Genomic DNA, 200,767 nt, shown 5'->3' with positions numbered 1-200,767 from the left:
TGATCCGGTAGTTCAGCTGGTTAGAATGCCGCCCTGTCACGGCGGAGGTCGCGGGTTCGAGTCCCGTCCGGATCGCAAGATCTATTTAAAAACTCTTCAATTTATTTTGAAGAGTTTTTTTTGTTTATAACTATTGATAGAAAAAGTTGTAGCCACTTACAAATGAACTTGCAACCATTTTTACTTAACAATTCAATTTAATATTAAGAACCCGATCTGAAAAGGCTGAACAGAAGAACTATCTGTTTCAGTAGAAGTCTGGCTGTACTAAATGCAATTTTGAATATTTATTTTTGGGGATAATTGGGTTTCATGCAAATGAGGGAATACATAAATCCGAATTACAGATTATGGTTGACTACTTTTCTATTAAAATTTGCAAAAAAACAAAATCTACTGATTGCAAATATTATAACTGATTTTAAGAACTCTAAAAAACCAACATACTTTGATTAGCAACCCATATCTTTCTACGTACAAATTTTTCAAGCTGTACCTGTAAAAACGATCTTGCTTTTTTTGCAAAAAAAAGGAAAAAATTCAGAACTCGTTTTTTAAAATTGATATGATTTTCTATTATTTTATCTAATTGGACTCCAAATATAATTTAAACATAAGCATCCACAATTAGCTTATCAAATATCCAGAATTAAAAAAGAATTAATCTTTAAAGAACTCCCATAAATTCCAGATAAGGAGTCATCAGCTTTTTATCGAAAACAGGAGGTATTAAATTGGTATCCGCTAAAAACTGCTGTGTATTGCTTCTGTCATAATAATAAGTATTTTCGTAGGCTTCTACTAATGATTTTCCTTCGTGTACATCTTCTGTGAACAGGCTTAGTAAAGGATAAATAGGTAAATTACTGTCATATTTCCATTGGTTGAGCCATTGATGATATTCCATTCCTTTTAAATTGATATCATAATATTCATTTATTTTGGCACAGAAATCGGTGAGCGAAACATCATTTTCAGGTAAAGGAGAAAGATGGAAATTGAGTCCAATCGCTTCTTTCTTTTTACTAATATGCATGATCGCTTTACACATGTAATCTACCGTCGTCAGTTCATCTTTTAATCCCATGACAAGCGGAAATGAATTAAGCTCAACACAGCTTCTAATAAGCGATCCCCACCACTGATTCATCACGGTTGCCCCGGAAGTACTGTGACAAACTGCAAAACCCAACCTGAAATTCGTAATAGGAAGCCCTTTTTGTCGCGCTTTTTCAGCAATACTTTCCATCACCCATTTGCTTTTTATATATCCCAGATCTCTGGAAACTGCTGCCATATTTTGGTCGATAGAATCGTCTTCATACATCCAAGTTTTTTTTGTGAATGGTCTTCCCCAGCTAAATACGCCCATGGAAGACAGCAGCATCAGAAATTTTATTTTTCCTGTTACCGCAAGATCAATGATATTATGTAAACCATCAATATTCGATTTTTTAATTAAAGAATACGGCTGTACATAGCTCACCGAACTTCCCGAATGATAAATGACTTCAATATGATTTGTAATGAAACTGTAGTTTTCATTTTCCATACCGAAACAAGGCAAGGATAAATCTCCAATCATCGCAATAACACGACTGTCATAATCGATCAACCATGATAATTTAAATTTTTTAAAAGTAGCTTTAATACGCTCCAGTCCTTCTTCCGAGGATGAAGCACGGACTAAACAGTAAATATTTGCTGAAGTCTGCTGTAAAAGCTCTTCTAATAAATGAGATCCTACAAAACCTGTTGTTCCTGTTAAAAAAAAACTTTTAGGATTCGTCAAAATACCTGGATCAGGCGATTCATCTATACTGAAATCAATATGTAATTCCGAATCTTTTATCAATTCGCTAATCATCATTTCAGCTTTACTTTTTTGCGAAATTTCTGTTTTTACCATTCGATTTTCAACCTCTTTAACAAAAGCTGAAATAGTGGTGTAGATATAAAGTTCCGGTAAACTGATCAAATTTCTGACAGGTTCAGGAAGTAGCATATGCAGCTGAGCAAGCAACAAAGAATGGCCTCCTAATTCAAAAAAGTCATCTTCTTCATTAACTTCTTCCAGCGAAAGAAGATCTTTCCAGATATGCGCCACGATTTGGGTTAAATTATCTTCTTTCCATTTCGGCAGATTAATGTTTTTTGTTTGATTTTCGGGGACTTTTAAGAGTTTTTTATCAATTTTTCCGGCATGGTTCAACGGCATTTGATCTACAATAAAAATCTTGTCAGGAAGCATATAGGCAGGCATCACCTGTTGTAGTTTAGCTTTTATATTCTGTAAAACTTTTGTCTGATCTTCATCGGTTGCAAGCTGAATAAAAGCAATTAAAGCAGGTAAACCATTTTCTTTTCTCTGAACTTTAACCGCACTTTGAGTAATCTGTGGCAATTTTGAGATATTATATTCAATCTCAGCAAGTTCGATTCTGTAACCTCTGATTTTAACCTGATCGTCTTTTCTTCCATTAAACTCAAGATTACCATCTTCTCTTCGCAAAGCCATATCTCCCGTTTTATAAAGCGTTGTGCCTTTATTTAATTGATCCAAAAGCCATTCCGGAGCCTGGATAAAAGATTTTATAGTGTCTTCTTCACGATGTAAATATCCTAACGCCAGTTGAGAACCCCCAATATAAATTTCTCCAACAGTACCTTCTGCAACAGGCTTCAAATTTTCGTCTAATAGAAATACATCAACAAATGGTATTGCAGACCCGATAATTTTTGGATTAATTTCTTCTTTAAATTCAAAATTACTTACCGCAACAGTGGCTTCAGTTGGCCCGTAACTATTAATTAAACGTATCTTTTTGTACCATGATTTTATAGTGTTTTCAGTACAGGCTTCTCCTCCGATCGCTATTGTTTGCAGGTTTCCGATAGGTTTATTTAAAGGCAACGATGCCAACACCATCGGCGGCATCAAAGGAACGGTGTCGATATGATGGGAAACAATAAAATCTAAAAGCGGTTCGCCCACAATTTTATTATTTGGATATAAATGTATGGTAGCTCCTTTAATTAAGGGCGTCCAGATATCTATTATAGCAGCATCAAAGCTCGGAGAGGCAAATTGCAGGGTTATATTATCAGCCGATAAACCTAAAACTTCTGCCTGATATTGTACAAAATTATAAAAAGAATGATGTGAAATAATCACTCCTTTTGGCATTCCTGTACTACCGGAGGTGTAGATTACGTATGCAGGATTATCTGGTAAAATATCAATTAAAAGATTGTCGGTTGACTTATTTTGAAAACTTTCATCAGAAACTAAAGAATCTAATGCAATAGTTTGTGTCTGATCATTATTTACTTTATCTAAATATTGATCTACGCTGAGCATCAGTTTGATTTTTGAATCATTAATCATCATCTGGATTCGGGCTTGTGGTAATTCCCCATCAATAGGTAAATAAGTTGCTCCCGACTTTAAAATGGCTAAAAAAGCAATGATACGGCTTGTTGATTGAGGAATACAAACTCCGATCAATCCTCCTTGTTGAACATTCTGAGTTTGTAAATAATGTGCTAATTGATTGGCTTTTGCATTAAGTTTTTGATACGTGGTTTTTTCAGAACCATCGACGATGGCGTTTTTTTCAGGATACTCTTTCGAGATTTTCTCAATTTGTGTTACAATATCGACTGCATTATTCTGAAATTTGTTTTCCAAAAAATCATTCGAATAAAAGTTTACTGTGTCTAATTCTTTTTTCATGGTTTAAAATTTTATGTTAAAAATTGGTATTAGTGTTATCCATAAAATTAATTAAAAAAGACATCCAAAATTATAATAACAAAATAAAACTCGAAATTGTGAATAAAAGTTATTCTGTGATTTTTTTAAGGCTTTATAAGTAAGAAAAATTTTGTGGAAACTAACTTTTGTACTAATTTTAAATAATCAGAAAACTCACTAATTAAAACCGCTTTATTTTGAATACATGCAGATATAAAAAATGTTAAAAATACTATATTCATATATTGATAAGAATAAGCATGCCTTTTTTTTAAATAAAAAACTTGTTGAAATGCCTTTAGATTTTCAACAAAAAATTCTGAAATATAAAAAATGGGAGAATGTACAAGCGTCAATAATCGGACGTCTACTATTAGATAATCTGATAAAAACATTTGATTTGAATTTAAGTGTTGAAAAATTGGTGTACAATTCAAATCAAAAACCCTATTTTAAAAATACTAATATCTTCTTTACTATTTCGCACACTGATGATATTGTTGTTTGTGCTATTACAGATATAAATGAGATAGGTATTGATATAGAAAAGTTACAAGATATCAATATAAATAATTTTAACTTTTTTTTTACTAGGTATGAATGGGAATCTATACATAATTCTCAAAATGCTATGTATAGCTTTATCTCTCTTTGGACACAAAAAGAATCTGTAATTAAGGCTACAGGATACGGTCTTAGTTTAGATCTTGGATCATTTGAAATAGGAAATGATAATACAACTGTGATAAATAATACTATTTACTCGGTAAAAGATATATATATCAATCAAAAATATAAATGCCATATGGCTATTAAAGGTGATTTTCTGCAAACTGTTGAGATAGAATTATTTAATTTCCCGTAATTCATTATGAAAAAGGAAATAACCAAATGTTTTGATCCCTATGGAGTTTGTTGAATTTAGATAACATTCTGGTTTATAGATATAAACGGTTCGGCATTATGTAAGTCCGGATCGCAAGATCTATTTAAAAACTCTTCAATTTATTTTGAAGAGTTTTTTTTTGTTTCTAACCTTTTTGATAAACAGATTCTATAAGTCTAAAATTATGGTATTTTTGAGGCAACTCTAGAAATAACAATTCAGACGATAAAATATGGAACATTCAACATCAATAGGACAGTCAATTTGGACTCAATTCGGTGCAAGCCTGGATATGCTTGAAAATGCAATTGTAATGTGTCCGGAAGAACATTGGGATACAGAAAGAGAATTTTGGTATACTTCCTACCACTGCATTTTTTGGACAGATTATTACTTAACAACAGACCCAGACAAATTTGTTCCGCCAACACGTTTTACACTTTCAGAATTCGATCCATCTGGTAAACTGCCAGACAGAACCTATACAAAAACTGAAGTGCTTACCTACTTAGAGTATTGCCGACAAAAAGCATACTTACTGACATCAGAATTGACAACAGAAAAATTAAATGAACGATGGATTAACGAATACAAAAACTATTCATTACTTGAAATTTTGATTTATAATATTAGGCATATTCAACATCATTCCGCTCAGTTAAACATGTTTTTAAGACAGACAATTGATAATGCGCCGGGTTGGGTAGGCCAAGCTAAGAAACTTAGTTAAAATTGAGAAAAAAAAGTAAAAACGTATGAACGAAATAAGGATTTTATATTTGTTCTGAGAAAAAATATTTACTGTTCTAGCCATTTCTTGAATTCTGCAACTCTATTTTTACTGATGAGTATTACTTCATCACTTTCGGGTTTTACGACAAGTTTTAATTGATTTTTGCCATACACAAGGATGTTGTTAATCGCTTTTACATTAATAATAAATTGGCGATTGGCTCTGTAAAATGTTTGAGGATCTAAAGTTTTAATCAATTCATCAAGACTCGAGTTGATCGAATATTGATTTCTTGAGCATGTTTTAATGTAAACAATATTGTTCTCAAGAAAGAAATAAGCAATATCTGAGGTTTCTAAAGAGATTAATTCATCTTTATGATAAGTAATAATTCTTTTCTTCGAATTTTCGGTTGATTCTTCGCTTGTAAAATTGTTACTATTTTCTCTATGTTTTTCATGAAGCTGTGTATTGATTGCCGTTAAAGAATTAACTTCATCATTAAGATTTTTAATCTCATCATTTTTCTGATTTTCATATTTTTTATAAATCATTCGGATCAGAAAGAAGCTTATTCCGAGAATTGATAAAGTAGCAAGTAAGAATACAATTAAAAAAGTTAAATATAGATCAGAAATCTGCTTTTCGATTACCTCAATATTAGCGTGTGAAGCTACCATCCAATTACTGCCTTCTACAGGATAAAAACTTACAATTTCAGAGGTACGGTTTGAGTTTCTATTAAAATTATGTATTCCCGTATTGGCTTTTCCAGAATTTAGAATTTCCAGAAAATCAAACTGCTTATCGCTATCTACAATAAATTCTGAGCTGTTTTTCTCTACTTTACGACCAATTAAAGCTGGATTGGGATGACAAAGTTCAATACCCTTTTGATTATACATACAAATAAATCCGCTTTGAGTATCTGTATTAACAATGCTGCTTTGAAGATTCTGAATAACCGTTTCTTTTGAAAGACCTTGTTTAAGCTGTAGCTCTAACAATTTACCAATTTCACGCGCTTCTCTTTTCCCAGCTTCAAACGTACTGTCGAAAACATCCTTTTTAGAAGACGAATATAAATATCGGAAAGAAAAAAAACTGATAAGTAAAATAACAATACTTATTGCGAGAAAAGTGATGGTATAAAGATTAATCTTTTTCATTGATGATGCGAGAATTTCTAATTCGTTTCAAAATTACTCATTTATTCGCAAGAAAATATTCGCTTTTAAGGTCTTATTTTTCCCTTTCATTAATAAGTTTATAAGATAAAGTATTGATTTAGTATAACTTTGATTTCAGAATTTAAATAAACTATAAAATGATTCTCTCATGAAAAATAGAAATAAACTGATCTTGGTTTTGCTTATCGGATTTGTCGGTTTACAGTTTTTTCGACCTGAAGAAATTGATCACGGAACAAAAGCGCAAAACCTGACCAACGTTCCGAAGGAAGTCAATGCGATTTTGAGAAGCTCGTGTTTTGATTGTCACTCCTCAGAAACGAATTTAAGATGGTACGATAAAATCACTCCTGCCAATTTTCTGGTTACGTCTCACATTAAAGAAGCTCGCGGAGTATTAAACTTTTCAAAATGGGATTCCTGGCCAAAAGCGCAGCAGAATTCAACGATTTATTATGCGATCAACAAAGTTTTGTCCGGTGAAATGCCACTTCCGAGTTATGCAGCAATTCATTCATCTGCAAAATTGAGTCAGGAACAGATCCAAACGTTAAAAAATTATGCTTTATCACTTGCTCCCCGTAAAGTTTCGGATGATTCTCAAATAAAAGAAGCCGAAAAACAATACAATTCTTGGATAAATGGAGAATTGAAGAAACCTCACGTAAAAGATGCTCCGAATGGAATACATTATTTTCCGGATTATCGAAACTGGAAAGCCATCAGTACAACAGATCGCTTTGATAACGGAACAATGCGAATTATTTTTGGAAATGAGATTGCCGTGAAAGCAATTCAAGAGCATAAAGTAAATCCGTGGCCGGACGGGGCTGTCTTTGCAAAAACGGTTTGGAAACAACAGGTGGAAACTAATGGAAATATTTCTTCAGGTGAATTTTTAGCAGTAGAATTTATGATTAAAGATGCCGAAAAATATTCAAAAACAAAAGGCTGGGGCTGGGCAAGATGGAAAGGTAGTGATTTGAAACCTTATGGAGGTGATATTCCAAATTTTGAGCAGGAATGCATCGAATGCCATAAGCCTGTCGCAGATCGTGACTATGTTTTTACTCCACCATTATATTTGATTTCTCAACTTAAAAAAATTAATGCAAAATGAAAAACTATAGTTTATATTTAATTTTCGGATTTCTATTAATAGTTTCTTGTCAACAGAATTCTAAAAATGTTCTTAATGAAGAAGCATCCATTCAGCAAAGTGATGAATTGAAAGAAAATCCGCTTCTGATGAATCCTATCACATCTTCCATTCAGCCGAAGGAAAAGACAATGTCAACGTTGTATGGAAATGATATTGCATTCAATTATGCTAAAGCTAATTTTAATTCCAATTATCCCCAAAATGCAGTTCTTTACGAAGTAACCTGGAAACAGAAATCGGATGAATTATGGTTTGGTGCTAATATCCCAAAAGAGGTTGTTTCTGTAGAGAAAATTACTTTTCTGGACAAAGGAGTTACTGTATATGAAATATTCCAAGGAAAGGCTTTAAAAAAGGTAAAAATAAATGATAAGACTGATGATCAAAGAAAAAACTTAATCCTTTCTCAAAGAATGGCGGTCTCGCCGTAAAGGTTACCACCGTATTTTTACGGTATTTTCATTAAGGATAATTATTATTCCATTTTTAGGTCTGATATTTGTATTGAGTAGAAAAACTAAAAAAGACCAATTTTATTATAATGAACATATCTGTGAAAAAATCATTCCTATACAGCTGTATAATCGCATTATTTTTAATTTCATGTAAGAAAGAAATTGAAAAAATTAATGACACTTTAAAAGATACTTCAAGTTCTACATCAGAAACTCCTGCTGTAAAACAGGATTCCATTAAAAAAGATTCTGTAGTTATGAAAGAATCTGTACCTCCAACCATGCAGGAAACAGGCTTTTATAATGCTTTTATTCTTCCAAAGGATAAAAAAATGAGAGATTCTATATATTCTGAATTCAGCAAAAAGTATAGTGAGAGAGAGCGTTATGCTATTTTAGCTTTAAACAGATTAGATTCAAAAAATAAATGGAATGCCGACACGTTGGTTGTTCCTGCAAAAATAGATACAACTTTGATGTCTTATTCGCCTTTTCCAATGCAGATGGATGTGTTGAGTGGTGTGAAAAAGTTTGTTATTTTTTCTTACCCGATTCAGGCTTACGGTGTTTATTCAAACGGAAGTTTGGTGAAATGGGGACCGACAAGTATGGGAAAAAAAGCAGCACAGACAACAAGAGGTCTTACTTTTGCCAACTGGAAAAAGAAACTATCTACTTCCACAGTAAGCAGCGAATGGAAATTACCTTATAACTTCAATATTTTCAATACCGGCGGAATCGGATGGCACCAATATGACCTTCCAGGTTATCCTGCATCGCATTCTTGTTTGAGATTGCTAATGAAAGATGCGCAATGGCTGTATGGTTATGCAGATACTTGGGTTCTGAATCCGGGAGGAGCGACTACAAAAGCAAAAGGAACTGCCGTAATGGTTTTCGGAGATTACAAATGGGGCGGAAGAAAGCCGTGGAGAAAATTATTGAATGATCCCAATTCCAATAATATTTCTGTAGAAGAAATGAGCAAACTTATTGAACCTAATATTGAGAAAATCTTAAAAGAACAGGCTAACAGAGAGAAAGTAGTGGATTCTATGAAAATGGCAAAGGCACAAATTGAGCAAATGCCGGAGAATCCTAAGACTCTCGCTCCTTAATTATCCTGAATTTTTTCAAACTGTAATGTAGATTCTTCGGCAAATCGTCTGAGTTTCTGCATTTCATATTTGCCTTTGCTTTGCCCGAACCTTGCTGCTGCATACGTTAAAAGTATCAGGAAAATCATCACAAATGAAGCGGGTAATGCCCAAGGATATTCAAAAGTTTTGATTTGTTTTTCTACGTAATACATCGTGAAGAAAACCATCCAGAAGATCGAAAAAGAGAAATATAAGAACATAAAAAATGTCCAGACTGCTGAACTGGGGCCAAAAACCCCACGGATGACGGTCTGTTCGTCTTCTATCTCTATTCTTAATGACAGTCGGGGTTTCCAGTAATTGTCGTATTCAGTTTCAACGCAAATGGTTGCAACTTCTTTGTTGATGTTTCCTGAAAATTCATCTTTATGTTCGGCGAGATATTTCTTTAGATTTTCGGCATATTCTTCCTTAGTCAAATGTGTAAACATCTTGAATCTCGGTCGGGTTCTTATTTTATCTAATGTTGTTTCTTCAGTTTGCATATTTTTTTATTCTTGATAAGGGATAGGATCTTCCAGCTCGAAACTCAACGTTAACTGTGCTGTTTTTCTCTTTATGACAATATTAATGGTTCTGCCTTCATAAGATTTCATTAGCTCCATGATCTTTTCTAAGGTCATTTCTGAGGTTTTATTTCCATTAATGGTCAATACCTGATCATCTTTTTTAAAGCCAGCTTTCTCGGCAGGAGAGTCTTTTCTCACTCCGGAAATTGAAAATATAGGTTTTAAAGCAAATTTATATTGAAATTTATCACCTCCTGCAACGAATTCACTTACAGAACTTGTTGTTTTAGTCGTTTCAATTTTTACAAGGTCTTGCTGCCATTGAAGTCCATCCTGTTTAAAATCGAGTCCGCTCATATTAAAATGGAAAGGATCATAAAAACTCTTGTTTTTTCTTAGATATAATTTCTGATTGGGATAATCAAAACCAACCGTAAAACGACGCATGATCTCACCTCCAACAGAACCTTTTCTGTCTTCGACTAAATGTACATGCTGAATAGAATATTCGTCTGGCATTGCTGTGAGCGGCTTTTCAAACTTAAAATCTCCAAGATAAAAGTTATGAATTCTGCTTCTTTTCCCAAAAATATCTCCATTAAATCCTCTTCCCAAAAAATCCTCAATATTAGGTCTGTTATACACAAAATCTTTGATAAGTGCTGGAAAAAGCCAGATAGGATCACTATTTCCGAGGTCAATTAATAATTTTGAACTTTTCTTTTCGTTAGTCATTTCTATATCTGCGTAGATATAAGGTTTGCTTTTTTCAATCGTGATGGGAAGTTCTTCTGATTTTCTAACTTTTTTTTGAAACAGATTTTTGTCACTATAAATCGTTATTTTCTTTGAAGCATAATCTATTGAAATCGGATTGTCCTTAAATAAGTGATAGCCAATAACTCCATTCACGGGAATTCCCACATGAGAAGAAATATTGAATTCCTGATTAACGATAATGAAAAGGGTCATCGATTTATTAATGCAGTTCTTCCCAATTACACCGAGGTTTTTTTCAGATTTTAAACCGTCAATACTCAGATCTCCGCCCAATCCTGAAAATTTTATTTTCTCAATATTGGTGAGTTTCATTTCTTTATTTTCTAAACTGAAAAGTAAAGTTTCAGCAACACCTGTATCGAGTAAAAAAGTAAGTTCAACACCATTTATCGTAACCGGAATAAAGATTAAATTATTAATAAATTTAAAAGGAACAACGGTTTTTTTAGCATCTTTTATTTCAAAACTATTCTGGGCATTTACAAAAATGCTTAGGAATAAAATCATAATAAAATACAGTCTTTTCATTTACTGAATTTAGTAAAATTATCCGGACTGGAAGTAAAAAACATTCCCAATTTTGAGAATGTTTGAATATTTTATAATGAATATTTGTAAACGGTTTATTTTTCGTAAAATTGAATTACTTAGAGAAAAACTCCATCAGATCCATATAATTTTTTTGATTCACGCCGTGTCCGCTCATATATTCTCTGAAAGTAAAGTAACAACTCAGATCATACAACAGATCAGCCGCTTTTCTTCCCCATTCTAAAGGAATTACAGCGTCATCACTTCCGTGCGAAACAAAAAATCTTAGATGTTCTAATTTCTTTTTGTCTTTTACAATATTATCCAGAAGTTTTTCCTCAGGGAAACTGCTTAAACATGCTACGTAATTGAACATTTCAGGATATTTTAAAGCTAAAGAATAGCAAAGAATACCACCTTGGCTAAATCCACAAAGGTGAGTCTTACTTTCTGTTAATCCATATTTATTTACAATTTTAAGAATGTTTTCTAATACAGCATTCAAAGATTCTTTTGCTTGGTCTGTATCGATGAAATTCTCAGGATTATTAAAATCTATATCAAACCAAGAGTATCCTTCAAACTGAGTTTCTCTCGGCGCTCTGAAACTTACGAGGATCCAGTCTGCAGGAAGTGTTTCTCTGAAACTGAAAAGGTCTTGTTCGTTGCTTCCATAACCGTGAAGCATAAAAAGAATAGGAGTATTTGATGAAATGTTCTCAGGTTCTCTTACGATGTAATCTAAATTCATACAACAAAGATAAATAATAAATTATATTACGAAATCCTATATTTTCAAAATTTCGTTTAAAAATTACATCTTAAAATAAGCGTTTTATTATTTGATAATGAGTGTTTTGAATTGTATTTGAATATTAATATACATAATGAAAGAACTGTATGTTGTATTTTTATTGATTTGATATTATTTAGAAATCTTTGTTAGAAAATTTTCATAAAAGTTATTTTTATATTGATAAAAAACCTATATTTGAAACATTAAAAAATCTATTTGGAGAAATGAAGCAATTTTACAACCTTAAAAGTTTACTTAGACTTTCTTTTTTATTCATCGTATTATTTTCAACAATTTCTGTAGTTAATTCATGTAAAAAAGATGACGATGACGAGGAGTTTACTGATCATATCGTTCAGTTTGAAGCAAAAATAGTTCATGGTGGTACAACTGCACCTCCGCCTATCAGTTATTTCAAAACTGTGGTTACTCAGGTAGGAACAAATCAGCAGAATACTTTTAATCCTACGGGTTTAGTTTGGTCTAGCGGAGAGTTTTTTGTAAACTCTAGCCAATCTCAATTGAATTTAGGAGCTAATGCAGAACTTTTAAACACTGATTCTAAGCTTATCATAAGCATTTGGATTGATGGAGAAATTGCAGAAAGCGATACTGTAGTAGGGCAGGGAACAAAAAGTGCTACTATTGCACACAGTTTCTTGGAACTATAAGAAAAAAGTAATTAAATAATTATATTAAAACCATCCTGAAAGGGTGGTTTTTTTTGTTTTGTGCATATTAAATAGTATACTAAAAAGAAGCATTATCTATCAAATAATTATTGTTAAATATATTTTGAGAGAATAATTAATTAAACAATTAATTTATACAGGCTGAAAAATTTTAATTAAAATAAATAATTTAGAATAAAAAATAAATATCATGGCAATTAAATAATTAATAAAATGACAATATAAGTGTTGGGTTTAATATAATTTATCGTTTTTTATTATAATATTAATATTTTATTGTGTGTTTTGATAAAATATGTATATTTGATATGTGTTTTATAACTTTTGATTTTACTAACGAAATACGAATTATTATGAAAAAAAATTTCTTACTCATTGCATTTTGTACTTTTAGTACTGCAATATATGCTCAGGTGGGGATTAATACTGTTACTCCTGGAACTACATTGGATGTAAATGGTGCAATTACTAACCGTGAAACTGCGGTTGCTGTTGCTGGTAATGCTGTTACTATACCTGCGAATGTAAGCCAGGTACAACTTACCGGATCTGCAACGGGGGGGATAGCTATTACGGCTCCTGCAGCTCCTAATGCAGGACAGCGTCTTATCATTTATAATAACACAACAGGAGGTTTTGCTGCAACTTTGAACGGGAATTCTATTACAAACGGCCAAGCCATGGAATTTGCATATAGTAATGGTAATTGGAGAAGTACGAACGGGGGAGCGAGTGCAGGCAATCCAGCTTGGAATTTACTAGGAAATTCAGGAACCTTACCGGCTACAAATTTTCTAGGTACTACAGATAATCAGGATATGGTTTTTCGGACTAATAATACAGAAAAAATGCGTGTTCAGGCAGGAGGAAATGTTGGTATTGGCACAAGTACTCCTAACAGTATATTAGATTTAGGACCAGGTGTCGTAGATAAGAAACTGGCTGTTTATAATAGCACAGGAGGTACAGATTTTTATGGTTTGGGTCTTAGTGGTGGTCAGCTTAGATTTCATGTAGGTGCTGCTGCTGCCGATGCTGCGGATATGGTATTAAATTCTGCCGGAAGCTTAGGTTTGGCTATTGGAAATGTGAGTCCTACTAATAAACTTACTGTAAATGGTAATTCTTCAATAGGTACAAGTTATACCGGTATTGCGGCTCCTGCTAATGGTATGATTGTGGAAGGTAATGTAGGTATCGGGACAAGTACACCTGTAGCAACTTCTCATATTGTTAATAAAGGAGCAGCAGGTTCTTTTGTTGGTCTTACAGGATTTGCAAGTAATATTGGTCTGCGTCTGGAAAATAATGTAAACGGAAATTCTGTTATCCAGCATTTCTCTGCCAAAAATGCGAGTGGAGCTTCAAAAGATATTGTAATGGGTATTAATCCGATAGGTACATCAGGAAATGGTGTATTTGTTATTGCAAGAGATAATGCATCTGATTTTCTTATAGATTTAGGGAATGGACATACAAGCGTAGGTACTTTTCCGTCTGCAAGTACAAGGCTTGATATAGCTGATAACGCAGGAACCACCGAATTTCCTATTGCCCGAATTTCTAATTTAGCCCCCGTTGCTACAGGCAATAAGGCTATTTTAGGATTTAACTCATACAATGGAGGCGGTGCTACATGGGGTGTTGGGCCGGAGCAATTGAGTGCAAGTACTATTGACAGCCGATTTAATGTATATTATAGTAATGGAGGAAATTATATCCGAAGAATGACTATTGTACCCAATGGTAATGTAGGAATTAACAATACAGCTCCTGCTTATATGCTTGATGTAGTTGGTGACATTAATGCCTCAGGTAGTGTACGTGCGGCAGGTGTTGCACTTACCTCAGATGCACGTTTGAAACGTAATATTAATACTACATCTTATGGACTTAATACGGTAATGGCACTTCGTCCGGTAGAATATGAAAAGAAGAATAGTGTAGAAAGCAACGATTATAATCGTCACGAGATTGGGTTCGTTGCCCAGGAGGTTGCCAAAGTAATTCCTTCCATTGTAACTAAAGGAGCTGATGCAGATAAAACACTTGCTGTTTCTTATACAGAGATAATTCCGATACTTACAAAAGCTATTCAGGATCAACAAAAGCAGATAGAATCTCTGGAAGCAAGATTGAAAACGTTAGAAGGAAAAAATAATAAATCTTCTGCAATAGAAGAAAAAAAATAAACAGGTTCATTAAACGAATAATTAACTATTAGATTAACCACCTTTTAGGTGGTTTTTAATTTTCAATCTATGTAGTTTTGTAAACTAAGATAAATTTTGGAGAAGTTTAAGATGGTTTTAAAATAATTTATCTGTAATTATTTATAATCAAAATATTAGCTTCAAGAATACAAAAAAAGGGGAGTCATAAAATAATGATTCCCCTTTTATGTATTGTAAAGAATATTAAATTGTTTTTACAATGAAATAACTTTTTTTACCCTTTTGAAGTAATAAAAATTTACCATCAATGAGATCACTTTCATTAGCTGTGTAAACTTCATTTACTTTTTCTTTGTTGATAGAGATTGAATTTCCTTTCAACTCTCTTGTTGCTTCACTTTTAGACTTCAAAAAGCCTGATTTTTCAGAAAGTAGATCAACGATATTAACTCCCAAAACATCAGCTTTTGCCACTTCTTTTTGTGGAACTCCGTCAAAAACTTCCAAAAAAGTTTCTTCATCAAGACTTACTAGATCTTCTGCGGTAGAACGTCCGAAAAGTATTTCAGAAGCTTTCAACGCTTTTTCATATTCTTCTCTTCCATGAACCCAAACCGTTACTTCTTCAGCCAATCTCTTCTGAAGTTTTCTTTCGTGTGGAGCAGTTTTGTGATCTTCAATTAAGGCATCAATTTCTTCTTTACTTAAGAAAGTATAGAATTTAATGAATCTTTCCGCATCACTATCTGTTGCATTCAACCAGAATTGGTAGAATTTATATGGAGAAGTTTTTTTCTTGTCTAACCAGTAATTTTCACCGCTTTCAGACTTTCCAAATTTAGAACCGTCAGCTTTGGTGATCAAAGGAACTGTTAATGCAAACGCTTCACCTTGAGCTTTTCTACGGATCAATTCTGTTCCTGTAGTGATATTTCCCCACTGGTCAGAACCTCCCATTTGAAGCTTCACATTATTGTTTTGGTATAAATGAAGGAAATCATATCCCTGAATCAATTGGTAAGTAAATTCCGTGAAACTCATTCCGTCAACACCAGCGTCCCCGGAAAGTCTTTTCTTTACAGAATCTTTCGCCATCATGTAATTTACCGTGATGTTTTTCCCAACATTTTTAGTGAAATCTAGGAATGAAATATTTTTCATCCAATCATAGTTATTCACTAATTCAGCTTTGTTAGGCTCATTTCCATCAAAATTCAAAAATCTTGAAAGTTGATTTTTTAAGCAATCAACGTAATGTAAAAGGGTTGCTTCATCCAAAAGATTTCTTTCTGCAGATTTCCCTGAAGGATCTCCAATCATCCCTGTAGCACCACCTACCAAAGCAATCGGCTTATGACCGTGCTGTTGAAAGTGCGCTAAAATTTTTATCTGAATAAGACTTCCAATATGCAAAGAATCAGCAGTTGGATCAAAACCAATATATGCAGTAGTTACCTCTTTATTCAGTTGTTCATCGGTTCCGGGCATCATATCGGCAAAAAGACCACGCCATTTTAGTTCTTCTATAAAGGAATTCATTGATTTTTTTCTTTAAAATTTAATGTGCAAAGATAATAAATTCGAAGTTAAGTAGATAACCATTGATCGCTTATCATTTATATTTATTAGAAGCTATTTCCAGCTTTTCGCTATATCTTTTTGGTTACGGGCTTCGCTTCGCTCCGCCCGCAACCAAAAAGGATGCCGCTGCAATCTGGGCTAGGGTTGTGGTCGTTCTTTTCAAACAATCTCGTTCATTACAAATTTTGCCATTCTACACGAAATGAAATTTGCCTTTTTACCTAAAATAAATTATATTTGTTAGTAATGAACGACGAACAATTATTCCTGCTCATCAACAAAGCAAAGGAAAAAGACCAGAAAGCTCAAACCAAACTCATTAATGTTTTTTGGGTGGATGTTTTCTCTTTTGTGATGAAGAAAGTTGGGGATGAAAATGATGCAGACGAAATTACGGTGAATGTTTTCTCAAAAGTATTATCGAAACTAGATCTGTTTGATCCACATTTTCAGTTTAAAACCTGGATTTTAACGATCGCTCAAAATACAATTATCGATTTCTGGCGAAAAAAATCAAGAGAAAACCAAGACCCGACCGAAAATCTGGATGAGGTAAAAAATCAATACGCAAAATCTCCCGAAGAATTAATGATCTCCAATGAAGAGCAAAAAAAGATCATCAAAACCATTGAATCTTTGGATGCTAATTATCAGGATATTATCAAATTAAGATTCTTTGAAGAAAAAAGTATCAAAGAAATCGCAGAAGAATTGGGGATTTCCGTTGCCAACACGAAAGTAAGAGTAATGCGCGCCAAAAAAGTTCTTGCTGAATTATTGAAAAATAATGAGTTTGATGATAATTAATTATTATAAACTTTTAAACGCTCAGTTTGCCATTCAGAGCGGAACGAAGTGGAGCGTAAAATCTATATAGTAATTAAAAATAAACAGTCTCTTTCGTTTTAGGAAGTATAATTTTTCTCTGTTCCTCCAAATTTCTATTTTGAAGATTAATTTTCAATCCTTTTTTAATAAAAGTTTCATTTTTAGATTTTCCGTATTCTTGAGTATTTTCAACTTCTTTTTCGAATTTTAATTGTCCGGTTGAAAGGTTAAAATCCACATCCGTCCAATATTCCTCTGGCTTTCCGCTGCTAGAAGAATAACCGATCAATTCAAAATGACCGTTCTGAAACCTGTATTTATCGGTATAACCCCATTTCCAACTGCTTCCTCCTGCTTGAGTGATCTCCAAAATTCCCTTTTTTATTTCAGTATTTTGATAAGGATCTCCCATCATTCCGCCGGCATTACTACTCAGAACAGCATTTCTGGATTTCTCCAAAACGGTCCATTTTCCGTTAACTTTTTTCAGAATCTGAAGTTCACGGATATTTCCGTAGTCAGTGGTATCTTTTGTATTATAAATAATAACTTTTTCAGGAATATTGTCGCCGTCCAGATCTCCATCAACAGTTTCAATAATCTCTGAACCTTTCGGCTGAAATTCTTTTTGAGCAAAACAAAACGTACTGAAAATAATAGATAGAAAGCAAAATGTAGTCTTCATAGGAAATATTAAGGTTTAAATTTACAAAATTATCTGTTCTATCAATGTCGGTGTTTGATTGTTTCGATAAAAAAATCCTTAACTTTGAACCTTCAATTTGAGAAATAAATGGAAAATTTAGTTCAAGATACTACCGTTCAAAAACCAAAATGGATTCGTGTAAAACTTCCTACCGGAAAAAATTACAGAGAATTGAGAACTTTGGTTGATAAATATAAATTAAACACGATTTGCCAGAGTGGAAGCTGCCCAAATATGGGTGAATGCTGGGGAGAAGGAACAGCAACTTTCATGATCTTAGGAAACATCTGCACGAGAAGTTGTGGATTTTGCGGGGTAAAAACCGGAAAACCAATGGATGTAAACTGGGATGAACCTGAAAAAGTTGCACGTTCAATCAAATTAATGAAGATCAAACATGCTGTTCTTACGTCTGTTGACCGTGATGATTTGAAAGATATGGGATCAATCCTTTGGGGTGAAACTGTAAATGCTGTAAGACGAATTTCTCCGGGAACTACGATGGAAACTTTGATTCCTGATTTTCAAGGGCTAACAAAACACATCGACAGATTAGTTGATGTAGCTCCGGAAGTGATCTCTCACAACATGGAAACCGTAAAACGTCTGACAAGAGAAGTGAGAATTCAGGCGAAATATGAAAGAAGTCTTGAGGTTTTAAGATATCTGAAAGAAGCCGGACAAAGAAGAACCAAAACTGGTATGATGCTTGGTTTAGGAGAAACGAAAGATGAGGTTTTCCAAACGATTGAAGACATCAGAAATGCAAATGTAGATATTATCACTTTAGGTCAATATTTACAGCCGACTAAAAAACATTTACCTGTTAAACAATTCATTACTCCGGAAGAATTTGATGAATACGGAGATTTTGCAAGAAGTTTAGGTTTCAGACATGTTGAAAGTTCGCCTCTTGTAAGAAGTTCTTACCACGCAGAAAAACATATTCACTAAAAAATATAAATCGCTTCGTTTTCGGAGCGATTTTTTTATTGTCATTGCAAGGAGCGCAGCGACGAAGTAATCTCAAACAGAATTGTTACCACCCAGTTTGTCATTCCGGAGGAATCTATACTTTTACTTTACTTTGTTGAGATTCCTAGGGAATGACAAACTTTATGTATAAAGACTTTATAGGTAATGAATTTAAAATTAAATCATGCCTTCAACCTTATTCAAATGCTTCTTTTTAAACTCCGAGGGCGTTTCTCCCACATGCTGTTTAAATAATTTATTAAAATAAGAAAGACTTTCAAAACCCACCTGAAAACAAATTTCCGTAATACAGGAATTTTGGAGCAACAATAATTTAGCTTGATTAATTCTGTAATTATTCACAAAATCAGTGAAAGTCATATTGGTTTGTTTTTTAAAATATCGACAAAAAGCAGGAGTACTCAAACTTACAATTTGTGCAATTTCATTGACGTTGGTTTTCTTATCGTAATTTTCATTGATGTAATCGTAAATAGTTCCCATTCTGATTTTATCATTCAAAAACCATTTTATTCGGGTGTCTTCACTGTTGAGTTCTTTTACTTCATCTGAATTTGCGAGAATGTTTAAAATTTCAATTAAACCAATTAAAGATTCGAAAGAATTTTCATCTTTCATGCGATGAAGTTTTTCGACAACAATTTTTTTCGCTTCACCGCAAAAAGATAATCCGAGATAAGAACGGTCTAAAAGATGTTTGATATTTTCAAATTCAGGAACAGGAAAGATAAGGTCTTGCAGGAAATTTTCGCGCATTTGCAAAACCAGCTGTTTGCATTCAGTTTGTATTTTATAATCAAAATTAAGATGAGGAACATTGGAACCTATTAACAGCAATTCACTTTCCTTAAAATCAGAAATATTTTTCCCGACATGACGGATTCCGTTTGATGCTTCTACATAAACAAGCTCTATTTCAGGGTGATAATGCCAGAAAAAACAATTTTTCAGGGAGGGTGAAAACAGTTTAAAAGATTTTCCGTCTTCAAATGAAATGATCTCTTTCTGGATTTTCATTAGGTTCTGTTTTGATTGATTATGATTTTAAAATTAACTAAAAAGGTTAATACAGAGCAAATTTATATCATTTCAGTTAAAGTATAAAAGATTATTTCTTGCGAATTTTGCATCTTTAAAATATATAAATAATATCGGGATGATTGATAAAAGGATAATTCCACTCGCAATAGGTGGATTGGGGATCGGAACTACAGAGTTTACGGTGATGGGGTTGCTGCCTGATATTGCAAAAACGTTACAAATCACAATTCCGGAAACAGGACATTTGATTTCTGCTTATGCGTTGGGAGTCGTTGTTGGAGCACCAATATTAATAGGCTATTCAGTAAAATTTCCACCTAAAAAAGTATTGATGGCATTGATGGTCATCTTTACAATATTCAATGCTTTATCGGCTATTGCGCCTGATTATACATCAATGTTGATTATCAGATTCTTGTCTGGCCTTCCTCACGGAGCATTTTTCGGAGTGGGAACTGTCGTTGCATCAAGACTTGCCGGAAAAGGGAAGGAAGCATTTTACATATCATTAATGTTTACAGGACTTACGGTGGCCAATCTCGCGATGGTTCCGTTGGTAACTTATATTGGACATACTTTTCACTGGAGATGGTACTTTGCGATTGTTGCCGTCATTGGTTTGATAGCTTTAGTTTCATTAAAACTTTGGCTTCCTGCAATGGATAAAAATGAAGATACCCATTTCTTAGAAGAGTTGAAATTCCTCAAAGGAAAACAGGCTTGGTTGGTATTAATGATTACAGCAATTGGTTTTGGAGGGCTTTTCACTTGGTTTAGTTACATCACACCTTTAATGACTGTTGTTGCAGGAATTCAAAGCAGTCAGATGGCTTACGTAATGATTCTTGCCGGAGCCGGAATGGTTGTCGGGAACTTAGCAGGCGGATTTTTATCAGATAAATTGGGTCCTGAAAAAACCTGTTCATTATTACTTTTCTTAATGATGATCTCGTTAGCGGGTGTATTTTTCCTTTCTGAATATCAAAGTTTGGCTTTAGGTTTAACCTTTATTTGCGGAGCTTTATCAATGTCTGTCGCTGCACCAATTAACATCATGATGATGAAAGCAGCACCAAAAAGTGAAATGATGGCAGCCGCTTTTATGCAGGCAGCTTTCAATATTGCAAATGCGATGGGTGCTTTCTTTGGTGGAATTCCTTTGGAGCATGGACTATCATTCAATTATCCTTCATTGGTTGGCGTTGGAATGACGTTGATCGGATTAATCATAAGCATCCGATACATGTATCTGTATCGATCATCAAAATCTGAAAAACTCAATGTGGAATGCGTTCCATGTGATAAATAACAAAAAAGAGAAGCAATTTGCTTCTCTTTTTTGTTTTAGATTTAATCTTTGAAATATTTTCTGAGTTTCCAAGCCATTTTTTCATGCTCTTGCATCAGTTCGGTTAAAAAGTCGGAGGTTCCTGCATCTTTATATTTTTCGTCTGTATCGTCCACAAACTTTCTCAGCGCTCTTACAATTGATTCGTGATCGCTTACCAATTCTTTCAGCATTTCCTGATTGGTAGGGACTTTTCCCGGAGTTTCTTTTAATTGAGATTCGCTTGCAAATTCGGAAGTCGTTCCAATTGCGGTTCCTCCCAACGTGCTGATTCTTTCTGCAACATCATCGATACTTTGAGCAACAGCAGTATATTGAGCTTCAAAAAGTAAATGAAGTTCCATGAAATTATCACCTGATAAATTCCAGTGGAATTTTCTTAGTTTAATGTAAAGAATGTTCCCGTCTGCGAGAACGTTATTTAAAATACCATGAATAGCTTTCAGGTTTTTGTCTGTAATACCTAAATTGGGTTTCATATTATTTAATTTTTTAATGAGTGTTGAATATTAAATGAAGGATTTGAATTAAACTTCGACTTCATTTCCGTTTTTACACCAATACAAAGCGTTATATAGATTTTCTTTCGGGAAAGATTTGAATTCGCCAGGCATTAGAACACTGAAGATATCGGTGAAGTTCTGTACACCTTCTTTATCCGTTACAATGGCGGCTCGGTTCCATTTAGTTAGATTTTTTAAGCCTAAAAGCATATCCTGCAACCATGCTCCCGCAGTGAAATTACCAAGATCGGTATCGAGATAGAGGAGATAATTAAGCTCGTCGAATTCTTCAATTTTTTTATTCACATGAGGAATGACAAGATTTTCAAAATCTTCTTTTGTGATTTCGCCCGTGGCGCTGAACGCCGCAACATTTTCCGGAGCTTCTGGAATAATCGTTATCATAGTATATATTTTAGTGTGGTTTGAGATTATGTTAAATAACAATAATTAAACCACAAATATTTAGGAATAGTTAAAAAAGTCATAATTATTGCTATAATTGATTTAAAATATTAATATGGATTTAAAATCTAATGAACCATTTTGGCTTTTAAAAAACGGATTAATGACCTCATATCCATCACTGAAATCTGATGAAGAATGTGATATCTTAATTATCGGCGGCGGAATTACAGGAAGTTTAATTGCCCATCAAATGGTAGAAGATGGCTACAAAACAATTCTTATTGATAAACGTGAAATTTGCAACGGAAGTACCTCAGCAACAACATCTATGTTGCAGTATGAAATAGATGTTCCTCTTTATGAATTGATTGAAAAGATAGGAGAGAAGGGTGCAATTGCAAGTTATAAAGCCTGTTCAGATTCAATAGACAATATTGAAAAACTGACCAAAAAGATTAAATCTAAAGCTGGTTTTAAGCGAAAAAAATCTTTATACTTCGCATCAAAAAAGAAAGATGTTTCTTGGTTGAAAAAGGAATTTGAAGCCCGAAAAGAGGCAGGTTTTGATATAAAATGGCTTGAATCCAAAGAAATCTTAGATAAATTCGGTTTTGAAAACACTTTTGGAGGCATTGTTTCAAAGCAGGGTGCGAGTATCGATGCTTTTAAATTTGCTCATGAATTATTTGATTTAAATGTGAAAAAAGGATTAAAAATTTTCGATAAAACGGAAATGAAATCGGTTAAATATTTGAAAGGATATAATTTGGTTTCCACAACAAACGGTCCTCAGATAAAAGCGAAAAAAATCATTTATTGTATTGGTTACGAAAGTAAAGATTTAATTAAAGAAGACTTTGTTGATTTAAAAAGTACGTTCGCAGTCGTTTCTGAAATTGATCATGATAAATTCAAAAATATAACCGACACACTGGTCTGGAATACCGATGAACCCTATATTTACATGCGTACAACCGATGACGGCAGAATGCTGATCGGTGGCGGTGATGAAGATTTTCAAAATCCTGAAAAACGCGATGCTTTACTCGACAAAAAAGAAAAAGAAATTTTAAAAGTTTTAAAGAAAATAAAACCCGATTATCATTTTTACACTGACTTTGTCTGGGCCGGAACTTTCGGCGAAACGAAAGACGGACTTCCATATATTGGTGAACATCCAAAATTTAAAAACTCCTATTTTGTTCTAGGTTTTGGCGGAAACGGAATCACTTTTTCTGTCACCGGAATGGAAATGGCTTCTCAGTTTATGAAAAATAAAAAACATCTTTTGTCCAGATATTTTAAGTTTGGAAGATAAAATTTGGTGACTGAGGTTCTCGAAGCCACCATCAAATTAATAATAAGGTTTCGGGCTTCGGCGAAGCCGAAGCCCGAAACTCAAAAAAAGCTGCCCAATTCAGGCAGCTTTTCTAACAATTAAGAACTATATCCGTTTCTTTTAGCCAATTCAAGAATAGATTTCTCAATAGCTTTTCCAAGGTCGTCGGAATCTGCGCTTCCGCGTTTTTTCATTTCAGCATCAATAAAATCCTGACGTTTTTTAGATAATTCCTCAATTTCTTTCTGAATTTTATCGCGGGCAGCAGATTTTACGGCAACTGCTTTTTTCACTTCTTCTTTGCTTTTTCCCTTTAATTCGGCAGGAAGCTCATCTTCGTTTACGGTTGTAATAAAATTAGCGTCTTTTTCGGCACGGTCAACCAAATCCCAATGCTCATTATTGTAAGCATTTTTTTTAGATTTGGCTACCGTTCTCTCAACAGCATTGGCAGCGGACTGTACCTCAGCGTTTTTATCCTGAGCGATCTGTTTGGTTTTATATTCTGAACCTCTGCTTCCATAATAAATATAAGTGTCATTCAGTTTTGCGTTACATTCTGAAATTCTTACATCATAAGGAGTTTCAATGTACATCACTTTTCTGTCGCTGTCGATATTGAAATATTTTCCGTCACCCAAAGAAGCTCCGTTTTGCCAGAACGATTGAATTCCCTCATCTCTGTTTCCACAAAAGATCGTATTTGTATAAATTTTCTTTGTTTTTGCGGTAGAAATTACTTCTTTATAATTGATTTTTCCCTGATCAAAAGGTTCATTGCCTGCAATATAAATCAGTTTCATGCTTTTATCATTTTTGTCCCAATTCAGATTCATGGATGCATCACGAATAACGGCTCCACAATATTCGCTTCCGCCATTGGTTCTCAAAGCAAATAATTTTTCTGAAACTAAGTCCAAATCCTGCGTTAAAGGAGTGACCTGTCTGATGTAATTTTCATCTTTCAATCCATCATTTCCGTATTCGTAAAGGGCAATTTCTATCTGTGGAGGCTGTCCGCTGTATTTTAAAGTCGTCAAAGTATTCACGATATTCCAAAGTCTGGATTTTGCCTGATCGATCAATCCGTCCATACTGTTTGAAGTATCCAACAACAAGGCAACCTGAATTTTATTGTCTTTGCTGATAATTGATGGTTTCGGATCTTCATTTTGAACGAAATTTCTTTGCGCTGTAACTGTAGGATTTCTTTTGATACAGCCAACTTGTGAAGGGTTTTGAGCGCTTAAAAAAGCCACTGTTCCTATCGCTAATGTTAAGATTTTTAAAGTTGTCATAATTAATATTTTATGGGGTTATCTGCTGTAATATTGAATTTGCATTTCTTTCGGATATTTCACTTCATAAGAGAAATTAATTTTATCTGAACCTCCGCTGCCGACTTTTCTGTTCCAAAGAATACTTCCGGTTTTTTCATCAAGATTTCCGTCGCCGATCTCTAAAGTTTTCACTAAAATTTTAGAATTTTCGCTGATAGGAAGCTGATCCAGGATTTCGAGTTCAATGTTTTCTTTGGTGTTGTTTCTGATGCTTATTTGGTATGATTCTGTTTCCCATTTATTGATGTTGAAATTCTTTTGAGCGGTTTTATCTTCCAGTTTTATCCTTTTCACATTAATTCTTTCGTCGACGCCAAGAGAAATCGGGAATTCATCTTTCACATAATTGCTTGTAATATTGGTTTTTCCGATATAATTGTCTTCGAAATAGATATTTGCTTCACCAGAAATAAGGTTGAGATTCTGCCAGTTTTTAATAAAAGCCATCAGGAAAACCTGATTATTCAACTTTGGAACTACGTGATATTTATAAGTTGCATCAATTTCTTTTTTGTCGAGAATTACGTATTGTTCTTTTTCCTGACTTACAATGGTCTGGTTGTATTTCAATTCATACATCACATTCATTTGATTATCAGAAACAGTTGCCACAGGAATCTGACTTGGTTTTGCAACATCATCTCTCATTTGATAAGAATTGACTTCCGCCGATACCTTTTTCATTTTATAATCAGCAACTTCAGTTTCCGGATTGTATGCCTTGTATTCAGCAACGTAAAGCGGAGATAGAATAGGTCTGTTTTGATTATACGAAGGTCTGTAGGTCGAAACGAAAAGCTTTACATTATTCCAATCTTGTCCAGTTTTCTGGTAGATTTTTCCTTTATAAACCATTTCCAGAGGTTTTTTTGTAGACTCAGCTCTCAAATCATAAGACGGAATCCAACCTGCATTGGAAACGATATAACTTATACCTAAATCCAAATTCGTTTCTTTATCCGCTAAAATTTCAAGTAAAAGTTCTTTTTTATTGGTGTTTTTATGAGTTTGTTCTTCTGTAAACTGTTTGTTGATCTTTGCAATACTTTCATCCAAAATAGTTTTTTGTTCGTTCAGAAGAAATACCTGATTATCAATTTCAAGCATTCTTTTTCTGTAAAATTCAGTGAGCTTGATAAGCTGTTCCTGAGGTGTAACTTTATTGCTGTCTGAAATCTTTAAATTATCCTTAATAATATTCTGTTCACCCGATAAATTTGAAATCTGAATATTTAAAAGACTAACCTGTCTTTGCAATTTTTTTCTTTCAGTTTCTAATTTTTTCTCACCCTCAGATAATTCATCATTCTTCAGAAAATTACTTTGTGGAGTGATTGATAGAAGAGTCGTATTTTTTTCAAGGTTTATTTTATAGGTATTTTCATCAATATCGTTGGGAAGGTTGATAATTTTTACCATATTTCTTCCTTTCTGTAAACTTACATTGGTGCTTCCAAAAACTTTTGCACCCTGCAAAAATATCGTTGCCTTTTTTACATCAATCTCCTTTTTTATTTCCTGAGCTTTAAAAAGTGAAATTGAAAAAATGAGTAGTATTAAATAACGTTTCATAGTGTATTACTTTAAATTCCTACCGTAAAATTATCTGAATTAAATGCTGAAAATTCGTAAACTTGGTGAAATGGCATTTTCGCTTGGTGAACTTTGCAATTGACTAAAAAAAGAAAGACAGCCCTTTCGAACTGTCTCTTAAATCTGTTAATTAAAGAATCTCATATCTGGTTTTGATGCTGTATTTCAGCTTGATGTTTTCAATGTTATCGAAAGAATAATCTACTCCCGCGTCAGCAGCTTCCATTTGTAGATTGGCCATTCTGCTTTTGTAGGCTACAGGAAGAACTGAATCGCTCATATAGTCTTCAACTTCTACGATCTCAAGCGGAGTTCCTGTCTTTTTACCGATGCTTTCCAACAGATAATCTGCTTTTTCTCTGGCAGCTTTCAACGCATTTATTTTAACCGTCTTTCTGAAATCTGCAATTTTTGTATTCTTGATTTCTGCGATATTCAGATTGCTTACCCATTTTTGGTTCAAATCTTCAAAAAGCTTACTCACATTGGTTTTTGCATTTACTTTAAACTGAAAACTTTTCGTAAACTTCGTTGTTTTAGAGTAAAGATTTTGATACATCGATTTGAATTTGATATCTTCATTTTTCACTCCATCATTTTTCAACGTTTCAAATAAAAGCTTTTCGTTGTCTGCGAGCTGATTTTTATTGTCAGCTTTGATGCCGATGTTAAAGATGATTTCATCCGGTTCTACTTCCATTTCAGCAACTCCCGTTACTTCAATTACATTTTTCTTGATTTCCTGTGCATTGATCAGATTTCCAAATGTTAGTAATCCGATCATTAAAAAATGTCCTAATTTCATAATTTCTTGTTTTAAATTTTAAACTTCTAGAGTAAAATTAGGCACATTTAGAGCGTGAAATCGGAAGACTTGGTGAAATTAGGTTTTCACTTGGTGAAGTTTTGAGTAAGACTATTTTTTATTTTTTTTCAGGTCATATTTTACGGTAAGGCTTAGGATATACTGAATTCCAACTTCGGGGTTACTTTCATTAATCACCTTATCAAAACCAGAATAATCTGTTCCTTCATAATAATACGTTTTTGCTTTTCTTTCTTCTTTTCTAATGTATGAAACATCGTATCTGTTGCTCATATAGCTTACATCCGAGCTTTCAAAAGCAGAATAATTTTGATATTGACTTTTGGGAAATATATAAGAGAATCCTGAATTCGCTGTTGGGCTTCCAATAATATCTTTTTTAAATAAATTGAAATAATTGTCTTTCTTTTTATCTAAAACAGAATAAGCTTCTTTTAAAAGATTTTCCTGAATCTTATCGATATCCGCGTTTATATAATCTACTTTGATAACATCATAAATCTTAAAATCAGAAGCCTCGTAAATGATTTTTTCAATCAGGGGATATTTATCTACCGTAATAATGATGTTTTTCTTGGTTTCAAACCCTTTATTTTTTTGAGTAACCGTGTTTTGATTGGAATCAATATCATAATCGTAAATTTTAGTCTGTGAAATGAAATCGACAAAAACATTACTTTCTTTAATACCTAAAGAGGATATTTTTTTAATAAAACCATTGATTCTTTGATTAATTCCTTCAATTGATTTTTTAGGCGTTAAAGCCTCCTCATTTACTCCAAGAATGATTTTGTATTTATCCGCAGTCTGATTCATCAATACTTTTACATTGATTACCAAAGTGGAATCTGTCGTGTAATAATTGTTATTGGTTTCGGTAAAAGTTTTTATAGGACGATCGTACTGATTAGGGTTTCTGTAGATTTGATTTCCTCCGACCTGAGCTTTTGTATTCAGAAAAGTAAAAGCTGTAAGAATTGCAATAAATAATAGATTTTTGTTTAAAATAAAAATGTTTTTCATAATGATTAAGTTTAAATTATGCCACAAACTTAATCACGGAATCATTTGAAAAAATAGTGTAAATGGTGAACAGAGCGTTTCACTTGGTGAGGGTTCTTGTTCAATGAAAAGCGGCTTTTATCTGTTTGTCAGAATAATAGATTTGCCATTTGGAGTAATCAATTTCTTTTCTTTAGAAAATAGTTGTGTACTTATAACGATCTCATTTTTACTCTGAGAAATTTTATAAATATTTGAACTAAACAATGCATCGTTACTGAAATGCTCGAATAATTTAGTAGAATCTGACTGATGAACCGAATAAAAATCAACCTTATATTTGTTGATTCCCAGATGGTAAAACTTGTAGATAATTTGCTCGTTGAGATCGCTTGAAATCACTTTTGTTTCAATAAATTTATTTTGTTCAAGAAATGAACAGCTTTGGAGAAACAGAATAATTAAAAAGGAGAAAATAAAGATTTTTTTCATGGTAATTGGGTGTATTACAAATGTAAGGAAAGCAGATTCTGTTAATGTTAACTCAGTTTCAATTTTATTTTACTAAATGACTTTATATCAGATTTTTAATGATGAAAACTTGGTGAGTGACCAATTTCACTTGGTGAATAGTTTTTGAGCAAACTATATATATGTATATCTTTGTTTTATGAAAATGCTTCAACTTTTTGTACTTCTTTTTTTGATCTGCTCTGGGAATAAATTCTATTCTCAAACCACAAATGTTGCGCAGGAAGTTGTGACTGAAAGTAAAAAGCTAAAGAAAGCAGTTGATAATAAAGACATCTCTGCACAAGCCGATTCTTACTACAATATCGGGGAATCATTTTTCAATAACGGGAATTTTGCGAAAGGTGAAGAATATTTTATTAAATCTAAAAATATCTACGAACAGCTCAACGATAAACCCAACATCGAAAAAGTAACTCGAAAATTGGCTCAGTCACAGGAAAAGCAAAATAAAATCACTCCTGCGATCAGTAATTATAGCCGTGCTGCGGAAGTTAATTATTCATCAAAAAGTAAAGCGGTTAATTCTAATGATGCGGCAAGACTTTCTGCTCCCTCGCAGGATATGAAAGCCGAAGCAATTCAGAATAATATTGATCTTAGTCAAAAAGCGAATGAAAAAGAAGATCTTGCGGCGAGTTACAGTCAAATGGCAGATGTAAATATTCAGCAAAAAGATATTCCAAGAGCGGAGGAAAACTTAAATAACGCCTATCAGGTTTCTAAAAAAGGAGCACCTCAGCAAGCATTGGAAATTAATCAGAAACTGACCAAATTTTACGTTGAAAATAAAAATTTCGACAAAGCAATTGAAGCGAAAAAGAAAGTCTTGAAAGAAGATTTCGTTCAAGATAATTCTCAGGAAAAAGTCAATCAAATTCAAGAATTGGCGGATATTTATATCAAAAAAGATGATGCGGAAGAAGCTATCAAATTATTAAAGAGAGCGTACGAAATTGCACTGGAAAAAGGCCATACTTTGGAAGCTCAGAAGAGCGTCAAAAGGCTCGACAGTCTTTATAATACTTCAAATAATACGGATGCTTCCGTTCAATTGTACAGAGATTTTCTTGGAAAATTACCGAATTTAGTTTCTAAAGACCGAAGTTTGGTAGATAATAAAGTTCTGGAAGATACCGAACAGAGAATTTCTCAATTAGAAAAAGAAAGAGAATTAAAGGACGAGTTAATTCGCAAGAAAAATGTCTTTAATTACAGCCTGATCGGAGTTTTAATTTTGCTGACGGTATTGATTGTTTTTATTTTCAGAACATTAAAAAAAGTTCAGATCAAAAATAAAAAAATCGCGTTGCAATCGCTTCGTAGAGAGATGAATCCACACTTTATTTTTAACAGTTTAAATAGTGTAAATCATTTCATTGCAATGAATAATGAACTGGAAGCGAACCAATACTTAACCAAATTTTCAAAACTGATGCGCGGCGTGATGGAAAATTCTACGGAAGATTTTATTCCGTTTCAGCAGGAATTGGATTTACTTCAAAATTATCTCGCATTGGAAAAAACTCGTTTTTCAGACAAGTTTGATTATGAAATTGAGTTTGATGAAAATCTGAATATGCACAGTCTTCAAGTTCCCGGAATGTTGGTGCAACCATTTTTAGAAAATGCGATCTGGCACGGATTACGTTACAGAATCACCAAAGGTTTTTTAAAATTAAGTTTTGAAAAAGACGATCAAAACCTAAAAATCATCATTGAAGATAATGGAATCGGAATTGAAGAAAGCAAAAAGCAAAAGACGGAACACCAAAAAAACAGAGAAGGCCGCGGAATGAAAAATACGCTTGAAAGAATCACTTTGTTAAATGATTTATACAATCGCGATATTCAATGTAAAATCACGGATAAAAAAACTGAGCCGGGAGTTTTGGTTGAAGTAAGCTATAAATTGTGAAAAAGTGAACAGTCAATTGTAAGCGTTCAACATTTAGCTAATTCCTAAACCCTAATCCCTCCTAATTTTTATTTCCTAAACCCTAAAAAAATGAAAATAAAAGCCATAATCGTAGACGACGAGCTTATCGCAAGAGAAGTTTTGAGGAACTACATTACAAAATATTGTCCGCAAGTTGAAATTTTAGGTGAAGCAGAAAATATAAAAGAAGCAGTTCCTTTGATCGCTGAAAAGCAACCTCAACTCGTTTTCCTTGATGTAGAAATGCCTTTCGGAAACGCTTTCGATGTGTTGGAAGCAACAAAAGAATTTTCCTATGAAACGATCTTTATTACAGCGTTTTCACAGTATTCTTTACAGGCATTGAATAAATCGGCGAGTTATTATATTTTAAAGCCAATAGATATTCAGGAGCTTATTGTAGCGGTGAATAAAGTCGCAGAAAATATCGAAAATAAAGATGAGCTTAACCGTAATAAGATTCTTCTTGAAAATTTAAAGTTAAAACCCGAAAAACAACAATTAATCCTTCCCACATTACAAGGCTTTGATGTTGTAAAAACGGAAGATATTGTAAGACTTCAGGCAGATGGAAATTTCACACAGGTTTATCTTACGGACGGTTCTAAAAAGATGGTCTGCAGATTTCTAAAGCATTTTGATGACTTGCTGGAAAACCCTTTTGTAAGAGTTCACCGTTCTCATATTATCAATACCAATTTTGTAAAATCTTACCATAAAAGTGGCACAGCAACGCTTTCTGATAGTACGGAAATTGAGGTTTCCGGAAGTTTTAAAGATAACTTTTTGAAGGTTTTTTCTTAACTAATAATTATTTAAAAAAATTGTGATCTTCGCTAAGTGAAACGCCTTTGTGATCTTAAAAGCATTTAGTCGTTTTAAAAAAAAACTTTGTGCACTTTGCGTTAAAATTAATACCATTTCACAAATTAGCAATAAAATTTTTCAGGCATTATTTTTGAAGCTTTTACAATAACCACGAAATTTATATTATTATGAAAAATATTCAGAAAATTGCCATTCCCGTCTCGTTGGGAATTTTGGGTTTAATTATTCTTAATTCATGTTCAGCAGGAATTCCTAAAGGCGCAACAGCGGTTACTCATTTTAATGCAGATAAATATTTAGGAAAGTGGTACGAGATTGCTCGTTTCGACTATAGATTCGAGAAGAATATGGATAATGTTACCGCGACTTATTCTCAAAATCCGAATGGCACAATCCGAGTAGATAATAAAGGATACGATTACATCAAAAAAGAATGGAAAGAGTCAATTGGTGAAGCCAAATTTGTAAAAGATAAAACCGAAGCCCGATTGAAAGTTTCATTTTTTAAACCCATTTGGGCGGGATATAATGTGATTGATATCGATGAAAATTATCAATATGCACTGATTGCCGGAAGTAGCTTAAAATATATCTGGATTCTATCCCGAACCAAAGAAATCCCCGAAAGCATCAAACAACGTTTTCTAGAAAAAGCTAAGAAAATTGGTTACAATACAGGTGAATTAATCTGGGTAAAACATGATTAACAGCCATTGCGAGGAGTGTAGCGACGAAGCAGTCTCCTTAAAACAAAGTTAAACTTAACTTTTCTTAAACTCTTAATATAACTTAATGGTTCAAACTTTTGTATCATTAAGATTATCCCATAAAGTTTGTCATTCCGCAGGAATCTAAACCAAGTTTTATCTTGTGTAGTAGAGATTCTTCCAGAATGACAAACTTTGTGTATAAGTACACACAATAAATTTTATCGAAGATAAAAATCCTTGCGCCTTAGCGTTTAACCAACAACTCAGCACTAAGATTTATACTCCTTCCATTCCTCAAAACGATGATCAATGGCAAGTTTCATCAAGTCATAATTTTCATACGTATCTTCAATGTGATAGAATGTTTCATATTCGTAATCACTTTCCTCGGCTTTGCTGTCAAAAATATTAATATAATCTGTGGCAAAAGAACTGAATTTATCGGCAAAATCTGTTTCATCCACATAATAATCTTTTGCAAAGCTATTTCCAAGATCATTTAGCTCGTGTTCGGTGAATTTTCCGTCACATACTTCGAGAAGAAATTCTGCTCCGGTAATCTCTCTTCTTTTTAAACTTTCAATTTCATCTTTGAAATCTTCTTTCATTTCTTCAGAATGCAAGTTGTTGTGAATGCACCAGTTCAGAAACATTCCTGTATGCGTTGCGCCGTTTTTAGAAGGAAGCCCTTCAGGAAAATCTCCTCCATAATGCCATGAAGCATCATCATATTTAGACATAATTTTTAATTATAGTTTTAAACAGTTCAAACCAAAGATATAAAAAATCGTTTTCTTTTGTTCACTACACAGAATTTTCCGTCATTTGTAGCAGAATTTTTTCAAGAATTAAAATATGGAAAAAGCTGTTCTTATTACTATTGGAGACGAGATCCTTTCGGGAAATACTGTTGATACCAATTCTAATTTTATTGCTACTGAACTTAAAAATATAGGCGTACAAGTCTCACAAATTTTCACTATTTCAGATGAAATTGAAACCATTAAAAACACTTTAAAAGAGGCTTTTAAAATTGGAGATTTGATCATTACGACGGGCGGTCTAGGTCCAACCAGAGATGATAAAACGAAAAAAGCGCTTGCCGAATTTTTCAATGATGAAATTGCATTGGATGAGGTTACTTTTGAGCATTTAAGAACGTATATGGAAAAACGAGGTCGACTGGAAATTCTGGAAAGAAATCGCGAACAGGCCTTTGTTCCTACAAAATCTACGGTTTTTCAAAACAATTTTGGGACAGCACCTTGTATGATGATGGAGCAGGATGGGAAATTATGTTTCAGTCTTCCGGGCGTTCCTTATGAAGTAAAACCTTTAATTAAAGATCAGATTGTTCCTTATTTAAAGGAGAAATATAGTCTTAATTACATCACTACAAGAATTATTTCTGTTGTGGGAATTCCTGAAAGTATTTTGGCAGATACGATTGAAAATTGGGAACTTGCTCTTCCTGAAAATTTAGCATTATCCTATCTTCCAATCGGAACAAGAGTTAAGTTGAGACTGACTGCCACAGGAGAAAATGAAGTTTATTTAAAACAACAATTAGAAGAAGAGATTCAAAAACTACTACCTTTAATTAAGGATAATGTAATCGCCACAACTGAGGATAAAATTGAAAAAATTCTTGGTGAACTTTTAATTGAAAGAAAATTAACGATTTCAACTGCTGAAAGTTGTACAGGAGGAGAATTGGCAAAAATGATTACTTCAAATTCAGGAAGTTCAAAATATTTTCTGGGCGGAATTATTCCGTATGCCACAGAAAAGAAAATTGAGATTTTAAAGGTTAAAAAAGAAACGGTTGACGAATTTACTGTTGTAAGTGAACAAGTCGCTCAGGAAATGGCAAAAGGTTGTCAGGTTTTATTTGATACGAATATTTCCCTGTCTACAACCGGAGTTGCAGGCCCCGGAAAAGGAGAGGACGGAAAAGATATTGGAACCGTTTTCTATTCTATCAGGGTGAATGATAAAGAGCATAGTTCAAAATTATACATGCCACATCTGGAAAGGCTGGATTTTATGAATTTTGTATCACAGAAAATTCTACAGGATTTGGTGGGAATACTTATAAATGAGTAAGAACCAATTAATTTTTAATTTTTTTTTAATTAAATTTTATATACTTTTTCACGCTTTTTGACATTGAATCCGAAAATGTAAGAAAGTGGAAAAATCAAACCAAATTTTTCAAACCAATAACAAGAAACGCTGGAGAAATGTGCAGTGGGGATCTCGTATTTTTATCTTCATTGCAATACTGCTGTTTTTGGCGTTAGGGGTGATGATGAAATTGGATAAAAGTCCGAAAATTCCTTTCAAAGAAGATTATAAATCTATTATTACAGCGGCTAAACCGTATCTTCAGGAAAATAAAATATCGAAAGAATATAAAGGGTTCAGAAGTTTTATTTCAGAAAAAACAATTCATACCAGTCTTTCAAAAATTGAAAAAGCAAGAGCCGAAAGACTTAAAAATCAAAACAGAAGCTGGTCACAATTTCCGGGAGGAATTCGTTCTGCGTTCTATGTAGCGTGGGATCCGCAGTCTTTGATGTCTTTGAAGCGAAATATTAAACATATCAATTTAGTTTTTCCGGAATGGTTTTTCCTAGATCCTAAAACGGGAGATTTAAAAACAAATGTTGACCCTGAAGGTTACAAAATTATTAAAAGAACAGGTGTTGCAGCCATGCCGATCTTAAGTAATAACTCTGATCGTGAATTCCGCTCCGAAGGATTGGGGAAAGTTCTTAAAAGTCAACAACTGAGAACAAAACTTATTCAAAAACTGGCGCAACAATGCGTTAAATTTCATTTCAAAGGAATCAATATTGACTTTGAAGATATGAATCTGGATTCTGATGAGTTTCTTATTGATTTTATGCAGGAACTTTCATTGACGTTCAAGCAGAATAACCTTTTGGTCGCAATGGATGTGATGACGGATAATGATGATTATAATATTGAAAAGCTAAATCCTTACGTAGATTATTTTGTATTGATGGCTTATGATGAATATTCTTCTGACAGCGATGCCGGACCAATATCTTCTCAAAAATGGATCGAAGCACAAACCGGTAAAATTTTAAAGAAAACAACACCAAATAAAGTTATTTTAGGGCTTGGAGCTTATGGATATGACTGGAGCACCAACAAAGATGACAACACTTCCGTTACCTACATGCAGGCAATCACAAAGGCTCATGCCAGCAAGTCTTATATCAATTTTAATGATGATACTTTTAACTTAAATTATTCGTATACTGACTCTAATAAAAAGGTACATACTGTATTTTTTAACGATGCGACTTCCATTTTCAATACGATGCGTTTTTCTTCTGAATATCCGCTGGCCGGAACCGCAATCTGGAGACTTGGAAGTGAAGACAGCAGGCTTTGGAATTTTTATGATAAGGATCTTTCTTCGGCAGGAATGCAGAAATTTAGTTTTAAAACGTTAGAAAATGTGAAGGGACAAACCATGGTCGATTATATCGGTGACGGTGAAGTTTTGGATGTTTTAAACACTCCTCATGACGGAAAAATTTCATTGGAAGTAGATCCCAAAGAAAAAATCATTACTGATGAAAATTATGTGACTTATCCAAGTTCTTACGAGGTTAAAAAATATGGAAGCGCTCCGCAAAAAGAGCTTGTTCTGACCTTTGATGACGGCCCCGATGAGACTTATACGCCACAGGTTTTAGATGTTTTATCAAAATACCATGTTCCCGCAGCTTTCTTTTTAATAGGATTAAATGCTGAAAGAAATCTTCCTCTGGTAAAAAGAATTTACAGAGAAGGTCACGAGATTGGAAATCACACTTTTACGCACGAGAACGTTGCAAAAGTAAGTCCTCAAAGAGCATTATTGGAATTAAAACTGACAAGATTATTGATAGAATGTATCACAGGGCACAGCACGATTTTATTCAGAGCACCTTATAATGCCGATTCAGAGCCGACGACTTCTGAGGAGATTATTCCTGTGGCGTTGGCAAGACAGCAGAATTATTTAGATATCGGAGAAAGTATAGATCCGGAAGATTGGCAACCGGGGATAAAAGCAGATCAGATCGTACAACGTGTATTGGCAGGAATTAAACAGGAGAGAGGAAATATCATTCTGCTTCATGATGCGGGCGGAGATACGAGAGAAGAAACGATAAAGGCGCTTAAAATTTTGATTCCGATGCTTCAAAAACAAGGATATCATTTTACCAATCTTTCAAGTATTTTACATAAAAGTAAAAGCGAGTTGATGCCTGAAGTTCCTAAAACGAGATCATATTACGTAATGCAGCTTAATTTGGTGTTGGCAACGGTGATTTATGGAATCAGTCATTTTCTGGTAGCACTTTTCACTATTTTCATCGGATTAGGATTGATCAGATTATTGCTGATGGCATATTGGGCTATCAAAGAACGAAAAAAAGAGAAAAAGCTAGGTGATTTTCCTGTGTTGGAATCTTATCCAAAGGTTTCCATTATCGTTCCTGCTTACAATGAAGAGGTGAACATTGTTTCTTCATTAAAAAATTTATTAAAACAAACCTATCCTAATTTTGATATCATCATGGTGGATGATGGAAGTAAAGATTTAACATATGAAAAAGCAAGTTCAGAGTTTTCTAATCATCCAAAATTAAAAATATTCAGCAAATCCAACGGCGGAAAAGCAACTGCTTTAAATTTCGGAATTTCTCAAACCGACGCTGAATATGTAGTCTGCATAGATGCTGATACGAAGCTTGAACAAGACGCTGTAAAACATCTTATCGGAAGATTTTTAAATGCAGATCCAGAAGAAAAGATCGCTGCCGTAGCCGGAAATGTGAAAGTGGGAAATCAGGTAAATTGGTTAACAAAATGGCAGGCCATAGAATACACAACAAGTCAGAATTTCGATAGACTGGCGTATGCTAATATTAATGCAATTACCGTAATTCCGGGAGCAATTGGAGCGTTTAGAAAAGCCGTAATTCATGAAGTTGGAGGATATTCATCAGATACATTGGCGGAAGATTGCGATATAACGGTGAAGATTTTAAGAGAAGGTTACACTGTTGCTAATGAAAACAGAGCAGTTGCTGTAACAGAAGCTCCGGAAACAGTAAAACAGTTTTTAAAACAACGTTTTCGCTGGACTTACGGGATTATGCAGATGTTCTGGAAACAGAAACAGACCTTTTTAAATCCAAAATATAAAGGTTTAGGACTTTGGGCAATGCCGAATATTTTATTGTTTCAGTATATTATTCCGTTTTTCTCGCCGCTTGCCGATGTTATTATGTTTTTTGGAATCTTATCAGGAAACGGAGAAAAAATATTCAGTTATTATTTATTATTTCTCTTGGTAGATGGGTCATTGGCGATCATTGCTTTTATGATGCAGAGAGAGAAATTGGTAAATTTACTGTATGTAATTCCACAAAGATTTGGTTACAGATGGCTGATGTATATTGTGTTATTCAGAAGCTTAAGAAGAGCTTTGAAGGGTGAAATGCAATCTTGGGGCTTTCTAAAGAGAACAGGTAACGTTAAAGAAATTACAACTTCATGATATTTTTTTAAATTTGTTCAAATAAAAGTAACAAATAATTAAAAGAACATACATATTGTATAAATTGTTATCATAATGAAAAAATTAACACTTTCTTTGTTTCTATTAGCAGGAGTTTGCTCACTAAATACAGTGTCGGCTCAGTCTAAATCAAATAAAGCAGCAATGGCACTTACTGAAAAAGGAGGATCAGACAAAGGTTTAGACCTTAGTTTGATGGATAAATCTGTACGTCCGCAAGACGATTTCTATAACTACGTAAGCGGAACTTGGATGAAAACTGCCAAGATCCCTTCTGACAAACCGACTTGGGGTAGTTTCAACAAATTGGCTGATGATACGGATAATCATTCAATGACGATCTTGAACTCTCTTTTAAAGGACAAATTTGCTGACGGAAGCGAAGGTAAAAAAATCCAGGATTTGTACGCAACGTACATGAACATGGAGAAGAGAAATGCAGACGGAATTAAGCCTATCCAGGAAAACATCAACAAAATTGATGCAATTAAAAATCTTGCAGACCTTCAAAACTACTTTATTTCTGTAACGAAAGACGGAGAAAACACATTGTACGGATGGGGAGTTGATGCAGATTTGAAAGATTCTAAAATGAACGCTGTTTACTTAGGTGACGCTTCTTTAGGATTAGGAAGAGATTATTACCAGAAAGTAAACGAAAAAAACACAGAAGCAATTGCTGAATATCAGAAATATGTAGCTTCTATGTTGAAAGAATTAGGATATAAAAATGCTGATGCTGCTGCGAAAGGAATCGTTGATTACGAAAAGAGCATCGCAAAAACATATTTAACGAACGAGCAGAGCCGTGATAACACGCTTCAGTACAACCCAAGAACAATGGCTGAGCTTTCAACATTGGTAAAGGGTGTTGATATTCCTGCTTACCTTAAAAAAGTTGGAGTAACTACAGATAAAGTAATCATCGGAGAAATCGGATATTACAAAAACTTTGATCAATTGGTGAATGCTAAAAATCTTCCTGTAATTAAGGATTATTTGAAGTTCCACATGATCCACGGAAGTGCTTCTTATCTTAGCGAAAACCTTGGAAACATGAAATTTGCTTTCTATGGTAAATATTTAAGAGGTCAACAAGAGCAGAGAGCGCTTAACAAAAGAGGATATGAGTTAATCAATGGTTCTCTGGGTGAGGCTTTCGGTAAATTATATGTTGAAAAATATTTCCCTGCTGAAGCTAAAGCTCAAATGGTTGAATTGATCGATTACTTAAAGAAAAGTTTTGCTGTTCACATCAACAATCTAGCTTGGATGTCTGCTACAACGAAGGTTAAAGCAACAGAAAAACTGAACAAATTCACTGTAAAAGTTGCTTATCCTGACAAATGGAAAGATTATTCTAAATTAGAAATCGTTCCTGAATCTAAAGGTGGAAATTTATATTCAAACCTTCAGAACCTTTCGGAATGGCAGTACAACAAAGATTTAGCTAAAATCGGAAAACCGGTAGACAAAACAGAATGGGGAATGACTCCACAGACTGTAAATGCTTACTACAACCCGGTAAACAACGAGATCGTATTCCCTGCAGCTATTCTTCAGCCTCCATTCTTCAACCCACAAGCTGATGCTGCTGTTAATTTCGGTGGAATTGGTGCAGTTATCGGTCACGAAATGAGCCACGGATTTGATGATTCAGGTGCACAATTTGATGCAGATGGTAACTTGGTTGACTGGTGGACTCCGGAAGACAAAGCTAACTTCGAAAAAGCGACTAAAGCTCTTGCTTCTCAATATGACAAGTATGAGCCGGTAAAAGGAACTTTCGTTAACGGAACTTTCACAAACGGTGAAAATATCGCTGACTTAGGTGGAGTAAACATCGCTTACGATGCATTACAAATGTACTTGAAAGATAAAGGAAACCCTGGATCAATCAGTGGATTTACACAAGATCAGAGATTCTTCCTAAGCTGGGCAACAGTTTGGAGAACGTTATCAAGTGAGAAATACATGGTGAACCAAGTGAAAACAGACCCTCACTCTCCTGGATATTTCAGAAGTTTTGGACCACTTATCAACGTTGATGCTTTCTACAAAGCATTTGATGTAAAAGCTGGAGACAAATTATACAAAGCTCCTGCAGACAGAATCAAAATCTGGTAATAATCAGATCATAATATTACAAACCGTTCAGAAATGAGCGGTTTTTTTGTTTTTAAGGAGCTTTATCCCGCTTTCTGCTATATCTTTTTGGTTACGGCTCCGCTTCGCTCCGCCGCAACCAAAAAGGATGCCGCGCCAATCGGGGCTAGGGTTTCGGTCTGTTATTTAAACGGTAGTATTAGCCATGTCATCCTGAGCGGAGTCGAAGGATCTCATCAATAGGAACGGGCTTTAGCCCGTTTTCAATTTAAAGTTACAGAACAGGCTTTAGCCAAAACTCACCATCATTTATCAATTATGATTTATTATTTATAACATAAATTCGTATATTTGGTAAGTTTGTGTAAAATCAAAAATTATCTTTAATGAAAAAGCTAAATATTGGGATACTTGCTCTTTCGGGTATTGTATTTTTAAACTCGTGTGGTGCGACAAAAACTGCCGAAACAAGTACAAAAACAGAGCCTAAAGTGGTTGCTGTAGAACCGGTGAAAGAACAAGCAAAAGAAGAAGGGATCAACTTATCTTATATGGATAAAAGTGTGCGTCCACAGGATGATTTTTTTAGCTACGTTAACGGAAATTGGGTAAAAACCACTCAGATTCCTTCTGATAAAGCGAGCTGGGGATCTTTCAATGCGTTGAGAGAAAATGTGGATGATGCTTCTTTGGATATTTTAAACAAAATTTTATCTGAAAAGTATGAAACAGGTTCAGAGGGTCAAAAGATCCAGAATTTGTATGCATCTTTCATGGATACAAGTAAAAGAAATGCTGACGGTCTGGCTCCAATCAAAGGAGATTTAGCAAAAATTGATGCTATCAAAAACGTCAATGATCTTCAGAAATATTTGTTGGACGCTACAAAATTAGGCGACAATTCTTTCTACGGATGGAGAGTGGGCGCAGATATGAAGAATTCTGTTATGAATGCAGTATATCTTGGCGGTCCTGATCTTGGTTTGGGAAGAGATTACTATCAAAAAGTAAACGAAGCCAACACAAAAACGTTAGCTGAATATCAAGTGTATGTTGGAAAATTATTCGGAGTTTTAGGATATAAAAATTCTGATGCAGCTGCAAAAAATGTGGTTGATTTCGAAAAACAATTGGCCAATTATTTATTGACGCTTGAGCAAAACAGAGATGCCAATTTAAGATACAACCCTAAAAATGTATCTGAATTATCAGGTTTGGTTAAAAATGTAAATCTTGCAAAATATTTAACTGATGCAGGAGTAAAAACTGATAAAGTAATCGTTGGTGAATTGAAATATTACCAAAATATGGATCAGTTCATCACGCAGAAAAATCTTCCGTTATTGAAAGATTATCTGAAATATCATTTAGTAAATGGGAATGCTTCCAATTTAGATGAAAACTTAGAGCAGATCAGATTTGATTTCTATTCAAAATATCTTCAAGGCCAAAAAGAGCAGCGTCCGATGAATAAAAGAGGATTGACTCTTGTAAATGGGGTTCTTGGTGAAGCTTTTGGTAAATTATATGTTGAAAAATACTTCACTCCGGAAGCCAAAGCTCAGATGGAGACGTATATTCAATATATTTTAAAATCATTCAAAACGCATATCAATGATATGGATTGGATGTCTCCTGAAACAAAAGTAAAAGCTCAGGAAAAATTATCAAAATTCACAGTAAAAATCGCTTATCCGGACAAATGGAAAGATTATTCGCTGTTAAAAGTAGAATCTCCAAAAGCGGGTGGAACTTTATATTCTAATCTTCAAAATGTGTCTGAATGGCAATATCAGAAAAGCTTAGACAAAGTAGGAAAACCTGTTGATAAAACAGAATGGGGAATGACTCCACAGACGGTAAATGCTTACTACAACGGCTCAAACAACGAAATCGTTTTCCCGGCGGCGATCCTTCAACCACCTTTCTACAATCCTAATGCAGACGCGGCTGTAAACTTTGGAGGAATTGGAGCGGTGATCGGTCACGAGATCTCTCACGGTTTTGATGACAGTGGTTCTCGTTTCGACGGAGATGGAAACCTTAATAATTGGTGGACAGATGCCGACCGTAAAAACTTTGATGCTAAAGTAGGTCAGTTAGCTTCACAATACAACGCTTACGAGCCTGTAAAAGGAAGTTTTGTAAACGGAAAATTCACAAGCGGTGAAAATATCGGTGATTTGGGTGGAGTAGCAGTAGCTTACGATGCACTTCAAATGTACCTTAAAGACAAAGGAAATCCGGGATTAATCAGCGGATTTACACAAGATCAGAGATTCTTCATGAGCTGGGCAACAGTTTGGAGAACGAAATCTACAGATCAGTATATGACGAATCAGGTTAAAACAGATCCGCACTCGCCTGGAGTTTTCAGAGCATTCGGGCCTTTGGTTAATCAGGATTCTTTCATCAAAGCTTTCGATATTAAGCCTGGAGACAAAATGTATAAAGCTCCTCAGGATAGAATAAAAATTTGGTAATAGAGCCAAAAATTGTTAGAAAAGAAAAACGCATCAGAAATGGTGCGTTTTTTTATTTATTTTTCATAGTTTAGTGACATCGTAAAATCGTAACTTTAAGTTATTAATAATACGTATAATTAAATATTTCAAGAAAAATCTTAACAAAATTTTGTATGTTACAGTTTTTTTTTAAATTTAAACATTGGATTGGTAAGTTATTTGATGATGATAAAACCAATTCACACCAAAATCTAAAATCTCAAAATAATAATAATATGGCAATGTTTAATTATGGTGTTGGCGGAAACGAGGTAAAAGTAGACGCTAATGAAGCTATTCAGGAAATACAGGAGAATAAGTCGCTCATTGTGAGCCAGCTTACGACCGACGAAACCTATGTCCCTGAAATTGTAACAGGATTAAAGACTGTGGACGACGTCTTCAAACATTTCCAGCCTTCTGTATCTGTACAGCACGAAACAGAGGACGGCGGTGTGGTAGAAGAGGAATTCCGTTTTCAAAATCTTGCGGACTTCACTCCCAAAAATCTTACTCAGAAATCAAATTACTTACAAGAACTTAGCATGGAGCAAGAGCAATACAACAAAATTGTTCGCCAGCTGAAAACGAATAAGATTCTGCGTAATATGCTGGAAAACGATCAGACAAGAGCTGCGTTTGTGGAAGTATTGAAAGAAGTGGCACAAGAACTTGAAAAATAATCTAAAGACTTTACATTAATCATGGATAGTAAATTACAAGCGGCAGAAAACCAGCAACAAGGTCAACAGCAACAACAGGGAGGTCAGCCGAAAGGTAATCCGATCGCCGAACTCAATAAAATTGGAGGTTTCGGATTTGTTGAATCTGTTGTAGATGGTATCGCCAACATGAACCCTACAAGAAAAGCCAGGAAAGAAATTTTCCTTACCGATAATAATAAGACAGATGAAAGAAAAGAGTTGCTTCAAAAAATTAATCTTTGGGTTAATCTTTTAGAAGGTAACGAATCTGCGGATAAAATGGCTGATACCTGCAAAACGAAAGCGCAGCAGGCAGACCAAAGTTTAAAATCAAACTTAAAAAATACGCTGGACGCGGTTCGTCAGTTGGAAGTAAACTACAGAACAGTCGCTCAGTTTTACAAAAATACAGAACTTGATAAAGTTGATAACGTAAGTATCGTTAATGCAACTTTAGAGCAGGTTTCAGATCTTGATAATCCGCTTTTCATTGATGCGGTTTCTGATGAATTTAAGAATTACTATGATCGTTTGGATCTTAGAGATAACTATTCAATTCTGGCGATTCCGGGATATTTAGGATCAAATAAAGTGATCGAAAAATGGGCAAAAATTTGTAACGAAAACAAAGTAATGTTGGTTACGGATTTTGCTAACCTTGATAAGCCGGATGACGTTGTGGATCTATTCCATTCCGCAAATCTTACAGGTGGCGAATTACACAGAAGTAATGTAATTATGACGTGTAACTGGCTTGTTGGCCGTGGAAGAGCGGAAGAAGTAGGAGAAGAGGAAAACGTAGAACTTCCACCTTCAACTTCATTAGCAGGAAAAATCCATAAAACATTGATGTCTCAGGTTGCTGCCGGTAAAAAACATGGTAACATTAATGAGGTTGATGCCGTAAAATTCGAATTGAAGAAAAGTGAAATTTCTCAATTGGAAAAAATGGGATTGGTTCCTATGGTTAACGAATACGGTAAAATTATGGCTTTCTCTGCTAAAACATTGTTCACAGGAGATAACATCGGACTTCAGACGTATTCAGTTGTTCGTGTATTCGATTATGTAACTAAAGTTTTATTGGATTTCTTAAACAGAAGAGCTTTTGAAAACTGGAATTCTAAAAATGAAGATGATTTGAGAAGACAAATCGTTACATTCTTAGACGGTATCAAAGGTGCTGATAAATTGATCGAAAAGTTCAAGATCGTACGTTTTGAACAAGATAAAGTAAACAAAGACAGAGTATGGCTTGATATTCGTTTGACGCCTTATTTCCCTACAAAAAGTTTCGTTATTAAATTAGACGGACACAAAGGAGATGACGGAAACGAATGGGAGTCTCAATACACTCAGGACTAAACTAAATCAAATTTTTATACTAAAAAACCGATGCATTTTTTACATCGGTTTTTTTCTACCAAATCTCAAAATAAGTAATATGAAAGGCAGGCCAATATATCTTTTGCCGATTTTTCTTATGGTTTTTGCACTAAGCTGTGAAGACAAAAAACTTCAGGGCCCTGAGCATAAAATAGATCTATTTAAAGACCAGCGTCAGGAGGGCAAGGCATATGTAATGAGTGCAGAAGAATCTAGCCAGGCAAGTGCGATGGTGGTTACAAGTTCAAATGTGAAGCTTGTGGACAGCTATTCCGGACGTGGAAGACCTATTTTTATATATAAAATTAATTCTGGGGAAGTCGTGAAAACAACAAGAGATTCCATAGTAAGTTTTCCCTTTCAGTTTCTTTCTAATCAAAAACTGGATTTGAAAAAAGAGGCGATGTATATCTATCTCCAAAAACTTGAAGGCTACCGCTTTATCGCAAAAGATAAAAATCTTAAATATCAATGGTTAAAAGACGCTCCGGTTTATTCCGTGAAAGCTGATAAATAAAATTTTATCTTTGCAGAGGAGAATTAAAAATCTGTAAATTCAGATACTTCGACTCCGCTCAGCATGACAACGCTACAATATGCTGTAAAACAGTTAGTATTAGAAATGTCATGCTGAGCGGAGTCGAAGCATCTAAAATAATGAAGAAGAAAACCCTTTGGAAAAAATAGAAAACTCAAACTTCAAGCACATCGGCACCAAACTCTTGGCTTGGTACAAACAAAACGCCAGAGATTTACCTTTCAGACAAACAAAAGATCCTTATAAAATCTGGATCTGCGAGATTGTTTTTCAGCAGACAAGGATCAATCAGGGACTTAATCATTACAATAATTTCATCAAACGATTTCCGGATGTGAAAACGTTGGCAAATGCTGAGGAAGATGAGGTTTTGCTGTATTGGAAAGGTTTAGGTTATTATTCCAGAGCGATAAATATTCATAAAGCAGCCCAGCAGATCATGAATGATTATCAGGGAATTTTTCCTTCCGATTATGATGAAATTTTAAAACTGAAAGGTGTCGGAAAATATACTGCGGCTGCGGTTTCAAGCATTTGTTTTAATGGAAAAATGCCAGCTGTCGACGGAAATTTTTACAGAGTTTTAAGCAGAGTTTTTGCAGATGATTTTGATATTTCTAATTCCAGAGCTTTTAATTATTTTTCTGAATTGGCAACTTTAGTCTTGCCCGAAAATGTAGGAGATTTCAACCAAGCGATGATGGATTTAGGTTCAGAAATTTGCAAACCTAAAAATCCACTTTGCGGAGAATGTCCTTTAAATGAAGACTGTTTAGCTTTTTCATTAAATAAAATCTCTGAATTTCCTGTTAAAACGAAAAAAGTAAAAGCTTCAGATTTAGGTTTAAAATACTATTTCGTTCACAGAAACGGACAATTTTTAATTCAACAAAGAAAAGACGATTTCATTTGGAAAAAATTATTTGAATTTCCACCTGAGATTTCTGAAGAATTAATGCCTTTCATTAAAAGTGCAAAAACAGTTAATCACAAACTGACACACAAAAATTTAAGTATAGAAATTTTTAACGTAGAAGTCGATTCTGAAACTGTTTGGGCAGATTTCATTACTGAAAATAATTATATCATTACAGATTTTGAAGGTTCTCATGAAAAATCTTTCCCAAAACCTTTGGAAACTTATATCCAAAATTATCATACTGCGTATAGAATCCTGTGATGTCATTGCGAGGAGTGAAGCGACGAAGCAATCTTTAAAAATTAAATTGAGATTCTTTCACTACACTTCGTTTCGTTCAGAATGACATCAGTATCGTTCTTTGCTAAGTGAAACGCCTTTGCGAACTTAAAAAAGTTTAGTAGTTTAAAAAGATCTTTGTGCTCTTTGCGTTAAAAACAAATAAAAATAATATTTAAATAAAGTTCAAATCCAAAACTCATTGAAATCCTGAAATTTGTCTTCCTATATCTGAAATCTAATTTGTACTTTTGCAAAATGATTAAAAAGGTCATTTTTATATTTGCTTCATTGCTTTTAATATCATGTGGAAAAGATCCTGTTCTCAAACCTTATGGAGAACTGAGATTAGAGTATCCCACACCAACATATCAGAAATTTGAAAACAACTGTGCTTACACATTTGAATACTCAGATTTTGCGAAAATTACCGATGCTAAAAAACCATGTTGGTATTATTTGAATTATCCTAAAATGAAGGCAAAACTTTTCGTGACGTATTATCCGATTAATAATGACTTTGCCGAACATATCAAAGAAGCCGAGAAAATGGTGTACGAACATACCATTAAAGCAAGTTCAATAGATACAAAATCTTTTGAGTACCCTGAAAAAAAGGTGTATGGGAATTTTTATGAATTGAAAGGGCAGAGTGCTTCCAATCTTCAATTTTACATTACAGACAGCACAAAACACTTTGTGACTGCTTATTTATACTTTAATACAAGACCTAAACCGGATTCATTGGCTCCCGCTGTGGATTATATCAAAAAAGATATGAAACATTTGCTGGATACTTTCGAATGGAAAAAATAATTACTTTAAAAAATACATTGAAAAATATATGAAACTTTTAGTTGTTGGAAGCGTTGCGTTTGATGCAATCGAAACACCATTTGGTAAAACTGATAAAATTTTAGGAGGTGCTGCTACTTATATCGCGATCACTTCATCTGTTTTGGGCGTAAAATCCGGAATTGTTTCTGTAGTAGGAGGAGACTTCCCACAAGAACACCTTGACATGTTTACAAAAAGAGACATCAATATCGAGGGACTTGAGATCGTAAAAGAAGGAAAAACTTTCTTCTGGTCAGGAAAATACCACAACGATTTAAATACAAGAGATACTTTAGCAACTGAAGTAAACGTTTTGGAAAATTTTGATCCAAAAATTCCTGCTTCTATGCAAGATTCTGAGATCTTATTACTTGGAAACCTTCACCCGGGTGTTCAGTTGTCAGTTCTTGAAAAAATGAACCAACGTCCTAAATTGGTTATTTTAGATACAATGAATTTCTGGATGGATTCCGCTTTGGATATCTTAATGGAAATGATTGCTAAAACTGATGTAATCACGATTAATGATGAAGAAGCAAGACAACTTTCAGGAGAATATTCTCTTGTAAAAGCGGCTAAAAAGATCCACACAATGGGTCCTAAATATGTTATCATTAAAAAAGGGGAACACGGAGCGTTACTTTTCCACGATGGTAAAGTATTTGCAATTCCGGCTCTTCCATTAGAAGATGTGTTTGATCCGACTGGAGCTGGAGATACTTTCGCAGGAGGTTTTGCAGCATATTTAGCTAAAAAAGGAAAGATAGATTTCGAAACAATGAAGTCTGCTTTAATCGTTGGTTCTGCAATGGCATCGTTCACGGTTGAAAAATTCGGAACAGAGAGAATTGAGGAAGTAACCGAAGCTGATATGTTCAGTAGATTAAGACAATTCAAGGAATTGACGACATTTGATGTAGAACTACAATAAATACGTCTTTTTAAGAAATATTTATAATAAAAAATTTAGCATAATTCATTAAGAATTCTAAATTTGCAACTTGTTTAAAATAGTAAAATGACAAATAAACTAAAGATCACTTTTCTTTTTGGAATTTTCATGATTTTGTTCTCAGCAAATATGATGAAAGCTCAACTAAAACCTGGAGAACTAGTGGATGGGATTGCTGCGGTAATTGGAGATGAAATTGTTCTCGAGTCTGATGTGAACGAACAAATGAATTATGCAAAACAGCAGGGAGCTTCTAATACAGATAAATGTGAGTTTTTGGAGAACTTGATCAACAATAAACTTCTTGTTTACGAAGCAAAAAAAGATACTTTAATTGAAAACCGTTCTGCTGCAATCAAAGAACAGGCAAATGGGAAATATGCTCAGCTACTTTCTCAGTTTCCGGACGAAAAGACAATGTTGGCAGCCTATAAATTCAGAACGGGATACGAAATGAAGAATGCTATCGAAAAGATCGATACAGACACCTATTACGGTCAGGCAAAATACCAGAGAATTACAGAAAAAGCAGACGTTACTCCTAACGAGGTTACGGATTTCTTTAACCTGTATAAAATGCAGTTGCCGGAGATCAAAGACGAAGTTTCTTTGGCTCAGATTGTTATGAATCCTAAATTGACAGAAGCTCACAAGCAGGAAATTATCGACAGACTTACTAAAATTAAAAAAGATATTTTAGGAGGAGAAAGTTTTGAAAGTCAGGCAAGAATTTATTCTGAAGACCCGGGTTCTGCCCCTAATGGTGGTTTAATGAAGAATATTACTAAAGGACAGATGGTAAAACCATTCGAAGCAGCAGCTTTGAACCTTCAGGAAGGAGATATCTCAGATCCTATTGAATCTGAATTTGGATATCACATCATTCAGTTGGTAAGAAAAGCTGGAAAAGTTTACGATGCAAGACATATTCTTTTGATGGCAACGCCTACTGAAGCTGAAATTAAAACTGCTAAAGTAAAGTTAGACAGTATCAGAACATTGATCATCGATGGAAAAACTACTTTTAAAGATGCTTCTTTTAGATTTTCAGATGACAAAAGAACTAAATTTAATGCAGGGATCATTCCTGGAGCAGATGGTTCAAACAAAATTGAAAGAGAAAGTATTCCCGGATCAATCAGCTACGAATTGGCAGGTTTAAATAAAGGAGATATTACAAGTGCTTTTGATGATGAGGATGAAAGAAAGAGAAAGGTTGTAAAGATCGTGAAAATGGAAGATGTAATTCCTGCTCACAAAATTACAATGGAGACAGATTACGACAGAATAAAGCAGATGGCGCTTAACAAAAAGAAAAATGAACTGATTGAGAAGTTTGTAAATTCAAAATTACCGACGACATTCATATCAATAAACGGACGTTATGATTCTTGTAACTTCAAAGGAGCCTGGAAGAAACAGACAACCAAAAAATAAAATCAAAACCTTCAGAATTTCTGGAGGTTTTTTTGTGCTTAAAAGTCCCATGAAACCTTTGTTTTTATTATTTTTACAGCATGAGCAATTTTATAGATTTTAATTCAGCTAAAAAACTTCACGAGATGCAGCAAAGTCAGAATAGAATTTCAGAACTTTTTAATATACAATATCCGATTATTCAGGCGGGAATGATCTGGCATTCCGGATGGAAATTGGCTTCCGCCGTTTCTAATTGTGGCGGATTAGGTTTAATTGGCGCAGGAAGTATGTATCCTGACATTTTAAGAGAGAATATTCAAAAATGCAAGTTGGCTACCAACAAACCTTTTGGAGTGAATGTTCCTATGTTATATCCGAATTTGGATGAAGTAATTCAAATCATTCTGGAAGAAGGCGTAAAAATAGTTTTCACTTCTGCCGGAAATCCTAAAACATATACCGAAACTCTTCAAAAAGAAGGATTAAAAGTTGCTCACGTTGTTTCTTCCACAAAATTTGCAGTGAAATGTGAAGATGCAGGAGTTGACGCGATCGTAGCGGAGGGGTTTGAAGCTGGCGGGCACAACGGAAGAGATGAAACTACAACATTTTGTCTGATTCCGAATGTAAAACAACATATTTCTAAACCTTTGATCGCAGCCGGCGGAATCGCTTTAGGTTCCCAAATGAAAGCAGCCATGATCCTTGGTGCAGATGGTGTTCAGATTGGATCTCGTTTTGCTGCAACGATCGAAGCCAGCGCACACGAAAACTGGAAAAAGAAGATCACAGAACTTAATGAAGGTGACACTCATCTTACTTTAAAGGAATTGGCACCCGTAAGAATGGTTAAAAACAAGTTTTTTAACGAATTGGAGGGGATTTATCAAACCGGAAGAAATACGGAAGCTTTGGTCGCTTCTTTAGGCCGTGCAAGAGCCAAGCGTGGAATGTTTGAAGGCGATATGGAAGATGGCGAATTGGAAATCGGTCAGGTTTCAGCATTGATTCATGATATTTTAACTGTAGAAGCAGTTTTCAGTAATTTGTTAAGAGAATTTGAAGAAGCAAAAGCTCCGAGCTTTTAATTAAAGTTGATAAGAATGGAAGGTAGGATAATAGATGTACAGGGTGAAAAACTTTATATAGAACATGATAATTCATTTAAAAATAAACCAACAATTGTCTTTTTGCACGATTCTTTAGGTTGCACACAACTTTGGCGAGATTTTCCTGCCAAAATTGCAGGAGAAACTCAATGTAATGTTTTAATTTATGATCGTTTAGGTTACGGAAAATCTTTTCCGATGCTTTCTCACGAAAGGGAAAATAATTACATGGAGCTTGAAGCAGATGTATTGAATGAATTATTGGAAGAATTAAACATAAACAATGCAATTCTTTTTGGTCACAGCGACGGCGGAACAATTGCATTAATTGCCGCTTCAAAATATCCTGAAAATGTAAAAGCTGTAATTTGTGAAGCCGGACATATTTTCGTTGAAGATATTACGGTTAAAGGAGTTTCTGACGCTTTTGAAGCGTATAAAACAACAGATTTACCGGAGCGTTTAGCAAAATATCACGGGGATAAAGTTCCGATGATTGTTAAAGCGTGGACGGAAATTTGGCTAAGCAGCAGATTCAAAAGCTGGAATATTGAATATCTTTTAAAAAATATCACAAGTCCATTACTTTTTATTCAGGGAGAAGCGGATGAATACGGAACATTAGATCAAGTTGAGAAAACAGTTAATCAGGTTAGTGGAAAATCAGAAAAATATATTATTCCGAACGTTGGACACACGCCTCATAAAGAAGTTCCTGATTTAGTTTTAAATAAATCGGTTGATTTTATCAATGAAATAGTGGAAAATTAAGAGTATTAAACATCAATTTTATCAATAGGAGCGGACTTTAGTCCGCTTTTCAATTTTAATGTGTTGAATTGGCTTTAGCCAAAACTTATAAAATGCTAATTTCAAACTCAATATTTTCTCTCGCTTGAACTTCATATTTTTCTCTAAAATAATCAGTTTTGAAAATATTTTCCAATTCTAAGAAATGTTGTAGCACTTTTTTTCTTCCGGGTTTGTAAAGAAAATTGGGATAAATAGAATATTCTTTTCTGATCTTTTTGGTGTACTCAAGATAGGTTTCAACATCTTTTCCAAGGATTGAAAGATCTGCATCCAAAAGATAATTGGTGTCTGGATCATCAGATTTTTGATGCGCTTTTGTAGCAATAATTTGGTTGAAAATTGTATCAATCGATTGTTTATCAATTAATTTTTCAAGTCTAATCTTCGCATATTCTGCACTTTTTTCTTCATTGGATTTTGATGAAGCATCATAAATCACATCATGATAAAAAACTGAAAAAGAAATAATATTAAAGTCTGAAATTTTATCTTTCACAGATTCAAGTTCAGAAAACATTTTTTCCAAATGCTCAATATTGTGATAATGTCTGCCTTTTTCAGAATATTTCTTTTCAATTTCTTTCCAAAAATTTTCAATCAGGTTTTGATCTTTAGTGAATTGTAAACAAAGCTGATTGAATCTGTCTTTAAGTTCCATTCGAAGATATTTTAGATAAAAAAAGGAACTTAAAAAGTTCCTTGATTTGCTTCAATAGTTGCCTTTAGGTCTGCCCAGCCACCGCCGTTATAACCATCTTTCAAGCCTTGAGAATTAAGATATTCCAATGCTTTTCCGCTTCTGTTTCCACTTCTGCAGAAGATGATGACAGGCTTTTCAATTGATAAAAATTCTTCTTTTCTATCTTCTACTTCACCTAGCGGGATATTTTTTGCACCTTCTATATTTCCGTCCATTTCCAATTCCATTGGCTCACGAACGTCGATTAATTCATAGTTTCCTGATTTTAATACTTCTGTTAAAGACATAATTGTATTTGTATTTAAAGTTAAAATATAGACCGTGGATTTTTGAAAAAAAGTCCTGCTTTAATTCATTTATCCAAAGCCTAAACAAATTTATAAAATAATCTTAGTTTTGCAATGTAAAAATCATGAATTCGAATGCCGAAAAATATTCACAATTAATTAAATCCAAAGCCGAGCGTTTTGGGTTTCAAAGCTGTGGTATTTCTAAGGCTGATTTTTTAGAAGAAGATGCCAGAAATCTGGAAAATTGGTTGAAAAATAATTTTCATGGCGAAATGAAATACATGGAAAATTATTTTGACAAAAGACTTGATCCAAGATTGTTGGTTGAAGGCTCAAAATCAGTGATTTCGCTTTCCTATAATTATTTTCCAAAAGAAAAAATTTCAACATTAGAAAATTATAAGATCTCAAAATATGCATATGCAGAGGATTATCATGAAGTGGTAAAAGAAATTCTCCGCGAAATGGTTGATGGATTAAGAGAAGAGATCGGAGATTTTGATTGCAGAGTTTTTGTAGATTCCGCGCCGGTTTTAGAAAGAAGCTGGGCGAGAAAATCAGGAATTGGCTGGGTGGGAAAAAATGCAAACCTGATCACGAAACAAAATGGTTCCTTTTATTTTTTAGCGGAAATCATTTGTGATTTAGAATTAATTCCGGATCATGAAACCACCGATCACTGCGGAACTTGCAGAAAATGTATTGATGCTTGTCCGACAGATGCCATCGTTTCTGAGAAACTTATCGATGGAAGCAAATGCATTTCTTACGCAACAATAGAATTGAAAAACGAAATTCCCGATTCTTTTAAAGATAAAATGGAAGATTGGATGTTCGGCTGTGATATCTGTCAGGATGTTTGTCCGTGGAATCGGTTTTCTGCACCGAATCTTCAAACCAAATTTGCACCAAACGAATCGCTCAAAAATTTTAAAAAAGGAGAGTGGAAAGAACTTACTCAGGAATTATTTTCAGAAATTTTCAGAAAATCTCCTGTCAAGAGAACAAAATTTGCAGGTTTGAAAAGGAATATTGAATTTTTAGGAAAGACTTCAGATAAAAAATAGTTCAGATTTTTGGTGATAAATCCTCGTCTGGAATTTTTCGGTTCCAAAACAAAAGCGGTTAATCGACCATTCCTTATACTTTTTGTTGTAAAGGAGGGTAAGATATATTTAAGTAAAACTCAATAAAAGCCTTTCCTATAAAAGAAAAAATGACTTTCAAAAAGATAAAATCTCTTAGAAAATCAACGTTTTTTTTGAACTCTTTTTGGAGCAGTTTTTACTCTTACTTTCAATCTTTTTTGGGATTTGATGTTTTTACGCATATTTGTGTATATTTCGTAACTAAATTTAATCATTTTTCCGATTAAAACAAATACTTTTACGAAAAATTATTAATTAAATTTTATTCAAATACATGAATGTGAAGATGGTATTATTGTCTATCCTTAAAATTTTGGGTGTCATTGTAGGAATTATTGTTCTGTACGGTTTAATGGCTTATTTGCTGCCGTTTATTGAAGTTTCAGCAAAGGATGACGGAGAGAAAAAAGAAATTCCGATTTATATTTACACCAACGGGGTGCATACAGATATTGTCATGCCTGTGAGAAACGATATGCAGGATTGGAGCACGAAAATTCCTTTTGCCAATACAAAATCAAAGAAAACAGATTATAATTATATTGGAGTCGGGTGGGGCGACAAAGGTTTTTATCTGGACACACCGACTTGGGCAGATCTTAAATTTTCAACGGCTTTCAAAGCTGCATTTTGGTTAGGCGAATCTGCAATGCACTGTACGTATTATAAAACAATGAAAGAAGCGGACGATTGTAAAATAATTATGATCAGCAGATCGCAATACAAGGCTCTGGCAAAGTTTGTTGAAGGTAAATTCGACAAAGATCAAAACGGAAATTTCATTTTGATTCCTACCAATGCGGTTTACAGCGATAATGATGCATTTTATGATGCTCAGGGAAAATATAGTTTTCTATATACCTGCAACACTTGGTCGAACGATGCATTAAAAGCAGCCGGACAAAAAGCAGCGTTCTGGACACCTACAGATTCCGGAATTTTTCAGCATTATAAATAACTTTTGAAATAAAGAAAATTAACGATCTATAATTTAAAAATAAAGGAGCTGTGAGGGATACAGCTCCTTTTTGTGTTTTTAGAATCGTATTAATCTATTCTTACAATATTAATTGTATAATCAGTCGTATTTCCTCCTGAAGATCCATAATTACTAGCATTAAATGTAAGTTTATCACCTGCTGTCATTTTCACCAAAGTACTTGTAGTTGCCGTTTGATTAGTGGGCGCTCCACTAATCTCCGGATTAGCAACTTTAACTGCCGCCTGTGAATATGATGTTCCATTTAAATAAATATAGGCATAGCCCATGTATCCGTCCCCACCATCATTTGAAGAAGTTCTCTGATCAAAATTAATTGATAATTCTACCTTATATAATCCTGTAGCAGCTGCCGTAAATGTAGCACCACTAAACTCACTAAGATTATCAAATGTTTCTGTTGGGGTATTACCAGAATTAGTTAAAGTTGTAGTATTATTTGTACTAAGTGTTAGACTTCCTGTTACTCTCACTGCACTTATATCAGTAGAGGTTTGAGTTTGTACTACTCCTGTGTTGTTTACAACCAGAGTACCTACTTTACCAGATGAAGCCTGTAAACCTTCTAATCTTAAAGGATTCGTACCATTTACATGTAGCTTATTAGTAGGAGTAGCATTCCCAATTCCTATTCTATCATTGGAAGCGTCTACCGAAAGGGTATTTCCATCTACTGAAAAAGCATTAACAGCAGTTCCTGTGAATGATAATGTATTTGCATTCTGCTGTACCAATCTGTTTCCTGTAAGAGAACCGTTTGAGTTATAAATATTTACAGAAGAAAAGGTAGAATTAGTTGGGTTATGCAATTTCACCCATGCAGAGCCGTCAAAATAATAATATCCTACAGCATCTACATTGGCTGTGGTACCAGTTTGTGTTCCTGTAACAGCATTATTTATGTAAATCATTGTTGAAGTAGGAACAGAGACCATGCTTTGAGCTCTTTGCCTGTCTACCCGAGGGACTAGAAGTCCATCTACATTGTTAGATGCTCCTGTTGCATTTTTTGCTGTTACATCCAAAGTAGATTTCGGTAAATCTGTATTCATACCAACCTGCGAATACGCAGAAAAATAAGCAAGTAATGCTAATAGAAATAATGAATTTTTCATTGTTTAGTGTGTGTTTATGTTAATGAAATTTGAGGTGCAAATCTAATTATACAGGTATTTCAAAAAAAATAATCACCTATTACATAGATATTACATGGTTGTAACTGTTTGATTTTTAATTAAATGTATTGCATGTAAGTTTTGTTCTTATTTTTATTAAAATAAATGTTCAACAAAATATTTTCTAGTTGGTAAGCCTTGAAAGACATAAATTTTATTGATCTTTTAGGGAAAAAGATCCTGTAAATTTCGAAAAATACAAACACGAAATATTCACCAATGAAAATTGAATTTCAACGGAAAATTATAATTGAATTATAGAAATTTTATCTAAAAATAAGTTTGAGTTTCATAGTTAGAAGAAAATAATTAGATACTATTTTTAATCATTTTTCCTAATTTTTCAAGATCACTTTCTACACGATCTGTCCATTCCAATCCGTAATTTAAACGCATGCAATTCGTGTATTGATTATGCTGAGAAAACATTCTTCCCGGAGCAAAACTTATTTTTTTGCTGAAAGCTTCATCATAAAGGTCTTCTGTACAAATTCTTTTGTCGAGTTCCAACCAAAGCATAAAACCACCTTTAGGCTCGGAAACTTTTGTATTATCAGGAAAATAGGTTGCAACCGACTTTTGAATTTGAAGATAATTGGAATACAGTTTATTTCTAAACATTCTTAAATGATGATCATATCTTCCGTGTTCAAGAAAATCAGCAATAACATCAGAATAAAATGACGGACTGCATACGGTCTGAACCAATTTCTGACGAATAATTTTATCTTTAAACTGTCCTGGAGCCACCCATCCCACACGATATCCGGGAGCCAATGCTTTAGAAACCGAACCTACCCACATCACAAGACCCGCTTCATCATAGAACTTACAAGGTTTTGGCCTTTCTGAACCAAAATATAAATTCCCGTAAATATCATCTTCTATCAAAGGAACATTGTATTCGGTGATAAGCCTTACCAATTCTTTTTTATTCTCATCAGACATTTGAAAACCCAATGGATTATTAAAATTAGTCACAAAACAACAGGCTGATATTTTGGGTAAAACTTTTTTCAAAGCATCCAGATCCAAGCCATCAATTGGATGGGTCGGAATTTCCACAGCTTTTAGCCCTAATAAATGAATCGCCTGCAATATCCCAAAATACACCGGACTTTCAACAGCAACGGAATCTCCGGGTTTTGTAACCGCCATAAGACAGTGATAAATGGCGTTCATCGCGCCGGAGGTGATTACCAGATCATCTTCAGTTATTTTTCCTTCCAAAATCAATGACCATTTTGCAATTTCTCTGCGCAGGTGTTCGTTTCCTTGTACGGGTTCATAATTTGTTCCGCTGTCGTTTTTAGCTTTAACAACATTCAGCATTGATTTTTTCAATTTGGCTAAAGGAAGAAAGCTTTTTCCGGGAATTCCCAACGCAAATTGAGTAAGATCTGGATGAGAAATACTTCCGAAAACCTTATCTATTAAATCCTGATGCGGTTTTTCTAATCCTGATTCTTTAATTTTTACCACAGAAGGAAGCGCCAGTTTCCGCTGAGAGGTCTGGCTTACAAAATATCCGAATTTTGGCCTGGATTCAACAAGAGAACGGCTTTCCAATTCCATGTAGGCCAGTTTTATGGTATTCAGACTTACATTATATAATTTTTGAGCGCTGCGAAGTGAGGGTAATCTGTCGCCAAACTGTAAAGTCTCACTTTGTATTTGTTCGGTAATTATTTTTGCTATTTTAAGATATAAGACCTCTTTAGCCATAAAAAAGTAGGATTTTAAGTAAATGTATGGAATTCTTAGTCTGATTTTATCAAATATTCAACCAATTAATCATTCTTTCGATACTGCTTTTAAGTTGTAAAGGATCGCGGTAATTTGCGGAATTATTTCTTTTAAAATAGCTCTGAGCATGAATAAAAAAGTTTTCTTTTTCTTCCACATTTAAACTTGATTTTTCATAAATAACAAAATCAGTTTCTCCTTTTTGATTAATAATAAGACTTGCAAAAGCGATGATATTGTTTTTTTGCCTGATCATAAGAAAAGGAATACCAAAATTTTCATTCACCATTTCAAGATTTGAGAGTTGAAGAAAAATATTCTTTAGTTCTACTATATCTGCAATATAAACTTCAGAGATTTGAAGTTGTTTTTGAGGTTGAAAGGCAGTTTCCATAATACTTTGCTTTATATAGTACAAAGCTATGAAGTCTTAAATTATGGTTACAGATACAGAAGTGTGTATTATTGTGGGTACAGATTTTTATTTTTAAAATTTTAATTGAATTTCGATTTTTAAAGAAAATCGTAAACAAAAGAAAACCTCTGAAATGGGTTGGTCTCAAAGGTTTTTTAGAGAAAATATTGTTATTAATTTGAAAGATTCAGTTCATAAATAGAAGTAGCTATTCCAAAAGGTTCGGAAGCTGATTCTTTAACCAATAGAAATCCGTTATCTTTAAAAAATTCAAGCTGAGGATGATTTTTATTGATATTAATCCAAATACTATCTGTGAATTTGATTGCAGATTTTACCTTATTCCAAAGCGAAATTCTCACTTCTGATGAATTGTATTCTGAAAGTATTCCAAAATCTAATATCTCCGTCATTTTTCTACCTTCAGAGGCATCGGAATAGCTTGAACCACTTTTAAATAAACAATATCCTGCTGGTTGATCATCCACAAAAACCATGATAAGTTGATTCGAAAGATCATTCAAAATGTTGATCATTTTCCTGTGATCCAAATGTTCTTTGATGTAATTTTCTATTGCCTCAGAAGAAACAATTTCTTTGTAAGTATCTCTAATAAATGCTTTTTTCACATCAAAAAGATCATCAACACCTTTGTCGGATCCTACTGCGAATTTTGAAATTATTTCCATTGGATTCTTTTTTATTCGAAGGTAAGAGATTATTGAGCTTTAATTTAGATACAGTTATGAAAAATTAAATCGGTACAGTTATGAATTTTGTAATTTTGCTCAGAACAGTTAGACTCGAGACGTATGCAGACTTATAAATATGAAATATTTACTTCTATTTTAGAGGATCAGATAAAAAGTGGAGCAGTGAAGTTGGGTAGCCGTTTGCCGTCTGTTAGAGAAATTAAAGAAAAATATCATTTAAGCATAAGTTCTGTTCAGAGTGGATATGATTATCTTGTATTGAAAGGTTTGGTTGAAAATATTCCGCGTTCGGGCTATTTTGTGGCTTTTAATCAAAAGGAAACAATTCCTGAAAATACGGTGAAACAATTACCAATTTCAAAAAATTCTGTATTTAATAAAAACCTTGAGCTCACATCAACACGAAGTAAAGCTTTTGAGTATAATTCGTTTAATTCTACATCGCCAACAGATATTTTAATCCCTCAAAAACTGATTTTAAGAAAAATGCAGGAAGTAATTCGGGAAAAAGGAGCTTCACTTCTTCGTTACTATCCTCTAAATGGCTCATTAACATTGAGAGAAAAAATTACAGAACGTTCTGCAAAATACGGATGCATGATGAATGCAGAAGAATTGATCATCACAGATGGTGCGTTGCAGGCTCTTTATATCGCTTTGGCGTCTGTAACTAAGGTCGGTGATTTGATTGCAGTTGAAAGTCCATGCGTTTTTTCTGTTTTGGAGGTTATTTCTAATTTGAAATTGAAAACGATTGAAATTCCTGTACATTATAAAGATGGATTTGATGTAAATTATTTCAGGAATATTTGTGATGAAAACGCTGTTCGGGCAGTTGTCGTTACTCCGAATTTCCATAATCCTACAGGGATTCTAATGACAGATGATAATAAAAAAGAACTTCTTTCCATTGCTGAAATTCATCAAATCCCAATCATTGAAAATGATATTTACGGAGATCTTTATTTTGATGGAACAAGACCTTCCAATATTCGGAATTTTGATAAAACAGGTTTGTTGATGACATTTTCTTCCTTTTCCAAAACTTTGGCTCCGGGAATTCGCTTAGGATGGCTAAATCCGGGTAAATTTTTTGCTGAATCCGAAAGATTGAAATTCTCTCTCGGCAGATCTGTTGCTCCAATTTATCAGGAATTAATGATAAAACTTTTGGAAAGTAATAGCTATGACAGGCATTTGCGCTCATTTCGAAAACAACTGGAAAAGCAGTCAATAGAATTATTAGATACTTTGCGAAAATTTTTTCCTGAAAACTGTTATTTCCACAGACCTCAAGGTGGATATAGTATTTGGGGTGAGTTACCGCAAAATGTTGATATGGAAGCTTTTTATGAATATTGTGAAAGCCAGAAGATTTTATTCACTCCAGGAAATACTTTTTCGTTTACAGATGAATATGACCATCATTTTCGAGCAGTGTTTGCCGATCGTATAACTTCAGAAAGTATTATTTCACTGGAAAATCTTGGTAGAAAAGTTCAGGAATTTTTAGAATAATTTCCTTTTTAATTTAAATCAGAAATAAATATTTAATTAAATTCCAACGCATTATTTTTATTGATGTATTCCGATGGCGTTATGCCTTCTATCTGCTTGAAAACTCTATTGAAAGTAGATTGATTAGAAAATCCTGAAGCTGTATAAATGTACATCAACGTGATTTTATTGATGTCATTTTCCTGAATCAGTTTTTTCACATTTTCAATTCTACAAGTATTAAGATAGTGATTGAAATTAGAATATCCATTTGCTTTGATGGATTTTGCAATATATAAATTGTTGGTTTTTAAAATATTAGATAGTTGTGAAATAGAAAAATCAACATCTTTAAAAAGCGCCTTTTCTTCTACAACATTTTTTACCTGATCAAATAGGAGGATATATTTTTCAAGGTTTTCATTATTTTCAACAGAATTATTTTCTTTAAACTTAACAGATTCAGTGGATTCAGTAAAAATAGGGTCTGTGTTTTCACTTTCTAAATTTGCTGTGCTTTCGGAAGTATTTGTGCTTTTAATAAAGCTTTCCATAACCTCTACTTTTTTTATTTTTTCATTATAATAGAGTAGAAGAGCGAATACGATACTGTTTACGATTCCCACAAAAGTATCAGAAATAACCATGTACTGCACGTTTCGGAAGCTAAAATAATTAAATGAATAAAATTTTGTCAGAATACTTACAGCTACGATTATACTTAATATATAAGCCGAATAGATGTAAACGTACTTTTTACCCAACAGAATATAAGCTCCGAGCGGTAACGGTAAAAGCCACATGCAGGTCGCAGCAGAATATTTCCAAAATCCAAGCATAACAAATGCAGCAAACAAGGATGCGTAGGTTAAATAAAGATGGACTAATGTTTTGATGTTATAATTCTTACGAATGATCAAAAAAGTATAAAATAAAATAATTGAATAGGCAAAAGTGCACGTAGCAAAGAATACATCACCGATAATAAAATAAAATGCCAAAGCATATCCGAACAATATACCGGACATCAAATACACATATTGCGCGATAAGCTTCCTTTTTAATGTATCAGCAGATTCTATAATAAAATTTTTATCAGTTGCCATCTTAGTGTTTTTCAAAAAATGATTTATGTAAATTGTTGATTTTTAAATACTTGTAAAATGATAATGAAATTTAAAATTTTACTTATACTTGAAAATTTTGATTGCTTTTACCAACTAATTTTGCAAAATCAAGTTACAAATTTAAGGATATATAACGATATCCGGAATAATGGAAAGAATTTATCGGTTTTCATTTTGTTATAAGTATTTCTTTATCCAAAGAAATAGATACTATAGAATTGTGTTTAGTTAAAATTAAAAAAATCAAAAATTAAAAGGATGAAAAAGCAATTATTATCTGCCTTGGCAATGTTCTCATTTTGTTGTATTGCGTTTGCGCAAGTGGGCATTAACACTCCAAATCCACATGCAAAATCTGTATTGGATATTGTTTCTAAAAATAACAATACAGGGGTTTTGTTTCCCAGATTAACAACAGCTCAGCGAAACGCGATCGCTCCCGGAACAACGGACGCTTCTGTTGACGGATTGTGGATCTATAACACAGACACTAAATGTTATGAATTCTGGAACCGTACAAAGTGGGTTTCTTTATGTGACGGCAATGGTACAACCGATGTACCTCCACTTTCAGGGGTGAAATTATTATCTTACGAACAGGATGCTACATTCACATTTGCAACACCGGTTTTTACAGATTTTTTCAATTCATTTGACAATTTTGGACCGTTTCCTTCATCTACCATTCAGACGGATGGGTCTTCTTTAGTTCCTGATAAGATATCATACACGAATTTTGCTTCAATTAATTTTCAGAGTTATGATATTATTGGTGTTTCTTTTCGTCCGGGTGTTGATTTAACTCCTGCTGAAATTACCGCATTGGTAACTTTTGCCAATACTTCAGGAAAACATCTTTATTTTTTTACAGAAGGTTACACACAAGCCGGGAAATTATCTTTATTGAGTCAGCTTATCGGGGATATAACATTAACGACGAGCGATATTGTTGCAAGCATTGGGGCTAATGGGGATTCAAATTCTACGGCGCCATGCTATTATATAACTGGGGATGCACTTAATGATCCATTTGTTAATGGCCCGTTTGGTAAGTTACAGGCTAGTGTTGATAGATTTGTTGATCATGCCGGTTCATCCAATTCGTTTTCGTATGCTAAATTAAGTACAAGTTCTAATGTACAAATTATTGCTGCGGATGGTTTGGTAGGAGGTGTTCCTCAGCCGACTTCAAAGGTTGGAGTATTTAAAGTAAAAAATAAAAATGTATTTGTAATTGCTGATGGTGCCCCATTTTTCGGAGGAACTAATAACAGCGGACCTGCTTGTATGACAGCTTCTTCTGTAGGCGGAACGAGAGGAAGAAAGCCTCTTAAGTGCGATGCTGTTTCTGCAAACGGAACAAATTCAGGAGTTGGTATTTTAATGGCGAACATTGTTGCCTGGTCACTAAAGAGTTTATAAACGATTTAAGTATAGATTCAAAAAACACAAATTTTACTATTTAAAGATTTTCAGAGGACTGTTTTTAACAGATCCCAATAAATACGGTTCTCTGTGATCTTTTTTAGTTCCTCATTACACAAATAAAAATTATAATAACAAATGATTTAATGCATATAATCAATGTATTAAAGAAATTTCGTACGATTCTCTGAGTACAAACGATGAAAAAAAATTGAATATAAATGATGAAATATTCTTAAGATAATAAAGCCTACACAAGGGATTCCCACTAGATTTTTCAGACAATTTTTTTAATGTATTGATGTGCATTAAAACATACTTTGTGTAGTCTTTTATCTTGCTATGAAAATAATTAATAATATGAATTTCAAAGATATACATATTGGCTCATTGGTCAGTCAGCGGGTTTTAGAATGCGGAATTGATGTGTCCCGACTTTGTAAATATTTTAATGACACTGAAGATTATATTTCAAAAATGTATACCTATAAAAGTATGGACAGTGAAATTCTGTTGAAGTGGTGCCGCATTTTAGAGTATGATTTTTTCAGGGTGTATTCTCAAAACCTGATTCTTTATTCTCCGCCTTCAGCAATTGTTGCAGGGTCAAAATCTGAAAATCTCTCACAAATGCCACAATTCCGTAAAAGTATTTACACAAAAGAGGTGATTAATTTTATACTTGAAATGATTGAAAACGGAGAAAAAACAAAAAACCAAATTATTACAGAATACAATATCCCGAAAACAACTTTATATAAATGGATAGAAAAACACAGAAAATAAATCCTCCGAATTACAAAAAGATATATGCAGATATTTTGGCTAAAAAATTTCCGCATAAGGTCAAAGACTGTACATCTATTTTGCTGAAAGAAGAACTAAGTTTTTTAGATATCATTAAACTTAATCAACGAATTTTTGGATATAACGAGATATCCTCAATCAACCAACGGCTTCGGTCTTATGATAATCAGACTATCATTGAAATATTAAATTATCAAAAAACACACAAATTAAACAATAGTCAATTATCACTTCATTTTAAATTGAGTCGTAATACGATCGCAAAATGGAAAATGCATTTTGCTGTTTAATGATATTTAATTAAAAACATATTTAAACACTATACTAATGATTAAAATTATTTCGACAGTACTGCTCCTCGGTACTATCAGTCTAACGCATGCCCAAAAGGCAGGATATGTTGGGATCAATACAACTGTACCTGAAAAAGAACTCTCTGTGAACGGGACTATGAAAACATCAGGAATGATCTTAAAAGATCCTATAGAGAAATTGGGAGCAGATGAAAATTATTCTTTTTTGATCAAATCTCCGGCTCCGCAGAACAAAATCACTTCTTATAATGATTCTTTTGTGCCTACAACTCCGGCACCGATTAATCTTATTCAGTTTAAAATTACTTGCAACAAAAACGATAAAGACTGGGTAGATGAGTATGATACCAAAATTAATTCGGATAAGTTTTTAGTTATCATTGCCTCGCATGGATTTACGCAGCCTGTATTCACTTTTAATGCAGATTGGATCACACCAATGCCTTCTATTTTCGCTTATAGCTCAAACGGTACATGGAAACTTAGGGCAGATTATGTAGGATTTTCAACCGATGATTCTCTCCCGAAAGGTGTCTGGACGCTCAATTTATTGGTTTTTGACAGAGCTTATTCGAAAGAATTCAATTTCTCAAAGACAATTAATACCACAGGAATTGGTGCTGCCACAACTCCTTTAATCCAATAATTTTAAAATACATTATGAAAAAAATAACCACATTTTTATTTGTTACCTGTACTTCTTTGGGTATTAGCGCCCAGATTGGAATAAATACAGCAAACCCTCAAGGAACATTGGATGTTAATGGTGGAACTTTAATAGAATCTTATGTAATTGATACTGTTAACTCAAACGCAACAGGAAACTATTATCTTCTCACGCGCTCAAAAGATACTACACCAGTAGGAAAAGTAAAACTGCTTGATATTGCACTCCGAAATGTCGCTCCTGTTAACACGTATACTATTATTCTGAAAAATGTTAGTCAGGATGACGTTTTGAACCTAAATACAGGACTGGAAACAGCAAAATATGTTGTTGCCATTACGGGTGCGGTTTTTACAGATGCTACACCTGGTATAATTACGTCCACATCTTACAAATCATTTGGTGCCTATTCTACAGAAGTAACTTCCATAGTAAACGGAGGAAAAACTTATAATGCTGTTAATTTAAGCTTTCAGGGAGCAGGTACAACCTCTGCTCAAAACGGAACCTGGTCACTTACTCTTTGTGTTTATGAAAAGGCACTTGTAAAAGATTGGGGAACTTATACAGGAAACGTAAACAGTTCATTTACCGGAGTTTCAACTAATACACCAATAGGTCTTCAATAAAAAATTATGAAAAGAATAACATACACTACATTAATGACTTTTCTGGGATTGTTTTTGAACGCTCAGAATGGAAAAGTTGGAATTAAAACGGCAAATCCAACAGAAACATTAGATGTAAATAGCTCAAGCTACACAAACTCTTTATACCTTAGAAATCCCGGCGAACCGGATAAAACAGGCGGGCATTTTCTTGCCACTTCTGGCAACACATTGCAGCTTTATGACCCAACTCTTGAAAGCAGTGGATTATTTAATTATTTAAAACTTACCATTTCAGGAGTTCCTGCAAAGGGAATCACAGATTATGACACAAAAATAGATGCGACAAAATTTTTAGTAGTTGTGCATAATTATTCATTTCAGCTTAATAACGGTTCTACAGAGGTTGCTCTTGATTATGGAAGCAACGGAGTAAATGATAATAAGCAGGGATCTCCCAATGTAAATACGTTTAAAAGTAACGGAACCTGGCACATCAGAGCAAGTTTTACCAATAGTAAATTATTGGACTATACCACTGGATATGCGGACGGAACTTATAATAATTTTAAAGTTGATTTGTATTTAATGGCTTATAAATATCTCATCACTAAACAAAATATCAATGATACGACTAAAGACCTCGGTGGAACAAATGGTTCTACCCAGGCTTTGAGTAAGCCTTCGGGATTTTAATTTTCTAATCAATAAGTGTCTGCAATAATGTGGGCACTTATTTTTTGATATTAAAAGCTAAATTTTATCATTAAAAATAAAAACCTCCAAAATCAAATGATTTCAGAGGTTTTAGTACCCAGTACCAGAATCGAACTGGTACATCTTTCGATACTAGAGTTTGAGTCTAGCGCGTCTACCAATTCCGCCAACTGGGCTTGATGTTTGTTTTAAATTGGTGTGCAAATATAGAAACTTTTTTTTATGTTCAAAAGTTTTTACAGAAAAAATTTTAAAAATTTATCTCCAAACCATCGTAGGCAAGGTGCATTCCGAGCGGAAGTTGTTTATCTTCAACATCATGTAAACCTAAATGATGGCTGATATGAGTTAAAAATAACTTCTTAGGTTTTAACTCTTCGAACAGTTTTATAACGTCTGGAAGAATAAAATGCGCCGGATGCGGATCAAATTTCCGAATACAGTTCAACACTAATACATCTAAATTCTTCAGTTTTTCCTTTTCCGTGTCAGAAATAAAACCGGCATCAGTGATGTAAGCCATATTTTTAAACTTATATCCAAAAACAGTAATCTTAAAATGAATCACTTCAATCGGAGTGATTTCTGTATCTAAAACGGTGAAGGGTTCATTTTCAATTTCATGAAGATCAAAAGCGGGTGCGCCGGGATATCTTTCATCCGCAAAAGCATACGGAAAACGATTTTTTATTTCGTGTCCGACTCTTGGATAGCAATAAATCGGCATATTTTTTCCGCTTTTAAAAATAAGAGGTCGCATATCGTCAAGCCCGATCACATGATCATTGTGTTCGTGGGTAATAAGAGCAATATCAATCGTATTTTCATGATTTAGAAGCATTTGCTGTCTGAAATCCGGACCGCAATCGATCAGGATTTTTTTATTTTCTTCTGTAGAAATCATCACAGAAGATCGAAAACGATTGTCTTTGGGGTTTTGTGATGTACACACCTCACAGGTGCAGCCAATAACGGGTACGCCTTGGGAAGTTCCCGTTCCTAAAAATTTCAACTTCATTTTCTTTTGAGGTTGGTTTAATTTTGGTAAATTTACGAAAAATTTAATGTCCTAATGTATCAGAAACTAACTCCTAAACAAAAAGCATTAACAATTAATCTAGATCCTACTATTTATGGTACTTTCGCAGAAATTGGAGCAGGGCAGGAGACTGTTCGACACTTTTTTAGAGCAGGAGGGGCTTCGGGTACAATTGCTAAGGCGATGTCTGCTTACGACAAAGATTTTAGTGATGCCATCTACGGAAAAGAGGTCAAAAACAGGTATGTTACTCAAAACAGACTTCGTAAAATGCTTCGTTATGAAGTAGCCTTGATCGAAGAAAGAATTTCCAGAGATAACAACCCGAACAGAAAGTTTTTTTCTTACGCCAATACCGTTACAACGATTAACTTTGATAAGACTGTAAGAGGTCACGGTTGGGTAGGAATTCGTTTTCAGGTAAAGGAAAATGAAGATTATAACGAGATCGTTATTCACGTAAAATTCAAAGAGAATGATGCTACTTTACAGCAGGAAACTCTTGGAAACCTGGGGGTGAATCTTATTTTCGGAGCCTTTACATATTATGATAACCCAAGAAGATTAATCGAATCTCTTTTTGACGACGTTGCAACCGATAACCTTGAAATTGATATGATTGATTTCAGTGGACCGGCCTTCGCTTACGTTGACAACAGATTGATGTCGCTTCAGTTGGTTAAAAACAACATGACAGATGCTGTTATCTTCAATTCTCAAGGAAGCAATATGCTTCCGGCAGATAGCTTATACAAGAAAAATATATTTGCGATAAGAGGAAGTTTTAGACCTGTAACCAAGGTAAATATTGATATGCTGCAAAACGGTATTGATATGTTTTTGAAGGACGCAGTCTGTACCCACGAAGAAACGGAAATTTTAATTGAAATTACCATTTCCAACCTTAGAGCAGACGGAGATATTGACGAAAGAGATTTCCTTGATAGAGTAGACGTTCTTGGTAAATTAGGCTACACAGTTATTATATCAAACTTCTCGGAATATTATCGATTGATTGATTATTTTGCATCTTACACCACTGGAAATATTGGGGTAGCAATGGGTGTAAATAACTTGTTGATGGTGTTTGACGAGAAATATTATAAGAATTTATCAGGTGGAATTTTGGAAGCTTTCGGTAAATTTTTCAGAAACGGAATGAGAGTGTATCTGTATCCTTACAAAGATCCTGAGACTCATGAATTGCTTGATTCTGAGAATCTTAAAGTGGAAGAAAACCTTAAGGAACTTTATAAATATTTTAAACTCAACAACCGTATTGTAGATATTAAAAACTATAATCCTGAGTTTTTGGAAATTTATTCAAGAGAAATATTAAGAAAAATTGCTGGGAACATCAAAGGTTGGGAAAATCAACTTCCTGAAGGTGTTGCTGAAATGATAAAAGAGCGCGGAATGTTCGGATATAAACAAGAACTTTCGCTAAAACAATTCTCCTAAAAACAAATATAATGTCAGAATTAAAGAAAAGACTTTCTTCTATACTTGAAAGTCCAAAACATAATACTGAAGAAAAGCTTCAGAAAGTTTGCCATCTTTTGGATCAGGAAATTTCTTATTTTAACTGGACAGGTTTCTATTTTAAAAATGGAGATAAGGACGAGTTGAAATTAGGTCCTTACGTTGGAGCTCCGACAGACCACGACATTATTCCTTACGGAAAAGGAATTTGCGGTCAGGTCGCTATTTCTAATGAAACGTTTGTGGTTCCTGATGTTCATCAGCAGGATAATTATTTAAGTTGTTCAATTGATACAAAAGCTGAAATTGTAGTTCCGATTTTCAAAGACGGACAAAACATCGGTCAGATTGATATTGATTCTCACAAAATAGATCCGTTTACGGACGAAGACAGAGAATTATTAGAATGGCTTTGTAAAGAAGTTTCTAAAATTCTATAATTGAAAAAATACAAACTCCGATCTTTTGGTCGGAGTTTTTTTATGCTGATAATTGGTGGTTAGAATATCGATGGCTTCGAGAGCCTCAGCCACCGATAAATGAAAATCTTCGATTTTCAAAAAGCTTATGTGAACTTAATATTTTCAACCCAATTAAACTTAAAATAACTAAAGTGTTGAAAACCTTTTGTTTCTTTTGTGGTTAGAAAAAATAATGTAACTTGTGTTTAAACAAAATTCACCTCAGTAATCAATTCTTTAAAATAATTCTGACATTTCGCGATATGCGTTCCATACCAGGAAAATGCTTCTCCATCAACAATCATAATCTTCTTATTTGGATAAAACTCTTTTAATTCCTCAATATGTTTTTCTTTAAATGGAAATGGTTCGGAAGAAAGCATGATAATATCAGCTTCGGCGAGATCTTCAATTTCAATTATCGGATAGCGGGTTTTATTTTCAAATATATTTTTAAAGCCAATTTCAGATAAAATACGATGGATAAAAGTATTGGAGCCGATCGTCATATAAGGATTTTTCCAGATCAAGTAAGCCACTTTTATAGGAGAATCAATTTTAGCCTGGCTCAGAACTTCGTAGGTTTTAAGATTAAATTGCTGTGCTTTTTCTTCTTTATTAAAAAGCAAGCCCAGATTTTTTAACAGATAATAATTGTCTTCGATGGTTTCAACGTTTGTCACTACAACTTTAAAATCATCCATCAAAGCCTCAACCTGCTCTTTGATATTTTCTTCTTTATTAGCTAAAATTATATCGGGTTGTAAAGCTTTTATTTTTTCAATACTAATATTTTTTGTTCCACCAATAACAGTTACATTTTTTACTTTTTCTTCGGGATGGATGCAAAATTTGGTTCTTCCAATGACTTCATTTTCAGTTAGACCCAAATCAAATAAAGCCTCAGTAATTGAGGGAACTAGAGAAACAATTTTCATTGTGATATTTTAGAGGTTGCCTAAAATTACAAAAGTTTACCCGTTAAGAAAAGTCCAGCCACAGAAAAGTAAATAATAAGTCCGGTAACGTCTACTAAAGTCGCTACAAATGGAGCAGAAGAGGTTGCAGGATCGAGTTTTAATTTTTTCAGAATAAATGGAACCATAGAACCTGATATTGTCCCCCAAAGTACGATCAATACTAAAGAAACGCCAACACTTAAACCTACAAAGGCCCAATGAATTCCATAATTAAACAAGCCGATCTTATGCCAGATCATGATTCGCATAAATCCGATGATTCCAAGAATTCCACCAAGAAATAATCCTGTGAAAATCTCTTTTTTCATCACATACCACCAATCTTTCAACCCGATCTCCTGAAGCGCCATTGCTCTAATGATTAACGTTGCAGCCTGCGAACCTGAGTTTCCTCCACTGGAAATAATTAGAGGAACAAATAATGCTAAAACAACCGCTTTTTGAATCTCATCTTCGAAATAACCCATTGCCGATGCGGTCAGCATCTCAGAGAAAAATAAGATAACAAGCCACATTCCTCTCTTTTTTACCATTTCGATAAGAGAAGTCTGGGTGTAAGGCAAATCTAAGGCTTCAAGACCTCCAAATTTTTGGATGTCTTCCGTATTTTGTTGCTCAATTTGATCTAAAATATCATCAATGGTTACAATTCCGACCAAAACTCCTGCTTCTGTAATAATGGGAAGCGCAGTTCTGTCATATTTTTCAAAATAAGTTACCGCGTCTTCTTTTGAAGTCATTGTTGTGATAGCAACGAAATGATTATCAGTTAATTCTGAAACTAAAGTATCTTCTTCAGCCAGTAATAAACTTCCTAGTGCTAAGTCATCGATCAAACGATTTCTTTCGTCAACCACGTATAAATGGTTCATTGTTTCAACCCTTTTTCCGACTTTTTTGATCTGTTGAAGACATTTTTTTACCGTCCATTCCTTACGGATCTGGATGTAATAAGGTGTCATCAAACGGGCAATGGAATCAGAATGATAGCCCAATAATTTTAAGGCAATTCTTCTTTCCTGTGGATTAAGATGATTGATCGAATATTTAATAAGTTCATCCGGAAAGTCCTCAAACAGGGCAGTCCTGTCATCCGGAGTCATCGAGTTTAAGATCTCGGAAACGTCATCACTTCCGATACTTCTGATCGTTTCTTCCTGAAAGTCAGGATCTAAGTGTGAAAAAACTTCGGCTTTGTATTGTTTCGGAACTTTTAAAAATGCCAAGAGCCTCTCATCAGCGTGAAGTTCACTTAGAGTTTCGGCAATATCGGCAGGATTAAAGATAAGTTCGTCATTATAATTCAAAACGTGCAATTTTTAGGATATGCAAAAATAATTCAATTTTTTAGAACTGACCAATGATGTGGGAAATTTAAGGATTAATTAAAGTTTTATTCTTGCTAAGACTGAATTTTAGATTTGGAATTTTTATTTTACCACAAAAGTCACAAAAGATTATGACACTGATTATTTATGTTTATGATGATATAGAAATAAGAGCACATAAGTTTTTAAAAATCTTTGATTTTTATTCTTTTACAAGCTTTTGTTTTCAAAATAGTTAAACTTTAAATAGTTCAATAATAGCTTTTGTCTCTTTTGTGGTTAATTTATAAGAATCAAAAAAATAAATATTCGTAAACAGAATGTCCGAATTAATTATAAAATTTCAAACGAAATAAAAAATTTAAAAACCAGCTTCTGTAGATGGTTTTAATCTCCTCAACTCTTTCAGAATACCTTTTATTGCTCCGTTTGTACCGATTTTAATGGAGTTTTCTGCAGAACCCAGAAGACGCATGTTTTTTCGATAAGTATCATAATCTGATTCTGTAATATAATTTCCTGCAGCATCAAAAAGCTTCATGCTTACAACAACTTGGTTGGAGAAAACGTATTTTCCAAGACCAACTTTAAAATACCTTACTTTGGGAACGATGGCGAAATCAGCATCATTATTAATACAGTAATCGGCGATAGTTTGCTTATCAACACTGTCGAATGGAACCTGAGTTTCGGTTCTGAGCATTTTATTTCTCTTGAATCTGCTTAAATTATCAGAAACTGCACTGAAAAATGCATGATTAGTGGGTTCTTTGATTTCCTCAAGGTCGGGTTCTACCTCAGGATTGAAGTATAATACCTTTTTTATTTTATCTTCGGAAGCATTTCTTTGTGCCTTTACTGAAGCAATGCCGATCAATAAAAAAGTGAAAACCGTACTAAAAGTTAAAATTTTTCTCATTTGTAATTCGTTTGCAAAATTACTGTCTTTTAATGGTATGGCATAATTTTTTTAAGAAATTTTTAACATTTTTTTCTATCAAATTTGATACATGAAATCAATAATGTTTTGCTCAATAAAAAAATAGTCGTACTTTTGCACCCGTTACATAATAATCATTAAACAATATTGGAATGTACTTAACAACAGAAAAAAAGCAGGAAATTTTCTCTAAACACGGGAAATCTGCAACAGACACAGGAAGTGCTGAAGGACAAGTAGCTCTTTTCACTTTCAGAATCAATCATTTATCTCAACACTTAAAGGCTAACCGTCACGATTTCGCAACGGAAAGATCTTTGGTTAAATTGGTAGGTAAAAGAAAAAGTTTACTAGATTACCTTAAAAATAAAGATATCGCAAGATACAGAGCAATTATTGCTGAACTAGGTTTAAGAAAATAATCTACAAAGATTTTCAGATAAAAAGCAACTTCGAAAGAGGTTGCTTTTTTGTTTTTATGCTAGAGCTATTATAATGATTAAGAATTAATTTTTCTAATATTATATTTCTGCGTAAGAAGATTGCGTATTTAATTTATTATTTTGTAGTATTAAAAATAGTAAATATGAAAATACACATTAAAAATAAGGAAAAGGCAATATTAGCAAAACTGTATAAAGAGGAATATAGAGTTGTTGCAAAACAGGAAGATCTTGGAGGAGGGTATAGCTATTTAATTTTTAATGAAAATCTTCAGGAGATGTTGTTGAAAGATAATGCTGTCGAAATTATAGATGATGATATGAGTGATATGATTCAACGAAATGATCTTTGGTACGGAAGAAATTTTTATGTTAATGAGTTATTAGTGAATCTTTTACAGTTGGAACCTGGGAGCCATATAAGCATCGGTCATATTTGGCCTGCAAGTAAAGCTTTTAGATATTTTGAAAAATATAATTACGAAATTCCGGATAATTACAAGAGTACAGCACTGAATGAAAGCCATAAAATGGCACTTATTGAAGGTTTTCTAATGGCAATAAATCCTTATATGGAAAGGAAATTTATTGGTGGAAATTATTTTGAAAGCTTTGAATTTTATAAAGGAAAAGCTGTTTCTGAAATTGAACTTAAATTAGGTGAAAGTCTTATTGAACTTGATGTTGTGGACTATAAAGATCTTTTGAAAAGTTTTATTGAAAAATATTTACATAGTACGCAGCATAACGAAGAAAATTCTAAAATGTTTGCGGGTACTTTTTTTGTTTTAATTGATTCTTTTTTCATTTATGATATCACTCGTATTTTCTCTTATACAACTTTTTATAATAATTGTTTTGTAGTTGAACATCAGAATGAATATTATTATCTGAATAAATTTTGGTGGGGATAATTCTGGTTTGAAGGAGTGGTTTAATAAATTATTCCTTCTTTTTCCCAATTTTTCCCAAATGAGTATTTTGGAAACTGTCAGGATATTTCAATCCATATCCCAGCACTCTGTCAAAAGCAGAATGAGCAAATAAGATAGCACCGATCATATTTAAATAGGGAAGGGCTAAGAATGTTCCTGCAAGATATACTGCGATGGCAATTCCAAGATGATGGAAAAGATTATAACAAAATGCTCCTATTTTATTATTAACAGCATAACCTAACATGGAAATATCGGGAGCAAAAAATAATACTGCGAACCACCACCAGGAAAATTCAGTGTGAGCAAAAGCAAAAACTCCCAAGATTAAGAATGCAACGTATTCAAGTTGTAATTGAATTTTCATTGGTATTTTAGTTTAATTATTTGATGCTAAGATATATTTCTATTTTAGACGAAAGACTTTATTAAAATACTTTAAACAAAAAAAATGAGACACTTAAAAAGTGTCTCACATGATTTATATTTTTAATTAAAATTAATGTCCGGATTTGGATTCTGTAGTTTCTACATGTCCAAGATATTTTGTACAATACGCTCCAAAAATTAAGATCATTAAATAACAGAACACAGGAATAATAAATGAATGTTGAACTCCAAACTGATCTGCTAAATATCCTTGGAAAATAGGAACAATAGCACCTCCTAGAATTGCCATTACCACCAAAGATGATCCCTGACTTGTATATTTTCCTAACCCTGAAATCGCCAATGTATAAATATTTGAGAACATAATAGAATTGAAAATTCCAATTCCCAGAACGCTGTACATTGCTAATTCACCATGATTTACCATCGTTGAAATCAACAGAATAACGTTAATCGCAGCAAAGATAGAAAGTGTTCTTGCCGGAGCAGCCTTACCAATAAAGAATGCGATGAAATTAAGAACAATAAATACCAAGAAGAAGCTGATCTGCGCAAACGAAAGATTCACAATACTGAAAATCACTAAGAATACTAAGGTAGCAGCTCCCAACATATAAATAGCCTTCTTTCCTTGACTTATCGATTGGTTTAAAGAAATCGCTCCAAGAAAACGCCCGATCATTGCACCTCCCCAATACAGAGAAAGATAATTTTTACTGATCACTTCATCAAAGCCCATAATTTGTGGCTGTTCAAGGAAACTGATGATAAAACTTCCAACAGCAACTTCACCTCCAACATAACAAAACATAGCAAAAACCCCGAACTTTAAATGGTTGAATTTCAGCGCTCCCCAACCTTTTACAACTTCTTCGCTGTCATTAGTTTGGAATGACGGTAATTTTACTCTTGAGATCAATAAAGCGACCAATAAAAGAATACCCGCAAAGATTAAATAAGGAATTCTTGTTGCCACTGCACTGAAAGATCCGTCTTCCGCAGAGAATAATTCAAATATTAAATGTCCCCCCAAAACCGGAGCTATTGTAGTTCCTAATGCATTGAAAGCTTGCGTCATATTCAATCGGCTTGATGCAGAATCTTCTGATCCTAATAAAGAAACGTAAGCGTTTGCGGTAATTTGAAGTACCGTAAATCCTAATCCAAGAACAAATAAGGCTCCTAAGAATAAAGGATAAGAAGAGAAAGTAGCAGCCGGATAAAATAAGATACATCCAAAAGTTGCCAGGAAAATTCCGAAAAGAATTCCTTTTTTATAGCCTACTTTGTTGATGGGATCTCCTTTTGTAATAGAGATAAAGAAATAAATTAATGAGCCAATAAAATAAGCTCCAAAGAAACAAAACTGAACCAACATAGATTCGAAGAAGGTCAGTTTGAAGAGTTGTTTCAGGTAAGGAATCAAAATGTCATTCATACAAGTGATGAATCCCCACATAAAAAATAAAAGAGTGATGGTAATAAGCGGAATAGTGTAATTCCTGCTTTGCGATTTTACTTCATTATTATTCATATACACACATATTTAAACAAAAGAGTTTTCTTAGAACTCATTTAGTCGGTTTCAAAGAGAAATTTCTTTAAATTTTTCACATATTTAAAAGTCAGGCAAATATAGGGGAACAACTTTTTTTTTCGGCAACTTTTTTGGTCTTTTTTACCTTTAAATACAATATTTCTTATTTTGAGACAATAATATAATGACGGGAAGATTTTTACAGCTAAAATAATTTCAAATTAAGTTGCTTTTTGTTTTTTGAGGTTGATGAATAAACATTACAATTCTTGCAGTAATTTTATATTTGAAGCTAAATGTTTAGTTAGAGCATCAAAACCAGGGGCATTATTTATTCATTTGAAAATTTAATTATCTCATTATTATACCTTATCTTTGCAAACGAAAATTTAGACGAAATATCAATAATTAAAGCGCTCAATACGGAGTGCAACACAAAACTATTTATGAGTATACCTCAAGCAATTACAGAAACGATTACTCTTGCAGACGGCAGAGAAATTACAATTGAAACAGGAAAATTGGCAAAACAGGCTGATGGTTCTGTAGTCGTAAAAATGGGCGGAACAATGCTTTTAGCAACTGTTGTAGCCAGCAAAGAAGCAAAAGATGGAGTAGATTTTCTACCCTTAACGGTAGATTACAGAGAAAAATTCTACGCAGGAGGTAAGATTCCTGGAAACTTTTTTAGAAGAGAAGCTAGACCATCTGATCAGGAAATCCTGACCATGCGTTTGGTAGACAGAGTTCTTAGACCATTATTCCCTGAAGATTTCCACGCGGAAGTTCAGGTAATGATTTCATTAATTTCTTATGACGGAGTGTCAATTCCTGATGATTTAGCAGGTCTTGCAGCTTCTGCAGCAATTGCTATTACAGATATCCCTTTCAACGGACCAATGTCTGAAGTAAGAGTTGTAAGAATCAACGGTGAACTTTCTATCAACCCTAATTATGCAGATCTTAAAATTGCTGACCTAGACATCATGGTGGGAGCAACTAAAGATTCTATCGTAATGGTAGAAGGAGAGATGAAAGAAATCTCTGAGCAGGAAATGCTTGAAGCTATCCAGTTCGCTCACGTAGAAATCAAAAAACAAGTTGAAGCTCAGGAAAGATTAGCTGAAAAAGTAGGCAAATCATTCCCAAAAAGAGAATACAGCCACGAAAATCACGACGAAGCTATTCGTGAAAAAGTGTGGAAAGAAACATACGATAAAGTATATGAAGTAGCAAAAACTCCATCTGGTAAGGATGAGAGAGGAGAAAAATTCAAAGCGGTTCGTGAAGAATTTTTAGCACAATATGCTGAAAATATTGAAGAATTGGAAAGAGTAACTCCATTTGTAAAAGTATATTACCACGATGTAGAGAAAGAAGCGATGCGTCAGATGATTTTGAATGATAAAATCCGTCTTGATGGTCGTGATCCTGAAACAATTCGTCCAATCTGGAGCGAAATTGATTATTTACCGGGAGCTCACGGTTCTGCAATCTTCACAAGAGGTGAAACTCAGTCTTTAACAGCGGTAACTTTAGGTTCAGTTAAAGATGCGAACATGGTAGACAGCGTAATGGTAAATTATGACGAAAGATTTTTCTTACATTATAACTTCCCACCGTTCTCAACGGGTGAAGCAAGACCTTTAAGAGGAACTTCAAGAAGAGAAGTAGGACATGGAAACCTGGCTCAGAGAGCTTTGGCAAACATGATTCCTGAGGAAAACCCTTACACAATCCGTATCGTTTCTGATATTTTAGAATCAAACGGTTCATCTTCTATGGCGACTGTTTGTGCAGGAACTTTAGCATTGATGGATGCAGGTATTCAGATTTCAAAACCGGTTTCCGGAATTGCAATGGGATTAGTAACAGACGTTAAAACTGGAAAATTCACTGTACTTTCTGATATCTTAGGAGATGAAGATCACTTGGGAGATATGGACTTTAAAGTAACAGGAACTGCAGACGGTATTACGGCTTGTCAAATGGATATCAAAATCCAGGGATTATCTATGGATATCATGGAGAAAGCTCTTTTACAGGCTAAAGACGGAAGATTACACATCCTAAACAAAATCACTGAAACAATTGCAGTACCAAGAGAAGACGTGAAACCTCACGCTCCGAAAATGGTAATGCTTGAGATCTCTAAAGATTTCATCGGTGCTGTTATCGGACCTGGTGGAAAAATCATTCAGCAACTTCAAAAAGATACAGATACTGTTATTGCTATTGAAGAAGTAGGAGAAATCGGAAGAATCGAGATTTCTGGTGTAAGCAGAGAGAAGATTAATGCTGCAATCGCAAGAATCAACGAGATTACATTTGTACCTGTAGTAGGTGAAGTGTATCAAGGAAAAGTGGTTAAAGTAATGGATTTCGGAGCTTTTGTAGCAATTGCAAAAGGAACTGAAGGATTACTTCACATTTCTGAAATCGAATGGGCTCGTCTTGATAAAGTACCTTACAACGAAGGTGACGAAGTTGAAGTGAAGTTCATGGGTTACGATGATCGTAAGAAAATGAAACTTTCAAGAAAAGTTTTATTGCCAAGACCTGAAAGACCTGAGTCTAAGCCAAGACAAGAAGGAGACAGACCACAAGGTGATAGAAGACCTCAAGGTGACAGAAGACCAGAAAGACAGGACAGACCAGAAGGTGATAGAAGACCAGTTGATCAGGCTCCAAAGGAAAATCAAAATCCTTCATCTGAAGATTAAGATTAAATCTTAGATATATTTAAATCCCTCAAATTGAGGGATTTTTTATTGTATTAAAGTCAAATCTTTGAAGAATTTATTTTATATTTAAAAATAAAAAAACATATGAAAAAATTATTGATCTTATCTCTTATCAGTTTCTCTGCTTTTGCATTCGCTCAAACCGTAAATGATGTTCCACTTAAAGATATTGATGTTGATTATGTACAAATCATCGGAACCGGTCGCTCATTAAGCACAAAAGTGAATGTTGAAATTGATTTCGGACAGGAAACAAAATCCATCTCCTTTAAAAATGGAACGAGTATCAAAGATGAAAAAGGAAGAAATATTAAGTTTAATTCTATGATGGATGCACTTAATTTTATGTCTGCCAATGGATATGCTTTTCAGTTTGCATATACAACCAATGACGAAAAAGATCGCTCGATCTATTATATTTTAAAGAAGAATAAATAATATAAACCACCGTAATTTCGGTGGTTTTTTCCGTCATTGCGAGGAGCGAAGCGAGCCTGTGCTGAGCCTGTCGAAGTAAAGCAATCTCAATTAAATAGTAAATTTATTAATATCTCAACGATATAAATTTTCTCTGATTTCAATTAAAATTTTCGTCGTTTTCTCCAAATCCGGTATATCAGGAAGCGTGGAAATCGAATGATAATGCTCAATAGATTGTATCAAACTTTCTGCTTTCTGCATAACGGCATCGTAAGACCAGTTTCCTGCTTTTATATCTAATAACTCATCCCGATTTTCTACCCGAATATTTAATGAATTTGTTTTGAAAATCTGTTCACAAGACTGTAGCAAACGAATGGTGTGCATCATATTTTTGCTGTCGTAGTTTTGTCCGTGAGTTTGATTGACATTGTACCGGTCTTCATTTCTTTCGGAAACCCACTTCCAATATTCTCTGTAATCTTTGCAATAAGTGGAGTAGGCATCGAGGTTACAAAACAAATAAGCAACAGATTTTTCCTCTTTCGGAACAGATGATACAGAAACCTGATTTGCTTCTTCATGCTGAATAATTCCTTTATAGTTTAAATCTTTAGACTCATCGTAGAAAAGAGCAAACATTCCTTTGGTATTATCGATGCTTACCAATCCACACTGTTCCTGAATTTTTCCGTTTTCTGAAAGCCATTTTTTCAACGGAATTGAACCCTGATTCTGTAAAATATAACAGAAATCAAGAATAGATTTTCTTTCATTATCAATCGGATTGAGGATCTTTTTATTAAGACCTTTTGCTTTTTTGATCTGTGAAATAGCGTAACCCGCAAACGTATCTTTACATAATTTAGAAAGAAAATCTTCAGGTTTCAACAAATCCATCAACGGATTTTTATGTTGAATACAGTCTTCCGGACTTGCCAGAACTTCCAGAATATTCGGATTGTTTTTCTGTAATAATTCTATAAATCTACCGATTTCGTAATAGGTAATGTCGTTCGTTTCATTGGAAATTTGTGGAATATAATTTAAACCAAAAAAATCTTCTTTCGGTAAATAATATACTCCACGGATATCTGTATCCGAGTTTTCAGTTGCCAGCCCGAAAGAGCGGCTTCCGGAGATAGCTTCGAGGAGAATGAGGTTTTTATCTTTTGGATGGTCATTTTTAATTTGTGATATAACTGTGCTATTCAAATTACTTGGAATAACGTGATTTTAAAATTTCATATTGAGTTAATCCTCTATGCTTCGGAGAATCTTCTATTTTTTGCTTCCATGAAGTATCTAATTTATCCAAAATATATCCCAATGCAGCTCCTCGGTCATATGATGCATCCCTTTCAAGAAAAGTATAGTAGGCTTCATTTTTTAGTACAAGCTCTAAGCCTTGCGAAAAAGTAAATATTTTACCTTTGTCATCAGTAATAAAATGTCGGTTTTTCTTAATAAGATCAGAATATCTATATTCTAAATATCTTGCCGTACCTTCTATGGCTTCACTGTTTTTTTCGGCGATGAGTTGAGGCCATTTTTTATATCGGACATCACGAATTTCAACCCATTGCTTCATAATAGTATCAAGTTTGGCTATATTTCTAGTTTTTAATCCTTCGTCCAACAATGCGTATTCTTTTCTAAGAAGGTCAAAACTTTCCTTATTATAGGGATAATTATCTATATGATCTTCAGCATTTTGATCATAAATCCAATTTTTCTGTACATAAAGATGAAAGGCTTCATGAAGAGAAAAGTAGCTGAAATTGGGGAAAATATATTCCTTATTAAATAATTCAGGATAATACTTAAAAGCCAGCATTTCTTTATTTTCTAATGTTGAATAAAAAAATGCTGCAGGAAATGAATATTCTTTTGATATTTTGCCTAAAGAAGTTGCCCGATATACATCATCCAAATATGGATTGTCCGGAAAATTGATCTTCTTATATTTTTTGGTATCAATCCATTTACTGGCATTAATTAAATATATATACTTGCAACTTGATTTATTTTTGTCAGACCTAATTAAAATTAATGGTTCTTTATTATATTGATATGACGCTGTCCAAAGTTTATTTGCTGATTGATTAAAAGTTTTGTATTGTAAGGTCAATTCATCAAACATTTTTTGATCAGTTGTGTCTAGCTTAGGATAATTTTTACTAAATACTTTTTTGTATAAAAGATACCCTAAAATAATGGTAATAATTGTAAAAAAAATAATCAGTAAGGGTTTTGATTTCACGCTTTCTTTTAAGATTTTCATATTCTTTTTTCATTTGTATTTTCTTAAAATTAAACATTTTTATTCATTCCTTTTTTTTCTAAATATTTGAATAATATGCTGTTTATTCCTTTATTATTTAAAAAAATAATCATACTAAAATTTTGAATGTACTATTTGAATAAATTTTCCGTGTTTTAGTTTATATTTTTCTTTTCTATTTATTGGGATTTTGATAAAAAACGAACATTTGTAAAGGGTTAGTTTTTCACACAACTCTCGACAATCACCTCCAAAGCCTTCTCCGCATCACAAGCATACAGCCCCGAACACCAAGCCGGATTTGCTTCAATCAAAGCCCAGCCTTTTCCCTTGATAATTCCAAAATCAAGGACAATCGCTTTTGGTAATGTTTCAGAATAGTACTGGATGAAATTATTGAAAAACTTAAGCATATCTTTTTCCTCTGTTTCAGAAAGCAGATCAGTATCGAAAGTATCATTTCGCCAATAAGAAGAATAAGTTTTTATTTCATTATTTAATACAAAACATCTTATTTCGAGCTCCCATTCCACAACTTCCGAAGTGAAAACAGTGCTTTCCAAATCCAATGTGTCAAAACCTTTGATATTGGTAACTTTATCAAAAACTCCGGCTTTAAAACTTTTAAAATCAGAACATTTAATGAATATATTTTCTTCATCAACGAATTCTTTTAATCGTCCATAAGAAATTTTACGTTTCGTAAATTCTTCTGAAATTCCAGCTAACCAATTGTCTTCTGGTTTTGTCAACGTCAAATTACATTGTTCAGCAACAATTTCCGCATAAATATCTTCTCCATACACTGCAATCACACCTGAACGAAACTCTTCAGGAACGCTCCATTTTGCATTAAAACGGTTCAGTTCGTAAGGCGAATTGATCGATGCTTTTTTAAGATTGTTACTGTCTTCCGTGTAGATGGGAGATAAAGCTATTATATTTTTCATGCAGTTTATTTTGTATTTCCTAGTGTATTAATATTTCCCTAAAAACCCTCTCTATCTCAACTTTATCCGCCATTCCTCCACTCAAACTCTTCGCTCTTTCCTCATTATCTTTCACCATCTCCTCCAAAAAACCAAAAAGTTCCCAATCATTAGTATGATAATATGATTCTCCTTTGGTGGCTTTTAAAGCAACAAGATCTTTGATTTTAGTTTTCGTAAAATCGTCAACTAAAACCAACAATTCACTGAACAATACTGGCGGAACCGTTCCTTTTTCTAATATCCATTTTCCGGTTAAAGCTGTTCGAAGACAGTAAAAATAAGATTTCAATTTCACTTCATCGGTTCTGCAGGCTTCGAGATATTTTTTGCTCATGCTCAGATAATGATAAGAAACTGCTATCGGAGAAAAACATTCATCTGCCAAAGGTTTAAATAAGTTATAAAACTTTTCGTTTTTCATATAAACGATAGGAGAGTAAAACCAACTCAACAAAGCAGCATTTGATTTATGCAAAAGATGAAAAGTCTTTCGCAAGTCCCATCCGGAACCGTCCAGATCATCTTCGGTCATAAATTCTATCGTCTCATCTTTATCCCACGGCGAAAGATACCAGTCTTTTTCATGTCGGTATATGAAACGTATATCATAATCGCTGTCAGGTGAAGCAAACCCCCAAGCTCGGCTCCCTGATTCTACGGCAAGAAGTATTTCTATGTTTCTTTCTGCCTCTATTTCTTTCAATTTTTCTAATATTCTAGGTATCATTGTTTTTAATTTATAATGCAAAGTAAATTGAGAGGTGCGCAATGTTTTTACGCAGTTTTTTTGTTTGAGAGTGTTAGTGTAGGAGAGTTTGAGGGTCTTAGCGTTTGAGTGTTTTAGAGTGTGAATGTTTTAAAAAAAAATCAGTTGATTAAGAGGAGGGATATTCCGACATAGGAAAATGGAGCGTTAAGAAAATAATCTATGCGAACGTTAAGAAAATTCTACTGTTTGAAGCGCGAGACCAATTTTGAATCGAAGAACCAATATTGAAATCGCGCAAGTTTTAGAATTTTTAGAGAGCATAGATTATTTTTAGCGAAAGTTTCCAAGTCTTGATTTTTTGTTTCTTTTGTATCAAGACAAAAGAAAATTGTTTTAAAATATCAAATACTTATGATTTGAATGTTATAGAGCTAGAGGTTACTTGCTTTAAAGGAATTGAACTTTGACATAGGAAAATGGAGCGTTAAGAAAATAATCTATGCGAACGTTAAGAAAATTCTACTGTTTGAAGCGCGAGACTAATTTTGAATCGAAGAACAACTATACATTTCGCGCAAGTTTTAGAATTTTTAGAGAGTATAGATTATTTTTAGCGGAAGTTTCCAGGTCTTGACTTTTTGTTTCTTTTGTGTTAAGACAAAAGAAAAAATTAACTAATATTGCATTGTTCTCATTTAACATAATAATGAGAAATTCTATTCTTAAAAATTTACACTACATCAATGTTAGCACACGAATTACAGCACAAAATTGATTTCAAAACAAAACCTTTAGGCGCATTAGGATTTCTTGAGCAATTGGCTCATAAAATCGGTATGGTGCAACAAACAACTTCACCAAAATTAATTAAACCTCACATGGTTGTTTTTGCCGCCGATCATGGAATTGCAACGACTGGAGTGAGCGCATATCCGCAGGAAGTTACCTATCAGATGGTGATGAATTTTTTAGGTGGCCGAGCGGCAATCAATGTGTTTTGTAAACAGAATGATATTCAAATTAAAATTGTAGATGCAGGAGTGAATTTTGACTTTCCGCAAGGATTAGATTTAATTGATAAAAAAGTTAGAAAATCAAGCCGAAATATATTGGAAGAGCGTGCCATGACGATTGAAGAATATCAACAGGCTTTGGAGAATGGAAAATCTGTTGTTAAGGAAATTGCAGAAACAGGTTGTAATGTTATAGGTTTTGGTGAAATGGGAATTGGAAATACATCTTCCTCTTCATTAATGATGAGTCAATTATTTGATATTCCGATTGCAAATTGCGTAGGTAGAGGAACGGGTTTGAATGATATTCAATTACAGAATAAAATTAATATTCTTTCAAAAGTAATAGAAAAATATCCTGATCTTAAAAGTACTGATGAAATTACCCAAACTTTTGGCGGACTTGAAATTACTCAAATGATTGGAGCGATGCAGGAAGCTTACAATCAAAACATGTTGATATTAATTGACGGATTTATCGCTACAATTGCCATTTCTGTTGCCTGGAAAAATAATCCTGAAATTCTTAATAACTGTATTTTTTGCCATGTAAGTGATGAATATGCTCATATTAAATTGTTAGAATTATTAGGACAGACAGCATTATTAAACCTTAATCTCAGAGTAGGTGAGGGAACGGGTTGCGCATTGGCGTATCCAATTATCCAAAGTGCGGTTAATTTCCTGAATGAAATGTCAAGTTTTGAAAATGCTAATGTTTCAAATAAAGAATAGATGAAAATTATAAAAAATGAGTTGATCTATTTTGCGACGGCTTTGATGTTTTTCACAAGAATTCCGGTTCCTTTTAAAATTCCGTATTCTAATGAAATCATGAACCAGTCTCAAAAATATTTTTCATGGGTTGGATTGTTGGTTGGGTTGATGAATGCTATTGTTTTATATGGTTCTTTTCAGCTTTTCAATTTGGAAATTTCGATTGTTTTAATGATGATTTCTAACGTTTTATTGACGGGAGCATTTCACGAAGACGGTTTTACAGATGTGTGTGACAGTTTCGGTGGTGGTTATGGAAAAGAGAGAATTATGACCATCATGAAAGACAGTCGGGTAGGCGCATACGGCGCGATTGGGATTGTTCTTTTATTTGCATTAAAATTTTTCAGCATTAAAAAGTTAGGGAATTTAGATATAATAAAAACATTAGCGGTCATTATTTTAGCACATACTTCAAGTCGGTTTATTGCGGGAACAATGATTTATACGCATAAATATGTCACTGATATTGATTCAAGTAAATCAAAACCATTGGCAAATAAAGCATTAGATGGAAAGTCTTTATTCATAAGTTTTATGGCTGTTTTATTAGCTTTTTCTTTGATTCCGGATTGGCGACTGATTCTGGCTCTTGTTCTCGCTTATATAGGGAAAATATACTTGGGCTGGTATTTCAAAAAACATATCGGAGGATATACAGGCGATTGCTTAGGAACAGTTCAGCAGGTTTGTGAAGTGCTATTTTATTTAGGATCAATCGTCGTATGGAAATTCATTTAATTCGTCATACTGCGGTAGAAAATCCAGACAATCTGTGTTATGGATTTGCAGAAATGTCTTTACGAAAAAATTATGTTGAAGATTTTAAAGCTATCGATCTTGATCAAGATTTTGATTTAATTATTTCGAGCCCGTCTCAACGTTGTCAGTTATTAGCGAAATATTTTAAGCTTAATTATCAAATCGATGAAAAAATTAAAGAAATGAATTTCGGAGATTGGGAACTCCAAAAATGGACTGATATTCCTGAAGATGAAATCAATCTTTGGTATGAAGATTTTATTAATGTAAAAACCACAAACGGAGAAAATTTGTTAGAAATGCAAACCCGAGTTTCCGAGTTTTGGAATGAATTGATTTCTAAAGAAAATAGCAACAAAGTTTTGATTGTTTCCCACGCCGGAGTCATTCGTTTAATTTTGCAATCTATTTTACAGTTTCCTTTGGAAAATATGTTCAATATTCAAATCGGTTACGGAAAAAGAACTGTAATTGACGTGAAGGGAAAATTGATTTCAATTAAAAAAATAAATATATAAGTCTCTCGCAGATTTTGCAAATTAAGCAGATTTTTATAACACCACCATCTGTGAAATCAGTCTGATCTGCGAGAGATAAAAATCAAATAAAAGGCTTTGGATATGCAAATCCGCGCTATCGGGTACGCACCAGTGGGGGGTGTTTATTTCTTGAAACAAAAAGCTCCGAAGTCGGGAGACTTCGGAGAGCAGGAGCCTATCTATTATGTATTCGTTATATGAAATGATTTAATATGTTCTGAAATATCTTGATAAAACTTTGCTAATGGTCTTTTCAATATATCTTTTTTGTCTGAATAGTTTCCTAGCATAATTGTCTCAATTAGGTCTTTTTTATCTTTAGGATGATTATCTAAAATGTTTGAAAGTGAATCAAGATATATTTTATTAAACTTCATCTCTTTGTAAATTAATTCTTCAATAATATCCTTGTATTCATTGTATCTTAAATTTAAAGAAAATCTTTCAATAAAACTTTTCAATATCTTTTTATTTGGGTGATCAATCTCGATCACTAGCTTATTTCTATCTTGAGATGTAATGTAATCAGCAACATTTCCTTTTGAAAGAATGAATTTAAAATCCTGAAATAATGTTTCCGATTCTACATAAAAATCAAAATCAATAAATTGGTCTTTTTTTGCTTTGTTGCAAGATGAACAAATTGGAATTAAATTATAAAACGAAACACATAGAAATGGATATTTACTTTTTGGAAAATAGTGGTCTAATTCAAAAAAAGCTTTTTGACTTTTTAGATCTCCTTTCTTCTTTAGTTTATAATTTCTTATGTAATATTCATTAACAATATGGGTGGTTTGTGTATGACAATAAGCACAACAATTTATTTGTAGCTGTTTTATGCTCTTTATAAAATATTCTTCTCTAACCTTATTATAATGTAATGCTGTAACTATTTTGATATAAAAATTTTTGTCATTTGTGGGTAGAAGATAACGAGAAAACTCTGCTTTCATTTGCTTCGGCTTTAAAAGAATTATATCTTCCAAATTATTTAAGATATTTTCTACATATTCTTTTTTAGTTACATACTCTGTGTCGGCTATATCTAAATGATTAATTATATCGTTAAGTTTTGTTTCAATAATAACTTTAAAACTATTCAAAAATTCTAATTTATAGCTTTCTGCTATTTTTTCAATTTCTTTACTAATAAATAGTTGTTTCATACGCCGTATTTTTCATTTAGTCTTTGTATCTCTTTTTCTAATTCTTTGATTTTAGAATTTTTACTATTGACCCCAAATTTTTCATTAAATAAGCTTCTAAATGATTCACGTATTAACGAATCACCAATCATATTAATGAAATCTATAGCATTATCTTCTTTCCATTCATTGTTCATTATCTCTGTAGATTTCAAAAAATTACTTAATGAGATATATTTATTTTTTGAAAATTCACCTATAAAATCATTTAAGAAAAAAGAATGCTTTAATAAATCATAAATATTTTCGGAAAAAGTATTAATCCCTTCGTATTTTTGAGGCGTTGATTTCTCAGATTCTTTGTCGATGTCTAAAAATAAAATATTTTGTTTAGGTATATCTGATAAAATGAACGGAGAGTGTGTTACAAAGATAAAATTCAAATTTTTAATACCATTTGTGCTTAGTTGTAAATTATCAATACTTTCTAATAAGTAATTAATATATTTTCGTTGAAATTCAGGATGAAAATACAATTCAATCTCTTCAAAAATAATGTTTAAGTTTGTATACTTCTTTCTCTTATCATCATTTTTTACCGAATCTATGTTATTTAGATGATATAAAACTGTGCTAGTGGAGTGAATCAATTGTTTTTCCCCCGAACTTAAACTCCCAATTTCTATTTCAGTTTTGTCAATTAGGTTGCTTAAAATTATTTCCGAATCATAGATAGGCGGTGGTAATAAAGTTATTAATAAATTATTTGTGTCTGTTTCTTTATTCAAAAGAATTGATAATTGATTTATATCTATAATTACTTCATTTTCTTCAACATATTCCCCCCAAATTTTATCATAATATTTGATAAAATTAATTGTTTGATTAAGCTTATAAAAAATATGACTTTCATCCATTTTTTCAATAAATCTCAAAATATCTATTGTGTAATTTTCATCTTTTGAAATTAAAAAATCATTAAATGATGGATATTTATTACAAATACTTATCACCTTATAGATTATATAAAGATCTAGCTTATATTGATTAGGTATTTCAATTTCGGAAATCTCAAAATACTTTTTAATTTCGGAAAGAATTTCTAAAGGATTTGAAATTACACGATTTTGCTTTTTAAAAAGAATACTTGTTAAAACATTGTTTGATAAATCTGAAATGAAATTTCGTTTATCTTCCTCATTATCTTCAGTATATCGTTTCCCTTCTGGAGGAGTATCATCGCTCATTAAACTAAAATCTTTTGCACATTTTTTTGTTAATTTTATCTTAATTGCTCTTAGATTATCGCCCATATTTCTAAATGAGAAGGACTCATCTTTTGAATTTTTTAAAATATTTGCAAGTGTCCTTTGCTGTAATAGATAGTTTTCATTGTTGATGTCAATTACACCTTCCCATCCTTCGTTTTCTCTTTTAGGATTAAGTACTATAGGTATTTGGTATGCATCATTTTTATGAAATAAACCTTCAACAAATTCCATCGTTCTTGAATTATAAGCATAATGTGAATAATTTATTATTTCAGAATAGAAAAAATCTGAAAGTTCAAAATCTGCGGAGCAATCAATAAAAAAATTATCTTTTTCTATACGAAATTCGTATAGGCTTTTTAAAATTTTTAAATTATATCTGATATTTTCAATCTCAAAAAAAATTCACATTCAAAATTTTTGTCAAATTGTAACTGACAATCTACAAGTTCTGCATCTGTTGAAATTTTATTATCCTTCTTCAAAAAAAAAGATAATTGATTAACCATCATGATAAATAATTCAATCAAAGCGCTTTTGCCGCTTCCATTTTTTCCTACAATCGCAGAAATATTTATTTTTAAATTACCCTTATCATATAAATTTTTAGGAGTAGAGTCATTTTTATTTTCAATTTTGATCACATTCTTTGTTGGATCATTATCAATGTAATAAAATTCATAATTATTATAAAATTTATAAATCTGGTTAGGAATTAAATTTTTATAAAATCTCTCATCGCAATTTATAAGTGGTCTTATAGCAAGTAATTTAAAACTCATGGTTTTTGTTTTTCCCAAATATATGATTTCTATACAAAAAAAGATTACGGCAACCCGTAATCTTCTCATTATTTTCTAAACTTTTTCTTCCTCTTCCAAGGCGCATTCTTCTGAACATCCCCAGCCATAATACATCCGTAAGGCATCACTTCATCCAAAACTTCGCAAAGTCCGTATTCTTCAATCTGAGCTCTCACGTTTTTGGCGCTTTTATAAGCAGTCGGAAGTTCAGAAATATCAATTTCATTAGAGAAAAAACGGATATCTAATCCTTTGGTTTCTTCTTCAAAAACTTCTTCAATGGTTTTATGAGCCAATGATTTTTTATGTTGCGTTCTGCTGAAATTTCTTCCTGCTCCGTGTGGTGCAAAACCTAAATTTCTCTCATTTGTTTTTCCCTGAACGATCAAAACGGGTTCTGACATATTCAACGGAATCAATCTTGGTCCCGTAATATCCGGCATAAATTTATCATCAAGCGGAGTTGCTCCTTTTGCATGATAAAACAAATCTCCATCCTTGAAAACAAAATTATGTTCGTTCCAATATCTATCTTGTTTTTCGATTCCTAATTTATTTAAAGTAGCATCATGAATAGATGTATGGTTTTCTTTTGTCCATGTTCTTATTAATTGCAAGGCTTCCCAATATGATTTTCCTTCTTCAGTTTCATAAGGAATCCAGGCGTTTTCTCTTAACGTTTCAGGAGAAATTTCCAGTCTGAATCTATTTGCAACCTTCATTCCTTTATCATACAAAGCTGCTCCCGGAGCTCTCGATCCGTGGTGAGTCACCAACATTGTATTTCCTGTGTTTTTTGAAATTCCGACGAATAAGAAATGGTTTCCATCCCCCTGAGTTCCCATATGTGAACGGGAGATACTGATTAATTTTTCATCATTCAAAAAGTAATTTTCTCTAAAAGCATCCATCAATTCTTGTGACATTTCCATTTGTTCTCCTCTTGGTCTTCCTCCAGGTCCGAAATGTGTTATTGAATGCGCTGCATCCAAAACTTTTTTAGGATCTGCCTTTCCAAAATCTGTCAACATTACTGAACAACAGATATCTGCGCTATGAAATCCTGGGTGAATCGCATTTTTCGCCACCACAACTCCGCCAACTGGAATCTGACCTTCCGGACCTGTCGGACAGGCATCCGGCATGATTGCTCCAGTAATTAAAGTTGGCGTTTTCATCAAAACTTTCATGGTATTGATTACTTTTTCCACGTTATCATTTTCACTTTCGTGTTCTGCTCTGATATTAATGACGAAATCTTTTGCCGTTTCATGAAGCGGAATCAAGTCCGGTTGTTTGAATTGTTCCAAATAGGCTGTGATTTGATTTTCATCTAAATTATTTTCGTTGATATGTGCAATGGCTTCTTTAAACCATTTCGCTGATCTATATCCTAATTCTATTAAATTGTTTCCATTAAATTCCATGTGTTCTCTCATTTTGTTTATGCAAAGTAATAACACAAGTGTGCAATCTTTTTGCGTAGATAAAAATATTTTAATTATTTTTGATAAAATTTAAAAAAAATGTTGCTAGAACAATTAAAGACTTCTCCTGAAACGATACAATTTAAAGAGGTAATCTCATATATTGATGAAAATTACGATTTCACGCCAACAAAATTCATCAACGGAAATACCGTAAATGAAGCAAATCAGAATAATGGTTCTTGCAAAGTTTTCAGTTTTGCAAAGCTGAATAATTTATCAAAAGAAGAAGTTTTAAACCTTTTCGGAGAATTTTACAGAGAAGATGTATTGAAAAATCCTGAGGGAACAGATCATCAAAACATCAGAAACTTCATAGAATTTGGCTGGGACGGGATTTCTTTTGAAGGTGAAGCTTTGAAAACAAAATAAAATGAAGGAATTCCAATGGACTATAATTTTTAGTTTTGTCACACCAATATTACTTTTATTAGTAGTTTTTATGATGGGTGGTGGTCACGGAACTTATATTCCAACAATTATTTTATTTCCTTTTGGAATGATTGGAACAGTTTTTCAAAAATCACTTACAGTTCCATTTGTTGTTTTAGGATTATTCCAATTTCCTATTTACGGGTATTTATTAGATATATTAAAAAATAGCAAATACAAATATTTGATTTTAATTTCTCATATTCTATTTGTAATTATAGTTTTCATCTTTACAAATTTTAAATAATAAACTCAGATGTCATCCAACAAAAATGCTCTTATCCGCTACAAAACGCTAGATAAATGTCTTAAAAACAAATACAAGCAATACACTTTAGAAGATTTAATTGATGAATGTTCCGAGGCCTTGTTTGAATTTGAAGGCAAAGAATCTTTCGTAAGCAAACGAACTGTACAGCTCGATTTGCAAAATATGCGAAGTGAAAAATTTGGCTATGAAGCTCCGATCGAGGTTTACGAAAGAAAATATTATCGTTACAGCGACCCAGATTACAGCATTCATAATATTTCTGTGAACGAAAGTGATTTGAAAGCGATGAATAATGCAGTGCAGATTTTAAAGCAATTCAAAGATTTTTCAATGTTCAAAGAGATGAATGGAGTGATTCAAAAACTGGAAGATTCTATTCATGCAACCAATCAAAAATCAATAATTCATTTAGATAAAAATGAGCAGTTGAAAGGGTTGGAGCATATTGATGTTTTATATGAAGGTATTTTAAACAAAAAGGTTTTAAATATTCTGTATAAAAGTTTTAACGCAAAAGAATCGAGTAATTTTGTTGTGCATCCACAATTATTAAAGGAATTTAATAACCGTTGGTTTTTAATCTGTCTTCATAAAGGAAAAATGTACAATCTCGCTTTAGATAGAATGGAAAGCATTGAAACCGATGAAAAGATTAAATTTATTGACCAGGATCTGGATGGCGACGAATATTTTAAAGATATCGTAGGAGTAACCGTTTCACCAACGATGGAACCGAGGAATGTTGTCTTTTTTGTTGATTCTTCCAATGCGCCGTATGTAAAAACAAAGCCGTTGCATAAAAGTCAGGAGATTGTAAGTGAAAGTGAAGACGGCACTATTTTTAAGATCTGTGTGCAAATAAACAACGAGCTAGAAAGACTTTTACTGGGATTTGGAAATTGTCTGATTGTGCATAAACCCAGAAAATTACGTTTAAGAATGGAAGAAAAATTTAAATCAGGAAGCCAGAATTATGAAAATTTGATTGTTCCTGATTAAAGTTCAAATTTCCAGTGAATATGTTGTGGCTTAGAAATTGTATTAATCAAATTCTAAAATAAATAGTATGAAATCAAGAATATTAAAAACTGTACTTGCTATTGTAGCACCTTTGGTAATTGAATTTATCGTCAAGAAAATATCAGAAAAACTGGATAAAAAACCACAGGGAACTGAACCAAAACAGCTTCCTGCTTCAAATTAAAAGTAATTAAAAATTATAGAAAGAGACTGTTTTTGAAACGGTCTCTTTTTTTAAACAAAATCATAAACTCCATTTTTCCAGCCTAGAACTTTAGAAGAATCTGCTTTTAGCCAGTTTTTAAGAATGGTAGCGTATACTTTTCTGAAATCTTCGGTATAAATTAAATCACCTTCATTCAAATTCTGTAAATCGGGTAGTGCGTTCAGAAGTCCTTTCTTTTTCAATCCACCACTGATAAAAAACATTTGATTGGCTGTTCCATGATCCGTTCCATTGCTGGCGTTTTGCGCAACGCGACGACCAAATTCTGAGAATGTCATCAACAAAATATCATTGAATAAACCATTACTTTTCATATCGGCAACGAAAGATTTTACAGCTTCATTGATGTCATCAAAAAGCTTTTGCTGTCTTTCATTTTGATTAACATGCGTATCAAAACTTCCCACAGAAAGATAATAAACCTGCGTATTAATATCAGATTTAATCAGAGATGAAACGGTTTTAAAGTCTTTTCCTAACTGTGAATTTGGGTAGGTTTGATCCGTTTTTTTTGCTTTGCTTTTATCAAAAATATAACCTGCATTATTGATGGTTGAACCCAGTGTTTGATATAAATAAGACACCGTTTCATCTTCATGATGATGATCATAAAGCGACTTAAAATATTTCTCCTGACTCGTTTGATACAACCTTTTAGGATCTTTAAAAGCAAAAGCTTTATTATTTTCACCTTTTAAGGCTAAACTTAGCATATCATCAACTTCCAAAGCTTGTGTCGGATGGTCACATTTGTAACATTCTTCATCCAGAAAACGTCCAAGCCAACCTGTTTCCAAGAATTCATCACTTTTACTTGCTGACTGCCAGATATCCATACTTCGGAAGTGTGATTTATCAGGATCGGGATAACCGACATTATTCATAACAGAGAGCTCTCCATTATCGAATAATTCTTTAAAATATGACAAAGACGGGTTGATTCCTGCTTCATCATTTAGCTGTAAAAAATTTTGTATCGCTATTTTGCTTCTTTCTTTAAAATAAATATCATTTTTTGTAGGAATGATCGTGTTTAAACCATCATTTCCACCTGTAAATTGAAGAACAATTAAGATCTTCTGATTACGTTCCAAAGCATTATCCAGCGTCATTGATTTCAGGAAATTAGGAACCATTAAGGAAGCCGTTGCTAATGAGCTTATTTTTAAAAATTCTCTTCTTTTAATTAGCATAAAGTTAGGTTTTAGGGATTAGGATTTAGGGCTTAGTTTTTAGAGGTTGTTGGAGCCTAATTGCTAAGCCCTAAATCCTAATTCCTTATATTTACATTAACTGATATTCCGGTGTTGACATCAGGTTGATTACATTCATTTTCACGGTGTTGTCTGAGAAACTTTTTACAGAATCCATACTCAAAGTGTTTGAATTTTGAATTAAATAATCCTCACAATTTTTATTGTCGAAAGCTTTTTCAACACGAGCCCAATCGATGGTAATATTCGGATTTTTAAAGCTTTTGTTTAAGGCTGTTTCTCGTGATTTCATTCCCATATCAATATCATCATCTTGGCGCGGACTGTACTCTAAAGGCCTTAAACCCGACCAAATTTGAGGAATCTGAAGTCTCAGCATTAAAGTTGAACTGTCGATCCATGATTTTCCGTTTGGCCATCCCGAAACGTTGGGAGGATAGAGCAACATTTGACCTAATAATTTTTGATAAACGATGAGGTTTTCAGGATTTTGAATATGCATTGGTAACGTTCTCATCATTCCGACCATTAATTCTATGGGAGATTTTATTCTGTTTCCGATATTTTTTTTGTCATAAAACCATGAGCTTGAAAAAATATCATTCATCAATTTTTTGATGTCATAATTGGAACTGTAAAAACTGTCGCTTAACTTATTAACAATACTTTCATCCACATTTTCATTGACAAAGAATTTATAAATTTTAGCAGTAATAAATTTTGCGGTTGCTTTTTGTTCCAAAATAATATTTAAAGCATCTGTTCCTGTGAAATTTCCTGTTTTTCCGAGGAAAGTTTTTGTGGCTTCGTCGTGAAGTTTTTTTCTTTCTGCAAAATTTCCTTCTTTATCATAACCCCAGCCTGTAAAAGCTCTGGCGCCTTCCCGGATGTCTTTTTCGGTGTAATTTCCGCGTCCCATAGTGAATAGTTCCATCACTTCACGGGCAAAGTTTTCGTTGGGATGATCTTTTTTATTTTGTTGATTATTAAGGAAGTTCAGCATTGCCGGAGCCTGGCTTACTTCAAATAAAAGGTCTTTGAAATTTCCCAAAGAATTTTTTCTTATGATATTTAATAATTGTCTGTTGAATTTTGGGTTTTGAACTCTCGATGCAAAATGTCCGTGCCAGAAGAAAGCCATTTTTTCCCTCATCTGTTCGTTGCTGTTGATCATTTTGTTGAGAAAATTCAGGTTCAGTTCGTTGTTTTGCTCTCTGTTGATCCTTTGGATTTTCTTTTTCTTTTCTGCGGGGGACTTGTCGGTCATGTAGTCGATGGTCTCTACATCAGGCGTATCGTAAGTAACTTCCACAAAATTTTCTTCTTTAAATAAATCTTTAAGTAAAGTTTTGATGTCTTTATTTTTCAGATCTTCAAACTGGTTGATTCCCGCTCCGAAACCGGCACGCCAAAGAAGATGTTTGTTATTTAATAAGGATGAAAGCATCATAAGACAATTTATTTTTTGATGGTGGAAAACCAAAAAGGTTAAAATTATAACGGTTAAGAATTATTAATATTGTTATTTTTAATCTCAAGTTAAACATGTATTTAATTTTTGGTTGATTTAATTAATTGATATTCATTATTTTGCGATTTTTATTAATGTTAAAGTGAGAAAAGCAGGCTTCCTTGGCACGATTTTTACATCCTTCAGATTAGTAAAATTTAAAAAATCAGAGTTATGAAAATGTTTAAACAGGCCATCTTACTAGGCGGAATTTTAACGGTTGGTATAGTAAGTGCTCAAAGCTCACAAATGAATAATATGATCAAGGTAGGAGCGAATGCTGGTTTAGCTGTTCCCGCAGATAATGTTTCTGCTTCTGCTGGTGTAGACGTAGCTTATCAAAACTTGATTACTCCTGGATTTGGATTAGGTATCGCAACAGGTTATACCCATTATTTTGGTAAGGATAACAACGGTATCAATAATAATGATGTGGGCGTAATTCCTGTAGGTGCTTTGATCAGAATTTATCCAAAACAGACCGGATTTTATTTCGGAACAGATTTAGGTTACGGTTTCTTAGTGGGTGATGAAAAAGTGGCTTCCAACAGTACGGTTGACAGACCGGATGGAGGTTTTTACATCAAACCTGAGATCGGATACCACAACAGAGACTGGAATTTCTTTGTACAGTATCAGAAAGTATTTGTAGGAGACAAAGGCGATTTGCCAAACCAAGACTACAATGTGGGGAACATTGGAGTAGGGTTTTCTTACAATATTCCATTAGGGAAGTAGTTAGATTTAAATATAAACAATTATTAACCAAAACCTTTTCGTTTTTTTGAAAAGGTTTTTTCTTTCCCTATAGTATTTACCAAAACAATTATTATATTTGATAAAATTTGCTGATTATGATTTTGAACCCAAAATTTCCACTTTATTTACCAGGCGTAAAGAACAGTAATAATGATAATGTTTCTATCATTGGGGCAAACCTTCGTGAAGACACTACAACCTTGGGGTATTTTGTTTCCGGTAACGGAGGTCTTGAGGTGAAAATCCAGAGCGATTACCCAACGAAAGAATATACTTCTTTTTCGGATATCTTGAAGAAATTTATTCAGGATAATGAGTTGGGAAATGTAAAACGTTTAGGAATGGCTGTCCCGGGACCCGTTCTTAATGGGAAGAGTAGTCCTGCAAGATTAGGCTGGAACTTAGATCAGGAAGAGATCACAAGAGATTTCGGATTCGAGAAAGTAGATATGCTTAATGACTTGGAGGCTTCTGCCTACGGAATGGGACTTCTTGAAGATTCTGATATGGATGATATCTACACAAGCGGTCATCTTGAAAATGGTAACGTAGCGATCCTTGCTCCAGGAAACGGATTAGGTGAAGCAGGATATTTCTTTGACGGGAAATATTTAAGACCATTTGCAACAGAAGGAGGTCACTCAGAATTTTCTCCAAGAACCAATGTTGAAGTTGAGTTCTATCAATTCTTAAATAATATTTATGGAATTGTAAGTTGGGAAAATGTGCTTTCTAAAACAGGATTATTTAATATCTATAGATTCTTAAGAGACGTAAAAAGACACCCTGAACCGGAATGGTTATCAGAACGTCTTGCCAACGGAAACTTTGTTGAGGTGATCTACAAAGCGGCTGTTGAAGACGATGTTTTGATCTGTAAGATAGCTTTAGATACCTTCCTTGAGTTTTTAGCAAGAGAAGCAAACAACTTGACGCTGAAATTAAAAGCTACAGGAGGATTATTGATTGCTGGAGATATTCCGCAGATGATCAGTAAATATATGGATAAAGACAAATTCTACGAGAAATTTAGAATAAGTGATAAAATGGAGGATATGCTGAGAAACATTCCGATCTATCTGATCAAACAAAATCAGACAGGATTAAATGGTGCAGCGCTCTATACTGCTTATTACCAAGAATAAAAACAAGCTCCGAAGAAATTCGGAGTTTTTTTATGGCTGATATTATTCATAAAAATTATTGTTTTTATTGATATACATCAATGAAATCTATCATATAAGTTGGCTACATTTGCATCATTAACAAACAAGGTAAATAACTTATTCAAAATGAAAAAAATATTTTTATTAGCAGTTTTAGCTGGTGGTTTAGCTTTCGGGCAGTCAAAAAAAGTAGTAGCATCTGATGTTCACTGGTGGGGTTACAAAGTTGCTAAATCTGAGGCTAGCTCTCATGATGGTACTGTAAAAGTAAAATCTGGAGATATGGTAATGAAAGGAAACCAATTAGTAGGTGGTTCTTTCACTTTAGACATGACCTCTATCTCTTCAACCGATTTAACTGGAGAGTATCAAGGAAAATTAAACGGTCACCTTAAGAATGGAGATTTCTTCGAAGTTGAAAAATTCCCTACAGCTAGTTTCAAAATTACTTCTGTAAAGAAAAATAACGATAAGATCTATAGCTCTTTGGTTACAGGAAATCTTACCGTGAAAGGAAAAACAAATGAAGTTTCTTTCCCTGCAAAAATTTCTTACAGCAAAGGAGTTGTAAGTTTAGTGTCTAATAAATTCTCTTTCGACAGACAGAAATTCGACATTTCTTACAAGTCTACAATGCAGGATGTTTTTGTGAAAGATGAAATAGATATGCTTGTAAAAGTGACTGCTAAATAATTTAATCAAAAAAAGATTGTTAAAAGTGTAGAAGTTCTACACTTTTTTTTATTTTTGTTGAATTGTAAATAAAAAAGAATGAAAAGATTACTATTGTTTGCGATGATGTGTGCGAGCATATCATTTGTTTTTGCTCAAAGGAAATTTGATAAGGTATCAAAGGTCACTTCGTCTGAGGTCAGATGGTGGGGGTATAAAGTTGTAAAAACTGAGGCTTCATCGCATTCCGGAACGGTAAAATTAAAAAGTGGAAAATTCAACTTTGATAAAACGGTCTTGGTAGACGGAGAATTTGTGATAGATATGAGAAGTTTAATGGCTGGTGATGTTTCAGATGAAGACATGATCAAGTTGACAAATGATCTTAAAAGCACAAATTTTTTCGAGGTTAAAAAATTCCCGATCGCGAAATTTCATTTAACTAAGATTATTCCTCTGGCAAACAGTCAGTACAATTCAACAGTTTACGGTGATGTTACGATAAAAGGAGTTAGAAAAACAATTACTTTCCCTGCAAACGTATACGTTACTCAGTTTACGGTAGTGGTAGAATCTGCTAAGTTCTCATTGAACAGAAGAGATTTCAAAGTATTCTATCAGTCTTCATTGAAAGATTATTTCATTAAAGACGAAATGGATATCCAGTTTAAAGTTTCTACAGAGAAATTAGATAACGACAACAGAGTTCCTGTAAAAAAGAAATAAGACATACAGTTTTATAGATAAATGAATGAGTGATTTTTTAATCGCTCATTTTTTTTGTTTTAAATTGAATTTTAAAGATGCTTTTAAAGGATTGATATTTTTCATTGTTTCGGTTTTAATTATTGTTGTTTTTCATTAAAATTTAATTTGTTTTGAGTTTTCACTGCTGGTAATTAATTATAATTCATTCCGGTTTGATTTATTTAATGTTTTTTATACATTTGAAATTACTTACTACTTATGAAGGTGTATCATGTTTTAATTAAAAACAAAATACACTGTTATGAAAAAATTGATTATTATTTTCGCTTTTGCCTCTTTTTTAGGATTGCGGTCTCAGGTCGGAATAAATACAACAACACCTACGGCAACACTTGATATTAATGGTAATTTAAAAGTTAGAGAAACTCCTCAGGTTTTATCTTTGCCCGGTTATCAGATTATGGCTGTAAATCAGGGAAGTTTTGAAGTTGCGCAAGTGGAGCCACAGATGATAGTAGAAGCTGCAGCGGCAATGGCTAACAAAAATACTTCTGTTTACTCTGCTGCAAAAAACGGAGGGATCACCTTGCTTGGATTGTCTTTATTTTCAAATTGGAAACAGATTAATTTCACACTATCCGATAAAGGAGTAGGAATTTCCACTTTATTTTCTGAAACAGATTATTCGTATGTCGTACCCTCTTCAGGTGTGTATGCTGTGAGTTTTTATTTTCGCTATGGAAGTGGTTTACAAGCTTCTCTATTGACAGGGAATCCTGGAATTGGAATTATTAAAAATTCTGGCGGAATATTTTCAACGCTGGATATTCGGCAGTTTAGTGGTGGTAGTCTTGGTCTTGTAGCACTCACAGTATCTGAATCTGCAATAAATTCCATCTATAGCTTGCAGGCCGGCGATAAGCTTTATTTTGGGCTTGCAGGGACAAGTGTTTTGAATGCCAGTATTTTGGGTTCTACCAGTAATACTTCTTTTCATGTTTATAAGGTTTCGGACTAATTATAATAATTTTTTATTTTTTTTGTATTCGTTGAGTTTTGTTTTTAACTGGATTTGATTTTAAATAATTCTTTACAGGGTTAATATTTTGTATTTATTTTAATTTTTAAATTAATTTATTTTTATTCATGTATTTGTTTTTGTTTAATAATAATTAATTATTGTTGAGTTTTATTTTAATTATTTGAAATATTTTTCACATATTTGTATCTACTTATTACTTTGAAGGTGTATAATGTTTTATAGTAAATAAAAACAAAATACACATTATGCGAAAAAAAATTATTATTATCATTCTTGCGTCTTTTGTAAGAGTGAATGGTCAGGTCGGAATCAATACGACCAACCCTCAGGGTGTTTTGGATATCGTTTCTACCACATCAGGTGTTATTCTTCCTAGGCTAGCAAATCCCGGAACTATTTTGGCTCCTGTTGAAGGAATGGTGGCTTATGATACTACCAATAAAAGTTTACGTTTTTTTGACGGGTTGAGTTGGAGTAGTCTTATAGTGACGAAACTAACGAAGCCGAATGAAGGTGTCGTAAAAATTAATGCCGGAGGACTCGGTGCGGGAACAAAGCCTAGTTGGTCTAATGTTTCAGCTAATTCAACTCGACAGGTTATTTATTCCCTGCCTTTGGTATATGCTAGTGCACCTACAACGAGCTGGCCGGAAAATTCTTTGATTTCTGATGCTAAAATTTTTGTCGGAAATCAATTCCTTGAAAATGGAGTATTGGGGCAAGTTCATCAATGGCGTATTATAGTGAATTACACCAAAGATGCTAATATTTTAAGCCAGGATATAAGATTTATATTAAGAAATCCTTTATCTGGTTTTAGATCTGAAATAAGTGGTGTTATTCCGTCAGGTAAAACAAGTGGAATTTTGGTGTACAGTTTTACGACTATTGCTGATGGTGCAAGCTTGCCGGCTCCTATTGGTACCGGTGGCGGTTACATTTTAGAATGGGTAGCTTCAGATGATATTACGACCATTTCTATTGATAGCGTTACGCGCATTTCCTCCCATAAAGATTAATCAAAAAATATAAATGATATGGATAAAAGCATCTTTTTTGATGCTTTTTTTTTATTTTAGTAATATGAAAATTTATGTAGTAAGTGGCCTTGGTGCAGATTTTAAAGTGCTTGAAAGAATACAATTTCCCGAGCATTGCGAAATTGTTTTTATTGATTGGTTGATTCCTGAAAAAAATGAATCTCTTCCTCTTTATGTTGAAAGAATGGCTGAAAAGATTGATGTTTCAGAGCCTTTTTGTCTTTTAGGATATTCATTTGGAGGAATTATTGTTCAGGAAATCAATAAAATAAAACCGGCCGAAAAAGTAGTTATTTTAGGAAGTATTAAGTCTGATAGAGAAAAATCAAAATTCATAAGAACGGGTGAGGTTACAAAGATTCCAAGAGTTCTTCCATTAAGTCTTTTTAATGACAGGGCTGCGAATGTATATTCTGTGGTCAGAAAATTATTTGATCCTAAAAATCCAAAAATCCTGCAATATTTCAAAGTCCGCGACCCTTATTATTTAAAATGGTCAGTAGAAAAAGTTTCTGAGTGGAAATTTGAAGAAAATCCAAATGTTATTCAAATATTAGGAGATCGAGATCTTGTTTTTCCTGTTAAAAATTCAAAACCAAATTATATTATTAAAGGCGGAACACATTTATTTCCTGCGACGAAATATAAAGAAGTTTCAAAAGTGTTGAATGAGGTGTTTTTACTTTAAAAATTATGTTTACTTAAATTTAATATAAAATTTATAGGGGTTCTGTGTTTTAATTTATGTTTTTATGAAATTAATTCTTACTTTTGAAGGGGTTAAATTAAAATTTCATGAAAGTAGGGTTAAAATGGATTGTCTCATTTACCACAATTGCTCTTATTGCAATAGGCGGTTTATTTTGGAGTCCAATCGTTGATTTTCCAAATAACGGAGAGTTTTTAGGCGAAGATAAAATCGTTGGTGCCGATGTGGCCTGGATTTTGGCTGCTGCAGGTCTTGTTTTGCTTATGACTCCTGGTTTATCATTTTTCTACGGCGGAATGGTCGGTAAGAAAAATGTAATTTCTACAATGCTTCAAAGTTTTATTGCGTTGGGTGTAATTTCCATTCTTTGGGTGGTGGTTGGCTTTTCTTTATCTTTTGGGGATTCTTTAGGTTTTGAGATTAATGGGGTACATTATGGTATCATTGGAAATCCGTTAAGCTATCCTTTTTTCAGTCGTGTAGGAGTTTTACCTCATAAAATGATGGCTTCTACGATACCATTTGTACTTTTTGCTTTGTTTCAGATGAAGTTTGCGGTAATAACTCCTGCTTTAATCACTGGATCATTTGCAGAAAGAGTGCGTTTTATTTCTTATTTACTATTCATGGTGCTTTTCAGTATTTTCATCTATGCACCGCTTTGTCATATGGTTTGGCATCCGGAAGGACTTTTAAATAAATATTTTGGAGTTAAAGATTTCGCAGGCGGAACAGTCGTTCACATGAGTGCGGGGTTTGCAGCGTTGGCCGGAGCAATCGTTTTAGGAAACAGGAAAAATCCGCATCATGAGCCTTCAAATATTCCTTTTGTCCTTTTGGGAACCGGAATGCTTTGGTTCGGATGGTTCGGTTTTAATGCAGGTTCTGCTTTGGCTGCCAATGCAACGGCTGCAACCGCTTTTGGAACAACAACAATCGCTTCTGCATCAGCAATGATGACCTGGATATTTTTTGACAGAATCAATGGACGAAGTGTTTCAGCTTTGGGAGCCTGTATCGGCGCGGTTGTTGGACTTGTCGCAATTACTCCCGGATGTGGCTTTGTCTCTATCGCAGAAAGTCTTTTCATAGGTTTTATTTCGGCTATAGTTTCTAATGTAATGTTAAATTGGAAAGCTTTAAAAAAGATCGACGACACATTGGATGTCTTCGCCTGTCATGGAGTAGGGGGGATTATGGGAATGATTTTAACAGCAATATTTGCACATGGAGAAAATGCGAGCCTTCTTCACGGTGGTTTTGAAGTTTTTGCACATCACATGATGGCGTTGGTTTTGGTCTCAATATTTGCATTTTTTGGATCGTTACTATTATATAAAATCACGGACAGTATTATTACGTTGAGGGTTTCGGAAGAAGCTGAGGATATGGGACTTGACCTTTCTCAACACGAAGAAAGTATTTGCTGATAAGGTGAAAGGTGAATTGTCAATTAGTTTTGCTGTCAATTTTCTAAAATTCACTTGCGAAGCAAAATTCACTATTCACTATTGATATTTTAAATCATATTGCGTTCATATAGTTTTAATTTGAAAGCCGGAGTTGAATTTTCATCTCCGGCTTTTGCTTTTCGATTTATGGTGTATCTTTGTATGTAGGAAAAAATGATGAATCATTTATATGGAATCAATATCGGTTTTTGAGATTATTAAAGTAGGAATAGGTCCGTCAAGTTCGCATACGATGGGACCTTGGAATGCGGCGTCTGCATTTATCAGGATTATTAAGAGGGAAAGATCAATTGCTGAGGTGAAGGAAGTTTTTCTTGAATTTTTCGGTTCATTAGCTAAAACGGGAATCGGTCACGGAACCGATATTGCCGGAATGCTTGGTTTGAATGGTGAAGATTTTAAGACAATCAATACATCAAAAATTGATGAGAAAATAGAGGAAATAAAAAATACTCAAATCCTAAATCTGGGTGGTGAAAAAGAAATCCCTTTTATTTACGGGCATCATTTGGTTTTAAATATGCAAAAATCTCTTGATTTTCATCCAAACGGAATGATTTTCAAAGCTATTTTTGAAGATGGAACCGAACTTGTTCAGGATTTTTATTCTGTTGGAGGAGGTTTTATCGCAAGTCAGGAGAAAAACTCGATAGAAAAGCAGTGTGTGCGTACTTTGTATCCTTGTCATAAGGCTGCAGATATTGTAAAATACTGTGAGAAATTGGGCTTTAGCAAAATGTCAGATTTAATTTTAATTAATGAAGAAAGCTGGAGAACCCAAGACGAAACAAGAGCCGAAGCACTTTACATCTGGAAACAGATTAAAGAATGTATTTATAAAGGCGTAAACAAAGAAGGAATTCTTCCCGGTGGACTGAATGTTACCAGACGAGCTGCCGGAATCAACAGAAAATTATTAGGCGAAGATAAGATCTATAAAAATAAGGATGAATGGTTTCAAATGGTTATAGATGCCGAAGAAAACTTCACCAATATCAATAAATGGATTGCGTGTTTTGCATTGGCTGTAAATGAAGAAAATGCAGCTTTTGGAAGAATTATTACAGCTCCTACCAACGGAGCGAGTGGGGTGATTCCTGCTGTATTAATGTATTCTCAGGCTTTTACACCATTCAACAGTGAAGACGATATTGCAAGATTTTTACTCGTTGCGGGAGAAATCGGAACATTATTCAAAAAGAATGCAACAATTTCCGCAGCAATGGGCGGCTGTCAGGCTGAAGTCGGAGTTTCATCAGCAATGGCTGCAGCAGGATTAACGGAGATTCTTGGTGGAAGCGTTGGTCAGGTTTTAATGGCTGCTGAAATTGCGATGGAGCATCATTTAGGATTAACTTGTGATCCGATCAAAGGCTTAGTTCAGATTCCTTGTATTGAAAGAAATACGATGGGCGCTATAAAAGCAATCACTGCTGCTAATATCGCTCTTGAGAGTGATCCTACAAAAGCGAAAGTAAGCTTAGATCAGGTTGTTCAAACGATGTGGGAAACTGCATTATCAATGAATGACAGATTTAAAGAAACTTCGGAAGGAGGTTTGGCAATTGCGGTCAACGTCCCTGAGTGTTAAATTTTCTATTGAAATATCAGATATAATTACAAATAAAAATCCTTAAATCACACGATTTAAGGATTTTTTTAATTTATTTTAAACTCGCGTGAGTTTTAGAGATTTTAGTATTAAATTTTAATTTTTAGCCGAAGTTTCCAGTCTTGAATTTTTGTTTCTTTTGTTTCAAGACAAAAGAAAAATAACCTATTTATCAAGTATTCCCCTTATTTTATTCGCATTAGAAATCAATTCTCCTAAATACTCGTAATTCTCTTTTTCCAAGGCGACTTTGAACTTTCTTAACTGAGAAATATGCTCATTCAAAACATCTAAAACATTTTCTTTGTTTTGTTTAAAGATCGGAACCCACATTTCAGGATGAGATTTTGCCAAACGAACCGTGCTCGAAAAACCGGAACTCGCCAATTGGAAAATAGTTTCTTCTTCACGTTCCTTTTCTAAAACGGTATTCGCTAGAGCATAAGACGTGATGTGTGAAATATGCGAAATATAAGCAGTATGAACATCGTGAGCTTCTGCATTCATATAAATCAAATGCATATCAAGACTTTCAACAATTTTTTCAACTAAATGTAAAGCGTCTTCTGCAGATTCTTCTTTATTGCAGATAACTCCTGCTTTTCCTGAAAAACTCTCTGAAACAGCCGATTTCGGACCATTGTTTTCCGTTCCCCACATCGGGTGAAAAGCTACAAATCTTGAACGTTTTGGGTGGTCTTTTACGGCAGCAACAATTCCAGCTTTGGTAGAGCCTGCATCCATTACCGTTTGGTTTTCTGAAATAAGCTCTAAAATGCTAGGCAAAATTTTCCTTGCAGAATCTACAGGAATAGCAAGAATAATAAGATCGGAATTTTTTATTCCGTACTCAAGGTCAACTTTAGCATCGATTATTTTTAAATCTAATGCTTGGTTAAGATGTTCATTATTATTGTCGATTCCGTAAATGAAATCTGCAATTCCTTTTTCTCTTAATTTTAAAGCAATCGACCCTCCAATGAGACCTACCCCTATAATACTTATTTTCATCTTTTTAAATTTTAAAATAAAAAACCCCGTCCGAGGACGAGGTTTATGTTATGTTTACAAGAATCCCTATCCCAAATTTGAGGTTAAAATTCTATAATAATATGTTCTTTTGTTTATAATCACAGAGCGAAGGTATAAAATATTTCTTAAAATGTAAATATGATTTTAATTAATAATTACAGATTTGTTAAAAATATGGACTAAAATAAAAATCCCTGGGGTTAACCAGGGATAAAAACTAATAACCATGAAAACTCAAATTAAACATGAGTTGCTTGTCTATATTAAATAATCGTGCCAAAGATTAATTTTAATTAATGATTTATTTACAAATATCAAAAAAATAAAATAATACACATGAAAAAAACCAACTTATAAAGTTGGTTTTTCGTTTAAAAATACAAATCAAAATTATGGATTGGAGATGATAAGCGTCGATGGAATATCCGATAACCAAAGGCTTTTCGTGTCAATCAGGCTTTTCCAGCTTTTGCTGCTGATTAACATTAAATCTTGGGAATCCAGAAATTCTTTCTCGATTTTCTTCTCGTTATATAGTGTGATGTGATTGGGTGCAACCTGTTCAATGCTTCTGATCAATTCTTTAACCTCAATATTGCTTCTTATCTGTCCTCCGGCATCAAGAATAATGATCTGGGAATTGTTATTATTAATTAATCTTTTAGCATATTCAAGCAAATAAAAATCGCTTAAATTAAATATTGGAATAAAAACTTTATCTGCCGACTCAAATTCTTTTTCAACCAAAACTCCAACCGGAATGTTGGTTTTATCTAAGATCTGTAAGGTAGAATCATCAAAAGGAGAGTTGTTGAAAATGTAACCTTTGCCTTTTACGGTATTTAAAAGCTTTTCAGGATTAATGATTTTAGTTGTAAAACCTAATAATCTTCCCAACAAACTTCCCTCATACATTGATTTTCCAAGCATGATTATAAGAAGATCGTAATTTCCCTTGTTTGTAATGTTGGTAAGGTCATTTTCAATATCGGTTGAAGCTTTAAAAAGAGTCGTAACCTCAAGATTAAGCTCATTAGAAGTCTCTATTACATCCTTGAATTGCTCCTTTTCATAATTATCAATATCAAAGGCGTGAAGTTCGTCAATAGGAGCGATATTCATTGCTGTTACGCTTTTATTCCCATTCATTTTGTGGGTTAAGTTGTCAGCTAATTTCAAAAGTGTGCTTCCGGATTCTGCTGTTTCAAAAGATAAAAGAACTCTATATTTGGTATCATTATCTTTGTCTTCATCATCCTCGATCGATTTTTTACCTTTAAAGAGATAATTGATAAGATCAAGGCAAGGGCCTGTCATGAACGTAGTAAATAACGCCATGATAACAAGCATGGCAAACAATTCTGGGCCTAAAACTCCCAAATCATAACCAATATTAAGTACGATAAGCTCGGTAAGTCCTCTGGTGTTCATTAATGCACCAATGGTGAGACTGTCTTTCCAACTTAATTTCAGGAATTTTGCGGCGAGTGCGCTTCCTACGAATTTTCCGGTAACGGCAGTAAGAATGATGAATCCTCCAATTTTCCAAAGGTGAGGGTCATTTAATAATCCGATTTGCGTTCTTAATCCCGTGAATACAAAGAAAAGCGGAAGTAATAAAACTAATGCAACATCTTCTATTTTTTCTATGAAAAGGTTTCTGAATTTTACATTTTCCGGCATGATCGCACCAGCCATAAATGCTCCAAAAAGCGCATGGATACCAATAACTTCTGTTGCATAAGATGAAATAATCAAGATTAAGAAAAATACAGCAACCAATGCTTTACTGATGAAGCCTTTTCCTTTTTGTGACTCAGCAATTCTGGTAAGGAATGGTCTTACTGCTTTAATCATGATGAAAACGTAAAGAATCGCCATCAAAATAACGAATACGGATCCTGAAAAAGATCCTGCTTTCACAACTGCAATTACAGCGGCCAAAATACACCATGCGGTAATATCATCTGCGGCGGCGCAGGTAATAACAACGGTTCCTATTTTTGTTTTGTGAAGATTTCTTTCCTGAACAATTCTCGCCAAAACAGGAAAAGCCGTGATACTCATTGCAATCGCTATAAATAAGGCAAAGGAACTGAATTGAATGCCATCCGGCGCAAATTCTTTATAGATAAAATATGAAAGTCCAACTCCTAACGCAAAAGGAATAATAATACTTGCGTGGCTGATTACAACAGCGTCGTGCGCTTTCTTTCTCAGAACGCTCAAATCAAGCTCCATTCCTACGATATACATGAAAAGGATCAATCCGATCTGGCTCAAAAACTGTAAGTTTGGAAGTGATTCTTTTGGAAAAATAAATGCTGAAAGTTCAGGGAAGTAAAGTCCAAAAAGTGATGGCCCCAAAACGATACCGGCGATCATTTCACCAATAACTGACGGTTGTTTCAGCTTTACACAAACCCATCCGAAAAGTTTTGCAACCATGATGATCGTAACGATCTGTGCAAGAAGAAGTGCTAAAGGATGATGAAGATTCGTCATAAATGAATCTGCGAAATTCTCCCACATTGTAGCACCTGTAGCTTTACTCGGAGCAATGTTTTCTCCGATCTCTAAAGTTTTTCCTTCAACGAAGAACCAATACATCAGGCATGAAAAAAATGCTATTGTGCTGATGTAAAAAATTATATTTTTATATTTCCCCAAGTTCATAACTCCGTTATTTAAGTGTGTAAATTTCTTAAGAATATATGGATGACAACTATTTTTATTTCTGAAATGTAATAAATGTCATGAATAATGTAATGAAAACCTATTTGAAGGAATATCCCAGTCCGATTCCCATTTTCCAGGCACCATTTTCTGTTGCTGTTTTAGAATTATAATAAACCGGAAGTTGTAAAGCGATCTTTTTATAAATGACTGTAAGACCTGCGCCTAGATTCGGAGTGATCGCACTGTTTTTAGTTCCCGGAGATTTATCGTTTTTAATTCTCAACGAGGGAAGCATTCCCAGAATGAATTTAACATCTTTGTGGGTTAAGCTGATATTTGGTCCCGTAAAATTGATAAAAGCCCCATGATCTACATATCCGGCCACTGCAATTCCGTCAAAAAAAGATGCTTTTATTTTAGGAGCCGATTCCTGAGAAAAACAAAGTCCGGATATGAGAATTCCACAAGCATAAAGAAGTTTTTTCATTATCAAATCATTTAATCAAGGCGCAAAAATACGCTGACCAAATATTTTAAACAGAGGTGATGTAATGAAACGGATTAAATTTGTAATGAAACAGAAAACGTATGAAAAATCTACTTTCCAAACATCTCTAATAATGAATTTTTATAGGTGTCTCCGATTTGTAGCTTGATAAAATTCTCTCCATCTAAAGATATTGATGTAATAATTTCGTTGGTAGAAAATATTTTAATGGAAGATAATGCGATGATCTCTTTTTTATTCACCTGAGCGAAATCTTTTGTTGGAAGCATTTCCAGAAGTGATTTAAAACTGAGGTTTTTAAGAACAATTGTTGTTCCGTCATTTAGAATAATGTCTTTGTCGCGGCTGTCGATTTCAGAAGTTTTAATATAAGCAATTTGTTCTGTGAAAAGAATTGTTTTCCCGATGTTGGTATTCCATTCGATGAAATCTTTTTTTTGCGGTGCCGAAACCAATTCTTTGGCTTTTTCAAAAGCTTGGATCAACCTTTCCTTTTTGATTGGTTTTCTTACATAATCAACGACATTTAAATCAAATGCTTCTGCTGCATATTCCTTGTAAGCGGTCGTAAAGATGATTTTTTTTGAATCTGAAATAAGTTCGGCCACTTGAAGTCCTGTCATTCCGGGCATTTCAATGTCTAAGATGCAGAGATTGCAGTCGAGATTATCAATTTCGTTCAGGAAAATTTTAGGATCGTTGAATGCTTTTACAACCTCTACATTCTCAATTTGTTCGCATAGAAGTTTTAAATAACTGATTGCCAGTAATTCATCATCAAGAATAACGCATTTTATCATAGAATTCACCTAAATTAATTACTAATTCGGCTGTGAAGATACCGTTTTTTGAACTTTTAGTAAGCTGATAATAATTATTGTAGATCATTTTTAATCTTTGATCTAAAGACTGACTTCCAAATCCGCTTTTCTCTTTTTCCAACACATTTTTTAAGGAAGCTTTATTACTTACTTTCATCGTGAAAATTCTGCCTTCCAATTCTAATTGAATGGAAATAAATGAATCCTGTGCCAAGAAATCGGTATGTTTGAAAGCGTTTTCAATAAGATCAACAGAAATCAGCGGTGCGAAAACTTTTTCTTCAAAAAGCTCATCCGATTTATCAATTTTAGATTTGATTCTAAAATCAAAAAGTGGATTTATTTTTATTTTATTAATTTCAATTAAGCTTAAAGCAAAGGTTAATTCCTCTTTTGGACTGACGAATTTATTGTTGCTTTCATATAAAATATAATCCAGAACATTCGCTAATTTATCCAGTGACATGTACGTTTGATAGGCATGTGACTGAACAGAATTAAGGATGTTTTTAAACAAATGCGGGTTCAGTTTTGTGCCGATATGTTCCAGCTGAACTTCGTTTAATCTTTGTTCGATTATTTTATTAGCTTCTGAAAGTTTAGCATTTCGAATCTTAAATTTCTGATTCTGACTGAATAAATAAATACTCACCGTCAAAAAAAAGAAAATAGCAAAAACTCCAATGAATATTAGATAATCATTAATCATGTAGTAATTGCCTTCCATTGAAATTTTTATTTAATTTTTTTCAGACTGTTCAGCGTTACAATTTCCTCACATTTCTCAAATGTAACCTCGTAAGTCGGATTGTCTTTTGGATAAACCAATACGTAATCCGGACAAGGTTTTTTCTGAGCATGACTTCTATCAAAATCTACCTTTCCATTCGTGATGATTTCGTCTTTTAAGAATTTTTCGTTGATTTTGTACGTACTCATTTCGCTTTTGGCGCTGTCAGAATACTTAAAATCTTTAGAAAGAGTTTCTGCAATTACACGGCTGTTGGGTAAATAACCGCTGCAGCTTGCCCCTTTTTTGTTTAATATAAAAAATACAAGAATCAGTCCTGGAATAAGACCAATCATATAAAACTTAAGCTTTTTCATTAGAAAATTAAAAGATTGATATCGTGATAAGTAAGTCCGAAACGGTCGCAGATTACTTTTTTAGTATGTCTTCCTTTGTACATATATAAACTCTGCTTCATTTCGTTTTTGCGGGTCAGCATGTTTTCGAAACCGCCCTCTTCGTCGTAATTTAAAATGTAAGAAAGGAAAAAGTTTGAGATAGCTTTTGTAGTCGTTCTCGGCATTTTTGACGTCAGGTTCGGAAGTCCGCAATGGATTACACCATGTTTTATGATGTAAGGATTTTCCATTGTTGTAAGCTCTGATGTTTCGATTACTTTTCCGTTATCAATGGTGATATCGATGATGACGCTGCCTTTTTTCATCTTCATAATCATGTCTTCGGTAACGATCGGCTGCATATTTAACCTTGGAAGAGCGCCAATAACTACGTCTGCACGTCTTAATGCTTTGCTTAATTCCTTTGGATCAATGATGGAAGTTGGTACACGACTGTCAACAATGCTGTGAAGTCTTCTTAATTTAGATAAAGAATTATCAAAAACTCTTACACTTGCGCCAAGACCGATGGCTGCTTTGGTTGCAAATTCACCAACGATTCCTGCACCAAGAATAAGAACTTCGGAAGGTCGAACTCCGGTGATTCCGCCTAACATTAAGCCATTTGATAGAGCTAATAATTCGGAAGCGTATAAAATAGAAACGGTTCCTGCAATTTCGCCTATTAATCGTACTAATGCCAGTTGCTTGTATTCATCAACGATAAATTCAAAAGCAATAGCGTTGATTTTTTTCTCGGCTAATTTTATGAAATAATCTTTCTCTCTTAAATTAATTTGAAGTGCTGAAACCAAATAAGTATTAGGCTTCATATAATCAATCTCGTCTTCTGTAGGAGGGTTGATTTTCAGAATAAGATCCTGCGAAAAAGCTTCTTTAGGATCGTTCGTTATTTTTGCTCCGGATTCAGAATATTGCAGGTCTGTAAAAAATGAACCTTCACCGGCTCCAGCTTCAATAATGATCTCGTGGCCGTGCTCTACCAATACCTGTACTGCATCTGGTGTGATGCATGTTCTTCTCTCGTGAAGACAGGTTTCTTTAGGAATTCCAATACTGAATTGCTTTCCTTTTTTAATAACCTCCAATTTTTCTTCTTTCGGCATTAATTCTTCCTCAGTAAACGGAGTAAAAATATTTGTAGTACTCATTCTTTAAACTCAATTATGTCTTACAGATAATTATTTTGCTGTTGATTGATGAAGCAAAGATACATAATATTTAGTCGAATGTAACTTCTCGATGTTCGCCTGTGTTGTTAATGCTCATTGTGTGGTACTTGAGCCCGTAAAGTTCGTCTTCGTAGACTTCCGGCCATTCAATAATGCATAAAAAAGCGTTGTCGAGGTATTCTTCGATACCGATATCGTACACTTCTTCAATATTTTTTAAACGATAAAGATCAAAATGGAAAATTTTTCCTTTTGGTGTATTATATTCATTGACAATAGAATAAGTAGGAGAGTTGACTTCATCCTGACTTCCCAAATTTTTAAGCAAAAACTGGGTAAAAGTAGTTTTTCCTGCTCCTAAATTTCCTTTTAATAAAAAGATGTTGTGCTGTAGTTGCGGTATTATTTGGTCTACAACTTCTTGCCAGTCTTCTAATTTATTGATAATAACTTCCATTTTTAATGAATGATTTACTATAATTAATGTTCAAAAATAAGTAAAATAAAACTTGAAAATACATTGCGAAAAAGGTAATGTTTTTAGTATTGTGATTTATAAAAAAAATAAAAGCGAGAATTTTGAAATTCTCGCTTCCATAAATTAACTATATAAAAAATTATTGTTTTACTAGGCTAAATGCTTTAGCAATAGTATTATGACTGTCTTTTATAATTAATCTGTAAAACCCAGAAGGTTTATCGGAAAATGGGATACTTAAAAGTTTTTCTGATGTACTGGATTTGTGAATTAGCTGTCCTAAAGTATTTATAATTTCTACATGATAATTATTTTTAATAGGTCCGAAATCAATATTTAATTTGTTTTTAACCGGGTTAGGATAAATATTAATCATACTGACGTTGCTGTTTGTTCTGGTTACGCCTAATGTTGAATTCAGAGATGGAGTAGATCCGGTAATGGTGTAAGCTCCTAGAGAAGCATAACTTGTATAGCCTGTGTCTACAGTTCCGTCTCCAATGCCTGTGATGGCTAAATAGTAATTTCCTGCATTGAGATTGGTATTGATGTTAATTGGAGCGCTTAGGTCGGAAGGGGTTCCTTTATAAGTGCCTATTAATACGTTTTGGCTGTCATATAATGATGCTTTTAAAAGTAAATTACTATGCCTTTCTGTAGTTTCTATATTTAAAACTATATTTCCTCCACCGGTATTGAACTGAAACAGATCAATATCATCAGTATGATCAATAACGCCTTTGTTTTCTGCTGATCCTGACAGATTTAGAGTCGTTGCTGTGCTAATGGTACTTCCGTGAGTATCTGCTCTGTACCCTACATTATTTGTTGTATTTGTAATTATAGCAAGATCATCTTGATGATTTGTCGCATTTGTATAATCTCCTTTGCTCCATTGTGTTACGTTCTTATAGTAGCTTGCTCCCATGATCGGCGCCCAGTCTCCGTGTCCGCTGTAATAAGCGTATTGGCCTTGTCCGTCATGGTTTAACCCTAAGGTATGACCTAGTTCATGAGAAGCGATTTCACCAATAATCTTTCCTGAAGTTCCCGCTCCTGACGTGAATGCCCAACATGGCATGTCGCTGAAAGAAGAGAAGCTGTTAATAAGAGCAATCCCGGCACCTCCCGGAGATGCAACATCTGTAGTCGTAATAATACATCTTCTTTTCTTGTTTTGAGGATAGCTATTGAAGACTTCTTCGTCGGTTGTCACATTTAAGTTGAACGGACGATAATCTTCTGCCGTAATTTCCCAGGCTTCCAGAATTTGATCATCTGTCATGCCTGAAGGCGCTGCAACAATAGGATTTCCTCCATTCCAACCGCTGCCGGCGGGGACGGTATGCCCATTGAAATCTAATAACAGACATCCTGCTGCACCCGGAAAGCTCTGTAAAGTTGAAATATTAACATTTTTAGCCTCTTTGTTTGGATGGGTTGAGATTTTTTCGATATTAGAAATCGAAGTTTTAATGAAATCTACACACATCATATTATTAATGTCGATTTCTTTTATAAAAGCACTTTCTTTATTATCTGAATAATAAGAATAAGCTTTTTTATCTTTTAAAAGAATTATCCTTCCATCTAGTTTTTTGTTTTTAATGATAATGATAAAACTTCCTGCGTCTTTACTCAATATCTCACCTTCCAGATGGATTTCCGAAGCAGATTTTTCTTGTTGATAATTTACTTTTGCATCCAATGTTTCCGAATTTGATACCATGAGTTTTATTTCTTGGTTGTTTTTGGTTGTTTTGGCTAATTGTGTTTCAATTTGTCTTAAAAATTCACTGCTTTTTCCTAATGAATAAGGATTTTGTTTTTCTGTACTTGTTTGGGCATAATTATTACCTGTGGTAATAAAATAAATAATTACGAATACCCAACTTTTTAAGGTTTGATTTTTTTTCATCTTTTTTGATTTATGATTAATAATTAAGGCTTGAATAAATCAATTAATTTGTGTTTTGTTTTTTGTATTAATATTTTAAATAAACGTTTATGTTTGAAATATTATAATTAAATTTAGTTATAATCGTTATTTTGTGTTTATTTAATTGATATATAATGGAAATGATTTATATTTATATTATTAATAAAGTCTATTGATTTTCACGATTGGGATTGGTTTTTTCAATAATGATGAGCTTTTTGTAAGGAATTTTTGATAATAGAAATTTAGAATTACGAGTAAACTGTCTGTTGATTTTGTACTAAGAATAAAAAACTTATTGCTTATTTTTACACCATGATTTCTAAACAGACCATTGATAAGATATTTTCCACGATCAGAGTAGAGGAGATCGTGGGCGAATATGTGCAGTTGAAGAGGGCAGGGTCTAATTATAAAGGGCTGAGCCCGTTTCATGAAGAAAAGACACCCAGTTTTGTAGTTTCGGCGAGTAAACAGATCTGGAAAGATTTTTCCAGCGGACAGGGAGGGACGGCGATCTCTTTTTTAATGGAAATCGAAAATTTCACTTATCCTGAAGCGCTTCGCCATGCGGCAAAAAAATACGGGATTGAAATTGAAGAAGATCAGCGCGAATATTCAGAAGAAGCAAAAAATGCCCAGTCTGAAAGAGATTTACTCTATAAAATCCACGAAATTGCCAATGAATATTACCAAAATTTCCTTTGGGAAGTTGATGAAGGGCGTTCAATTGGTTTAGCCTATTTCAAAGAGCGTGAGCTTAAAGATGATATCATCAAAAAATTCCAATTGGGATATTCTCCTGAAAAGAAAAATGCTTTCACTGCTTTTGCTTTAGATAAGGGATATTCAAAAGAAATTTTAGAAAAATCCGGACTTTCCATTTTCCCTGAAAATTCTCCCGCAGGAATCGATCGTTTCCGAGAAAGAGTAATTTTCCCGATTCATAGTTTTTCGGGCAGAGTTCTTGGTTTTGGAGCGAGAATCCTTAGAAATAATGTCAAAACAGCAAAATATCTCAACTCGCCAGAAACGGAAATTTATCATAAATCAAATGTTCTTTATGGCTTAAATCAAGGAAAACAGGCGATTTCAAGAAAAAATATCTGTCTTTTGGTAGAAGGATATATGGATGTGATTTCACTGCATATGTCAGGAATTGAAAATGTTGTGGCAAGTTCCGGAACTTCTTTAACGACCGAGCAAATCAAGCTTATCAAAAGATTAACGGAAAACGTAACGATTCTTTTTGACGGTGATAATGCCGGAATTAAAGCCAGTTTCCGAAGCATCGATATGTTGCTGACAGAAGGGATGAACATTCGTGTTCTTTTATTCCCGGAAGGCGATGATCCCGATTCTTTTGCGAGAAAACATCCTCAGGATTATGTTGAAAAATTCATCGAAAATGAAGCGATGGATTTTATTGATTTTAAAGCTGAAATCCTTTTAAAAGATGCAGGAAGTGATCCGATCAAGAAAGCTGATGCCATCAGAAATATCGTAAAATCGGTTTCTTTTGTTCAGAATGCGCTTAAAAGGGAGGTTTATTTAAAGGAAGTTTCCAATAAATTCGGATTGTCTGAGCAGAGTTTGTTTAATGAACTGGATGTTCAGAGACAAGTAACGCAAAATCAGACGCAACATATTCAGCAACAGAAAGAACAGAAGCCTACAAAACTGGAAATTGTTCCGAAACCTGAAAAAGAAATAGATTCCGTTCAGTTCAATATTCTTCATCAGGAAAATAAGTTGATTGATACGATGTTGATGTTCGGGGACGTTGTTATTCACCGAGAAAATGATAAGAATGAAGAATATGAAGTAACGGTAATTGAGGAAATTCTTAATCATTTTGAGGAAGAACAGTATGAATTTCAGATCGAAACCAATCAAAAAATTATCGGTAGCATTAAAGAAGGTATTGAACATGATGAATTAAGATCAGGAAGCTTTTTCATCACTTTAATGGACGCTGATATCACTTTGAAAGTAGCGGACGCATTAATGAATCCAAATGAATTAAGCGATTGGACGACCAGAAATATTTTCCCGCCAAATATGGGTGATCACATTGCAGAAGAAGTGGAAAATAACATTTTAATTCACAAATATTATTATATTCACGTTATTATCAAGCAGACAACAGCACAGCTTGAGGATTATCGTGACACGGATCAGGAGAAATATTTCGATTCTATCAAGAAAATTATGATGCTTAATGACTTTTCTAAGCAGATTATTGATAAATTAGGCTGGTCGCCTGTGACAAAAAGTCCTATAAAATTTTAGGAACAAAAGTTGTAATTTAAATCTCAAATAAATTTAAAATAATACCAATAGAAATATGGACATTAAAAAAGAATTCAGAGATTTCTCTGTAAAGCATTTAGGAAATAGCGGTCTTGTTACCGATCAGTATATGGGAATGTATGGGCCAACCAATCTTACGCCGTACATCATGGAAGAAAGAAGAATGAACGTAGCTCAGATGGACGTTTTCTCTCGTTTGATGATGGATAGAATTATCTTCTTGGGAACAGGAATTGATGATCAGGTGGCGAATATTGTTACTGCTCAGCTTTTGTTCCTGGAGAGTTCAGATCCTTCAAAAGACATCCAGATTTACATTAACTCTCCTGGAGGAAGTGTATATGCTGGGTTAGGAATTTATGACACCATGCAGATCATTAAGCCCGATGTAGCAACAATCTGTACAGGTATTGCTGCTTCAATGGGAGCTGTATTGTTGGTTGCAGGTGAAAAAGGGAAGCGTTCTGCGCTTAAACATTCAAGAGTAATGATTCACCAGCCTTCAGGAGGTGCACAAGGTGTTGCTTCTGATATGGAGATCAACTTAAGAGAAATGTTGAAGCTGAAAAAAGAATTATATGACATTATTTCTGAACATTCTGGTCAAACTTACGAATGGGTAGAAAAAGCGTCAGACAGAGATTACTGGATGACTTCTACCGAAGCGAAAGAATTCGGAATGGTAGATGAGGTTTTACAGAGAGCAACTAAAGAAAAGAAATAATTTTCTTTAAAAGATAATTAAGAGAAACGCGTCAATTTTGGCGCGTTTTTTTGTTTGGTCATTGCGAGGAGCGAAGCAATCTCAAAATCCTTTTAATAGCAGATTCTCATTACCCATAAAATTTGTCATTCCGGAGGAATCTAAGCAAGGATTTTACAATTTGAGCTCTACAAAATGAGCCTAGATTCCTCCGGAATGACAAACTTTGTGGTTAACTGAATTTTGAAGCTATACTCAGAAAGAACGACAAAAATTCCCTGGTGGCTGAGGTTTTCGAAGCCACCATTCCTAAAACCCTAGCCCCGATTGCAGTGAAAATCCTTTTTTGCAAAAAAAGATTGCAACGGAAAGCGGGAAACAGCTCCTAAAAAATTATAAATAAAAGATTTAAAACAGATTTATCATTCCATTCAAGATCAGTTTACATTCAATACTTACTTTCGCAGCCATAAAAGTAAATATGAAAAAAATCTTATTACCTGTTCTTGCCTTCATGGCTTTAACGGCTTGTAACAATGATGATAATGTAAATAATCAGGATATCAATTATTCTAAACTTCCTCAGGAATTTCCGTTCACAACTTTAGCAACGGTAAATGGAGTGGATGTTATCAACGGAGGTTTCGGTTCGGGAGCAACGGCTCATCCAACAAGAAAGGGAGAATTTTATGTTATTACCGATCGAGGTCCGAATATAGCTTATTCAAACGGAATAAAATTTTTAATTCCAAACTTCACACCCACAATTATGCATTTTAAGATCAATGCAGATGGAAATATTGAAGTGCTAAAATATATTAAACTTAAAAATCCTTCAGGACAACCCATCACGGGACTTCCAAACCCTATCGGAATGGGAAGCACAGGTGAAATTGCCTACGGAGTTGATGGAAGTGTTTTACCAACCGATAATTACGGTTTAGACAGTGAAAGTATCGTTGCAGCAGCAGACGGTACATTCTGGGTTTCGGATGAATACGGCCCTCATATCGTTCATTATAGTGCAGAAGGAGTTGAAATTGAAAGAATAAGCCCAATCGGAGTAAATACAGGAACAAGAAAATTACCTGCCGTTTTAGCCAAAAGAAGACCAAATAGAGGAATGGAAGGAATGTGTATGACGCCGGACGGAAAAATGTTGGTAGGCACCATGCAGTCTACAATGTATGTTCCTACAAAAGTGTTGGCAACCAATACAACATTGACAAGAATTGTGACTTTTGATCTTGCCACAGGACAGACAAAACAATATTTATACAAGCAAGATGGAGGCGCTTCCGATTCTGTTTGTGATATTACAGCCATCAGCAACTCTGAGTTTCTGGTAATCGAAAGAGACGGAAACTTCGGTTCACAAGGCGGAACTAAAAAGGTTTATAGAATAAATTTAACAGGTGCTTCAGATGTTACAGGAACCGATCTTACAGCTGCTGACGGTTTAAAAATCAATAATAAAACCCTTGAACAATCTACTTGGGATGAGATCAATACTGCAGGATTAAAGCCTGTTTCTAAAACGTTAGCCGTTGATCTGGTTTCAAAAATAGGTTATGAACATGATAAGTTTGAAGGAATTGTCTATTTAGGCGGAAATAAATTAGCCATTTTTAATGACGACGATTTTGGAGTAGTTGATAACGGAAACGGAACTCCAAAAGCCAAAATTCTTCCTAAAACAGGAAAAGTAGACAAAGGAACAATGTATGTAGTCGATATTCAATAATTTTTAATTTATTTACAAGAAAAAGTCTCTCAGTTTTGGGAGACTTTTTATTTTAAATGGCGTTATTTGTTAGTGTACAAAATTAGTTGATCAATTTTCATAAAGAATTTAAAGTTTTCAAATCCGAAAATAAAAATTCTTCGTATATAATTTTTTAATACTAAAATAATAGGCTGACTATGTCATTATCTAAAAATAATTTAATAGATCTGATTGCGGTTGAGATTGAAAGGTTTCACGGGATTACAATTCCAGATTATACTGAAGAAGAGAAGATTATTTATCCACTTTCTAAGTCTTTTTCAGGGATTTACAAAAAAGAACTTTACGTTTATTTTCTATCCGGAAAAGCTTTTAATTATCAAGTCCATTATTTTATTTTTAACTTTAAAATATTCTGACAATAAAAAAACCACCAAATCTGGTGGTTTTCGATATTTTTTATTTCTATTATTATGAATTAAAACCTTCAATAATTTTAGAGAAATCTTCTAATTTCAAAGCTGCTCCACCAATCAAACCACCGTCAATGTCAGGCTGAGAGAAAATCTCTTTTGCATTGTCAGGCTTTACAGAACCTCCGTAAAGGATAGAAACTTCGTCAGCAACTTCCTGTCCGTATTTTGTAGCGATGATGCTTCTGATGTGTGCGTGGATTTCCTGAGCTTGTGCAGGACTTGCAGTTTCTCCAGTTCCGATTGCCCAAACGGGTTCGTAAGCGATCACAACTTTTTTAATTTCTTCCGCAGAAAGCGTGAAAAGTGCAACTTCAGTCTGGTTTTTTACCACTTCAAAATGTTGACCAGCTTTTCTTTGTTCAAGAGTTTCACCGTTACAGTAAACAGGAATTAACCCTTTATCCAAAGCTAATTTTACTTTTACGTTACAGTGAGAATCTGTTTCACCGTGGTATTGTCTTCTTTCAGAGTGTCCGATTAAAGAACCTGTTGCATCGATAGATTCCAACATTTCAGCAGAAATTTCTCCTGTGTAAGCGCCACTTTCATGCTCGCTCATATCTTGAGAAAATACACCGATTTCATCCTTTTCAAAAATATCTTTCGCCATCATTAAGTATAAAGATGGAGGTGCGATCCAAACTTCGCAGTTTGTTGTATTGTTGTTTTTATAACTTAATAATTGAACCATCAATTGCTGAGCGTCAATTATATTTTTATTCATTTTCCAGTTTCCTGCAACTATTTTTCTTCTCATAGTTTTTTATTTTTTATATAGAAGTTAGAGATTAGATGTTAGAAGTTAGAAATCAAAAATGACGTATAATTTTAAACTAATTTCTAGCTTCTAACATCTAGTTTCTTAATTAATTAAATTTTCCAGATATTTTTTAAAAGAATATAGAAAGTATGCTCTTCGTCTGTAACGATATTATCAGCCTTAATCAATGTTTTAGCAAATTGTACAAAGCTTAAACGCTCTTCTTCCGTAGAATCATCTAAGAAACATTGAGCGTGAAATTCGAAGTGACTTTTCCATTCTTCCGGCTGTAGTAAAGCGATTACTTCCAACTCATTATCCAAGTCCATTTTAAAAGGAAATTCATCTGCTAAATACTGTTGAACAAGCATTCCTTCTTCAGGAGCAAATTCTCCGTCTACAGATGAAAGAATCATCAGCAAATGGTAACCGGCGATAGATTTATTTGATTTTTGCATTATATAAATGTATAGTTTGTTGATAGTTTATGGTTGACGGTTGATTGTTAAATTGACAATTCACCATTCACAATTTTTTATTTAACATAGTCTTTTGCAGGAATTTTATCTACAATTTTTCCTTTTTCTAAGATCAATATAAAAGGATTGCTTCTTGCGATGGTTTTAATGGCAGTGCCGTCCATCATTGCATTTTTAATAGTTTTGAAAGTGTTCGGATCGGTTGAAACTCCGTAAATAACAGCTCCTTTTTGAGCCTTTACTTTAGCTTCAACTTGTTTGAATAGATCTGCTGAAACTTCTTTCGGATGATAAGAGAAAACCAAAATCGCTTTCGGTGCATTGATTACTTCATCAGTCACTTCAAGACCCGTAGGATCTTCAATTTTAAACTTAACGATCTCAGATTTGTAACCTTCTTTTATCAAAACAGATTCGTTTTTTCCTTCCTCGATTTTCCATGGAGAACCTTCTGCCCAATATTTTGTTTCTTTAATATAATCGTCCTGATTTACCTTTAAAATTTCTCCTGTTTTTTGATTTTTAAGAGAGTAAAAAGTTTTGTATTCGGACGGATTTTTATTAATTTTTTCTTTTTCACTTTTAATATCAGTTCCCACTTTATAATCACGGAAATCGATTAATGGTTCATGCATAATTCCCTGAGCCATAATGTAGATCATTCCTAAAGAAAATATCCCTAAAAGAATATATTTAAATGTATTGGAAGGTTCTTTTTTAGAACTGAAAGTATAACTGTCTTTTTTCTTAAATTCTTTTCTGTAAAGGATGAATACGATGATTAACCCAACCAAAAGCACGACATCTTTAACGAAACTCTGCCAAGGCGTGAATTTTATTGCATCCCCAAAACATCCACAATCCGTTACTACATTGAAATAAGCTGAATAAAAAGTAAGGAAACCAAAGAATATACAAAGCGCGATCAGTGCTGAAAGAGTGAATTTAAGTTTTAATTTTAATAAAAGCATAAATCCAAGCAAAAGCTCTAAAACAACGACAATGATCGAAAATAATAAAGCAAATTTTTCCAAAAATGGCATGTTGAAAACAGTAGGAGAGAAGTATTCTTCCATTTTGAAGGAAAAACCTACCAGATCTACCGCTTTTACAAAACCCGAAAGGATGAAAATAACAGCAATAACGAAACGTAATAAACCTTTGATCATAATTAACTTGTTTTAGGTTGGAAGTTGTCTTGTTTTTCAGAGAATTTTATCAGACAGAAAACGGCATAATTCAGCATATCGAAATAATTAGCATCTAAACCTTCAGAAACGATGGTAATACCTTGGTTATCTTCAATTTGCTTCGTTCTTAAAACTTTTTGATAGATAAGATCCGTGATCGAAGAAATTCTCATATCTCTCCAGGCTTCACCATAATCATGATTTTTTCTTTCCATCAAAGCTTTAGCTTCGGCGGAATATTTATCGTAAAGACTTAAAATCTCTTCTTTATTTTCGTTAAAATCATTAGAAAGGCCTTTTTCAAGCTGTATCAATCCGATGATGGAATAGTTTACGATCGCGATAAATTCGCTTTCTTCACTTTCATCCACCATTTTTACATCAGTCATCTGTAACGTACGGATTCTGTTGACTTTAATATAGATTTGATCTGTAATTGAGCTCGGTCTTAAAACCCTCCAAGCTGCACCGTAATCCTGTAATTTTTTGCTGAATAATTCGTGGCATTCATTGATAACTTTCTCGAACTGTATTGAAGTTTTTAGCATAAATTCTCTTAATAGCCCAAATATACGAATTAGGTTTTAGGTAGCAGGAATCGGGGATTGTTTTTTTGAGTTTTAGGGGTTGGGTTTGGGAGTTGGAGAGTTGGAGTGTGTGAGTGTTTTAGTGTTTGAGTTGGGAGTTTAATAAGAACTTGTTTCATATTATTGAATGGATAATTTATAGTTTTTATCTTTGCAATCTAAAGCTTTATTATTTTTAATAAATAATTTTAAAATTACAACTCCAACACTCAAACTCTCCAACCCTAAAACTCTCATGCACTCCAACTCTCCAACTCTCCAACCCTCAAACCCTCCGACCCCCAAACCCTCCCACTCCATAAACTGCAACGGAAGACTTATCGATTTAACCACTCCAAAAATCATGGGAATTTTAAATCTTACTCCGGATTCTTTTTCAGACGGAGGAAAATTTAATAATGAAAAATCAGCATTACTTCATGCAGAAAAATTATTGAAAGACGGAGCTGAAATTATCGATATTGGGCCACAATCTACACGTCCCAACGCAGAGTTTTTGAGTAGCGATGAAGAAGTAAAGAGAATTGGAACATTAATTTCTCAGATTAAAAAAGAATTTCCCGAAGCATTAATTTCATTAGATACTTTTTATGCTGAAACAGTGAAATTTGGTTTTAATGAAGGAATTGATATTATTAATGATATTTCGGGCGGACAATATGATGAGAAAATGTTTGATACAGTGGCCGAAACTAAGCTTCCATACATTTTGATGCACGTCAATCCGTCTTATGAAAAGATGCATGATAAAATTAAATTTGAAGATATTACGCTGGAAATCAATCGTTATTTTTCTGAAAAAACAAATGAACTTTTACAAAAAGGAGTCAATGATATTATTCTCGATCCGGGTTTTGGTTTTGGAAAAACAGTTGAAGATCAAATGAAAATGATTGATGAAGTTAAGTATTTAGGATTTGAAAAATTTCCTTTATTAATCGGGATTTCCAGAAAATCATTTATTTACAAACCTCTGGGGAAATCTGCTTTGGATATTAATGAAGAAACCCAAAAGTTACATTTAAAAGTTTTGGAGCAAGGTGCTAAAATATTAAGAGTTCATGATGTTGCAGAAGCAGCACAGACGATCAGTGACTTTTTACAACACAAACGATAAAAAATTATTATGACAGGAGAAAAAGACCTTAAAACATTATTACAATCCATGAAACCTCATTTAAATGATGGCGAATATGTTTTCTGTACCGTAGAAAAATTACCCAATATTGATCTGAATGAAATCATTTGCTTTTTTAAAGAACAAGAGGGCATTACTTTTATTATTAAAAAAGAACTGGCCGATCAGTTACATTTCAAATATGAATTTGTAGCTTCTTGGATTACTTTAGAAATTCATTCTTCACTTGAAGCAGTAGGTTTAACGGCTGCATTTTCCAAAGCGCTTACTTCTAAAAATATTAGCTGTAATGTAATTGCAGGATATTTCCATGACCATATTTTTGTTTCTGTGGATGATGCAAATAATGCAATGGAAGAATTAAAAAGATTGTCTGAAGTTGAAATTTAAAAATTTTATAATAAAATGCTGAAATTTTGAGGATTCATGATGTTTCGGATAGCTAAAAATAAAATCAAAATTTTGTTTAAAAAAATAAAAAGTATAAAAAAAGTTAAAAACTCTTGCGGAATATTGAGAAGTTTGTACATTTGCCTCATGAATTTTAAGAATCAACAAAATATTATTATCGTTTCTATTATTGGAGCTATTGTGATCAGCAATAGTCAGGAAGCGGTATTATAAAAATAAATTTGTTTTAAATTATAGAAGCCGTTTCATTTTGAAACGGCTTTTTTTATTTCATAGATTATGCAACATTTAGTAGTTATTATCATCGTCATTATTATTCGCTTACGGCTGTGAGACGGAAGATATAACCTATTTATATATTCATGCCTTCTCACATTTTGAGAAGGCATTTTTTATTGTAACAAAGAAATTAAATATTAAAAAATGTATTACGACAACGAAACCCTTATTTATTTTAACGGACAATTTGTAAAAGCAAAAGAGGCAAGTACAGATCTTTACGGGCAGTCACTTCATTATGGTTATTCTGTTTTTGAAGGAATCAAATCCTATAAAACCGAGCAGGGAACAAAAATTTTTAAAGCTAAAGAACATTACGACCGACTAAAACGTTCCGCTGAGCTGATGCATATTCCGTTTGAATATACAACTCAGAAACTTACAGATCTTACCTACGAACTTTTAGAACTGAATAATTTCAGTGACGCTTACATCCGTCCGTTGGTTTTTTGCTCTCCCAATATGTCTTTATCCAAAAGCAAAGAATCTTCACTTACCCTTTTAGCATGGGAGTGGAGTAATGGATATTTAGCCAATAAAATGCGCATTATGACTTCAAGTTTTCAGAGACCCAATCCGAAGGCTTTTTTGGTAGAAGCTAAAGTCGGAGGGCATTATGTAAACTCAATTTTAGCCTGTCAGGAAGCCAAAGATAAAGGGTATGACGAAGCTTTGGTACTGGATGAAAAAGGAAACGTAGCCGAAAGTTCAGGAGCCAATGTTTTTTATGAAAAAGATGGCGTTTTATTTACCCCTTCAAAAGGAAATATACTACCCGGAATCACCCGTGAAACGGTTTTTGAAATAGGTAAAGAATTGCAGATTCCTGTTAAAGAAAGCTTCTTTAAACCTGAAGAAATGAGAGGTGCTGATGCCGCCTTTTTTTGTGGTACTGCCGCCGAAATTGTAGCGTTGGATTCTTTGGATGATGTTCCTTTTACTAAAGACTGGAAAGATACGGAAAGTAACAAGATACAGCAGGCTTATCAGAAACTGGTAAGAGTTTGATCATTGTAGATTGTAGGAGTGTAAATAATTAAATATCAAATAAATACATCTATTTTCTAACAATTGAATATTGTAATTTTTATAAAATTGAAAATAAAAAAAATATTACAACCAGTAGCTTTGGGTCAAAATTAAGTAAAGCTTCATTGATGAATTTCGAAAAAATTGGAATTTCTGATACTATAAAAGAGATGATAAGAACAGCAAACGAAGGATAATATGTTAAATAAATATTCAAAAACATTCACACAGAACCAAGAGCAGCCAGCCGCAAAAGCAATGCTATACGGAATAGGATTTACCGATGAAGACATGCAAAAAGCCCAGATCGGAATCGCAAGCATGGGCTACGACGGAAACACTTGCAATATGCACCTCAATGATCTGGCGCAGATCGTTAAAAAAGGAACTTGGAAAAACGACTTAGCTGGCTTGGTGTTCAATACAATAGGGGTAAGCGACGGAATGAGCAACGGAACAGACGGCATGCGCTATTCTCTAGTAAGCCGTGACGTTATTGCTGACAGTATTGAAGCAATTTGCGGGGCACAATATTATGACGGGCTTATCGCGTTGCCAGGTTGTGATAAAAATATGCCGGGAACGATCATCGCAATGGGAAGATTAAACAGACCATCAATAATGGTATACGGCGGAACAATTGCTCCGGGATGTTTTAAAGGAGAACAGTTAAATATTGTTTCGGCTTTTGAAGCGTTGGGGCAAAAAATAGCAGGTGAAATATCAGAAGAAGATTTTAATGGAGTGATTAAAAATTCCTGCCCGGGAGCAGGAGCTTGTGGAGGGATGTATACTGCAAATACGATGGCTTCAGCGATTGAGGCGCTAGGAATGAGTCTTCCGTATTCGTCTTCAAACCCTGCTTTAAGTATAGAAAAGAAAAATGAATGTCTTGATGCAGGAAAATTTATCAGGATTTTATTAGAAAAAGACATCAAACCTTCAGATATCATGACGCGTAAAGCGTTTGAAAATGCGCTCCGCCTGATCATTGTTTTGGGTGGAAGCACCAATGCAGTATTACATTTTATTGCAATGGCAAAAAGCATCGGAGTTTCCGTTACACAGGATGATTTTCAGAAAATGAGCGATGTAACGCCTGTTTTGGCAGATTTAAAACCAAGCGGAAAATATTTAATGCAGGATCTTCATGAGCATGGAGGAACGCCCGCAGTTATGAAATATTTATTGAGTGAAGGTCTACTACATGGCGACTGTCTTACCGTTACAGGGAAAACACTGGAAGAAAATTTAGCACAAATCCCTTCTCTGGATTTTTCAAAGCAAAAAATTATTAAACCGATTTCTGAACCCGTAAAACCAACAGGCCACATCAGAATTCTCTACGGCAATCTCGCAGAAAAAGGAAGTGTTGCAAAAATTACAGGAAAGGAAGGTGAAAAATTTGTTGGTAAAGCGAGGGTTTTTGACGGAGAAAAAAAACTGGTCAGAGGAATACAAAGCGGAAATGTAAAACATGGCGATGTCATTGTTATTAGAAATGAAGGTCCAAAAGGCGCACCGGGAATGCCTGAAATGCTAAAACCTACAAGCGCTTTGATCGGTGCAGGGTTCGGAAACAGTGTTGCTTTAATTACAGATGGGCGCTTCAGTGGCGGAACTCACGGGTTTGTGGTAGGACATATTACCCCAGAAGCACATGAAGGAGGTTTAATAGCATTTGTAAATGATGAAGATATCATTGAAATCGATGCGGTGAACAATACGATTCAGCTTAAAGTTTCCGAAGAAGAAATTAAGAGACGAAAAAAAGATTGGGTAAAACCTGAATTAAAAGTAAATAAAGGATTGTTGTACAAATATGCGATGACAGTTTCTTCAGCAGCAGAAGGCTGTGTTACAGATGAATTTTAAAAAATACACAAAATGAAAAACCCAAATCTGATAATTGATAAAAATCAGTCGCGTACAGAAAAAGAGCTTAGCGGAAGCCGCATCGTGCTGGAAACTTTTTTAAAGGAAGGTGTAAAAACTATTTTTGGTTATCCCGGAGGTGCAATCATTCCTATTTATGATGCTTTGTTTGATTATAAAGAACAATTAGAACATATTTTGGTGCGCCATGAGCAGGGTGCAGTTCATGCTGCTCAGGGGTTTGCAAGAGTTTCAGGCGAGGTTGGAGTTGCTTTGGCGACAAGTGGACCCGGCGCAACAAATCTTGTGACAGGTTTGGCAGATGCATTATTAGACAGTACGCCCGTTGTCTGCATTACAGGGCAGGTTTTTGATCATCTTTTGGGCACGGATGCTTTTCAGGAAATTGATGTCATCGGTATCACAACTCCCGTTACCAAATGGAATTATCAGGTTACCAATGCAGAAGAGCTTCCCGAAGTTTTGGCGAAAGCTTTTTACATTGCAAAATCCGGAAGACCGGGACCTGTTGTTATTGATATTACTAAAAATGCTCAGTTACAAAAGGTTGCATATAAAGGATATGCATCATGTTATTCTGTAAGAAGTTATCAGCCTGAATCTGAACCGAATGATGAAAATATTAAAAAAGCAGCTAAATTAATTAACAACTCAAATCGCCCTTTCATTATTGTGGGTCAGGGAGTTATTTTAGGAAAAGCAGAAGAAGAATTTTTAAAGTTTGCAGAAAAATCAGGGATTCCTGTTGCGTGGACGCTTCTGGGGATAGGAGTAATTCCTACACATCATCATCTCGCTGTCGGAATGGTCGGAATGCATGGAAATTACGGACCTAATTTGCTGACAAATGAATGTGATGTTCTAATTGCAGTCGGAATGCGCTTTGACGACCGCGTGACAGGAAAACTGGATGAATACGCAAAACAGGCGAAAATAATTCATTTTGATATTGATAAAGCAGAAATTAATAAGAATGTAAAAGCCGATGTTCCCATTTTAGGAAACTGTAAGGAAACACTGCCCTTAGTGACGGATTTAATTATGTCTAAAGATCATTCAGAATGGCATGCAAAATTCAGAAACTGTCATGAGATCGAGCAGATTAATTTGATCAGCAATGAATTAAACCCTTCCGAAGGCGATATCACGATGGGAGAAGTTATCAGAAATATCAATGAATTAACAAAAGGAGAAGCTGTAATTGTTACAGATGTCGGTCAGCATCAGATGGTTGCCTGCCGATATTCCAAATTCAATCATTCTAAAAGCAATATTACAAGCGGAGGGTTAGGAACAATGGGATTTTGCCTTCCTGCTGCAATTGGAGCTGCTTACGGAAATCCCGATCGACAGATTATTGCGATCATGGGAGATGGCGGAGCTCAGATGAATATTCAGGAGTTAGGTACCATCCTGCAGTATAAACCTGATGTGAAAATTATCATTCTCAACAATTGTTTTCTTGGAATGGTAAGGCAGTGGCAGGAATTATTTCATGAAGAAAGATATTCTTTTGTAGATATTCAAAGTCCTGATTTTGTACAGGTTGCAAAAGGTTACGGAATTAATGGTAAAAAAGTAACAGAAAGAAAAGATTTAAAAACAAGTGTTGAAGAAATGCTTAATCATAAAGGAGCTTATCTGCTGGAAGTAATGGTTGATAAAAAATACAATGTTTTTCCGATGGTTCCACAAGGAAAGAGTGTGTCTAAAGTTGTTTTAAACAATAATGAAATTTAAAATAAAAATATGGAAACAGATAAAAAAGAATTTACCATAACCACTTATACAGAGAATTATTTGGGAGTGATAAGCCGGATCAATAATATTTTTTCCAGAAGGAGAATTGTTGTTGAAAACCTCAATGTAGGTCCTTGTGAAGTAAAAGGTATTAAAAAATTTATCATCGTGATTAATGAAAATGAAGAAGCCATAAAAAAATTGGTGAACCAGATCGAAAAACAGGTCGATGTTCTGGAAGTTCATTATCACAGAAATCCTTGTATGACGGTATTAAGAAATGCAGGGAATTATTAAAATCAAAGTAGTAACGCAATAAAATAGTAAATAAAATGGCAAAATTAAATTTCGGAGGAATAGAAGAAAACGTAGTAACAAGACAGGAGTTTCCATTAGAAAAAGCTCAGGAAGTATTAAAAGATGAAGTAGTCGCAGTAATCGGTTATGGTGTTCAGGGGCCGGGTCAGGCTCTTAATCAAAGAGATAACGGAGTGAATGTAATTGTCGGGCAAAGAAAAAATTCAAAATCCTGGGATAAGGCTGTTGCAGACGGTTTCGTTCCCGGAGAAACACTTTTTGAGATCGAGGAAGCTTTAAAAAGAGGAACAATCATCTGTTATTTACTAAGTGATGCCGCTCAAATCGAATATTGGCCTAAAGTAAAACAGCATCTTACTCCAGGAAAAGCATTATATTTTTCACACGGTTTCGGAATTACATTTAATGAACGCACGGGAATTGTTCCACCCGCCGATGTTGATGTTTTTTTGGTAGCTCCAAAAGGTTCCGGAACATCTTTAAGAAGAATGTTTTTACAGAATAGGGGACTGAATAGCAGTTTTGCTGTGTATCAGGATGTTACAGGGAAAGCCAGAGATCGAGTAATCGCTTTGGGAATCGCGGTAGGAAGCGGTTATTTATTTGAAACTGATTTCAAAAAAGAAGTTTACAGCGACCTTACAGGTGAACGAGGAACCTTGATGGGCGCTGTACAGGGAATTTTTGCCGCACAATATGAAGTTTTGAGAAATAATGGGCACAGTCCTTCCGAAGCATTCAACGAAACGGTGGAAGAACTTACCCAATCATTAATGCCTTTGGTTGCAGAAAACGGGATGGACTGGATGTATGCAAACTGTAGTACAACCGCTCAAAGAGGTGCGTTGGATTGGTGGAAACGCTTCCGAGATGCAACTTCTCCTTTATTTCAGGAATTGTATGAAAATGTAGCTGCAGGAAACGAAGCACAATTATCCATCGACAGCAACAGTAAGCCCGATTACAGAGAAAAACTGGACGCTGAATTGGCAGAACTTAGAGAAAGTGAAATGTGGCAAGCCGGAAAAACTGTTCGAAGTTTAAGACCGGAAAATAATTAAAATCATATGAAATACGAAGAGGAAACGCTTGTTTCGGTTCTTTACAGCGTACAGAAGGCCGCAGAAAGATTGAAAAACATAAGCATCAAAACGCCATTGTCTGTCAATAATCATTTGTCTGACATTTTTAATGCAAATATCAGCTTCAAAAGAGAAGATCTTCAACGCGTAAGATCATATAAGATCAGAGGTGCTTATAATAAAATGGCAACTTTAAGTAAAGAACATTTATCTAAGGGTGTTGTTTGCGCAAGTGCAGGAAATCACGCACAGGGAGTAGCATTTGCATGTAATGCAATGAACGTGAAGGGGAAAATCTTTATGCCTTTAACAACGCCCGGGCAGAAACTTGAGCAGGTTAAAATGTTTGGTGGAAACTATGTGGAAGTTATTCTTTTCGGAGATACGTTTGATGAAGCAAAGGATACAGCAATGAAATTTTGTGATGAAAATCAGGGAGTGTTTATCCATCCTTTTGACGATCCTGCAATTATTGACGGACAGGCAACTGTGGCGTTAGAAATTCTGGAGCAAGCCGAAAAACTTATAGATTATCTTTTCGTTCCTTTTGGCGGTGGCGGTTTGGCGGCGGGAGTCTGTAAAGTTTTTAAAGAACTTTCTCCCAAAACCAAAATTATTGCGGCAGAACCTTCCACGGCGGCGAGTATGAAAAAAGCACTGGAAAACGGAGCTCCTTTTCATTTAGATAAAATCAGTCGCTTTGTGGATGGAGCGGCAGTTCATAAAGTAGGGGATCTTACTTTTGAAATTTGCCGTAACATATTATTCGATGTCGCAACGGTGAATGAAGGAAAAATATGTGAAACCATTCTTTCATTATATAATAAAGATGCAGTCGTTGTAGAACCTGCAGGTGCTTTATCGGTGGCCTCGCTTGAGCAGTATGCAGATGAAATTAAAGGAAAAAATGTCGTCTGCATTATCAGCGGAAGCAATAATGATATCACGCGAATGGAGGAGATTAAAGAAAAAGCACTTTTGTATGCAGGTTTGAAACATTATTTTCTCGTAAAATTTCCGCAGCGGCCCGGTGCTTTGAAATCTTTTGTGATGGATGTTCTGGGACCGGATGATGACATCACGAGTTTTGAATATACCAAGAAAAACTCAAAAGAGAAAGGGATTGCTGTGGTGGGAATTGTTTTAAAGGACAAAAAAGATTTTGATCCGCTTTTATACAAAATGAAAAAACTGGATTTCTTTGTAAACTACCTCAATAATGATCCTTCTCTGATGAACTTATTAATTTAAACAAGATTAAAATCAGGCTTAAAGTCTAAAAAACAATGATGGAAAAAGCTTCACAATTTGTGAGGCTTTGTTTTTAGGTGTTATCAAAATATTTTTTCATTAAAAACTGCTGTATTTTATTCAAAATATAGGTTTTAGTAAATATTAATTAATTCCAGTGTAAACCAAAAGTGTTTTAAGCTTTCCCGACTTGGGACGGAGTAAACTTATATTGGTTTTATAAAATCTGAACCCAAACCGACGCCAACCAATATTAGTTTGAATAAGTTTTAACTAATAATGAAGAGAACTTATTTTTTATTCTAATATTTAAATATTTTTCAGATTAGGACAGCATGATGCATAAAAAAAGCTGAGTTTTTACTCAGCTTGATCTATTTTAATTTCAAATTATCTCTCCAACGTAAAATTAGAAATCACTTTCGGACGTTCCGTTTCATTGGCTACTTTCCATGAAGTTCTGTACATCCATTCCGTCATTTTATAGAGTTTTTTATAATTGATATTTTCAGATTCGTCTTGTGGCGTATGATATTGATCGTGCAAAACGCTCGTGAAAAATATCGCGGGAATTCCCGCTTTCGCATACGGAAGATGATCACTTCTGAAATAAAAATATTCCGCATGACTAGGAGAATCCCAATCTTTCAGATATTTGAATTTCGTGCTTTCATTATTGGCATCTTCAGCCATTTTAACCAATTCTTCGGAGTTTTTATGAGGTGCATTTCCACCTAATAAAGCGGCTTCATTATTGTCATTTCTACCAATCATATCGCCATTCAGAACAGCAACAATTTTTTCTTTCGGAACAACAGGGTGAGCGGCGTGCCATCTTGAACCCAACAATCCTCTTTCCTCAGCTCCGTGAAAAACGAATAAAATACTTCTTTTTCCCGGCTGTTTTTTATAAGCTCTTGCCATGGCTAACATCGCGACACAAGTACTTGCATTGTCATCGGCTCCGTTGTAGATCGTGTCGTTTTTTACGGGATGTCTTATTCCGTCATGATCTTGGTGACCGCTTAGTAAGACGTATTCATCTTTTAATTTCGGATCGCTTCCGTCGATTTTCCCGATGATGTTTACAGAAGGATATTTATAGGTTTCTGTGATGAGGTTTAAAGAAATTTTAGGATTGTTTTTTACCCAATTGGCATTTTCTCTTTTAATCCAGAGAACAGGAATATTATTCGTTACTTTTTCTCTTAAACCTTCAACTCCGTAAGCTCCTCTTGTCATTTGAGGAAGAACTTCAACCCAGCTTTTATCAGAAGTATCATCTGTAATGAAAATGATGGCTTTTGCACCTAATTCAAAGGCTTTATTGTAATATTTCGTTCTTACAAATCCGGGATATCTTCTTACAAAAAGCGTCATTTCTTTGTCGATATTTTTATCGGATGCATTGATCGCAAGAATTTTTCCTTTGATATTTAATTTAGATAAATCCTCAGGTTCAGTAGTTCCGGCGTATACAATTTCAGCATCGATATTCGCATTTACGGGTTCTGCTACAAGGAAATCTTTCCATAATTTTAATTGATTATCACCAATTTTTAAGCTGCTTTGCGGGATGACCTGATGTCTGTATATATCAAAAAACTGGAAGAAAGTTCCGTTGTCTCCGGCGGGTTTCATTCCTGCTTCTTTGGCTTTGTCGGCCAGCCACATGGATACTTTTAATTCATCTAATGTTCCGGCTTCACGTCCCCAGAACTGGTCTGCAGCCAATTCGTACATATTTTTTCTGAGATCTGTTTCTTTGATAGCTGAAACGAGAGGTTTTTTATAGTTTTGAGCATTTCCAAAACCGAAAATGAGTAGAGTGAAAACGGATAACAAATACTTTTTTTTCATCGTGCTTTTTTAATTTTAATTAAAGTTAGCCAATTTTTCAGAAAACTGCTTTGAGAATTCTTTTCTGTCTTCTTCTAATTTCTCTTTATTTGAAGGTAAAACATAGTTGAAAAGTACTTTGTCTTCGTTATCTAAAAAGACGATCTCTTTTTCTTCTCCATCAATCATTTGGGCAAAGATCTCCCACATTGGCGTGTCTTTTAATCTTAATAATTCAAAAAACTGCTCTGCTTTTATTTGTATTGTTTTCATTTAAATTTTATTAATTGCTCGTTACTAATTACCGATTACTCCTATTTAAAACTCTAATAATTTAAGTTTAAACTGTATCGCGAAATTTTGCTTAAAATTCGGGGTTGTATAATAACCGACTCTGTAGAATATTCCTAAATTGAAATAGCTGGAAAGGAAATTCGTCCATTCCAAGCCAACTTCCTGATACAGATGATCTAACTTTCTGAAGTTGAACTGATGATATTCAGGATGTTTCATATCTCCGATGGTTCCTCTTAACACAAAGTCAAAACTTGAAACATTTTGCCCAAAACTTTTAAAATACCAAGGGATTTTATGAGTAAAATAATAGGCTACGAATTTATCGTTATAGTATTTTCCACCCTCCAACGTAGCAAAACCTAAGAAAGATGTTAAGTTGAAATTAAAATCTCTTCTCGGCGAGGCCAGACCGTTCATCGTGAAATTTTTCCAGATGGGAGCTTCACCGAAAACCATTCCGCCATAAAATCTTACACCGGTAGTTCCGAGCATTGTCTTAAAATTATGAACAAAAAGAGCATCAAAACGGGTATAATTAAAGTCTCCGCCTAATATTTTAAAACTTTGTTCATAATTGAAATACAGCTCAGGATATTTTTGATCAACAATAGATTTCCCCTGCGGAGTCATAATATTGGTAGAATTCGGAGAATATTTTAAGGTAAATAACGTGTTGAAATTTTCAAAAGCCGGACCGCTGTTTCTGAACTGATAATCAAACAATGCTTCTTCATAATTTCTTTTTGCTGCGAAAACCAGCGTCAATCCGTTGGTAACATCATTCAGATAAGAAACGGAAGCGCCTCTGTAATGGAAATATTTATCATTATTAATATTATTTCCATAGTTCATCATCCTCATTTTGAAGTTCCAGAGTCTTCTGTAAAACTCTCCGGAAGCGGTAACATCATTGTAATAATCGATTCTGAAAAAAGAGTTTTTATCAAGATTGGTCTTTATATCAAGACCGATTCCGTATTTTAGTTTATCATCTTTCAGACCATATGCAAAATAATAATCGGGAGAGAAGTATGGATTGAAATTTTCATTCACTTTAGCTTTTAAACCTAATCTAAAGCCTTCATAGGAGTTAAAGTTCACGATTTCATCAACTGCAAAATCTAAAACCCCGGATCTGATTTGCCCATTAATTAATCCTGTTAATACCCTTGCTTTACTGTCAATATTATATTTTTTTCCAAGGCTATCGATCGTTGTATAGGTATTTTTTTCTCTTTCTGTCAGAGGTTCTGTTCTGTATCGATCAAGTGTTTTTCCATCCGAACTTTTCACGGAAAAAGTATAGCCTTTAAAATCTTTGAAATCCTCTTCAATAGGCGATTTGAAATCAAAATATTTTGAAGACAGAAATGCATAAGTCCCGAAACTTCTTTTATCATTTTTCTCCGACTCATCTTCAGAATGACTTTTTTTGTCTTCCTGCATTGCCATTTTATTCATTCGGAGTTTTACGGTTTCGTGAGCCAAAAACCATTTGTTGTTATAGAAAATCCAAGTGCTGGTAATAATTCCGTCATTTTTATTTTTGCTGAAATTTTCTATTTTTTTGATTCCGTAAGTTTCAGTGTCAATGTAAATTGCTCCGTTGTATTTCCTTTTTTTATCAGGTTTCTTGTAATTCACTTCACGAAAACGGATGACGAAATTTTTTCTGCCATCCATCATAAGAGTATCAGTTAAAAAGAATCTGTACAATCCTCTGTTTTCCTGTTTAAGCTGATTGGGGATTTTATCTCTATTGCTTTGCTGCAGGGCGATCATCTCATAAATTGGTTGTTTAAGACCCGAAATTCTGTTGTCCAAAATATTGATCTTTTCACCATATTTTTTTGAGAATAAAAATTCCTGTGCTCTTTCCCAAAGGAATAATTTACTTTTTGAAAATATCTGTCTTGCCGAAATATTATTTAGCGAATCTTTTTCTCTTTTTTTCTTGAATAAGTTATTTTCTTCAAAGAATTGATTGAACTGAGAAATACTGTCCTCATCAATATCCAATGAAATTTTTTCGTAGGATTTATAGGTATAAGATTCTAAACTTTTCGGTGAATTTTTTGTAAATAACTGATTGACTTTTTTAAGTATTTCTAAAGCTCTCGGATCACTTTTATCTTCAATAATGATTTCTTCAATGGCTGTTGTTTTTGAAGATTTTTTAATCAAAGAAACGGTCATGTCGCTTTCTACAACTGATGTTTCTTTCTGATATTGGTTCGCCTCAACAGTAATACTTTTACATTTTGATTTAAATTCTAAAATGCCCTGAGCATCTGTTTCTCCCAATAATTTGTTATTGCAAAAGACTTTAGCATTGGGAATGGGAATTTTACTAGCATCATCTACTACCTTAATTTTTGATTGTGAAAAACCAAAAATAGAGATCAAGAAAAATATTATAAGTAAAACCCTTTTCATATGAAAAAACTATGTCAAAAGTAGTAATATTTCTTGTTTCGGGAAAGTTTTAATGATTGATATTGGCATGATTTTTAATAGAGATTATCTTGAAAAAATTAAAAGCACAACAAAATGAAAAATTATTACTTTGCCGGCATATTCGGTATGTCTTTATTGTTTTTTTCTTTAAATGTAAAAGCTCAATCTCAGAGTTTAAATACAATGAACCAACAGAAGGAGGTCTTGGAGCTTCAAACTAAACTGAAAAATAAACAAATCGATCTGGAAAAAGAAACATTAAACAATACAAAGATTTTAGAAAAAGCTAATGATCTTAATGGAAAATCGAATGCTAAGGCTGTAAATCTTAGCTCATCTGATCCGGATTCTGCTGCTGACAAAGCCAGAAACGCAGTAAAAGTTTTAAAGAAAACTGAGAATGCCAATCAGGAATTACAAAAAAGCAACAGCAAAATTTCATCCATCAAAAAAGATATTGAAAAGTTGCAAACTAAACTTAATAAGATGAATTACACTGTGGATCTTACTAAAAAATAATGATAAATGCCCGAAATTATCGGGCATTTAATTTTTTTATGTTTTTTTGAATTAAATATTCAAAGCCTTTTGATAAGCATTCTCCAAGCCATCAAGATTTTTTCCTCCAGCCGTTGCAAAACCTGGGTTTCCACCGCCGCCGCCTTGGATTTCTTTTGCTAAATCTTTAATAAGTGCTCCAGCCTGATAAATTCCTGCCAAATCATCAGAAACGCCAACGGTAATCATTGGTTTTCCGTCTGCGTCGGAAAGAATAACCGTTATAGAAGTTGGAATTTCTTTCTTCAACTGGAAGACGATATCTTTCACTGAACCGGCATCCAATGAAGTTCTTTTCACTAAAAGTAATTTATCTCCTTTTTGCTCATAAGCACCTTTCCAGTCACCGATTTCCCCTTTTGCTTTTTCTTTTTTGAAAGCTTCTACTTCAGATTTCAACGAAGCATTTTCTTCGATTAATTTCTCGATAGATCTTACAACATCTTTAGATTTCAACAATTGAGAAAGTTCAAGAACCTGCTTTTCTAAACCTTTGAAATATTCCTCAGATTTATCACCTGAGATCGCTTCAATTCTTCTGATTCCTGCTGCTGCAGAACTTTCGGAAGTCAATTTGAAATGACCGATTTCGCTCGTATTTTTAACGTGAGTTCCACCGCAAAGTTCTTTTGAACTTCCAAACTGGATCATTCTCACACTATCACCATATTTTTCACCAAACAAAGCCATTGCACCTTTATCAATCGCTTCCTGGATCGGAATATTTCTAAATTCCTGTAAAGCAATACTTTCTTTGATTTTTGCATTCACTTTTTCTTCAACCAAAGCCAATTCTTCCTCCGTCATTTTATTGAAGTGAGAGAAGTCAAAACGAAGATATTCAGGACCGACATAAGAACCTTTTTGCTCAACGTGAGTTCCTAAAACATCTCTCAACGCCTCATGTAAAAGGTGAGTCACCGAGTGGTTAGCTTGAGAGTTTTTTCTGTCTGTCGCATCTGCTTTAGCATAGAAAATAGCACTTGCATCTTTCGGAAGACCATTAATTAAAGAAATAATTAACCCATTTTCCTTTTTAGTTTCTAATACTTCAAAACTTTCCGTTGCGTTTTCAAGGACACCTTTATCACCAACCTGTCCACCACCTTCTGGGTAGAAAGGAGAGTTGCTTAACACAACCTGATAAAATTCGCCGTCTTTATTTTCTACTTTTCTGTATCTTGTAATATGTGTTTCAGCTTCAATTTGGTCGTAACCAACGAAGTTTTCTTCTCCTTCTTCTAATGTTACCCAATCGTATACTTTTTGAGCAGAATCGTCTTGGGAACGTTTTCTCTGCTGTTCCATTAATTCGTCAAACCTTTTAACATCAACTGTAAATCCATGCTCTCTTGCAATTATTTCAGTTAAATCTAAAGGAAATCCATTACTGTCAAATAATTCAAAAGCTAAATCTCCAGAAACAACTTTTAAAAGCTCATTTTCTTTTATTGGTTGTGCTGCCTTTATAAAAGCAATTGACTGTTCAAGCTTTAAAATTCCTGTATCAATTGTTTTTAGGAATGATTCTTCTTCACTTTTAATAACATCAGTAACTAATTTCCCTTGTTTTTCTAATTCAGGGAAAACTGATCCCATTTGATCTTTAAGAACAGCAACTAATTTGTAAAGGAAAGGTTCTTTCATATCTAAGAATCTGTAAGAATAAGAAATTCCTCTTCTTAGAATCCTTCTGATGACATATCCGGCACCTCCGTTTGAAGGCAATTGTCCGTCAGCAATTGCAAATGAAACCGCTCTGATGTGATCTACCACAACACGGATCGCAATATCTTTTTCGTCTTCTAAAATTCCAGTATATTTTTTACCTGAAAGTTCTTCAACTTTAGCAATTAAAGGTGTGAAAACATCAGTATCATAATTGGAAGATTTTCCCTGAAGCGCCATACAAAGACGTTCGAAGCCCATTCCTGTATCAACATGTTGTGCAGGAAGTTTTTCCAGAGAACCATCTGCTTTTCTGTTGAATTCCATGAATACAAGATTCCAAACTTCTACAACTTGAGGATGATCGTTGTTCACTAATTCAAGCCCTGAAACTTTAGCTTTTTCTTCCGGAGTTCTCAAGTCCACATGGATTTCAGAACAAGGTCCACAAGGTCCGCTTGCTCCCATTTCCCAGAAGTTATCTTTTTTGTTTCCGTTGATAATTCTGTCTTCAGAAACTACCGCTTTCCAGTAATCGTAAGCATCCTGATCTCTTTCAAGATTTTCAGAAGCGTCTCCTTCAAAAATGGTTACATATAAGTTTTCTTTTGGAATTCTGTACACTTCAGTCAGCAATTCCCAGGCAAAAGCAATAGCATCTTTTTTGAAATAATCACCAAAAGACCAGTTTCCTAACATCTCGAACATGGTGTGGTGGTAAGTATCTCTACCTACATCATCCAAGTCATTATGTTTCCCTGAGACTCTCAAACATTTCTGTGTATCGGCAATTCTTGGGGCGGTAGGCGTTTTGTAGCCTAAGAAAAAATCCTTGAACTGCGTCATTCCAGAGTTGGAAAACATTAGGGTAGGGTCGTCTTTCAGCACAATTGGAGCCGAAGGAACGATAAGGTGTTCTTTACTTTTAAAATAATCTAAAAATTTTTGACGTATCTCTTGTGATGTCATAATGATATATATTGCTTTGCTTTTTACAAATTTTCGATAAATGCAAATTTAATGTTTTTAAAGTAATGTAAAAATATAGTTTTACGTTTTAAGCTATTTGTAGACTTATAGTTTGAATATTGTCATTTCGACAAAGGAGAAATCTATTATTTCAATCATGTAAACTTCCATCACCCCGCTTCTAACTTCCTTTCTTTTTAGGAGCTATTTCCCGCTTTCCGTTGCAATCTTTTTTTTTCAAAAAAGGATTTTCACTCAATCGGGGCTAGGGTTGTAGCCATTATTTTCAAAATTAGAAGTACTAATTATCCATCAACTTTGTCATCCTGAAAGGATCTCAACGTCAAAAGATGATAAGTTCACTTGTCTCTTTGAGATTCGCTCCTCGCAATGACCAAATGATTTAATGAAATTTTTGCACTTTAGAATTTAACTTTCTATATTCGTTTTAATATTAAATAAAAACTCTTGCAGATTTTACACTCAAACATCTGTGTAAATTTGTGTAATCCGTGGTTAATATTAAATAGAAAATGACGAAAAACGAAACACTGAAAAGTTGGATAGAACAATACTCCGAACCTTTGCTGAAAAGAGCGGTTTATGTACTTTCAGATAGGATAGAGGCGGAAGATATTGTTCAGGAGGTTTTTATTGCTGCTTTTTCGTCGTATGATTCTTTTGAAGGGAAAAGCAAACCTTTAACTTGGCTGAATACAATTCTCAATAATAAGGTTGCTGATTTTTATAGAAAAAAATATAAATCAGAACCGGAAATAAGACTTGATCATTTTTTTGATGAAACAGGATCATGGAAAAATAACGATGTACTGAACGATTGGGACGCTTCCAATAAAGAATCTGAACTTCTGGATAATGATGATTTTAATAAAACATTGGAAGATTGTCTGGAAGATTTGCCATCCCGATGGAAAATTCCCATGAAAATGTATTATCTTCAAGAAAAAAAAGCACCCGAAGTGAGTCAGGAATTGAATATTTCTACGACTAATCTTTGGAAGATCTTGCAAAGGAGTAGAATGCAGCTTAGAGAATGTCTGGATTTTAACTGGTTTGCAAAATCGTAACGAGTAAAAATATGTTGAAAAAATTTATTCATATTTTATTTTTACCATGCAGTGAAGCGACTTTGCTGATGGAAAAAAGAAACGCCAATTCCATTTCTTCAAAAGAGGATTGGAAACTTTCCATGCACCTAAAGATCTGTAAATGGTGCCGGGCTTATAAAGAAAAGTTGGAAATTTTAGATGATATTTTAAAAAGAAAACTTTCTCGAGAAGAAAAAATTGAAATTAATGATTCTGAAATTCAATCATTTAAAGATAGGGTTGCTAAAAATTTAGATATTTAAATAAAATTTTGTCAGGATTTTGAAATTGTTCCGACTATACTTTTGAAAATAACAAAGTATTAATTCAAAATCTTAAAAAATGAACGGAACAACATCAATCAACAAAGAACTACCAACGTACAAAACGGGTTATTATATTTCGCTTTTCGGAACAGCTCTTATTTTGCTTTGGATCGGAATTTTCAAATTTACACCCACCGAAGCTGCCGGAATAAAAAGCCTTGTAGAAAACCACTTCCTTACTTTTTACGTATATGATATCATGAGCGTTCAGGCAGTGTCAAATGCTATCGGAGCGATAGAAATTATCATTGCCTTACTACTCATATTTAGTGCGAAATTTGCATACTTACGAAGGTATGCTGCGATAGGAATGATCGTGACTTTTCTTACAACGCTGAGTTATTTATTTACAACTCCCGGAATTTGGAAAGTAGTGGACGGAATACCCGTAACAGACTTTTTTATATTAAAAGATCTACTGTTTTTAGGATTTGGATTAATGATACTTCAAAATGATAAAAAATGAATAATAATAAAAAAATAAAAATGAAAAACATATTAATATTGCTCGGAATGGTGCTGGGCATCGCAGTATTTGCGACAAGTTGCGGAGATTCTTTAAAAAAGAAACCGATAGAAACTAAAAAAGATAATGAGACAGTTATGAACGACAAAAATTTAAAAGAAGTTTATTTTGCAGGTGGATGTTTTTGGGGAACAGAACATTTTTTTCAACAGGTTCGTGGAGTTGTAGGAACAGAAGTTGGTTATGCCAACGGAAAAACTCAGAATCCTACTTATGAAGAAGTGGTAAGCCATACAACAGGTTTCGCTGAAACCGTAAAAGTGAAATATGATCCTGAACAAGTTGATTTAAAACTATTAATTGATCTTTATTTCAAAACAATTGACCCTACAAGTTTAAACAAACAGGGAAATGACAGAGGAGATCAGTACAGAACAGGAATTTATTCTACTGATAAAGATACTGAGGCTATTGTAAAAGAAGAAGTTCAAAAATTAGCTAAAAATTACAGCAAGCCTTTGGTTGTAGAAACGATTGCTCTTAAAAACTTCTATAAAGCAGAAGATTATCACCAAGATTACTTGGATAAAAATCCGGGAGGATATTGCCACATCGAACCAGGACTTTTTGAAATGGCAAAAAATGCAAACCCTCTTCCAAAGAAAGATGCAACAGTAAAATATCAAAAAGAGGATAAAAAGGTTTTAAAGGAAAAATTAACGGCTGAACAATATAAAGTGACTCAGGAAAATGGTACTGAAATGCCTTTCAAAAATGAATATTGGGATGAAACCCGTGAAGGTATTTATGTAGATATTACAACTGGCGAACCGTTATTTATTTCAACAGATAAATTTGAATCTGGTTGTGGATGGCCAAGTTTTTCAAAACCAATTACTAAAAAACTGGTTGATGAAAAATTAGACAGATCTGCAGGAATGACAAGAGTTGAAGTAAGAAGCAAAACCGGGGATGCTCATCTGGGACACGTTTTCAATGACGGGCCAGCGGACAAAGGCGGACTTCGTTACTGCATCAACAGTGCTTCTCTGAAGTTTGTTCCAAAAGCAGAAATGGAGAAAAAAGGGTACGGAGATTATCTTTCCCTGTTAGATAAAAAGTAATGTGAAAGGAAGGTTGTCGAAAGGCAACCTTTTTTTATTTTAAATTTAATTGAAATCTTTCTTTAATGCTCAACATGGAAATGTTTAGAAATAATAAGAATCCGAAGATAATGTAATAAGATTGCTTAGGAAGTCTTTTAATATCTGTGAAATTAAGACCTTCTTTTTGTTTATAATCTGTTTCTCCACCAACTACGCCACCGCAAATAGCATAATTTTTATTTTGATCTTTATAAAAATGAACCACAAAAAAATGACCGGTATTTCCTACATCAACCCCGTAAGTTTCTTGTTTTGCTAATTGCATGGTATTGATCAAACTCACTAAATCTTGATAATTATTTTTATCATCAATTACAAATTCAATTCCTGTTTCTTTTTGATTTCTCTGCTGAAGCTTTTTAAGTTCAGAAATATAATAATGCTGGTTTTGTAGCACTGTATTAGGTTTTACAATAATCTTTTTATAATTCCAGTTTCGTACATGCTCAAACGTGTTATCAATACTGTCATTATATTTATATTTTGCAGGAATCCCAAGATCAAGTATGGTATAAGGTGGATGAACTCTTTGACCTGCATAATACCAAAATAAAATTGGAATCAACAAAGCACTTATCAATCCCGGAAAATAATATATTTTCTTACGATTCCTCATATTTTTAATTATAAATCCACATCAAAACGGGCTTGGAAGAATTCTGCAATATAGGATCGATCTTTTTTAACGCATCGTTAGAAACTGTCGGACAACCCCAGCCTTCAGGCGATCCTTTTGGAAAAACTTCATCATTGCTCATTTTATCCCATGAGTGAAAAACAATTGTTCTTTTTAAGGCATTATTGTTTGTTTTTTCCAAACCGTGCATTAAATATTTTACATTAATTCCCCATTCACTTCTTCCTCTTTCTCCGATTTTATATTTTCCTAAAGCTGAAAGGTGGCTTCCATCTTCATTGCTGAAATCTGGGCTATCTTTTGATTGGTCCCAACTCCAGATATTATTTCCGCATCCGTGACCAACCAAATATTTCTGAGTAATTTTCTTTTGTTTAAAATCATAAATAAAAAACCTATTGATTCCTGAATGTAAACTCATGTCAATCAAAATACAAAACTCTGTATTAAACTTATTTTTCTTACAAAATTTAAGAGCTTCTTGTCCTTTTTTATCGGTTTTATTAAGGTCAAAAGTAGGTTTTGCAACAGACTTTGGTTTTATAATTGAAGCTGTTTTTTCAACAAAATTTTCCACTTTTTGATTACATGAAGTAATTACAATTAATGATAATATTGAAAATGTTGCTATAAAAAAGAAGGATAAGTTTTTCATCATTAGATTCAAAGAAAATTAAAATTAAACAAAAAAGTGATTCAAAATATGAACCACTTTAATTTTTTATAATGTAAAAGCTTGAATTGGCTTACCAATCTCTTTTTTTCAAGATCCAATAAGATCCGATAATGAAAATTCCACTCCAAATAATACAGGCAACGAGGCTTTCTGTTGGGTAAGTAAATTCGTATTTTAAGCCTAGCATTTTTGCAGCATTAAGTCTTAACATTGGATTCGGGATCAGGCTGGACATGCTTTCCAACGGCAAAACTTTAGTGAAAAAGAAATGACTCTGGAATTTTGTTTCCAATGCTGTTCCGCTCAATCCGGTTAAAACGATGTTTTTTTCTATTGCCTGAAGAATTCCTTCAACGATCCAAAGTATAAAGAATGTCAAAAATACAAACATCGATTTTCTCAGTAGAATAGAAAGAAACATTAAGAAACAGAAAAATGTGAACAGTTTTAAAAAGTAATTTCCGATGTAAAATATTTCCTTAAACATACTTTCTGAATCTGTTACAATAGAATATTTCTGTCCCAAAAACAACGTGATAACGAATACAATAAGGGTAGAAATTATAGTGAAGATCGTTAGCGTCAATAATTTTGAGCTAATAAATTCTTTTCTGCTCAGCCCGTCAATGGTATTTTGTTTAAACATTCGGTTGCTGAATTCCTGACAAATCGAGAAAACAATGATTAATCCTAAGAAAATCTTCAAAAGACCGACAATCCATGTCGTGAAATTCCAGATTTCAGGAAAATTATATATTCCCTGTTGTTTTAAGTTGATTGGATTCCCAAAAAGATCCAAATCTACGAGACCGATAAAAAGCAATGCAATCAAAATTGCAAAATATAGGATGGTGAAAATCTTGAATGGCTTGTAATTCAGGTTTTTATAATATTCGAGTTTTAATAGTTTAAGCATGATTCGTGTTTTTTACAAGTTCAAGGAATTGAGTTTCAAGAGATAATTTTTTCTTATTTAAATGGGATAAGAAAATACCTTTTTCTGCCAGTTTTTGATTTAAAGCTGAAGTCGAAATTGAAGCATCATCACGAATTTGAGCTTTAATAATTTCTCCGTCTATTTTCACGGAAGTGAACCATTGGAGTTCTTCCAGTGCGCTTAAAAGTTGAGTATTATTGTCTGCTTTTAATTCAAAATATCCTTTGTCACTGGTCATTTCATCCACTCTTCCGGAATAGATGGCAGTTCCTTCTTTTAAAACAATAACATGACTGCATATTTTTTCAATTTCATCTAAAAGGTGACTTGCAATAATGATTGTAATTCCCTGTTTAGCAATGCTATTGATGATATCTCTGATCTGGATAATTCCCTCAGGATCAAGTCCGTTTGTAGGTTCGTCGAGAATAAGAACTTCAGGATTGTTTAAAATCGCAGAAGCTATGGCCAGACGTTGTTTCATCCCCAATGAGAACGTTTTGAAAGTGTCTTTTTTTCTTTCATAAAGATTGACGGTTTTCAGGACTTCATCGATTCTTTCGTAGGGCGTTCCTTTGATCTCGGCAACAATTTTCAGGTTGGTTTCTGCACTTAGATAAGGATAGAAATTAGGTTGCTCGATAATCGCTCCGATTTTTTTCAGAGTATCGGAATCTGTTCCCTTTTTTCCAAACCAGAACCAGTCGCCGCTTGTAGGATTTATGGTTGACAGCAACATTCCGAAAGTGGTTGATTTTCCGCTTCCGTTAGGTCCTAAAAGACCATAAACATTGCCTTTCTCAACATCAAAAGATATATTGTTTACCACAACTCTTTTGAATTTTTTGGTGAGATTCTTTACTGATAAGATTTTTTCCATGTAATTTGTTTTACATAGTAGTAGTCTATATAAATTAGAAATTGTTACAAAAATTTTAAATTATAAGTTATGAATTGTGAATTTTTCAGCTTACTGCCTAAAGCTTATAACCTACTGCCTACAAGGTATTGCTCATTCACATTTTAAATACTAAATTTGATAGAATTAATCGGTAATTATGAAGTTAATTGATTTGGCAAAGGAGCTCCACATTTCTGCAGAAGCTATAAAACGATTTATACAGGATTTTGATCTTGAACTTGGAGTGTGCATCAGCACCAATTTTGAAGTGAAGAAAGATTTTGAAAAATTCGCCCGCGAAAATTCAGATTTTTTAAAAGAATATGAAAAAGATCTTGATGAAAACAAAACATCAGAGCAAATCGCGGAAACCATTAATAAATCAAAGCAAAAGGTAGAACAGGCCATAAAGGAATCCAATCCAAATATTTTCGATAATGGTTTCTTTAAATCTTCTATTTCAAGCTACGGAATTGATAATAAATTAGGCGGAAACTATCAGTTTGTCTATAATTATTTTGGGCATAAAACGAGTCTTCAACACAGGGATTTTATTGGATACAGGGATCTGTTCTTTTACATTTCAAGTGTTTTGGAACCGTTTTTAAATCCACAACAGATTAAAGATTGGGGAATTAATAAACCTGCCGGAATGATTTTGTACGGTCCTCCGGGAAGTGGAAAAATTTTCTGGGCTAATAAAATTGCCGAAATCATTAATTATCAATTCAAAGAAGTTAAAAAACACTACTTGGGAACCTCTTTCGTAGATGGAAATAAGACCAATTTCAATGATTTTCTTTTAGAAATGATGAAAGAAGATAAAGTTTTGCTTTTCATGGATGATTTTGATGAAATTATGATGCAGAGAACAGCCGAAACCGACATCGCTTCATGCAACCTTGAAACTCAGGAAATTATTCTTCACTACATCGGAAAGTTCGAAAAAGAAGACATGTTGATGGTTGGTTCTGCCAATACAGTCTCAGAAATTGATGAAGAAATTCTGGCTCCGGGAAGGTTTGATGTGATGATTCCCGTTTTTCCACCCAATGCTTCTGAGCGTTCGGAAATCATTCTGTATGCGATGACGAGAGGTCTTGAACAAGATTCTTTACTCTATAAAATTCTTAAAAATAATAAAGCAGATAAAATTCCTTTCTGGCAGGGTATTTCCTCCGAAATGAAGGTTTTCAGCAATACAATGTTGATCGATTTTACGCAAAGCTTAAAAAAACGCATCAAAAATCTTTATCAGAGAACAAGAAATGAAAATCTTAAGATAGATGAAACGCTTCTGAATGGTGCTTTAAGAGATGCCAAAGGAAAGCTAACGGAAGAATATCTTGAACAGATTGCAAGATTTTTAAGTGATGTAATTATCAATAATTCTGACGATTTTCAATATAGAATCCAATCTTTAAGAGTTGAGCTGGAATCTTATAGAATTGTTGAAGAACCAAGAAGAGAAATTGGCTTTCAGCATAACGAAGACGAGAAAAATAAAGGCTGATAAAAAGGTCAATTGTGAATTTTGCTTTGCAAGTCAATAGTGAATATTTTCACGCATAAAAAATTCACAAGCGAAGCAAATTGACCATTGACCATTCACTAATAAACCATTCACAAAATTACTTATTACCAATTACTCATTACTTATGAAAAGCGTCTGGGAGCTTGAAACATTTTACAGAAAACGGGATATTATCATTGTCGGAAGTGGTTTTACAGGACTTTGGACTGCTATTTCGATTAAAGAAAAATATCCTGAAAAATCGGTTTTAATTATCGAAAGAAACTCTGTTCCGTTGGGAGCTTCAACAAGAAATGCATGTTTTGCCTGTTTTGGAAGTTTAACCGAAATCATAGCTGATTCTGAAAAAATGGGTTGGGAAAAAACGTTGGAATTGGTAAAGATGAGGTTTGACGGACTTCAAAAAATTCAACATTATTTTAAAAATTCAGAAATTGATTTTGAATTAAGCGGAGGCTACGAAATTCTGAATAACGATCAACCTTTACAGAAAATAGATGAGGTTAATGAAAAACTGAAACCCATAACTAGAATCGAAAAAACATATTCTTTACAACAGCAAAAAATCAAAGAATTCGGATTGGGAAAATCTGAGTTTTTAATTGAAAATCTATGTGAAGGAAGTTTGCATTCAGGAAAATTGTTACAGAAACTTTTAGAAAAATGTCATGAATTAAAAGTTGAATTCCTTTTTGGAACCGAAGTTGAAAATATTATTGAAAATTCTAATGAAATTGAAGTTTTGCTTTCTGAAAACTTATCAATTAAATCAGATCAAATTATTCATTGCACGAATGCTTTTAGTTCAAAATTTTTAGACAAAGAAAATATTATTCCGGCTCGCGGACAGATTTTATTAACCGAACCTATTGAAAATTTAAAGTTAAAAGGAACTTTTCATTACGATGAAGGATTTTATTATTTCAGAAATTTAGGAGATCGAATTTTATTAGGCGGTGGAAGAAATCAGGATTTTAAAACCGAGGAAACAACGGATTTTGAAACGACAGAATTTTTGCAAGATCATTTAGAAAATTTCCTCAAAGAAGTTATCCTTCCGAATCATCATTTTAAAATTTCCCTGCGATGGTCAGGAATTATGGCAATGGGCTCTGAAAAAACTCCGATTGTAAAACAGCTCTCTGACAGACAGTTTTGCGCGGTAAGATTGTCAGGAATGGGCGTTGCTTTGGCTCCGAAGATTGGGGAAATTGTTGCTGAAATGATTTAATTTAGATATAAAATACAGAAAGTTATTTTTCGATATCAATTGTTATTTATCATTTAAAAAATTACACATAGATGAAATATTTGCCTTTTGAACATATAATTTATAGAACTGATTTATCAAAAAAAGATGTAGCAACAAGGCTTTCTGATTTTATTGATACGAAGCGAAAAGGTTTTATTTTCAATAATGGATCAACAAAAGAATATGAGGGTTTTATGGATGGTGATAATTTTGAAATTAATAGAATTATAAAGAATAGAAATTCTTTCTTACCTCAAATAAGTGGATCAATTCAAGAAAATAACAATGAAACACAAATTGAAGTAAAAATGAAACTGAACTGGCTTGTAATTATTTTCTTAATATTTTGGTGTTCGTTCGTATTATTTTTTTTAATAACTATATTGCTAGCGAACGAAAAAATATCTTCAGATCTAATTCTTCCTATATTTATGTTAATATTTGTTTATGCGTTAACAATGTTAGGTTTTAAAATTGAGAGTAAGAAATCAAAAAAAGACTTGAAAAAAATATTTGAAGCGAAATAGTTTGTGATTAATTATAAACATTCTTTACATAAGAATTTGTGCAAATTCGTGAAATCTGTGGGAATACAACAAATATCCGTATTTTTGCAAAAAAGAATAATTTCGTGATCAACAACGACCAGATAAAAGAAGTTCAATCCAGAATTGAAGACCTATATAAATATCTTCACATAGAAAAAAAGAAGATAGAAATTTCCAATGACGATGAAAAAACGGCTGCACCTGAATTTTGGGATAACCCTAAAACAGCTGAAACTTTCCTGAAACAACTTCGTTCTAAGAAGAAATGGGTGGAAGGTTATGACGAAATCAGCACTCAGTTTGAAGATTTACAGGTTTTGGTTGAATTTGCCAAAGAAGATCCCGATTCTGAAAAAGAATTGGACGAAACCTTCCCAAAATTAGTAGAGAAAATCGAAGATCTTGAATTTAAAAACATGCTTTCTAACGAAGGTGATGAACTTTCTGCCGTGTTACAGATTACAGCCGGAGCGGGAGGTACAGAAAGTTGCGACTGGGCGGCCATGTTGATGAGAATGTACACAATGTGGGCGGAAAAGCAAGGCTACAAAATCAAAGAATTGAATTACCAAGAAGGTGATGTTGCGGGAGTAAAAACCGTTACTTTAGAAATTGAAGGTGAATACGCTTTCGGATATCTAAAAGGAGAAAATGGAGTTCACAGATTGGTAAGAATTTCGCCATTTGACAGTAATGCAAAACGTCATACAAGTTTCGTTTCGGTGTATGTTTATCCTTTGGTGGATGATACGATTGAGATTAATATTAATCCTGCCGATATTTCATTTGAAACGATGAGATCTTCCGGAGCAGGTGGACAAAACGTTAACAAGGTTGAAACCGCTGTTCGTCTTCGTCACGCACCGACAGGAATTATCATTGAAAACTCAGAATCCCGTTCACAGCTTCAAAATAAAGAAAAAGCGATGCAGTTGCTTCGTTCAAGATTATATGAAAAGGAATTGGAGGAACGTTTGAAAGCCCGTAACGAAATTGAAGCCAATAAGATGAAAATCGAGTGGGGTAGCCAGATTCGAAACTACGTCATGCATCCTTATAAATTGATAAAAGATGTACGCTCAGCTCACGAAACCTCAGATGTAGATTCTGTGATGAACGGAAATCTTACGCCTTTCCTGAAAGCATATCTGATGGCAGACGGAACGGGAGGCTCAGCCGATGACATGGACTTATAAATATCATGTCATCTTTTAGTTAAATTCTTATAATTAATTTCCTTTTGAAGTTTATTAGACTTATTTTTGTTAATTATCAATATATATGGAAGATTTCAATAGCTGGAGAGATTTATTAAACCCTGAACTTTATATAAAAATGGGAGGGTTTTGGCTTGTTTTATTTATTGTTTTTGCTGAAACTGGTCTTTTTGTAGGATTTTTTCTACCTGGAGATTCTTTATTGTTCGTTTCAGGAATTTACGCTGTTGATATCATCAAAGAGACTTTTGGCTCTACAGGGAGCGATTTCTTAGATACTACTATTTTGGCTTCGGCGGTTGCCCTTGCTGCGATTATTGGTAACGAAGTGGGATATTACTTCGGGGTAAAAGCAGGACCTGCTTTATACAAAAAGAAAGATACGATGTTGTTTAAGAAAAAATATCTGTATCAGGCGCATGATTTCTTCGAAAAACATGGAGCTTTGGCTGTTATTATGGCTAGATTTTTACCTGTTGTAAGAACTTTTACACCGATGGTTGCCGGAATTGTGAAAATGGATAAAAAAGAGTTTTTAAGAGATAATGTGATCGGAGCGGTTCTTTGGTCATTCATATTGATCTTTGCAGGACACTATCTTGATAAATTGTTCATGGATCAGTTTGGAATTAATTTAAAGGAAAAACTGGAATATATAATCATTATTATCGTTTTAGTAACAACACTTCCGGTAATTGTTAAATTCTTATTCGGTAAAAAAGAAGATCATTCTAAATATGAAAATCAAGATCAAGATCCTGAATAAATAAAAACATTATAAAATAATTAATAACCCGCTTTTGAAGTGGGTTATTTTTTTATCCATTCAAGAATATTGGGATAGATGATGCTGTCTCTTTTCTTTTTATTGAAAAATCGTGGAACGTGACCTGTTTTTTTCATAAAGATCAATTTATGAGGAATATTTTTCTCAGTAAGAACAGAATCCAATGATAATCCCTGATGTTGATTAACCAAGAAATCCGTATTTCCCTGAAATAGAAGGGTAGGAACATTAGAAACATTCGCAATTGGACTTGCTTTTTGAAATTCTTCAGACAGATTTTTTCGGTCAAATTTTATTCCCACCACTTTTTGAAAAGTCGGAGAGGTATATTTTGAGTAAAATGAATTTAAATAACCTTTAGAATAAAAATCCGTTGGCCCGCTCAGGGAAATGATTTTTTTTATCTCATCGGGATGTTGATAACCATAAAGCAATGCTAAATGAGCACCCGCACTTTCTCCGAGAAGAATATAATTGTTGGGTTGTAGCTCGGCTTTTTCAGCTAAAGAATTAAATTTAGTAATTGCAAAGCTTATATCTTCCAACTGTTCTCGGTATGTAATTTTTTTAGATTTTGAAACCAGTCTGTAATTCATATTAATGCTCGGAATATTATTTTCAAAAAGCATTTTCTGAACCTGAATCATATGCTCTTTTTTTCCTAACGTCCACGCACCGCCATGTACAATAAGAACGACAGGAGAATCAACAGAATACTCAGTTGGTAAGAAAACATCCATTTTCTGTCTTTTATGTTCTCCGTATTTTAGATTATATATTTTCTGTTGATTATTGGTTCCCACCCAGACTCTGAATTTTGTATTACAAGAATTTAATAAAAAGCTGATACACCCTAAAACAAAAAAATGATATCTGAGAACAAGCTTTTTCATAGATTAAATTTACATAAAATATTAGATAAAGAAAAAGCTAAAATAAATGATTTTTAGCATTCATAACTGTTGGTTAAAATTATTTTCCCAATACAATACTTGGAGACTAATATAAAATATTTGTTTATTGCAGTATTTATGTAAAAAATTAATATTAATAAGTTTTATTGCGTATAATTTAATATAATTGAAAAATACTAATGATTTCGTAATTTTTATATTGAAAAATCATTTTTTTTTTATATATTTGCCATGTAAAATACAAACACATAAACGAAAGATGAAAAAAGCTTACTTAGGCTCCCTATTACTATTAGGGACGCTCTCCTACGCGCAAGTAGGAATTAAAACTTCTGATCCTAAATCTACTTTAGATGTCACGGCAACAAATTCTACAGGTACTTCTAGTAATGTAGATGGTCTTTTGGTTCCCCGTGTAGATAGGCAAAGAGCTCAAAGCATGACAGGAACTCCGACTTCCACGATGGTATTTATTAACAGTGTAAGTACTGGTACCCAAACCGGAACAACTGTGAATGTAGATGCTGTAGGGTACTACTTTTTTAATGGTTCTGTCTGGGTGAAATTAGATAACCCAAGCAATTCTAGTTCTGCTTCTGTAAACATTTATAACTCAGATGGATCTCTTACAGGAAACAGAATTGTAACTCAAGGCGCACATACCTTGGCATTTAACGGAACTGCTGCCAACGCATTTTCTGTAGACGGAACTACACTATCGGTAGATGCTGCTAATCACAGAGTTGGAATAGGAAATACAAATCCTACAAATAAGTTAACTGTGGTAGATGCTACAAATACTAATCAATTTCAAGGGATTGCTTCAATTTTAGCTAATAACCTTACTCAAGGAGTTGGAATTGGTTGGAATGGTATTCAGTCTATAGGAACTAACACTAATGCAGACCTTTCTCTTAATGCAAAGAATACGGGTAATGTTGTCATGCAGACGCAAAGTGCTGGAAATGTAGGGATTGGTACTTCTTCACCTGGAGTTAAGCTAGATGTAGCTCAGGCAATTGGTACATCCGAAGCAACTCAGTTCCGTATTATCAATACCTCACCGGTAGCTATTAATAATACCGCTTTGATGGGCTTTAATTCTTATAACGGCGGTGGAGCAACTTGGGGTATGGGAAGTATTCAGAATAGTACTACAAATATTGATAGTAACTTTAATATATTGTTCAGTAGTGGAGGAGCTTATAATAAATTCTTTACAATAAGACCAAATACAGGAAATACAGGTATCGGAACTGCAACACCTCAAAAGAAACTTCATGTTAATGGAGATTTGCAAATTACAAGTGAATTGAATGTTGGAGGAAATGCAACTACCGCAGGAAGTGCTGGTACAGCAGGGCAAATCCTTACTTCAGCAGGTGCAGGAGCAGCTCCTACTTGGCAAACACCTGAAGCAGCACCAGCTAGTGTAAATATTTATAATTCGGATGGTACGCTTACAGGAAATAGAATTGTAACTCAGGGAGCGAATACTTTAGCTTTTACCGGAACTGCAGCTAACGCTTTTTCTGTTGACGGAACTACACTGTCTGTAGATGCAGCAAACAATAGAGTGGGAATTGGTACTGCAACGCCTGAGAATAAGTTTCATGTAGTAAGTACAGCAGCTGTTGCCAATAGATTTTCACTTTTCGATGCTCCTGCAGGTACTAATCAGCAATCTATTATGGCAATAAGAAATACATCTCCGGTGGCAACTGGTAATTTTGCTCTTTTAGGATTTTCCAATACAGGACCTACAGGTGGGGGTGCAAACTGGGGAATAGGAAGTTTACGTACTGCAACTGGTGAAGATTTCTTCTTTGGAAACTCTTTAGGATCTTCTTATTTAGAACGTATGAGAATTACTTCTGCTGGAAGAATAGGTATTAATACATCAACTCCCCAAGAGACATTACATGTTAATGGTACTATGCAACTTACTAGTGAACTTAACGTAGGTGGTAATGCCACAACGGGAGGTAGTCCGGGAACTGCCGGACAGCTTCTTACATCAAGCGGAGCGGGTGCAGCTCCTAAATGGACTAATTCGCCAATTGATGCAGATGGAACTGTTAATATTGCTAATGTATCACATCATGTTATCAATGTCAATAGTGAAGCTAATGGAACCTATGTTTTAGATCAAACTAATGCTCCTAACTATACAATTTGGGTTACGCATCCAAGAACATCAGGATGTGATGTTCAGTTACCGGATCCTACTACTCAGCAAAGAAGAACAATTAATATAGTTGCAGCTAACGATACTAAAAGTGTGAGAGTATGTGGTGCTCCATTATTTGTAACTGGAACTACTTCGATCAGCGTAATACCAGCAGGTAAGAGAGTTATGATAGGAGCTTCAAATATTTTTGGTGCAATATGGTATGTTACTATGAAGGATTTTTAATATTAAAAAAGGATATAAAAATAGCTAACTATATAGATTTTAAGCAAAGGAACTCCGTGTTTCTTTGCTTTTTTATTCCATTAATTTAATGAGCTAAGTTTTTTCTGTTTTTAAACTAATTATTTTAATTCAGCAACCGTCAAACCGTCTGGTCTTCCGCCAATATCTAATTTTTTTATAACTTCCATGGTATTGAGATCAATTACAGAGACAGAATTGTTGGGAGTACAAGACATAAAAAGTCTGTTTTTTTCTTTATCCATCAACATGGCAGCGCCTTGTCCTGCATTTATTCTTTTAACTTCTTTTCGAGTTTTGCTGTCATAAAATAACAATTCACCGGTTTTTACACTCACAATACAAACATATTTACCATCTGGAGTAAATTTTAACCGATGAAGTCCCAATACTTTTGCATCAATATCAGCCTTAACTTCTCTTTTTTCGAGGTTAACAATTACAATATGTCCGTCAGGTCTTGCGGTCCACAATTCTTTTCCATCGAGAGAAACATCAAAACCTTCTGCACCTTTTCCAACATTCACTAAAGTTTGAATCCAGTCCCATCTCGGTTTTGCATTAGGAGGTAAAACTCCGGTTGGTGGCATAGTAGGTTGCAACAAAACATGATCGAAAATACTTACTGTTCCCGATTCTACATTGGTTGTATAAAAATGTTCGGCATCCGGAGTTACATATAAAAGATGAGTGATATTTTGTCCGGTTCCCATTGACCATTCAAGTTTGTCTTCTTTTACATCATATCTTCCAACGGCTTTGGAGCCTTGGGCGGTGAACCAGAGTTTATCTTTTACATAAGCCAATCCATGAGAGCCATACAAAGGTCTGGTGTCAATATTTTTAATTGGTTTAAAAGTTTTCAAATCTATAACATTGATTTCGTGTGCAGTTCCGTTAACTGTATTGGCAATATATGCAACCGAACCATCATCAGAGGTTACCACTTCATGCGGATCTTCTCCTACAGGGATTTTCGCAATAATTTCAAGCGTGTTGTAATTTAAAACAACCATTTTTTTGTCCGCTTTTGATAATGCTAAAATATATTTTGTTTGGGCTGATGCGAAATTTGAAATAAGAATTGAAAAAAATAGAATGAGAATCTTCATAATAGTACTTTAAAGTCTCCTTTTTGATGAAATTATTTCTTGTTTGTTAAATCTACATGTTGTTTTAATTGTTGATGTTGTTTCGGCTAATTTTTAAATTGACGGCTGTAACCCTAGCCCCGATTGCAATGAAAATCCTTTTTTGAAAAAAAAAGATTGTAATGAAAAGCGGGAAAAAGCTTCAAATAAAAGTTTCAATAAGTTGTCTCTTAAAACCTTTAATAATCATGAAAAAGTCGAATTAAATAATTATTTTTGCTCTTTAACAATTATTAAAAAAACATTAAAATATGGCATCTGGTTTTTTTGCAATTTTGGATGATATCGCAGCTTTGATGGATGATGTGGCGGTTACAAGTAAAATAGCGACTCAAAAAACAGCGGGAATCTTAGGAGATGACCTGGCTGTAAATGCAGAAAAAGCTACCGGCTTCCTTTCTTCACGTGAGATCCCGGTTTTATGGGCGATCACAAAAGGATCTTTTATCAATAAATTGATCATTTTGCCTATCGTGTTTTTAATCAATTGGTTATATGCTCCAGCGATTAACTATGTGTTGATTCTAGGAGGACTATATTTAGCTTTCGAAGGAGTTGAAAAGGTTATAGAATTTCTTTTTCACCGTGACAAAAAAGGGCATGAAGTGGTAGAAGAAATTGAAGAAGACGGAAAAAGCTCTGAAGAAATAGAAAAAGCTAAAGTTAAATCGGCCATTACAACAGATTTTATTTTATCTATCGAGATCGTAATTATTGCTTTGGGAACTGTTTTGGAAGAAAATCATCCTTTCATTACGCAGATTTTAGTAACGAGTCTGGTTGCATTTATTGCGACTGTAGGAGTTTACGGAATTGTAGCTTTAATCGTAAGAATGGATGATGCCGGATTTAAATTGATCAAAAAAAGTAATGATAAAGGCTTCTTCGGAACATTAGGTCATTTATTGGTGAAGGCTTTGCCAATTGTTATTAAAATTTTAGGCGTAGTTGGTACGATTGCTTTGATAATGGTAGCTGGTGGAATTTTTGTACACAGAGTAGAATTTCTTCATCATTTACTTCCAACATGGCCGGATGTCTTGAAAGAACTTACTTTTGGGATCGTTGGCGGATTGGGAGCTGTGGCACTTTTCACTTTAGGGAAAAAAGTGGTTTCAGCGGTTAGGAAATAATTTTATGAGAAGCTTATCAATTGATGTATTAAAAATAATTCTGGCATTTTTTGTCGTTTTTTTGCACATGCATCTTTTGAGAGATGAGTATCCGTCGTTAAGTTATGTTCTCGTCAACGGACTTTTTAGAATTGGAGTGCCTGTTTTTCTAATTATCACGGGATATTATTTTTACTTTGTTGATACTTTTGATAAGTTGAAAAAATGGACAATAAGAACATTTTTGCTCTATTCAATTTGGTCGATAATCTACATTCTGTTGTGGAAAGAGGGGATGGGTTTCACTAATATTGTTTTTGGTTATCACCATTTATGGTATCTGATTGGGACTTTATTTGCTGGAATTCTTTTGTTTGCTTTAAAGAAAAAATCGACTTCTACGTTGGTTGCAACCATTATTGTTTTATTCGGCATCGGTTATACCATTCAGCTTTTGGGAAATCTGCATTATTTTACAGGTGAACTGGATTCAACATTGAATTTATATCCGTTTTATAGGAACTTTTTATTTGTCTGTTTTCCTTTTTTGGGAATAGGTTTTTTGATTAAAAAACTGAATATCGATGTCAAACAAAAACCTTCATTATTGCTAGTTTTAGCGTCGATCGCTCTTGTTATTTTTGAATCTTTTTTAAATTATAAAGTCATTCATTTAAACCAAAAAGAAAGCATTGATTTATTGATTTCTTTATTAATGGCTTGTCCGCTGGTATTTTTATACTGTAAAAATTTACCTTTTAAAACGGATTCTAAAATTTTAGCAAGTTTATCGACTGCAATTTACTTGGTACATCCATTAATTATGAACTGGATCTTTGATCTGAATCTTCCATCATTTGAATTTGTAATTTTTATTGCGGTTCTTTTAGTTGTGAGTTTGCTCTTGGTTTTTGTGAATAGAAAGGTAAAATATTTACTTTAACCCTGTCCATTCATTGTTTTGATCAGACCGTTTTCATCATAAACAAGTTCTCTTACTTTTAGACTTCTTAAATGATTTTTTCCGCCAGAAGGTTTGCTGTCGTGATAAAATAAATACCATTTATTATCGATCTGAACAATGCTGTGATGAGTCGTCCAGCCAACAACGGGAGTCAGTATTTCCTCCTGAAAGATAAACGGTCCATAAGGTGTGCTACCGATTGCATAAACGAGCTTGTGAGTATCTCCGGTAGAGTAGGAAAGATAGAATTTGTTGTTGTATTGATGAATCCAAGCTCCTTCAAAAAAACGGCGGTCGTTATCACCTGCTTTCAATGGGTTTCCATCTTTATCAAGAATTTGGATGTCTCTTGGTTCTTCCGCAAACTCGGTCATGTTTTTGTTTAATAAAGCTATTTTTGGAGATAAAGCATTTTCCTCTTTTTTAGGTTCAATGGAATTTTTTAAAGCTTTATTATTCCTGTATTTTTCCAATTGTCCGCCTTTCAGACCTCCGAAATAAATGTAGTAATTACCCTTGTCTTTTAAAACTGCAGGATCAATGCTGTAGCTTCCTTTGATTGGATTTTTTTCTGCTTTAAAAGATCCTTCCGGTTTGTTGCTTACTGCCACACCGATTTTAAATAACCCATTTTTATCTTTTGCAGGAAAATAAAGATAATATTTACCATTTTTCTCCACACAATCAGGAGCCCAAAGTTGTTTTTCTGCCCACGGAATATCTTCTAATTTTAAAATAATTCCAAGATCTTTTGCCTTTTCCTGTTGAATATTGTCCATCGACAAGACATGATAATCCTTCATATTATAATGACCTCCGTTTGTAGGATCTTTTACTTCCGTATCAATATCATGAGAAGGGTAGATGTAGATTTTATTATTAAAAACATGAATTGAAGGATCTGCAAAGTAGAGATCACCAAATAAATATCTTGGTGTTTCCTGTGAATATAGCAACTGTGAAAGTAATAAAAAAGATAAAATTTTCTTCATACAAATATTAACTTTAATTAATTGAAAAGATATGGTGAAATTTTATTTAGTTATCAAATAAAATTTCCACCTCATTGGATAACCTTTCCTTGAACATATTCACAGACTCAATATTTAAAATATATGGCTTTACTTTTGTATTAAATTTATTATTAAGAGTTGTAAGTTGTAAATATTCAATTTTAAAAGGAATTTTATTTTCTTCTAAAAGCTTATTAAATTGGTTTATTTTTTCTATATTATATTCTTTTACAAAAACTCCCCTTTGTGCTTTTGATTTAAATTGGGGAATTGTTATATCATTATTTAAAATTTCATCAAAAATAAAAGAAGTGATTGCATTTTGCTGCTCATCATTAATATCAAAACGATTTTCTGTAAGTGCTACAGTTTTTTGATGAAAAAAATCAAAGATTTGATCGCAAAAAAAATCACTTATAATTAGAAACTGCTGATTTATAACTTTTTCATATTCATTGTTATCTTTTCCTAAAATTTTCTCGCCAACACTATTTAACATTGTGCTCATTCTTAATGTAATATTATTAAGCTCTTCTACACTATTTAAAACTTTAGAAACCTCTTTTTGCTTTTGTAAACTGTCTAAATATAAATAAAATAAACCTGCAAATTGATTTTGTAAATAATTTTCAATTTGTTCAATTTTTTCAAAAGTTTTAACAGGTTTAGTTATAAGTAAATCAATAAACCTAAAAATATTAACAGAATCTACATGTGCAAATTTAAAATTAGGTTTAGATTTATTCTCAATATTTTCATAATAATTTAAATTTTCTAAAAAATCTTGATTTTCTTTAAAGGTCCTATATTCAGAAAAGACATTTTTTTCTATAAATATAAACAACGGAATATTTTTTTCTAATGCAGTTTCGAATTCTTTTCGTGTAACAGAAATATATTCCTGTTCATATTTTTTTATATCTTCAGTTGTATTTCCATTAGTTGCTGTTGAGCCATATCTACCACCTACAATTAATATCATAATATGACATAGAGATACTTCATTATATGCTGAAGAATCAATAGGTTTATCAAATTCATAAGTTACTTTATCGCTTTCAAAAAGAACGGATTCAAATCCATAATTATCAATGAAATGTTCAAGTCTTTCCCTAACGTGTTTAAGATCATAATATGTTGAACTTACAAAAATGCGTGGTTTCATGTGTTAATATTTTTTTTGCAAATTAATAAAAAAAAGAGACTTGCAATAAGTCTCTTTTAAATATTTTTAGTTGAATAAATCTTTCACTTTATCAAAGAAAGTTTTTTCTTTTCCGGAAGGTTCTGCAATCATTTCTCCGCTAGACATCTGCTTTTCGAAGAAGTCTTTCTGTTCTTTCGTCAGTTTTTGTGGAGTCCATACATTGATGTGGATAAACATATCTCCTTTTCCATAGCTGTCGATGCTTGGTAAGCCTTTTCCTGCCAGTCTTAGGATCTTTCCGGATTGTGTGCCAGGTTCGATCGTGATCTTCACTTTTCCACCAACAGTAGGGATTTCTCTCTTAGTTCCCAATGAAGCTTCAGCAAACGAAATATATAATTCTTGGTGAAGATTATCACCTTCTCTTTTAATTACTTGATCTACTTCTTCCTCTACAATCACCAATAGATCTCCGGGAATACCTCCAAATGGAGCGTCATTACCTTTTCCTCTTACATTAAGCTGGATTCCGTCTCTAGCTCCTGCAGGAATGTTGATAGTGATTTCTTCTTCATCTTTTATTAAACCTTGTGCATTGGCACCTGCAGGAATTTTATCGGCAACTTTCCCGATTCCCTGACAAGTTCCACAAGTGGTCTGTGTCTGCATTTGTCCGAACATTGTGTTCATTACTTTCAGTTGAACACCAGAACCGTTACATGTAGGACACGTTTTTGAAGTAGCACCAGGTGCTGTCTTCATTTTTTTTACTTTAAGAGTTTTTTGGGTTCCGTTTACCATCTCTTCAAGGTTCAGCTTGATTCTGATTCTTAAATTAGAACCTTTCACTTGCTGTTGTCCTCCGCCAAAGCCACCGCCACCGCCGAAATGACCACCGAAAATATCTCCAAACTGACTGAAAATATCCTCCATATTCATTCCGCCTCCGAAACCGCCTCCGCCGCCAAAGCCACCGTTTCCGCCAACTCCTGCATGACCATACTGGTCGTATCTTGCACGTTTATTGTCGTCGCTTAATATTTCATAAGCTTCTGCTGCTTCTTTGAATTTTTCTTCGGCTTCTTTATCTCCCGGATTTTTATCTGGGTGAAATTTGATCGCCATTTTACGGTACGCTTTCTTTATTTCTTCGGCTGATGCAGATTTGCTAAGTTCAAGAACCTCGTAATAATCTCTTTTTGACATGTCTTTTTATAATTGATTATCGATAAATGATAATTGATGCCTATTGCTTCTGGCTTATAGCCTATCAATTATCTCTCATCATTTATCATTGATGAATTTAGTTTCCTGTTACTACTTTTGCAAAACGAATTACTTTTTCGCCTAACATGTATCCGGTTTCGATAACGTCTACAATTTTACCTTTCAAGTCTTCAGAAGGTGAAGGGATTTGAGTAATAGCCTCGTGAAGATCTACATTAAAAGTATCTCCGGCTCTTACTTCCATTACTTTCAAACCTTTTTCAGTAAGTTTATTTTTAAGTTTCTGATAAATAAGCTCAACGCCTTGAAGGTCTGCTTCGTTTCCGTTTTTAGCGATCTCTTTTAAAGCTCTTTCAAAATCATCCAGCACACCAAGCATAGATACCATCATGTCTTGATTTGCATATTGGAAAAATTCCATTTTCTCTTTAGAAGTTCTTTTTTTATAATTTTCGAACTCAGCGTAAAGACGGATGTAACGGTTTTTCTCTTCTGCCAAAAGTTCTTCCGGACTAGGAGTATTTGTCACATTTTCTTCAGCAACTGTTTCGTTCTGAGTATTTGTATCTTGTTGTGTATTGATGTTTTCTTCGTTGATATCCTGATTTTCCATTTTCAATAACTATTTTAATGAATTGTTTGGCAAAGATACTGCCAAAGAAAAAATCAGGACATTAAGGCAGGATTAGGAGTGAATTGGGAGTTGTAAATTGTCAATTTTTCCTATTTAATTAGTTACCTTTTTCAGACTAAATATTTTTCAGGAGCTTAATCTCGCTATCCACTCATACTCCTCGCGCCAGCACACGCCAACGCTAAAATCCTCCAACCCTCTCACTTTCTTGCTGTGGGGTAACCGTTACTATCGAGGCTAAAAAGTGAATGGTGAATAGTCAATTGTGAATTTACAATCAAGCTGGAAAAATTGACTATTCACCATTCACCTTTAAATCTATTCTCCAAAAAAAGTTTGATATAATAAATAAAGATTTAAAATAATAATAACAAATGAAATAATCCAGATGCAGATTTTCATCAAAGGTTTATTTACAAATTCGCCCATTTTTGCTTTGTCATTGGTAAACATTACAAGCGGAACAACAGCGAAACTCAATTGCATAGAAAGGATAACTTGACTTAAAACTAATAACTCCGTAGTTCCTTTTTCACCATACAATATCGCTACAATCAAGGCCGGAATTACTGCGATCAATCTTGTGATCAATCTTCTTAACCAAGGCTTTAATTTAATATTTAAAAAACCTTCCATTACGATTTGTCCGGCAAGAGTTCCTGTTAATGTCGAGTTCTGACCCGATGCTAGTAAAGCAATCGCAAAAGCAATACTCGCCATTGAAGCTCCTAAAATTGGAGTCAACATTTTATAAGCATCATGAATATCTGCAACATCATGATTTCCTGTAGTATGGAAAGTCGCAGCGGCTAAAATAAGGATCGCAGCATTAATGAAAAAAGCAAGCATAAGAGAAACCGTGCTGTCAATTGTTGCAAATTTTATCGCTTCTTTTTTACCTTCTGTATCACGGGTATAATCTCTTGTCTGAACAATACTGCTGTGTAAATAGAGGTTGTGGGGCATGACGGTAGCTCCCAAAATTCCGATCGCAATATAGAGCATCGCCGGATTTTGCAGAATTTCTTTTTGAGGAACCAATCCACCTAAAATTTCATTAAAAGCAGGTTGAGAAATTACAATTTCATAAATAAAACAGGCTAGAATGATGAAAATAAGTCCACCAACAATACTTTCAATCCATCTGAAACCTTTTGCCTGAAGTAAAAGTATAATTAAAACATCTACAGTTGTAATAACAATTCCCCAAGTCAAAGGAATATGGAAAAGTAAGTTCAACGCAATCGCTGAACCAATAACCTCGGCGAGGTCACAGGCGGCAATGGCTATTTCACAAAATACCCAAAGCATAAAATTGGTTTTCGGACCAAAATGATCTCTACAGGCCTGAGCAAGATCTCTTTCTGCAACAACGCCCAATTTCACAGACAAATGCTGTAAAACCATTGCGAAAATATTCGAAATAAGAATTACGGATAGGAGAGTATACCCAAATTGTGCACCACCGGCAATATCTGTAGCCCAGTTTCCAGGGTCCATATATCCGACAGCAATCATCAATCCGGGGCCTGCAAAAGCCAGATATTTCCTCCAAAAACTTCCATTTTTAGGGACTTTTATTGAAGCATAAACTTCTGATAAAGAGTGGGATGTTTTATCTTTACGCCAAGCGTTTTTTAAATTCAGATTCATAAATGTTAGAAATGACTAACAAATTTAATTAAATAAATGAAAATACAATGTATATAACAAAAAAAATCCCGAAAAATAATTTTCGGGATCTTATGTGTTGATGAAGATTATTTTGCGAATCTTACAGACATTTTTCTGTCAGCTGCTCTTTCAGCATCAGAAGCTTTTGCATCTACTTTAGCAAATTGACTTCCGTATCCTTCAGCTCCTAAAACTTGTCCACCAAGATTTTGTTTTGCCAACCAATCTTTGATGTAAGCTGCTCTTGCAGTTGAAAGTTTTACGTTACTCGCTTCGTTACCTGTTTTGTCAGTATAACCACCGATTTTAATTTTAGCATCCGGGAAAGCTTTTAAAATAGCTGCTAAATTCTCCAATTGTCCTTGAGAACCAGCCTCTAATTCTGTTGAGCTTCCTAATTTAAAGTTTACATGGTCAAAATCATACCATTTATCTTTCAAAGCACTGTCGTCTGCAGCATTTTTGTAGCTGTCAGATTTTAGGAAAGCGATCATTTGATCTTCCATTCCACCTTTGTAACCTTTAAGAGCTGTACCGTTAAGGTCGATGTTTTCATCAACTTTAGCTGATGCAACTCCGGCTGTAGTATCAGTTGAAGTAACCGTTGCTGCCGTATCAGCAGGCGCCGCAGTTGAATCTGTTGCTACTGTTGTTGTTGTGGTTTCTTTTTTCTCACACTGTTTCCATAAGAAATAACCAGCTGCAAGAAGTAATAATAGAGGAAGTAACCATTTCCAGATAGATCCGCCACCGTCAGAATTGTTTCTGTCCGGGTCTGTTCCTACAGGAGTCGTACTTCTTGTAACCTCTACTTTAGGCTCTTCGCGTACCGTTTGTTTTATCGTATCAGCATCATTGTCAAACTTATAACCTTTCGCCCAGTCTCCAATATTTAATGAAGCTAAAGAAAGTCCTGCAGGCAACAATGTTGAAACAATCCCTTTTTGTTCACCCAGTAAATTTGAGATCCCTGATTTGTCTAAATTGTTATCTGCCGCGTATTTTCCAACCGATCCAAGCGTAGCTCCAGTCACTAAATTCAATAGTGAGCTTGAAGAATTATTACTAATTCCGGCATACGTTGCAATGGCGTTTACTATTCCGCTTACTTTGTCTCCAAAGATGGAAGATAGTAAAGTGCTTATCCAAGAACTGTTTGCGGAGTTACCCAATAAATTCCCTAAGATTCCACTGGAAGAAGCATTCGAAATGGCGTCCAAAACAGCAGGATTATCTGAGTTATTAGCTAATCCGCCCACGATCGCAGGTAATAAACCTCCAATTGCTTTTGAAATACCAGATTCACTTTCTCCAAGCTGAGATGCAGCCTGAGAGACCAAAGCAGGACCTAATTGTCCTTTAATTAAATCAATGACATTTAAAGACATAATAAATTATTTTGAGATTAATGTTGATATAAAATTAAACAAAAATCTGTCCAAATATAGATTTAAATGAAAAAATCTTTAAAAATCACGAAAATTTTTAAAGATTTATCAATTTATTATGTTAAATATTAATAAGCTTTTGCGAATAAAACTCGACGTTTAGATGGTTTTCCTGAAACAAGAGAAATACCTTCTTCAATGTCATCATCCAAAGGAATACATCTGATGGTTGCCTTAGTTTCGTCTTTGATCTGCTCTTCTTCTTCTTCCGTACCATCCCAATGTGCAGAGATGAAACCTCCTTTTTCTTCTAAAACTTTTTTAAATTCTTCATAAGTATCAACTTTAGTGATATTTTCTTGTCTGAAGTTATAGGCTTTAGTATAAATATCTTTCTGAATTGTTTTTAATAATTCTTCAATGTAAGAATCTAAACCTTCAATAGGCTGAGTTTCTTTTGTAAGATTATCTCTTCTTGCGATCTCAACAGATTTATTTTCCAAATCTCTTGGTCCCATTGCGATTCTTACAGGAACACCTTTTAATTCGTATTCTGCGAATTTCCAACCTGGTTTGTTATGAGTATCATTATCAAATTTCACAGAAATACCTTTAGCTTTCAGTTTAGCCTGAATATCTAAAGCAACTTCACTGATTTGCTCTAATTGCTCTTCTCCTTTAAAGATAGGAACAATCACCACCTGAATTGGCGCCAAAGTTGGAGGCAATACCAATCCTAAATCATCAGAGTGCGTCATAATTAAAGCTCCCATCAAACGGGTTGAAGTTCCCCAAGATGTTGCCCAAGCGTGTTCTATCTTACCTTCTTTGTTGGTGAATTTTACATCAAAAGCTTTAGCGAAATTCTGACCTAAAAAGTGAGAAGTTCCTGCCTGTAGAGCTTTTCCGTCTTGCATTAATGCTTCGATACAATACGTTTCATCAGCTCCTGCAAATCTTTCAGATGGAGTTTTTACCCCCTGAATTACGGGCATTGCCATAAAGTTTTCTGCAAAATCTGCATATACTTTATTCATTTTTTCAGCTTCTTCAACCGCCTCGTCTTTTGTAGCGTGAGCGGTGTGACCTTCCTGCCATAAGAATTCTGCCGTTCTTAAAAATAAACGGGTTCTCATTTCCCAACGTACAACATTTGCCCATTGGTTAATTAATATAGGTAGATCTCTGTAAGATTGAATCCAGTTTTTATATGTACTCCAGATAATTGCTTCTGATGTTGGACGAACGATCAATTCTTCTTCCAGTTTAGCATCTGGATCTACGATAAGCTTCGCAGGGTTATTTGGGTCTGTTTTTAATCTGTAATGGGTAACAACAGCACATTCTTTTGCAAAACCGGCAGCATTTTTTTCTTCAGCTTCAAACAAACTTTTGGGCACAAAAAGCGGGAAATAAGCATTAACGTGACCTGTTTCTTTGAATTTTTTATCCATTTCATCACGCATTTTTTCCCAGATCGCATATCCGTATGGTTTTATAACCATGCATCCTCGCACCCCTGAGTTTTCAGCTAAATCTGCTTTTACAACCAATTCGTTATACCATTTGCTGTAATCTTCGCTTCTTGAGGTTAATTTTGCCATTATTCTTAAAATTTTTTTTAACTTTTCCCTATTATTGTTATCTAAAAAATAAAATCTATTTTTGATAGATTTTATTGTGGATATTTTGGTACATTTTTGGTACCGATTGCAAATATAATTTAAATTAAAAATCTTTACGTTATCATGAAAAGAAATATACATAAAAATTTGCTTGGTATGTTGAAATCTAAAGGGATTTTGGCGGTGTCAGGCGGGTTACTGCTTATGTCTTGTGGGGCTCAGATGGGCGGATACACGGAGACAGATGGGGTTTATTATGACCCGAATAAAGATACACTACCTGAAGGCGTTATTATTAATAATGATAACGGTAATAGAGTAGGTGAATATTATGATTATTACCAGGATTCAAATATTGTGCAAAATGCACAGGAGAATTCTCAGGATCAAAATAACAGATACGACTCTTGGAGTGACAATAACTGGAACTCAAATGCCACAGATTCTGACTGGGGTAATTTTGCCGGCGCTCAAACTAACTACTACGACAATTCTTGGGGTTCTCCTTGGGGATGGTATGGAGGTTACAGCCCCTATTGGGGTTGGAACAGAGGTTGGGGCATGGGAATGTCCTTCGGATGGGGTAGCTCATTCGGTTGGGGATGGGGAAGTTCTTGGGGATATAGTCCTTGGGGTTATGGATACGGAGGTTTCTATGATCCTTTCTGGGGTGGTGGATACTACGGAAACCCTTACGGGTACGGTTATGGAGGTTGGTACGGCGGTGGATACTGGGGTAATGGTTATTACAACAGAGGTATCTACAGAAGAAGCGGTTCTAACGGAAACAGCTTTAACAGAATGAGCAATGGTTTCAAAACTGGTAATAACGGTGGAAACGGGTTTAGAAATAATAATGGTGCTTTCAGAAACAATACTGGAAATAATGGAGGTTTCAGAAATGGATCTACCAACGGAGGTTTCAGACAGCAAGGAAGCAATGGCGGTTTCAGAAACAACGGACAAGCCGGCGGATTTAGAAATAATGGGCAAGCTGGTGGATTCCGTAATGGAAATTCTCAACCAAGACCAAACTACAATTATAATCAACAATCACAACCTAGAAGAAATGATGGCGGATTCAGATCCAATGATAGTGGAGGTTTCAGATCTAGCGGAGGTTACAATTCCGGAGGAGGCGGTGGCTTCAGATCAGGAGGTTCTTCTGGCGGTGGAGGAGGTTTCAGATCTTCCGGTGGCGGAGGAGGCGGTGGCTTCAGAGGCGGTAGATAATATTTCAAAATTTAATAACTATTCAAAAAAATAATGTTAAAAAAATCTTTAGTAATGATGAGTATTTCTGCGGCATTTTTTGCGCAGGCTCAGGATATTTCTATATTAAGAAATTCTGTTGATGTTTACTCTAATTCTCCAATGATCGGGTCTTCCAAGTTTAATGCGATGGGAGGAGCTAATGGAGCTTTGGGTGGAGATGCCAGTTCTTTATTAACCAACCCGGCAGGTTTGGGAGTTGCTATCTCTGGTGAGGTTTCGGGGACATTGTCAATTATGGGTAACAAAAATACTTCAACATTGGCAGGTGCTTCAACAAGTTATAATAATACGAAAGGCGATCTTGGAAATATTGGTGGTGTAATGACTTTCCAATTGATGACAGAAAGCGCTTGGAAGTTCATTAATGTTGGGGTAAATTTCTCGAATCAGTCACTTGATAATTACGTTGAAACTTCTGGAAACAGCAATATACTTTTTACTGATGTAGATACAAGTAATTCGTCATCATTCGGTAGACATGCGTACAATAGATATGGTAATTTATCTAAAACAAGTTTTGGAGTAGGTGCAAACTATAATAATAATTTGTATATCGGTGCGGGTTTGAATTTCTTCAATGCATCGCTTGATCAATCAGATACGGCTTCTTTAAATTCTACAACTAATAATTCTACAGAATTTTTCAGCAAGAACGGAACACCTTATTATGAAAGATCTAATGGTTTTTCAGCTTCATTAGGGGTGATTGGCAAATTGAGCCCGAACTTTAGATTAGGAGCTTCTATTGAAACACCTACTTTCTGGACTATCGATAAAAGCTATAATTTCTACAATGATCCTGTTTACGGAGATGATATTGGCCTTGAAAGCAATAAATTCACTTCGCCTCTTAAAGCAACGGTGAGTGCGGCATTTGTAGCCAGTAAAAATTTCTCTTTGGACGTAGATTATACATTAGGGCTTACAAAGCCTAAGTATAAAGTATATACTCAGACTGAAACCGACATCAATAATTTCTTCAAGGATAATTATAAAAACTTATCTGAATTAAGAGTTGGTGCAGAATACAGAGTAAAACAAGTGAGATTGAGAGGTGGGTATTCTTACGCTTCAACACCGTTTGATGCTTTGACTATCGGAAGATATACGGATGGAGGAGATCAGGTTGATCAGTCTTATGGTAACCTTATTCTTAATAACAGAAATGCGTTGTCATTCGGTATCGGATATGATTTCAAATCATTCTATATCGATGCTGCTTATCAGAATATAACTTCAAAATATACCAATCCTTTTATGTTTGGTGTATTGGATGATAATAATAATTCTGCTTATTACTCTGCAACGAATAGTGTAGCGAGTGATTCGTTCATTGTTTCGGATGTGAAGAATATCAGAAATAACTTCTTTCTTACATTGGGATGGAAATTTTAATTTTCTCCGGTATATGTAATGAGTGATTAAATTGAGGCTCCGAATCTTTGATTCGGAGCTTTTTATTTCAATTTATTTTAATTGATTATTAATCAGGATTTTGAATCAAATTTGGTTGAATTTGAATCTGCTGTTCCGGAATATATTCAATAATTCTGTTGTTGGTATAAGGCATTGTGTAAAACGGATTAGTTCCATTTAAATGAGATCCCGGATATTCCCTGTTTAAGTTTAATTTATTTCTGAATACATCATATTTTCTCTGTGCTTCAAAAGCCAGTTCAAGTCTTCTTTCCTGAAGAACGGCTTCTAAAGTAGTTTGTCCTGCGGGAACTGAAGCATATGTAGGAATTCCGGCTCTTGTTCTAATGATATTTACATCAGCTAATGCAGAAGTTGTCATTCCTTTTTTTGCGTAGGCTTCTGCTCGGTTCAGATATATTTCTGCCAATCTTATTACAACAGGAGACCATAGTTGCGCAACGCCTTCCTGTAATGAACATTTTAGGATATAAAACTTAGGATATCCGTTTCTTTTATCCATATCATTATCTAAAGTAACGTAGACTTTTACACCACTTGAATTATTAAAATAGTAATTCGTTTTGTTAGGTAAAACCTCACTGTATACCTGATAATTCACGTTATTCATGGTGAAATAAGTGTTTCCGCCTTGCTGAAACGTTTTCTGGAAAACATAACTATAAGTAGTTCCGCCCGTTGCATTCGTTCCTTTTTGTACCCAATAAGCAACCGGAGTTAGCGGACTGCTATATTTAGGAGAAATAAATTTCAGTCTTGCATCCTGAGGATTTTGTCTGATCAGGTCTAAATATGAAGAAGACGCATACATTTCACCCCAACCAACACTTTGAATATTGGCATACATGGAACCTATTGTGTACCAGCCATCACTGTAATCGCCGTCTTTGTTATATTTAAATGCAAAAATGGTTTCATTATTGTTTTCCGGTGTTTTGGTTGCGTAAGAAGGAAGCTCAGAATTAGAAAGCATCATGTATTTCCCGGAATTAATTACTTTATCAGCATATTCAATAGTTTTATCATTGTTTTCCATGTAAAGATAAACTCTGGAAAGTAAGGCCTGAGCAGCTTCTTTTGATGCGTAAATATTCTTTTTATCAAGAGTCATTAACTGTTCTGCCTTTTTCAAATCGCTAACGACCTGATCATAAATTGCTCCGACTGTTGCTCTTGGTGGCAGTTCGTTCACATCATCAGAAGTCTTTAATGGTACTCCGAGATTTCCTGTTCCTTGATTGTAGGGTTTTCCAAACATATTCACTAAAGAGAAATAAACATACGCTCTTAAGAAATAATTTTCACCAATTAATTGATCTGTATCTGCATCTTTTCCTTCGGGAAATTTAGATATAACTCTATTACAGCCTATGATAGCTTTATAACCTGCATTCCAAATTACGTTAGATCGTCCGTTGTTTTTAATGCTTCTGTAATTGTAATAATAGAAAAATTGATCGGATGTTGTTCCGCTAATATCAATGTTATCTCCACCGTATTCTCCAACTCTGTATAAGTTGTTAAAAAATCCTCCTCCGTTAGCGTCGCCTTTCAAAAGAGCGTAATTTCCTAAGGTTATGGTTTGCAGTCCTGTTGGGTCATTTAATATTACATCAGACTCCTTAGAATCGAACGGTGATCGATCTATATTACACGCAACTAATGTTAATACTATGAATGGTATAAATATTTTTTTCATAATGTTTTAAATTTTAAAAAGAGAAATTAAAGCCTAAAGAAAATCTTCTTGGAATAGGGTAAATTGATTCTGCTCTACCAGAATATGTAGTTTGGCCGCCTACTGCTCCAACTTCCGGATCAACACCTGAGAATTTAGTAATCGTAAATAAATTCTCACCCATGATATAAATGCTTGCAGATTTAATTTTTATCATTTCTGTTAGAGAAGCTGGGAAATTATATCCAAATCTTAAAGATCTTAATTTAACATAGCTTGCATCTTCTAAATATCGGGATGAAGGTCTGTTGGTTAAACTACTGCTGTTATAGCTTGCTACAGGATGTGTTGCAATGTCTCCAGGTTTTTCCCATCTTGTCCAACCATCTTGTAACACCATTTGGTTGTAATATGGATAAGCTCCATCCGAATCAAATAATTCTCTATTCGCATTATAAATCTGCCCTCCCTGTGAGAAATAAACACTGGCATTCATGTAGAAGTTTTTCACAGTAAGATTCGTGTTGAAAGATCCATAATAATCGGGTGTAGCATGACCAACGATTTGCAATGTTGCCTGATTGTAATTGGATGTTAAAGTTCTGCTTCCATCTGCATTTACAACTTCCCATTGGCCAGCGCCGTTATCAGGATTTACACCCATCCATTTTCTCATATAGAAAGAAGTTACATCATATCCTGTTATTGCTGCTTGACTATTGCTTAAAAGCTGAGTAGCATTATTTCTGGTAGAAAGAACAGCATTTTTATAAGTACTGACATTGAATCCCAGATCCCAAGTCACGGTTGGAGATTTAATGATGGCATAATTAAAGTTAAATTCCCAACCTTTATTTTGCACGTCGCCAATATTCAAATATTGTCTGTCAACCCCTGTTAATGAAGAAAGTGTAGCTAATATTAGTAAGTTTTTAGTCTTATTATTAAAATAGTCAACATTTAAAGTCAATCTATTATTAAATGCTGAGATATCTGTACCCAAATTATTTTGATAAATAGACTCCCAAGTTAGATCCGGATTTCCTAGTTGGTACCATGTTGCTCCAATTTGTCCATCATATACTTGTGTCAAAGCATATAAATCCTGCCATCCGTAATTTGGTGATGGAGTATTTCCCACAAGACCTCGGCTGGCTCTTAATTTCCATTCATTGATAGCTTTTACGTTGAAAAATTTTTCTTTATGAATATTCCAGCCTAAACTATAAGAATAAAATAATCCATTTCTGTGATCCTTACCAAATGCGGAAGAAGATTCGCTTCGTAAAGATCCCTGAATAAAGTATTTTTTATCATAAACATATTCTGCATTGAATAAAAGGGCATTATAAGCTCTTTCAAATTTTGATCCAGAAGGCTTTTGTCCTGTTGTAGCTCCGTCATCAAAAATATCTGTTCCCGGAACTACACCGTAAACACCTGCTCGGGATATTTTATAAAATCTGTCCGAATATTCGTAGGCTGCTAATGCATTTACATTATGAACGCCAAAATCTTTATCAAATCTCAACATCTGATTGAAGAATTTACTGATGTCTTTTACGTATGATTCTGTCAGTCCTCCTTTGTTACTCTCCCCGGAAATAGACCTTGGGTCTGTGTAATACATGTCATCGTAGTTTTTATACGTGACGTTGTTGGTTGTGATAAATTTCAGATAGCCGGTAATCTTAACTTCTGCATCAAGATTTCCTAGGAGATCCAATTGATTACTTTTACCATAATTCCATTGCAGATCATATAAATAATTGCTGTAATCTCTTCCGTACCAATCCCCTGTATAAGTATTTGGATTAATTAAATTTCCATTGCTGTCTTTCGGATTATCCCAAGGTATGTTGAGATACATTTCGTAAAGAGATCCTTGATTGTCTTTCCCTGTTGTGTAGGATAAACTAACTTTTGGTTTTAAAGTTAACCATGGTTTTATTTTTTGTTCATGATTGATTCTAAAAGATAGTCGGTTGAATTCATAAGTTTTAACTGTTCCGGTTTCATTGTAATAATTTCCGGAAATGTAGGTTTTAGAGTTTTCAGATCCGCCTCTGAAATCAATCGTATAATTTTGTACAACTCCCGTTTGGGTGCCGTTTTTCAACCAGTTATAACCATCCTTTCTAAGTTCTTCGGGTAGAGGAGGAGCGTTTTTTAATGAGGTGAAGTTATCGTATAATTGCGTTCCGTTCATTAGCTTGAAACGGCCGTTAGTAAATGTGTTGAAAGAATTATTCATTGAAAAGCTCAGTGCACCCTTTCCTGAGCTTCCTGATTTTGTGAATACCTGAACGATACCATTGGCACCTCTAGATCCATATAAAGCTGTTGAGGTAGCGTCTTTCAGTATATTAATGCTTTCAATTTGGCTGGGGTCTAAATTCGGGGTTCCAGTCATCATTACGCCATCTACCACCCATAAAGCCTGACTCGGGCCGTTGATCGTAGAAGTTCCTCTGATTTTTACTGAAGCGGTAGATCCCGGAGCGCCGCCACCCAAGTTAACCTGAGCTCCGGCAGCTTTTCCTTGCAGCATGCTGGCTACATCGGAAGTGCTGGCATCTTTTAGTTTTTTATCAGAAATTGTAGAAACGGCTGCAGTAAGACTTGATTTTTTCTGTGCTTTATAGCCGATAATAACTACGTCTTCAATTTCTTTTTCTCTCAGGGAATCTTTGTCTTTTACTGTCTGTGCGGATACAATGCCGGACATTAGGAAAAAGCAGACTCCCACTTTTTTAAAATTTTTGATTTGGTTTTTCATACATGTGCTATTTATAATTGCTAATGTACAAAAAATGTCAAATCGTTTATATTTTATATCTTAAATTATGTTAATTAATTAAATTATGAATAATTATAATGTTTAAATATTAATTAATTATCAAAAATAAATGTAAAATAAATACTTTTTTACAAATAATTAAATTGAATTTTAACTTATTTCTTTCTTAACATTAATGTTTTTTATGTTAAAAATAATTTTTATTGCAAGTTAAATCAATACGAAGAGATATATTTTAAAATCTGTTGCTTAAGATTATTCTTAATCTTTTATTTCCTGAATATTTTTAAATAATTAAATGTTAAATAAATGATAGAAGAAAATCAATGAAAAATAGCCATTTGTAGAAAATGGCTAAGATGTTTTTTTATAAAATATATCGTTCTTTTTTACAATGAAAAAAGATGAAAAATTCTAGTGATGATGTCCAACATGGTCATGATTGTGGAAAAGATGCATTAATAAAGCTAGGGAAACTCCTAAAATTACCAGTCCAATTTTCATCCAGTCAATATTGTGGTTTTTATTGCTTTCAAAAATAATTACAGATGATATATGTAAGAAGATTCCTCCAACAATAGCTAGGAAATAAGGCTGTAAATCAGGGTTGAAATAATTCCCCAACAACATTCCCAAAGGTGAAGCCAAAGCAAATAATGCTACAATCAACATCGATGGATAAGACGATCCTTTAGAACCTTCCTTTCTGTTGAATAAAAATGCTCCCAAAATAAACGAGATCGGAAGATTGTGAAATAAAATCCCCAAAAGATAAGGTGAAAGCTCATGTTCTTCGTTCGCCAAAGGAATTCCCTCGATAAATGCGTGAACAAAAAGTCCGACCATTAAAGCAACAGGAAGAATATTATGATCACTGTGATGATGAACGTGCCCGTGTTCGAAACCTTTGGTTAGAGCTTCCAAAATCATTTGTAAAAGCACGCCGGCAATGACAAATATTCCCAAATTGCTACTTCCTTCAACAGCGTAAACCTGAGGGAATACTTCATTTAAACAAATCGTGATCAGGAAACCTGCACTTAAAATCAATAGATTTTTCGCCAGTTTTTCCTTTTTCCCGAAGTGTTTTCCAAGAAATACACCTACAATTACACTTAAAATCAGTAAAAAAACGGTTATCATGCTTTTTTCTTAAATAAATTGATACAACGAGTTGAAACATCTTTGTCGAAATCATTCAATTGATAATCTCCCCAAATTTTAATTCTTTCAAAACCGCAATCTGTTGCGTAAGAATTGATGGCGTCCAACGTGTGAAGTTTTACTTTTTCAAAGAAATGAAAAGGTTTTCCGTCTGCTTCAAACTGAATATCTTTAACAATATGTCTTCCTTCAATTTTTTTGCAGATTTTAAAATCAATATCACCACGAGTGATGATAGATTCCGGAACGATGTTTTTTCTTACATATTCTTCATTAAGATAATCTAATACAAAATATCCTCCTGGTTTTAGAACATTATAAACCGATTGGAATACATTTTTATCATCTTTTTCGTTATCAAAGTATCCAAAACTAGTAAATAAGTTGAAAACTGCGTCCATCGGATCCGCATCGATAGGATTTCTCATATCGTGAACATCAAAAAGTAAGGTCTGATTTTCAAACTGTTTATCAAATTCTATACTCTGTCTGGAAAGGTCTAATCCCAACACATCATAGCCTAATTTATTAAGGAAAACCGAGTGTCTTCCCTTGCCACAAGCCAGATCGATGATCTTCGAAGAAGGCGGTAACTCAAGCTCTGAAGTAAGCTTTGTAATGAAGTTTTCTGCCTCAGTATAATCTCTGTTACTGTAAAGCAAATGATAATAAGGTGTATCAAACCAAGATTCAAACCATTCCATAATGCAAAAATAACTAAATTTGTGGTCTTAAAAGAAATGTATTTGAATATTAAAGGATTGATAATTTCAATAAATTGTAGAATTGAAGCCTTAATCTTTTCGTTTTTAAATCATTAAATCTTTTAATTATAAAATTATGGATATAGAAAATCTAAAGATTCAGATCAAGACATTCTTCGGTCTGGAGCCGATCTTGGCGGAAGAGATCAAAAAATTAGGTGGGCGTAATGTCGAAATTAAAAATCGTGCAGTAAATTGTGAGGGAGATTTGGGTTTCCTTTATAAAATTAATTATTCTTCGAGAACAGCTTTAAAAATTTTAGTTCCTATTTTGGAATTTAAAGCTTTTAACCAGCATCAGTTTTACGATAAATTGTTTAAAGTGGATTGGGAGGATTTCATGGATGTAGATCAGTCTTTTGCGATTGATTCAACGGTGAATTCTGACACTTTTAAACATTCACAGTTTGTAACCTTGAAAATGAAAGACGCAATTGTTGATTATTTTCAGGAAAAAGTTAAAAAACGTCCGAATGTGGATTCTAAAAGTCCACAAATCAAGTTTCACCTTCACATTGACAGAGAATTGGTAACGATTTCTTTGGATTCTTCGGGTGATGCTTTATTTAAAAGAGGATACAGAAAAGAGCAGGGTGAAGCGCCAATCAATGAAGTTTTGGCAAGCGGAATGCTTCAATTAGCTGGTTGGGACGGAAAAGGGAACTTCCTGGATCCAATGTGTGGTTCTGGAACGCTTTTGATTGAAGCGGCAATGATCGCATTAGATCTTCCTGCACAGATTTTCAGAAAAAGATTTGCTTTCCAGAACTGGCAAAATTATGATTCTGATTTATTTGCAAGAATTAAAGAAGTAAGAATCGGTAGAATTAAAGAATTTACAGGTAAAATTGTAGGTTACGACATCGACGGAAGAATGTTGAGCGCTGCAATAACCAATATTGAAGCGGCAGAAATGGAAGATATCATTGAAGTGAAAAGACAAGATTTCTTTGAGACTAAAAAAGAACTTTTCCCTTTATTAATGGTATTTAATCCACCTTATGATGAGAGAATTTCCATTAATGATGATGATTTCTACAAAAAAATAGGAGATACTTTCAAAACACATTATCCGAATACATTGGCTTGGCTGATTTCTTCTGATTTAGAAGCTGTGAAGAAAGTTGGACTTCGACCTTCAAGAAAAATCAAACTTTTCAACGGAAAACTGGAAACAAGATTTTTACAATACGAAATGTACGAGGGAACGAAAAAAGTTCATAAACTTGAAAATCAATAAAAAATATTTAAATGAAACCTTCCAATTTTGGAGGGTTTTGTTTTATTTTGAAAATTTTATTTTTGCTTAAAATGTAAAACGAATATATGTCTTGGAATATTTTTGAAGTTGTGGAGTTTGTAGTTGATGCTTTGAGTCTTTTGAGTAGTGATTCATCAGAATCAAATTCTGGAACAGAAAAGCCTTTGAAACGTAAGAAATCCAAATATCTTGTAGAGCAGTTCAGTACGGCTTTTACATTGATAAGTTGTATTTTTCTTTTCTTCGTTTTTAAAGATCCTTTATTAGTTCAAAATCCTTTTCAAACTGTATGTATTGCCATTCTGATTGGTATGGTAATTACGTTTTTATGTTGTTTTGCTTTATATCTTTTAGAATCTTTCTACTTCAAAAGTTTCTTTTCAGTGCTGTTTTTCTGCACTTCCTTGATTTTATTGGGGACGGCTTCTGTTTTGTTCCTTTATTTAAGATCAGGATTGTTTTAATATATTCCTGCATTTTCCGTTCTATAATTTATTACAAAGAGTTTGCGAGTTCCTTTATGAATAATTAATTTTGAAAAATTTTCAATTTGAAACCTACAATTTCCATCGTCGTTGCTATTTTTAACCGAAAAGATGAGCTTTTTGAGTTATTAAATTCTCTTACCCAACAAACAGATAAAGATTTTGAGATCATTATCGTTGATGATGGTTCATTGATTGACCTTAAATCTACAATAAAGAATTTTGAAGAAATTTTAGACATTAAATATTTCAGAAAAGATAATTCGGGGCCTGGTTTATCGAGAAATTATGGAGCAAAAAGAGCAGAAAACGAATGGCTTGTTTTTGTCGACAGCGACGTGATCGTAGAGAAAAATTATATTGAAAATATAAAAAATGATATCGTAGAAATTCCATGTGATGCTTTTGGTGGAGCAGATAAAGCACACAAAGGCTTCAATTTAATGCAAAAAGCAATTTCGTATTCCATGACCTCTGTTTTTACAACGGGAGGAATTAGAGGAAGTAAGAAAGCAGTTTCAAAATTTCAACCGAGAAGCTTCAATATGGGCGTAAAGAAAGAAGTTTTCGAAAAAGTGGGCGGATTTTCTGAAATGAGAATCGGTGAAGATCCGGATTTATCAATGACACTTTGGGAAAACGGCTTTACCACTGCTTTTTTCGATAATATTGGGGTATATCATAAGCGTAGGGTAGACTTTGGGAAATTTTCAAAACAAGTCTATCAATTTGGTTGTGCAAGACCGATTCTTAATCAAAGGCATCCAAATTATGTAAAGATTTCTTTTGCTTTCCCGACCTTATTTTTATTAGGTTATATCTTCGGTTTCATAGAATATTTTCTTTTGAAAGAAAGAGTTGTTCTTACTTTTTATGGTTTCTATACCTTTTTAGTATTTTTCCATGCGTTGATTGTGACTAAAAACATAAGCATTGCCGGAATGGCGGTTATTTCAACCTATATTCAAATGTTTTCTTACGGATACGGATTTTTAAAATCATGGTTTTTATTAAATGTTATGAGAATGAAACCAGAAGACGTTTTCCCGAAACATTTTCATCAAAAATAATATTTAAACGGAAAAAAAATAAAAGCTGTCGAAATTCAACAGCTTTTACAACAATAATTAGTATATAGAGATGGTTTCATGGTTGAGAACGCCTGTTTTTTGCATGCATTCCTTCATCTTTTCGTAGGTTCGTGCGATGTCGTGATCCAGTCCTATTGAGAATCTGATCAGTCCATCGGAAATTCCCATTTCAGCACGTTCCTCTTCCGGAATTTCAGAAGAAGTTGAGCTTCCTGAGCATGAGAATAAAGTTTTATAAAAGCCTAAACTTACCGCCAGATAACCTAAGTTTTCCTGTTGCATCAGTTCCATCAGCTCGTTGGCTTTTTCTGTAGTTCCTGCGTCTAAGGTCAATAATCCTCCGAATCCGTACTCTTCGTGCATCATGCTTTTCATTAATTCATGATTTTTGTGAGATTTCAGACCGGGATAAACGACTCTTAATCCGTCTTTTTCAAATCTTTCGGCCAGATACATTGCGTTGTAGCTGTGCTGTTTTATTCTGATATGTAAGGTTCTTAAATTCTTTAAAATACTTGCAGATCTGAAGCTGTCCATTGTTGGACCAAGCAACATGCAAGCTCCGTTATTTACATTTTTTGTATCATTGATAAACTCTTGAGTTCCGCAATAAACGCCTCCGACAGTATCACTGCTTCCGTTGATGAATTTTGTCAAACTGTGAATAACGATATCTGCTCCAAGCAATGTTGGTGAAATTGAAAGAGGAGAGAAGGTATTATCAACAATCAATTTTAGATTGTATTTTTTACAGATCTCAGAAAGTCTTCTCAAGTCGGCAACTTCAAGAAGCGGATTGCTCACACTTTCGCAATAAATAACCTTTGTATTGGGTTGAATAGAAGCTTCAAGAGCTTCGAAATTATTAATATCTAAAAATGTAGTTTCAATATGAAAAGGAGGAAGAAAATTTTTCAGGAAAGCGTACGTTCCACCGTAAATTGTTCTGCTCGAAATAATATGATCCCCACTTTTACAAACCTGCATCAAAACAGAAGTAACGGCGCCCATTCCGGAAGCTGTAACGTTGGCTGCTTCTGTGTTTTCAAGTTTTGCCAAGGCTTGAGCCAAATAAAGATTCATTGGGGATGAATGTCTTGAATATAAATAGCAACCTTCTGCATTTCCTTCGAAAGTATCGAACATCGTTTTTGCAGAAAGAAAAGTATACGTTGAACTGTCTGAAATCGATGGATTTACTCCACCAAATTCACCAAAATATTGTAAATCCTGTATTTCATTTGCTGCGTTAAAGTCTTTCATGATGTTTTCGATTTTGTTGGGCTAAAAATGAATTAATTCCAGAATTATTACAACTGAATTTTAAAATATTAGAATATAAAACTGTTAAATTTAATTTAAACCGAAAAAATGTTTGTTATATTTGATTAATATAAACTTTTGCCAAAAATATATCTATGACGTTTGATGAAATTGATAAAAAACTACTTCTTTTCTTACAGGAAGATGCTAAACAAACCACCAAAGAGCTTTCTTACAAGCTTGGTCTGTCGGTAACGGCTGTTTATGAACGAATTAAAAAGCTTGAAAATTCGGGTGTAATTTCAAAATATGTAGCGATTCTTGACCGGAATAAAATTAACAGAGATTTTATTATTTTATGTCATGTAAAATTAAGTCAGCACAAAAAAGAATACGTTCTTCAATTTGAACGTGAGGTTATGAATTTACAGGAAGTCACAGAGTGTTTTCATGTAAGCGGAGATTACGATTATATCCTTAAAATCGGTGTTAAAGACATGACGGATTACCGTAATTTTATGTTGACCAAATTAACTACTTTACAGCATATTGCGAGTACTCACAGTTCTTTTATGATCTCTGAGGTGAAAAATACGACGGCGATTGTTTTGTAAATCTACTGTTTTTCTATCCAGCGAAATTCATCTCCTTTTGTACTCCACTGAAATTTCCACATATCACCTGTTTCATCATTTACGAGATAAAATTGGTACATACTTGTAAGAGGTTGGATTGTAAATTTATTACTTTCAGTATTTGAAAGTTCTTGAGGATTTATTATCCAAGATGATATATATTCAGTTCCTTTTACACTATATTGACATTGCCAAAGTTTCCCAGAAGACTGGTCTAGGAGTATATAAGTCCAAATATTTGTTGTTTTATGTAATCTATATCTATTTGGCTTATCATTATTTGACATAATTGCTTCCTTAATTAAAAATGTCTGTCCATCATCTTGAATTTGGTAGACCTCGCCAGTCTTAGTGTTAAGTTTTAATTGATTATGTATATTATCTGTTTGATAAAACTTATAAGTTTGAGAACTTATTTTTAAACTTGTAAATATCATAAAGAAGGTTATTAATTTTTGCATAACTAAAATGTTATTTTTAAACCAAAACTCCGTTTTTAGATGAAATAGGATCAGGAAGGTCTGTTTCTCCCGTCATTTGTAAAAGGTCGATCTCGATCGTTCTGCAAATAGAAAGCATCGGAACATCAAACATCAATCCTGCAAACGGATTTTCGGAATAATCTCCCACTAATTCCATGATAATGTATATCCAACCGATGGTGATGCAAAAAGGAATGGAAGTCCAGATTCCCCAATCGCCCAATTTGGCAAATTCATTAACCAAACCTAATGGAAGCAAAAGAATAAAAAGAATATTGAAAACGAATGCTGTACTTGCAAATTGCCTTGGTGACGGAAATTTTTTGATTCTTTCTGCCTGTCCCTGAAAATTATAAAATTCATTTAAAGAATTTTGCAATTGAACTTGGTTGAATTCAGAAATGACTTTATCATTTTTTAATTCGTTGATCTCTTTTGCCTGTTTTGAAATCAAGAAAGTCGCAAAATTTTTATAATCAGACTGTAGTTCAAATTCTTCTTCTGAAAGATATTTATGCAGGAAAATCGGCGTTCTTCCGTAATCGGGAAAGCCAGCTTTGATCAACCTGTTACGTTTATGATCAACATTTTTAAAACTTTCATCTTCATGACTGATGTGCTCCCATTCTGTAGGAACCAAAAGCTGTTCACGGAAAGCGTAAAGCCATGCAATATGACGATACACGATTTTTTTTCTTCGATCTTCGAGATCAAAACTGCCTATTTCTTCATTTTTAGTATCAAAAGCATAGATCATCGAAGCAAATGATCGGCTTGAATTCACAATTCCTCCCCAGATTTTTCGGGCTTCCCAAAGTCTGTCGTAGGCCTGATTATTTTTAAAACCAACCAAAAATGCTTCCGCAGTACCGATCAACGCAACCGGAACCCACGGAATGGTCATCCATTGCCAATTGAAAAAATAGAAAAGAACGGCGATCAATGTACACCAGACCGAAATCCAAATCAAATGATGACCGGATAAATTTAAGACCTGTTTGTAATTGACATATTTGGTAGTAATCATCTGTGCGAATTTTTAATGTGGAGGAAATAAGGTTAACAAAATAAATACCAATTTAAATTTAAGATAAGTTTTTTAATTAAACTTATTATTTTAACCACAAAAGTCACAAAAGATTAACGTTGATAATTCAAGCTTAAGTAAGAACACATGAGTTTTCAAAAAAATATTTAATTTTTATTCTTTTGTAATCTTTATATTTTCATAATAGCTCATCTTTAAATAGCCCAATAATAGCTTTTGTATCTTTTGTGGTTAAATTTTATAGGCTTTAAAATAAATTAAGGCATAAAAAAACCTCTAAAAATTTAGAGGTTCTGTTGTTATGTTTAGTTTTTTAACATTTCTTCGATTTTCGCAGCTAATTTCTCCGCATTTGGAAGCATTTCTTTTTCCAATATTAAGTTGATCGGAACGGCTGGTGTATCAAGAGATCCCATCGTTTCTACCGGAGCATCCAGATATTTGAAACAGTTTTTAGAAATACGATGTGCAAAGGCTTCTGCAAATGAATTATTTAACTGCTCTTCTGTTAAGACGATACATTTTCCGTGAGCTTTTACTCTTTCGAAAACCAACTCTTCATCTAATGGAATTAACGTTCTTAAGTCGATCACTTCAACTTTTCCATTGAAGTTTTTCGCGGCTTCTTTAGCCCAGTAAACTCCCATTCCATAAGTGACAACTAATAAACTTCTGCCTTTTTCAACTTCATTTTTATCAGCTTCGATAATGATTTTCCCTTTTCCGAAAGGTAGGATATAATCTTCTGCCGGTTCTATTGTTTTTGCATCTTCCGTTCCCGGAACTTTGCTCCAATATAATCCTTTATGTTCAAGCATTACAACGGGATTCGGATCGTAATAAGCTGCTTTTAATAAACCTTTAAAATCGGCTGCGTTACTTGGATAAGCGATTTTTATTCCTTTAATATTCGCTAAAATACTTTCAACGCTTCCACTGTGGTAAGGTCCGCCACCACCGTAAGCTCCGATTGGAACTCTGATGATATTGCTTACTGGAAATTTTCCGTTGCTTAAATAGTTTGATTTTGAGATTTCAGTAATTAACTGATTGATTCCCGGATAAATATAATCTGCAAACTGAACCTCAACAATTGGTTTTAAACCAACTGCACTCATTCCTGTTGTAGAACCAATAATATAAGCTTCCTGAATGGCTGTGTTGAAAACTCTTTTGCTTCCGAATTTCTTACCTAAAGTCACCGTTTCACGGAAAACTCCACCGATTCTTTCACCAACATCCTGTCCGTACAATAAAGCTTCAGGATGTTTCCACATGATCTCTTGGATCGCATGAATAGCGGCGTCAACCATTACAATTTTTTCGCCACCTGCTGGCTCACGGGTTCCAACTTCCTCTGTAATTGGAGTTGGTGCGAAAATATGTTGCATTACAGTTTCAGGCTTCGGATCTTCAGCATTTTGAGCTCTTTGGAAGGCTTCTTCGGCTTCTAATCTTGCCTTTTTTGTAATTTGTTTTAATAATTCTTCGTCAGCGCCAGATTCAAGTAATTGATTTCTAAGAATTTCTCCCGGATCTTTTGCTCTGTGCTTTGTTAAATCTTCTTCATCTCTATAGAATTCTCTTCTAACTCCTGAAGTATGGTGACCGATTAAAACTGTTTTTGCACAAACAACTAAAGGTTTTCTTTCAGTTCTTACAAAATCAACTGCTTTTTTCATCACTTCGAAGCTTTCCGTGAAATCTGTTCCGTCAACCCTCATTCTGCTTAAGCCAGTGAATCCAGCTACGAAATCGTACGCATCACAAGTTCTTGCTTCTTCTTTAGTTACGGAAATTCCCCATTCATTATCCTGAACCAAGAAAATGATTGGAAGTTGGTGTAAAGCTGCAAATTGTAAAGCTTCACTTACTTCACCTTCAGTCACAGAATTATCTCCAAGGCTACAAACTACGACAGGATTGTTTTCAAATTGTTGTAATTCGAAATCCTGAATATATTTAATACCTTGAGCAACTCCGGTTGTCGGAATAGTCTGCATTCCTGTTGCAGAACTTTGATGAATAATTTTTGGCATATTTTCATCCCTGCTCGAAGGGTGAGAATAATATGATCTACCTCCTGAAAAAGGGTCGTCAGCTTTTGCCAATAATTGTAGCATCAATTGGTAGGGCTCAAAACCAATCCCAAGAAGGATACTTTCGTCTCTGTAATAAGGAGAAACCCAGTCTTCTTTTTTTAATTGATATGCTGTTGCAAGTTGAATAGCTTCATGACCTCTAGAGGTACTATGAACGTATTTACAGATGTTTCTGTTTTCTTCATAAATGTCGGCCATTGCTTTCGCAAGCATCATATGGTTGTAAGCCTTTAGCAAAATATCCTGAGAAACTTTTTCGTGAAGTGTATTTTCCATAGGAAGCAAATATACATAAAAAAACAAAACACTAACAAGTGTTAGTGTTTTGTAGTAATCTATTTATTGTATTGATTATTCTTTGATAACTTTTTTAGAAATTACGTCTTTATCAGTTTTCACTTCAATGATGTAAATTCCTTTAGTGTAAGAAGAAATATCGATTGCTTCTTTGTCGCTATTAATTACGCCATTTTGTAATCTTTTACCAGATAGATCGTAAATAGTGAAAGTAGATTTTTTAGGAGCTTTCAATACGTTTACGATATCTTTAGTAATTGTTGGAGCGATTGCAATACCACTGTCTTTAACAGTTTCGCCAGTTGCTAAAACTTGTTGTGAATATCCTGTAACGATGATAGAGTAGTTTTGAGGAGTGGCTGCACCTGCATTATTTACTAAAGTTCCTTTATTACCGATTTCAATTCTGTAGTCTCTACCTAGAACCGGAGCGTCAATTACAACTTGTTCTACATTATCAACTGTATTATCTCCTTTTGTAGCCGGAGCTGTTGGAGCTAATGCATTTAGTTTCCAAGGCTGGTAAATTGTACCTGTTACTGTGTCTACAATTCTTAGATCTAAGTCATTTACTAATCTTGAAGATCTGTTGTTGTAAGCTTGTGCCCATGTTAGGTTAGCAGGAACAACATATTCAGGATCAATCCATGAAATTGTAACTTTTAATGGCTCAGTACCAGAAGCAGTAACTTTTTTCATGTTAGGAGTACCACTCGTTAATGTTTCATTGTTGAAAATAACAGTGTTGTTAGATTTTCCAACTAATATTTCAGCACCTTTTTTAGCGTTAATATATCCCCATCCAAACAATGCATCCGGACCAATGTTTCCAGCTTCAGAAGCTGAGTGAACCATTAATGTTTTTGCACTTGCAGCATTTAATATTTGATTACTGAAAAGATCTTTGTTGATTTGAGTCCACAAACCGATAACTCCTGTTACTACCGGAGCAGAATAAGAAGTCCCACTTCCGTAGCTATATGTTACACTTCCTGTAGTGTTTTCTGCCGTCGCTGCAGAGAATACATTAGTTCCTGTAGTAGAAATATCCGGTTTAATTCCTCCGTCATCTCTTGGTCCTGCACTACTGTAGTCAGAATGAACAACATCAGAAGCTGTAGTATATTTAAAGTTATTGGTAGAGATAACATCTGTAGCACCAACCACGATAATGTTTTTTGCTAAAGATCCTGGTCCAATACAATCAGCTCCATTGCTACAGTTTGTTGTAGGAAGTGTATCTGTTGCAGCGAATTGAACTAAAGTATTTGTGTCATCAGTATAATATTTTGGAAAAGCTGCTGTTCCTGGGTAATCTGGTCCGTAACCGAAATAATTACCAGAAGATTTTACAATAATATATGAAGGGTTGTTATATACAATCTGATCATAGCTCTGATCGTTGCTAAAATAAGTCCCCTGTAAATCCATAGCAGTAGTAGGAGTGTCAAAAACACCGCCCCATACCCATGCATTAGTACCACTAACTGTTTTTAGATCCCATCCAACATTACTTCCGTAAGAGTGGTTAGATAGGTTAGGCTGAGCTACAAGTATTTTTTGAAATACAGTACTTGTTGCAGTATTTCCAGGTAATGTCGTCGTTGCAAACCTGTAAGAATCCATTGTAGAATTTATAGCGATTCCTTTAATATCACCACTAAGACCACCTCCACTTATAGCAATACTTTTACCACCAATAAAACTAGCCACACCAGTTGAGTGCGCACTGTATATGTTAGTAGCTGCTTCTTTATTTGTAATTCTTCCTGCAATATTATTGAAAGCAGTGTGTGCTGCATAAACTCTACCACCGTCAAAAATAGTGTAGTTAATACCTTCACCATTATAAGCATTAGTTAATCCACTTACTCCGCCTGCAGTGTTAAGATTGTCAGCATTGGCATTAGCAACTTGTCTAACATCCTCATTTTGATAAAAATAAGGTTTACCATTTGGTGTAAATCCGGCTAAGTTACTTCTCTGCTCTTCAATTTCTTTTAAAGTTTCCGGCGACCTGTTTGTTCCGTAATGCTTTGAAACATAAGAGTCAAACTTTGCAGTATTCTCTTTGTTTTGTTTTTCAAACTCTCTTTTTAATCCTTCATTGTTTTGCGCACTTAATAATGTAATTGCCAAAGTGCCGACCAAAAGTAAATGTTTCTTCATAACTTTTTAGTAAATTTTTAAAAACGGTATATCAAGCAAATGTATATAAAATTATTTGTTTGGATTCATTTTATATGAATTAATTTGAAAATAATATTGTTAGGTTTTGAAAACACTCAAAATACCATAAAATTATATCATTCTAATAATTAGAGCTTAAATGAGAAATGTTTAAAATTTATTTGTTTAATTGTTATTTGATTAATTAAATGTCATTGCCCAAATGATTTAAATTTTCAAAAAAATGAAGTAACTTTACATTCTCTTTTTTTAATAAAAGCTAGAAAAATTACATGTATTTAGTTTTTGACACAGAAACCACAGGTTTACCAAAGAATTTCAACGCACCACTCTCAGATTCAGACAACTGGCCAAGAATGGTTCAGATCGCATGGCAATTACATGACGATAATGGAGTTTTAATTGAAAACCAGGATTATATAATAAAGCCAGAAGGTTACGATATACCATTTAACGCCGCGAGAATTCACGGTATTACAACAAAAATTGCTAATGAAGAAGGTCGTGATCTACAGGAGATCCTAGAAGAATTTTCTAAAGTTTTAGATCGAGTAAGAGTAGTTTCAGGCCACAATGTTGAGTTCGATTACAATATTGTCGGGGCAGAGCTATTCAGAAAAAATATAAAAGACAATCTTCAGGAAAAGCCAAAAGCGGATACCATGATTTTAGGGACAAACTTTTGTCAGCTTGGAGGTGGCCGTGGAGGAAGATTCAAACCTCCGAAATTGGAGGAGCTTTACGAAAAACTTTACGGAAATAAATTCGATGAAGCCCACAATGCTGCAGCCGACGTAAATGCAACGGCTCAGGTTTTCTTCGAGATGATGAGAATCGGGATCATTCCTGCTGAGATTCTGAAAACTTCTGAGGATCAATTGGCGTATTTTAAAACGTTATATCCCGACCCTATAAAACCTTTCGGAATTGTTATCAGAAGGCAGGTTGCGGATTTCAATAATAAGAAAAAGCAGAGTGACGTTGGAAGTATTGATGATATTGATCTTGGAAGATATTTCAATTTTGATAATCACAGTGTTTTCTCAACGTTGATGGCGACTTCGAGTATCTCAGATTTAATTAAAAAAGCCTCTGACGATAATTTCCCTGCCGTTGGAATGGTGGATATCGGAAATATGATGGGTGCTTTCAAATTTGTTTCGGCAGTTGAAGGAGCCAATGGCGACCGAGCAAAAAAGCATAAAGAATATCTAGCAAAAAAACAGGAAGCAGAAGAAAACGGAACAGAATTTAATGAAGATGAACCTGTTTCTGAGCCTTTAATCCCTGTTGTTGGCTGTGAATTTTATATTTCAGACCGTTACGAACAGAAACAATTTACCAAGGATGATCCCGACAGAAGAACGCAAGTTGTTCTTTTAGCTAAAGATTTTGACGGATATAAAAATTTAGCAAAACTTTCAAGTATAGGATTTTTAAAAGGATTTTATTTTGGAGTTCCGAGGATCAGCCGAGAGTTGATTGCTCAATATAAAGAAGGACTAATTGCCCTGACTTCCGGAATCAACGGAGATATTCCCGATGCAATTTTAAATACAGGGGAACAAAAAGGGGAGGAGCTTTTCAAATGGTGGAAAGAAACTTTTGAGGATGATTTTTATGTTCAGATTCAAAACCATAATCTTCCAGAAGAAGAGCACTTAAATGACGTTTTATTACATTTTGCAGATAAATATGATGTTAAAATTTTAGCTCAAAACGAAACTTATTATACGGATAAAGACGATTCTAATATTCAGGATATTGTAAGCTGTATCAAAGATGGAGAAAAACAAACAACGCCTGTAGGGAAAGGTTTTGGTAAGAGAAGAGGTCTTGTTTCAGGAGAGTATTTTATTAAAAATTCTCATGAAATAAAAGAAGCTTTCTTGAATTATCCTGATGCTTTTGATGCCTATGAAGAATTTACGGCAAAATTTAAACCTTATACCTTAAAAAGAGACGTTTTACTTCCTAAATTTGATATTCCTGAAGAATTTATTCATGCGGAAGATGATATTGATGGCGGAAAGCGTGGTGAAATGGCGTATTTAACGCATCTAACTTACGAAGGAGCAAGAAAAAGATATGCTGACACAGGAATTACAGACGAAATTAAGGAACGTCTTGATTTTGAGCTTGAAGTTGTTGCCAATACAGGTTATCCCGGTTACTTTTTGATTGTACAGGATTTCTGTAACGAAGCCCGGAAAATGGGAGTTTGGGTTGGTCCAGGACGTGGTTCGGCGGCAGGATCTGCCGTTGCATATTGTACGGGAATTACCAATGTTGACCCTATTAAATACGATTTGCTATTTGAGAGATTTTTGAATCCGGAAAGGATTTCGATGCCCGATATTGATATTGATTTTGATGATGAAGGTCGAGACAAGATCATTAAATGGGTAGTTGAAAAATACGGTAAAAATCAGGTAGCACAGATTATCACTTATTCAGTTTTAGGTGGAAAATCTGCTATTAAAGATGCGGGAAGGGTTTTAGACCTTTCAATTCCTGATACGATTAATATTGCTAAACTTATTCCTTCCACACCAGGAATGAATATTGCGAAAGCTTTAGCAAAATACGATAAATTAAAACCTGAGGATCAGATGCTTGTCGATGAGATGAGATATGTTCTGGACAGTCCTGAAGATCCCCGTTTTGATGTGCTTGCGAGTGCAAAAAAAATGGAAGGATGTATCAGAAATACAGGGATTCACGCTTGTGGAGTTATTATTACGCCGGAAGATGTGAGTAATCTGGTTCCGGTGACGATTGCGGCTAAAGATGCTGATATTTTGGTTTCTCAGTTCGATAACTCGGTGGCAGAAAGTGCCGGACTTCTGAAAATGGACTTCTTGGGGCTTCGTACTTTAACGATCATTAGAGATGCTTTAAGGCTGATTAAAGAAAGACATAATGTTGATATCGATCCGGATACAATTCCGCTTGATGACACGAAAACATATCAATTATTTAAAGAAGGAAGAACGGTCGGGATTTTCCAATATGAAAGTCCGGGGATGCAAAAATACATGAGGGAGCTTAAGCCGACGGTTTTTGCCGATCTTATTGCCATGAACGCCCTTTACCGTCCGGGTCCTATTAAATATATCCCGAACTTTATCAACAGAAAGCACGGAATTGAAGAAATTGTTTACGATTTACCCGAAACCGAAGAATATTTAAAAGAAACTTACGGAATTACCGTTTATCAGGAGCAGGTAATGCTTCTGTCTCAAAAATTGGCCAACTTTACAAAAGGTGAAGCTGATACATTGAGAAAAGCTATGGGTAAAAAGCAGATCGATGTATTGAATAAAATGTACCCGAAATTCATCGAAGGTGGTAAGAAAAACAACCTTGCTGAAGATCCGTTAAATAAAATCTGGAATGACTGGAAAGCCTTCGCAGAATATGCCTTCAACAAATCTCACTCTACCTGTTATGCCTTAATTGCATATCATACAGCTTATTTGAAAGCAAATTACCCCGCAGAATACATGGCGAGTGTAATGAGTAACAACATCAACAATACGGAATCGATTACCATGTTCATGGAAGATTGTAAAAGTATTGGGGTAGACGTTTTAGGGCCTGATGTTAATGAATCTCAATATAAGTTCTCAGTAAACGAAAAAGGACAGATCCGTTTCGGGTTGGGAGCGATTAAAGGTATCGGAGAAGGCCCGAGTGAGGGAATTACAAGAGAAAAAGCCAACGGAAGATTTAAAAATATTTATGATTTCTTTGAAAGGATCTTACCTTCTCAAATGAATAAAAGAGTTGCGGAAAGTTTAGTATTGGCCGGAGCTTTTGACGAATTGGATTCTTTCCACCGTGGTCAGTATTTCGATATTGATATGGCTGGAAGAACAAATTTGGAAAGGTTAATAAGATACGGACAAAGCTTCCAGGAAGGTAAAAACGAGATGGAACATTCTCTTTTTGCTGATTTTGCGGATGAAGTTCAGATTGAACAGCCAAAATTAGCACCTTGCCCGGAATGGCCGAACATGCACAAGCTTAATAAAGAAAAAGAAATCATCGGTTTCTATCTTTCTGCGCACCCTTTGGATGAATTTAAATATCATTATCAATTTATGCAGGGACAGCTTTCTAAAAAAACGGTTTTAGAAAAGGATGAAGAGGAAAAAGTTGTAGCAGAAGTCGTTCCGATTCTTGAAAAAGATACTGTTGATGAGGTCGCAGATCTTATAGAAATTGTTTCTGATGAATTATCTATCGGTGAAGAGGAAATTATAGAAGAAGTGACCAAAAAAGCCGAGCCAAAAGGTAATTTTTCATTCTTAAATCTTGATGAGGTTGATGCTTACAAAGAGCAGGCTTTTGCCAATAAAGGAGAAGAATTATTTGAGGAAAAGAAAAAAGACTGGAAAACTTTACAAAAAGAAAGAGAAAACGGAGGTGCCGGAAAAGAATACACGGTTGCCGGTTTGATCACGGAATATGTAGTAAAAGATGGTTTTAAAAGTGGTGAAAAAGTAGCTTTTGTTACATTGGAAGACTATTCAGGATCGTACTCATTCAGGTTGGGGGACAGAGATTATATGCGTTTGAAAGAGAAGCTTGAAGTACAGCGTTTTGTTATATTTAAAATAAAGTTTGCTCAGGTAAAAGACGGACGTGTTTTCGTGAATGTAAACGATGTAATCGAACTTCAAGAGGCCTTCGAAAGATTTGCAAAAAGTATTTCGCTGGTGATGGATGTGATGGATTTCAGACCTGAAGATCTTGATTTTTTCAGAACAGTGCTTGATAGAAACAAAGGAGATCAGAAGTTGAAATTTTTCATTAAAAATATTGAGGATGATTCTCATTTAGAATTACAATCTATGAAACATTCGGTGGATCTCAACGGTGATTTGATAAAAGAAATACAGTTACTCAACAAATATGAGTTTTATCTCAACTAATTTGAATAAAAATAGAGTTAAAAAAGTGGCGTAAGTCACTTTTTTTGTTTAAAAATATCCACTTATTTAATTATTTAAGAAAATTTTAATAATTAATATTTTTCACTTTATCCGATTTTGTTTGATTAAAAAATATCTCCACTTTTTTCGTTAACTATTTGGTAATTAATAATTAATAAATAATTCATATAATGAGGATAATTTTAATTAGTTCAAATGTTTGTTTAATTATTGATAATGAATTAGTTAAATTACTTTTCTTAATGTAAAAATTTATGATATTTTTTGATATTAATTGAATTAATTTTCTACATTTACCCTCTAATTTTTATTTTACTACGTATGAAAAAACTTTTACTCGCGTGCTTAATGGCTTTTGGGATAGGAGCCTCCGCACAAACAAACATTGCCAGTTATTCCTTTAATAAAAGTACAGGTGTAGCATATACGCCAATTACTGCTGGAACAAAAGTATTTCCGTCAGGGACGAATACAACATATGATGATGAGGTATCATCTGCTATTACACTGTCATCACCTTTCACTTTTGGTGGGGTTGCAGTTACTACTGTTTATATTAGCTCAAACGGATTTATAACTTTTGGAGCTGCACCATCGTCAACAAGTTATACACCTTTGTCAACTTTGGGATCGACTACCGGAGCAATTTCTGCTTTTGGACAGGATGGAGGTTTCTCATCTTCAGATACTACACAGCCAACAGGTACACATGAGGTTAGATATCAGGATACAGGAACTGAATTCGTTGTTCAGTGGCAGGATCACGCAAATTATGATAACAGAGCTACGGAAAGGCTTAATTTTCAAATTCGTTTGAATTATGCAACAGGTGCAATTAACATCGTTTATGGAAACTGTACAGATCCTGGAACTGTTTCAACTAGCAAAACTCCACAAGTTGGGATTAGAGGAAACAGCACAACTTTCGCTACCAATGTAAGTCCGCTTGCAATTGGTAATGTACCGGCAGGAACAACTTGTGACTGGTCTAAAGCTGTTACAGGGAATGCAAATTCAACCAATTTACTTTTCTCTGGTAGTACGAATGCGAATGTTAAAATTCCGAACGGATTACAATATACTTGGACTCCGGGTACTCAATTACCGGTAAGAACTTTTGCTGCTACTACTGCAGTTACAAATGGTGGTGCAACTGTAAACTGGACAGCTCCAACAGGTGCTACAACTTATAATGTTCAATATAGAGCTTTAGGAAGCTGTGATTGGACTAACTTTAGTGGTAACCCGGTTTCAGCAGCTACTGCATCAATTACAGGTTTATCTCAAAACACTACTTATCAGGTTCAGGTTCAAGCTTTAAATGGTACTGCTCAGGCAATGTATTCTCATATACCAAATCTTGCAGGATCTGGTAGTGGATATGCTGCAGCAGGATCTTTTACAACTTTAGCTAACTGTTCTAGTACTGTTACAGGTCTTGCTTCATCTGCATTAACACCGGATACAGCAACGATCAGCTGGACAGCTTCTACAACTCCTCCTGCTAACGGATATGAATATTACTACAGTACATCATCTACTGCTCCTGTATCTACTACAACACCATCAGGCGTAACTGCAGCAGGTGTTGTTACAACAAACTTATCAGCATTAACTCCTGCTACGCAGTATTATTACTGGGTAAGAACAAACTGTAATGGTATAGATAAAGGTGTTTGGTCTAGCTCTGCAAACTTTACAACATTAAGCCTTTGTCCTACAGTTACATCTCCTGGAGCTGGTGAAGGTGGGGTAAGTACTACTCCTACAATAACTTGGACTGCTGTAAACGGTGCAACAGGTTATAAAGTAAAAGTTGGAACTACTTCTGGAGGAAATGATATAGCTGATGTAACCTTAGGCGGTGCAGCAACAAGCTATACACTTGCAACAACGTTAATCAATTCTACAACTTATTATTATTCTGTAACTGCGAATACTGCTACAACGGCAGCTCCGGTTACACCTTGTACGGTAAGAACGTTCCAAACAGCGTGTAATGCAACCAATGTACCTTATGCTTTAGATTTTGAAGGCGTAACGATTCCTGCATTGCCTGGTTGTTCTAGCGCAATTAACCCGGGAACTGGAAATATTTGGACATCAGAAGCGGGATACGCTCCATTTAATACTACAGGAAAAGTATTAAGATATAAATGGAATTCTTCTGCAGCAGCAAATACTTGGTTCTTTACTCAAGGTCTTAATTTAACGGCTGGTACATCTTATACAATCAGATATAAATATGCAAATAGTGGAACTACTTTTGCAGAAAGATTAAAAGTTGCTTACGGAACTTCTGCTAATGTAGCTGGAATGACTAATCCTATTGCGGATTATCCTAATATTGTTGATGGAGTAATACATTCAGAATCTATTACTTTCACACCTGCTACTTCTGGAGTTTATTATTTCGGATTCCAGGCTTACTCAATTGCTGATAGATTCTATTTAATGGTGGATGATATTAGTATTGATTTAACATCAAACTTAGCAACGACTGAAGTAAAAGGTACTAAAAATGATATTAAAGTATATCCAAATCCTTTCGCTGATGATCTTACTATTTCAGATATCTCTAAAGTGAAGTCTGTTTTAGTAACTGATATTTCTGGAAGATTGGTTAAAACGATCAGCAATCCAAGTTCTACTCTTCATTTAGGAGATTTAAACTCAGGAATGTATCTGGTAACTTTAGAAATGAAAGACGGTACAAAACAAACGATTAAAACAATTAAGAAGTAAATTTCATAACCTATAATTAATTGTATAACGGCTAAATTTTTTAGCCGTTATTTTTTTTAGTTAAATATTAGATTTTAGAGTGTGATATGAAGGTATTATTATTAATTTAGTGGCAAATCAGCAAAATACATTCGTTTATGACAAAATTTTTACTTTCATGTTTATTAATGATAAGCATGACGCTTAATGCCCAGATCAATTTGGGTACAGGAAGTACCGATGTTGGAGTCGCTCCAATAAGCACCTATTTTGGATATTCTTACGTTCAGCAAATTTTCACGAAACAGGAAATTAATGCGAATGCGGCAGGAAATATTACAGGGCTCAAGTTTTATCTTGATCCTACAATGTCGATCGCCAGCTCTTCAGATTGGGTGGTTTATTTAGGTCAAACTGCAAAAACTTCATTTGCTACAGAATCAGACTGGATTCCTGCCGGTCAGTTAACACAGGTGTTCTCCGGAACCGTAACCAACACAAATGGAGTAGTGGAAATTACTTTTGCCACACCATTTCCTTACAACAATACCAGCAATTTGGTAGTTGCAGCTGAGGAAAACTCTGGAGGTTATGATTCTAATGATTATGATGAAGTGATGTATGTTTATCCTTCAGCTCCAAATTCTACCTTGTATTTTAGAGATGATAATGTAAATCCGGATCCTTTTTCTCCATCAGACGGGAACTTGGAACCTTATAAATCTGTGATTACATTTAATGGATTAACTCCAAGCCCTATTCCGGCTTGTCCATTGGTAACATATCCTGGAAATAATTCTATTTTTATTCCATTATCTCCTACAATTACATGGAATAACACATCGGGAGCTACAGGATATAAAATTTCTATCGGTACAACTCCTGGAGGAACAGATATTGTTAATCAGCAATCAGTAGCTGTAAACAGTTTTACGGTTCCAACAGCTCTTAATTCAGGTGTTAATTATTATGTAAAAGTTGTAGCTGTAAGTGGAGCAGGGGAATCCTCAGGCTGTTCTGATACGATGTTTACAACAGTGCCTCCACCACCGGCAAACAACGAATGCTCGGCAGCAGTTGCTTTAACTGTAAATACTGATCTAAATTGTGGCGCTGTAACTTCAGGATATACATTGGGTGCTACAGATTCAGGTTTAATTCCTGACCCTTGTTATGGTAATCCGGATGATGATGTTTGGTTTAAATTTGTTGCTACGGCTACCTCTCATAGAGTTTCGCTTTCCAATATTGTTTCTGTAGGCTCAGATGATGATACAGATACCTATTTCCAGGTATTTGATGGATCTTGTGGATCATTAAATAGTATTTTATGCTCAGATAATACTACATCTACAGTTTCAGGACTTACTGTGGGAGGAACTTATTATGTAAGAGTATACAGTTATTATGGTGCAGGAAGTAACCAAAGTTTTGATATCTGTGTCGGAACATTTCCACCGCCACCAGCTAATGATGAGTGCTCCGGAGCATTACAGGCAACTACTTTCCCATATAATTATACACAATCTGACGGAGAAGGTGCTACTAATAATGCAGGATACGTTACAGCTTGTTCTAGTAGTATGAATGACGGTACATGGTTCTCATTTTCAGGTAATGGTAATGCACATGTTATTACGGTAACAATGCCTTCAGGAAGCAATTTTGATCCTGCAATTGGTGTTTATTCAGGTACTTGTGGTAATTTGGTTTGTGTAGATCGTGTTGATAATAGCGGACAGGGTGGTACAGAAACTATTTCGATACCAACAGTTGCCGGCGATAAATATTTTGTGAATGTAGGATATTACAGCGGTTTCTCAGATGAACCTGAAGGAACATTTAATATTAATATTACTAACGGAACATTAGGAACTTCTGAAGTTGCCGGAGCTAAAAACGGTATTAAAGTATATCCGAATCCTTTCACAGATGTAGTTAACATTTCAGATGTTTCTAAAGTGAAATCTGTCATTATTTCTGACATGTCTGGAAGATTAGTGAAAACTATTGATAATCCGGGGGCAGTTATTCATTTAGGAGAATTAAAATCCGGACTCTATTTGATAACGCTCACACTGAAAGATGGTTCAAAACAAACGATTAAAACTATTAAGAAATAATTAAATTTTGTAGAATAATTTAAAGGCGACCAATTTGGTTGCCTTTTTTTATTGAAAAAAATATATTTATTTAAATTCTGGATGCGGCTGAATAGTTGTTGATTATTTATTAATAATAAAATGAAAATTTAATAAATAATCAATTTTTTGATTAAATAATTAGACTATTGCTTTAACGTTTATTCACGCGGAGGTGTACTATTTTCCCATTTTTTTTTTGAAAAGATTTAGGATCTTCCTAACATTGCCCTATTAATATTTAAATAATTTACAAATGAAAAAACTTTTATTTCTTCTTTTAGGTTTACCAGTGGTAAGCTTTGGACAATGGACCGAAAATTTTGATGCAGGAACTACCTTGCCTGCTGGTTGGGCAGTAGTAAATACTGATGGTGGAAATACTTGGATTTTTAATGTGCCAGGCTCTGGTGCGGCACAATCTGGAGCAAATGTAGCTACTATTACTTACGATGCAACAGCACATGATGATCATTTAATTACAAAAGCAATCAACGTACAGGCGGGAATTAGTGATAGAATTTCATTCTACATTAAATCTAGAACTGATGTTTTCCCGGAAAATTATGAAGTTTTGCTTTCTACAACCAACCAAACGGCTGCTGCATTTACAACTGTACTTCAGGCTACACAGCAAGCACCAGATACTTGGACTCAGAAAACATTTAATTTATCATCTTATGTAGGGCAGACTGTATATATTTCTATTCATGCTACAGATACAGATCAGTTCCAATTATATGCAGATACATTTGTAGTAGATGGAATACCAACTCTAGGAACTTCTGAGATTTCAGGAGCTAAACAAGGTATTAAAGTATATCCAAATCCTTTCGCAGAAGTGTTGAATATCTCAGATATAAACAATGTAAAATCTGTTTCTGTATCTGATGTTTCAGGAAGATTGGTTAAAACGATTGATAAACCTGCTTCTACTCTTAATTTAGGAGAATTAAAATCAGGATTGTATTTAGTAACATTAAATATGAAAGACGGTTCTAAACAAACCATCAAAGCAATTAAAAAATAATTACAATTAATTCAAATAAAAACGAGACGGCTATTAAGTCGTCTCGTTTTATGTTTAGATTATTTGTCTGGAACAGGTTGTATATCACCCGTATTCATATGTTCAAAAACTGTCGGGAAAAACATCACGAGGATAAAATAAATAATGATCATTAATACAATTAAAGCAAAAAGAATAATTACTAAACTGCTTGGCTTGTTTTTCTTTTTTGGTTCCATGATTTTGCGGTATTTTGGTTAATAGAATAAACTTATAAAAAGTATTAAGCTAATTTCTTGCCACACTGCTTGCAATACCTTGCATCATCATCAATATCTTCATTTCCGCACCTTTCGCATATCTTTTCAAGATTCTGTCTTTTGTTTCTCATTTCGGCAGTTACAATCCCTGTAGGAACTGCAATAATGGAATAACCTGCCAACATCAGAATAACAGCAAAAAATTTACCCATGGGTGTAATCGGGGAAACATCACCATAACCAACTGTTGTCACCGTAACCACTGCCCAATAAATAGATTGCGGAATAGTTTCAAATCCAGGTCTTCCGCCTTCCACCATAAACATCAGAGAACCAACGATCACCGAAAAAATAATTAAAAATAAAAGGAATATATATATCTTTCTTGAACTGTTTTTTAAAGCTCTCACAATAACAGTTCCGTCATTCATAAAATCAAGAAGATTGAAAACTCTGAAAACCCTCAACATTCTCAACATTCTGAAAATCAGGAAATATTTCGTCACTGGAAAGAAAAAACTCAAATAAAACGGAACCAAAGCCAAAAAATCAATAATTCCGAAAAAACTGAAAACATATTGTTTTTTATTTTTTACAACAGCAATTCTGCTAAAATATTCAGCCGAAAAAAATATAGAAATGATCCATTCAAGAATAATAAAGGTATAATGAAACTTTTTATCAAGTTTAGGTACACTTTCCATCATAATGATGAAGGTGCTTACAAGAATTAGGGATAATAAAATAATGTCGAATAATTTTCCGAGTTTGGTATCAGAACGGTAAATAATTCGGTAAAGATGCCTTTTCCAGAGCGCGTCTCCGGGAACTAGGTTGTGCTCTCTTTCCATTTTTTTAATGCTTTTTTTAAATTAACAAATAATCGTTATTTTCGTAGCAAACATACAGAATAAAATGACAATAAGTGAAGTAATTTCTAAAATAGAAACACGTATTCCGTTGCAGCAGGCAGAAGATTTTGATAATGTTGGATTGCTGTGTGGAATTCCGACCCGTAACGTAAGCGGAATTTTAGTTTGTCACGATGCCTTGGAAAACGTTATAGATGAAGCAATTGAGAGAAATTGTAATCTTGTTGTATGTTTTCATCCTATTATTTTTTCAGGATTAAAATCTTTGACAGGAAAAAATTATGTGGAAAGAGCAGTTTTAAAGGCGATCGAAAATAAAATTGCCATTTATGCCATTCACACCGCCTGGGATAACGATTTTTTTGGAGTAAATGCAGGAATTTGTAATCATTTAGGCTTAAAAAACCTGAAAATTCTTCAACCCAAGAAAAATAATTTAAAACAATTAACGGTTTTCGTTCCCAAAGAACATTCAGAACAGGTAAAAGAAGCACTTTTCTCAGCAGGAGCAGGGAATATAGGCTTTTACGACGAATGCAGCTTCACAATTCCCGGAAATGGAACGTTCAGACCAATTGAAGGTTCAAATCCGTTTTCAGGACAGCAAAATATCCGTGAAAATACCGATGAAAATATGATTTCGGTCATTTTTGAAGGTTATAAACAAGGTCAGATTCTTTCCGCTATGAAATCTGCACATCCATATGAAGAAGTTGCTCATCAGATCTATAATTTAGATAATGAAAACCAACATTCAGGCTTAGGAATGTACGGAGAATTCGATGAAGAGATGGATGAAAAGGACTTTTTGAAATTTGTGAAAGAAAAATTTAACCTTGAAATCATTAAACATTCAGATTTTAATAATAAAAAAATAAAAAGAGTAGGAGTGTTGGGTGGTTCCGGCGCAAGTGGAATAAAATCTGCCCTATCCAAGAAATGCGACGCCTATCTTACGGGAGATATCAAATACCACGACTATTTCCTGGCAGAATCCAAAATGCTGATTTGCGATATAGGTCATTATGAATCAGAGCAATTCGTTACTCAACAATTATTTGAAATTTTGTCACAAAAATTCACTACATTTGCAATTTCGAAATCTAACGAAAAAACAAACCCAGTAAATTATTTCCTTTAGATATGGCAACAAAGACCAACGATATTTCAGTTGAAGAGAAGTTAAGAGCTTTATACGATTTACAGATCATAGATTCAAGATTGGATGAAATCCGAAATACAAGAGGAGAATTGCCAATTGAGGTTGAAGATCTTGAAATCGAGATTGAAGGACTTGAAAAAAGAGCTGAAAAATTTCACGCTGATATCAAAGATCAGGACGATCAGATCAAAACCAAGCATGAAGTGATAAACCATGCAAAAGCTTTAATTGATAAATACAAGTCTCAACAAGACAACGTAAGAAACAATAAAGAGTTTGAAGCATTAGGAAAAGAAATGGAATTCCAAGATCTTGAAATTCAGCTTGCTGAAAAAAGAATCAAAGAATTCGGAGTTAAAATTGCTCACAAAAACGAAACTTTAAGTGAACTGAATACAAAAATCAGTAATCTTAAGAACCACTTAAAATTCAAAAAAGAAGAATTGGATGGTCTTATTTCTGAAACTCAGAAAGAAGAAGACTATTTGATCGAGCAGTCAAAAGAATACGCAGGTAAAATCGACGAGAGATTACTGGCTTCTTATACTAGAATCAGAACAAGTTCTCCTACCGGTTTGGCAGTTGTAGGATTAGAAAGAGGAGCTCCGAAAGGATCATTCTTCACTATTCCACCTCAAAAGCAAATGGAGATCGCTCAGAGAAAGAAAATTATTATTGATGAGCACTCAGGGAAAATCCTTGTAGATGACGAGTTAGTAATTGAAGAAACTGAAAGAATGAGAACTGTAATTAAATTCTAATTATAGATTTTAATCACTTCTGAAAGTTCTATTCAGATAAAATTAAACTACCAAGCCGGAGCAAAGACATTTTGCTCTGGCTTTTTTATTTCCTAAATTGTCATTGCGAGAAGCGCAGCGCCGAAGCAATCTCAAATACAAATCCTTTCCAACCCTCAAACCCTCCCACTTAAGAATCCTTAGGAGCTTCATCCGGCTTTCCACTCTATCTTTTTGGTGACGGCCTCCGCTTCATTCCGGCCGCCCCAAAAAAGGATGCTGCTCCAATCCGGGCTAGGGTATTGTGTGTTGTTATTGCTATTTTCTTTTAATAGAATTTTTTCTCAGACATTAATCATTTATCAATCCACATTCTATTTTCTTTCCCCAATCCTAAAATTGATCTATAAATCTATAGGCTCCTCCTCTCAAATCCTCCCACACTAAACCCTAATTTTAAGATCTGTGCAAATCTGTGAAAATCTGTGGGAAATAAAAAAGCATTTCTCAAGCATAGCCTCTCACGACTTCCAACCTGTTAGGTTTTCAAAACCTAACAGGTTTATTTACGCATTTCCGATAGTATACCTTATATATAGTATATCCATTATATAAAAGGAAATCCTTTCAATTCCCATTACAAGCTCCAAAACCCTCCCAAACGCCCATTCCCACACCTTTCAAAAAGATAATCGAATATTGTGGATAACTGCGGGATATTTCATAAATATAATTATATCAATAAATTACAGTTAAAATTTTTCCACAATAGGAGTTTTATACGAACATTATGTTAAATAGATTTGGAGTGGTAGGGTATAATGGAGTACTTTTGCCCCACTGAAAAACGAGATGTGGATCGGTAGCGCAGAAGGAAGTAACAGAGTATAAAGACTACGAAACAGATTACAACAAACATTAAAATTTTTATTAAAT

Annotated in this window: 176 protein-coding genes, 2 tRNA genes and 1 pseudogene; 97 read left to right on the top strand and 82 right to left on the bottom strand. The window is 34.1% G+C overall.

Features of this window, described 5'->3' with window-relative positions; translation table 11 throughout:
• The first annotated feature begins 1 nt into the window (after position 1).
• A tRNA-Asp gene (locus tag AC1Q7L_RS11355) sits at positions 2 to 75 on the top strand.
• 141 nt (positions 76 to 216) lie between these two features.
• Positions 217 to 303: pseudogene (locus AC1Q7L_RS11350) on the top strand (IS1 family transposase); the annotation flags it as partial.
• A 364-nt stretch (positions 304 to 667) separates the two neighbouring features.
• Here AC1Q7L_RS11350 and AC1Q7L_RS11345 read toward each other — a convergent pair.
• Positions 668 to 3,736: an amino acid adenylation domain-containing protein gene (locus AC1Q7L_RS11345; protein ID WP_492306055.1), complete on the bottom strand. Its 3,069-nt coding sequence runs from the start codon at positions 3,734 to 3,736 to the stop codon at positions 668 to 670.
• Positions 3,737 to 3,977: 241 nt separating this feature from the next.
• Between AC1Q7L_RS11345 and AC1Q7L_RS11340 the strand changes: the two genes are divergently transcribed.
• Both AC1Q7L_RS11340 and AC1Q7L_RS11335 read left to right on the top strand, forming a co-directional pair.
• On the top strand, positions 3,978 to 4,622 hold the full coding sequence (locus tag AC1Q7L_RS11340; protein WP_492306054.1) for a 4'-phosphopantetheinyl transferase family protein: 645 nt from the start codon (positions 3,978 to 3,980) through the stop codon (positions 4,620 to 4,622).
• 253 nt (positions 4,623 to 4,875) lie between these two features.
• Positions 4,876 to 5,373 (top strand): DinB family protein, encoded by a 498-nt coding sequence (locus tag AC1Q7L_RS11335; protein WP_492306053.1) that lies wholly within the window; start codon positions 4,876 to 4,878, stop codon positions 5,371 to 5,373.
• 68 nt (positions 5,374 to 5,441) lie between these two features.
• On the opposite strand, the gene AC1Q7L_RS11330 is transcribed toward AC1Q7L_RS11335, so the two are convergent.
• The gene (locus AC1Q7L_RS11330) at positions 5,442 to 6,545 is read right to left on the bottom strand and encodes a LytTR family transcriptional regulator DNA-binding domain-containing protein (RefSeq protein ID WP_492306052.1); all 1,104 of its coding nucleotides are present in this window, start codon (positions 6,543 to 6,545) and stop codon (positions 5,442 to 5,444) included.
• A 169-nt stretch (positions 6,546 to 6,714) separates the two neighbouring features.
• Between AC1Q7L_RS11330 and AC1Q7L_RS11325 the strand changes: the two genes are divergently transcribed.
• The 3 genes from AC1Q7L_RS11325 (at position 6,715) to AC1Q7L_RS11315 (ending at position 9,301) form a co-directional block, all read left to right on the top strand.
• Entirely contained in the window at positions 6,715 to 7,686 is a 972-nt protein-coding gene (locus tag AC1Q7L_RS11325; protein WP_492306051.1) for a heme-binding domain-containing protein, read from the top strand.
• Positions 7,683 to 8,159, top strand: a complete 477-nt coding sequence (locus tag AC1Q7L_RS11320) for a hypothetical protein (RefSeq protein WP_492306050.1) — start codon at positions 7,683 to 7,685, stop codon at positions 8,157 to 8,159. The genes AC1Q7L_RS11325 and AC1Q7L_RS11320 overlap by 4 nt, the downstream gene beginning before the upstream one ends.
• A gap of 122 nt (positions 8,160 to 8,281) precedes the next feature.
• The gene (locus AC1Q7L_RS11315; protein WP_492306049.1) at positions 8,282 to 9,301 is read left to right on the top strand and encodes a L,D-transpeptidase; all 1,020 of its coding nucleotides are present in this window, start codon (positions 8,282 to 8,284) and stop codon (positions 9,299 to 9,301) included.
• On the opposite strand, the gene AC1Q7L_RS11310 is transcribed toward AC1Q7L_RS11315, so the two are convergent.
• The 3 genes from AC1Q7L_RS11310 to AC1Q7L_RS11300 form a co-directional block, all read right to left on the bottom strand.
• On the bottom strand, positions 9,298 to 9,828 hold the full coding sequence (locus AC1Q7L_RS11310) for a hypothetical protein (RefSeq protein ID WP_492306048.1): 531 nt from the start codon (positions 9,826 to 9,828) through the stop codon (positions 9,298 to 9,300). The two genes, AC1Q7L_RS11315 and AC1Q7L_RS11310, sit on opposite strands and share 4 nt — an antisense overlap.
• A 6-nt stretch (positions 9,829 to 9,834) precedes the next feature.
• Positions 9,835 to 11,160, bottom strand: coding sequence for a PDZ domain-containing protein (locus AC1Q7L_RS11305; protein WP_492306047.1), 1,326 nt, complete (start codon positions 11,158 to 11,160; stop codon positions 9,835 to 9,837).
• A 115-nt stretch (positions 11,161 to 11,275) separates the two neighbouring features.
• Entirely contained in the window at positions 11,276 to 11,914 is a 639-nt protein-coding gene (locus AC1Q7L_RS11300; RefSeq protein WP_066750972.1) for an alpha/beta hydrolase, read from the bottom strand.
• Between the two features lie 269 nt (positions 11,915 to 12,183).
• On the opposite strand from AC1Q7L_RS11300, the gene AC1Q7L_RS11295 reads away from it, so the two are divergent.
• Positions 12,184 to 12,630, top strand: a complete 447-nt coding sequence (locus tag AC1Q7L_RS11295; protein WP_410693926.1) for a hypothetical protein — start codon at positions 12,184 to 12,186, stop codon at positions 12,628 to 12,630.
• 374 nt (positions 12,631 to 13,004) lie between these two features.
• The gene (locus AC1Q7L_RS11290; protein ID WP_492306046.1) at positions 13,005 to 14,843 is read left to right on the top strand and encodes a tail fiber domain-containing protein; all 1,839 of its coding nucleotides are present in this window, start codon (positions 13,005 to 13,007) and stop codon (positions 14,841 to 14,843) included.
• Between the two features lie 225 nt (positions 14,844 to 15,068).
• On the opposite strand, the gene tyrS is transcribed toward AC1Q7L_RS11290, so the two are convergent.
• Complete coding sequence (gene tyrS, locus AC1Q7L_RS11285) at positions 15,069 to 16,364, bottom strand: tyrosine--tRNA ligase (RefSeq protein WP_492306045.1); 1,296 nt, start codon at positions 16,362 to 16,364, stop codon at positions 15,069 to 15,071.
• Positions 16,365 to 16,652: 288 nt separating this feature from the next.
• Between tyrS and AC1Q7L_RS11280 the strand changes: the two genes are divergently transcribed.
• Positions 16,653 to 17,213: an RNA polymerase sigma factor gene (locus AC1Q7L_RS11280; protein ID WP_066750970.1), complete on the top strand. Its 561-nt coding sequence runs from the start codon at positions 16,653 to 16,655 to the stop codon at positions 17,211 to 17,213.
• A gap of 73 nt (positions 17,214 to 17,286) precedes the next feature.
• Here AC1Q7L_RS11280 and AC1Q7L_RS11275 read toward each other — a convergent pair whose 3' ends face one another.
• A complete protein-coding gene (locus tag AC1Q7L_RS11275; protein ID WP_492306044.1) occupies positions 17,287 to 17,919 on the bottom strand; it encodes a hypothetical protein in 633 nt (210 codons plus the stop codon).
• Between the two features lie 108 nt (positions 17,920 to 18,027).
• On the opposite strand from AC1Q7L_RS11275, the gene lipA reads away from it, so the two are divergent.
• Positions 18,028 to 18,894, top strand: coding sequence for a lipoyl synthase (gene lipA / locus AC1Q7L_RS11270; RefSeq protein ID WP_123983460.1), 867 nt, complete (start codon positions 18,028 to 18,030; stop codon positions 18,892 to 18,894).
• A gap of 198 nt (positions 18,895 to 19,092) precedes the next feature.
• Here lipA and AC1Q7L_RS11265 read toward each other — a convergent pair whose 3' ends face one another.
• The gene (locus tag AC1Q7L_RS11265) at positions 19,093 to 19,953 is read right to left on the bottom strand and encodes an AraC family transcriptional regulator (protein ID WP_492306043.1); all 861 of its coding nucleotides are present in this window, start codon (positions 19,951 to 19,953) and stop codon (positions 19,093 to 19,095) included.
• Positions 19,954 to 20,092: 139 nt separating this feature from the next.
• Here AC1Q7L_RS11265 and AC1Q7L_RS11260 point away from each other — a divergent pair, with 139 nt between their 5' ends.
• Positions 20,093 to 21,286, top strand: coding sequence for an MFS transporter (locus tag AC1Q7L_RS11260; protein WP_228394346.1), 1,194 nt, complete (start codon positions 20,093 to 20,095; stop codon positions 21,284 to 21,286).
• Between the two features lie 41 nt (positions 21,287 to 21,327).
• Here AC1Q7L_RS11260 and AC1Q7L_RS11255 read toward each other — a convergent pair whose 3' ends face one another.
• On the bottom strand, positions 21,328 to 21,804 hold the full coding sequence (locus AC1Q7L_RS11255) for a Dps family protein (RefSeq protein ID WP_410693919.1): 477 nt from the start codon (positions 21,802 to 21,804) through the stop codon (positions 21,328 to 21,330).
• A 48-nt stretch (positions 21,805 to 21,852) separates the two neighbouring features.
• The gene (locus AC1Q7L_RS11250) at positions 21,853 to 22,233 is read right to left on the bottom strand and encodes a SpoIIAA family protein (RefSeq protein ID WP_492306042.1); all 381 of its coding nucleotides are present in this window, start codon (positions 22,231 to 22,233) and stop codon (positions 21,853 to 21,855) included.
• A 115-nt stretch (positions 22,234 to 22,348) separates the two neighbouring features.
• Here AC1Q7L_RS11250 and AC1Q7L_RS11245 point away from each other — a divergent pair, with 115 nt between their 5' ends.
• The gene (locus AC1Q7L_RS11245) at positions 22,349 to 23,554 is read left to right on the top strand and encodes an NAD(P)/FAD-dependent oxidoreductase (RefSeq protein ID WP_492306041.1); all 1,206 of its coding nucleotides are present in this window, start codon (positions 22,349 to 22,351) and stop codon (positions 23,552 to 23,554) included.
• 119 nt (positions 23,555 to 23,673) lie between these two features.
• On the opposite strand, the gene AC1Q7L_RS11240 is transcribed toward AC1Q7L_RS11245, so the two are convergent.
• The 5 genes from AC1Q7L_RS11240 to AC1Q7L_RS11220 all read right to left on the bottom strand — a co-directional run bounded on the left by AC1Q7L_RS11240 (position 23,674) and on the right by AC1Q7L_RS11220 (position 28,828).
• Complete coding sequence (locus AC1Q7L_RS11240; RefSeq protein ID WP_492306040.1) at positions 23,674 to 24,873, bottom strand: VWA domain-containing protein; 1,200 nt, start codon at positions 24,871 to 24,873, stop codon at positions 23,674 to 23,676.
• Between the two features lie 18 nt (positions 24,874 to 24,891).
• On the bottom strand, positions 24,892 to 26,487 hold the full coding sequence (locus AC1Q7L_RS11235) for a DUF4139 domain-containing protein (protein ID WP_492306039.1): 1,596 nt from the start codon (positions 26,485 to 26,487) through the stop codon (positions 24,892 to 24,894).
• A gap of 151 nt (positions 26,488 to 26,638) precedes the next feature.
• On the bottom strand, positions 26,639 to 27,313 hold the full coding sequence (locus AC1Q7L_RS11230) for an SIMPL domain-containing protein (protein WP_492306038.1): 675 nt from the start codon (positions 27,311 to 27,313) through the stop codon (positions 26,639 to 26,641).
• 111 nt (positions 27,314 to 27,424) lie between these two features.
• A complete protein-coding gene (locus AC1Q7L_RS11225; RefSeq protein WP_492306037.1) occupies positions 27,425 to 28,357 on the bottom strand; it encodes an SIMPL domain-containing protein in 933 nt (310 codons plus the stop codon).
• A 117-nt stretch (positions 28,358 to 28,474) separates the two neighbouring features.
• Positions 28,475 to 28,828 (bottom strand): hypothetical protein, encoded by a 354-nt coding sequence (locus tag AC1Q7L_RS11220; RefSeq protein WP_492306036.1) that lies wholly within the window; start codon positions 28,826 to 28,828, stop codon positions 28,475 to 28,477.
• 178 nt (positions 28,829 to 29,006) lie between these two features.
• On the opposite strand from AC1Q7L_RS11220, the gene AC1Q7L_RS11215 reads away from it, so the two are divergent.
• The 3 genes from AC1Q7L_RS11215 to AC1Q7L_RS11205 all read left to right on the top strand — a co-directional run bounded on the left by AC1Q7L_RS11215 (position 29,007) and on the right by AC1Q7L_RS11205 (position 32,341).
• On the top strand, positions 29,007 to 30,785 hold the full coding sequence (locus AC1Q7L_RS11215) for a tetratricopeptide repeat-containing sensor histidine kinase (RefSeq protein WP_492306035.1): 1,779 nt from the start codon (positions 29,007 to 29,009) through the stop codon (positions 30,783 to 30,785).
• A 90-nt stretch (positions 30,786 to 30,875) separates the two neighbouring features.
• Positions 30,876 to 31,610, top strand: a complete 735-nt coding sequence (locus tag AC1Q7L_RS11210; protein ID WP_054510225.1) for a LytR/AlgR family response regulator transcription factor — start codon at positions 30,876 to 30,878, stop codon at positions 31,608 to 31,610.
• Between the two features lie 191 nt (positions 31,611 to 31,801).
• A complete protein-coding gene (locus tag AC1Q7L_RS11205; RefSeq protein ID WP_492306034.1) occupies positions 31,802 to 32,341 on the top strand; it encodes a lipocalin family protein in 540 nt (179 codons plus the stop codon).
• Positions 32,342 to 32,613: 272 nt separating this feature from the next.
• Here AC1Q7L_RS11205 and AC1Q7L_RS11200 read toward each other — a convergent pair whose 3' ends face one another.
• Positions 32,614 to 33,084, bottom strand: coding sequence for a DUF7832 domain-containing protein (locus AC1Q7L_RS11200; protein ID WP_492306033.1), 471 nt, complete (start codon positions 33,082 to 33,084; stop codon positions 32,614 to 32,616).
• A gap of 115 nt (positions 33,085 to 33,199) precedes the next feature.
• On the opposite strand from AC1Q7L_RS11200, the gene AC1Q7L_RS11195 reads away from it, so the two are divergent.
• The 13 genes from AC1Q7L_RS11195 (at position 33,200) to AC1Q7L_RS11135 (ending at position 51,479) form a co-directional block, all read left to right on the top strand.
• Entirely contained in the window at positions 33,200 to 34,450 is a 1,251-nt protein-coding gene (locus AC1Q7L_RS11195; protein ID WP_492306032.1) for a CinA family nicotinamide mononucleotide deamidase-related protein, read from the top strand.
• Between the two features lie 85 nt (positions 34,451 to 34,535).
• A complete protein-coding gene (locus AC1Q7L_RS11190) occupies positions 34,536 to 37,934 on the top strand; it encodes a polysaccharide deacetylase family protein (RefSeq protein ID WP_492306031.1) in 3,399 nt (1,132 codons plus the stop codon).
• A 75-nt stretch (positions 37,935 to 38,009) separates the two neighbouring features.
• Complete coding sequence (locus tag AC1Q7L_RS11185) at positions 38,010 to 40,082, top strand: M13 family metallopeptidase (RefSeq protein ID WP_410693902.1); 2,073 nt, start codon at positions 38,010 to 38,012, stop codon at positions 40,080 to 40,082.
• 365 nt (positions 40,083 to 40,447) lie between these two features.
• A complete protein-coding gene (locus AC1Q7L_RS11180) occupies positions 40,448 to 42,544 on the top strand; it encodes a M13 family metallopeptidase (RefSeq protein ID WP_492306030.1) in 2,097 nt (698 codons plus the stop codon).
• Between the two features lie 155 nt (positions 42,545 to 42,699).
• Positions 42,700 to 43,248 (top strand): type VI secretion system contractile sheath small subunit, encoded by a 549-nt coding sequence (locus tag AC1Q7L_RS11175; RefSeq protein WP_082891087.1) that lies wholly within the window; start codon positions 42,700 to 42,702, stop codon positions 43,246 to 43,248.
• 21 nt (positions 43,249 to 43,269) lie between these two features.
• Positions 43,270 to 44,634, top strand: a complete 1,365-nt coding sequence (locus AC1Q7L_RS11170; RefSeq protein WP_410693900.1) for a DUF5458 family protein — start codon at positions 43,270 to 43,272, stop codon at positions 44,632 to 44,634.
• Between the two features lie 79 nt (positions 44,635 to 44,713).
• Positions 44,714 to 45,172 carry a hypothetical protein gene (locus tag AC1Q7L_RS11165; protein WP_492306029.1) on the top strand — a complete coding sequence of 153 codons (459 nt, stop codon included), beginning with the start codon at positions 44,714 to 44,716 and terminating at the stop codon, positions 45,170 to 45,172.
• Positions 45,173 to 45,329: 157 nt separating this feature from the next.
• Positions 45,330 to 46,373, top strand: coding sequence for an A/G-specific adenine glycosylase (gene mutY / locus AC1Q7L_RS11160; RefSeq protein ID WP_492306028.1), 1,044 nt, complete (start codon positions 45,330 to 45,332; stop codon positions 46,371 to 46,373).
• Between the two features lie 276 nt (positions 46,374 to 46,649).
• Positions 46,650 to 47,207: a gliding motility lipoprotein GldD gene (gene gldD / locus AC1Q7L_RS11155; RefSeq protein WP_492306027.1), complete on the top strand. Its 558-nt coding sequence runs from the start codon at positions 46,650 to 46,652 to the stop codon at positions 47,205 to 47,207.
• 28 nt (positions 47,208 to 47,235) lie between these two features.
• On the top strand, positions 47,236 to 48,159 hold the full coding sequence (locus AC1Q7L_RS11150; RefSeq protein ID WP_410693896.1) for a PfkB family carbohydrate kinase: 924 nt from the start codon (positions 47,236 to 47,238) through the stop codon (positions 48,157 to 48,159).
• Between the two features lie 87 nt (positions 48,160 to 48,246).
• Positions 48,247 to 49,617: a peptidylprolyl isomerase gene (locus AC1Q7L_RS11145; RefSeq protein ID WP_410693894.1), complete on the top strand. Its 1,371-nt coding sequence runs from the start codon at positions 48,247 to 48,249 to the stop codon at positions 49,615 to 49,617.
• 80 nt (positions 49,618 to 49,697) lie between these two features.
• Positions 49,698 to 50,687, top strand: coding sequence for an NAD(P)H-dependent flavin oxidoreductase (locus AC1Q7L_RS11140; RefSeq protein WP_492306026.1), 990 nt, complete (start codon positions 49,698 to 49,700; stop codon positions 50,685 to 50,687).
• A gap of 15 nt (positions 50,688 to 50,702) precedes the next feature.
• Positions 50,703 to 51,479: an alpha/beta fold hydrolase gene (locus tag AC1Q7L_RS11135; RefSeq protein ID WP_492306025.1), complete on the top strand. Its 777-nt coding sequence runs from the start codon at positions 50,703 to 50,705 to the stop codon at positions 51,477 to 51,479.
• 85 nt (positions 51,480 to 51,564) lie between these two features.
• On the opposite strand, the gene AC1Q7L_RS11130 is transcribed toward AC1Q7L_RS11135, so the two are convergent.
• Both AC1Q7L_RS11130 and AC1Q7L_RS11125 read right to left on the bottom strand, forming a co-directional pair.
• The gene (locus tag AC1Q7L_RS11130; protein WP_492306024.1) at positions 51,565 to 52,179 is read right to left on the bottom strand and encodes an HD domain-containing protein; all 615 of its coding nucleotides are present in this window, start codon (positions 52,177 to 52,179) and stop codon (positions 51,565 to 51,567) included.
• 29 nt (positions 52,180 to 52,208) lie between these two features.
• Entirely contained in the window at positions 52,209 to 52,508 is a 300-nt protein-coding gene (locus tag AC1Q7L_RS11125; RefSeq protein WP_066750942.1) for a rhodanese-like domain-containing protein, read from the bottom strand.
• A 125-nt stretch (positions 52,509 to 52,633) separates the two neighbouring features.
• Between AC1Q7L_RS11125 and queG the strand changes: the two genes are divergently transcribed.
• On the top strand, positions 52,634 to 53,578 hold the full coding sequence (gene queG / locus AC1Q7L_RS11120; RefSeq protein ID WP_492306023.1) for a tRNA epoxyqueuosine(34) reductase QueG: 945 nt from the start codon (positions 52,634 to 52,636) through the stop codon (positions 53,576 to 53,578).
• Between the two features lie 361 nt (positions 53,579 to 53,939).
• Complete coding sequence (locus AC1Q7L_RS11115; RefSeq protein WP_492306022.1) at positions 53,940 to 54,617, top strand: TIGR02117 family protein; 678 nt, start codon at positions 53,940 to 53,942, stop codon at positions 54,615 to 54,617.
• Between the two features lie 89 nt (positions 54,618 to 54,706).
• Here the strand turns inward: AC1Q7L_RS11115 and AC1Q7L_RS11110 are convergent, their stop codons facing one another.
• From AC1Q7L_RS11110 to AC1Q7L_RS11095, 4 genes are all read right to left on the bottom strand, one after another.
• A complete protein-coding gene (locus AC1Q7L_RS11110) occupies positions 54,707 to 55,774 on the bottom strand; it encodes a phage tail-like protein (protein WP_492306021.1) in 1,068 nt (355 codons plus the stop codon).
• A gap of 369 nt (positions 55,775 to 56,143) precedes the next feature.
• Positions 56,144 to 57,559 (bottom strand): aminotransferase-like domain-containing protein, encoded by a 1,416-nt coding sequence (locus AC1Q7L_RS11105; protein ID WP_410693881.1) that lies wholly within the window; start codon positions 57,557 to 57,559, stop codon positions 56,144 to 56,146.
• Positions 57,560 to 57,608: 49 nt separating this feature from the next.
• The gene (locus tag AC1Q7L_RS11100; RefSeq protein ID WP_492306020.1) at positions 57,609 to 57,974 is read right to left on the bottom strand and encodes a hypothetical protein; all 366 of its coding nucleotides are present in this window, start codon (positions 57,972 to 57,974) and stop codon (positions 57,609 to 57,611) included.
• A gap of 194 nt (positions 57,975 to 58,168) precedes the next feature.
• Positions 58,169 to 58,684 carry a hypothetical protein gene (locus tag AC1Q7L_RS11095; RefSeq protein ID WP_492306019.1) on the bottom strand — a complete coding sequence of 172 codons (516 nt, stop codon included), beginning with the start codon at positions 58,682 to 58,684 and terminating at the stop codon, positions 58,169 to 58,171.
• A 123-nt stretch (positions 58,685 to 58,807) separates the two neighbouring features.
• Here AC1Q7L_RS11095 and AC1Q7L_RS11090 point away from each other — a divergent pair, with 123 nt between their 5' ends.
• Positions 58,808 to 60,226 carry an aminotransferase-like domain-containing protein gene (locus AC1Q7L_RS11090; protein WP_492306018.1) on the top strand — a complete coding sequence of 473 codons (1,419 nt, stop codon included), beginning with the start codon at positions 58,808 to 58,810 and terminating at the stop codon, positions 60,224 to 60,226.
• Between the two features lie 32 nt (positions 60,227 to 60,258).
• Here the strand turns inward: AC1Q7L_RS11090 and AC1Q7L_RS11085 are convergent, their stop codons facing one another.
• Complete coding sequence (locus AC1Q7L_RS11085) at positions 60,259 to 61,311, bottom strand: helix-turn-helix domain-containing protein (RefSeq protein WP_492306017.1); 1,053 nt, start codon at positions 61,309 to 61,311, stop codon at positions 60,259 to 60,261.
• 279 nt (positions 61,312 to 61,590) lie between these two features.
• On the opposite strand from AC1Q7L_RS11085, the gene AC1Q7L_RS11080 reads away from it, so the two are divergent.
• The 6 genes from AC1Q7L_RS11080 (at position 61,591) to AC1Q7L_RS11055 (ending at position 65,849) form a co-directional block, all read left to right on the top strand.
• On the top strand, positions 61,591 to 62,754 hold the full coding sequence (locus AC1Q7L_RS11080; protein ID WP_492306016.1) for a phage tail-like protein: 1,164 nt from the start codon (positions 61,591 to 61,593) through the stop codon (positions 62,752 to 62,754).
• A gap of 363 nt (positions 62,755 to 63,117) precedes the next feature.
• Positions 63,118 to 63,543, top strand: a complete 426-nt coding sequence (locus AC1Q7L_RS11075; protein WP_492306015.1) for a helix-turn-helix domain-containing protein — start codon at positions 63,118 to 63,120, stop codon at positions 63,541 to 63,543.
• Positions 63,519 to 63,854 (top strand): helix-turn-helix domain-containing protein, encoded by a 336-nt coding sequence (locus AC1Q7L_RS11070; protein WP_410693874.1) that lies wholly within the window; start codon positions 63,519 to 63,521, stop codon positions 63,852 to 63,854. Before AC1Q7L_RS11075 ends, AC1Q7L_RS11070 begins: the two co-directional genes overlap by 25 nt.
• Positions 63,855 to 63,891: 37 nt before the next feature.
• Positions 63,892 to 64,524: a hypothetical protein gene (locus tag AC1Q7L_RS11065; protein ID WP_492306014.1), complete on the top strand. Its 633-nt coding sequence runs from the start codon at positions 63,892 to 63,894 to the stop codon at positions 64,522 to 64,524.
• 14 nt (positions 64,525 to 64,538) lie between these two features.
• Positions 64,539 to 65,174, top strand: a complete 636-nt coding sequence (locus AC1Q7L_RS11060) for a hypothetical protein (protein WP_492306013.1) — start codon at positions 64,539 to 64,541, stop codon at positions 65,172 to 65,174.
• A 6-nt stretch (positions 65,175 to 65,180) separates the two neighbouring features.
• Positions 65,181 to 65,849: a hypothetical protein gene (locus AC1Q7L_RS11055; RefSeq protein ID WP_492306012.1), complete on the top strand. Its 669-nt coding sequence runs from the start codon at positions 65,181 to 65,183 to the stop codon at positions 65,847 to 65,849.
• A gap of 115 nt (positions 65,850 to 65,964) precedes the next feature.
• Here AC1Q7L_RS11055 and AC1Q7L_RS11050 read toward each other — a convergent pair.
• A tRNA-Leu gene (locus AC1Q7L_RS11050) sits at positions 65,965 to 66,046 on the bottom strand.
• Positions 66,047 to 66,120: 74 nt separating this feature from the next.
• A complete protein-coding gene (locus AC1Q7L_RS11045; protein WP_066750935.1) occupies positions 66,121 to 66,888 on the bottom strand; it encodes an MBL fold metallo-hydrolase in 768 nt (255 codons plus the stop codon).
• A 54-nt stretch (positions 66,889 to 66,942) separates the two neighbouring features.
• On the opposite strand from AC1Q7L_RS11045, the gene AC1Q7L_RS11040 reads away from it, so the two are divergent.
• Together AC1Q7L_RS11040 and AC1Q7L_RS11035 are read left to right on the top strand one after the other, a co-directional pair.
• Entirely contained in the window at positions 66,943 to 68,370 is a 1,428-nt protein-coding gene (locus tag AC1Q7L_RS11040; protein ID WP_066750934.1) for a nicotinate-nucleotide adenylyltransferase, read from the top strand.
• An 11-nt stretch (positions 68,371 to 68,381) separates the two neighbouring features.
• Positions 68,382 to 68,831 carry a GAF domain-containing protein gene (locus AC1Q7L_RS11035; RefSeq protein WP_492306011.1) on the top strand — a complete coding sequence of 150 codons (450 nt, stop codon included), beginning with the start codon at positions 68,382 to 68,384 and terminating at the stop codon, positions 68,829 to 68,831.
• A gap of 227 nt (positions 68,832 to 69,058) precedes the next feature.
• Here AC1Q7L_RS11035 and AC1Q7L_RS11030 read toward each other — a convergent pair whose 3' ends face one another.
• From AC1Q7L_RS11030 to AC1Q7L_RS11020, 3 genes are all read right to left on the bottom strand, one after another.
• On the bottom strand, positions 69,059 to 69,790 hold the full coding sequence (locus AC1Q7L_RS11030; RefSeq protein ID WP_492306010.1) for an ABC transporter substrate-binding protein: 732 nt from the start codon (positions 69,788 to 69,790) through the stop codon (positions 69,059 to 69,061).
• A 26-nt stretch (positions 69,791 to 69,816) separates the two neighbouring features.
• The gene (gene mgtE, locus AC1Q7L_RS11025) at positions 69,817 to 71,139 is read right to left on the bottom strand and encodes a magnesium transporter (protein WP_492306009.1); all 1,323 of its coding nucleotides are present in this window, start codon (positions 71,137 to 71,139) and stop codon (positions 69,817 to 69,819) included.
• Between the two features lie 382 nt (positions 71,140 to 71,521).
• Positions 71,522 to 72,079 carry a pyruvate decarboxylase gene (locus AC1Q7L_RS11020; protein WP_492306008.1) on the bottom strand — a complete coding sequence of 186 codons (558 nt, stop codon included), beginning with the start codon at positions 72,077 to 72,079 and terminating at the stop codon, positions 71,522 to 71,524.
• A gap of 173 nt (positions 72,080 to 72,252) precedes the next feature.
• On the opposite strand from AC1Q7L_RS11020, the gene rpsO reads away from it, so the two are divergent.
• The gene (gene rpsO / locus AC1Q7L_RS11015) at positions 72,253 to 72,522 is read left to right on the top strand and encodes a 30S ribosomal protein S15 (RefSeq protein ID WP_054510192.1); all 270 of its coding nucleotides are present in this window, start codon (positions 72,253 to 72,255) and stop codon (positions 72,520 to 72,522) included.
• 164 nt (positions 72,523 to 72,686) lie between these two features.
• Positions 72,687 to 73,457, top strand: coding sequence for a hypothetical protein (locus tag AC1Q7L_RS11010; protein WP_492306007.1), 771 nt, complete (start codon positions 72,687 to 72,689; stop codon positions 73,455 to 73,457).
• 28 nt (positions 73,458 to 73,485) lie between these two features.
• Here AC1Q7L_RS11010 and AC1Q7L_RS11005 read toward each other — a convergent pair whose 3' ends face one another.
• Positions 73,486 to 73,845, bottom strand: coding sequence for a DUF4260 domain-containing protein (locus tag AC1Q7L_RS11005; RefSeq protein WP_492306006.1), 360 nt, complete (start codon positions 73,843 to 73,845; stop codon positions 73,486 to 73,488).
• 132 nt (positions 73,846 to 73,977) lie between these two features.
• A complete protein-coding gene (locus tag AC1Q7L_RS11000; RefSeq protein ID WP_492306005.1) occupies positions 73,978 to 75,402 on the bottom strand; it encodes a sugar MFS transporter in 1,425 nt (474 codons plus the stop codon).
• A gap of 449 nt (positions 75,403 to 75,851) precedes the next feature.
• Here AC1Q7L_RS11000 and AC1Q7L_RS10995 point away from each other — a divergent pair, with 449 nt between their 5' ends.
• Both AC1Q7L_RS10995 and AC1Q7L_RS10990 read left to right on the top strand, forming a co-directional pair.
• Positions 75,852 to 78,128 (top strand): polyribonucleotide nucleotidyltransferase, encoded by a 2,277-nt coding sequence (locus AC1Q7L_RS10995; protein ID WP_492306004.1) that lies wholly within the window; start codon positions 75,852 to 75,854, stop codon positions 78,126 to 78,128.
• A gap of 105 nt (positions 78,129 to 78,233) precedes the next feature.
• Positions 78,234 to 78,587, top strand: coding sequence for a hypothetical protein (locus tag AC1Q7L_RS10990; protein WP_410693858.1), 354 nt, complete (start codon positions 78,234 to 78,236; stop codon positions 78,585 to 78,587).
• 114 nt (positions 78,588 to 78,701) lie between these two features.
• Here the strand turns inward: AC1Q7L_RS10990 and AC1Q7L_RS10985 are convergent, their stop codons facing one another.
• The 4 genes from AC1Q7L_RS10985 to AC1Q7L_RS10970 form a co-directional block, all read right to left on the bottom strand.
• On the bottom strand, positions 78,702 to 79,784 hold the full coding sequence (locus AC1Q7L_RS10985; RefSeq protein WP_492306003.1) for a nucleotidyltransferase domain-containing protein: 1,083 nt from the start codon (positions 79,782 to 79,784) through the stop codon (positions 78,702 to 78,704).
• A gap of 1 nt (position 79,785) precedes the next feature.
• Entirely contained in the window at positions 79,786 to 80,853 is a 1,068-nt protein-coding gene (locus AC1Q7L_RS10980; protein WP_492306002.1) for a hypothetical protein, read from the bottom strand.
• 218 nt (positions 80,854 to 81,071) lie between these two features.
• Positions 81,072 to 81,803, bottom strand: coding sequence for an ATP-grasp domain-containing protein (locus tag AC1Q7L_RS10975; RefSeq protein ID WP_492306001.1), 732 nt, complete (start codon positions 81,801 to 81,803; stop codon positions 81,072 to 81,074).
• 19 nt (positions 81,804 to 81,822) lie between these two features.
• On the bottom strand, positions 81,823 to 82,572 hold the full coding sequence (locus AC1Q7L_RS10970; RefSeq protein WP_492306000.1) for a nucleotidyltransferase domain-containing protein: 750 nt from the start codon (positions 82,570 to 82,572) through the stop codon (positions 81,823 to 81,825).
• Between the two features lie 725 nt (positions 82,573 to 83,297).
• On the opposite strand from AC1Q7L_RS10970, the gene cobT reads away from it, so the two are divergent.
• From cobT to cobC, 3 genes are read left to right on the top strand one after another with little or no spacing between them, the layout of a single operon-like run.
• Positions 83,298 to 84,302, top strand: a complete 1,005-nt coding sequence (cobT, locus tag AC1Q7L_RS10965) for a nicotinate-nucleotide--dimethylbenzimidazole phosphoribosyltransferase (protein WP_492305999.1) — start codon at positions 83,298 to 83,300, stop codon at positions 84,300 to 84,302.
• Positions 84,303 to 85,085, top strand: a complete 783-nt coding sequence (locus tag AC1Q7L_RS10960; RefSeq protein WP_492305998.1) for an adenosylcobinamide-GDP ribazoletransferase — start codon at positions 84,303 to 84,305, stop codon at positions 85,083 to 85,085.
• Positions 85,070 to 85,624, top strand: coding sequence for an alpha-ribazole phosphatase family protein (gene cobC, locus AC1Q7L_RS10955; RefSeq protein WP_492305997.1), 555 nt, complete (start codon positions 85,070 to 85,072; stop codon positions 85,622 to 85,624). Before AC1Q7L_RS10960 ends, cobC begins: the two co-directional genes overlap by 16 nt.
• Before the next feature lie 203 nt (positions 85,625 to 85,827).
• Here cobC and AC1Q7L_RS10950 read toward each other — a convergent pair whose 3' ends face one another.
• The 4 genes from AC1Q7L_RS10950 to AC1Q7L_RS10935 all read right to left on the bottom strand — a co-directional run bounded on the left by AC1Q7L_RS10950 (position 85,828) and on the right by AC1Q7L_RS10935 (position 90,294).
• Complete coding sequence (locus AC1Q7L_RS10950; RefSeq protein WP_492305996.1) at positions 85,828 to 86,814, bottom strand: hypothetical protein; 987 nt, start codon at positions 86,812 to 86,814, stop codon at positions 85,828 to 85,830.
• Positions 86,811 to 88,295 carry an ATP-binding protein gene (locus tag AC1Q7L_RS10945; RefSeq protein ID WP_492305995.1) on the bottom strand — a complete coding sequence of 495 codons (1,485 nt, stop codon included), beginning with the start codon at positions 88,293 to 88,295 and terminating at the stop codon, positions 86,811 to 86,813. The genes AC1Q7L_RS10950 and AC1Q7L_RS10945 overlap by 4 nt, the downstream gene beginning before the upstream one ends.
• Positions 88,296 to 88,432: 137 nt before the next feature.
• A complete protein-coding gene (locus AC1Q7L_RS10940; protein WP_492305994.1) occupies positions 88,433 to 88,846 on the bottom strand; it encodes a hypothetical protein in 414 nt (137 codons plus the stop codon).
• A 68-nt stretch (positions 88,847 to 88,914) separates the two neighbouring features.
• Positions 88,915 to 90,294, bottom strand: a complete 1,380-nt coding sequence (locus tag AC1Q7L_RS10935; RefSeq protein ID WP_492306489.1) for an RtcB family protein — start codon at positions 90,292 to 90,294, stop codon at positions 88,915 to 88,917.
• A 99-nt stretch (positions 90,295 to 90,393) separates the two neighbouring features.
• Between AC1Q7L_RS10935 and AC1Q7L_RS10930 the strand changes: the two genes are divergently transcribed.
• The 4 genes from AC1Q7L_RS10930 (at position 90,394) to AC1Q7L_RS10915 (ending at position 92,261) form a co-directional block, all read left to right on the top strand.
• Positions 90,394 to 90,726, top strand: a complete 333-nt coding sequence (locus tag AC1Q7L_RS10930) for a HopJ type III effector protein (protein WP_492305993.1) — start codon at positions 90,394 to 90,396, stop codon at positions 90,724 to 90,726.
• 1 nt (position 90,727) lies between these two features.
• Positions 90,728 to 91,033, top strand: a complete 306-nt coding sequence (locus tag AC1Q7L_RS10925) for a hypothetical protein (RefSeq protein WP_492305992.1) — start codon at positions 90,728 to 90,730, stop codon at positions 91,031 to 91,033.
• 9 nt (positions 91,034 to 91,042) lie between these two features.
• Entirely contained in the window at positions 91,043 to 92,056 is a 1,014-nt protein-coding gene (locus AC1Q7L_RS10920) for a helix-turn-helix transcriptional regulator (RefSeq protein ID WP_492305991.1), read from the top strand.
• 67 nt (positions 92,057 to 92,123) lie between these two features.
• Positions 92,124 to 92,261 (top strand): hypothetical protein, encoded by a 138-nt coding sequence (locus AC1Q7L_RS10915; protein WP_170857336.1) that lies wholly within the window; start codon positions 92,124 to 92,126, stop codon positions 92,259 to 92,261.
• Between the two features lie 50 nt (positions 92,262 to 92,311).
• Here the strand turns inward: AC1Q7L_RS10915 and AC1Q7L_RS10910 are convergent, their stop codons facing one another.
• Both AC1Q7L_RS10910 and AC1Q7L_RS10905 read right to left on the bottom strand, forming a co-directional pair.
• Positions 92,312 to 93,496: a DUF1501 domain-containing protein gene (locus tag AC1Q7L_RS10910; RefSeq protein WP_492305990.1), complete on the bottom strand. Its 1,185-nt coding sequence runs from the start codon at positions 93,494 to 93,496 to the stop codon at positions 92,312 to 92,314.
• A 91-nt stretch (positions 93,497 to 93,587) separates the two neighbouring features.
• Positions 93,588 to 94,967: a DUF1800 domain-containing protein gene (locus tag AC1Q7L_RS10905; RefSeq protein ID WP_492305989.1), complete on the bottom strand. Its 1,380-nt coding sequence runs from the start codon at positions 94,965 to 94,967 to the stop codon at positions 93,588 to 93,590.
• A gap of 234 nt (positions 94,968 to 95,201) precedes the next feature.
• Between AC1Q7L_RS10905 and AC1Q7L_RS10900 the strand changes: the two genes are divergently transcribed.
• The 9 genes from AC1Q7L_RS10900 (at position 95,202) to AC1Q7L_RS10860 (ending at position 104,186) form a co-directional block, all read left to right on the top strand.
• On the top strand, positions 95,202 to 95,765 hold the full coding sequence (locus AC1Q7L_RS10900) for a hypothetical protein (protein ID WP_492305988.1): 564 nt from the start codon (positions 95,202 to 95,204) through the stop codon (positions 95,763 to 95,765).
• A 116-nt stretch (positions 95,766 to 95,881) separates the two neighbouring features.
• The gene (locus tag AC1Q7L_RS10895) at positions 95,882 to 96,931 is read left to right on the top strand and encodes a glucokinase (RefSeq protein ID WP_066750912.1); all 1,050 of its coding nucleotides are present in this window, start codon (positions 95,882 to 95,884) and stop codon (positions 96,929 to 96,931) included.
• Between the two features lie 147 nt (positions 96,932 to 97,078).
• Positions 97,079 to 97,645: a YceI family protein gene (locus AC1Q7L_RS10890; RefSeq protein ID WP_066750911.1), complete on the top strand. Its 567-nt coding sequence runs from the start codon at positions 97,079 to 97,081 to the stop codon at positions 97,643 to 97,645.
• A 78-nt stretch (positions 97,646 to 97,723) separates the two neighbouring features.
• Positions 97,724 to 98,350 (top strand): YceI family protein, encoded by a 627-nt coding sequence (locus tag AC1Q7L_RS10885; protein WP_410693838.1) that lies wholly within the window; start codon positions 97,724 to 97,726, stop codon positions 98,348 to 98,350.
• 283 nt (positions 98,351 to 98,633) lie between these two features.
• Positions 98,634 to 99,350 carry a hypothetical protein gene (locus tag AC1Q7L_RS10880; RefSeq protein ID WP_492305987.1) on the top strand — a complete coding sequence of 239 codons (717 nt, stop codon included), beginning with the start codon at positions 98,634 to 98,636 and terminating at the stop codon, positions 99,348 to 99,350.
• A gap of 269 nt (positions 99,351 to 99,619) precedes the next feature.
• The gene (locus tag AC1Q7L_RS10875) at positions 99,620 to 100,393 is read left to right on the top strand and encodes a phage tail-like protein (protein ID WP_492305986.1); all 774 of its coding nucleotides are present in this window, start codon (positions 99,620 to 99,622) and stop codon (positions 100,391 to 100,393) included.
• A gap of 64 nt (positions 100,394 to 100,457) precedes the next feature.
• Complete coding sequence (locus tag AC1Q7L_RS10870) at positions 100,458 to 101,102, top strand: alpha/beta hydrolase (protein WP_410693836.1); 645 nt, start codon at positions 100,458 to 100,460, stop codon at positions 101,100 to 101,102.
• 107 nt (positions 101,103 to 101,209) lie between these two features.
• On the top strand, positions 101,210 to 102,553 hold the full coding sequence (locus AC1Q7L_RS10865; RefSeq protein WP_066750906.1) for an ammonium transporter: 1,344 nt from the start codon (positions 101,210 to 101,212) through the stop codon (positions 102,551 to 102,553).
• A 211-nt stretch (positions 102,554 to 102,764) separates the two neighbouring features.
• Complete coding sequence (locus AC1Q7L_RS10860; protein ID WP_492305985.1) at positions 102,765 to 104,186, top strand: L-serine ammonia-lyase; 1,422 nt, start codon at positions 102,765 to 102,767, stop codon at positions 104,184 to 104,186.
• 186 nt (positions 104,187 to 104,372) lie between these two features.
• Here the strand turns inward: AC1Q7L_RS10860 and AC1Q7L_RS10855 are convergent, their stop codons facing one another.
• From AC1Q7L_RS10855 to AC1Q7L_RS10815, 9 genes are all read right to left on the bottom strand, one after another.
• Positions 104,373 to 105,218, bottom strand: a complete 846-nt coding sequence (locus tag AC1Q7L_RS10855; RefSeq protein WP_492305984.1) for a prephenate dehydrogenase — start codon at positions 105,216 to 105,218, stop codon at positions 104,373 to 104,375.
• A 411-nt stretch (positions 105,219 to 105,629) separates the two neighbouring features.
• Positions 105,630 to 107,915: a cation:proton antiporter gene (locus tag AC1Q7L_RS10850; RefSeq protein ID WP_492305983.1), complete on the bottom strand. Its 2,286-nt coding sequence runs from the start codon at positions 107,913 to 107,915 to the stop codon at positions 105,630 to 105,632.
• Between the two features lie 100 nt (positions 107,916 to 108,015).
• Positions 108,016 to 108,405, bottom strand: a complete 390-nt coding sequence (locus tag AC1Q7L_RS10845; protein ID WP_492305982.1) for a hypothetical protein — start codon at positions 108,403 to 108,405, stop codon at positions 108,016 to 108,018.
• A 110-nt stretch (positions 108,406 to 108,515) separates the two neighbouring features.
• Positions 108,516 to 109,226, bottom strand: a complete 711-nt coding sequence (locus tag AC1Q7L_RS10840; RefSeq protein WP_492305981.1) for a LytR/AlgR family response regulator transcription factor — start codon at positions 109,224 to 109,226, stop codon at positions 108,516 to 108,518.
• Entirely contained in the window at positions 109,204 to 109,974 is a 771-nt protein-coding gene (locus tag AC1Q7L_RS10835; RefSeq protein ID WP_492305980.1) for a histidine kinase, read from the bottom strand. Before AC1Q7L_RS10835 ends, AC1Q7L_RS10840 begins: the two co-directional genes overlap by 23 nt.
• 8 nt (positions 109,975 to 109,982) lie before the next feature.
• Positions 109,983 to 110,354: a hypothetical protein gene (locus AC1Q7L_RS10830; RefSeq protein WP_410693828.1), complete on the bottom strand. Its 372-nt coding sequence runs from the start codon at positions 110,352 to 110,354 to the stop codon at positions 109,983 to 109,985.
• Positions 110,354 to 111,547, bottom strand: a complete 1,194-nt coding sequence (locus AC1Q7L_RS10825; RefSeq protein ID WP_410693827.1) for an alanine dehydrogenase — start codon at positions 111,545 to 111,547, stop codon at positions 110,354 to 110,356. The genes AC1Q7L_RS10830 and AC1Q7L_RS10825 overlap by 1 nt, the downstream gene beginning before the upstream one ends.
• Positions 111,548 to 111,617: 70 nt before the next feature.
• Entirely contained in the window at positions 111,618 to 112,025 is a 408-nt protein-coding gene (gene tsaE / locus AC1Q7L_RS10820) for a tRNA (adenosine(37)-N6)-threonylcarbamoyltransferase complex ATPase subunit type 1 TsaE (protein ID WP_410693826.1), read from the bottom strand.
• A gap of 160 nt (positions 112,026 to 112,185) precedes the next feature.
• A complete protein-coding gene (locus AC1Q7L_RS10815) occupies positions 112,186 to 113,964 on the bottom strand; it encodes a T9SS type A sorting domain-containing protein (protein WP_492305979.1) in 1,779 nt (592 codons plus the stop codon).
• A 336-nt stretch (positions 113,965 to 114,300) separates the two neighbouring features.
• Here AC1Q7L_RS10815 and dnaG point away from each other — a divergent pair, with 336 nt between their 5' ends.
• From dnaG to AC1Q7L_RS10795, 4 genes are all read left to right on the top strand, one after another.
• Positions 114,301 to 116,277, top strand: coding sequence for a DNA primase (gene dnaG / locus AC1Q7L_RS10810; RefSeq protein ID WP_492305978.1), 1,977 nt, complete (start codon positions 114,301 to 114,303; stop codon positions 116,275 to 116,277).
• 55 nt (positions 116,278 to 116,332) lie between these two features.
• Positions 116,333 to 117,022 carry an ATP-dependent Clp endopeptidase proteolytic subunit ClpP gene (gene clpP / locus AC1Q7L_RS10805; RefSeq protein ID WP_066750894.1) on the top strand — a complete coding sequence of 230 codons (690 nt, stop codon included), beginning with the start codon at positions 116,333 to 116,335 and terminating at the stop codon, positions 117,020 to 117,022.
• A 460-nt stretch (positions 117,023 to 117,482) separates the two neighbouring features.
• Positions 117,483 to 118,745, top strand: a complete 1,263-nt coding sequence (locus AC1Q7L_RS10800; RefSeq protein ID WP_492305977.1) for an esterase-like activity of phytase family protein — start codon at positions 117,483 to 117,485, stop codon at positions 118,743 to 118,745.
• A gap of 179 nt (positions 118,746 to 118,924) precedes the next feature.
• Positions 118,925 to 119,146, top strand: a complete 222-nt coding sequence (locus AC1Q7L_RS10795; RefSeq protein ID WP_066750892.1) for a hypothetical protein — start codon at positions 118,925 to 118,927, stop codon at positions 119,144 to 119,146.
• A 52-nt stretch (positions 119,147 to 119,198) separates the two neighbouring features.
• Here the strand turns inward: AC1Q7L_RS10795 and tpiA are convergent, their stop codons facing one another.
• The 5 genes from tpiA to AC1Q7L_RS10770 all read right to left on the bottom strand — a co-directional run bounded on the left by tpiA (position 119,199) and on the right by AC1Q7L_RS10770 (position 122,564).
• Positions 119,199 to 119,960: a triose-phosphate isomerase gene (tpiA, locus tag AC1Q7L_RS10790; protein ID WP_492305976.1), complete on the bottom strand. Its 762-nt coding sequence runs from the start codon at positions 119,958 to 119,960 to the stop codon at positions 119,199 to 119,201.
• Between the two features lie 113 nt (positions 119,961 to 120,073).
• On the bottom strand, positions 120,074 to 120,421 hold the full coding sequence (locus tag AC1Q7L_RS10785; protein ID WP_410693821.1) for a tellurite resistance TerB family protein: 348 nt from the start codon (positions 120,419 to 120,421) through the stop codon (positions 120,074 to 120,076).
• 77 nt (positions 120,422 to 120,498) lie between these two features.
• Positions 120,499 to 121,611, bottom strand: a complete 1,113-nt coding sequence (locus tag AC1Q7L_RS10780) for a BT_3928 family protein (RefSeq protein WP_492305975.1) — start codon at positions 121,609 to 121,611, stop codon at positions 120,499 to 120,501.
• Positions 121,612 to 121,613: 2 nt separating this feature from the next.
• Positions 121,614 to 122,180 carry a DUF1599 domain-containing protein gene (locus AC1Q7L_RS10775; RefSeq protein WP_492305974.1) on the bottom strand — a complete coding sequence of 189 codons (567 nt, stop codon included), beginning with the start codon at positions 122,178 to 122,180 and terminating at the stop codon, positions 121,614 to 121,616.
• A 159-nt stretch (positions 122,181 to 122,339) separates the two neighbouring features.
• Complete coding sequence (locus AC1Q7L_RS10770) at positions 122,340 to 122,564, bottom strand: hypothetical protein (protein WP_492305973.1); 225 nt, start codon at positions 122,562 to 122,564, stop codon at positions 122,340 to 122,342.
• On the opposite strand from AC1Q7L_RS10770, the gene folP reads away from it, so the two are divergent.
• The 8 genes from folP to ilvA all read left to right on the top strand — a co-directional run bounded on the left by folP (position 122,563) and on the right by ilvA (position 131,363).
• The gene (gene folP, locus AC1Q7L_RS10765) at positions 122,563 to 123,336 is read left to right on the top strand and encodes a dihydropteroate synthase (RefSeq protein WP_492305972.1); all 774 of its coding nucleotides are present in this window, start codon (positions 122,563 to 122,565) and stop codon (positions 123,334 to 123,336) included. The two genes, AC1Q7L_RS10770 and folP, sit on opposite strands and share 2 nt — an antisense overlap.
• A 9-nt stretch (positions 123,337 to 123,345) precedes the next feature.
• The gene (locus AC1Q7L_RS10760; RefSeq protein WP_492305971.1) at positions 123,346 to 123,747 is read left to right on the top strand and encodes an ACT domain-containing protein; all 402 of its coding nucleotides are present in this window, start codon (positions 123,346 to 123,348) and stop codon (positions 123,745 to 123,747) included.
• A 444-nt stretch (positions 123,748 to 124,191) separates the two neighbouring features.
• A complete protein-coding gene (locus AC1Q7L_RS10755; RefSeq protein ID WP_492305970.1) occupies positions 124,192 to 125,055 on the top strand; it encodes a branched-chain amino acid transaminase in 864 nt (287 codons plus the stop codon).
• Positions 125,056 to 125,274: 219 nt separating this feature from the next.
• Complete coding sequence (ilvD, locus tag AC1Q7L_RS10750; RefSeq protein ID WP_492305969.1) at positions 125,275 to 126,951, top strand: dihydroxy-acid dehydratase; 1,677 nt, start codon at positions 125,275 to 125,277, stop codon at positions 126,949 to 126,951.
• 12 nt (positions 126,952 to 126,963) lie between these two features.
• The gene (ilvB, locus tag AC1Q7L_RS10745; protein ID WP_492305968.1) at positions 126,964 to 128,712 is read left to right on the top strand and encodes a biosynthetic-type acetolactate synthase large subunit; all 1,749 of its coding nucleotides are present in this window, start codon (positions 126,964 to 126,966) and stop codon (positions 128,710 to 128,712) included.
• Between the two features lie 9 nt (positions 128,713 to 128,721).
• A complete protein-coding gene (locus tag AC1Q7L_RS10740; RefSeq protein WP_410693813.1) occupies positions 128,722 to 129,009 on the top strand; it encodes an ACT domain-containing protein in 288 nt (95 codons plus the stop codon).
• A 35-nt stretch (positions 129,010 to 129,044) separates the two neighbouring features.
• A complete protein-coding gene (ilvC, locus tag AC1Q7L_RS10735; RefSeq protein ID WP_492305967.1) occupies positions 129,045 to 130,091 on the top strand; it encodes a ketol-acid reductoisomerase in 1,047 nt (348 codons plus the stop codon).
• A 6-nt stretch (positions 130,092 to 130,097) separates the two neighbouring features.
• Positions 130,098 to 131,363: a threonine ammonia-lyase IlvA gene (gene ilvA / locus AC1Q7L_RS10730; RefSeq protein ID WP_492305966.1), complete on the top strand. Its 1,266-nt coding sequence runs from the start codon at positions 130,098 to 130,100 to the stop codon at positions 131,361 to 131,363.
• Positions 131,364 to 131,753: 390 nt separating this feature from the next.
• On the opposite strand, the gene AC1Q7L_RS10725 is transcribed toward ilvA, so the two are convergent.
• Genes AC1Q7L_RS10725 through AC1Q7L_RS10715 form a run of 3 tightly spaced genes read right to left on the bottom strand, consistent with a single transcriptional unit; the run spans position 131,754 to position 135,935 of the window.
• Positions 131,754 to 133,223, bottom strand: coding sequence for a M20/M25/M40 family metallo-hydrolase (locus AC1Q7L_RS10725; protein WP_492305965.1), 1,470 nt, complete (start codon positions 133,221 to 133,223; stop codon positions 131,754 to 131,756).
• A 15-nt stretch (positions 133,224 to 133,238) separates the two neighbouring features.
• Positions 133,239 to 133,475 carry a hypothetical protein gene (locus tag AC1Q7L_RS10720; RefSeq protein ID WP_066750882.1) on the bottom strand — a complete coding sequence of 79 codons (237 nt, stop codon included), beginning with the start codon at positions 133,473 to 133,475 and terminating at the stop codon, positions 133,239 to 133,241.
• 45 nt (positions 133,476 to 133,520) lie between these two features.
• Entirely contained in the window at positions 133,521 to 135,935 is a 2,415-nt protein-coding gene (locus AC1Q7L_RS10715; RefSeq protein WP_492305964.1) for a peptidase associated and DUF5686 domain-containing protein, read from the bottom strand.
• Between the two features lie 114 nt (positions 135,936 to 136,049).
• On the opposite strand from AC1Q7L_RS10715, the gene AC1Q7L_RS10710 reads away from it, so the two are divergent.
• Complete coding sequence (locus AC1Q7L_RS10710; protein ID WP_492305963.1) at positions 136,050 to 136,475, top strand: hypothetical protein; 426 nt, start codon at positions 136,050 to 136,052, stop codon at positions 136,473 to 136,475.
• Positions 136,476 to 136,526: 51 nt separating this feature from the next.
• Here the strand turns inward: AC1Q7L_RS10710 and alaS are convergent, their stop codons facing one another.
• On the bottom strand, positions 136,527 to 139,151 hold the full coding sequence (gene alaS, locus AC1Q7L_RS10705) for an alanine--tRNA ligase (protein ID WP_492305962.1): 2,625 nt from the start codon (positions 139,149 to 139,151) through the stop codon (positions 136,527 to 136,529).
• 533 nt (positions 139,152 to 139,684) lie between these two features.
• On the opposite strand from alaS, the gene AC1Q7L_RS10700 reads away from it, so the two are divergent.
• The 4 genes from AC1Q7L_RS10700 (at position 139,685) to msrB (ending at position 142,176) form a co-directional block, all read left to right on the top strand.
• A complete protein-coding gene (locus AC1Q7L_RS10700) occupies positions 139,685 to 140,239 on the top strand; it encodes a sigma-70 family RNA polymerase sigma factor (protein ID WP_492305961.1) in 555 nt (184 codons plus the stop codon).
• An 11-nt stretch (positions 140,240 to 140,250) separates the two neighbouring features.
• Positions 140,251 to 140,523, top strand: a complete 273-nt coding sequence (locus AC1Q7L_RS10695; RefSeq protein ID WP_492305960.1) for a hypothetical protein — start codon at positions 140,251 to 140,253, stop codon at positions 140,521 to 140,523.
• A 79-nt stretch (positions 140,524 to 140,602) separates the two neighbouring features.
• On the top strand, positions 140,603 to 141,052 hold the full coding sequence (locus AC1Q7L_RS10690; protein WP_410693802.1) for a DUF417 family protein: 450 nt from the start codon (positions 140,603 to 140,605) through the stop codon (positions 141,050 to 141,052).
• A 20-nt stretch (positions 141,053 to 141,072) separates the two neighbouring features.
• Positions 141,073 to 142,176: a peptide-methionine (R)-S-oxide reductase MsrB gene (msrB, locus tag AC1Q7L_RS10685; RefSeq protein ID WP_492305959.1), complete on the top strand. Its 1,104-nt coding sequence runs from the start codon at positions 141,073 to 141,075 to the stop codon at positions 142,174 to 142,176.
• A 34-nt stretch (positions 142,177 to 142,210) separates the two neighbouring features.
• Here the strand turns inward: msrB and AC1Q7L_RS10680 are convergent, their stop codons facing one another.
• From AC1Q7L_RS10680 to AC1Q7L_RS10665, 4 genes are all read right to left on the bottom strand, one after another.
• Entirely contained in the window at positions 142,211 to 142,834 is a 624-nt protein-coding gene (locus AC1Q7L_RS10680) for a hypothetical protein (RefSeq protein ID WP_492305958.1), read from the bottom strand.
• A 4-nt stretch (positions 142,835 to 142,838) separates the two neighbouring features.
• Positions 142,839 to 143,432: a murein L,D-transpeptidase catalytic domain-containing protein gene (locus AC1Q7L_RS10675; RefSeq protein WP_492305957.1), complete on the bottom strand. Its 594-nt coding sequence runs from the start codon at positions 143,430 to 143,432 to the stop codon at positions 142,839 to 142,841.
• Positions 143,433 to 143,601: 169 nt separating this feature from the next.
• Entirely contained in the window at positions 143,602 to 144,447 is an 846-nt protein-coding gene (locus tag AC1Q7L_RS10670) for an ABC transporter permease (RefSeq protein ID WP_492305956.1), read from the bottom strand.
• Positions 144,440 to 145,348 (bottom strand): ABC transporter ATP-binding protein, encoded by a 909-nt coding sequence (locus AC1Q7L_RS10665; protein ID WP_492305955.1) that lies wholly within the window; start codon positions 145,346 to 145,348, stop codon positions 144,440 to 144,442. The genes AC1Q7L_RS10670 and AC1Q7L_RS10665 overlap by 8 nt, the downstream gene beginning before the upstream one ends.
• 178 nt (positions 145,349 to 145,526) lie before the next feature.
• Between AC1Q7L_RS10665 and AC1Q7L_RS10660 the strand changes: the two genes are divergently transcribed.
• From AC1Q7L_RS10660 to AC1Q7L_RS10640, 5 genes are all read left to right on the top strand, one after another.
• The gene (locus tag AC1Q7L_RS10660) at positions 145,527 to 146,882 is read left to right on the top strand and encodes an AAA family ATPase (protein ID WP_492305954.1); all 1,356 of its coding nucleotides are present in this window, start codon (positions 145,527 to 145,529) and stop codon (positions 146,880 to 146,882) included.
• A 145-nt stretch (positions 146,883 to 147,027) separates the two neighbouring features.
• Entirely contained in the window at positions 147,028 to 148,134 is a 1,107-nt protein-coding gene (locus AC1Q7L_RS10655; RefSeq protein ID WP_492305953.1) for an NAD(P)/FAD-dependent oxidoreductase, read from the top strand.
• Between the two features lie 71 nt (positions 148,135 to 148,205).
• Positions 148,206 to 148,682 carry a hypothetical protein gene (locus tag AC1Q7L_RS10650; protein ID WP_492305952.1) on the top strand — a complete coding sequence of 159 codons (477 nt, stop codon included), beginning with the start codon at positions 148,206 to 148,208 and terminating at the stop codon, positions 148,680 to 148,682.
• A gap of 104 nt (positions 148,683 to 148,786) precedes the next feature.
• Positions 148,787 to 149,899 (top strand): peptide chain release factor 2, encoded by a 1,113-nt coding sequence (gene prfB, locus AC1Q7L_RS10645; protein ID WP_492306488.1) that lies wholly within the window; start codon positions 148,787 to 148,789, stop codon positions 149,897 to 149,899.
• An 85-nt stretch (positions 149,900 to 149,984) separates the two neighbouring features.
• A complete protein-coding gene (locus tag AC1Q7L_RS10640) occupies positions 149,985 to 150,686 on the top strand; it encodes a DedA family protein (RefSeq protein WP_492305951.1) in 702 nt (233 codons plus the stop codon).
• Between the two features lie 44 nt (positions 150,687 to 150,730).
• Here the strand turns inward: AC1Q7L_RS10640 and AC1Q7L_RS10635 are convergent, their stop codons facing one another.
• Positions 150,731 to 151,600: an alpha/beta fold hydrolase gene (locus tag AC1Q7L_RS10635; protein ID WP_492305950.1), complete on the bottom strand. Its 870-nt coding sequence runs from the start codon at positions 151,598 to 151,600 to the stop codon at positions 150,731 to 150,733.
• Positions 151,601 to 151,880: 280 nt separating this feature from the next.
• Here AC1Q7L_RS10635 and AC1Q7L_RS10630 point away from each other — a divergent pair, with 280 nt between their 5' ends.
• Complete coding sequence (locus AC1Q7L_RS10630; RefSeq protein WP_492305949.1) at positions 151,881 to 154,037, top strand: beta strand repeat-containing protein; 2,157 nt, start codon at positions 151,881 to 151,883, stop codon at positions 154,035 to 154,037.
• Positions 154,038 to 154,156: 119 nt separating this feature from the next.
• Here the strand turns inward: AC1Q7L_RS10630 and AC1Q7L_RS10625 are convergent, their stop codons facing one another.
• Positions 154,157 to 155,167, bottom strand: a complete 1,011-nt coding sequence (locus AC1Q7L_RS10625) for a beta-propeller fold lactonase family protein (protein ID WP_492305948.1) — start codon at positions 155,165 to 155,167, stop codon at positions 154,157 to 154,159.
• A 290-nt stretch (positions 155,168 to 155,457) separates the two neighbouring features.
• Here AC1Q7L_RS10625 and AC1Q7L_RS10620 point away from each other — a divergent pair, with 290 nt between their 5' ends.
• Together AC1Q7L_RS10620 and AC1Q7L_RS10615 are read left to right on the top strand one after the other, a co-directional pair.
• Positions 155,458 to 156,339 (top strand): DUF808 domain-containing protein, encoded by an 882-nt coding sequence (locus AC1Q7L_RS10620; RefSeq protein WP_492305947.1) that lies wholly within the window; start codon positions 155,458 to 155,460, stop codon positions 156,337 to 156,339.
• 4 nt (positions 156,340 to 156,343) lie between these two features.
• Positions 156,344 to 157,261: an acyltransferase family protein gene (locus AC1Q7L_RS10615; RefSeq protein ID WP_492305946.1), complete on the top strand. Its 918-nt coding sequence runs from the start codon at positions 156,344 to 156,346 to the stop codon at positions 157,259 to 157,261.
• Here the strand turns inward: AC1Q7L_RS10615 and AC1Q7L_RS10610 are convergent.
• The 7 genes from AC1Q7L_RS10610 to proS all read right to left on the bottom strand — a co-directional run bounded on the left by AC1Q7L_RS10610 (position 157,258) and on the right by proS (position 165,969).
• On the bottom strand, positions 157,258 to 158,274 hold the full coding sequence (locus AC1Q7L_RS10610; protein ID WP_492305945.1) for a glycoside hydrolase family 43 protein: 1,017 nt from the start codon (positions 158,272 to 158,274) through the stop codon (positions 157,258 to 157,260). The genes AC1Q7L_RS10615 and AC1Q7L_RS10610 overlap by 4 nt on opposite strands.
• Positions 158,275 to 158,320: 46 nt before the next feature.
• Complete coding sequence (locus AC1Q7L_RS10605; RefSeq protein WP_492305944.1) at positions 158,321 to 159,460, bottom strand: DUF4062 domain-containing protein; 1,140 nt, start codon at positions 159,458 to 159,460, stop codon at positions 158,321 to 158,323.
• Between the two features lie 66 nt (positions 159,461 to 159,526).
• Positions 159,527 to 160,648 (bottom strand): molecular chaperone DnaJ, encoded by a 1,122-nt coding sequence (gene dnaJ, locus AC1Q7L_RS10600; RefSeq protein WP_492305943.1) that lies wholly within the window; start codon positions 160,646 to 160,648, stop codon positions 159,527 to 159,529.
• A 97-nt stretch (positions 160,649 to 160,745) separates the two neighbouring features.
• Positions 160,746 to 161,282: a nucleotide exchange factor GrpE gene (locus AC1Q7L_RS10595; RefSeq protein ID WP_410693785.1), complete on the bottom strand. Its 537-nt coding sequence runs from the start codon at positions 161,280 to 161,282 to the stop codon at positions 160,746 to 160,748.
• Positions 161,283 to 161,621: 339 nt separating this feature from the next.
• On the bottom strand, positions 161,622 to 162,956 hold the full coding sequence (locus AC1Q7L_RS10590; protein ID WP_410693784.1) for an Nramp family divalent metal transporter: 1,335 nt from the start codon (positions 162,954 to 162,956) through the stop codon (positions 161,622 to 161,624).
• A 107-nt stretch (positions 162,957 to 163,063) separates the two neighbouring features.
• Positions 163,064 to 164,365: an OmpA family protein gene (locus AC1Q7L_RS10585; protein ID WP_492305942.1), complete on the bottom strand. Its 1,302-nt coding sequence runs from the start codon at positions 164,363 to 164,365 to the stop codon at positions 163,064 to 163,066.
• Between the two features lie 128 nt (positions 164,366 to 164,493).
• Positions 164,494 to 165,969, bottom strand: coding sequence for a proline--tRNA ligase (proS, locus tag AC1Q7L_RS10580; protein ID WP_066759428.1), 1,476 nt, complete (start codon positions 165,967 to 165,969; stop codon positions 164,494 to 164,496).
• Positions 165,970 to 166,113: 144 nt separating this feature from the next.
• Here proS and AC1Q7L_RS10575 point away from each other — a divergent pair, with 144 nt between their 5' ends.
• Positions 166,114 to 167,223, top strand: coding sequence for a prolyl-tRNA synthetase (locus AC1Q7L_RS10575; RefSeq protein WP_492305941.1), 1,110 nt, complete (start codon positions 166,114 to 166,116; stop codon positions 167,221 to 167,223).
• Positions 167,224 to 167,256: 33 nt separating this feature from the next.
• Positions 167,257 to 168,660, top strand: coding sequence for an OmpP1/FadL family transporter (locus AC1Q7L_RS10570; protein ID WP_410693780.1), 1,404 nt, complete (start codon positions 167,257 to 167,259; stop codon positions 168,658 to 168,660).
• 88 nt (positions 168,661 to 168,748) lie between these two features.
• Here the strand turns inward: AC1Q7L_RS10570 and AC1Q7L_RS10565 are convergent, their stop codons facing one another.
• The 4 genes from AC1Q7L_RS10565 to AC1Q7L_RS10550 all read right to left on the bottom strand — a co-directional run bounded on the left by AC1Q7L_RS10565 (position 168,749) and on the right by AC1Q7L_RS10550 (position 175,048).
• Positions 168,749 to 170,401, bottom strand: coding sequence for a RagB/SusD family nutrient uptake outer membrane protein (locus AC1Q7L_RS10565; protein ID WP_492305940.1), 1,653 nt, complete (start codon positions 170,399 to 170,401; stop codon positions 168,749 to 168,751).
• 13 nt (positions 170,402 to 170,414) lie between these two features.
• On the bottom strand, positions 170,415 to 173,159 hold the full coding sequence (locus AC1Q7L_RS10560; protein WP_492305939.1) for a SusC/RagA family TonB-linked outer membrane protein: 2,745 nt from the start codon (positions 173,157 to 173,159) through the stop codon (positions 170,415 to 170,417).
• Between the two features lie 435 nt (positions 173,160 to 173,594).
• Entirely contained in the window at positions 173,595 to 174,320 is a 726-nt protein-coding gene (locus AC1Q7L_RS10555) for a ZIP family metal transporter (protein WP_492306487.1), read from the bottom strand.
• Positions 174,320 to 175,048, bottom strand: a complete 729-nt coding sequence (locus AC1Q7L_RS10550; RefSeq protein WP_492305938.1) for an SAM-dependent methyltransferase — start codon at positions 175,046 to 175,048, stop codon at positions 174,320 to 174,322. Before AC1Q7L_RS10550 ends, AC1Q7L_RS10555 begins: the two co-directional genes overlap by 1 nt.
• Positions 175,049 to 175,184: 136 nt before the next feature.
• Here AC1Q7L_RS10550 and AC1Q7L_RS10545 point away from each other — a divergent pair, with 136 nt between their 5' ends.
• The 3 genes from AC1Q7L_RS10545 to AC1Q7L_RS10535 all read left to right on the top strand — a co-directional run bounded on the left by AC1Q7L_RS10545 (position 175,185) and on the right by AC1Q7L_RS10535 (position 177,924).
• The gene (locus AC1Q7L_RS10545; RefSeq protein ID WP_492305937.1) at positions 175,185 to 176,348 is read left to right on the top strand and encodes a THUMP domain-containing class I SAM-dependent RNA methyltransferase; all 1,164 of its coding nucleotides are present in this window, start codon (positions 175,185 to 175,187) and stop codon (positions 176,346 to 176,348) included.
• An 86-nt stretch (positions 176,349 to 176,434) separates the two neighbouring features.
• Positions 176,435 to 176,833, top strand: a complete 399-nt coding sequence (locus AC1Q7L_RS10540; protein ID WP_492305936.1) for a branched-chain amino acid ABC transporter substrate-binding protein — start codon at positions 176,435 to 176,437, stop codon at positions 176,831 to 176,833.
• An 86-nt stretch (positions 176,834 to 176,919) separates the two neighbouring features.
• Positions 176,920 to 177,924, top strand: coding sequence for a glycosyltransferase family 2 protein (locus AC1Q7L_RS10535; protein WP_492305935.1), 1,005 nt, complete (start codon positions 176,920 to 176,922; stop codon positions 177,922 to 177,924).
• A 57-nt stretch (positions 177,925 to 177,981) separates the two neighbouring features.
• Here the strand turns inward: AC1Q7L_RS10535 and AC1Q7L_RS10530 are convergent, their stop codons facing one another.
• A complete protein-coding gene (locus AC1Q7L_RS10530) occupies positions 177,982 to 179,208 on the bottom strand; it encodes an aminotransferase class I/II-fold pyridoxal phosphate-dependent enzyme (RefSeq protein ID WP_492305934.1) in 1,227 nt (408 codons plus the stop codon).
• A gap of 155 nt (positions 179,209 to 179,363) precedes the next feature.
• Here AC1Q7L_RS10530 and AC1Q7L_RS10525 point away from each other — a divergent pair, with 155 nt between their 5' ends.
• Complete coding sequence (locus AC1Q7L_RS10525; RefSeq protein WP_492305933.1) at positions 179,364 to 179,822, top strand: Lrp/AsnC family transcriptional regulator; 459 nt, start codon at positions 179,364 to 179,366, stop codon at positions 179,820 to 179,822.
• A 2-nt stretch (positions 179,823 to 179,824) separates the two neighbouring features.
• On the opposite strand, the gene AC1Q7L_RS10520 is transcribed toward AC1Q7L_RS10525, so the two are convergent.
• The 4 genes from AC1Q7L_RS10520 to AC1Q7L_RS10505 form a co-directional block, all read right to left on the bottom strand.
• Positions 179,825 to 180,304, bottom strand: coding sequence for a hypothetical protein (locus tag AC1Q7L_RS10520; RefSeq protein WP_492305932.1), 480 nt, complete (start codon positions 180,302 to 180,304; stop codon positions 179,825 to 179,827).
• A 16-nt stretch (positions 180,305 to 180,320) separates the two neighbouring features.
• A complete protein-coding gene (locus AC1Q7L_RS10515) occupies positions 180,321 to 181,352 on the bottom strand; it encodes a bestrophin family protein (RefSeq protein WP_492305931.1) in 1,032 nt (343 codons plus the stop codon).
• A gap of 326 nt (positions 181,353 to 181,678) precedes the next feature.
• Positions 181,679 to 183,751, bottom strand: a complete 2,073-nt coding sequence (locus AC1Q7L_RS10510) for an alpha-ketoacid dehydrogenase subunit alpha/beta (protein WP_492305930.1) — start codon at positions 183,749 to 183,751, stop codon at positions 181,679 to 181,681.
• Between the two features lie 75 nt (positions 183,752 to 183,826).
• A complete protein-coding gene (locus AC1Q7L_RS10505; RefSeq protein ID WP_492305929.1) occupies positions 183,827 to 185,941 on the bottom strand; it encodes a S8 family peptidase in 2,115 nt (704 codons plus the stop codon).
• Between the two features lie 293 nt (positions 185,942 to 186,234).
• On the opposite strand from AC1Q7L_RS10505, the gene dnaE reads away from it, so the two are divergent.
• The 4 genes from dnaE (at position 186,235) to AC1Q7L_RS10485 (ending at position 196,818) form a co-directional block, all read left to right on the top strand.
• Positions 186,235 to 190,902 carry a DNA polymerase III subunit alpha gene (gene dnaE / locus AC1Q7L_RS10500; protein WP_492305928.1) on the top strand — a complete coding sequence of 1,556 codons (4,668 nt, stop codon included), beginning with the start codon at positions 186,235 to 186,237 and terminating at the stop codon, positions 190,900 to 190,902.
• Positions 190,903 to 191,244: 342 nt separating this feature from the next.
• Positions 191,245 to 193,668, top strand: a complete 2,424-nt coding sequence (locus AC1Q7L_RS10495; protein WP_492305927.1) for a fibronectin type III domain-containing protein — start codon at positions 191,245 to 191,247, stop codon at positions 193,666 to 193,668.
• Positions 193,669 to 193,805: 137 nt separating this feature from the next.
• Positions 193,806 to 195,770 carry a T9SS type A sorting domain-containing protein gene (locus AC1Q7L_RS10490; RefSeq protein ID WP_492305926.1) on the top strand — a complete coding sequence of 655 codons (1,965 nt, stop codon included), beginning with the start codon at positions 193,806 to 193,808 and terminating at the stop codon, positions 195,768 to 195,770.
• Between the two features lie 274 nt (positions 195,771 to 196,044).
• A complete protein-coding gene (locus AC1Q7L_RS10485) occupies positions 196,045 to 196,818 on the top strand; it encodes a choice-of-anchor J domain-containing protein (RefSeq protein WP_492305925.1) in 774 nt (257 codons plus the stop codon).
• A 59-nt stretch (positions 196,819 to 196,877) separates the two neighbouring features.
• Here the strand turns inward: AC1Q7L_RS10485 and AC1Q7L_RS10480 are convergent, their stop codons facing one another.
• Positions 196,878 to 197,036, bottom strand: coding sequence for a hypothetical protein (locus tag AC1Q7L_RS10480; protein ID WP_410693764.1), 159 nt, complete (start codon positions 197,034 to 197,036; stop codon positions 196,878 to 196,880).
• A 44-nt stretch (positions 197,037 to 197,080) separates the two neighbouring features.
• Entirely contained in the window at positions 197,081 to 197,908 is an 828-nt protein-coding gene (locus tag AC1Q7L_RS10475) for an ion transporter (RefSeq protein WP_410693763.1), read from the bottom strand.
• 64 nt (positions 197,909 to 197,972) lie between these two features.
• Between AC1Q7L_RS10475 and AC1Q7L_RS10470 the strand changes: the two genes are divergently transcribed.
• A complete protein-coding gene (locus AC1Q7L_RS10470; RefSeq protein ID WP_492305924.1) occupies positions 197,973 to 199,070 on the top strand; it encodes a Nif3-like dinuclear metal center hexameric protein in 1,098 nt (365 codons plus the stop codon).
• 2 nt (positions 199,071 to 199,072) lie between these two features.
• Positions 199,073 to 199,852 carry a zinc ribbon domain-containing protein gene (locus AC1Q7L_RS10465; protein WP_410693761.1) on the top strand — a complete coding sequence of 260 codons (780 nt, stop codon included), beginning with the start codon at positions 199,073 to 199,075 and terminating at the stop codon, positions 199,850 to 199,852.
• Positions 199,853 to 200,767: the final 915 nt, after the last annotated feature.

The sequence above is a fragment of the Chryseobacterium sp. GW823-FHT05E08 genome, assembly GCF_058795655.1.
Note: the sequence above shows the minus strand (reverse complement) of the source record. Positions and strands in the feature narration are given on the sequence as shown.

What these genes read in the sequence shown, in the direction of transcription:
- AC1Q7L_RS11345 (WP_492306055.1), bottom strand. Translation starts at nt 3,736, where the DNA reads ATGAAAAAAGAATTAGACACAGTAAACTTTTATTCGAATGATTTTTTG.
- AC1Q7L_RS11340 (WP_492306054.1), top strand. Translation starts at nt 3,978, where the DNA reads ATGTTAAAAATACTATATTCATATATTGATAAGAATAAGCATGCCTTT.
- AC1Q7L_RS11335 (WP_492306053.1), top strand. Translation starts at nt 4,876, where the DNA reads ATGGAACATTCAACATCAATAGGACAGTCAATTTGGACTCAATTCGGT.
- AC1Q7L_RS11330 (WP_492306052.1), bottom strand. Translation starts at nt 6,545, where the DNA reads ATGAAAAAGATTAATCTTTATACCATCACTTTTCTCGCAATAAGTATT.
- AC1Q7L_RS11325 (WP_492306051.1), top strand. Translation starts at nt 6,715, where the DNA reads ATGAAAAATAGAAATAAACTGATCTTGGTTTTGCTTATCGGATTTGTC.
- AC1Q7L_RS11320 (WP_492306050.1), top strand. Translation starts at nt 7,683, where the DNA reads ATGAAAAACTATAGTTTATATTTAATTTTCGGATTTCTATTAATAGTT.
- AC1Q7L_RS11310 (WP_492306048.1), bottom strand. Translation starts at nt 9,828, where the DNA reads ATGCAAACTGAAGAAACAACATTAGATAAAATAAGAACCCGACCGAGA.
- AC1Q7L_RS11305 (WP_492306047.1), bottom strand. Translation starts at nt 11,160, where the DNA reads ATGAAAAGACTGTATTTTATTATGATTTTATTCCTAAGCATTTTTGTA.
- AC1Q7L_RS11300 (WP_066750972.1), bottom strand. Translation starts at nt 11,914, where the DNA reads ATGAATTTAGATTACATCGTAAGAGAACCTGAGAACATTTCATCAAAT.
- AC1Q7L_RS11295 (WP_410693926.1), top strand. Translation starts at nt 12,184, where the DNA reads ATGAAGCAATTTTACAACCTTAAAAGTTTACTTAGACTTTCTTTTTTA.
- AC1Q7L_RS11290 (WP_492306046.1), top strand. Translation starts at nt 13,005, where the DNA reads ATGAAAAAAAATTTCTTACTCATTGCATTTTGTACTTTTAGTACTGCA.
- tyrS (WP_492306045.1), bottom strand. Translation starts at nt 16,364, where the DNA reads ATGAATTCCTTTATAGAAGAACTAAAATGGCGTGGTCTTTTTGCCGAT.
- AC1Q7L_RS11280 (WP_066750970.1), top strand. Translation starts at nt 16,653, where the DNA reads ATGAACGACGAACAATTATTCCTGCTCATCAACAAAGCAAAGGAAAAA.
- AC1Q7L_RS11275 (WP_492306044.1), bottom strand. Translation starts at nt 17,919, where the DNA reads ATGAAGACTACATTTTGCTTTCTATCTATTATTTTCAGTACGTTTTGT.
- lipA (WP_123983460.1), top strand. Translation starts at nt 18,028, where the DNA reads ATGGAAAATTTAGTTCAAGATACTACCGTTCAAAAACCAAAATGGATT.
- AC1Q7L_RS11265 (WP_492306043.1), bottom strand. Translation starts at nt 19,953, where the DNA reads ATGAAAATCCAGAAAGAGATCATTTCATTTGAAGACGGAAAATCTTTT.
- AC1Q7L_RS11260 (WP_228394346.1), top strand. Translation starts at nt 20,093, where the DNA reads ATGATTGATAAAAGGATAATTCCACTCGCAATAGGTGGATTGGGGATC.
- AC1Q7L_RS11255 (WP_410693919.1), bottom strand. Translation starts at nt 21,804, where the DNA reads ATGAAACCCAATTTAGGTATTACAGACAAAAACCTGAAAGCTATTCAT.
- AC1Q7L_RS11250 (WP_492306042.1), bottom strand. Translation starts at nt 22,233, where the DNA reads ATGATAACGATTATTCCAGAAGCTCCGGAAAATGTTGCGGCGTTCAGC.
- AC1Q7L_RS11245 (WP_492306041.1), top strand. Translation starts at nt 22,349, where the DNA reads ATGGATTTAAAATCTAATGAACCATTTTGGCTTTTAAAAAACGGATTA.
- AC1Q7L_RS11240 (WP_492306040.1), bottom strand. Translation starts at nt 24,873, where the DNA reads ATGACAACTTTAAAAATCTTAACATTAGCGATAGGAACAGTGGCTTTT.
- AC1Q7L_RS11235 (WP_492306039.1), bottom strand. Translation starts at nt 26,487, where the DNA reads ATGAAACGTTATTTAATACTACTCATTTTTTCAATTTCACTTTTTAAA.
- AC1Q7L_RS11230 (WP_492306038.1), bottom strand. Translation starts at nt 27,313, where the DNA reads ATGAAATTAGGACATTTTTTAATGATCGGATTACTAACATTTGGAAAT.
- AC1Q7L_RS11225 (WP_492306037.1), bottom strand. Translation starts at nt 28,357, where the DNA reads ATGAAAAACATTTTTATTTTAAACAAAAATCTATTATTTATTGCAATT.
- AC1Q7L_RS11220 (WP_492306036.1), bottom strand. Translation starts at nt 28,828, where the DNA reads ATGAAAAAAATCTTTATTTTCTCCTTTTTAATTATTCTGTTTCTCCAA.
- AC1Q7L_RS11215 (WP_492306035.1), top strand. Translation starts at nt 29,007, where the DNA reads ATGAAAATGCTTCAACTTTTTGTACTTCTTTTTTTGATCTGCTCTGGG.
- AC1Q7L_RS11210 (WP_054510225.1), top strand. Translation starts at nt 30,876, where the DNA reads ATGAAAATAAAAGCCATAATCGTAGACGACGAGCTTATCGCAAGAGAA.
- AC1Q7L_RS11205 (WP_492306034.1), top strand. Translation starts at nt 31,802, where the DNA reads ATGAAAAATATTCAGAAAATTGCCATTCCCGTCTCGTTGGGAATTTTG.
- AC1Q7L_RS11200 (WP_492306033.1), bottom strand. Translation starts at nt 33,084, where the DNA reads ATGTCTAAATATGATGATGCTTCATGGCATTATGGAGGAGATTTTCCT.
- AC1Q7L_RS11195 (WP_492306032.1), top strand. Translation starts at nt 33,200, where the DNA reads ATGGAAAAAGCTGTTCTTATTACTATTGGAGACGAGATCCTTTCGGGA.
- AC1Q7L_RS11185 (WP_410693902.1), top strand. Translation starts at nt 38,010, where the DNA reads ATGAAAAAATTAACACTTTCTTTGTTTCTATTAGCAGGAGTTTGCTCA.
- AC1Q7L_RS11180 (WP_492306030.1), top strand. Translation starts at nt 40,448, where the DNA reads ATGAAAAAGCTAAATATTGGGATACTTGCTCTTTCGGGTATTGTATTT.
- AC1Q7L_RS11175 (WP_082891087.1), top strand. Translation starts at nt 42,700, where the DNA reads ATGTTACAGTTTTTTTTTAAATTTAAACATTGGATTGGTAAGTTATTT.
- AC1Q7L_RS11170 (WP_410693900.1), top strand. Translation starts at nt 43,270, where the DNA reads ATGGATAGTAAATTACAAGCGGCAGAAAACCAGCAACAAGGTCAACAG.
- AC1Q7L_RS11165 (WP_492306029.1), top strand. Translation starts at nt 44,714, where the DNA reads ATGAAAGGCAGGCCAATATATCTTTTGCCGATTTTTCTTATGGTTTTT.
- gldD (WP_492306027.1), top strand. Translation starts at nt 46,650, where the DNA reads ATGATTAAAAAGGTCATTTTTATATTTGCTTCATTGCTTTTAATATCA.
- AC1Q7L_RS11150 (WP_410693896.1), top strand. Translation starts at nt 47,236, where the DNA reads ATGAAACTTTTAGTTGTTGGAAGCGTTGCGTTTGATGCAATCGAAACA.
- AC1Q7L_RS11145 (WP_410693894.1), top strand. Translation starts at nt 48,247, where the DNA reads ATGACAAATAAACTAAAGATCACTTTTCTTTTTGGAATTTTCATGATT.
- AC1Q7L_RS11140 (WP_492306026.1), top strand. Translation starts at nt 49,698, where the DNA reads ATGAGCAATTTTATAGATTTTAATTCAGCTAAAAAACTTCACGAGATG.
- AC1Q7L_RS11135 (WP_492306025.1), top strand. Translation starts at nt 50,703, where the DNA reads ATGGAAGGTAGGATAATAGATGTACAGGGTGAAAAACTTTATATAGAA.
- AC1Q7L_RS11130 (WP_492306024.1), bottom strand. Translation starts at nt 52,179, where the DNA reads ATGGAACTTAAAGACAGATTCAATCAGCTTTGTTTACAATTCACTAAA.
- AC1Q7L_RS11125 (WP_066750942.1), bottom strand. Translation starts at nt 52,508, where the DNA reads ATGTCTTTAACAGAAGTATTAAAATCAGGAAACTATGAATTAATCGAC.
- queG (WP_492306023.1), top strand. Translation starts at nt 52,634, where the DNA reads ATGAATTCGAATGCCGAAAAATATTCACAATTAATTAAATCCAAAGCC.
- AC1Q7L_RS11110 (WP_492306021.1), bottom strand. Translation starts at nt 55,774, where the DNA reads ATGAAAAATTCATTATTTCTATTAGCATTACTTGCTTATTTTTCTGCG.
- AC1Q7L_RS11105 (WP_410693881.1), bottom strand. Translation starts at nt 57,559, where the DNA reads ATGGCTAAAGAGGTCTTATATCTTAAAATAGCAAAAATAATTACCGAA.
- AC1Q7L_RS11100 (WP_492306020.1), bottom strand. Translation starts at nt 57,974, where the DNA reads ATGGAAACTGCCTTTCAACCTCAAAAACAACTTCAAATCTCTGAAGTT.
- AC1Q7L_RS11095 (WP_492306019.1), bottom strand. Translation starts at nt 58,684, where the DNA reads ATGGAAATAATTTCAAAATTCGCAGTAGGATCCGACAAAGGTGTTGAT.
- AC1Q7L_RS11090 (WP_492306018.1), top strand. Translation starts at nt 58,808, where the DNA reads ATGCAGACTTATAAATATGAAATATTTACTTCTATTTTAGAGGATCAG.
- AC1Q7L_RS11085 (WP_492306017.1), bottom strand. Translation starts at nt 61,311, where the DNA reads ATGGCAACTGATAAAAATTTTATTATAGAATCTGCTGATACATTAAAA.
- AC1Q7L_RS11080 (WP_492306016.1), top strand. Translation starts at nt 61,591, where the DNA reads ATGAAAAAGCAATTATTATCTGCCTTGGCAATGTTCTCATTTTGTTGT.
- AC1Q7L_RS11075 (WP_492306015.1), top strand. Translation starts at nt 63,118, where the DNA reads ATGAATTTCAAAGATATACATATTGGCTCATTGGTCAGTCAGCGGGTT.
- AC1Q7L_RS11070 (WP_410693874.1), top strand. Translation starts at nt 63,519, where the DNA reads ATGGATAGAAAAACACAGAAAATAAATCCTCCGAATTACAAAAAGATA.
- AC1Q7L_RS11065 (WP_492306014.1), top strand. Translation starts at nt 63,892, where the DNA reads ATGATTAAAATTATTTCGACAGTACTGCTCCTCGGTACTATCAGTCTA.
- AC1Q7L_RS11060 (WP_492306013.1), top strand. Translation starts at nt 64,539, where the DNA reads ATGAAAAAAATAACCACATTTTTATTTGTTACCTGTACTTCTTTGGGT.
- AC1Q7L_RS11055 (WP_492306012.1), top strand. Translation starts at nt 65,181, where the DNA reads ATGAAAAGAATAACATACACTACATTAATGACTTTTCTGGGATTGTTT.
- AC1Q7L_RS11045 (WP_066750935.1), bottom strand. Translation starts at nt 66,888, where the DNA reads ATGAAGTTGAAATTTTTAGGAACGGGAACTTCCCAAGGCGTACCCGTT.
- AC1Q7L_RS11040 (WP_066750934.1), top strand. Translation starts at nt 66,943, where the DNA reads ATGTATCAGAAACTAACTCCTAAACAAAAAGCATTAACAATTAATCTA.
- AC1Q7L_RS11035 (WP_492306011.1), top strand. Translation starts at nt 68,382, where the DNA reads ATGTCAGAATTAAAGAAAAGACTTTCTTCTATACTTGAAAGTCCAAAA.
- AC1Q7L_RS11030 (WP_492306010.1), bottom strand. Translation starts at nt 69,790, where the DNA reads ATGAAAATTGTTTCTCTAGTTCCCTCAATTACTGAGGCTTTATTTGAT.
- AC1Q7L_RS11020 (WP_492306008.1), bottom strand. Translation starts at nt 72,079, where the DNA reads ATGAGAAAAATTTTAACTTTTAGTACGGTTTTCACTTTTTTATTGATC.
- rpsO (WP_054510192.1), top strand. Translation starts at nt 72,253, where the DNA reads ATGTACTTAACAACAGAAAAAAAGCAGGAAATTTTCTCTAAACACGGG.
- AC1Q7L_RS11010 (WP_492306007.1), top strand. Translation starts at nt 72,687, where the DNA reads ATGAAAATACACATTAAAAATAAGGAAAAGGCAATATTAGCAAAACTG.
- AC1Q7L_RS11005 (WP_492306006.1), bottom strand. Translation starts at nt 73,845, where the DNA reads ATGAAAATTCAATTACAACTTGAATACGTTGCATTCTTAATCTTGGGA.
- AC1Q7L_RS11000 (WP_492306005.1), bottom strand. Translation starts at nt 75,402, where the DNA reads ATGAATAATAATGAAGTAAAATCGCAAAGCAGGAATTACACTATTCCG.
- AC1Q7L_RS10995 (WP_492306004.1), top strand. Translation starts at nt 75,852, where the DNA reads ATGAGTATACCTCAAGCAATTACAGAAACGATTACTCTTGCAGACGGC.
- AC1Q7L_RS10990 (WP_410693858.1), top strand. Translation starts at nt 78,234, where the DNA reads ATGAAAAAATTATTGATCTTATCTCTTATCAGTTTCTCTGCTTTTGCA.
- AC1Q7L_RS10980 (WP_492306002.1), bottom strand. Translation starts at nt 80,853, where the DNA reads ATGAAAATCTTAAAAGAAAGCGTGAAATCAAAACCCTTACTGATTATT.
- AC1Q7L_RS10975 (WP_492306001.1), bottom strand. Translation starts at nt 81,803, where the DNA reads ATGAAAAATATAATAGCTTTATCTCCCATCTACACGGAAGACAGTAAC.
- AC1Q7L_RS10970 (WP_492306000.1), bottom strand. Translation starts at nt 82,572, where the DNA reads ATGATACCTAGAATATTAGAAAAATTGAAAGAAATAGAGGCAGAAAGA.
- cobT (WP_492305999.1), top strand. Translation starts at nt 83,298, where the DNA reads ATGTTAGCACACGAATTACAGCACAAAATTGATTTCAAAACAAAACCT.
- AC1Q7L_RS10960 (WP_492305998.1), top strand. Translation starts at nt 84,303, where the DNA reads ATGAAAATTATAAAAAATGAGTTGATCTATTTTGCGACGGCTTTGATG.
- cobC (WP_492305997.1), top strand. Translation starts at nt 85,070, where the DNA reads ATGGAAATTCATTTAATTCGTCATACTGCGGTAGAAAATCCAGACAAT.
- AC1Q7L_RS10950 (WP_492305996.1), bottom strand. Translation starts at nt 86,814, where the DNA reads ATGAAACAACTATTTATTAGTAAAGAAATTGAAAAAATAGCAGAAAGC.
- AC1Q7L_RS10945 (WP_492305995.1), bottom strand. Translation starts at nt 88,295, where the DNA reads ATGGAATTTGTTGAAGGTTTATTTCATAAAAATGATGCATACCAAATA.
- AC1Q7L_RS10940 (WP_492305994.1), bottom strand. Translation starts at nt 88,846, where the DNA reads ATGAGTTTTAAATTACTTGCTATAAGACCACTTATAAATTGCGATGAG.
- AC1Q7L_RS10935 (WP_492306489.1), bottom strand. Translation starts at nt 90,294, where the DNA reads ATGGAATTTAATGGAAACAATTTAATAGAATTAGGATATAGATCAGCG.
- AC1Q7L_RS10930 (WP_492305993.1), top strand. Translation starts at nt 90,394, where the DNA reads ATGTTGCTAGAACAATTAAAGACTTCTCCTGAAACGATACAATTTAAA.
- AC1Q7L_RS10925 (WP_492305992.1), top strand. Translation starts at nt 90,728, where the DNA reads ATGAAGGAATTCCAATGGACTATAATTTTTAGTTTTGTCACACCAATA.
- AC1Q7L_RS10920 (WP_492305991.1), top strand. Translation starts at nt 91,043, where the DNA reads ATGTCATCCAACAAAAATGCTCTTATCCGCTACAAAACGCTAGATAAA.
- AC1Q7L_RS10915 (WP_170857336.1), top strand. Translation starts at nt 92,124, where the DNA reads ATGAAATCAAGAATATTAAAAACTGTACTTGCTATTGTAGCACCTTTG.
- AC1Q7L_RS10910 (WP_492305990.1), bottom strand. Translation starts at nt 93,496, where the DNA reads ATGCTAATTAAAAGAAGAGAATTTTTAAAAATAAGCTCATTAGCAACG.
- AC1Q7L_RS10905 (WP_492305989.1), bottom strand. Translation starts at nt 94,967, where the DNA reads ATGATGCTTTCATCCTTATTAAATAACAAACATCTTCTTTGGCGTGCC.
- AC1Q7L_RS10900 (WP_492305988.1), top strand. Translation starts at nt 95,202, where the DNA reads ATGAAAATGTTTAAACAGGCCATCTTACTAGGCGGAATTTTAACGGTT.
- AC1Q7L_RS10895 (WP_066750912.1), top strand. Translation starts at nt 95,882, where the DNA reads ATGATTTTGAACCCAAAATTTCCACTTTATTTACCAGGCGTAAAGAAC.
- AC1Q7L_RS10890 (WP_066750911.1), top strand. Translation starts at nt 97,079, where the DNA reads ATGAAAAAAATATTTTTATTAGCAGTTTTAGCTGGTGGTTTAGCTTTC.
- AC1Q7L_RS10885 (WP_410693838.1), top strand. Translation starts at nt 97,724, where the DNA reads ATGAAAAGATTACTATTGTTTGCGATGATGTGTGCGAGCATATCATTT.
- AC1Q7L_RS10880 (WP_492305987.1), top strand. Translation starts at nt 98,634, where the DNA reads ATGAAAAAATTGATTATTATTTTCGCTTTTGCCTCTTTTTTAGGATTG.
- AC1Q7L_RS10875 (WP_492305986.1), top strand. Translation starts at nt 99,620, where the DNA reads ATGCGAAAAAAAATTATTATTATCATTCTTGCGTCTTTTGTAAGAGTG.
- AC1Q7L_RS10870 (WP_410693836.1), top strand. Translation starts at nt 100,458, where the DNA reads ATGAAAATTTATGTAGTAAGTGGCCTTGGTGCAGATTTTAAAGTGCTT.
- AC1Q7L_RS10865 (WP_066750906.1), top strand. Translation starts at nt 101,210, where the DNA reads ATGAAAGTAGGGTTAAAATGGATTGTCTCATTTACCACAATTGCTCTT.
- AC1Q7L_RS10860 (WP_492305985.1), top strand. Translation starts at nt 102,765, where the DNA reads ATGGAATCAATATCGGTTTTTGAGATTATTAAAGTAGGAATAGGTCCG.
- AC1Q7L_RS10855 (WP_492305984.1), bottom strand. Translation starts at nt 105,218, where the DNA reads ATGAAAATAAGTATTATAGGGGTAGGTCTCATTGGAGGGTCGATTGCT.
- AC1Q7L_RS10850 (WP_492305983.1), bottom strand. Translation starts at nt 107,915, where the DNA reads ATGAACTTGGGGAAATATAAAAATATAATTTTTTACATCAGCACAATA.
- AC1Q7L_RS10845 (WP_492305982.1), bottom strand. Translation starts at nt 108,405, where the DNA reads ATGAAAAAACTTCTTTATGCTTGTGGAATTCTCATATCCGGACTTTGT.
- AC1Q7L_RS10840 (WP_492305981.1), bottom strand. Translation starts at nt 109,226, where the DNA reads ATGATAAAATGCGTTATTCTTGATGATGAATTACTGGCAATCAGTTAT.
- AC1Q7L_RS10835 (WP_492305980.1), bottom strand. Translation starts at nt 109,974, where the DNA reads ATGGAAGGCAATTACTACATGATTAATGATTATCTAATATTCATTGGA.
- AC1Q7L_RS10830 (WP_410693828.1), bottom strand. Translation starts at nt 110,354, where the DNA reads ATGAAAAAGCTTAAGTTTTATATGATTGGTCTTATTCCAGGACTGATT.
- AC1Q7L_RS10825 (WP_410693827.1), bottom strand. Translation starts at nt 111,547, where the DNA reads ATGAGTACTACAAATATTTTTACTCCGTTTACTGAGGAAGAATTAATG.
- tsaE (WP_410693826.1), bottom strand. Translation starts at nt 112,025, where the DNA reads ATGGAAGTTATTATCAATAAATTAGAAGACTGGCAAGAAGTTGTAGAC.
- AC1Q7L_RS10815 (WP_492305979.1), bottom strand. Translation starts at nt 113,964, where the DNA reads ATGAAAAAAAATCAAACCTTAAAAAGTTGGGTATTCGTAATTATTTAT.
- dnaG (WP_492305978.1), top strand. Translation starts at nt 114,301, where the DNA reads ATGATTTCTAAACAGACCATTGATAAGATATTTTCCACGATCAGAGTA.
- clpP (WP_066750894.1), top strand. Translation starts at nt 116,333, where the DNA reads ATGGACATTAAAAAAGAATTCAGAGATTTCTCTGTAAAGCATTTAGGA.
- AC1Q7L_RS10800 (WP_492305977.1), top strand. Translation starts at nt 117,483, where the DNA reads ATGAAAAAAATCTTATTACCTGTTCTTGCCTTCATGGCTTTAACGGCT.
- AC1Q7L_RS10795 (WP_066750892.1), top strand. Translation starts at nt 118,925, where the DNA reads ATGTCATTATCTAAAAATAATTTAATAGATCTGATTGCGGTTGAGATT.
- tpiA (WP_492305976.1), bottom strand. Translation starts at nt 119,960, where the DNA reads ATGAGAAGAAAAATAGTTGCAGGAAACTGGAAAATGAATAAAAATATA.
- AC1Q7L_RS10785 (WP_410693821.1), bottom strand. Translation starts at nt 120,421, where the DNA reads ATGCAAAAATCAAATAAATCTATCGCCGGTTACCATTTGCTGATGATT.
- AC1Q7L_RS10780 (WP_492305975.1), bottom strand. Translation starts at nt 121,611, where the DNA reads ATGATCAAAGGTTTATTACGTTTCGTTATTGCTGTTATTTTCATCCTT.
- AC1Q7L_RS10775 (WP_492305974.1), bottom strand. Translation starts at nt 122,180, where the DNA reads ATGCTAAAAACTTCAATACAGTTCGAGAAAGTTATCAATGAATGCCAC.
- folP (WP_492305972.1), top strand. Translation starts at nt 122,563, where the DNA reads ATGGGAATTTTAAATCTTACTCCGGATTCTTTTTCAGACGGAGGAAAA.
- AC1Q7L_RS10770 (WP_492305973.1), bottom strand. Translation starts at nt 122,564, where the DNA reads ATGATTTTTGGAGTGGTTAAATCGATAAGTCTTCCGTTGCAGTTTATG.
- AC1Q7L_RS10760 (WP_492305971.1), top strand. Translation starts at nt 123,346, where the DNA reads ATGACAGGAGAAAAAGACCTTAAAACATTATTACAATCCATGAAACCT.
- AC1Q7L_RS10755 (WP_492305970.1), top strand. Translation starts at nt 124,192, where the DNA reads ATGTATTACGACAACGAAACCCTTATTTATTTTAACGGACAATTTGTA.
- ilvD (WP_492305969.1), top strand. Translation starts at nt 125,275, where the DNA reads ATGTTAAATAAATATTCAAAAACATTCACACAGAACCAAGAGCAGCCA.
- ilvB (WP_492305968.1), top strand. Translation starts at nt 126,964, where the DNA reads ATGAAAAACCCAAATCTGATAATTGATAAAAATCAGTCGCGTACAGAA.
- AC1Q7L_RS10740 (WP_410693813.1), top strand. Translation starts at nt 128,722, where the DNA reads ATGGAAACAGATAAAAAAGAATTTACCATAACCACTTATACAGAGAAT.
- ilvC (WP_492305967.1), top strand. Translation starts at nt 129,045, where the DNA reads ATGGCAAAATTAAATTTCGGAGGAATAGAAGAAAACGTAGTAACAAGA.
- ilvA (WP_492305966.1), top strand. Translation starts at nt 130,098, where the DNA reads ATGAAATACGAAGAGGAAACGCTTGTTTCGGTTCTTTACAGCGTACAG.
- AC1Q7L_RS10725 (WP_492305965.1), bottom strand. Translation starts at nt 133,223, where the DNA reads ATGAAAAAAAAGTATTTGTTATCCGTTTTCACTCTACTCATTTTCGGT.
- AC1Q7L_RS10720 (WP_066750882.1), bottom strand. Translation starts at nt 133,475, where the DNA reads ATGAAAACAATACAAATAAAAGCAGAGCAGTTTTTTGAATTATTAAGA.
- AC1Q7L_RS10715 (WP_492305964.1), bottom strand. Translation starts at nt 135,935, where the DNA reads ATGAAAAGGGTTTTACTTATAATATTTTTCTTGATCTCTATTTTTGGT.
- AC1Q7L_RS10710 (WP_492305963.1), top strand. Translation starts at nt 136,050, where the DNA reads ATGAAAAATTATTACTTTGCCGGCATATTCGGTATGTCTTTATTGTTT.
- alaS (WP_492305962.1), bottom strand. Translation starts at nt 139,151, where the DNA reads ATGACATCACAAGAGATACGTCAAAAATTTTTAGATTATTTTAAAAGT.
- AC1Q7L_RS10700 (WP_492305961.1), top strand. Translation starts at nt 139,685, where the DNA reads ATGACGAAAAACGAAACACTGAAAAGTTGGATAGAACAATACTCCGAA.
- AC1Q7L_RS10695 (WP_492305960.1), top strand. Translation starts at nt 140,251, where the DNA reads ATGTTGAAAAAATTTATTCATATTTTATTTTTACCATGCAGTGAAGCG.
- AC1Q7L_RS10690 (WP_410693802.1), top strand. Translation starts at nt 140,603, where the DNA reads ATGAACGGAACAACATCAATCAACAAAGAACTACCAACGTACAAAACG.
- msrB (WP_492305959.1), top strand. Translation starts at nt 141,073, where the DNA reads ATGAAAAACATATTAATATTGCTCGGAATGGTGCTGGGCATCGCAGTA.
- AC1Q7L_RS10680 (WP_492305958.1), bottom strand. Translation starts at nt 142,834, where the DNA reads ATGAGGAATCGTAAGAAAATATATTATTTTCCGGGATTGATAAGTGCT.
- AC1Q7L_RS10670 (WP_492305956.1), bottom strand. Translation starts at nt 144,447, where the DNA reads ATGCTTAAACTATTAAAACTCGAATATTATAAAAACCTGAATTACAAG.
- AC1Q7L_RS10665 (WP_492305955.1), bottom strand. Translation starts at nt 145,348, where the DNA reads ATGGAAAAAATCTTATCAGTAAAGAATCTCACCAAAAAATTCAAAAGA.
- AC1Q7L_RS10660 (WP_492305954.1), top strand. Translation starts at nt 145,527, where the DNA reads ATGAAGTTAATTGATTTGGCAAAGGAGCTCCACATTTCTGCAGAAGCT.
- AC1Q7L_RS10655 (WP_492305953.1), top strand. Translation starts at nt 147,028, where the DNA reads ATGAAAAGCGTCTGGGAGCTTGAAACATTTTACAGAAAACGGGATATT.
- AC1Q7L_RS10650 (WP_492305952.1), top strand. Translation starts at nt 148,206, where the DNA reads ATGAAATATTTGCCTTTTGAACATATAATTTATAGAACTGATTTATCA.
- AC1Q7L_RS10640 (WP_492305951.1), top strand. Translation starts at nt 149,985, where the DNA reads ATGGAAGATTTCAATAGCTGGAGAGATTTATTAAACCCTGAACTTTAT.
- AC1Q7L_RS10635 (WP_492305950.1), bottom strand. Translation starts at nt 151,600, where the DNA reads ATGAAAAAGCTTGTTCTCAGATATCATTTTTTTGTTTTAGGGTGTATC.
- AC1Q7L_RS10630 (WP_492305949.1), top strand. Translation starts at nt 151,881, where the DNA reads ATGAAAAAAGCTTACTTAGGCTCCCTATTACTATTAGGGACGCTCTCC.
- AC1Q7L_RS10625 (WP_492305948.1), bottom strand. Translation starts at nt 155,167, where the DNA reads ATGAAGATTCTCATTCTATTTTTTTCAATTCTTATTTCAAATTTCGCA.
- AC1Q7L_RS10620 (WP_492305947.1), top strand. Translation starts at nt 155,458, where the DNA reads ATGGCATCTGGTTTTTTTGCAATTTTGGATGATATCGCAGCTTTGATG.
- AC1Q7L_RS10615 (WP_492305946.1), top strand. Translation starts at nt 156,344, where the DNA reads ATGAGAAGCTTATCAATTGATGTATTAAAAATAATTCTGGCATTTTTT.
- AC1Q7L_RS10610 (WP_492305945.1), bottom strand. Translation starts at nt 158,274, where the DNA reads ATGAAGAAAATTTTATCTTTTTTATTACTTTCACAGTTGCTATATTCA.
- AC1Q7L_RS10605 (WP_492305944.1), bottom strand. Translation starts at nt 159,460, where the DNA reads ATGAAACCACGCATTTTTGTAAGTTCAACATATTATGATCTTAAACAC.
- dnaJ (WP_492305943.1), bottom strand. Translation starts at nt 160,648, where the DNA reads ATGTCAAAAAGAGATTATTACGAGGTTCTTGAACTTAGCAAATCTGCA.
- AC1Q7L_RS10595 (WP_410693785.1), bottom strand. Translation starts at nt 161,282, where the DNA reads ATGGAAAATCAGGATATCAACGAAGAAAACATCAATACACAACAAGAT.
- AC1Q7L_RS10590 (WP_410693784.1), bottom strand. Translation starts at nt 162,956, where the DNA reads ATGAATCTGAATTTAAAAAACGCTTGGCGTAAAGATAAAACATCCCAC.
- AC1Q7L_RS10585 (WP_492305942.1), bottom strand. Translation starts at nt 164,365, where the DNA reads ATGTCTTTAAATGTCATTGATTTAATTAAAGGACAATTAGGTCCTGCT.
- proS (WP_066759428.1), bottom strand. Translation starts at nt 165,969, where the DNA reads ATGGCAAAATTAACCTCAAGAAGCGAAGATTACAGCAAATGGTATAAC.
- AC1Q7L_RS10575 (WP_492305941.1), top strand. Translation starts at nt 166,114, where the DNA reads ATGAAAAGAAATATACATAAAAATTTGCTTGGTATGTTGAAATCTAAA.
- AC1Q7L_RS10570 (WP_410693780.1), top strand. Translation starts at nt 167,257, where the DNA reads ATGTTAAAAAAATCTTTAGTAATGATGAGTATTTCTGCGGCATTTTTT.
- AC1Q7L_RS10565 (WP_492305940.1), bottom strand. Translation starts at nt 170,401, where the DNA reads ATGAAAAAAATATTTATACCATTCATAGTATTAACATTAGTTGCGTGT.
- AC1Q7L_RS10560 (WP_492305939.1), bottom strand. Translation starts at nt 173,159, where the DNA reads ATGAAAAACCAAATCAAAAATTTTAAAAAAGTGGGAGTCTGCTTTTTC.
- AC1Q7L_RS10550 (WP_492305938.1), bottom strand. Translation starts at nt 175,048, where the DNA reads ATGGAATGGTTTGAATCTTGGTTTGATACACCTTATTATCATTTGCTT.
- AC1Q7L_RS10545 (WP_492305937.1), top strand. Translation starts at nt 175,185, where the DNA reads ATGGATATAGAAAATCTAAAGATTCAGATCAAGACATTCTTCGGTCTG.
- AC1Q7L_RS10540 (WP_492305936.1), top strand. Translation starts at nt 176,435, where the DNA reads ATGTCTTGGAATATTTTTGAAGTTGTGGAGTTTGTAGTTGATGCTTTG.
- AC1Q7L_RS10530 (WP_492305934.1), bottom strand. Translation starts at nt 179,208, where the DNA reads ATGAAAGACTTTAACGCAGCAAATGAAATACAGGATTTACAATATTTT.
- AC1Q7L_RS10525 (WP_492305933.1), top strand. Translation starts at nt 179,364, where the DNA reads ATGACGTTTGATGAAATTGATAAAAAACTACTTCTTTTCTTACAGGAA.
- AC1Q7L_RS10520 (WP_492305932.1), bottom strand. Translation starts at nt 180,304, where the DNA reads ATGCAAAAATTAATAACCTTCTTTATGATATTTACAAGTTTAAAAATA.
- AC1Q7L_RS10515 (WP_492305931.1), bottom strand. Translation starts at nt 181,352, where the DNA reads ATGATTACTACCAAATATGTCAATTACAAACAGGTCTTAAATTTATCC.
- AC1Q7L_RS10510 (WP_492305930.1), bottom strand. Translation starts at nt 183,751, where the DNA reads ATGGAAAATACACTTCACGAAAAAGTTTCTCAGGATATTTTGCTAAAG.
- AC1Q7L_RS10505 (WP_492305929.1), bottom strand. Translation starts at nt 185,941, where the DNA reads ATGAAGAAACATTTACTTTTGGTCGGCACTTTGGCAATTACATTATTA.
- dnaE (WP_492305928.1), top strand. Translation starts at nt 186,235, where the DNA reads ATGTATTTAGTTTTTGACACAGAAACCACAGGTTTACCAAAGAATTTC.
- AC1Q7L_RS10495 (WP_492305927.1), top strand. Translation starts at nt 191,245, where the DNA reads ATGAAAAAACTTTTACTCGCGTGCTTAATGGCTTTTGGGATAGGAGCC.
- AC1Q7L_RS10490 (WP_492305926.1), top strand. Translation starts at nt 193,806, where the DNA reads ATGACAAAATTTTTACTTTCATGTTTATTAATGATAAGCATGACGCTT.
- AC1Q7L_RS10485 (WP_492305925.1), top strand. Translation starts at nt 196,045, where the DNA reads ATGAAAAAACTTTTATTTCTTCTTTTAGGTTTACCAGTGGTAAGCTTT.
- AC1Q7L_RS10480 (WP_410693764.1), bottom strand. Translation starts at nt 197,036, where the DNA reads ATGGAACCAAAAAAGAAAAACAAGCCAAGCAGTTTAGTAATTATTCTT.
- AC1Q7L_RS10475 (WP_410693763.1), bottom strand. Translation starts at nt 197,908, where the DNA reads ATGGAAAGAGAGCACAACCTAGTTCCCGGAGACGCGCTCTGGAAAAGG.
- AC1Q7L_RS10470 (WP_492305924.1), top strand. Translation starts at nt 197,973, where the DNA reads ATGACAATAAGTGAAGTAATTTCTAAAATAGAAACACGTATTCCGTTG.
- AC1Q7L_RS10465 (WP_410693761.1), top strand. Translation starts at nt 199,073, where the DNA reads ATGGCAACAAAGACCAACGATATTTCAGTTGAAGAGAAGTTAAGAGCT.